At 55.6% G+C, this 189,889-nt stretch carries 165 protein-coding genes, 3 tRNA genes, 12 pseudogenes and 1 riboswitch; of the genes and pseudogenes, 105 read left to right on the forward strand and 75 right to left on the reverse strand.

The features are described from left to right. Nucleotides 1-39: 39 nt before the first annotated feature. Nucleotides 40-723, reverse strand: a complete 684-nt coding sequence (gene ung / locus ACUTSU_RS12760; RefSeq protein ID WP_445652321.1) for a uracil-DNA glycosylase — start codon at nucleotides 721-723, stop codon at nucleotides 40-42. A 346-nt stretch (nucleotides 724-1,069) separates the two neighbouring features. On the opposite strand from ung, the gene grcA reads away from it, so the two are divergent. From grcA to ACUTSU_RS12775, 3 genes are all read left to right on the forward strand, one after another. Beyond that, nucleotides 1,070-1,453, forward strand: a complete 384-nt coding sequence (gene grcA / locus ACUTSU_RS12765; protein WP_445652320.1) for an autonomous glycyl radical cofactor GrcA — start codon at nucleotides 1,070-1,072, stop codon at nucleotides 1,451-1,453. Nucleotides 1,454-1,639: 186 nt separating this feature from the next. After that, nucleotides 1,640-2,602, forward strand: coding sequence for a phospholipase (locus tag ACUTSU_RS12770; protein ID WP_445652319.1), 963 nt, complete (start codon nucleotides 1,640-1,642; stop codon nucleotides 2,600-2,602). Beyond that, on the forward strand, nucleotides 2,595-3,350 hold the full coding sequence (locus tag ACUTSU_RS12775; protein ID WP_445652318.1) for an ankyrin repeat domain-containing protein: 756 nt from the start codon (nucleotides 2,595-2,597) through the stop codon (nucleotides 3,348-3,350). Before ACUTSU_RS12770 ends, ACUTSU_RS12775 begins: the two co-directional genes overlap by 8 nt. A 61-nt stretch (nucleotides 3,351-3,411) precedes the next feature. Here ACUTSU_RS12775 and srmB read toward each other — a convergent pair whose 3' ends face one another. After that, nucleotides 3,412-4,737, reverse strand: a complete 1,326-nt coding sequence (srmB, locus tag ACUTSU_RS12780) for an ATP-dependent RNA helicase SrmB (protein ID WP_445652317.1) — start codon at nucleotides 4,735-4,737, stop codon at nucleotides 3,412-3,414. A gap of 99 nt (nucleotides 4,738-4,836) precedes the next feature. On the opposite strand from srmB, the gene trmN reads away from it, so the two are divergent. After that, nucleotides 4,837-5,619, forward strand: coding sequence for a tRNA(1)(Val) (adenine(37)-N(6))-methyltransferase TrmN (gene trmN, locus ACUTSU_RS12785; RefSeq protein WP_445654256.1), 783 nt, complete (start codon nucleotides 4,837-4,839; stop codon nucleotides 5,617-5,619). A 39-nt stretch (nucleotides 5,620-5,658) separates the two neighbouring features. On the opposite strand, the gene nadB is transcribed toward trmN, so the two are convergent. Beyond that, on the reverse strand, nucleotides 5,659-7,260 hold the full coding sequence (gene nadB / locus ACUTSU_RS12790) for an L-aspartate oxidase (RefSeq protein WP_261153211.1): 1,602 nt from the start codon (nucleotides 7,258-7,260) through the stop codon (nucleotides 5,659-5,661). A 211-nt stretch (nucleotides 7,261-7,471) separates the two neighbouring features. On the opposite strand from nadB, the gene rpoE reads away from it, so the two are divergent. From rpoE to rseC, 4 genes are read left to right on the forward strand one after another with little or no spacing between them, the layout of a single operon-like run. After that, on the forward strand, nucleotides 7,472-8,047 hold the full coding sequence (rpoE, locus tag ACUTSU_RS12795; RefSeq protein ID WP_261414198.1) for an RNA polymerase sigma factor RpoE: 576 nt from the start codon (nucleotides 7,472-7,474) through the stop codon (nucleotides 8,045-8,047). A gap of 30 nt (nucleotides 8,048-8,077) precedes the next feature. After that, complete coding sequence (gene rseA, locus ACUTSU_RS12800) at nucleotides 8,078-8,731, forward strand: anti-sigma-E factor RseA (RefSeq protein WP_012146381.1); 654 nt, start codon at nucleotides 8,078-8,080, stop codon at nucleotides 8,729-8,731. Continuing rightward, nucleotides 8,731-9,690 (forward strand): sigma-E factor regulatory protein RseB, encoded by a 960-nt coding sequence (rseB, locus tag ACUTSU_RS12805; protein ID WP_445652314.1) that lies wholly within the window; start codon nucleotides 8,731-8,733, stop codon nucleotides 9,688-9,690. The genes rseA and rseB overlap by 1 nt, the downstream gene beginning before the upstream one ends. After that, nucleotides 9,687-10,163, forward strand: coding sequence for a SoxR-reducing system protein RseC (gene rseC / locus ACUTSU_RS12810; RefSeq protein WP_445652313.1), 477 nt, complete (start codon nucleotides 9,687-9,689; stop codon nucleotides 10,161-10,163). The genes rseB and rseC overlap by 4 nt, the downstream gene beginning before the upstream one ends. Here the strand turns inward: rseC and ACUTSU_RS12815 are convergent. After that, the gene (locus ACUTSU_RS12815) at nucleotides 10,160-10,999 is read right to left on the reverse strand and encodes a hypothetical protein (protein ID WP_445654257.1); all 840 of its coding nucleotides are present in this window, start codon (nucleotides 10,997-10,999) and stop codon (nucleotides 10,160-10,162) included. The two genes, rseC and ACUTSU_RS12815, sit on opposite strands and share 4 nt — an antisense overlap. A gap of 541 nt (nucleotides 11,000-11,540) precedes the next feature. On the opposite strand from ACUTSU_RS12815, the gene lepA reads away from it, so the two are divergent. The 7 genes from lepA to acpS all read left to right on the forward strand — a co-directional run bounded on the left by lepA (nucleotide 11,541) and on the right by acpS (nucleotide 18,043). Beyond that, entirely contained in the window at nucleotides 11,541-13,337 is a 1,797-nt protein-coding gene (gene lepA, locus ACUTSU_RS12820) for a translation elongation factor 4 (protein ID WP_445652311.1), read from the forward strand. Between the two features lie 36 nt (nucleotides 13,338-13,373). After that, complete coding sequence (lepB, locus tag ACUTSU_RS12825) at nucleotides 13,374-14,351, forward strand: signal peptidase I (protein WP_445652310.1); 978 nt, start codon at nucleotides 13,374-13,376, stop codon at nucleotides 14,349-14,351. A 182-nt stretch (nucleotides 14,352-14,533) separates the two neighbouring features. Continuing rightward, on the forward strand, nucleotides 14,534-15,214 hold the full coding sequence (rnc, locus tag ACUTSU_RS12830; RefSeq protein ID WP_012146375.1) for a ribonuclease III: 681 nt from the start codon (nucleotides 14,534-14,536) through the stop codon (nucleotides 15,212-15,214). Then, nucleotides 15,211-16,119, forward strand: a complete 909-nt coding sequence (era, locus tag ACUTSU_RS12835; RefSeq protein ID WP_012146374.1) for a GTPase Era — start codon at nucleotides 15,211-15,213, stop codon at nucleotides 16,117-16,119. Before rnc ends, era begins: the two co-directional genes overlap by 4 nt. An 8-nt stretch (nucleotides 16,120-16,127) precedes the next feature. Beyond that, entirely contained in the window at nucleotides 16,128-16,859 is a 732-nt protein-coding gene (gene recO, locus ACUTSU_RS12840; protein WP_445652309.1) for a DNA repair protein RecO, read from the forward strand. 72 nt (nucleotides 16,860-16,931) lie between these two features. Beyond that, complete coding sequence (gene pdxJ, locus ACUTSU_RS12845) at nucleotides 16,932-17,663, forward strand: pyridoxine 5'-phosphate synthase (RefSeq protein WP_445652308.1); 732 nt, start codon at nucleotides 16,932-16,934, stop codon at nucleotides 17,661-17,663. Next, nucleotides 17,663-18,043, forward strand: a complete 381-nt coding sequence (acpS, locus tag ACUTSU_RS12850; RefSeq protein ID WP_017893718.1) for a holo-ACP synthase — start codon at nucleotides 17,663-17,665, stop codon at nucleotides 18,041-18,043. The genes pdxJ and acpS overlap by 1 nt, the downstream gene beginning before the upstream one ends. Before the next feature lie 65 nt (nucleotides 18,044-18,108). Here the strand turns inward: acpS and ACUTSU_RS12855 are convergent, their stop codons facing one another. From ACUTSU_RS12855 to ACUTSU_RS12865, 3 genes are all read right to left on the reverse strand, one after another. Next, the gene (locus tag ACUTSU_RS12855; RefSeq protein WP_445652307.1) at nucleotides 18,109-18,369 is read right to left on the reverse strand and encodes a YfhL family 4Fe-4S dicluster ferredoxin; all 261 of its coding nucleotides are present in this window, start codon (nucleotides 18,367-18,369) and stop codon (nucleotides 18,109-18,111) included. A 108-nt stretch (nucleotides 18,370-18,477) separates the two neighbouring features. Beyond that, a complete protein-coding gene (locus ACUTSU_RS12860; RefSeq protein WP_445654258.1) occupies nucleotides 18,478-20,016 on the reverse strand; it encodes a phosphoethanolamine transferase in 1,539 nt (512 codons plus the stop codon). Between the two features lie 135 nt (nucleotides 20,017-20,151). Next, a complete protein-coding gene (locus tag ACUTSU_RS12865) occupies nucleotides 20,152-21,000 on the reverse strand; it encodes a MurR/RpiR family transcriptional regulator (protein ID WP_445652305.1) in 849 nt (282 codons plus the stop codon). A 168-nt stretch (nucleotides 21,001-21,168) separates the two neighbouring features. Here ACUTSU_RS12865 and murQ point away from each other — a divergent pair, with 168 nt between their 5' ends. From murQ to yfhb, 3 genes are read left to right on the forward strand one after another with little or no spacing between them, the layout of a single operon-like run. Beyond that, a complete protein-coding gene (gene murQ / locus ACUTSU_RS12870) occupies nucleotides 21,169-22,062 on the forward strand; it encodes an N-acetylmuramic acid 6-phosphate etherase (RefSeq protein ID WP_445652304.1) in 894 nt (297 codons plus the stop codon). Nucleotides 22,063-22,081: 19 nt separating this feature from the next. Then, nucleotides 22,082-23,449 carry a PTS transporter subunit EIIC gene (locus ACUTSU_RS12875; RefSeq protein WP_445652303.1) on the forward strand — a complete coding sequence of 456 codons (1,368 nt, stop codon included), beginning with the start codon at nucleotides 22,082-22,084 and terminating at the stop codon, nucleotides 23,447-23,449. A 3-nt stretch (nucleotides 23,450-23,452) separates the two neighbouring features. Beyond that, on the forward strand, nucleotides 23,453-24,109 hold the full coding sequence (yfhb, locus tag ACUTSU_RS12880; protein ID WP_445652302.1) for a phosphatidylglycerophosphatase C: 657 nt from the start codon (nucleotides 23,453-23,455) through the stop codon (nucleotides 24,107-24,109). A gap of 197 nt (nucleotides 24,110-24,306) precedes the next feature. On the opposite strand, the gene yiaY is transcribed toward yfhb, so the two are convergent. Together yiaY and ACUTSU_RS12890 are read right to left on the reverse strand one after the other, a co-directional pair. After that, nucleotides 24,307-25,458, reverse strand: coding sequence for an L-threonine dehydrogenase (gene yiaY / locus ACUTSU_RS12885; RefSeq protein ID WP_445652301.1), 1,152 nt, complete (start codon nucleotides 25,456-25,458; stop codon nucleotides 24,307-24,309). Between the two features lie 147 nt (nucleotides 25,459-25,605). Then, complete coding sequence (locus ACUTSU_RS12890) at nucleotides 25,606-26,658, reverse strand: DUF2157 domain-containing protein (RefSeq protein ID WP_445654259.1); 1,053 nt, start codon at nucleotides 26,656-26,658, stop codon at nucleotides 25,606-25,608. A 76-nt stretch (nucleotides 26,659-26,734) separates the two neighbouring features. Between ACUTSU_RS12890 and tadA the strand changes: the two genes are divergently transcribed. After that, complete coding sequence (gene tadA / locus ACUTSU_RS12895; protein ID WP_445652299.1) at nucleotides 26,735-27,280, forward strand: tRNA adenosine(34) deaminase TadA; 546 nt, start codon at nucleotides 26,735-26,737, stop codon at nucleotides 27,278-27,280. On the opposite strand, the gene mltF is transcribed toward tadA, so the two are convergent. Beyond that, nucleotides 27,281-28,741: a membrane-bound lytic murein transglycosylase MltF gene (gene mltF / locus ACUTSU_RS12900; RefSeq protein ID WP_445652298.1), complete on the reverse strand. Its 1,461-nt coding sequence runs from the start codon at nucleotides 28,739-28,741 to the stop codon at nucleotides 27,281-27,283. A 279-nt stretch (nucleotides 28,742-29,020) separates the two neighbouring features. Between mltF and purL the strand changes: the two genes are divergently transcribed. The 10 genes and pseudogenes from purL (at nucleotide 29,021) to ACUTSU_RS12950 (ending at nucleotide 42,901) form a co-directional block, all read left to right on the forward strand. Next, nucleotides 29,021-32,911 (forward strand): phosphoribosylformylglycinamidine synthase, encoded by a 3,891-nt coding sequence (gene purL, locus ACUTSU_RS12905; protein ID WP_445652297.1) that lies wholly within the window; start codon nucleotides 29,021-29,023, stop codon nucleotides 32,909-32,911. A gap of 528 nt (nucleotides 32,912-33,439) precedes the next feature. Next, nucleotides 33,440-33,646, forward strand: a complete 207-nt coding sequence (locus tag ACUTSU_RS12910; protein ID WP_445654260.1) for a hypothetical protein — start codon at nucleotides 33,440-33,442, stop codon at nucleotides 33,644-33,646. Nucleotides 33,647-33,707: 61 nt separating this feature from the next. Further along, entirely contained in the window at nucleotides 33,708-35,144 is a 1,437-nt protein-coding gene (locus tag ACUTSU_RS12915; RefSeq protein WP_445652296.1) for a HAMP domain-containing sensor histidine kinase, read from the forward strand. Nucleotides 35,145-35,146: 2 nt separating this feature from the next. After that, nucleotides 35,147-36,019, forward strand: coding sequence for a two-component system QseEF-associated lipoprotein QseG (gene qseG, locus ACUTSU_RS12920; RefSeq protein WP_445652295.1), 873 nt, complete (start codon nucleotides 35,147-35,149; stop codon nucleotides 36,017-36,019). Continuing rightward, nucleotides 36,016-37,353: a two-component system response regulator GlrR gene (glrR, locus tag ACUTSU_RS12925; RefSeq protein ID WP_012146357.1), complete on the forward strand. Its 1,338-nt coding sequence runs from the start codon at nucleotides 36,016-36,018 to the stop codon at nucleotides 37,351-37,353. The genes qseG and glrR overlap by 4 nt, the downstream gene beginning before the upstream one ends. Before the next feature lie 129 nt (nucleotides 37,354-37,482). Next, the gene (locus ACUTSU_RS12930) at nucleotides 37,483-39,105 is read left to right on the forward strand and encodes an NAD+ synthase (RefSeq protein WP_445652294.1); all 1,623 of its coding nucleotides are present in this window, start codon (nucleotides 37,483-37,485) and stop codon (nucleotides 39,103-39,105) included. 10 nt (nucleotides 39,106-39,115) lie between these two features. Beyond that, the gene (glnB, locus tag ACUTSU_RS12935) at nucleotides 39,116-39,454 is read left to right on the forward strand and encodes a nitrogen regulatory protein P-II (protein WP_004847623.1); all 339 of its coding nucleotides are present in this window, start codon (nucleotides 39,116-39,118) and stop codon (nucleotides 39,452-39,454) included. A gap of 63 nt (nucleotides 39,455-39,517) precedes the next feature. Next, nucleotides 39,518-39,714: pseudogene (locus ACUTSU_RS12940) on the forward strand (aldehyde dehydrogenase family protein); the annotation flags it as partial. A gap of 86 nt (nucleotides 39,715-39,800) precedes the next feature. Continuing rightward, entirely contained in the window at nucleotides 39,801-41,717 is a 1,917-nt protein-coding gene (locus ACUTSU_RS12945; protein WP_445652293.1) for an NAD(P)-binding protein, read from the forward strand. After that, nucleotides 41,714-42,901 carry a c-type cytochrome gene (locus ACUTSU_RS12950; RefSeq protein ID WP_445652292.1) on the forward strand — a complete coding sequence of 396 codons (1,188 nt, stop codon included), beginning with the start codon at nucleotides 41,714-41,716 and terminating at the stop codon, nucleotides 42,899-42,901. Before ACUTSU_RS12945 ends, ACUTSU_RS12950 begins: the two co-directional genes overlap by 4 nt. A 35-nt stretch (nucleotides 42,902-42,936) precedes the next feature. Here ACUTSU_RS12950 and hmpA read toward each other — a convergent pair whose 3' ends face one another. Further along, nucleotides 42,937-44,127, reverse strand: coding sequence for an NO-inducible flavohemoprotein (gene hmpA, locus ACUTSU_RS12955; protein ID WP_445652291.1), 1,191 nt, complete (start codon nucleotides 44,125-44,127; stop codon nucleotides 42,937-42,939). Nucleotides 44,128-44,498: 371 nt separating this feature from the next. Between hmpA and glyA the strand changes: the two genes are divergently transcribed. Next, entirely contained in the window at nucleotides 44,499-45,752 is a 1,254-nt protein-coding gene (gene glyA / locus ACUTSU_RS12960; protein ID WP_153859369.1) for a serine hydroxymethyltransferase, read from the forward strand. 267 nt (nucleotides 45,753-46,019) lie between these two features. Beyond that, nucleotides 46,020-47,171, forward strand: coding sequence for a 3-phenylpropionate MFS transporter (locus tag ACUTSU_RS12965; RefSeq protein WP_445654261.1), 1,152 nt, complete (start codon nucleotides 46,020-46,022; stop codon nucleotides 47,169-47,171). Here the strand turns inward: ACUTSU_RS12965 and csiE are convergent. After that, complete coding sequence (gene csiE / locus ACUTSU_RS12970; protein ID WP_445654262.1) at nucleotides 47,168-48,433, reverse strand: stationary phase inducible protein CsiE; 1,266 nt, start codon at nucleotides 48,431-48,433, stop codon at nucleotides 47,168-47,170. The genes ACUTSU_RS12965 and csiE overlap by 4 nt on opposite strands. Nucleotides 48,434-48,610: 177 nt before the next feature. On the opposite strand from csiE, the gene ACUTSU_RS12975 reads away from it, so the two are divergent. After that, a complete protein-coding gene (locus tag ACUTSU_RS12975) occupies nucleotides 48,611-49,246 on the forward strand; it encodes a DUF1007 family protein (protein WP_445652361.1) in 636 nt (211 codons plus the stop codon). Next, entirely contained in the window at nucleotides 49,237-50,259 is a 1,023-nt protein-coding gene (locus tag ACUTSU_RS12980; RefSeq protein ID WP_445652287.1) for a nickel/cobalt transporter, read from the forward strand. Before ACUTSU_RS12975 ends, ACUTSU_RS12980 begins: the two co-directional genes overlap by 10 nt. A 226-nt stretch (nucleotides 50,260-50,485) precedes the next feature. On the opposite strand, the gene suhB is transcribed toward ACUTSU_RS12980, so the two are convergent. Continuing rightward, a complete protein-coding gene (gene suhB, locus ACUTSU_RS12985; RefSeq protein WP_445652286.1) occupies nucleotides 50,486-51,289 on the reverse strand; it encodes an inositol-1-monophosphatase in 804 nt (267 codons plus the stop codon). A gap of 119 nt (nucleotides 51,290-51,408) precedes the next feature. Between suhB and trmJ the strand changes: the two genes are divergently transcribed. From trmJ to ACUTSU_RS13105, 24 genes are all read left to right on the forward strand, one after another. Further along, nucleotides 51,409-52,143 (forward strand): tRNA (cytosine(32)/uridine(32)-2'-O)-methyltransferase TrmJ, encoded by a 735-nt coding sequence (gene trmJ / locus ACUTSU_RS12990; protein WP_135317608.1) that lies wholly within the window; start codon nucleotides 51,409-51,411, stop codon nucleotides 52,141-52,143. 194 nt (nucleotides 52,144-52,337) lie between these two features. Continuing rightward, nucleotides 52,338-52,832 (forward strand): Fe-S cluster assembly transcriptional regulator IscR, encoded by a 495-nt coding sequence (gene iscR / locus ACUTSU_RS12995; RefSeq protein ID WP_006318200.1) that lies wholly within the window; start codon nucleotides 52,338-52,340, stop codon nucleotides 52,830-52,832. 54 nt (nucleotides 52,833-52,886) lie between these two features. Further along, on the forward strand, nucleotides 52,887-54,101 hold the full coding sequence (locus ACUTSU_RS13000; protein ID WP_012146334.1) for an IscS subfamily cysteine desulfurase: 1,215 nt from the start codon (nucleotides 52,887-52,889) through the stop codon (nucleotides 54,099-54,101). Between the two features lie 24 nt (nucleotides 54,102-54,125). Beyond that, a complete protein-coding gene (gene iscU / locus ACUTSU_RS13005; RefSeq protein WP_012146333.1) occupies nucleotides 54,126-54,512 on the forward strand; it encodes a Fe-S cluster assembly scaffold IscU in 387 nt (128 codons plus the stop codon). A 55-nt stretch (nucleotides 54,513-54,567) separates the two neighbouring features. Then, nucleotides 54,568-54,891, forward strand: coding sequence for an iron-sulfur cluster assembly protein IscA (gene iscA / locus ACUTSU_RS13010; protein WP_445652285.1), 324 nt, complete (start codon nucleotides 54,568-54,570; stop codon nucleotides 54,889-54,891). 63 nt (nucleotides 54,892-54,954) lie between these two features. Further along, nucleotides 54,955-55,476 carry a co-chaperone HscB gene (hscB, locus tag ACUTSU_RS13015; protein WP_445652284.1) on the forward strand — a complete coding sequence of 174 codons (522 nt, stop codon included), beginning with the start codon at nucleotides 54,955-54,957 and terminating at the stop codon, nucleotides 55,474-55,476. Between the two features lie 150 nt (nucleotides 55,477-55,626). Further along, nucleotides 55,627-57,477 (forward strand): Fe-S protein assembly chaperone HscA, encoded by a 1,851-nt coding sequence (gene hscA, locus ACUTSU_RS13020; RefSeq protein WP_445652283.1) that lies wholly within the window; start codon nucleotides 55,627-55,629, stop codon nucleotides 57,475-57,477. Between the two features lie 2 nt (nucleotides 57,478-57,479). Next, entirely contained in the window at nucleotides 57,480-57,815 is a 336-nt protein-coding gene (gene fdx / locus ACUTSU_RS13025) for an ISC system 2Fe-2S type ferredoxin (protein ID WP_061808324.1), read from the forward strand. Nucleotides 57,816-57,828: 13 nt separating this feature from the next. After that, nucleotides 57,829-58,029 carry a Fe-S cluster assembly protein IscX gene (iscX, locus tag ACUTSU_RS13030; protein WP_012146329.1) on the forward strand — a complete coding sequence of 67 codons (201 nt, stop codon included), beginning with the start codon at nucleotides 57,829-57,831 and terminating at the stop codon, nucleotides 58,027-58,029. 210 nt (nucleotides 58,030-58,239) lie between these two features. Further along, the gene (gene pepB, locus ACUTSU_RS13035; protein WP_445654263.1) at nucleotides 58,240-59,535 is read left to right on the forward strand and encodes an aminopeptidase PepB; all 1,296 of its coding nucleotides are present in this window, start codon (nucleotides 58,240-58,242) and stop codon (nucleotides 59,533-59,535) included. 289 nt (nucleotides 59,536-59,824) lie between these two features. Further along, complete coding sequence (sseB, locus tag ACUTSU_RS13040) at nucleotides 59,825-60,655, forward strand: enhanced serine sensitivity protein SseB (RefSeq protein ID WP_445654264.1); 831 nt, start codon at nucleotides 59,825-59,827, stop codon at nucleotides 60,653-60,655. 263 nt (nucleotides 60,656-60,918) lie between these two features. Further along, nucleotides 60,919-65,910, forward strand: coding sequence for an alpha-2-macroglobulin family protein (locus tag ACUTSU_RS13045; RefSeq protein WP_445654265.1), 4,992 nt, complete (start codon nucleotides 60,919-60,921; stop codon nucleotides 65,908-65,910). Between the two features lie 61 nt (nucleotides 65,911-65,971). After that, entirely contained in the window at nucleotides 65,972-68,296 is a 2,325-nt protein-coding gene (pbpC, locus tag ACUTSU_RS13050; RefSeq protein ID WP_445654266.1) for a peptidoglycan glycosyltransferase PbpC, read from the forward strand. Nucleotides 68,297-68,477: 181 nt separating this feature from the next. Next, nucleotides 68,478-68,903, forward strand: coding sequence for a nucleoside-diphosphate kinase (gene ndk, locus ACUTSU_RS13055; protein ID WP_012146321.1), 426 nt, complete (start codon nucleotides 68,478-68,480; stop codon nucleotides 68,901-68,903). 298 nt (nucleotides 68,904-69,201) lie between these two features. Further along, nucleotides 69,202-70,398 carry a bifunctional tRNA (adenosine(37)-C2)-methyltransferase TrmG/ribosomal RNA large subunit methyltransferase RlmN gene (locus ACUTSU_RS13060; protein WP_153859382.1) on the forward strand — a complete coding sequence of 399 codons (1,197 nt, stop codon included), beginning with the start codon at nucleotides 69,202-69,204 and terminating at the stop codon, nucleotides 70,396-70,398. Between the two features lie 87 nt (nucleotides 70,399-70,485). After that, nucleotides 70,486-71,235, forward strand: coding sequence for a type IV pilus biogenesis/stability protein PilW (gene pilW, locus ACUTSU_RS13065; RefSeq protein ID WP_445652360.1), 750 nt, complete (start codon nucleotides 70,486-70,488; stop codon nucleotides 71,233-71,235). Continuing rightward, a complete protein-coding gene (gene rodZ, locus ACUTSU_RS13070) occupies nucleotides 71,225-72,196 on the forward strand; it encodes a cytoskeleton protein RodZ (RefSeq protein WP_445652278.1) in 972 nt (323 codons plus the stop codon). Before pilW ends, rodZ begins: the two co-directional genes overlap by 11 nt. Nucleotides 72,197-72,244: 48 nt before the next feature. Next, nucleotides 72,245-73,366 carry a flavodoxin-dependent (E)-4-hydroxy-3-methylbut-2-enyl-diphosphate synthase gene (gene ispG, locus ACUTSU_RS13075; RefSeq protein ID WP_012146317.1) on the forward strand — a complete coding sequence of 374 codons (1,122 nt, stop codon included), beginning with the start codon at nucleotides 72,245-72,247 and terminating at the stop codon, nucleotides 73,364-73,366. A 138-nt stretch (nucleotides 73,367-73,504) separates the two neighbouring features. Further along, nucleotides 73,505-74,779: a histidine--tRNA ligase gene (gene hisS / locus ACUTSU_RS13080; RefSeq protein ID WP_445652277.1), complete on the forward strand. Its 1,275-nt coding sequence runs from the start codon at nucleotides 73,505-73,507 to the stop codon at nucleotides 74,777-74,779. A gap of 13 nt (nucleotides 74,780-74,792) precedes the next feature. After that, entirely contained in the window at nucleotides 74,793-75,413 is a 621-nt protein-coding gene (locus ACUTSU_RS13085; RefSeq protein ID WP_174354939.1) for a YfgM family protein, read from the forward strand. An 11-nt stretch (nucleotides 75,414-75,424) separates the two neighbouring features. After that, the gene (gene bamB / locus ACUTSU_RS13090) at nucleotides 75,425-76,606 is read left to right on the forward strand and encodes an outer membrane protein assembly factor BamB (protein WP_445652276.1); all 1,182 of its coding nucleotides are present in this window, start codon (nucleotides 75,425-75,427) and stop codon (nucleotides 76,604-76,606) included. Nucleotides 76,607-76,860: 254 nt separating this feature from the next. Beyond that, nucleotides 76,861-78,345, forward strand: coding sequence for a ribosome biogenesis GTPase Der (gene der / locus ACUTSU_RS13095; RefSeq protein WP_445652275.1), 1,485 nt, complete (start codon nucleotides 76,861-76,863; stop codon nucleotides 78,343-78,345). Nucleotides 78,346-78,446: 101 nt separating this feature from the next. Next, nucleotides 78,447-79,403, forward strand: coding sequence for an AEC family transporter (locus ACUTSU_RS13100; RefSeq protein ID WP_445652274.1), 957 nt, complete (start codon nucleotides 78,447-78,449; stop codon nucleotides 79,401-79,403). A 13-nt stretch (nucleotides 79,404-79,416) separates the two neighbouring features. Beyond that, on the forward strand, nucleotides 79,417-79,638 hold the full coding sequence (locus ACUTSU_RS13105) for a zinc ribbon domain-containing protein (RefSeq protein WP_445654267.1): 222 nt from the start codon (nucleotides 79,417-79,419) through the stop codon (nucleotides 79,636-79,638). A 4-nt stretch (nucleotides 79,639-79,642) separates the two neighbouring features. On the opposite strand, the gene ACUTSU_RS13110 is transcribed toward ACUTSU_RS13105, so the two are convergent. From ACUTSU_RS13110 to ACUTSU_RS13120, 3 genes are all read right to left on the reverse strand, one after another. Continuing rightward, a complete protein-coding gene (locus ACUTSU_RS13110) occupies nucleotides 79,643-79,984 on the reverse strand; it encodes a protealysin inhibitor emfourin (RefSeq protein WP_445652272.1) in 342 nt (113 codons plus the stop codon). After that, nucleotides 79,984-81,009, reverse strand: a complete 1,026-nt coding sequence (locus ACUTSU_RS13115; protein ID WP_445654268.1) for a M4 family metallopeptidase — start codon at nucleotides 81,007-81,009, stop codon at nucleotides 79,984-79,986. The genes ACUTSU_RS13110 and ACUTSU_RS13115 overlap by 1 nt, the downstream gene beginning before the upstream one ends. 83 nt (nucleotides 81,010-81,092) lie before the next feature. After that, nucleotides 81,093-82,175, reverse strand: a complete 1,083-nt coding sequence (locus tag ACUTSU_RS13120) for a LacI family DNA-binding transcriptional regulator (RefSeq protein WP_445654269.1) — start codon at nucleotides 82,173-82,175, stop codon at nucleotides 81,093-81,095. Between the two features lie 365 nt (nucleotides 82,176-82,540). Between ACUTSU_RS13120 and ACUTSU_RS13125 the strand changes: the two genes are divergently transcribed. Together ACUTSU_RS13125 and ACUTSU_RS13130 are read left to right on the forward strand one after the other, a co-directional pair. Further along, the gene (locus tag ACUTSU_RS13125) at nucleotides 82,541-83,848 is read left to right on the forward strand and encodes an MFS transporter (RefSeq protein WP_445654270.1); all 1,308 of its coding nucleotides are present in this window, start codon (nucleotides 82,541-82,543) and stop codon (nucleotides 83,846-83,848) included. Between the two features lie 11 nt (nucleotides 83,849-83,859). After that, nucleotides 83,860-86,226, forward strand: coding sequence for a glycoside hydrolase family 31 protein (locus ACUTSU_RS13130; RefSeq protein WP_445652268.1), 2,367 nt, complete (start codon nucleotides 83,860-83,862; stop codon nucleotides 86,224-86,226). Between the two features lie 6 nt (nucleotides 86,227-86,232). On the opposite strand, the gene xseA is transcribed toward ACUTSU_RS13130, so the two are convergent. Beyond that, the gene (xseA, locus tag ACUTSU_RS13135; protein WP_445654271.1) at nucleotides 86,233-87,609 is read right to left on the reverse strand and encodes an exodeoxyribonuclease VII large subunit; all 1,377 of its coding nucleotides are present in this window, start codon (nucleotides 87,607-87,609) and stop codon (nucleotides 86,233-86,235) included. A gap of 170 nt (nucleotides 87,610-87,779) precedes the next feature. Between xseA and guaB the strand changes: the two genes are divergently transcribed. Beyond that, nucleotides 87,780-89,243, forward strand: a complete 1,464-nt coding sequence (gene guaB / locus ACUTSU_RS13140) for an IMP dehydrogenase (RefSeq protein WP_445652266.1) — start codon at nucleotides 87,780-87,782, stop codon at nucleotides 89,241-89,243. Between the two features lie 101 nt (nucleotides 89,244-89,344). Beyond that, nucleotides 89,345-90,922, forward strand: a complete 1,578-nt coding sequence (gene guaA, locus ACUTSU_RS13145; protein ID WP_445652265.1) for a glutamine-hydrolyzing GMP synthase — start codon at nucleotides 89,345-89,347, stop codon at nucleotides 90,920-90,922. A gap of 254 nt (nucleotides 90,923-91,176) precedes the next feature. On the opposite strand, the gene ACUTSU_RS13150 is transcribed toward guaA, so the two are convergent. Together ACUTSU_RS13150 and ACUTSU_RS13155 are read right to left on the reverse strand one after the other, a co-directional pair. Beyond that, nucleotides 91,177-92,958 (reverse strand): ATP-binding protein, encoded by a 1,782-nt coding sequence (locus ACUTSU_RS13150; protein ID WP_445654272.1) that lies wholly within the window; start codon nucleotides 92,956-92,958, stop codon nucleotides 91,177-91,179. Continuing rightward, nucleotides 92,955-93,587, reverse strand: coding sequence for a LuxR C-terminal-related transcriptional regulator (locus ACUTSU_RS13155; protein ID WP_445652263.1), 633 nt, complete (start codon nucleotides 93,585-93,587; stop codon nucleotides 92,955-92,957). The genes ACUTSU_RS13150 and ACUTSU_RS13155 overlap by 4 nt, the downstream gene beginning before the upstream one ends. Before the next feature lie 177 nt (nucleotides 93,588-93,764). On the opposite strand from ACUTSU_RS13155, the gene ACUTSU_RS13160 reads away from it, so the two are divergent. Together ACUTSU_RS13160 and ACUTSU_RS13165 are read left to right on the forward strand one after the other, a co-directional pair. Further along, nucleotides 93,765-94,079, forward strand: a complete 315-nt coding sequence (locus ACUTSU_RS13160; RefSeq protein ID WP_445652262.1) for a hypothetical protein — start codon at nucleotides 93,765-93,767, stop codon at nucleotides 94,077-94,079. Nucleotides 94,080-94,298: 219 nt separating this feature from the next. Continuing rightward, entirely contained in the window at nucleotides 94,299-97,304 is a 3,006-nt protein-coding gene (locus ACUTSU_RS13165) for an autotransporter outer membrane beta-barrel domain-containing protein (protein WP_445652261.1), read from the forward strand. A 51-nt stretch (nucleotides 97,305-97,355) separates the two neighbouring features. Here ACUTSU_RS13165 and ACUTSU_RS13170 read toward each other — a convergent pair whose 3' ends face one another. Further along, nucleotides 97,356-97,481 (reverse strand): hypothetical protein, encoded by a 126-nt coding sequence (locus ACUTSU_RS13170; RefSeq protein WP_445652260.1) that lies wholly within the window; start codon nucleotides 97,479-97,481, stop codon nucleotides 97,356-97,358. Next, nucleotides 97,460-97,594, reverse strand: a pseudogene (locus tag ACUTSU_RS13175) (tyrosine-type recombinase/integrase); the annotation flags it as partial. The pseudogene ACUTSU_RS13175 and the gene ACUTSU_RS13170, both read right to left, overlap by 22 nt. 443 nt (nucleotides 97,595-98,037) lie before the next feature. Between ACUTSU_RS13175 and ACUTSU_RS13180 the strand changes: the two are divergent. The 3 genes from ACUTSU_RS13180 (at nucleotide 98,038) to ACUTSU_RS13190 (ending at nucleotide 98,268) form a co-directional block, all read left to right on the forward strand. Next, nucleotides 98,038-98,114, forward strand: a tRNA-Ile gene (locus ACUTSU_RS13180). A 2-nt stretch (nucleotides 98,115-98,116) separates the two neighbouring features. Beyond that, nucleotides 98,117-98,191, forward strand: a tRNA-OTHER gene (locus tag ACUTSU_RS13185). A 2-nt stretch (nucleotides 98,192-98,193) separates the two neighbouring features. After that, nucleotides 98,194-98,268 (forward strand) — tRNA-Gly (locus ACUTSU_RS13190). Nucleotides 98,269-99,168: 900 nt separating this feature from the next. Here ACUTSU_RS13190 and rluF read toward each other — a convergent pair. Continuing rightward, entirely contained in the window at nucleotides 99,169-99,969 is an 801-nt protein-coding gene (rluF, locus tag ACUTSU_RS13195; protein WP_445651869.1) for a 23S rRNA pseudouridine(2604) synthase RluF, read from the reverse strand. Nucleotides 99,970-100,020: 51 nt separating this feature from the next. Here rluF and ACUTSU_RS13200 point away from each other — a divergent pair, with 51 nt between their 5' ends. Continuing rightward, the gene (locus ACUTSU_RS13200; protein ID WP_445654273.1) at nucleotides 100,021-100,476 is read left to right on the forward strand and encodes a YcgJ family protein; all 456 of its coding nucleotides are present in this window, start codon (nucleotides 100,021-100,023) and stop codon (nucleotides 100,474-100,476) included. A 49-nt stretch (nucleotides 100,477-100,525) separates the two neighbouring features. Continuing rightward, a complete protein-coding gene (locus ACUTSU_RS13205) occupies nucleotides 100,526-100,867 on the forward strand; it encodes a TonB family protein (RefSeq protein ID WP_445654274.1) in 342 nt (113 codons plus the stop codon). A gap of 129 nt (nucleotides 100,868-100,996) precedes the next feature. On the opposite strand, the gene ACUTSU_RS13210 is transcribed toward ACUTSU_RS13205, so the two are convergent. Then, nucleotides 100,997-101,446, reverse strand: a complete 450-nt coding sequence (locus tag ACUTSU_RS13210; protein ID WP_445651866.1) for a winged helix-turn-helix transcriptional regulator — start codon at nucleotides 101,444-101,446, stop codon at nucleotides 100,997-100,999. Nucleotides 101,447-101,546: 100 nt separating this feature from the next. Between ACUTSU_RS13210 and ACUTSU_RS13215 the strand changes: the two genes are divergently transcribed. Together ACUTSU_RS13215 and ACUTSU_RS13220 are read left to right on the forward strand one after the other, a co-directional pair. Further along, nucleotides 101,547-102,782: an MFS transporter gene (locus tag ACUTSU_RS13215; RefSeq protein WP_445654275.1), complete on the forward strand. Its 1,236-nt coding sequence runs from the start codon at nucleotides 101,547-101,549 to the stop codon at nucleotides 102,780-102,782. A gap of 115 nt (nucleotides 102,783-102,897) precedes the next feature. Beyond that, nucleotides 102,898-103,189, forward strand: a pseudogene (locus ACUTSU_RS13220) (GntR family transcriptional regulator); the annotation flags it as partial. Between the two features lie 313 nt (nucleotides 103,190-103,502). On the opposite strand, the gene ACUTSU_RS13225 reads toward ACUTSU_RS13220, so the two are convergent. Then, complete coding sequence (locus ACUTSU_RS13225) at nucleotides 103,503-103,928, reverse strand: GNAT family N-acetyltransferase (RefSeq protein ID WP_445651864.1); 426 nt, start codon at nucleotides 103,926-103,928, stop codon at nucleotides 103,503-103,505. A gap of 67 nt (nucleotides 103,929-103,995) precedes the next feature. Beyond that, nucleotides 103,996-104,087: riboswitch (TPP riboswitch) on the forward strand. Nucleotides 104,088-104,123: 36 nt separating this feature from the next. Between ACUTSU_RS13225 and thiM the strand changes: the two genes are divergently transcribed. The 3 genes from thiM to ACUTSU_RS13240 all read left to right on the forward strand — a co-directional run bounded on the left by thiM (nucleotide 104,124) and on the right by ACUTSU_RS13240 (nucleotide 106,259). Next, nucleotides 104,124-104,918, forward strand: coding sequence for a hydroxyethylthiazole kinase (gene thiM, locus ACUTSU_RS13230; protein ID WP_445651863.1), 795 nt, complete (start codon nucleotides 104,124-104,126; stop codon nucleotides 104,916-104,918). After that, on the forward strand, nucleotides 104,915-105,715 hold the full coding sequence (gene thiD, locus ACUTSU_RS13235; RefSeq protein WP_445651862.1) for a bifunctional hydroxymethylpyrimidine kinase/phosphomethylpyrimidine kinase: 801 nt from the start codon (nucleotides 104,915-104,917) through the stop codon (nucleotides 105,713-105,715). Before thiM ends, thiD begins: the two co-directional genes overlap by 4 nt. Nucleotides 105,716-105,800: 85 nt before the next feature. Continuing rightward, on the forward strand, nucleotides 105,801-106,259 hold the full coding sequence (locus ACUTSU_RS13240; protein ID WP_445651861.1) for an inhibitor of vertebrate lysozyme family protein: 459 nt from the start codon (nucleotides 105,801-105,803) through the stop codon (nucleotides 106,257-106,259). A 42-nt stretch (nucleotides 106,260-106,301) separates the two neighbouring features. Here the strand turns inward: ACUTSU_RS13240 and gutQ are convergent, their stop codons facing one another. From gutQ to ACUTSU_RS13300, 12 genes and pseudogenes are all read right to left on the reverse strand, one after another. Beyond that, complete coding sequence (gene gutQ / locus ACUTSU_RS13245) at nucleotides 106,302-107,273, reverse strand: arabinose-5-phosphate isomerase GutQ (RefSeq protein WP_445651860.1); 972 nt, start codon at nucleotides 107,271-107,273, stop codon at nucleotides 106,302-106,304. Next, a complete protein-coding gene (srlR, locus tag ACUTSU_RS13250) occupies nucleotides 107,266-108,039 on the reverse strand; it encodes a glucitol operon DNA-binding transcriptional repressor SrlR (protein WP_445651859.1) in 774 nt (257 codons plus the stop codon). Before srlR ends, gutQ begins: the two co-directional genes overlap by 8 nt. Before the next feature lie 91 nt (nucleotides 108,040-108,130). Continuing rightward, nucleotides 108,131-108,406: pseudogene (locus ACUTSU_RS13255) on the reverse strand (transcriptional regulator GutM); the annotation flags it as partial. Next, nucleotides 108,380-108,564: pseudogene (locus tag ACUTSU_RS13260) on the reverse strand (hypothetical protein); the annotation flags it as partial. The pseudogenes ACUTSU_RS13260 and ACUTSU_RS13255, both read right to left, overlap by 27 nt. 88 nt (nucleotides 108,565-108,652) lie before the next feature. Further along, a complete protein-coding gene (locus ACUTSU_RS13265; RefSeq protein ID WP_017893653.1) occupies nucleotides 108,653-109,339 on the reverse strand; it encodes a GntR family transcriptional regulator in 687 nt (228 codons plus the stop codon). Between the two features lie 343 nt (nucleotides 109,340-109,682). Then, nucleotides 109,683-110,069, reverse strand: a pseudogene (locus tag ACUTSU_RS13270) (hypothetical protein); the annotation flags it as partial. A 57-nt stretch (nucleotides 110,070-110,126) separates the two neighbouring features. After that, nucleotides 110,127-111,416, reverse strand: coding sequence for an MFS transporter (locus ACUTSU_RS13275; RefSeq protein WP_445651858.1), 1,290 nt, complete (start codon nucleotides 111,414-111,416; stop codon nucleotides 110,127-110,129). A gap of 119 nt (nucleotides 111,417-111,535) precedes the next feature. Beyond that, complete coding sequence (locus ACUTSU_RS13280; protein WP_445651880.1) at nucleotides 111,536-112,552, reverse strand: Zn-dependent oxidoreductase; 1,017 nt, start codon at nucleotides 112,550-112,552, stop codon at nucleotides 111,536-111,538. A gap of 14 nt (nucleotides 112,553-112,566) precedes the next feature. Further along, complete coding sequence (gene manD / locus ACUTSU_RS13285; RefSeq protein WP_445651857.1) at nucleotides 112,567-113,781, reverse strand: D-mannonate dehydratase ManD; 1,215 nt, start codon at nucleotides 113,779-113,781, stop codon at nucleotides 112,567-112,569. 180 nt (nucleotides 113,782-113,961) lie between these two features. Further along, the gene (gene yegS, locus ACUTSU_RS13290) at nucleotides 113,962-114,879 is read right to left on the reverse strand and encodes a lipid kinase YegS (protein WP_445654276.1); all 918 of its coding nucleotides are present in this window, start codon (nucleotides 114,877-114,879) and stop codon (nucleotides 113,962-113,964) included. A 489-nt stretch (nucleotides 114,880-115,368) separates the two neighbouring features. Next, nucleotides 115,369-116,721 carry a prephenate-dependent tRNA uridine(34) hydroxylase TrhP gene (gene trhP, locus ACUTSU_RS13295; RefSeq protein WP_261093149.1) on the reverse strand — a complete coding sequence of 451 codons (1,353 nt, stop codon included), beginning with the start codon at nucleotides 116,719-116,721 and terminating at the stop codon, nucleotides 115,369-115,371. Nucleotides 116,722-116,899: 178 nt separating this feature from the next. Beyond that, the gene (locus ACUTSU_RS13300; protein WP_037417767.1) at nucleotides 116,900-117,238 is read right to left on the reverse strand and encodes a YegP family protein; all 339 of its coding nucleotides are present in this window, start codon (nucleotides 117,236-117,238) and stop codon (nucleotides 116,900-116,902) included. A 181-nt stretch (nucleotides 117,239-117,419) separates the two neighbouring features. Between ACUTSU_RS13300 and ACUTSU_RS13305 the strand changes: the two are divergent. Next, nucleotides 117,420-117,650, forward strand: a pseudogene (locus ACUTSU_RS13305) (PIN domain-containing protein); the annotation flags it as partial. Here ACUTSU_RS13305 and baeR read toward each other — a convergent pair. The 6 genes from baeR to ACUTSU_RS13335 are packed head-to-tail and all read right to left on the reverse strand — an operon-like array spanning nucleotide 117,647 to nucleotide 127,384. Continuing rightward, on the reverse strand, nucleotides 117,647-118,363 hold the full coding sequence (baeR, locus tag ACUTSU_RS13310) for a two-component system response regulator BaeR (RefSeq protein WP_041418654.1): 717 nt from the start codon (nucleotides 118,361-118,363) through the stop codon (nucleotides 117,647-117,649). The pseudogene ACUTSU_RS13305 and the gene baeR overlap by 4 nt on opposite strands. After that, nucleotides 118,363-119,745 carry a two-component system sensor histidine kinase BaeS gene (gene baeS, locus ACUTSU_RS13315; RefSeq protein ID WP_445651854.1) on the reverse strand — a complete coding sequence of 461 codons (1,383 nt, stop codon included), beginning with the start codon at nucleotides 119,743-119,745 and terminating at the stop codon, nucleotides 118,363-118,365. Before baeS ends, baeR begins: the two co-directional genes overlap by 1 nt. Continuing rightward, the gene (locus tag ACUTSU_RS13320) at nucleotides 119,742-119,936 is read right to left on the reverse strand and encodes a hypothetical protein (RefSeq protein WP_445651881.1); all 195 of its coding nucleotides are present in this window, start codon (nucleotides 119,934-119,936) and stop codon (nucleotides 119,742-119,744) included. The genes baeS and ACUTSU_RS13320 overlap by 4 nt, the downstream gene beginning before the upstream one ends. A 10-nt stretch (nucleotides 119,937-119,946) precedes the next feature. Further along, nucleotides 119,947-123,027: a multidrug efflux RND transporter permease subunit MdtC gene (gene mdtC, locus ACUTSU_RS13325; RefSeq protein ID WP_445654277.1), complete on the reverse strand. Its 3,081-nt coding sequence runs from the start codon at nucleotides 123,025-123,027 to the stop codon at nucleotides 119,947-119,949. Next, nucleotides 123,024-126,143 (reverse strand): MdtB/MuxB family multidrug efflux RND transporter permease subunit, encoded by a 3,120-nt coding sequence (locus ACUTSU_RS13330; RefSeq protein WP_445654278.1) that lies wholly within the window; start codon nucleotides 126,141-126,143, stop codon nucleotides 123,024-123,026. The genes mdtC and ACUTSU_RS13330 overlap by 4 nt, the downstream gene beginning before the upstream one ends. Then, nucleotides 126,143-127,384 carry an MdtA/MuxA family multidrug efflux RND transporter periplasmic adaptor subunit gene (locus ACUTSU_RS13335; RefSeq protein WP_445651851.1) on the reverse strand — a complete coding sequence of 414 codons (1,242 nt, stop codon included), beginning with the start codon at nucleotides 127,382-127,384 and terminating at the stop codon, nucleotides 126,143-126,145. The genes ACUTSU_RS13330 and ACUTSU_RS13335 overlap by 1 nt, the downstream gene beginning before the upstream one ends. 269 nt (nucleotides 127,385-127,653) lie before the next feature. On the opposite strand from ACUTSU_RS13335, the gene ACUTSU_RS13340 reads away from it, so the two are divergent. Next, nucleotides 127,654-128,607 carry an aldo/keto reductase gene (locus tag ACUTSU_RS13340; RefSeq protein ID WP_445651850.1) on the forward strand — a complete coding sequence of 318 codons (954 nt, stop codon included), beginning with the start codon at nucleotides 127,654-127,656 and terminating at the stop codon, nucleotides 128,605-128,607. A gap of 24 nt (nucleotides 128,608-128,631) precedes the next feature. On the opposite strand, the gene ACUTSU_RS13345 is transcribed toward ACUTSU_RS13340, so the two are convergent. Then, on the reverse strand, nucleotides 128,632-129,198 hold the full coding sequence (locus ACUTSU_RS13345) for a GNAT family N-acetyltransferase (protein ID WP_445654279.1): 567 nt from the start codon (nucleotides 129,196-129,198) through the stop codon (nucleotides 128,632-128,634). A 208-nt stretch (nucleotides 129,199-129,406) separates the two neighbouring features. Next, nucleotides 129,407-130,759, reverse strand: a complete 1,353-nt coding sequence (gene yegD, locus ACUTSU_RS13350; RefSeq protein ID WP_445651848.1) for a molecular chaperone — start codon at nucleotides 130,757-130,759, stop codon at nucleotides 129,407-129,409. Between the two features lie 291 nt (nucleotides 130,760-131,050). Here yegD and alkA point away from each other — a divergent pair, with 291 nt between their 5' ends. Further along, nucleotides 131,051-132,544 carry a DNA-3-methyladenine glycosylase 2 gene (gene alkA / locus ACUTSU_RS13355; RefSeq protein ID WP_445651847.1) on the forward strand — a complete coding sequence of 498 codons (1,494 nt, stop codon included), beginning with the start codon at nucleotides 131,051-131,053 and terminating at the stop codon, nucleotides 132,542-132,544. 5 nt (nucleotides 132,545-132,549) lie between these two features. Here the strand turns inward: alkA and ACUTSU_RS13360 are convergent, their stop codons facing one another. The 3 genes from ACUTSU_RS13360 to ACUTSU_RS13370 form a co-directional block, all read right to left on the reverse strand. Then, nucleotides 132,550-132,900: a DNA-binding protein gene (locus ACUTSU_RS13360; protein WP_261108343.1), complete on the reverse strand. Its 351-nt coding sequence runs from the start codon at nucleotides 132,898-132,900 to the stop codon at nucleotides 132,550-132,552. Between the two features lie 251 nt (nucleotides 132,901-133,151). Then, nucleotides 133,152-134,585: a magnesium transporter gene (gene mgtE, locus ACUTSU_RS13365; RefSeq protein ID WP_445651846.1), complete on the reverse strand. Its 1,434-nt coding sequence runs from the start codon at nucleotides 134,583-134,585 to the stop codon at nucleotides 133,152-133,154. Between the two features lie 190 nt (nucleotides 134,586-134,775). Continuing rightward, nucleotides 134,776-134,955, reverse strand: coding sequence for a YfgG family protein (locus ACUTSU_RS13370; RefSeq protein ID WP_445651845.1), 180 nt, complete (start codon nucleotides 134,953-134,955; stop codon nucleotides 134,776-134,778). 397 nt (nucleotides 134,956-135,352) lie between these two features. On the opposite strand from ACUTSU_RS13370, the gene ACUTSU_RS13375 reads away from it, so the two are divergent. Continuing rightward, nucleotides 135,353-137,572 carry an EAL domain-containing protein gene (locus ACUTSU_RS13375; protein WP_445651844.1) on the forward strand — a complete coding sequence of 740 codons (2,220 nt, stop codon included), beginning with the start codon at nucleotides 135,353-135,355 and terminating at the stop codon, nucleotides 137,570-137,572. A gap of 33 nt (nucleotides 137,573-137,605) precedes the next feature. On the opposite strand, the gene ppx is transcribed toward ACUTSU_RS13375, so the two are convergent. After that, complete coding sequence (gene ppx / locus ACUTSU_RS13380) at nucleotides 137,606-139,156, reverse strand: exopolyphosphatase (RefSeq protein ID WP_153859435.1); 1,551 nt, start codon at nucleotides 139,154-139,156, stop codon at nucleotides 137,606-137,608. Between the two features lie 10 nt (nucleotides 139,157-139,166). Continuing rightward, on the reverse strand, nucleotides 139,167-141,230 hold the full coding sequence (gene ppk1, locus ACUTSU_RS13385) for a polyphosphate kinase 1 (protein ID WP_445651843.1): 2,064 nt from the start codon (nucleotides 141,228-141,230) through the stop codon (nucleotides 139,167-139,169). Nucleotides 141,231-141,624: 394 nt separating this feature from the next. Here ppk1 and ACUTSU_RS13390 point away from each other — a divergent pair, with 394 nt between their 5' ends. From ACUTSU_RS13390 to tnpA, 4 genes are all read left to right on the forward strand, one after another. Beyond that, nucleotides 141,625-143,799, forward strand: a complete 2,175-nt coding sequence (locus ACUTSU_RS13390; protein WP_445654280.1) for an ABC transporter permease subunit — start codon at nucleotides 141,625-141,627, stop codon at nucleotides 143,797-143,799. Next, nucleotides 143,796-145,448, forward strand: coding sequence for a phosphate ABC transporter permease PstA (gene pstA / locus ACUTSU_RS13395; protein WP_445651841.1), 1,653 nt, complete (start codon nucleotides 143,796-143,798; stop codon nucleotides 145,446-145,448). The genes ACUTSU_RS13390 and pstA overlap by 4 nt, the downstream gene beginning before the upstream one ends. 28 nt (nucleotides 145,449-145,476) lie before the next feature. Then, on the forward strand, nucleotides 145,477-146,289 hold the full coding sequence (gene pstB / locus ACUTSU_RS13400) for a phosphate ABC transporter ATP-binding protein PstB (protein ID WP_445651840.1): 813 nt from the start codon (nucleotides 145,477-145,479) through the stop codon (nucleotides 146,287-146,289). 160 nt (nucleotides 146,290-146,449) lie between these two features. After that, nucleotides 146,450-146,887, forward strand: coding sequence for an IS200/IS605 family transposase (gene tnpA, locus ACUTSU_RS13405; RefSeq protein ID WP_445651879.1), 438 nt, complete (start codon nucleotides 146,450-146,452; stop codon nucleotides 146,885-146,887). 65 nt (nucleotides 146,888-146,952) lie between these two features. On the opposite strand, the gene speG is transcribed toward tnpA, so the two are convergent. The 3 genes from speG to purM all read right to left on the reverse strand — a co-directional run bounded on the left by speG (nucleotide 146,953) and on the right by purM (nucleotide 149,298). Beyond that, nucleotides 146,953-147,507: a spermidine N1-acetyltransferase gene (speG, locus tag ACUTSU_RS13410; protein ID WP_445654281.1), complete on the reverse strand. Its 555-nt coding sequence runs from the start codon at nucleotides 147,505-147,507 to the stop codon at nucleotides 146,953-146,955. A 115-nt stretch (nucleotides 147,508-147,622) separates the two neighbouring features. Beyond that, complete coding sequence (purN, locus tag ACUTSU_RS13415) at nucleotides 147,623-148,261, reverse strand: phosphoribosylglycinamide formyltransferase (protein ID WP_445654282.1); 639 nt, start codon at nucleotides 148,259-148,261, stop codon at nucleotides 147,623-147,625. Beyond that, a complete protein-coding gene (gene purM, locus ACUTSU_RS13420; protein ID WP_445651878.1) occupies nucleotides 148,261-149,298 on the reverse strand; it encodes a phosphoribosylformylglycinamidine cyclo-ligase in 1,038 nt (345 codons plus the stop codon). Before purM ends, purN begins: the two co-directional genes overlap by 1 nt. A 255-nt stretch (nucleotides 149,299-149,553) precedes the next feature. Here purM and upp point away from each other — a divergent pair, with 255 nt between their 5' ends. Together upp and uraA are read left to right on the forward strand one after the other, a co-directional pair. Beyond that, nucleotides 149,554-150,180, forward strand: coding sequence for a uracil phosphoribosyltransferase (gene upp, locus ACUTSU_RS13425; protein WP_006316899.1), 627 nt, complete (start codon nucleotides 149,554-149,556; stop codon nucleotides 150,178-150,180). A 121-nt stretch (nucleotides 150,181-150,301) separates the two neighbouring features. After that, entirely contained in the window at nucleotides 150,302-151,591 is a 1,290-nt protein-coding gene (gene uraA / locus ACUTSU_RS13430) for a uracil permease (RefSeq protein WP_445651838.1), read from the forward strand. A gap of 217 nt (nucleotides 151,592-151,808) precedes the next feature. Here uraA and ACUTSU_RS13435 read toward each other — a convergent pair whose 3' ends face one another. The 3 genes from ACUTSU_RS13435 to ACUTSU_RS13445 all read right to left on the reverse strand — a co-directional run bounded on the left by ACUTSU_RS13435 (nucleotide 151,809) and on the right by ACUTSU_RS13445 (nucleotide 152,915). Continuing rightward, nucleotides 151,809-152,057: a GlsB/YeaQ/YmgE family stress response membrane protein gene (locus ACUTSU_RS13435; RefSeq protein WP_004951888.1), complete on the reverse strand. Its 249-nt coding sequence runs from the start codon at nucleotides 152,055-152,057 to the stop codon at nucleotides 151,809-151,811. A 32-nt stretch (nucleotides 152,058-152,089) separates the two neighbouring features. Next, nucleotides 152,090-152,602 carry an E3 ubiquitin--protein ligase gene (locus ACUTSU_RS13440; RefSeq protein ID WP_445651837.1) on the reverse strand — a complete coding sequence of 171 codons (513 nt, stop codon included), beginning with the start codon at nucleotides 152,600-152,602 and terminating at the stop codon, nucleotides 152,090-152,092. Nucleotides 152,603-152,720: 118 nt separating this feature from the next. Further along, nucleotides 152,721-152,915, reverse strand: coding sequence for a hypothetical protein (locus tag ACUTSU_RS13445; protein WP_261093122.1), 195 nt, complete (start codon nucleotides 152,913-152,915; stop codon nucleotides 152,721-152,723). Between ACUTSU_RS13445 and hda the strand changes: the two genes are divergently transcribed. Further along, a complete protein-coding gene (hda, locus tag ACUTSU_RS13450; RefSeq protein ID WP_026142482.1) occupies nucleotides 152,831-153,532 on the forward strand; it encodes a DnaA inactivator Hda in 702 nt (233 codons plus the stop codon). The two genes, ACUTSU_RS13445 and hda, sit on opposite strands and share 85 nt — an antisense overlap. A 51-nt stretch (nucleotides 153,533-153,583) precedes the next feature. On the opposite strand, the gene arsC is transcribed toward hda, so the two are convergent. Together arsC and ACUTSU_RS13460 are read right to left on the reverse strand one after the other, a co-directional pair. Next, nucleotides 153,584-153,937: an arsenate reductase (glutaredoxin) gene (gene arsC / locus ACUTSU_RS13455; protein WP_445651836.1), complete on the reverse strand. Its 354-nt coding sequence runs from the start codon at nucleotides 153,935-153,937 to the stop codon at nucleotides 153,584-153,586. Between the two features lie 20 nt (nucleotides 153,938-153,957). Beyond that, the gene (locus ACUTSU_RS13460) at nucleotides 153,958-155,421 is read right to left on the reverse strand and encodes a beta-barrel assembly-enhancing protease (RefSeq protein WP_445651835.1); all 1,464 of its coding nucleotides are present in this window, start codon (nucleotides 155,419-155,421) and stop codon (nucleotides 153,958-153,960) included. A 350-nt stretch (nucleotides 155,422-155,771) separates the two neighbouring features. Between ACUTSU_RS13460 and ACUTSU_RS13465 the strand changes: the two genes are divergently transcribed. Further along, a complete protein-coding gene (locus tag ACUTSU_RS13465; RefSeq protein ID WP_445651834.1) occupies nucleotides 155,772-156,314 on the forward strand; it encodes an RrF2 family transcriptional regulator in 543 nt (180 codons plus the stop codon). A 148-nt stretch (nucleotides 156,315-156,462) separates the two neighbouring features. Next, nucleotides 156,463-157,671 carry an NAD(P)/FAD-dependent oxidoreductase gene (locus ACUTSU_RS13470; protein ID WP_445651833.1) on the forward strand — a complete coding sequence of 403 codons (1,209 nt, stop codon included), beginning with the start codon at nucleotides 156,463-156,465 and terminating at the stop codon, nucleotides 157,669-157,671. Between the two features lie 38 nt (nucleotides 157,672-157,709). On the opposite strand, the gene ACUTSU_RS13475 is transcribed toward ACUTSU_RS13470, so the two are convergent. Further along, a complete protein-coding gene (locus tag ACUTSU_RS13475) occupies nucleotides 157,710-158,171 on the reverse strand; it encodes an Lrp/AsnC family transcriptional regulator (RefSeq protein ID WP_445651832.1) in 462 nt (153 codons plus the stop codon). Nucleotides 158,172-158,365: 194 nt separating this feature from the next. On the opposite strand from ACUTSU_RS13475, the gene ACUTSU_RS13480 reads away from it, so the two are divergent. Further along, nucleotides 158,366-158,983: a LysE family translocator gene (locus tag ACUTSU_RS13480; RefSeq protein WP_445651831.1), complete on the forward strand. Its 618-nt coding sequence runs from the start codon at nucleotides 158,366-158,368 to the stop codon at nucleotides 158,981-158,983. A gap of 165 nt (nucleotides 158,984-159,148) precedes the next feature. Further along, the gene (locus ACUTSU_RS13485) at nucleotides 159,149-160,219 is read left to right on the forward strand and encodes an AI-2E family transporter (protein WP_445651830.1); all 1,071 of its coding nucleotides are present in this window, start codon (nucleotides 159,149-159,151) and stop codon (nucleotides 160,217-160,219) included. A 43-nt stretch (nucleotides 160,220-160,262) separates the two neighbouring features. Here the strand turns inward: ACUTSU_RS13485 and bcp are convergent, their stop codons facing one another. After that, the gene (gene bcp / locus ACUTSU_RS13490) at nucleotides 160,263-160,727 is read right to left on the reverse strand and encodes a thioredoxin-dependent thiol peroxidase (protein ID WP_012146223.1); all 465 of its coding nucleotides are present in this window, start codon (nucleotides 160,725-160,727) and stop codon (nucleotides 160,263-160,265) included. A gap of 2 nt (nucleotides 160,728-160,729) precedes the next feature. After that, the gene (locus tag ACUTSU_RS13495) at nucleotides 160,730-161,335 is read right to left on the reverse strand and encodes a glycine cleavage system transcriptional repressor (protein WP_206194290.1); all 606 of its coding nucleotides are present in this window, start codon (nucleotides 161,333-161,335) and stop codon (nucleotides 160,730-160,732) included. Between the two features lie 110 nt (nucleotides 161,336-161,445). On the opposite strand from ACUTSU_RS13495, the gene dapA reads away from it, so the two are divergent. From dapA to ypfH, 6 genes are all read left to right on the forward strand, one after another. Then, nucleotides 161,446-162,327 carry a 4-hydroxy-tetrahydrodipicolinate synthase gene (gene dapA, locus ACUTSU_RS13500; RefSeq protein WP_445651829.1) on the forward strand — a complete coding sequence of 294 codons (882 nt, stop codon included), beginning with the start codon at nucleotides 161,446-161,448 and terminating at the stop codon, nucleotides 162,325-162,327. 16 nt (nucleotides 162,328-162,343) lie between these two features. Further along, on the forward strand, nucleotides 162,344-163,396 hold the full coding sequence (gene bamC / locus ACUTSU_RS13505; RefSeq protein WP_445651828.1) for an outer membrane protein assembly factor BamC: 1,053 nt from the start codon (nucleotides 162,344-162,346) through the stop codon (nucleotides 163,394-163,396). A 407-nt stretch (nucleotides 163,397-163,803) separates the two neighbouring features. Beyond that, nucleotides 163,804-164,517, forward strand: a complete 714-nt coding sequence (purC, locus tag ACUTSU_RS13510; RefSeq protein ID WP_261431845.1) for a phosphoribosylaminoimidazolesuccinocarboxamide synthase — start codon at nucleotides 163,804-163,806, stop codon at nucleotides 164,515-164,517. Nucleotides 164,518-164,684: 167 nt separating this feature from the next. Beyond that, on the forward strand, nucleotides 164,685-165,551 hold the full coding sequence (gene ypfJ / locus ACUTSU_RS13515) for a KPN_02809 family neutral zinc metallopeptidase (protein WP_445651827.1): 867 nt from the start codon (nucleotides 164,685-164,687) through the stop codon (nucleotides 165,549-165,551). Nucleotides 165,552-165,750: 199 nt separating this feature from the next. Continuing rightward, entirely contained in the window at nucleotides 165,751-167,763 is a 2,013-nt protein-coding gene (locus tag ACUTSU_RS13520) for a tRNA(Met) cytidine acetyltransferase TmcA (protein ID WP_445654283.1), read from the forward strand. A 117-nt stretch (nucleotides 167,764-167,880) separates the two neighbouring features. Next, on the forward strand, nucleotides 167,881-168,570 hold the full coding sequence (gene ypfH, locus ACUTSU_RS13525; RefSeq protein ID WP_445654284.1) for an esterase: 690 nt from the start codon (nucleotides 167,881-167,883) through the stop codon (nucleotides 168,568-168,570). A 28-nt stretch (nucleotides 168,571-168,598) separates the two neighbouring features. Here the strand turns inward: ypfH and ACUTSU_RS13530 are convergent, their stop codons facing one another. Genes ACUTSU_RS13530 through ACUTSU_RS13545 form a run of 4 tightly spaced genes read right to left on the reverse strand, consistent with a single transcriptional unit; the run spans nucleotide 168,599 to nucleotide 170,968 of the window. Beyond that, on the reverse strand, nucleotides 168,599-168,784 hold the full coding sequence (locus tag ACUTSU_RS13530; protein WP_135317516.1) for a YpfN family protein: 186 nt from the start codon (nucleotides 168,782-168,784) through the stop codon (nucleotides 168,599-168,601). Between the two features lie 2 nt (nucleotides 168,785-168,786). Beyond that, nucleotides 168,787-169,461: a M15 family metallopeptidase gene (locus ACUTSU_RS13535; RefSeq protein ID WP_445651825.1), complete on the reverse strand. Its 675-nt coding sequence runs from the start codon at nucleotides 169,459-169,461 to the stop codon at nucleotides 168,787-168,789. Next, complete coding sequence (gene dapE / locus ACUTSU_RS13540) at nucleotides 169,458-170,585, reverse strand: succinyl-diaminopimelate desuccinylase (RefSeq protein WP_445651824.1); 1,128 nt, start codon at nucleotides 170,583-170,585, stop codon at nucleotides 169,458-169,460. The genes ACUTSU_RS13535 and dapE overlap by 4 nt, the downstream gene beginning before the upstream one ends. Then, nucleotides 170,582-170,968, reverse strand: coding sequence for an ArsC family reductase (locus ACUTSU_RS13545; protein ID WP_445651823.1), 387 nt, complete (start codon nucleotides 170,966-170,968; stop codon nucleotides 170,582-170,584). The genes dapE and ACUTSU_RS13545 overlap by 4 nt, the downstream gene beginning before the upstream one ends. Here ACUTSU_RS13545 and ACUTSU_RS13550 point away from each other — a divergent pair. Beyond that, nucleotides 170,958-171,254: pseudogene (locus tag ACUTSU_RS13550) on the forward strand (recombinase family protein); the annotation flags it as partial. The gene ACUTSU_RS13545 and the pseudogene ACUTSU_RS13550 sit on opposite strands and share 11 nt — an antisense overlap. A 55-nt stretch (nucleotides 171,255-171,309) precedes the next feature. Here ACUTSU_RS13550 and ACUTSU_RS13555 read toward each other — a convergent pair. Next, nucleotides 171,310-171,414: pseudogene (locus ACUTSU_RS13555) on the reverse strand (transposase); the annotation flags it as partial. Between the two features lie 180 nt (nucleotides 171,415-171,594). Between ACUTSU_RS13555 and ACUTSU_RS13560 the strand changes: the two are divergent. Beyond that, nucleotides 171,595-172,040, forward strand: a pseudogene (locus tag ACUTSU_RS13560) (STM2901 family protein). Nucleotides 172,041-172,047: 7 nt separating this feature from the next. Next, nucleotides 172,048-172,404, forward strand: a complete 357-nt coding sequence (locus tag ACUTSU_RS13565; protein ID WP_445654285.1) for a DUF1493 family protein — start codon at nucleotides 172,048-172,050, stop codon at nucleotides 172,402-172,404. 23 nt (nucleotides 172,405-172,427) lie between these two features. On the opposite strand, the pseudogene ACUTSU_RS13570 reads toward ACUTSU_RS13565, so the two are convergent. From ACUTSU_RS13570 to yncE, 7 genes and pseudogenes are all read right to left on the reverse strand, one after another. Then, nucleotides 172,428-172,922 (reverse strand): annotated as a pseudogene (locus tag ACUTSU_RS13570) (integrase core domain-containing protein); the annotation flags it as partial. A gap of 11 nt (nucleotides 172,923-172,933) precedes the next feature. Continuing rightward, nucleotides 172,934-173,248 (reverse strand): isochorismate lyase, encoded by a 315-nt coding sequence (locus ACUTSU_RS13575; RefSeq protein ID WP_445651821.1) that lies wholly within the window; start codon nucleotides 173,246-173,248, stop codon nucleotides 172,934-172,936. A 23-nt stretch (nucleotides 173,249-173,271) separates the two neighbouring features. Further along, nucleotides 173,272-173,703: a GNAT family N-acetyltransferase gene (locus tag ACUTSU_RS13580; protein ID WP_445654286.1), complete on the reverse strand. Its 432-nt coding sequence runs from the start codon at nucleotides 173,701-173,703 to the stop codon at nucleotides 173,272-173,274. 11 nt (nucleotides 173,704-173,714) lie between these two features. Continuing rightward, the gene (locus tag ACUTSU_RS13585) at nucleotides 173,715-174,194 is read right to left on the reverse strand and encodes a tetratricopeptide repeat protein (RefSeq protein ID WP_445654287.1); all 480 of its coding nucleotides are present in this window, start codon (nucleotides 174,192-174,194) and stop codon (nucleotides 173,715-173,717) included. A gap of 130 nt (nucleotides 174,195-174,324) precedes the next feature. Further along, a pseudogene (locus ACUTSU_RS13590) lies at nucleotides 174,325-175,881 on the reverse strand (TonB-dependent siderophore receptor); the annotation flags it as partial. After that, on the reverse strand, nucleotides 175,875-176,489 hold the full coding sequence (locus tag ACUTSU_RS13595; RefSeq protein WP_445654288.1) for a TonB-dependent siderophore receptor: 615 nt from the start codon (nucleotides 176,487-176,489) through the stop codon (nucleotides 175,875-175,877). The gene ACUTSU_RS13595 and the pseudogene ACUTSU_RS13590, both read right to left, overlap by 7 nt. Before the next feature lie 8 nt (nucleotides 176,490-176,497). Continuing rightward, nucleotides 176,498-177,565 (reverse strand): 7-bladed beta-propeller protein YncE, encoded by a 1,068-nt coding sequence (gene yncE / locus ACUTSU_RS13600; RefSeq protein WP_445651817.1) that lies wholly within the window; start codon nucleotides 177,563-177,565, stop codon nucleotides 176,498-176,500. Between the two features lie 304 nt (nucleotides 177,566-177,869). Here yncE and ypfM point away from each other — a divergent pair, with 304 nt between their 5' ends. Further along, on the forward strand, nucleotides 177,870-177,929 hold the full coding sequence (gene ypfM / locus ACUTSU_RS13605) for a protein YpfM (RefSeq protein ID WP_112349006.1): 60 nt from the start codon (nucleotides 177,870-177,872) through the stop codon (nucleotides 177,927-177,929). Nucleotides 177,930-178,049: 120 nt separating this feature from the next. Here the strand turns inward: ypfM and acrD are convergent, their stop codons facing one another. Further along, on the reverse strand, nucleotides 178,050-181,187 hold the full coding sequence (acrD, locus tag ACUTSU_RS13610) for a multidrug efflux RND transporter permease AcrD (protein WP_445654289.1): 3,138 nt from the start codon (nucleotides 181,185-181,187) through the stop codon (nucleotides 178,050-178,052). 282 nt (nucleotides 181,188-181,469) lie between these two features. Between acrD and ACUTSU_RS13615 the strand changes: the two genes are divergently transcribed. Then, a complete protein-coding gene (locus ACUTSU_RS13615) occupies nucleotides 181,470-181,748 on the forward strand; it encodes a winged helix-turn-helix domain-containing protein (RefSeq protein WP_261093096.1) in 279 nt (92 codons plus the stop codon). 26 nt (nucleotides 181,749-181,774) lie between these two features. On the opposite strand, the gene narL is transcribed toward ACUTSU_RS13615, so the two are convergent. Both narL and narQ read right to left on the reverse strand, forming a co-directional pair. After that, nucleotides 181,775-182,407 (reverse strand): two-component system response regulator NarL, encoded by a 633-nt coding sequence (gene narL / locus ACUTSU_RS13620; protein ID WP_445651815.1) that lies wholly within the window; start codon nucleotides 182,405-182,407, stop codon nucleotides 181,775-181,777. 162 nt (nucleotides 182,408-182,569) lie between these two features. Further along, entirely contained in the window at nucleotides 182,570-184,252 is a 1,683-nt protein-coding gene (gene narQ / locus ACUTSU_RS13625) for a nitrate/nitrite two-component system sensor histidine kinase NarQ (protein WP_445654290.1), read from the reverse strand. Nucleotides 184,253-184,668: 416 nt separating this feature from the next. Here narQ and napF point away from each other — a divergent pair, with 416 nt between their 5' ends. The 6 genes from napF (at nucleotide 184,669) to nudK (ending at nucleotide 189,746) form a co-directional block, all read left to right on the forward strand. Then, a complete protein-coding gene (gene napF, locus ACUTSU_RS13630) occupies nucleotides 184,669-185,166 on the forward strand; it encodes a ferredoxin-type protein NapF (protein WP_445651813.1) in 498 nt (165 codons plus the stop codon). Continuing rightward, entirely contained in the window at nucleotides 185,156-185,422 is a 267-nt protein-coding gene (gene napD / locus ACUTSU_RS13635; protein WP_445651812.1) for a chaperone NapD, read from the forward strand. The genes napF and napD overlap by 11 nt, the downstream gene beginning before the upstream one ends. After that, nucleotides 185,419-187,905 carry a nitrate reductase catalytic subunit NapA gene (gene napA, locus ACUTSU_RS13640; RefSeq protein ID WP_445651811.1) on the forward strand — a complete coding sequence of 829 codons (2,487 nt, stop codon included), beginning with the start codon at nucleotides 185,419-185,421 and terminating at the stop codon, nucleotides 187,903-187,905. The genes napD and napA overlap by 4 nt, the downstream gene beginning before the upstream one ends. A gap of 55 nt (nucleotides 187,906-187,960) precedes the next feature. Beyond that, nucleotides 187,961-188,410 carry a nitrate reductase cytochrome c-type subunit gene (gene napB / locus ACUTSU_RS13645; protein WP_445651810.1) on the forward strand — a complete coding sequence of 150 codons (450 nt, stop codon included), beginning with the start codon at nucleotides 187,961-187,963 and terminating at the stop codon, nucleotides 188,408-188,410. Between the two features lie 11 nt (nucleotides 188,411-188,421). Next, the gene (napC, locus tag ACUTSU_RS13650; protein ID WP_445654291.1) at nucleotides 188,422-189,039 is read left to right on the forward strand and encodes a cytochrome c-type protein NapC; all 618 of its coding nucleotides are present in this window, start codon (nucleotides 188,422-188,424) and stop codon (nucleotides 189,037-189,039) included. 131 nt (nucleotides 189,040-189,170) lie between these two features. Continuing rightward, nucleotides 189,171-189,746 carry a GDP-mannose pyrophosphatase NudK gene (gene nudK / locus ACUTSU_RS13655; RefSeq protein ID WP_135317499.1) on the forward strand — a complete coding sequence of 192 codons (576 nt, stop codon included), beginning with the start codon at nucleotides 189,171-189,173 and terminating at the stop codon, nucleotides 189,744-189,746. Nucleotides 189,747-189,889 lie beyond the last annotated feature (143 nt).

Genomic DNA, 189,889 nt, shown 5'->3' on the forward strand with positions numbered 1-189,889 from the left:
AAACTTAAGGCACCCTCGGGTGCCTTTTTTACGTTTGAATCAGGCTAGCGGCAGTTGCGGCAGCCAGTCGATAGGTTGCAATCCCTGTTGCACCAACAGCTGGTTGGCCTGCGAGAAGTGGCGGCAGCCGAGGAAACCCCTATGGGCGGAAAGCGGTGAAGGGTGCGGCGCTTTCAGCACGTGGTGGCGGTTGCTGTCGATAAAGTTGCCTTTCTTCTGGGCGTGAGCGCCCCACAGCAGAAACACTACGCCTTCGCGGTTTTCATTCAGCGCGGCAATCACCTTATCGGTAAAGGTTTCCCAGCCCAGCTTGGCGTGTGAATGTGCCTGGCCGCCTTCCACCGTCAACACCGTGTTCAGTAGCAGCACGCCTTGTTCCGCCCAGCTTTGCAGACAGCCGTGGTCAGGACGTTCAAAGCCAGGAATGTCGGTTGCCAGCTCTTTATACATATTCACCAGCGAAGGGGGAGCAGGTACACCGGGCAGCACCGAGAAAGACAGGCCATGGGCCTGATTCGGGCCGTGATAGGGATCCTGACCGAGGATCACCACTTTCACGTCTGCCAGTTCGGTATAACGAAAGGCGTTGAACACGTCTTTTTGCGGTGGGTAAATGGTTTTACCTGCCTGACGTTCAGCGGCAACAAAGGCAAGCGTTTCATGAAAATAGGGCTGCTCTTTCTCCTTGCCGATAACATCATGCCAGGTGAGGGAGGTGGACATAAACGCTCTCCTTTGTTTTCGTTAACAATTCACTGGGCATAGCTTACCGTTTAGCTTCACTCAGTGAAACCCGCTTTTATCCTGACGTCTTTTCGGTTGATGCAAATAATGTTGAAAATTTACAAAAATAATTGCGATGTGTCCTGCGGGGAAAATTGACATAAAACATAAACTTGCCCCTTTTCGGTGTGTGGGTACCCCGTGAAAATTGACTTTAATCAAAGAATTGCCCCGGTCAGACTGGTATACAGAACAACAAGACAACAATGGTTTTACCAAATGGCCGAAACCAACATTGGGTTTTCTTTCGAAGTAGAATTTTTCGCCCTTGTACGGAGGCAACAACATGATTACTGGTATTCAAATCACTAAAGCGAACGACCAGGCGCTGGTGAACTCTTTCTGGCTGCTGGACGATGAACAATCCGAAGCTCGCTGCGTTTGTGCGAAAGCCAACTACGCGGAAGATCAGGTCGTTCCGGTCAGCGAACTGGGCCAGATCGAGTACCGTGAAGTGCCGTTGGAAATGCAATCGACCGTTCGCGTAGAAGGTGGTCAGCACCTGAATGTGAACGTGTTGCGCCGTGAAACGCTGGAAGATGCGGTTAAGCATCCGGAAAAATACCCGCAGCTGACCATCCGCGTGTCCGGTTATGCGGTGCGTTTCAACTCGCTGACGCCAGAACAGCAACGCGACGTGATTACACGTACTTTTACAGAAAGTCTGTAATTGTCCGCGTGATTAATAAGGGAGCTTCGGCTCCCTTTTTTCTTGCCGCAACGGCCAGAAAGTGAATCCTGATCACATTCCCCGCAAAGATAATCGCTCGCATTACAGAACTGCTCCGACCTGCCGATAGCTACAGCAGCACTCATTTGGGTGCGGCATAGATAAGTCTATCGACAAGGAGTTGGCATGAGTATGTCTTTGAGTTTTACCTCTGCGGTCAGCCCTGCGGCCATTCAACCCCCGCTGGCCCGTGCGATACCGGAACCCCTGAGTTCGCCACAGCCGATTGAGTCCCCAGCGACCAAAGCCCCTGCGGTCACGCTTTCCCCAAACAGTCTGAATGCGCAGAATCTGCTGAATACGCTTGTGAGCGATATGTCGGCCGCTGTGCCGGTGGCTGCCAATCAGGGCGTGACGCGTGGGCAACAGTCACAGCAAGGGGACTATACGCTGGCGTTACTGGCCAAGGATGTTTACAACACCGCCAGTCAGGGCGTTGGTGGTTTCACCCGCTTGAGCGACGGTGCCTTGCTCGGTGCAGGCATTGACCCCGCCAGTCTGCATGACTCGGCATCGGGTTTCCAGGCCGGGATCTACAGCGATAATCAGCAGTATGTATTGGCTTTTGCTGGCACCAATGATATGCGTGACTGGTTGAGCAATGTGCGTCAGGCGACCGGCTATGATGATGTGCAGTACAATCAGGCGGTCGCGGTTGCCAAAAGTGCCAAAGCGGCATTTGGCGAGGCACTGGTGATTGCCGGCCATTCGCTTGGCGGTGGTCTGGCAGCAACGGCGGCACTGGCGACTGGCACTGTGGCGGTTACTTTTAATGCCGCAGGCGTTTCCGATTACACGTTGAACCGTATGGGGCTCGATCCGGCAGCGGCGAAACAGGATGCTCAAGCGGGGGGGATCCGCCGTTACAGCGAACAATACGACATGCTGACTGGCACCCAGGAGTCCACTTCGCTAATTCCGGACGCCATCGGGCATAAAATCACATTGGCCAATAACGATACTCTGAGCGGCATTGACGACTGGCGGCCGAGTAAACATATGGATCGCAGCCTGACCGCGCACGGTATCGATAAGGTCATCAGTTCGATGGCGGAGCAAAAGCCATGGGAGATCAAGGCCAATGCCTGACAGACGGCGCGTACGGCAGACCTTGATTATCGCCATGCTGGCGTTGGTTGCGATCGCCGGTTTGCTGATGATGGCTAAGGAGCAACAGATGAATCAGGAAAACTCTCCCTTCAACGGGCACGACAATGCGGCGCTGGCCCAGGCGGTAGCGCGTGGTGACACCAAGGGTATCCTCGAACAGGCAACGCAGGGGCGTCTGAGCGAGCAGGGCGACCGTCAGGTTACTTTGCTGCAATGGGCAATACTGGCACAGCAACCGCAAAGTCTGGCCTTACTGCTGGAGCTGGGGGCTGATGCCTCCATTCCGGGGCTGGATGGCAACAGCGCGCTGCATACTGCGGCGGCGGTGCAGGACTCGCAGTATTTGCGGCTGTTGCTGGAGCAGGGGGGAGCGGTTAACCCACGTAACGCGGTAACCGGTGCCACACCCCTGGCGACTGCCGTATTGGCCGGGCGGGAAGAGCAACTGCGGTTACTGTTGGTCTCCGGGGGCGATGTCACGTTGAGCGATCGGCTGGGCGATACGCCTTTGCATGTCGCGGCAAAAACCAATGCGCCGCAGTTGGCGTTGATGCTGTTGCAGGCGGGGGCGGATGCCAAGGCTCGCAATCAGCAGGGGATGGCCTTTCAGTTCTATTTCTCACAAACGCCAATGTCGTTGCAGAGTGAAGAAATGCGCGAGGGTTCTCGACAACTGAATGCCTGGTTGAAAGGCCATCAGCAGGCAACGCATTATGCACAACTGTAAGCGGGCATAAAAAAACCGCCTTCAGGTTAATGGAAGGCGGTTTTTATTCACTACGGCAGCATTACTTCGCGCCGTTGCTCTCAGGTTTTGCCTTCGGCTGGCGACGTTTGCCCACGTTTTTCGCATCGCGATGACGTACTTTCACCTTGGCTTTTTCTTTGTTCTTTTCTTTGTCGGCTGCGCGTTTGGCAAGCACCTTCTTGGAAGGCTTGCCGTTGCTTTTTTCGCTCGGCACTTTGGTTGACGGACGCAGCTCTTCGATCACCCGCGCTTTCAACGGCTCGTTCAGGTAACGGCCCACTTTGCCCAGCAGCAGGTGGTCGTGTGCCTCAACCAGCGAGATCGCGGTACCTTTACGCCCGGCACGACCGGTACGGCCGATGCGGTGCAGGTAGGTATCCGCCGTGCGCGGCATGTCGAAGTTGAACACGTGGGTGATATCCAGAATATCCAGACCACGGGCAGCAACGTCGGTGGCGACCAGCACGTTGACTCGGCCGTCCATCATGCGTTTTACCGCTTCGTTACGCTTGGCCTGCACCATTTCGCCTTCGAGGTAACAGGTATTAATACCGGCCTCGCGCAGCCAGGCTGCCAGCTCATGCACGCGCTCACGCTTACGCACGAAGATCACGGATTTCTGCACGTCCGGTTGTTGCAGCAAATGCACCAGCAGGGCGGTTTTATGTGCCACATCGTCGGCGCGGTAGTACCACTGCAGGATCTTTTTGCGCTCGCGGCGTGACGGGTCAGCTTCGACTTCTACCGGCTCTTTCAGAATACGTTCGGCGAATTCGCGGATGGCATCGCCTTCCAGCGTCGCGGAGAACAGCAGGGTCTGGTTACGCCAGCGGGTTTCGGCGGAAATGGTTTCGATGTCCTGCGCGAAGCCCATGTCGAGCATGCGGTCGGCTTCATCGAGGATCAGCGTTTCTACCGCGCGGCAGTCGAAGTTTTCTTCTTTAATGTACTGCAGCAGACGACCGGTAGTGGCAACGACCACGTCCTGGTTTTCGCTGAAGACTTCCGCGTGGTTCATATAGGCGACGCCACCGGTGATGGTAGCGATATCCAGCGAAGTATGAGCAGCCAGTTCACGTGCCTGATCGGCTACCTGCATCGCCAGCTCGCGTGTCGGGGTCAGGATCAGTACGCGCGGTGGGCCGGACTTCTTGCGTGGGAAGTCGAGCAGATGTTGCAATACCGGCAGCAAAAATGCAGCGGTCTTGCCGGTGCCGGTCGGCGCCGAACCCAATACGTCGCGCCCATCCATCGCAGGCGGGATCGCCTCGGCTTGAATGGCGGTTGGGCGTTCGTAGCCTTTATCACGCAGGGCGTTGATCAGGCGTTCATCGAGTTCGAGCTCGGAAAAATTGGTTACTGTCATGGTCTACCTCTACTTGGGGCGCCGATTATAGACGGGTTGGCCGCGTTCTTCACCTATTTAAGCGGAAAGCATCTCTTTTCCCAAAAATCAGATTGCCTTATGCTACGCCAGTTTTGTAATCAGGTGGTTATTGTGAGCACTCAATCGAAAGCGAATTTTACTCCGCGTCGCGGCGGTTTTACCTTTAAGCAATTTTTTGTTGCTCACGATCGCTGTGCAATGAAAGTGGGTACCGACGGCGTGTTGCTCGGTGCATGGGCCCCCCTGGCGCAGGCACAACGGGTGCTGGACATCGGCAGTGGCAGCGGATTGATCGCGCTGATGCTGGCGCAGCGTACCGCCGAGAACGTGCAGATTGACGCTGTAGAGCTGGATGAAGCCGCCGCTGCACAGGCGAATGACAATGTGCTGGAATCCCCTTGGTCGACGCGCATTCGGGTACATGCGCAGGATATTCACCATTTTTCCCAGCATCATGCCGGTGAATATGATCTGATCGTCAGCAACCCGCCGTATTTCGAGCCTGCGGTTGCCTGTCGTGACCAGGCGCGACACAACGCACGCTATACCGAAACCCTGACCCACGATGCCCTGCTGGCCAGTGCGGAACAGTTAATCGCGCCGCAGGGGACTTTTTGCGTGGTGCTGCCGCATGACATTGGCGAAGCTTTCGAAACTAATGCCCAACGCCGTGGCTGGCATACTGCGCAGCGACTGAATGTCAGCGATCGTGCGGATACGCCGATGCACCGGGTACTGTTAGCCCTGGCGCGTCAGCCTGCGGAAGATGCAACCGAGCAGAAGCTGGCGATTAAGTTGGCCGATGGCAGTTACACCGATGATTTTCGCCGTCTGATTACCGATTTCTACTTGTTTTACTGAGATGAAAAGGGCACCGCTATTGGTGCCCTAGCGATGCGATTAAGGCTGCAGAATGGTCGGCAACGCTTCCGGCAGCAGGTCCGGATAGTCCAGCGTATAGTGCAATCCACGGCTTTCCTTGCGTTCCATGGCGCTGCGGACGATAAGCTCCGCCACCTGTACCAAATTGCGCAGTTCCAGCAGGTTGTTGGAGATGCGGAAGTTGGCGTAGTACTCGTCAATTTCTGCCTGCAAGGTATTGATGCGGCGCAGCGCTCGCTCCAGCCGTTTGGTGGTGCGCACTATCCCTACGTAGTCCCACATAAACAAGCGCAATTCATGCCAGTTATGTTGGATCACCACTCGTTCATCAGCGTCGTCCACCCGGCTTTCATCCCACTGCGGCAGCTGTTTCGCCAGCTTGATAAACGGCAGACGCATCATGATGTCTTCCGCTGCCGACCAACCGTAGACCAGACATTCCAGCAGTGAGTTGGATGCCATGCGGTTAGCGCCGTGCAGGCCGGTATAGCTGACCTCGCCAATGGCATATAGCCCGTCAAGATCGGTACGACCATGCTGATCGACCATCACACCCCCGCAGGTATAGTGCGCGGCGGGGACGATAGGGATCGGCTGGCGGGTCAGGTCAAAGCCCAGCGTCAGCAGTTTTTCATGGATCATCGGGAAATGCTGGGTAATGAATTCAGCCGGTTTATGGCTGATGTCCAGATACATGCAGTCCGCACCCAGACGCTTCATTTCGTGGTCGATGGCTCGCGCGACTACGTCTCGTGGTGCCAGTTCGCCGCGAGGGTCAAAATCGGGCATAAAGCGGCTGCCGTCCGGGCGCTTCAGATAGGCACCTTCACCGCGCAACGCTTCGGTCAGCAGGAAGTTACGCGCCTGCGGATGGAACAGGCAGGTCGGGTGGAACTGATTGAACTCCAGGTTGGCGACGCGGCAACCTGCGCGCCAGGCCATGGCGATACCGTCGCCGGACGAGATATCCGGGTTGGTGGTGTATTGATACACTTTGGCTGCACCGCCGGTAGCCAGCACCACGGTTTTGGCGCGGTAGGTTTCTACCTGCTCCAACTCGCGGTTCCACACATAGGCGCCGACGACCCGGCGAGTGCCCGGCAGGCCGATTTTGTTCGAGGTGATCAGATCGACCGCATTACGGCGTTCCATCACGCAAATATTGGGGTGGTTGCTTGCTTTCCCCACAAGGGTAGTCTCTACTTCTTTACCTGTAGCATCAGCGGCATGCAGGATACGGCGGTGGCTGTGCCCCCCTTCCCGCGTCAGGTGGTAATGAGCTTCGCCCTGAGCGTTGACCTCGGTGTCGAACAATACCCCCTGATCAATCAACCACTGCACGCAGTGGCGCGCATTGCCGGCGATAAACTCAACGGCGTCTTTGTCACACAGGCCGGCTCCGGCAATCAAAGTGTCATCTACGTGTGAGGCAATGCTGTCCGTTTCATCGAAAACCGCGGCGATCCCGCCTTGGGCATAAAATGTGGCGCCTTCGTTGAGCGGCCCCTTGCTGAGTACGGTAACCTTGCAATGCTGCGCCAGGCGCAGCGCCAGTGACAGGCCGGCAGCACCGCTACCGACGATCAGTACATCGCTAACATGTTCAGATGATGGTTGCATAGCGTATGATGTGCAGAAGAAGAGTGAAATTCATGTTAGCCTAATTGTCCGGGCAAAAGCCACGGATGGGTGACATCAACATAAAAAACAATGGCCATACGGAACTTCGTGTTCTGTATGAACTCCAAGCGAGTGCTTGCTCAGGAAAATAATGTATGGCTGGCAGTACAATTTTACGCGTGGAGACGGATTTGGGGAGAGTTTACCTCGGATGAGCGAGCAGTTAACGGATCAAGTTCTGGTTGAGCGGGTCCAAAAGGGCGATCAGCAATCGTTTAACTTACTGGTAATTCGTTACCAGCATAAAGTGGCGAGTCTCGTTTCCCGGTATGTACCGCAGGGCGATGTGCCTGATGTGGTACAGGAGTCGTTTATTAAAGCCTATCGCGCACTGGAATCGTTCCGTGGGGATAGCGCTTTCTATACCTGGTTGTATCGAATTGCTGTGAATACGGCAAAAAATTATTTGGTGGCTCAGGGCCGTCGTCCGCCATCCAGCGATGTGGATGCCAACGATGCCGAAAATTACGAAAGTGCGGGTGCACTGAAAGAAATTTCGAACCCTGAGAACTTAATGTTGTCAGAAGAGCTGAGACAGATAGTTTTCCGTACCATTGAGTCTCTCCCTGAGGATCTTCGCATGGCGATTACCCTGCGGGAGCTGGATGGTTTAAGCTACGAAGAGATAGCTGCCATCATGGATTGCCCGGTCGGAACCGTACGTTCGCGTATTTTCCGCGCCAGGGAGGCTATCGATAATAAAGTTCAACCGCTGATTCAACGTTAGCAATGGCGGACACAGGAAGGGTACTTAGGCATGCAGAAAGAAAAGCTTTCCGCTCTGATGGATGGGGAATCGCTCGACAGCGAGCTGCTGAGTTCGTTGTCTAAAGACAGAGCGCTTCAACAAAGCTGGCAGAGCTATCACCTGATACGTGACACACTACGGGGTGATATCGGACAAGTCATGCATCTCGATATCGCAGATCGTGTTGCTGCTGCACTTGAGAAAGAACCTGCACGTCTGGTTCCTTCTGCAGTTCCGGAATCTCAGCCGCAACCTCACACCTGGCAGAAAATGCCGTTCTGGCACAAAGTCCGCCCTTGGGCTAGTCAGATCACTCAGATTGGTATGGCGGCCTGCGTGTCGCTGGCGGTGATTGTAGGCGTACAGCAATACAACCAACCGGCTGCACAATCTGGTGCCGCTGAATCACCGGCGTTTAATACCCTGCCAATCATGGGGCAGGCGTCACCGGTTAGCCTCGGCGTACCGGCAGACAGTTTCTCCACCGGCAGCGGTCAACAGCAGCAGGTGCAGGAACAGCGCAAACGCATTAACGCTATGCTGCAGGATTATGAGTTGCAACGTCGTTTGCATTCTGATCAACTGCAGCTTGAGCAAAGCACCCCACAACAGGCTGCCGTTCAGGTTCCCGGAACTCAGTCTTTAGGAATGCAACAGCAGTAATGAAGCAAATTTGGTTCTCCGTCTGTCTATTGACGGGCAGCCTGCTCTACTCAAACATCGCCCCGGCGCAGCCCTCTGCGTCCGGGGCGTTGTTACAACAGATGAGCAGTGCCAGCCGTTCGCTCAATTATGAACTCGCCTATATCAGCATCAGCAAGCAGGGGATTGAATCACTGCGCTATCGTCATGCGGTGATTGACCAGCAGCCGCTCGGCCAATTACTGCATATGGACGGTCCGCGCCGTGAAGTGCTGCAACGGGGTGGTGGGATTAGCTATTTCGAACCCGGCCTGGAGCCCTTTACGCTGTCGGGCGATCACATCGTCGATGCGTTGCCGGCCATTGTTTATGCTGATTTTGACCGTCTGGCGAAATATTACGATTTTATCTCCGTCGGCAGCACCCGCATTTCCGATCGTCCCTGCGAAGTGATCCGCGTGGTTGCTCGTGATGGTTCACGCTATAACTATATTGTCTGGATGGATGAAGCTACCAAGCTGCCGTTACGGGTGGATTTGATCGACCGTGATGGCGAAACGCTTGAACAGTACCGGGTGATTTCGTTTGTCGTCGGATCGCAAGTACAAGGCGCAATGCAGGGGCTGATCAAGGCTAACCTGCCACCCTTGCTGTCGCTTCCGGCGGTAGATAAAATCAAGTTGAGCTGGAGCACCGGCTGGTTGCCTGCTGGGGTCGATGAAGTTGCACGTAACCGCCGCAAGTTGCCGAATGTGACCGAACCCGTTGAGTCGCGGCTCTACAGCGACGGCTTGTTCAGTTTCTCGGTCAACGTCAGCCCTGCGGGCAGCGGTGCCGGCCAGCAATATTATCGCCAGGGTCGTCGTACTATCCAAACCGAAGTCCGTAACGGCAATGAGATCACTATCGTTGGCGAACTGCCGCCGGCAACGGCCAAGCGAATCGCTGACAGCATTTCCTTCAAGGTGTCACCACAATGATGAAAGAGTGGGCCACGGTCGTTTCGTGGCAACAGGGCGTGGCGCTGCTGCGCTGTGAGCCGAAAGCCGGATGTGGCAGTTGTACTGCCCGTTCTGGCTGTGGCGCACGGGCGTTGAATGAACTGGTGCCGGAAACCGAACACCAGTTACAGGTCCATATCGCGCAGCCGCTTGAACCGGGACAGCGGGTTGAGGTAGGTATTGCGGAAGGCAGCCTGCTGCGCTCAGCAATGCTGGTTTATCTGACGCCGCTATTGGGCATGATGCTGGGGGGCAGTCTGTTGCAATACTGGCTGGGTACCGATGCTTCTGCCGCGATTGGCGCACTGCTCGGCGGTGTTGCGGCCTTTATGTTGGCGCGTAGTTTGGCACACCGCCTCGGTGAACAGGCAAATTACCAACCCGTCGTTCTGCAAATTGGTTTACCGCCTGGGGCCATGCGCCTGAAAACGGAAAACCAGCCTCTGTGTTAAAACTGCTGCCGCGTCATCGCCGGGTTATGGTAGGCGGTGATGCGGGTGTAGATCATATGCTCCAGCAGCGCGATAAACAGATCGGCGCTGAGCAGCGAAAAATAGCCGATAGTAAATAATGCATTGCCCTGATTATCCAACAGGCGAATGGTGCCGCGCTGCGGATTATTTTCCAGTTCGCGGATCTGCTCAATCGGGATAGACCCCTGAGGTGTGATCAGTGCCGTTGAACTCAGGTTCAACGTTTGGGCCGATTGTCCTTTCCGATGGTCAGCCAGCAATTGAGTCAGCCAGCGAGCGCCGCAACTGAGATAGTGAAATGACAGCACTTCCCCCTGATACAGTGCATTCAAGGCCAGTGGTCCACGCTGTTGGATCTGCTGAGCGATAATGGTATCGGCCAGCCGCATGGAGTGGGAAACATTGCTGAACACCGGACACCAGGGGTGATCGGCCGACGCGCGAAACGCCATTACATCCAAGACTCCTCCGAACAAACGACCGCCGCGAAAACGATAAATATCACCAATTTTTTCAAAGGGAATAAATCGTTCTTTATGACTATATGGGTTAATCACCCGGACACCGTGTTCGTACAGGCGATAGGTCAATGCCGGCCGCAGGTAATGGCGCAGTGCCAGCAGGATACAGCCGAGTAAAATAGTCGCTGCGCCGGTTTGCAGTAAGGTCAGTACCTCATTTTCATCCATGTTGCTCAGCAGCGGCAGCAACAGCAGTGCCGCACCGAGAGTTAGCAGCAGCGCTGCCGCTGCAAGAATGCCCCAATTGACCTTTGAAAAATCGTGCCGGCTCAGCATTTGCCCTTTATCGATCATTATGCACCTTCCAATCAACACGCAGAGATATGCTGGTGAACCCCGGTGGGCATGCCGATGTAGTGCCCTGAATTATGTTTTATCGCGGTGTTCACCTTCATTTCTATAGGAGCAGCCGGCGAGCGTACATCGGGTTTTTCCTAAAGCCCGGAGAGCAAAGTACAATTCTAAGATGTTGATCCGAATATTATTTTATTCGGAATTAGGAGAGGGTTTATTGCGTTATTGGCGGTTATGTATTAATACACGATCCTGACAGCGGCAGGCGAGGCAATATGGGGGGGAAGATTGTTATCACTTACCGTTTTGACCGCGTTGGGCTTTGTTAACATCCGCTTTCATAACCCGGAGCGCTCTGTAACATTAAAGTGTACATAATAGAACGCCTTCGCTGCACCGATCGCTAGGTTTTCAGTGGTGTGGCATGTAGAATGCAGCGATTCAGGCGCAAGACGGCCGAACCCATTCACTGTCGCTTTAGGTCCATGCGGGTTTCTATAGGCGAGTAATTCAGAAATACCAAGGCAGAAAAACTTTTATAATGAAGCACATACGAAATTTCTCCATTATTGCCCACATTGACCACGGTAAGTCGACGCTGTCCGACCGTATTATCCAAATCTGCGGTGGCTTGACCGAACGTGAAATGGCCGCGCAGGTGCTCGATTCTATGGATCTTGAGCGCGAGCGTGGCATTACCATCAAAGCGCAGAGCGTGACGCTGGATTATAAGGCGCAAGACGGCCAAACCTACCAGCTCAACTTTATCGACACGCCTGGGCACGTTGACTTCTCCTACGAGGTTTCCCGTTCACTGGCCGCCTGTGAAGGCGCACTGCTGGTGGTTGATGCCGGGCAGGGCGTAGAAGCCCAGACGCTGGCCAACTGCTACACCGCGCTGGATATGAATCTGGAAGTGGTGCCGGTACTGAACAAAATTGACTTGCCGGCAGCCGATCCCGATCGCGCCGCGCAGGAAATTGAAGACATCGTTGGTATCGACGCTACCGATGCGGTGCGTTGCTCGGCCAAAACCGGCGTTGGCGTACCAGAAGTGCTCGAACGCCTGGTGCGTGATATTCCGGGGCCGGCAGGCGATCCGGAAGCGCCACTGCAGGCACTGATCATTGACTCCTGGTTCGATAACTACCTGGGCGTAGTTTCCTTGGTGCGCGTCAAGAATGGCACCATGCGTAAGGGCGACAAGATCAAGGTCATGAGCACCGGCCAAACCTATAATGCCGATCGTCTGGGCATCTTCACCCCGAAACGTGTCGATCGCGACGTGTTAAACTGTGGTGAAGTAGGCTGGTTGGTCTGTGCAATTAAAGACATCCTTGGCGCACCGGTGGGCGATACCCTGACACTGGCTCGTCAACCGGCGGACAAAGCCTTGCCGGGCTTCAAAAAAGTGAAGCCGCAGGTTTACGCAGGCTTGTTCCCGATCAGCTCCGACGACTATGAATCCTTCCGCGATGCGCTGGGCAAGCTGAGCCTGAACGACGCCTCTCTGTTCTACGAACCAGAGAGCTCCACTGCGCTGGGCTTCGGCTTCCGCTGTGGCTTCCTCGGCCTGTTGCACATGGAGATCATTCAGGAACGTCTGGAGCGTGAATACGATCTGGAGCTGATCACCACCGCGCCAACGGTAGTGTATGAAGTGGAAACCACCAGCAAAGAGACTATCTACGTTGATAGCCCATCCAAGCTGCCGCCACTCAATAACATCGAAGAGCTGCGTGAACCGATCGCCGAATGCCACATGCTGATGCCGCAGGAATTCCTGGGTAACGTGATCACTCTGTGTATCGAGAAACGCGGCGTGCAGACCAACATGGTTTACCACGGTAATCAGGTTGCGCTGACTTACGAAATTCCAATGGCAGAAGTGGTACTCGACTTCTTCGACCGTCTGAAATCTACCTCGCGCGGTTATGCGTCACTGGATTACAACTTCAAACGCTTCCAGACCTCTGACATGGTGCGTGTCGACGTGTTGATCAACAACGAGCGCGTGGATGCGTTGGCGCTGATCACTCACCGCGATAATTCGCAGTACCGTGGCCGTGAGCTGGTAGAGAAGATGAAAGAGCTGATCCCACGTCAGCAGTTCGATATTGCCATCCAGGCCGCGATCGGTACCCATATCATCGCGCGTTCGACGGTGAAACAGCTGCGTAAAAACGTTTTGGCGAAATGCTATGGCGGTGACGTCAGCCGTAAGAAGAAGCTGCTGCAGAAACAGAAAGACGGTAAGAAACGCATGAAGCAGGTGGGTAACGTCGAGTTGCCGCAAGAAGCGTTCCTGGCCATTCTGCACGTTGGCAAGGACAAGTAAGTAACAGCGATAAAGTCGCGAAACTAGGGAGTTTGCATGGCGAATATGTTTGCCCTGATCCTGGCACTGGCCACCTTGGTGACCGGGATCATCTGGGCTTTTGAGCGCTTCAGATGGGCGCCGGCCCGCCGAGCGAAGATTGCGGCGGTGAATGCACAGACAGCGGGTGCCGTAGACGAGAAAACGCTGGCAAAAGTGGCGAAACAACCGGGTTGGATTGAAACCGGCGCATCGGTTTTCCCGGTATTGCTGCTGGTCTTTGTGGTGCGTTCGTTTATTTACGAACCTTTCCAAATCCCGTCCGGTTCCATGATGCCGACGTTGTTGATTGGCGATTTTATTCTGGTGGAGAAATATGCCTACGGCATTAAAGATCCTATTACCCAGACCACGCTAATTGAAACCGGTCATCCGAAACGCGGGGATATTGCGGTATTTAAATATCCGCTGGATCCGAAACTCGATTATATCAAGCGCGTGATTGGTCTGCCGGGCGACCGTGTGAGTTACGATCCGATCAATAAGCGTGTGACCGTTCAGCCTTCGTGTAATAGCGGCCAGTCATGCGATACTGCATTGGCCGTGACTTATAACGACGCACAGCCAAGTGATTTTGTGCAGCTGTTCAGCCGCAGCGGCATGGGTGAGGCCAGCAACGGTTTCTACCCGATCCCACTGAGTGAAAACGTGCCGCAGGGTGGCATTCGCCTGCGTGAACGCCAGGAAACGCTGGGTAATGTTTCTCACCATATTCTGACCGTGCCGGGCACGCAGGATCAGGTAGGCGCTTACTATCAGCAGCCGGGCAAACAGTTGGCGGAGTGGGTTGTGCCGGCGGGTCATTACTTCATGATGGGTGATAACCGCGACAACAGCGCTGACAGCCGCTATTGGGGCTTCGTACCGGAGAAAAATCTGGTAGGCAAGGCCACGGCTATCTGGATGAGTTTTGAAAAGCAGGAAGGCGAATGGCCTACCGGCGTAAGATTTAGCCGCATCGGTGGAATTCATTAATCCAGCGTCTATAAACGCAGCATTATATTTCCACTCGTTGTAGAATACCGGCTCTAGCGATAAAAAGTTGGCTCCCTGTTGGGAGCCACTGCAAACGAAACAGCTTTGGATTGGCTTTCGGCAAAGCAGGCCTGTTCCGTATGCTGCAAGTTTTTGACGCATTCTTGATCTATTGGTAACTCATGAACCCCATCGTAATAAATAGGCTGCAGCGGAAGCTGGGCTACACTTTTCAACAGCAGGAGCTCTTACTGCAAGCGTTAACTCACCGTAGCGCCAGCAGTAAACACAATGAACGTCTTGAGTTTCTGGGTGACTCCATTCTCAGTTTTGTCATCGCCAATGCGCTGTTCCAGCGTTTTCCTCGCGTAGACGAGGGCGATATGAGCCGTATGCGCGCCACGCTGGTGCGCGGTAATACGCTGGCAGAAATGGGGCGTGAGTTTGATCTGGGCGAATGTCTGCGTCTTGGCCCGGGTGAGTTGAAAAGTGGTGGATTCCGCCGCGAATCAATCCTGGCGGATACGGTGGAAGCCTTGATTGGCGGCGTGTTCCTGGATAGTGACATCCAAACTGTTGAACGACTGATTTTGGACTGGTATCGCAGCCGGTTGGACGAAATCAGCCCCGGTGATAAGCAGAAAGACCCAAAAACCCGTTTGCAGGAGTTTTTGCAGGGTCGTCATCTGCCGTTACCTTCTTATCTGGTGGTGCAGGTTCGCGGTGAGGCGCACGATCAGGAATTTACTATCCACTGTCAGGTGAGTGGTTTGAGCGAACCCGTCGTGGGAACCGGCTCAAGCCGCCGTAAAGCCGAACAAGCGGCAGCGGAACAAGCGTTAATAAAGCTGGAGCTTGAATGAGCGAAGAGAAACAATACTGTGGTTTTATTGCGATAGTCGGTCGCCCCAACGTGGGCAAGTCCACGTTGCTGAACCAACTGCTGGGGCAAAAAGTCTCCATCACCTCGCGTAAACCACAGACGACCCGTCACCGCATTATGGGTATCGATACCGATGGCGCCTATCAGGCCATTTACGTCGACACCCCGGGTCTGCACATCGAAGAAAAACGCGCCATCAACCGTTTGATGAACCGCGCGGCCAGCAGCTCAATCGGCGATGTCGAGCTGGTGATCTTCGTTGTGGAAGGGACCAACTGGACCGCCGACGATGAAATGGTGGTCAACAAGCTGCGTAGCCTGAAATGCCCGGTCCTGCTGGCGATCAACAAGGTCGACAACGTTACTGACAAATCCAAGCTGTTGCCGCACATTGCGTTCCTCAGCCAGCAGATGAACTTCCTCGACGTAGTGCCGATCTCTGCTGAAAAAGGCATGAACGTGGATACCATCGCGGCTATCGCGCGTAAGGTACTGCCGGAAGCGGAACACCACTTCCCGGACGATTACATCACCGACCGTTCGCAGCGCTTTATGGCGTCGGAAATTATCCGTGAAAAGCTGATGCGTTTCCTGGGTGAAGAACTGCCTTACTCGGTGACGGTTGAGATCGAACAATTTGTGCCGAATGAACGTGGCGGTTACAACGTCCACGGGCTGATCCTGGTTGAGCGTGAAGGCCAAAAGAAAATGGTCATCGGCAACAAAGGCGCCAAGATCAAAACCATCGGTATCGAAGCTCGCCAGGATATGGAACAAATGTTCGAAACCAAAGTTCATCTGGAGCTGTGGGTGAAAGTGAAATCGGGCTGGGCGGACGACGAACGTGCGTTGCGTAGCCTGGGCTATACCGACGACCTGAAATAAACCCACTAATGGACGGCTGGGAACGCGCTTTCGTCCTGCATGGACGACCGTACAGTGAAACCAGCCTGATGCTGGATATGTTTACCGAAGGTCATGGGCGGGTGCGTTTGCTGGCAAAAGGCGCGCGCAGCCGCCGTTCCAATTTAAAGGGTTGCCTGCAACCCTTTACTCCTCTGCTGGTACGCTGGGGCGGTCGTGGCGAAGTCAAAACGCTGCGTAGCGCCGAAGCGGTCTCTCTCGGTTTACCCCTTAGCGGCATGATGCTCTACAGCGGCCTGTACGTGAATGAACTGCTGTCACGGGTACTGGAGCAGGAAGCCAATTACTCGGTATTATTCTTCGATTATCTGCAATGTTTGCAGGCGTTGGCGGCAGAAGACGTTTCGCCGGAGCAGGCACTACGTCAGTTCGAATTGGCCTTGCTCAATCACCTGGGCTACGGCCTGGATTTCCTGCACTGTGCCGGTAGTGGCCTGCCGGTGGACGACGGCATGACTTACCGCTACCGCGAGGAAAAAGGCTTTATCGCCAGCCTGGTGGTGGACCATTACAGCTTTACCGGCCGTGAGCTGCGTGCGCTGGCAGAGCGCCAGTTCCCAGACGTGCAAACCTTGCGTGCCGCCAAACGTTTCACCCGCATGGCACTCAAACCCTACTTGAGGGGCAAACCACTGAAGAGCCGCGAGTTGTTTCGTCAGTTTGTCCGTAAACAGCCGGATCCGCCGGTCGACGACGCCTGACCTTTTCCCTTTTGCAGCACTGTCACCGAGTGTAAACTACGGTCACTGAAAATCGTTTTTTAGAGGGTTGTCATGGCTGATTTGCTGTTGGGCGTCAATATCGATCACATCGCCACGTTACGTAACGCGCGCGGAACCCAATACCCGGATCCGGTTCAGGCGGCATTTATTGCCGAGCAGGCAGGGGCCGACGGGATCACCGTACATCTGCGTGAAGACCGCCGTCATATCACCGATCGCGACGTTCGCATTTTGCGCCAGACCATCCAGACGCGCATGAATCTGGAAATGGCCGTGACCGATGAAATGCTGGATATCGCTATTGAGCTGAAGCCGCACTTTTGTTGCCTGGTACCGGAAAAGCGTGAAGAAGTAACTACCGAAGGTGGACTGGACGTCGCCGGGCAGCAAGACAAGATGGCCATCGCGGTTGAGCGTTTGGCGAAGGCCGGCATTCTGGTTTCGCTGTTTATCGATCCGGACCATCGTCAGATCGATGCGGCGGTTGCAGTGGGCGCTCCCTATATCGAAATTCATACCGGTGCCTATGCCGAAGCTGAAGGTGAACTGGCGGTGAAAACCGAGCTGCACCGCATTGCTGTTGCCGCGACCTATGCCGCAGAGAAAGGCCTGAAGGTCAACGCCGGCCACGGCCTGACTTACCATAACGTTCAGCCGATAGCGGCCCTACCGGAAATTCATGAGCTGAATATCGGTCATGCAATAATCGGCCAGGCAGTGATGTGTGGGTTGCCGGCAGCGGTGACAGACATGAAGTTGCTGATGCGCGAAGCGCGTCGCTAATGGCGGTGCTGGGGCTGGGCACCGACATTGTCGAAATGGCGCGCATCGAAGCGGTCGTGGAGCGCAGTGGCGATCGTCTGGCACGTCGCGTGCTGAGCGAGGCTGAATGGGAACTGTACCAGCAACATCAGCAGCCGGTACGCTTTCTGGCCAAACGGTTTGCGGTGAAAGAAGCCGTCGCCAAGGCGTTTGGCACCGGTATCCGCAATGGGCTGGCATTTAATCAGTTTGAGGTGTTCAACGACGGTCTCGGCAAGCCGAATATCCGCCTGCATGCTCGCGCTGCCGAGCTGGCGCAGGAGATGGGGGTAACCTCGATTCATGTTTCGCTGGCGGATGAACGCCGCTATGCCTGTGCCACGGTGATTATCGAAGGGTAACAGTTTTGTCCGGCGACAAAACCCAAGGGCGCCTGTCGGTGCCCTTGTTGATCTGACCGCAGTGGTCAGAGGCGGTCGGCGTGGTGCAGCACCACAAACTTGTCCCACAGCTGTTCGTTGGTTTCGTTGTGCTGTGGATCAACCACAATAGTGTTATCGATAGGGCACACCTGCTGGCAGGTGGGAACATCGTAGTGGCCGACGCATTCGGTACAGCGATCGGTATCAATCTGGTAGATATCCTTGCCCATCGAAATAGCCTGATTAGGGCATTCGGGTTCGCACATATCGCAGTTGATGCATTTCTTGGTAATCAACAGTGCCATGTCAGTTATCTTTTAATCGGTGCACACGAACAGGCGCGCAATCTATCATAAAACCCATTTTTCCGGGCGTTTTTTCACCTGTAGCAGCAGATGCGCTTAACCGGGCCGTCATAGTAACTCCGGTGGGTCGTTGGCCAACTGCTCAAAATCAACCATTTCCTGACCATTGAAGACGTGCCTCTTGTCTTGTGCCATTACCGCTGAAGATAATTGTGGCCGGGTAATGGTGATCCCCGCCTGTTGGGCAAACAGACTGAGGAAGTCAAAGGCACTATGCGGATCCTCAATAAGAGTCCGTTGTCGGTCCGAATCAGAAAGCACCAGTAGGGGCACTTCATAATTCTGCCAATAATTGCCGCCATGGCGCAGGTAAAGTTTACCGTCAATTTCTCGGTGAGAAAGGCCGTGGTCAGAGAAATAGATTAATTTAAAGGGGGTGTGAGTCGCTTGCAGCATCCGATAAGCATGCTCGATGAAGCGGTCTGTCTTGCGGTAGGTTGAAAGATAACAAGCGAGCTCAGCGTTATCGCTGGTGAAAACCGGCAGTTCGTCACCGAGGCGTTCGCAAAAGTCTGAGTGAGATCCCATGATATGCAAAACATACAGATTTCCCAGACCATTATTAGCCAATGCGCTTTGCAGCAGGGGTAACAGCTCATCATCATCGGTATTACGTGATTGATAATCCCCTTTTTTCAGGAAGCGGCGTTCATCACTGAACATGGCTATTTTGGAAACCGGTGAATCAAATTGGCCAATCAAACCTTGATTGGAAAACCAATGGGTGTGTAATCCTGCCGCTTTCGCCAGCGTAATAATGTTATCTGCAATATTGCTGCTTTTCCCCTCGCTCAATGCCAGGGTTCTCGGCAGAGATTCGAACGTGTTCGATGCGGTGGATATATAATCACTGTAAAAGGTCCCGTTCACGTTATCCAGGAAGGGGGTGGTCGGTGTCGCATAACCGAATGATGACATATAGTCTCTACGCATGCTTTCGCCAACGATTATCACATAGTTAGCCTGGGTGCTATTCCCTGCATCTACTATCCAGTTAGGGTGAGCCAAGGTGCCGGTTTCAATTTCTGCCATTTGTTGGTTGTAGCTGTGGTATGAAGAAATCAGCGAGGAAAAGAAATTCACTAATTTAAGATTTTCCACTCCCCCACTGAGTATCCTGGCGAACAGCAAAACGATAAAAATTACCAAGAATGGTAATATTTTTTTTATCGGGAGCGAACGCTGCCAGCTATAGCGAGCAAGAATAAACAACGTTAGCAGTGTGGCGCTGGGTAATAGATAGCAGCTGGCAGGTATGGTGTGCAGAAATTCGACGGCTTCCGCCCGGTTGGTTTGAAACAGGGCCGACACCACGGGAACGGAAGGTGGGCCGTAGATCACGCCGACCGGGGCATAAATGGCACAAAATATAATATAGGGTATAACCAAAAAGTACCGAGTGAGGGGGATTTTAGATAATAATAACAGGCTAAGTGAAATAAATAGGACATCAATCCCTTTGGCACCGCCATAACCCATGGCTTTTATTAATATCAACGAAGCGACAACGAAAAGTAAAAAATGGCGGACCACGGGTGATGTTGCGAGTATGTGGGTTTTATTTAAAATTTCTGTATGTGTTTTCATAAGAACTCGGTTATCAATATATTGCTATCCATGCTTGTTTAAATTCTGGACGGAATTTAAAAAATAAACGCCACACGCTCTATTTTTAGATGTGTTTTTTATATCCTGGTGTTTGTGGCATGGGCATTATACGATTCAGACGAGTTTTTTCACTAATTGTTCGCTGTGTTTTATTCTAACGCGGGCGTGATCAAGATCGTGCTGAATTAAGGCCATAAACAGCAGATCGGTGAGGGCATATTGAGCGGTGCTGGAAGAGATAGCCGCGCTGCGGGTATTGGGCTCTTCGGCGATGGTATATAAGCAGTGGTCGGCACGTTGCTGCAGGCCGTTCGGTGAGAAGCTGGTCAGCGCCAGCACTTTAGCGCCGGCCAGGCGGGCTTCTTCCGCCGCCAGGTTGATTTCCCGTCGTTCGCCGCTGAACGAAATGGCCAATAACAAATCCCGCTTGTCCAGCGCCTGAACCGTTGCCAACTGGACGTGCATATCCTGCTCGGCTACTGCCATCACGCCAATTTTAAGTAACTTATAGGAGAAATCTTTGGCGACCAGGCCGGAAGCCCCTACCCCCAGCAAAATAACCCTTCGCGCCTGACGCAACATTTCCAGTGCCTGATGCAGGCGTTCCTCACTATTGATGTCCAGTGTGGCACGCAGCGCTGCCTGCTTTTCAACCAACAGTTTTTCACCGACGGTTTTCAAGACATCACTGCTGAGGATCTGGTTATGTACCGTAACTACGGGCTCTGTTTGCGGTTGGGCCAGGGTTTCACTCAGCGCCAGTTTTAGTGCCGGGAAGCCTTTGTAACCCATCTTCTGAGCAAACTTCACCACGCTCGACTGACTGATGCCGGCCAGTTGGGCCAGCTTTTGCGAGCTGAGATGTCGCGCCTGTTCGGCGTTATGCAGCAGAAAGTCCGCCAGCTTGCGGTCATTTTGAGCCAGCGTTGGATACATCTGACGAATACGAAGAAGGGTACTCATTGGTAATTCCCTGGAAACCAGACGTCATTCTGCCACGGCGATGGCGAAAACGCGCAGTGAAAATTTTTTGTGAGCCAGTCTCTAAAATAGCAAAAAGCGCTCGCTTTGTTGAATAAAATATTCAAATAATGATTTTGTTTTTAGAATTAAAAATTCAAAGGTGAAAAAATGAACTTGGGCGCATTAGTATCCGAAACCCGCAATCCGGCCACCATGGGGCTCGATGAGATGTCGACGCTGGAGATGGTGAGCTGCTTTAACCAGGAAGACCGTAAGGTACCGGAGGCGATTGAAAAAGTATTGCCGGCCATCGTACAAGCGGTGGATCTGGCGGCTGCGGCGTTGAAGGCCGGTGGGCGGTTGATTTATCTGGGGGCCGGCACCAGCGGCCGCCTTGGGGTGTTGGATGCCTCCGAATGTCCACCGACCTTCGGCGTGCCGCATGGCATGGTGATAGGGTTGATTGCCGGTGGCCCGGGCGCGCTGCTCAAAGCGGTGGAAGGTGCGGAGGATGATGCGGCGCTGGGCGAGGCAGATCTCGTCGCGCTGGATTTGACCGCCACCGACATGGTGGTAGGACTGGCAGCATCCGGGCGCACACCTTATGTGATAGGTGCTCTGCGCTATGCACGCCAATTGGGCTGCCCAACGGCGGCGATTTCCTGTAACCCGGATTCGCCGATCGCCCATGAGGCGCAGGTGGCTATTTCACCGGTGGTGGGGCCGGAAGCCCTGACCGGTTCGACGCGTTTGAAGTCCGGCACTGCGCAGAAACTGGTGCTGAACATGCTGTCGACCGGGGCGATGGTCAAACTGGGTAAAGTTTATGAAAACCTGATGGTGGACGTGAAGGCTACCAACGTAAAACTGGTGGATCGCGCCTGCCGCATCGTGGTGGAAGCCACCGGTGCCGAGCGCAGTCAGGCCGAAGCGGCGCTGACGCAGACCGGTTTTGAAGTCAAACCGGCAATCCTGATGATTCTGGCCGATATCGACGCACAAGAGGCGCAGCAGCGCTTACAACAGCATGACGGCTATTTGCGCGCGGCATTGATGCGCTAAACCACACCAGGGGCGGGCGATGGACAAGACAACGGGACTAGCGACACAGATCCTGGCGGGCATTGGCGGTGAGGAGAATATCCTCCGGCTGGAGAACTGCATGACACGAGTCCGTGTCGAGGTTAGCGATGAGCAACGCCTTGACCTGGCGGCGCTCAGGCAGTTACCGGGAGTTAAGGGCTACATCAAACAGGGCGAACAGCACCAGTTTATCGTCGGCCCTGGGGCCGCCGCCAAGGTGGTCGATGCCATGCGTTCACTGCTCACCGGCGCACCGCCTGCCGTGGACAGCGGGGATGATGTCGCCCGTAATAAAGCACAAGCCAAACAAAAGTATGCTGCGCCAGTGAGCGGCGCGCTGAAAAAGCTGGCCGATGTCTTTATTCCATTGATACCGGCGTTCATCGCCTCCGGCCTGATTACCGGCATCATTAACCTGCTGAAACGGCCGGATATTGCCGGCGAACTGGCGCTAAATTACCCCAACGTGCTGGGGCTGCTGGCGATTTTTGGCAGCGCAGTGTTCGCCATCATGAATATTCTGGTCGGGGTTAACGCCGCCAGGGTGTTTGGCGGTTCTCAGGCGATGGGCGGCGTTATGGCCGGTATTCTCTCCAGCCCGGCGTTGGCGCAAATCACTTTATTCGGTGAGGCATTGCAGCCTGGGCGCGGTGGGGTGATTGCGGTGCTGCTGGTGGTGGCGTTGATGTGCTGGGTTGAAAAGCGCCTGCGTAATTGGTTGCCGGAGTCGATCGAGCTGATCCTCAATCCGCTGATCACCACCCTGGTGACCGCATCGTTGGCGATCGTGATCCTGCAGCCGTTGGGCGGCTACATTTCTGATGCCATCGCCCACGGTGCTAACCTGGCGATCGACAAAGGGGGCCTGCTGGTGGGCGCAGTGCTGTCCGGGTTGTTCCTGCCGTTGGTGCTGTCCGGTTTACATCAGGGGCTGGTGCCGATCCACGTCGAACTGGTGCAGGCACACGGTTCTAACCCACTGTTGCCGATTTTGGCGATGGCGGGTGTCGGTCAGGTCGGGGCTGCGCTGGCCGTATTAATGAAAACCCGTAATGCACGGCTGAAAAAGGTAATAAAAGGGGCGTTGCCGGTCGGTATTCTCGGCATTGGCGAACCTTTGATTTTCGGGGTGACCTTGCCGCTGGGGAGGCCCTTTATCGCTGCGTGTCTCGGCGGTGCTGTGGGTGGGGCGCTGATCAGCTACTGGAAGGTGGCTACGGTGATCACCTTTGGTATCTCGGGTTTACCTTTGGCGTTAACCATTGTCTCGGGTAAGGTGATGTTGTATCTGACGGGGCTGGTGATTACCATTGCCGCTGGATTTATTTTCACCTGGATAATGGGATTCAACGATCCTGAGGAGTAGCGCTTGAGCGAGAAACAGAGCCAACAGGCCGCGGAAGGCCGCCGTGTGGTGTTCTTTGATCTGGACGGCACGCTGCATCAGGAAGACATGTTTGGCAGTTTCTTGCGTTTCTTGTTGCGCCATCTGCCATTGAATTTGTTGCTGGTGGTGCCGTTGTTGCCGGTTGTCGGGCTGACGCTATTGGTGATGGGCCGTGCTGCCCGCTGGCCGATGAGTGTGCTGCTGTGGTCGATTACCTTTGGTCGCTCGGAGGCTCGCTTAAAGGCGCTGGAACAGCGCTTTGTCAGCTATTTCCGCGATAAGGTGACCGCCTTCCCGGTGGTGCAAATGCGTCTGCGTCAGTATCTCGAAGCGCATGATACGCAGGTATGGCTGATCACCGGTTCGCCGGAGCGTTTGGTGGAACAGGTGTATCAGGACTCTGCTTTTCTGCCGCGGGTTCACCTGGTAGGTAGCCGTATTGTACGGCGTTACGGCGGTTGGGTACTGGCTCTGCGTTGCCTGGGGGTCCAGAAGGTGACCCAGTTGGAACAGCGTCTCGGTACGCCGCTCAAGCTATACAGTGGTTACAGCGACAGCAAGCAGGATAACCCCTTGCTGTATTTCTGCGAGCACCGCTGGCGGGTCAGTAAGCTGGGTGAGTTGCAGCAATTGGAATAGCAAAAGGGCGGATTATCCGCCCTTCAGACTGATGACAAACCTCATTCCTGCCCAGAGCGAGTAGAGGCCGATAAATAAAAATCAGGAAAATCAATTTATTGATTTTCGGCTGCTCACCACAAAGCAGGAAAAACCACGCTTTTTCCTGCTTTGTTAGCAACAGGGCGGATTATCCGCCCTGTTGCTATTTTGGATAATTACATTGCCGCGCGGAAGATGGCGACAATCTGTTCGTGGGTGGCTTGTATCGGGTTAGTGAAGCCGCAGGCGTCTTTCAGCGCATTGGCCGCCAGCGTATCGAAATCCTGCTCTTTCACTTTTAAATCGAGCAGCCCAGCTGGGATGCCGACGTCTTTCGCCAGCAAACGAATGGCTGCGATACAGGCAGCAGCGCCCTGTGGATCGTTAAGGTGCTTCACATCCAGCCCCATGGCGACGGCGATGTCTTTCAACCGTGGTGCACAAACCCGGGCGTTGAACTCCTGCACGTGTGGCAGCAGCACCGCGTTACATACCCCATGCGGCAGATCGTAGAAACCGCCGAGTTGGTGCGCCATGGCGTGCACATAACCGAGAGAAGCGTTATTGAAGGCCATTCCGGCCAAGAACTGGGCGTAGGCCATATTTTCACGCGCCTGCATATTGCTACCGTCGGCGACCGCGTCGCGCAGCGATTCGGCAATCATGGTGACGGCTTTCAGCGCGCAGGCGTCGGTAATCGGGTTGGCGGCGCTGGAAACGTAGGCTTCAATCGCATGGGTTAATGCATCCATCCCGGTGGCGGCGGTCAGTCCTTTTGGCATGCCGGCCATCAGGTGCGGATCGTTGACCGACAGGATTGGGGTGACGTGTTTATCGACAATCGCCATTTTGATGTGGCGTGCTTCGTCGGTAATGATGCAAAAACGGGTCATTTCAGACGCGGTGCCGGCGGTGGTGTTGATGGCAACCATCGGCAACTGCGGTTTGGCAGAGCGATCGACACCTTCATAATCCTTGATCTCTCCGCCGTTGGTCGCGACCAGCGCGATACCTTTGGCGCAGTCGTGTGGTGAGCCGCCGCCAAGAGAAACTACGCAATCGCAGCGGTGTTCTTGCAGCAGGGCCAGACCCTGCTGCACGTTAAGGGTAGTTGGGTTAGGGTGGGTGCCGTCATAAACGCAGCTTTCAATCTGTTGTGCGGCAAGTAACTGTTGAACCTGAGCGACTACGCCAATGTTATTCAGCACTTTGTCGGTCACGATCAATGCGTGGCGCAATCCTTGTTGCTTCATGGTGTTCGCCGCATCGTTCAGACAACCGGAACCGATCATATTGACGGAAGGGATAAAGAAAGTTGAGGCAGCCATAACTCACTCCTTGATAAAAGCTTTATTGCTTGTCTTAAACATTACTCCGCTAATTATTAATTGTTTATGATCTATCGCAATTTCGCGCTATACCCGCTGTCTTTTAAACCACCCTGTTGTTAGCTGCGCTGCAGAGGAGGCCGGATGTTAATCATCGGTCAGGTCGTGCGGTTTGCGGCCCAGTTGCCATATTTTTTCAGCGTAGTGGCCTAATGCCCACAGGCTCAGGCCAAGCAGCACAAAGAAAATTGCCTTTGGCATCGCGCCCCAGAAAAACTCGAAAAAGCGAGTATAGAGGTTAATGCCAAGGAAAGTCAGGCCGAACCCGCGCAGCATGCCGTCGTCACGTTTTAGCCCCAGCCAAATGCAGCCGACGGCGACCAGGCCGAACAACAGGCTCCAGTGGAACAGTTCTATCTGACGAGCATTGTACCAACTGTCGAGGTCACCATAATTGCCAAAGATTGACAGTAACCACAGGGCAATAAACAGATACAACAAGCCCATCGCTAGGGAAACTCGTTCCAGCCCGCGGCTGGCGAGCAGCGGTCGTAACAGCAAAGCCGCGGCGATCAGGACCACCCCGAAGGCGATAAAGCGCATCGGGAAGCTCATGCCCAGCCAATAAGCTCCCCAGCCGGACATATAACCGGTTTCGGCGCCGAAGGCGTTGCCGAGTGACAGAAGGGCAAACCACCACACCAGCCCGGAGCGGCTGAACCAGCCAATTACGCCATACAATAGGGCGGCGAATATCAGCAGCAGTGAAACCCGGCCGCTGCCGTTATCCAGCCAGACGCCCATCTGCCACAGGGCACAGGCGGTAAACAGCACGGCAACGAACAGCGCTGCCTCATTGCCGTAGCGTTTTTCCGGATGGCGCCGACGGCGGCGCAGCGCCCAGATATAGCAAAGTGCGGCTACCATGGCGGCGATAGTCATGCGCACCGGTGCGTCGAAGCGGAACAGTTTGCTCAAGCGATAAAGCAGCTCGTTGTCGGCGAACAGGCTGCTGATGGCAATCACCAGAGAAGCTAGCGCGGCGAGAAACGCATAACGTGCCAGTCGTCGCCAGTCGAAGGGCTGCACTTCGACATGTTGCAACAGTTGTTGCTGCTGTTGTGTGGTTAATGCCCCTTCACCGACCCAACCATCCAGCGCCTTACGCACCACGACGGCATTCTTTTTGCTGAATTTCATGTTTCCTGTCCCAGAAAAACACTGTTATTCGGCCAGTATAGTCGAGTGGCTGCGACAAAAGGGGCTACTGTGTATAATGCCCGCCGCAAAGTGCACGAGGAATGATGCAATGACTGAATATAACGATGAATACTGGATGCGTCAGGCATTGCGGTTGGCCCTGCGTGCGCAGGAAGAGGGTGAAGTGCCGGTAGGTGCACTGCTGGTGCTGGATAATCAGGTGATTGGCGAAGGCTGGAACCGGCCGATTGGCCGCCACGATCCGACGGCGCATGCGGAGATCATGGCGTTACGGCAGGGCGGGGCAGTGCTACAGAATTACCGTCTGCTGAATGCTACTCTGTATGTGACCCTGGAACCCTGTGTGATGTGCGCCGGGGCTATGGTGCACAGTCGTATTCGTCGGTTGGTGTACGGTGCAGCCGATGTGAAAACCGGTGCGGCAGGATCGCTGGTGGATATTTTGCGCCATCCGGGCATGAATCATCAGGTGGAGATCCTGTCCGGCGTGTTGGCCGAGGAGTGTGCCGCTACGCTGAGCAACTTTTTCCGCCTGCGTCGTGAGCAGAAAAAGGCGTTGAAGCAGGCGCAGCGCACCGCTGTGGATAACAAGCCGGAATAATCAGAAATTCAGTGCCAACTCCGGTGTCACGGCCGGATAGCCTTTCCCCAGTTCCACCTGCTCGGCCGCTTCCTGCGTCGCCTTTCTCTCCTTTTCTTGCAAATAACCCACCAGGCTAACCTGATAGCGGCGAATGTTTTCCACGTAGTTATAGGCTTCGCGCCCACGCGCATAGCCGTAGGTTAATTGCGGGTAGTGGCGTTTCTGGCTGAGCATCGGCAGACGCTGTTTGACGTCGACCCAACTGTCCGGATTGCCTTTTTGCATTTTGGTCAGCTTACGGGCATCGAGCATATGGCCCCAGCCCATGTTGTAGGCCGCCAGTGAGAACCAGATACGTTCATCTTCGGGCACGCTGTCGGGCACCTTGGCCATCAGCCTTTGCAGGTAGAGGGCACCGCCCTGAATACTTTCCTCGGGATCGAGACGATCGTTAACCCCCAGGCCGTCGGCAGTGGCTCGTGTCAGCATCATCAGACCACGTACGCCGGTCGGTGAGGTTGCCTGCGGGTTCCAGTGTGATTCCTGATAGGCAATGGCCGCCAGCAGCTTCCAGTCGATCTCGTTGGCATACTTTTCGAACAGCGAGCGAAAAGTCGGCAGTACCGAATCGATGGCGGACAGGAAGGTCTTGGTGTCGACGTAATCGAAACTGCCTACGTGGCCGAGATACTTCTCTTCTAGCCGCGCCAGGGTGCCGTCGTCCACCATCTGGCTGTAGAAGTCCAGCATTGCCGCATATAGGCTATCGTCGGTGCCACGTTTCAAGTACCAGGTAACCGGTTCTTCATCGGTGACGTCGAACGCCACGGCCAATTGTGGGTGGATACGTTGCAGTAGCGCGATGGTGACGGAATCGCCGAGGGTGTAATCCAGCTTGCCGTCGGCCACCTGCTCCAACAGCTCCTTGGAGGTGAGATCGCTGGAGGCTTCCCAACTGAGATCCGGGAATTTACTTTGTTTGAGCTGTTTCAGGGTTCTGACGTGTGCCGAGCCGGAGGCCACCGCCAGTTTGCCTTTAATGTCGGCAAAGGTTTTCGGCCGGGCAGTACCCAGACGATAAACCAACTGTTGAGAAACGGAATAATAAGCCGGGCCGGTGCGCGCGCGGCTGAGGCGATCCTGATTGTAGATCAGGCCGGCGGCCAACAGGTCGGCATCGTCATCGTCCAGATCGTCAAACAGGTCATTAATGTTCTTGTGCGGGATCACTACCAGTTTCACGCCCAGGTAGTTGGCAAAGCGTTTCGCCAACTCGTAGTCGAGACCGCTTGGCCCCTGCTTGGTGGTGAAATAGTTCAACGGTGAGTTTAGCGTACTGATACGCAACTCTCCGCGTGATTTGATCTCTTCGAGTTGCCCGCCCTGGCCGCCGCGCCAGGTGATATTGGGCCACAGGGCGAGCGCCAGAAGCAAGGTAACAACACCGATTAGAATGTAGTTTATTTTAAGGCGTTTCAAATAGTTATCCAGTGGTGGCACACATGCACTGCTGACCGCAAACCAGTCTTTTCTTATGGTTAAATCACCAGGGCCGGGGCATTTTGCGCAACAAAGCGCCAGCGTGCAACTTTATTGACACGTTATGACAATTCGAGGGGGCGGAGAGCTTTTATCAATAATAGCTACGCAAACGGTTTCGTCGGCGGCCTAGATTCTCTATAATGGCGCGCGTTTTCCCCCTGTTGCGCCCAATGAAGTGCTGAAGTCAGTTGCTTCGAAGACGAGAGAACTTTGATTATGGAAATACTGCGTGGTTCGCCCGCTTTGTCGGCTTTTCGTGTTACCAAACTGCTGTCCCGTTGCCAGGACGCTCACCTTCCTGTCAGTGATATCTACGCCGAGTACGTCCACTTTGCTGATGTTAGCGCGCCGCTAAATACCGAAGAGCACGCCAAGCTCGCGCGTCTGCTCAAGTACGGCCCCTCTCTCGCCGAACATGCCCCTGAAGGCCGTCTGCTGTTGGTGACGCCGCGTCCGGGTACCATTTCTCCGTGGTCTTCCAAAGCCAGCGATATTGCCCACAACTGCGGTTTGAAGCAGGTGCTGCGGCTGGAGCGCGGTCTGGCGTTTTACGTCAAGGCAGAGGCGCTGACCGAAGCCCAATGGCAGCAGCTTGCCGTCTTGTTGCACGACCGCATGATGGAAACCGTCTTCAGCAGCCTGCAACAGGCGGAGCAACTGTTCGCTCAACATCAGCCGGCACCTTATCAGAGGGTCGATATGCTGGGGGAAGGGCGCAGCGCGCTGGAGCAGGCTAACCTCAAGCTGGGTCTGGCACTGGCCGAGGACGAAATCGACTATCTGCTGAATGCCTTTACCGGTCTGGGGCGCAACCCGACAGATATCGAACTCTACATGTTCGCGCAGGCCAACTCCGAGCACTGCCGCCATAAAATTTTCAACGCCGATTGGGTCATCGATGGTGAACAGCAACCGAAGTCGCTGTTTAAAATGATCAAAAATACCTTCGAACAGACGCCGGATTACGTGCTGTCGGCTTATAAAGACAACGCGGCGGTGATGGAAGGCTCGCAGGTTGGTCGGTTCTTCGCCGCACCGGAAAGCGGCCAGTATGACTACCATCAGGAAGAAACTCATATCCTGATGAAGGTGGAAACCCATAACCACCCAACGGCGATCTCCCCATGGCCGGGTGCCGCTACCGGTTCCGGTGGTGAGATCCGTGACGAAGGCGCAACCGGTCGTGGCGCCAAACCCAAGGCCGGTCTGGTGGGCTTCTCGGTTTCCAACCTGCGCATTCCCGGCTTTGAACAGCCCTGGGAGCAGGATTTCGGCAAGCCAGACCGTATTGTAACGGCTCTGGATATCATGACCGACGGCCCATTGGGCGGTGCGGCGTTCAACAACGAATTCGGCCGTCCGGCACTGGTGGGTTACTTCCGTACCTATGAAGAGCAGGTCAATAGCCATAACGGCGTGGAACTGCGCGGCTACCACAAGCCGATCATGCTGGCGGGCGGTATTGGTAACATTCGCGCCAACCACGTACAAAAAGCTGAAATCACCGTTGGTGCCAAACTGGTGGTGCTGGGTGGCCCGGCGATGAATATCGGTCTGGGCGGCGGCGCGGCATCATCGATGGCCTCCGGCCAGTCTGATGCCGATCTGGACTTCGCTTCGGTACAGCGTGACAACCCGGAAATGGAACGTCGTTGCCAGGAAGTGATCGACCGCTGTTGGCAGTTGGGCGAACAAAACCCGATTCTGTTTATCCACGATGTCGGTGCCGGTGGCTTGTCCAACGCCATGCCTGAACTGGTCAGCGACGGCGGCCGCGGTGGTCGTTTCGAACTGCGCGATATTCTGAACGACGAGCCGGGCATGAGCCCGCTGGAAGTCTGGTGTAATGAATCGCAGGAACGTTATGTGATGGCGATTGCACCGGCACAGATGGCTCAGTTTGACGAGATTTGCCGCCGTGAGCGTGCGCCTTATGCGGTGATCGGTGAAGCCACCGAAGAACAACATCTGACGCTGAATGACAGCCATTTCGACAACCAGCCGATCGACATGCCGCTGGACGTGCTGCTGGGTAAAACGCCGAAGATGACACGTGACGTGACCCGCCTGCAGGCCAAAGGCCAGCCGCTGCTGCGTGACGAAATCACCCTGAATGATGCGGTCAACCGCGTACTGCATCTGCCGGCGGTTGCAGAGAAAACCTTTCTGATCACCATTGGCGACCGTACCGTGACCGGTATGGTGGCGCGCGATCAGATGGTAGGCCCGTGGCAGATCCCGGTCGCCGACTGCGCGGTGACCACTGCCAGTCTGGACAGTTATTACGGTGAAGCGATGTCTATCGGCGAACGTGCGCCGGTGGCCCTGCTGGACTTCGCCGCCTCTGGGCGTCTGGCGGTCGGGGAAGCGCTGACCAACCTGGCAGCGACCGAAATCGGTTCGCTCAAGCGCGTGAAGCTTTCCGCTAACTGGATGGCGGCAGCCGGTCACCCGGGTGAAGATGCCGGTTTGTATGAAGCGGTGAAGGCGGTGGGCGAAGAACTTTGTCCGGCGCTGGGTATCACTATTCCAGTGGGCAAAGACTCTATGTCGATGAAAACCCGCTGGCAGGAAGGCAACGAACAGCGCGAAATGACCTCGCCGTTGTCACTGGTGATCACCGGTTTTGCTCGCGTAGAAGATGTCCGCCACACCGTGACGCCACAGCTGCGCACCGATAAGGGTGACAGCGCACTGTTGTTGATTGATCTGGGTAACGGCCATAACGCGCTGGGTGCTACTGCGCTGGCGCAGGTTTATCGTCAACTGGGCGACAAACCGGCCGACGTGCGTAACGTTGAGCAGTTGGCGGGCTTCTTCAATGCCATGCAACAGTTGGTGGCCGACCGCGCGCTGCTGGCTTACCACGACCGTTCCGACGGTGGCCTATTGGTCACGTTGGCGGAAATGGCATTTGCCGGCCACTGCGGCGTGCAGGTGGATATCAAAGCGCTGGGCGACGATGCACTGGCGGCGCTGTTTAATGAAGAGTTGGGCGCAGTGATCCAGGTTACGGCTGACCAGCTTGCTGTGGTACAGCAGGTATTTGCTCAGCATGGTCTGGTGGACAATGTTCACCACATCGGCAGCGTACAGGCCGGCGATCGCTTTGTGATCACCCAGGGCGATAAAACGGTATACAGCGAAAGCCGCGCGACGCTGCGCACCTGGTGGGCGGAAACCACCTGGCAGATGCAGCGCCTGCGTGATAACCCGGAATGTGCCGATCAGGAGCACCGGGCCAAGCAGGATGAGCGTGACCCTGGCCTGAACGTCAAACTGAGTTTCGCTCCGGGAGAAGACATTGCTGCGCCGTACATCGCCAAGGGCGCACGTCCTAAAGTAGCGGTGCTGCGTGAGCAGGGGGTTAACTCCCACGTTGAGATGGCTGCAGCATTCCATCGCGCCGGTTTTGATGCGGTAGACGTGCATATGAGCGATTTGCTGGAAGGCCGTCGTGACCTGCAGGACTTCCATACGCTGGTGGCCTGCGGTGGCTTCTCGTACGGTGACGTACTGGGCGCCGGTGAAGGCTGGGCGAAGTCGATTCTGTTCAACGATCGCGTGCGTGACGAGTTCGAGTCCTTTTTCCACCGTCCGCAAACCCTGGCGCTGGGGGTGTGTAACGGTTGCCAGATGATGTCGAACCTGCGCGATCTGATCCCAGGGGCCGAACATTGGCCGCGTTTCGTACGTAACCTGTCAGACCGTTTTGAAGCGCGTTTCAGCCTGGTGGAAGTGGCGGCCAGCCCGTCGCTGTTCATGCAGGGCATGGCGAGTTCCCGCATGCCGATCGCCGTCTCGCACGGTGAAGGGCACGTTGAAGTGCGCGATGCTGCGCACCTGGCGGCGCTGGAAAGCAACGGCCTGGTGGCGTTGCGTTTTGTGGACAATGCCGGCCAGGTAACGGAAACCTACCCAGCCAACCCGAACGGTTCACCGAACGGGATCACCGCAGTGACCAGCAGCAATGGCCGCGCGACGGTGATGATGCCGCATCCGGAGCGGGTATTCCGCACCGTCAGCAACTCGTGGCATCCGGAAGAGTGGGGCGAAGACAGCCCGTGGATGCGCATGTTCCGCAACGCCCGTAAGCAACTGGGCTAAGCGAGCATTTAGCGGTAGCCTGAGGGGCGCAAGAGATTGCGCCCCTTTTTATTGTTCTGCCTGCCGAGCATTGTTGGTATTTTGCGACAGAGGCTGTTTTCATTGTCTCTAAAAAGAGACATTTAACTCATTGATTTATAATGGTGGAAAATTAATTGGCTTAAGTTGTCGGTTTTTGGCGACAGGGTGGCGTTTTTTTCTTCACCGGATAGGCTACTTATTTTATAACTTTGGCGATGTTTTTATTTTTTATTCAATAATATCAATTAATTGAAAATAACTTGAAAAGTTGGCACGCTAAGTGCATTATTCTGCCCAGTTGCTCATTCAACTATTTATGACGGCCCCGTATTTAGACGGAATTGTTGCCTCATAAGCCTCCGAATGATGCCAAAGAAATGGTGCCTATCGTCCAACCAAACCGATAACAGACGCGCAAGCGCTTTATCAACCATCGGGCGACACGTGGAGTGAGGCACCGCCTGTATCCAACTGTGATGAGTGTTCATCAACCCCGGATACGTACGGATGCTATTCGTCCTGTTCGATGCCAGCCTGGTGCTACATCACCCTGGGGACGAGATTCAAGGGCATCCACACATTCTTGCGATGGGGCAGCCCTGCCCCAGCGTCAAATCGTCAAAACGCTGTTTTCCACTCTTTCATTATCGCCAGATCCAAACGCAAACTCCTACCTACGGCACGCTTCCCTATATTTTCCTGACGCTGCGCTGAACGCCGGGCTTTCCTCTCATCGGCGACTCGGTTAGCATCGAAGCAGACTAGAGACAATGAGATGATTTCGTTGAAAAGATGGCGTTTATTTCCCCGCTCACTGCGCCAACTGGTGCTGATGGCGTTCCTGCTGGTACTGTTGCCGCTGCTGGTGCTGGCCTATCAGGCTTACCAGAGCCTGGATCACCTCAGCGCCCAGGCGGCAGACATCAACCGCACCACGCTGGTGGATGCACGACGCAGCGAGGCGATGACCAGCGTAGCGCTGGAAATGGAACGCAGTTACCGCCAATATTGCGTACTGGTCGATCCCACTCTGGCGCGGCTGTACCAAAACCAGCGCAAACAGTATTCACAGATGCTCGATGCCCACGCGCCGATCCTGCCGGATGAACGCTATTATCAAACCTTGCGCGATCTGCTGACCCAGCTCGCGACGATTAAATGCCAAAGCAGCGGCCCGGATCCGCAGGCTTCCACGCTGTTAGAATCGTTTTCACGCTCTAATGCCGAGATGGTGCAGGCCACGCGCGCCGTGGTGTTCTCTCGCGGCCAGCAGTTACAGCAGGCGATTGCCGAGCGCGGCCAGTTCTTCGGCTGGCAGGCATTGATGCTGTTCCTGGTCAGCGTGATGCTGGTGGTGTTATTCACCCGGATGATTATCGGCCCGGTAAAAGCGGTAGAGCGAATGATCAACCGTTTGGGGGAAGGGCGAGCATTGGGCAGTACCGATACTTTCAAAGGGCCGCGTGAACTGCGTTCACTGGCCCAGCGGATTATTTGGTTGAGTGAACGTCTGGCGTGGCTGGAGTCGCAGCGCCATGAGTTCCTGCGCCATATCTCGCATGAGCTAAAGACGCCGCTGGCCAGCATGCGTGAGGGTACCGAGCTGCTGGCGGATGAAGTGGCCGGTCCGCTGACCTCCGATCAAAAAGAGGTGGTGGCTATTCTCGACGGCAGCAGCCGCCACCTGCAGCAACTGATTGAACAACTGCTGGATTACAACCGCAAACTGGCCGATGGCCCGGCAGAGCATGAGAATGTCGAGCTGGAAGAGATGGTCGAAATGGTGGTGGCGGCACACAGTTTGCCGGCCCGGGCAAAATTGATCCGCACCGAGATCCAATTGGATGCGGAAATATGCTGGGCAGAGCCTACGCTATTAATGCGCGTGCTGGATAATCTCTACTCCAATGCGGTGCACTACGGCCAGGAATCCGGTAACATTTGGATCCGCAGCCGTCAGGTTGGGCAACGGGTACAAATTGATGTCGCAAACAGCGGCACGCCGATCCCCGAAGCTGAGAGAACCATGATTTTTGAGCCTTTTTTCCAAGGTAGTCACCAGCGAAAAGGGGCGGTAAAAGGAAGCGGTCTGGGGCTGAGCATTGCGCAGGATTGTATCCGCCGCATGCGTGGCGAACTGCAGTTGGTTGAAGTTGCCGGCACAGACGTTTGCTTCCGTATTGAATTGCCATTAACCGCCGAGAATGAATAATAATGTACACATGGTCTAAACGCCTTCGTCTCTCGCAGACCGAACGTTCACCGCGTGCCACACAGGGCACGCCGCTCGGCAAGCGTCGATTTTCCTTTTTAGGCAGCGTTCTTTTTATGCCGTTTCTGCTGGCGGGGTGCGTCGATCGGGCGGTCAGTGGTGACCTGGGTCAGCCTCAGCAGGAAGCGATCCCGGACACCAAAGTGGTGGATTACCGTATCGCAGCATGCGACAGCCTGTGGTTGCTCGACGAAAAAGATGCGTTGAATAACTCACTTTACTGGCTGCGTGCCATGGACTGTGCCGATCGTATCGGTTCAACCCAGGCGCGTACGCTGGCGAAAACGCTGCCCGGCAACAGCTGGGACGGTATTTTCAAGCAAAGCATCCTGCTGAGCAGTGCCGAGCCGACCTCGGGCGAACGTCGTCAGATGATCGACCGCCTGAACAGTTACCGCATGGAGTTCCCAAGCTCACTGCGCCCGCTGTTGCAGTTGTGGCGTCAACAGCAGGTGCTGCAGATCACTCTGTTTGATGAAAAGGCGCGCTATCAGCACCTGCAGGAAAGCTCCGACAGCCAGATCGATACGCTGCGCCAGAGCCAGGTGCGCTTACAGGCACAGTTGCAGGACACTTCGCGCAAGCTGGAAAATCTGACCGATATCGAACGCCAGCTCTCTTCGCGCAAGCAGATGCAGAGTGATATCCCGGACAACAGCGGAACGCAGCAAAAAACCGACGCCACGGGCAAGAAAGTCGCGCCGGCCAAGGCTGCAGAACCGGATGCAGAACCTGAGAAGGGTACCGCTTTGCCGGTGGAGCCGGAAGATACCTACGCGCCGCCCCCCGCTAACAAGGAGTCTCACGCGCAATGACCGCACGCAAACCGGCCAATTTGTTATTGGTTGACGACGATCCCAGCCTGCTTAAGCTGCTGGGGATGCGCCTGACCAGCGAAGGTTTTCATGTCACTACCGCTGAAAGCGGCCAGGAAGCGCTACGCCTGTTAGGGCGTGAGAAGATTGATCTGGTGATCAGCGATCTGCGGATGGATGAAATGGACGGCATGGCGCTGTTTGCCGAAATCCAAAAGCATCAGCCTGGCATGCCGGTGATCATCCTGACCGCTCATGGCTCGATACCGGACGCGGTGGCGGCTACCCAGCAAGGGGTGTTCAGCTTCCTGACCAAACCGGTGGATCGCGATGCGCTGTACAAAGCCATCGACGATGCATTATCGCTGTCACTGCCGGCCGGTGATGACAGTTGGCGTGAAGACATCGTCACCCGCAGCCCGATTATGCTGCGTCTGCTGGAGCAGGCAAAAATGGTGGCGCAGTCTGATGTCAGCGTATTGATTAACGGCCATAGCGGCACCGGTAAAGAGGTGTTGGCGCAGGCGATCCACGGTGCCAGTCCTCGTGGTAAAAAGGCGTTTATCGCCATTAACTGCGGTGCGTTGCCGGAGCAACTGCTGGAGTCCGAGCTGTTTGGCCATGCCAAAGGGGCCTTTACCGGTGCGGTCAGCAGTCGCGAAGGGTTGTTCCAGGCGGCAGCCGGCGGCACACTGTTCCTCGACGAGATCGGTGATATGCCGCTTTCGCTGCAGGTTAAGCTGTTGCGCGTATTGCAGGAGCGCAAGGTGCGCCCGCTGGGCAGCAACCGCGATCTGGACATTGACGTCCGCATCATTTCCGCCACCCACCGCGATCTGCAAAAGGCGATGGCGAAAAACGAATTCCGCGAGGATTTGTACTACCGCCTGAACGTGGTGAACCTGAAGATCCCGGCGTTGAATGAGCGTGCCGAGGATATCCCGCTGCTGGCCAATCATCTGCTGCGCGAATCGGCCAAGCGCCATAAACCCTTCGTCCGCAGCTTCTCAACGGACGCCATGAAACGCCTGATGACTGCCACCTGGCCGGGCAACGTGCGCCAACTGGTGAACGTCATCGAGCAGTGTGTGGCCCTGACCTCTGCGCCGGTGATCAGCGAAGCGCTGGTTGAGCAGGCGTTGGAAGGGGAAAATACCGCCTTGCCGACCTTTGTCGAGGCACGCAATCAGTTTGAATTACACTATCTGCGCAAACTGTTGCAGATCACCAAGGGTAACGTGACCCAGGCCGCGCGTATGGCGGGCCGTAACCGTACCGAGTTTTATAAGTTGCTGTCGCGCCATGAACTGGACGCCAACGATTTTAAAGAATGATGTTTTCCGCCGCAGCCTGAGCATGCAGGTTCTCAACAAATGCGGTGGAATGATTTACACTCCGTTCTCTGGTTTGTGGCGTGGCCCAACACAAAGCACCATGGAACGTATTAAGCGGGATCCTAAACAATGAGCAGATCACTTTCCATCGCACTGGCCCAGCTAAATCTGCTGGTCGGTGACATTGAAGGCAACACCGAACGCATGTTGCAAACCGTGCAAGAGCAGCAGAAGGCGGGAGCCGATCTGGTCATGTTCACCGAGTTGGCGCTCTCCGGCTATCCGCCGGAAGACCTGCTGTACCGTAACGATTTTTATCAGCGCTGTGACGCACAGCTGCAGCGTCTGCAGCAGGCCTCTGCCGAGGTCGCCATTCTGGTTGGCCATCCGTGGCGCGAAGGTGACAAGCTGTATAATGCGCTGTCGCTGTTTTCTGAAGGGCAGTTACTGGCGCGTTACTTCAAGCAGCAGTTGCCGAACTACGGCGTTTTCGATGAGAAACGCTACTTCTTGGCCGGTAACGAAACCTGCGTGGTTGAGCTGAAAGGCTATCAATTGGGACTGCTGATTTGCGAGGATCTGTGGTTCCCTGGGCCGGTCGATGCCGCCAAGGCTGCCGGTGCCGAAATGATTTTGTCGATCAATGCCTCGCCTTACAATCGCGAAAAGCCGTATATCCGCAAGACGCTAATGGCCGGCCATTGCCAACGTACCCATCTGCCACTGGTGTATCTGAACCAGATTGGCGGGCAGGATGAGCTGATTTTCGACGGTTGTTCGAAGGTGTTCGATGCGGCCGGCAATATGACCCATCGGCTGACGGCGTTTGCCGAGCAGGTGACCCTGCTTGAGCTCAATGAGCTGGAAGTGGTGCCAATGACCGCACCGGCCGCCGAGTTGCCACAGTTGGCACAGGTGTACGAAGCCCTGGTGTTGGCGGTGCGTGATTACGTCACTAAAAATGGCTTTAAGGGCGCGGTACTGGGGTTGTCTGGCGGCATTGATTCGGCACTGACGTTGGCGATTGCCGTCGATGCGTTGGGTAAAGATAAAGTGCAGGCGCTGATGATGCCGTTCCGCTATACCGCGGATATCAGTATCGCCGACGCCAAAGAAGAGGCGGAAATCCTCGGCATTGAATTCGATATCGTTTCTATTGAACCTATGTTCGACGCCTTTATGGGCCAACTAACGCCAATGTTTGCCGGTACCGAACGCGATACTACCGAAGAAAATCTGCAGGCACGCTGCCGTGGCGTGGTGTTGATGGCGCTGTCCAACAAGCGCCGTAGCATCGTGCTGACTACCGGCAATAAAAGCGAGATGGCCGTAGGTTACGCCACGCTGTATGGTGATATGGCAGGCGGCTTCGACGTGCTGAAAGACGTACCGAAAACGCTGGTGTTCAAACTGTCCGAATACCGCAATACCGTATCTTACGTGATCCCGCAGCGGGTAATCGATCGTCCACCGTCCGCAGAACTGGCACCGGATCAGCTCGATCAGGACAGCCTGCCGCCGTACGACATTCTGGATGCGATTCTGGAAGGTTACGTTGAACGCGATAAGTCGGTTGCCGATCTGGTGGCCGAAGGCTTCGACGAGGCGATCGTGCGCAAGGTCATCCGCCTGGTGGATATCAACGAATACAAACGGCGTCAGGCCGCCGTTGGGCCGCGCATCACCGCCCGCAATTTCGGCAAAGACCGCCGCTACCCAATCACATCCGGCTTTGGCCGCAAAAATTGGTAAAGGAAACAAGATGAAAAAGATCGACGCTATTATCAAGCCGTTCAAACTGGATGATGTCCGTGAAGCGCTGGCTGAGGTTGGCATTACCGGGATGACCGTCACCGAAGTGAAAGGCTTCGGCCGCCAGAAGGGCCACACCGAGCTGTATCGTGGCGCGGAGTACATGGTCGATTTTCTGCCAAAGGTGAAAATTGAGATCGTGGTGGCCGACGATATCGTCGATACCTGCGTCGAGACCATCATGCAGACTGCGCAAACCGGCAAAATCGGCGACGGCAAAATCTTTGTCTTCGACGTGGCGCGCGTAGTGCGTATCCGTACTGGCGAGCAGGACGAAGAAGCGATTTGATGTGACGTTTCTGATCTGAACCCCCTGAGGGCGCAGCATGCTGCGCCCTTGTCATATCTGCATGACTACGGGCTGGCGTCGTCACTGTGGACCCGGGCGCACCGTCTGAGCGCCCGTTTGCAATACGGGGGCATACCCATTTCATGCAGGTGAGCGAGATGCCGCACGGTGGCCAAAAGTTGTCCGGCTACGGCAAGGATATGTCGATGTATGGTCTGGAAGATTACACTGCTATTCGCCACGTGGTGTTTAAACATTGATTAATCAGGTTTTATCTGAAAAATAACGCGGCTTTCAGACCGGCTCCGGCCGGTCTGATGATAATAAAAATAGAAGGAAGCCAATTATGAGCATCACCAGACGCGATTTTCTTAATGGGGTGGCGATCACCATCGCCGCCGGGTTAACGCCGATGCAGATCCTGCGGGCATCGCCGCAAACCGCCAATCAAACCCTCTATTACCCACCGACGCTGACCGGGCTGCGCGGCAACCACCCCGGTTCGTTTGAACATGCACATCAACTGGGGCGTGACGGCAAGGCCTTCGATTTTGCCAGCATCCCAGCCATGGAAGAGTTCGATCTGGTGGTGGTTGGTGCCGGTATCAGCGGGCTGGCGGCCGCCTGCTTCTGGCAGCAAATGAAGGGGCCGCAGCAGCGTATTTTGCTGATTGATAACCATGATGACTTCGGCGGCCACGCCAAGCGCAATGAATTCAGCAGCGAAAATGGCACCATTCTCGGCTACGGCGGCAGTGAGTCGCTGCAGTCACCGCGATCCAACTTCAGTCCGGTGGCGATGGGGCTGCTGCAAAAGCTGGGCGTCAGCATCGACAATCTGGAAAAGGCTTTTGATAAAACCTTCTATCCGGATCTTAACCTGAGCCGCGGCGTCTATTTCGATCGCAAAAACTTCGGCGTCGACAAAGTGGTTAACGGTGATCCTGGCCGTATGGTAGCGGATGATATTCCCCGAGATCGCCTCAATGGCCGTTCCTACGAAGCTTTTATCGGTGATTTCCCGCTGCCGGAAAGCGATCGCCAGGCGCTGATTGCACTGCACACTGTGGATAAGGATTACCTGCCGGAATTGAGTCAGGAGCAGAAAAGCGAATGGCTCGACAAACACAGCTATACCGAGTTCCTGCGTGACAAGGTCGGCCTGAGTGAAATGGCGATCCGCTATTTCCAACAAACCACCAGTGACTTCCAGGCGGTGGGCATCGACGCCACTTCCTGCAGCGATGCGCGTATTTGCGATCTGCCTGGCCTGAACGGCATGAACCTGCCGCCGCTGGACGAAGAGTCACAGGCGGATCTCGACGATCCTTACGTGTTCCACTTCCCCGATGGCAACGCCACTCTGACTCGCTTAATGGTACGCCATCTGATCCCGGCGGTAGCGCCAGGTGGCAAGGACATGAATGACATAGTGCTGGCGAAGTTCGACTACAGCCAGCTTGACCGGGCGGAGTCACCGGTAAAATTACGGTTGAACAGCACCGGACTGCACGCGGCCAACGTCGGTGACAAGGTCGAAGTGACCTACATGACCGGCGAGAAAATGACCAAGGTGCGCGCCGGGCAGGTAGTGATGGCCGGCTACAACATGATGATCCCTTATCTGGTGCCGGAAATGTCGCCTGAACAGCAGCAGGCGCTGAAGCTGAACGTCAAGTCGCCGCTGGTGTACAGCAAAGTGGTGATCCGTAACTGGCAGTCGTTTATTAAGCTGGGTGTGCATGAAGTTTACTCGCCAACGGCACCGTATTGCCGCGTGAAGCTGGATTATCCGGTGAGCATGGGCGGCTATCAGCACCCGCGCGATCCAAACCAACCGATCGGCCTGCACATGGTGTATGTGCCGACGCTGGCGGGCAGCGGATTAAGCCCGCGCGAACAGTCGCGCAAAGGTCGTGCCTTGCTGTTGGGCACGCCGTTTGAAGTGCATGAGCAGATGATCCGTGAGCAGTTGCAGGGCATGCTCGGTTCCGCCGGTTTTGATCACCAGCGTGATATCGAAGCGATCACCGTAAACCGCTGGTCGCATGGCTATTCCTATTTCCTCAATGGACTGTTTGACGACGAAGATGAAGCAAAGAAAATCATTGCGACAGCGCGTAAGCCGATCGGCAAGATTGTGATTGCCAACTCGGACTCTGACTGGAGTCCATATGCCAACTCGGCGATCGACCAGGCATGGCGTGCGGTTAATGAACTGGCTTTCGGCCATGCTCCCGCTGCCGCCAAGGAGGGGGCATGAGCATGCGTTCACTGTACTTACTGACGTTATTGGCGGCGGGGGGCTCGGCGCAGGCGATGTCGGCCGGGGAATATGTGGCCAGGACCGGTGACTGCACCGCCTGCCATACCTCGCCGGGTGGCGCACTGTTTGCTGGCGGCATGAAGTTCCCGACCCCGCTGGGCAATATTTACGCTACCAATATTACGCCGGACAAGCAGCAGGGCATCGGTGCTTATTCTTTTGACGAGTTTGATCGCGCCATGCGCCAGGGGATCGCCAAAGACGGCCATCGGTTGTATCCCGCGATGCCGTATACCTCTTACGCCAAAATGAATGCGGAAGATATGCGCGCGCTGTATGACTATCTGATGGAGGAAGTCCCGCCGCAGAATACCGCCAACCGTGCCAGTGATATCAGTTGGCCGCTGTCGATGCGTTGGCCGCTGGCGGTCTGGAACCAACTCTTCCATGAGGATGCGCCTTACCAGCCGGACACCAGCCAGAGTGCCGAATGGAATCGTGGCGCCTACTTGGTGCAAGGGGCTGGGCACTGCGGCAGTTGCCATACGCCGCGTGGCTGGGCGATGCAGGAGAAAGGGCTGGACAGCAAAGCTCCAGCCTTCCTGAGCGGTGCTGAACTCGATGGCTGGTACGCTTCAGGAATACGCGGACTGAAACAGGATGAAGTGGTGGCCTTGCTGAAAACCGGGCGCAGCCAACATGCGGCAGTCGCAGGGCCGATGAGTGAAGTGGTTAGTCACAGTACGCAATATCTGACCGACGGTGACTTGAACGCCATTGCCACTTATCTGCACAGTCTGGCGGCAGAAAAATCGCCGCTGGAGAAACCCGTAACCATGGCGGTCGACAACTGGCAAGCGGGGCAACGTACCTATGCCATGTACTGTTCAACCTGTCACGGTAACAAAGGAGAGGGGAGCGACAACACCATTCCTGCCTTGGTCGGTAACGCAACGGTCACGGCGGAGAACCCGTTAACCGCGCTGCGCGTGGTGCTGGAAGGAGCACATACACCGATCACTCAGCATGCAACTGCGCTCGCCATGCCGGGTTACGCCTGGACCTTGAACGACCAGCAGGCTGCTGAGCTGATGAGTTATTTGCGGGGAAGTTGGGGCAACCAGGCGGCACCGGTCACGGCGCAGCAGGTAAAGGAGACACGCAAGCTGGCGGAGAAATAACGGAGGGGCGCGGTAACAGGCCGCGCCCCTTTCAATTACATGACCTTGTGCGGGCCGAAGCATTCATAGTGGATGCGATCGGCCTCTACGCCCATGCTCAGCAGTTGGCTGGCCACAGACTGCATAAACGGTAGCGGCCCACAGAAGTAGTAATGCATCTGCGGCGTGGCAAGCGTTTCGCGCAGGGCACTGAGGTTCATCAGGCCACGGCTCTGGTAGTCGCGGCCTACCACATCATTGGCACCCGGTTGGTTGTACCACACGTGACGGCTCAGATTCGGCATGCGGCCGGCAATATCCGCAACTTCATCGGCAAAGGCGTGAACGCCGCCGTTTTCCGCTGCATGCAGCCAGTGTATATCCGCCGGATGCTGGTTATCGTGCAGAGTGTGGAGCATGCCGAGCATTGGGGTTTGGCCGACGCCGGCGGAAATCAGTGCCACAGGCGTTTCCGGCTGCACATCGAGGAAGAAATCTCCGTGCGGCGGGGCGATGTAAATCACGTCACCTTCTTTGGCCTGCTGGTGCAGGAAGTTAGATACTTTGCCCTGATCTTCACGTTTGACTGCGATACGGTAGTATTCGCCGTTAGGTGAAGTGGTCAGCGAGTATTGGCGTACTTCCTGATTTTCCATGCTGTCATGTTTGATATAGACCGCCAGGTATTGGCCTGGTTTGAAGTCGATCACTTTGCCGCCGTCTACAGGCGCCAAGACAAAGCTACAAATCACGTCGCTTTGTGGCTGTTTTTTGACGATGCGGAAAGCTCGCAGGTCGCGCCAACCGCCCTCGGCGGTTTCGCTAGCCTGGTAAATCTGGCCTTCGCGCTGGATAAATACGTCCGCCAACACCCCGTAGGCTTTGCCCCATGCGTCCAGCACTTCCTGGCCTGGGCTGAACATCTCATCCAGCGTGGCAATCAGATGGCTGCCGACAATTTGATACTGGTCCGGGCGAATATTCAGGCTGGTATGTTTTTGGGCGATACGTTCCACCGCCGGCAACAGCGCCGCCAGATTCTCGATATTCACGGCGTAGGCGCAGATGGCATCGAACAGGGCCTGACGCTGATCGCCATTGCGCTGGTTGTTCATATTGAACACATCTTTTAACTCGGGATTATGCTCGAACATACGGTCGTAGAAGTGGGCGGTCAGCTTTGGCCCGGTAGCGGCCAGCAGGGGAATGGTAGATTTTACGGTGGCGATGGTTTGGCTATCCAGCATGGTGGCGCTCCTTGGTCGGACATTATTGGAATACTTTAATAATGTATTTAGAATACATCTTTTGTTTGAAAGCATCCTAACGGTTTCTGCCGTGGCTGTAAATACCCCTGTTTTTCTTGCGGAGTCGCCAGCCGACGATCTCGCTCACAGAACATGAAAAAACCGCATTATCAGCATGAGTAAAAGTCCGTTGCCGAATGAGGTGCTTTATCGGATCAAAGCCTTGCTGCGCCTAATGCCAATCGTTTGCGTAAAAACCTCTGTCAAGGCCTATCCTCGGTGGGGCGAAACAGTTTACACTGTGGCGCAGAACCCGAACGGGTAGTTATTTGGTGATTTTTTAGTTAGCTGATTTAGTCAGGAGAAGCCGGATGTTAAAGCGTGAAATGAACATTGCTGATTACGATGCCGAACTGTGGCGTGCAATGGAGCAAGAAGTTGTGCGTCAGGAAGAGCACATTGAGCTGATTGCGTCTGAGAACTACACCAGCCCGCGCGTAATGCAGGCTCAGGGCTCCCAGTTGACCAACAAATACGCTGAAGGTTATCCGGGCAAGCGTTATTACGGCGGCTGCGAATATGTGGATATCGTTGAGCAACTGGCCATCGACCGCGCAAAAGAGCTGTTCGGCGCAGATTACGCCAACGTCCAGCCGCACTCCGGTTCCCAGGCGAACTTCGCTGTCTATACCGCGCTGCTGCAGCCGGGCGACACCATTCTGGGCATGAATCTGGCGCACGGCGGCCACCTGACCCACGGTTCACCGGTCAACCTGTCCGGCAAGCTGTATAACGTGGTGCCTTACGGCATCGACGAAAAAGGTCAAATCGATTACGAAGATCTGGCTAAACAGGCTCAGACTCATAAACCAAAAATGATCATCGGTGGCTTCTCTGCCTTCTCCGGTATCGTTGATTGGGCAAAAATGCGCGAAATTGCAGACAGCATCGGCGCTTACCTGTTCGTTGACATGGCGCACGTAGCGGGCCTGATCGCCGCCGGCGTTTATCCGAACCCGGTCCCTCACGCACACATCGTGACCACCACTACTCACAAAACCCTGGCAGGTCCGCGCGGTGGCCTGATCCTGGCGAAAGGCGGTGATGAAGATCTGTATAAAAAGCTGAACTCCGCCGTGTTCCCAGGTGGCCAGGGCGGCCCACTGATGCACGTGATCGCCGGTAAAGCGGTGGCGCTGAAAGAAGCCATGGAGCCTGAGTTCAAAATTTACCAGCAGCAAGTGGCCAAAAACGCCAAGGCTATGGTGGAAGTGGTGCTGGAGCGCGGCTACAAAGTGGTTTCCGGCGGCACCCATAACCATCTGTTCCTGCTGGATCTGGTTGATAAGAACCTGACCGGTAAAGAAGCTGACGCTGCCCTGGGCCGCGCCAACATCACCGTGAACAAAAACAGCGTGCCAAACGATCCCAAGAGCCCGTTCGTCACCTCCGGTGTGCGTATCGGTACTCCGGCAGTGACCCGTCGTGGTTTCACAGAAGCTGATGTGCGTGAACTGGCTGGCTGGATCTGCGACGTGCTGGACAACATCAACGATGAAGCCACCATCGAACGCACCAAGAAGAAAGTACTGGATATCTGCGCCCGCCTGCCGGTTTACGCATAATTTCCATTGCTGTAATAAACGCTGAGGCGTCAGGCCGGTCACTTGGGTGACCGGCTTTTTTTATGGCTCTGTCGCATTAAGGCGACGTCAGGTAACAGACTGTTTTTTGCGATGTTACCTGACAATGTCCCTGATCCGAAACAACCGCTGCGCCCTGATGACAAGGCTAAACTGTGAACTGCCTTACAGTCTATTCCCTCGGTGGTGAATGCACGTTGCTAGCCAGTGTGAGCTCTGTCAAAGTATCGCCCTCGCACCGGAGGGATCATGGTTCTGCAATCTACGCGTTGGCTAGCTCTCAGTTATTTCACCTATTTCTTTTCTTACGGTATCTTCTTACCCTTTTGGGGCGTTTGGTTAAAAGGTGAGGGCATACCACCTGAAACCATCGGTATTCTGCTTGGTGCCGGTCTGGTTGCGCGCTTTCTCGGTAGTTTGTTGATTGCTCCCCGGGTAAAAGATCCCTCTCATCTGGTGACGGCATTGCGCCTGTTAGCGTTACTGACGCTGGCTTTTGCCATCGGGTTCTGTTTCGGTAACGGCTGGGGCTGGCTAATGCTGGTGATCGCCGGTTTCAACCTGTTCTTCTCGCCGCTGGTCCCGCTGACCGATGCACTGGACGGTACCTGGCAAAAGCAAATTACCATGGATTACGGCCGGGTCAGACTATGGGGCTCGCTGGCGTTTGTGATTGGCTCGGCGCTGACCGGGCAGATGGTTTCCGTTTGGGGCCATAACGTTATCCTCTACAGCCTGATAGTCAGCATACTGGCGATGCTGTTGGGCATGATGCTGAAGCCGAGCGTGATGCCGCAGGGGGAAGCGCGCACTCACAGCGAAACCGAGCATTCTTTGTGGGAGATGCTTAAGGAAGGGCCAGTCTGGCGCTTCCTGCTGTGCGTAACGCTGTTGCAGGGCGCGCATGCCGGTTATTACAGTTTCGGTTCTATCTATTGGCAGGAGGCGGGTTACTCGGCTTCAACCATTGGCTACTTGTGGTCGCTGGGCGTGGTGGCAGAAGTGATTATTTTTGCCAGCAGTGATTTCCTGTTCCGTCGCTGGAATGCGCGCAATCTGCTGCTGCTCTCTGCCTGCTGTGGGATACTGCGCTGGAGCCTGATGGCCAGTAGCACCGAGTTGGGGGGGCTGCTGGTGATCCAAATTCTGCACTGTGGCACCTTTACCGTTTGTCACCTGGCCGCGATGCGTTTTATCGCCGCACGCAAGGGGCCGGAAGTGATCCGGCTGCAGGCGGTGTATTCAGCGCTGGCGATGGGCGGCGGTATTGCGATTATGACGGTGATCGCCGGTTTCCTGTTCGAGTATCTGCAGGGGGGAGTGTTCTGGGTGATGGCGGCAGTGGTGTTGCCGGCGTTGTTTATCCGTCCGCCGGCCGTTGTGGTCAGCAGCAACCGTTAAGAGGTTTCCAGCAGCGCACGGATGAATTTTCGCTGCTGGCGCGCTAACGGCAATTCGGTATAAATCAGCGGTGGCTGCGGCTCACCATGCTCCATGGCATAAGGGGTGATCACCAGGGTGACTCCCTGCGGCGCGCCAGAATGCAGATAGTCGCGCAGCGGCAAATACTTGATATTCAGCGGTAGCAGCGTTAATTCGCGGATCTGATATTCCACTTCCTCTTCCAACTGCGGGTTGTCCAGCGTCAGCAATAACACCTGTTTTTCCTGCAACGCATTGCCCTGCATCAACCAGGCACCGAAACTGATTGCGACCAGCCCGGCTTCCTCGCTGGAAAAATGAATACCGTATTCCTGCTCAAGTGGGGCCAGGGCCTCCTGAGCGGTACGCATCAGGCGCGGATACTTGCGTTCAACTTCCTCCAACAGTGTGTTATCGATACCAATCTCAAAGCGGCAGCGTTCTACCGCAGGGGCCAGATGGGCAAACAGCTGGCTAATCAAATCTTCTTTACTGCTGAAAGTCATGCCGGAAATCTGTTGGAAGCGCTCGACCATATTTTCAATCGCCGCCATCAAACGCAGATCTTCCGCTGAGTCACTGCTGTGGTAGCTGTGGTTTTTCAGCATAGTAAACATCAGCAGCAGAAAATCACTTTCGCTGGCTTCGGGGGGCAGGGCAAATAGCTGATTCAATGATTGATGCAGCAAGCTGGTCGCCTGATGTTCCGGTTTTTGATGCAGCCAGTCGCGTTGTGTGTGGCTGAATGTCGGGTGCCGCTGGCGTTGGCTCTCCCATGCGCAGTAGCGCAGGTAGTGCTGCAGGAACTGACGATCGCGTCGATCAAAGCTGCGGTTGACTCGCGCTTCATACTCGCTGATGCACTGTTCCAACTCCGGTGTCAGGTCGGTGTTTTGCCCCAGAGCTTGCTGCAACCAGCGGGAAAAATGCTGATCGATAAATTCCGGGCTACAGCGCAGGGCTCTGCGCAGCCAGTGGAGCAGGCAGAGGCGTTGATTGAGTGCGGTGCCCCTGATCCGGTAACCCTCGTCGGGGTTACCGTCGATCTCCAGATGGTGGAAACGCTGGATTTCACTGGCAACCTCGGCTATATCTTGCCGGGTAACCGGGGGGGAAACGCCATTTATTTGGCTGATAGTCTCCAGTTGTACTGCGGGCACCGGCGCATACAACATCAATAACAGATGGCAGCGTCGTTGTTGACCGGAGAGCTCAGGCACGGGGGCAGTGTCCAGGCTCATATCACCTTCGGGCAGGTAACGTTTAAATTATGAATAAGCATAGCAAAAGGTGATGAGCGGCGCGGCAACGGCACCCGGTTTTACTTCGGCTTACAACTTTCGTCACAAATATTGGGCGGAAACGCAGCGGTTGAGGAACGGTTGATGTTACTTTATAACAATGATGAGTATCCTTTGATGATGAAGTTACGCTTTGTTTTGGCCGGTTTTTTATCGCTTTTCAGCGTCGGCTCTATCGCACACCCGCACAGTTTTATTGATATGAACACCACCTTTGTGGCGAAGGATCAACAACTGGTCGGTTTGAAAATGGTTTGGGTTATGGATGAAATCACCTCGGCAGATCTGCTGTACGATGCGGAAAATGCTAAAAACGACTCGGAAATGTGGAAAAAGCTGGCGGCGCAAGTGATGGCCAATGTCCTGGGGCAACACTATTTCACGGATGTTTATCGCGACGGCAAGCCGGTGAAATACCTGAATCTGCCAACGGAATACCATCTGTCGCGCCAGGGGCATCAGGCGGTATTGGAGTTTGTGCTACCGCTGGCCGAACCGCAACCGCTGGCGGGCAAGCCGTTCGAGATCTCCACCTACGACCCCACCTATTTTGTAGATATGACTTATAAAGATAAAACGGCATTGCATCTGCCGCCGGATATGGCTTCGCAGTGCAAATTCAAACTGGTGACGCCCAAACCGGACTCCTCTTTACAGGCTTACGCGTTGTCCCTCGATAAAAACGATTCACCCGGCGAAGATATGGCGCTGGGGCAGCAGTTCGCCCAGCGGGTCAGCCTGCAATGTCAATAAATCTCAGTCAGCACACGCCGCGTAAGCGACACTGGGCTTTCAGCCTGTGGCCGCTGCTTCTGTTTGCGCTGTTACTGGCACTGGGCGCGCAGTTGGCGTGGCACTATTGGCCGCAATTACTGATGCAAAGCGTGGTGTGGCAGAAAGGGCTACACCTGCAGTTGTCGGGTCTGTTGCAGCAGGTAAAAGCGGCACCGCAACAGGCCGGACTGGCGCTGATGTTGTTCAGCCTGAGTTATGGCGTGTTGCATGCCCTTGGCCCCGGCCACGGTAAAGTGGTGATTGCCACCTACCTGGCCACCCATCCGGCACGGTTGAAAAGCAGCCTGAAACTGACCTTTGCTGCGTCGTTGGTGCAGGGGCTGGTGGCGATCGCGCTGGTGACATTGATGCTGGTGGTACTGCAACTGTCGTCCCGGCAACTGCACCAGAGCAGTTTCTGGCTGGAGAAGGGCAGTTTTATTCTGGTAATGCTGCTTGGGGTGTTGCTGAGCTGGCGAGCGCTGAAGCGTTTGTATTATGCGGTAAAAGCCATGCGTCCGTCGCCAGCGCTGCGAATCAACAGCCTGCAACCGCTGCCGGCGGATCACGTTCACAGTGAGCATTGTGGCTGTGGTCACCGCCATATGCCGAGCGACAGCGAACTGCAGGCTGGCGGCGACTGGCGTACGCAGACTGCCATCGTATTGGCGATGGGAATGCGGCCGTGCTCGGGCGCAATACTGGTGTTGCTGTTTTCCAAGGTGATTGGCGTGTTTGTCTGGGGGGTTTTCTCGGCGTTGGCCATGGCGCTGGGCACTTCACTAACCATCTCATTGCTGGCTTTGTTGGTGCATTACAGTCGCCGATTGGCGGTACGCCTCAGCCAGTCACGTGCACCTGCGGCCTGGAGCGCAGTTGCCTGGGGGGCACTGGCGCTGGCCGGTGGCCTGATTCTGCTGTTCGCCGGACTGCTGCTGTATCTCACTGCCCAGTCGGAGTTTATCGGCGGTATCCGGCCTTTCTCCCGCTGACAGGCATAAAAAAAGCGCTGCAATTATTGCAGCGCTTTAGGTTGCTGACAAAGCAGGAAAAAGCGTGGTTTTTCCTGCTTTGTGGTGAGCAGCCGAAAATCAATAAATTGATTTTCCTGATTTTTGTTCATCGGCCTCTACTCGCTCTGGGCAGGAATGAGGTTTGTCATCAGTCTGGCGCTGCAATTATTGCAGCGCTTTTTTATTACTCATTCACTTCGCGATATTAACGCTTCAGCGCTTCGCTCAGTTCTTCACGCATGGTGGAAAGCATGGCTTTCACTACGCGCGGGTTGCCGGCTACCACGTTGCCGGAGCTGAGGTGGTTGTGGCCGCCAACAAAGTCGGTCACCAGGCCGCCGGATTCACGCACCAGCAGTTCACCTGCGGCGAAATCCCATGGCTTCAGGCCAATTTCGAAGAAACCGTCAACGCGGCCGGCGGCCACGTAGGCCAAATCCAGCGCGGCAGAGCCGGTACGACGGAAGTCGGCACACTGAGTGAACAGTTTGCCAACCACATTAATGTATGGAGTTGCGTGCTGTTTAACCTTGAACGGGAAGCCGGTCGCCAGGATGGTGCCATCGAGATCTTTGGCATTGGTGCCGCGCAGACGGTAACCATTGAGCTGTGCGCCCTGGCCACGAGTGGCGGTGAACAGTTCGTTGCGCATTGGATCGTAAACCACAGCCACTTCAGTACGGCCTTTAATGCGTACGGCGATGGAAACTGAGAAGTGTGGGAAACGTTTGATGAAGTTTGATGTGCCATCCAGTGGATCGATCACCCATTGTACATCTTTGTCTTCGCCGACCAATTCGCCGCGTTCTTCGGTAACAATAGTATGTTGCGGATAGGACTTGCGAATGACGTCGATGATCAGATGCTCTGCATCGCGATCGACGTTAGTGACAAAGTCATTGGTCCCTTTCTGGCTCGCTTCTACAGCGTCCGGGGTTTCGTAGTTTTTGGCAATCAGGTTACCGGCCTTGCGCGCAGCGCGCACGGCGATCGTCAGCATCGGATGCATGGGTATCTTCCAACTAGGATGTTAAAGAACAGGAAACGGCGCGAAGTATAGCAGGTGTTCGGCAAAATGCCTACGGCTGTGTTAAGCTGCTGTGATTTTCCGCTACGCTCAGAGTTTGTATGCTGCATAACATCCGCATTGTTCTGGTAGAAACCTCTCATACCGGTAACATGGGCTCGACCGCCAGAGCCATGAAAACCATGGGGTTAACCAACCTTTATTTGGTTAATCCGCTGATAAAACCTGATTCTCAGGCGATCGCCCTGGCCGCTGGTGCCAGCGACGTGATCGGCAACGCCACTATTGTTGATACCCTGGATGATGCCATTGCTGGCTGCAGTCTGGTGGTGGGCACCAGTGCGCGTTCACGTACCTTGCCGTGGCCGATGCTGGAACCGCGTGAATGCGGCATACGTGCCGTGCACGAAGGTGAACATGCGCCGGTAGCGCTGGTGTTCGGCCGTGAACGTGTCGGCCTGACCAATGATGAGCTGCAAAAGTGCCATTACCATGTCGCCATCCCTGCCAACCCGGATTACAGCTCGTTGAATCTGGCGATGGCGGTGCAAATTCTAGCGTATGAAGTGCGTGTGGCTTACCTCGATCGTCAGCAGGTAGGTGCGCCACAGCTGGAAGAAACGCCGTATCCGTTGGTGGACGATCTGGAACGCTTCTATCAGCATCTGGAACAAACGCTGCAGCAGAGTGGATTTATCCGCCCATCTCACCCGGGGCAGGTGATGAGCCGTTTGCGTCGTTTATTCACCCGTGCGCGGCCGGAAGCTCAAGAGTTGAATATCCTGCGTGGTATGCTGACGTCGATCGAGAAACAGGACAAACATCAAGGTAATTAATTTGATGTGGAATTACGGCTTGCGGTAATAGTATTAGTTATCCAACGGTTATAATATGTATTTCATATGCACATTATATGGCTTAGTCCAAAAGGTGCTAATACTTGAGTAAATTGCTGGGTTAAATAGTTGACTGATTTACTCAGGAATGTCAGACTTTCGGCCATGTTTGACCAACAGGTAACCACTTAGCTATGAGACTGACATCCAAAGGCCGTTATGCCGTAACCGCTATGCTTGACGTGGCATTGCACTCCCAGGAAGGGCCCGTTCCTCTGGCGGATATTTCTGAGCGCCAGGGTATCTCGCTCTCTTATCTGGAACAATTATTCTCCCGTCTGCGCAAGAATGGCCTGGTGGCCAGCGTACGTGGACCGGGCGGTGGTTATCTGCTGGGCAAAGACGCGAGTGAGATTGCCGTTGGTGCAGTTATCACTGCCGTCGATGAATCGGTAGATGCGACCCGTTGCCAGGGTAAAGAAGGCTGTCAGGGTGGCGATCGCTGCCTGACCCATACCCTGTGGCGCGATCTGAGCGAGCGCATCAGCGGGTTCCTAAACAACATTACGCTGGCTGAACTGGTGAACAACCAGGAAGTGCTGGTGGTGGCGGACCGTCAAAACAACGATACCCGTCGCACGGCCAACGGTCGTCCGCAAGAAACTATCAACGTTAATCTGCGCGCATAAGCAGCTGGCGATATTTTTTTAGTTTTTGGAAGTGATGTACGGAGTACAAGAGCAATGAAATTACCGATTTATCTGGATTACTCAGCAACGACGCCGGTTGATCCGCGTGTTGCTGAGAAAATGATGCAATTTTTGACTCTGGACGGGACTTTTGGTAACCCGGCTTCCCGTTCCCACCGTTTCGGTTGGCAGGCGGAAGAAGCGGTAGATATCGCCCGTAACCAAATTGCTGAACTGGTTGGCGCTGACCCGCGCGAAATCGTGTTCACTTCCGGAGCCACCGAATCCGACAACCTGGCGATCAAAGGCGCTGCCAATTTCTATCAAAAGAAAGGCAAGCACATTATCACCAGCAAAACCGAACACAAAGCCGTGCTGGACACCTGTCGCCAGCTTGAGCGTGAAGGCTTTGAAGTGACCTATCTGGCACCGCAGAGCAACGGTATTATCAGTCTGCAGGCCCTCGAAGCTGCGATGCGCGAAGACACCATTCTGGTTTCTATCATGCACGTGAATAACGAAATCGGCGTGGTGCAGGATATCGAAGCTATCGGCGAAATGTGCCGTGCGCGCGGTATCATTTATCACGTTGATGCTACCCAGAGTGTGGGCAAATTGCCTATCGACCTGAGCAAGCTGAAAGTTGATCTGATGTCATTCTCCGGCCACAAAATTTATGGCCCGAAAGGCATTGGTGCACTGTACGTGCGTCGTAAGCCGCGTATCCGTATCGAAGCCCAGATCCACGGTGGCGGCCATGAGCGCGGTATGCGTTCCGGTACCTTGCCTGTCCACCAGATCGCCGGTATGGGCGAAGCCTACCGTATCGCCAAAGAAGAAATGGCGTCGGAAATGGCTCGTCTGCGCACGCTGCGCGATCGTCTGTGGAACGGCGTGAAAGATATGGAAGAAGTGTATCTGAATGGCTCGCTGGAGAACGGGGTGCCTAACATCCTGAACGTCAGCTTCAACTATGTTGAAGGCGAGTCGCTGATCATGGCGCTGAAAGACCTGGCCGTCTCTTCGGGTTCTGCCTGTACCTCCGCCAGCCTTGAGCCATCCTACGTGCTGCGTGCGTTGGGCATGACTGACGAATTGGCGCATAGCTCGATCCGTTTCTCTCTGGGGCGTTTCACCACAGAAGAAGAGATCGATTACACCATTCAACTGGTGCGTAAATCCATCGGCCGTCTGCGTGACCTGTCTCCACTGTGGGACATGTTCAAGCAGGGCGTGGATATCAACAGCATCGAATGGGCACATCATTAATTCTCAGGATTCAGGAGCAAGGTCATGGCTTACAGCGAAAAAGTAATCGATCACTATGAAAACCCGCGTAACGTGGGTTCTTTCGACAACGAAGATCCTAGCGTTGGCAGCGGCATGGTGGGTGCACCGGCCTGTGGCGACGTGATGAAGTTGCAGATCAAAGTCAACAATGAAGGTATCATTGAAGACGCCCGTTTCAAGACTTACGGCTGCGGTTCCGCCATCGCCTCCAGTTCGCTGGTGACCGAATGGATGAAAGGCAAGTCTCTTGATCAGGCCGAAGCGATCAAAAACACTCAGATCGCCGAAGAACTGGAATTACCGCCGGTAAAAATTCACTGCTCAATCCTGGCCGAAGACGCCATTAAAGCAGCGATTGCCGACTACAAGAGCAAACACAGCGCCAAGTAATTATTTCTGAGTCATTTAGCCCGACCTTGGTTGGGCTTTGAAGTGTGAGGTTGTGATGTCAATTACCATGAGCGACAGCGCTGCACAGCGCGTTCAGGCATTTATGAATAACCGTGGCAAAGGCCTTGGCCTGCGTCTGGGGGTGAGAACCTCTGGCTGCTCCGGGATGGCATATGTGCTTGAATTTGTTGACGATATTAACGATGACGACATCGTTTTTGAAAACAAAGGCGTTAAGGTGATCATTGACGGCAAGAGCCTGGTCTACCTTGACGGCACCGAGCTTGATTTCGTTAAGGAAGGCCTGAACGAAGGCTTCAAGTTCAACAACCCCAATGTCTCAAGCGAGTGCGGCTGCGGCGAAAGTTTCAACGTCTGACAGTCCATCGTGCTCCCCCGCCAGGTGCGGGGGAACTTCATCCGATAACGCCCAGAGCACGCTATGGATTACTTTACTTTATTCGGGCTGCCAGTTCGCTATCCCGTGGACGGCAGCCTGCTTGCCTCTCGCTATCAGGATCTGCAGCGCCAATTCCATCCCGATCGTTTTGCAAGTCAGCCAGAACGCGAACGCCTGATGGCGTTGCAACAGGCAGCGACTATCAATGAAGCCTACCAAACGCTGAAGCACCCATTAAAACGCGCGGAGTATATGCTATCTTTGCACGGCTTTGATTTGGGCAACGAGCAGCACACTATGCGTGATACCGCGTTCCTGATGGAACAGTTGGAACTACGCGAGGAGCTCGACGCCATTGAGTGCAAAGCAGATGCGGAAACCCAGTTGGCCAGCTTTGGTGCGCGGGTGAACGAGACGGTCAAACAACGCAGCGCTCTGATGATTCAGCAACTCGAGAGCCAGCAGTGGATTGATGCCGCCGACACCGTGCGTAAGCTGCGCTTTTTGGACAAACTCCAGCAACAGGTTGAACAACTCGAAGAAAAACTGCTGGGTTTTGAGTAATTCTTTTCATTTATACCCAAAATAATTGGAGTTGCATCAAGGCGGCAAATTTGTGAGTCCCCAGGAGCATAGGCAACTATGCGACTGGTGCGAATAAATGCAGCCAACAAAGATGCAGCTTCAAGTATGAAGGATATGGGAAGCTTCAATATGGCCTTATTACAAATTAGTGAACCTGGCCTCAGCGCCGCGCCACACCAGCGCCGTCTGGCTGCCGGTATTGATTTAGGCACCACCAATTCTCTGGTCGCCACGGTGCGCAGCGGGCAGGCGGAAACGCTGGCCGATGCCGAAGGGCGCGATTTACTGCCCTCGGTAGTGCATTACCAGGCTGACACTTTGCGCGTTGGTTGGGATGCGCGCCAACAGGCAGCAGAGGATCCCGCCAATACCATAAGCTCAGTCAAACGCATGATGGGCCGCTCATTGGCCGACGTACTTGCGCGTTACCCGAACCTGCCGTATCAGTTTCAGGCCAGTGATAACGGCTTGCCGATGATCCTGACCGCTGCCGGTGCAGTTAACCCGGTAGGGGTTTCTGCCGATATCCTCAGAGCCCTTGCCGAGCGAGCGAAAACCGCGCTGGAAGGGGATCTGGACGGCGTAGTGATCACCGTTCCCGCCTATTTTGATGATGCACAACGTCAGGGCACCAAAGACGCTGCGCGTCTGTCCGGGTTGCATGTGCTGCGTCTGCTGAACGAACCGACGGCGGCGGCGATCGCCTATGGACTGGATTCCGGGCAGGAAGGCATTATCGCGGTGTATGACCTGGGCGGCGGTACCTTTGATATTTCCATTCTGCGGCTGAGCCGTGGGGTGTTTGAAGTGTTGGCCACCGGCGGGGATTCCGCGCTGGGGGGCGACGACTTTGATCATCTGCTGGCTGACTGGCTGCGTGAACAGGCCGGTGTGGCTGACCGTAGCGATCACGGTGTACAGCGCCAACTGCTGGATGCGGCTATTGCCGCCAAAATTGCACTGAGCGATGCCGACAGTACCGTCGTTGAGATTGCCGGCTGGCAGGGCGAAGTGACCCGTGCACAGTTTGATGCGCTGATCGCCACTCTGGTGAAACGTACCCTGATGGCCTGCCGCCGCGCGCTGAAAGACGCGGGCGTGAGTGCTGAAGAAGTGCTGGAAGTGGTCATGGTTGGCGGTTCCACCCGCGTGCCACTGGTACGTGAGCAGGTGGGCACGTTCTTTGGCCGCACGCCGCTAACTTCGATCGATCCGGATAAAGTGGTCGCTATTGGCGCTGCGATCCAGGCGGATATTTTGGTGGGCAACAAGCCTGACAGCGACATGCTGCTGCTGGATGTGATCCCACTTTCGCTGGGTCTGGAAACCATGGGCGGCCTGGTAGAGAAAGTGATCCCACGTAACACCACCATTCCGGTGGCGCGAGCGCAAGAGTTCACCACTTTTAAAGACGGCCAAAGCGCGATGATGATCCATGTGCTGCAGGGCGAACGCGAACTGGTGCAGGATTGCCGCTCGCTGGCGCGCTTCTCACTGCGCGGCTTACCGCCTCTGCCTGCTGGTGGCGCCCATATTCGCGTTACCTTCCAGGTGGATGCCGATGGCCTGTTGAGCGTCACCGCGATGGAGAAATCCACCGGCGTTGAGGCTTCAATTCAGGTTAAACCGTCGTATGGTCTGTCCGACGCCGAAATCGCCGGCATGATCAAAGATTCGATGGCCAATGCGCAGAGTGATGTTGGCGCGCGCATGCTGGCGGAGCAGCGGGTTGAGGCGTCGCGGGTGCTGGAAAGCCTGCAGGGCGCACTGGCCAGCGACGCCGCATTGCTGAGCGAAGCAGAAAGTACAGCAATCCCCGCAGCGGTAGAAGCTTTGCAACAGGCGGCTCAGGGCACCGATCCTACCGCTATTGAAGCCGCAATTAAAACATTAGATGCACAAACGCAAGACTTTGCCGCGCGCCGCATGGATGCTTCCATTCGCCGTGCGCTGGCTGGCCATTCTGTGGATGAGGTTTAATCATGCCTAAAATTGTTTTCCTGCCCCATCAAGATTTATGCCCGGAGGGGGCAGTACTGGAAGCCGAACAAGGGGAGTCAATCCTCAACGTTGCGCTGCGCAACGGTATCGACATTGAACATGCCTGTGAGAAATCCTGCGCCTGCACCACCTGTCACTGCATCGTGCGTGAAGGTTTCGACTCGCTTGAAGAGAGCAGCGAACTGGAAGACGACATGCTGGACAAGGCTTGGGGTCTGGAGCCGGAAAGCCGTCTGAGCTGTCAGGCACTGGTGGCTGACGAAGATTTGGTGGTTGAAATGCCGCGTTATACCGTCAACCACGCGCGTGAAGGGTAAGAGGACAGTAGAAATGGGATTGAAGTGGACCGACAGCCGTGAAATCGGCGAAGCTCTGTACGACCAATACCCGGATACCGATCCGAAAACCGTACGTTTTACCGACATGCATCAGTGGATTTGCGATCTGGAAGATTTTGACGACGATCCACAGGCTTCCAACGAAAAAATACTGGAAGCTGTTCTGCTGGTCTGGTTAGATGAAGCGGAGTAAATAGCGTAGCGGGCTGCCATAGGCTGGCCCATTTATACCCGTCATACTTCAAGCTGCATGTGCGTTGGCTGCACCCGCTCACCCCAGTCACTTACCTGAGTAAGCTCCTGGGGATTCTCTGATTTGCCGCCTTCCTGCAACTCGAATTATTTTGGGTATATTTTTGTATCCGACACGATTAATAAAAGAATAATCCGGAGTAAGAAGGCTATGACAACTGAATTTATGCTGGTAACGCTGTCGAACCAACCTGCTGACGCTCGCTGGGGCGAGAAAGCGCTACTGAGCACCGGTACAGAAGGGATGACCATCCACCTGACCGGCAAAGATAAACTGGGCAGCATTCAACGTGCGGCTCGTAAGATTGACGGCCAGGGCATCAAGAATGTCAAACTGGCCGGTGACGACTGGGATCTGGAAAACAGCTGGGCATTCTGGCAGGGCTTCCGTGGGCCGAAAGGTAAACGCAACGTCGAATGGGCACCATTGCCGGAAGCTGAAAGCAAAGAGCTGGAACAGCGCCTGAAGATTGTTGACTGGGTGCGTGACACCATCAACATGTCGGCGGAAGAGTTGGGGCCAGAGCAGTTGGCTACCCGTGCGGTTGATCTGATGTGTGGCATCGGTTGTGAAGCCGTCAGCTACCGTATTACCAAAGGTGAAGATCTGCGTGAGCAAAACTACGCCGGTATTCACACCGTGGGCCGTGGGTCAGATCGTTCACCGGTGTTGTTGGCACTGGATTTCAACCCGACCGGTAACCCGGAAGCGCCGGTATTTGCTTGCCTGGTGGGCAAGGGCATCACCTTTGACACCGGTGGCTACAGCCTGAAACAAAGCGCCTTTATGGACTCCATGAAGGCGGATATGGGGGGGGCAGCCACCATTACCGGCGCTCTGGCGCTGGCGGCAGCTCGTGGTCTGAAACAGCGTGTAAAACTGTACCTGTGCTGTGCCGACAACATGGTCAGTGGCAATGCTTTCAAACTGGGCGATATCATCCGTTACCGCAACGGCAAAACCGTTGAGGTGATGAATACCGATGCGGAAGGGCGTCTGGTATTGGCCGATGGCCTGATCGATGCGTCCGCGCAGAACCCTCAGTTGATCATCGACTGCGCCACCCTGACCGGTGCGGCGAAAACGGCTGTGGGTAACGACTACCATGCGCTGTTCAGCTTCGACGACGCTCTGGCGCAAGATCTGCTGGCCAGTGCGGCTGCGGAACAAGAGCCATTCTGGCGTCTGCCGCTGGCCGAATTCCATCGTAGCCAACTGCCCTCCAACTTTGCCGAATTGAACAACGTAGCCGGTCCGGCCTACACGGCGGGTGCCAGCACTGCGGCTGCTTTCCTGTCGCATTTTGTGACTAATTACCAGCAGGGCTGGCTGCACATCGACTGTTCCGCTACTTACCGCAAGGGTGCAGTAGATCAATGGTCAGCCGGTGCGACCGGTCTGGGTGTACGTGCTCTGGCCAACCTGCTGTTGAGCAAAGCCAAGTAATTGAATGCCCACCCCGGTGGGCGTTATACCCGTCATCTTTCAAGTTGCAGCGTTGTTACCTGCTTACAAGACCCATTCATGGGTCTTGCCCCTGCGGGGCCGCTGCAAACAGCGTTCAAATCTGTTCCCGACAGATTTGTCGCTCACCCCAGTTACTTAACTTTTGTAAGCGCCTGGGGATGAGCGAGCTGGGCGCCTAGCTGCAAAATGAAAGCTATAGGGTATAGAATGTCGTTTATCCCCGGGGCCCAGCGTGCTGGGCCCCGTTATTTGATTGCTGGAGTTTGTCATGAGTTCTCATCATCACGAAGTCGCCGCAGGCGAAAACGAACTTGAACGCCTGTTGAAACTGGCGGTGACGGAGCCGGCCCATCGTCCGGCATTCTTCCGTGAACTGCTTGAGGCTACGGTGTTGATCCTCGGTGACAGCGAACAGGTGCAACTCGGCGGTGACATCACGCTCAATGCCGATACACCGGTGAATATCCAGCATTGGGAAAAGCAGGATGGCGGCAGCATCATCCCGTTTTTCACCTCGGTGGAAGCGCTGCAAAAAGCTGTTGAGGATGAACAGCCCTTTATCGCCATGCCGGCACGAGTCTTATTCGAGATTACGCAGGGTGCGGATCTGTTCCTCAACCCGAAGGCCGAGTACGGCAAAGAGTTTTATCCTGAAGAGGTGGCTATGCTGCTGGCTACCGGGGGCGTAAGCAAACCGGCAGAACGCTATATCGACAAGGATACCCAGATCCTGTTGGGCCAACCGGAAGAATATCCGTCGGCGATGGTCGATGCCTTGACCACATTGTTCAGCCAGCGCAAGCCGGTCCGCCGCGCGTTTCTGGCACTGATGCACGATCAGTCGGTCGACGAAAAACCCAATCTGCTGGTTGGGCTGGAAGTAGACGGCGAACAAGGCGATATCGAGGCGCTGATCAATGAAGCGGGCAGCGTGGCCAGCGAAACCGCGCCTAACGACGAACCGGTGGATTTTTGCCTGGTATCGGAAAAGGAACGTGGCGTCAGCCATTACCTGATCACCCATACCCAACCCTTCTACCAGCGCCGCTGGGGCAGTTGGTTGCGCAATATCATTCCTTCTACTGAAAAAACGCAGTAATCCTTCCCTTGCTACCGTGCGGCGCGCAGCTCGCCGGTAGCGCTCAGTTTTTTCTATCCTATTGTTTTAAAAACAAATAACGCTAATGGTAACAAGTAACGTTACGCAGTGTGATCGGCATAACAGTTCCTTGCATGGTGCTTCGTCATTAGGCCCGACACAGATTGAAATGTTTCACGGCCCGGGGAGCAGCGCTGCTATTATTCATCCATATCCGGATATTGCGCCGACGAGCCGCGCAAACGTTGCCAGGGAGTTAAACGATGAAACCATGCCGTTCAGGGGCATTTGCATCAGGCAAGAAGCTTTGTCAGAGGATCGCATTGGCGGGGGGCCTGCTGCTGCTGGCCGCCTGTGATGACGGCGGAAAAAAACCAACCGCAGCGCAGGCTGATGCACAGGCGAGTAGCGTCATGCAGATCAAGCGACCGGATGCCGCCGCGTTGGCGGCATTGGCGAAACGCGACGCCGGTAAGCCGCTGACGCTGCTTGATGCCTCCGAACTGCAACTCGACGGTGCCAGTGCCATGGTGCTGACGTTTTCTTTGCCGCTGGATCCGAATCAGGATTTCGCTGCGCGAGCGCATCTGGTCGACAGCGTTAGCGGCAAAATCGACGGTGCCTGGGAGCTGTCCGATAACCTGATGGAACTGCGGCTGCGCCATCTGCAACCCAATCGCAAGCTGGTACTGACCCTCGAGAGCGGTCTGAAAGCGGTCAACGGTGCCGAACTGGGCAAACAGCAAGAACAGACTATTACCACCCGCGACATCAAACCGAGCGTCGGCTTTGCCGGCAAAGGTTCGCTGCTGCCGACCAAACTGGCGCAGGGGCTGCCGGTGATGGCGCTCAACGTCGATAACGTCGACGTTAACTTCTTCCGGGTGAAGGCCGATGCCTTACCGGCATTCCTGGCCAACTGGGAGTACCGCAATTCGCTTTCCAGTTGGGAGTCGGAAGAACTGCTGAAAATGGCCGATCTGGTCTACAGCGGCCGCTTCGATCTCAACCCGCAGCGCAATACTCGCGAACGCCTGCTATTGCCACTGAGTGGCATCGAAGCCTTGCAGCAGCCGGGTGTCTACCTGGCGGTGATGCAGCAGGCTGGGCATTACGGTTATACCAACCCGGCGACCCTGTTCACCCTCAGTGATATCGGCGTTTCGCTGCACAGCTATCACGGCCGTCTGGACGTGTTTACCCAGGCTCTGGATGGCGGCGCGGCATTGGACGCGGTTGAACTGCGCCTGCTGGATGAAAAAGGTCAAACGCTGACCCAGGGCACCACCGATAAGCAAGGGCACGCCCAGTTGGTGAAAAGCGCCAAGGCGCGATTGTTACTGGCGACCCAACAGGGCCAGACCAGCATGATCGATCTGTCGACGCCGGCGCTGGATTTGGCTGAGTTCGATATTGCCGGGCCGGAAGGCTACAGCAAGCAATTCTTCGCCTTCGGCCCGCGTGATCTTTACCGTCCAGGTGAAACGCTGATCGTTAACGGGCTACTGCGTGACGCCGACGGTAAACCACTGCCGGCCCAGCCGGTGAAGGTGGATATCGTCAAACCGGACGATCAGGTAGCGCGCAGCTTTGTCTGGCAGCCACAGGACGGCTTGTATCAATATCAGTATCAAATTCCTGAAGGCGGGCCGACTGGTAACTGGTCGCTACGTTTCAACCTAGGTGATAACCAGCCGCGGCTTTACAGCTTCAAGGTCGAGGATTTCCTGCCGGAACGCATGGCGCTCGATATTACCGCAGAGAAAACCCCGCTGCGCCCTGATGCGCAACTGGTGTTCGACGTCAGCGGCCGTTACCTCTATGGCGCACCGGCTTCGGGTAATCGTCTGCAGGGGCAGGTGTTCCTGCGACCGCAGCGTGAGGCGGTCAGCAGCCTGCCGGGCTATGAGTTTGGTTCGGTAATAGAAGAAAGCCTGTCGCGCAATATGGATGAATTCGATCAGGTGCTGGATAACGCCGGCAAGGCGCAGGTCGCGGTGGACAGCAGTTGGGCAGAGGTAAAATCACCGTTGAAAGCCATCTTGCAGGCCAGCCTGCTGGAGTCCGGTGGCCGCCCGGTGACGCGCCGCGCCGAACGGGCGATCTGGCCTGCCGATGCGCTGCCCGGCATTCGACCTTTGTTCAACAAACAACAGATTTATGATTATCGTAGCAATAGCGACCAGGCCCAACCGGTGGTGGATGAAAACACCCAGGCCGGGTTTGATATTGTTTACGCCAATGCCGCCGGTGAAAAACTGGCGGTCAGCGGGCTGAAGGCCCGTCTGGTGCGTGAGCGCCGCGACTATTACTGGCAGTGGTCTGAAAGCGAAGGCTGGCAGTCGTTATACGACAAAAAAGATCTGCTACTGGCGGAACAGACTATCGACATCGCCGCCAACGGCAGCACCAAAGTCAGTTTCCCGGTGGAGTGGGGCGCGTATCGTATTGAGGTGGTAGATCCGCAGAGCAATCTGATCAGCAGCCTGCGTTTCTGGGCCGGTTACAGCTGGCAGGACAACACTAATGGCAGCGGGGCGGTACGTCCGGACCAGGTGAAGCTGAAGCTGGATAAACCGGCCTACCGACCGGGTGAGAAAGTGAAACTGCATATCGAAGCCCCGGCCGCCGGTAAGGGCTACCTGCTGGTGGAATCCAGCGACGGTCCGCTATGGTGGCAGGAACTGGATGTGCCGGCCAAGGGCGTTGATGTTGAAGTGCCTATCAATCAGGAGTGGAAACGCCACGATCTGTACCTCAGCGCATTGGTGATCCGCCCGGGTGACAAGCAACAGCAGTCGACGCCGAAGCGGGCGGTAGGGCTGTTGCATCTGCCGCTGGTGGATGAAGGGCGAAAACTGGCGCTGCAATTGGACGCGCCGCAGCGTATGCGGCCGAACCAAATGCTGACGGTGAAAGTGAAGGCCGCCCACAGCAGCGGTAAACCGCCACAGCAAATCAACGTGCTGCTTTCCGCGGTTGACAGCGGCATCCTCAATATTACCAACTACGCAACGCCGGATCCGTATCAGGCCTTCTTTGGTCGCAAACGCTATAGTGCCGATCAGTACGATGTTTATGGTCAACTGATTGAAGGCAAGGGGCGTTTGGCAAATCTGCGCTACGGCGGCGACGGCGATGAGGAAGATGCGTTGTCACGCGGCGGTAAAAAGCCGATCACCGCGGTCACCATTGTTGCCCAGCAGGCGCAGCCGGTTAAGCTGGATGCCAACGGCGAAGGCGAAATTCAGATTGCCATTCCTGACTTCAACGGTGAATTACGGCTGATGGCGCAGGCATGGAGCGATGAAGACTTCGGCAAGGCGGAAGGCAAGACCGTTGTTGCCGCACCGGTGGTGGCAGAGCTGGCGACGCCGCGTTTCCTGGCCGGGGGCGATAGCACCCAATTGGCGCTGGATGTCAGCAATCTGTCGGGTCAGCCGCAGACATTAACCGTGAAACTGGCTTCCAGCGGGTTAGTGGCGCTGCAGGGGGCTGCCGAACAACAGGTCAGCCTGGCCAACGGCGAACGAACCACGCTGCAAATTCCGGCACAGGCACTGGCGGGCTTTGGTCAGGGTGAGGTCGCGCTGACCCTTAGCGGTTTGGTACTGCCGGGGGAAACCCTCAAGGACTATCAGCATAGCTGGAAGATTGGCGTAAGGCCGGCGTATCCGGCGCAAACCCGCCAGTTCGCCAGCGTGATCCACGCCGGTGAAAGCTGGGGTCTGCCGACAGATGCCGCTGCCGGGCTGGAACAGGCGACGACCGAAGGGCAACTGCTGTTGACCAGCCGTCCGCCAATCAACCTGGCGCGTTACATCAGCGAACTGTATGCCTATCCCTACGGCTGCCTGGAGCAGACCACCAGCGGGCTTTATCCGTCGCTGTATACCAACCGGGCGCAGCTCAGCGCACTCGGGATCAAATCCGGTAGTGATGAAAGCCGCCGCAACAGTATCGATGTAGGCATCGAGCACCTGCTCAGCATGCAGCGTTATAACGGCGGTTTTGGTCTGTGGAGTCGCGACAGCCAGGAGGAGTTCTGGTTGACGGCCTACGCGACCGACTTCCTGTTCCGTGCCAGTGAACAGAACTACAGCGTCCCGACCGATGCGCTGACGGCGGCCAACAATCGTCTGCAGCGCTATTTGCAGGACCGCAGCCAGATTGACGTTGCTTCCACCCAGTATCCGGACCATACCCGTTTTGCAGTGCAGGCCTATGCCGGCTTGGTATTGGCGCGTCAACAGCAGGCACCGCTCGGGGCATTGCGACAGCTGTTTGAGCGTCGCGGCGATGCTCGTTCGGGCTTGCCGCTGGTGCAGCTTGGCGTGGCGCTGAAGCTGATGGGTGATATGCCGCGTGCCAATCAGGCTATCGAGCAAGGGCTGGCGACGCAGCGCAATGCCAAGGATTACTGGCTGGAAGATTACGGCAGCCCGCTGCGTGATGACGCGATGATCCTGGCGCTGCTGACCGAAAATAACCTGCTGCCGGCCGAGCGCGACCAACGCTTGCTGACGCTATCTGAACGTCTCAGCGGTGAACGTTATCTGTCTACGCAGGAGAGCAATGCCCTGTTCCTGGCGGCGCGCAATCTGATTGGCAGTGCTGAAACGCCATGGCAGGCACAAACGGCGCAGGGCAAAACCCTGTCCGGTAGCCAGGCGCTGACGCAAAACCTGTCCGCTGAACAGTTGGCTTCCGGGCTACAGCTCACCAATACCGGCAAGGGTACGCTGTACAGCCGGGTCGATTTGGTCGGTTATCCGCAACAGGCGCCGCAACCGCAGAGCAACGTGTTGAATATCCGCCGTGAATTCCTGGGGCTGGATGGTAAATCCGTGGATCTGACCCAGCTGAAAAGCGGTCAGTTGATCCTGGTGCATCTGGACGTCTGGGCCGATAATCAGGTGCCGGACGCACTGGTGGTGGATCTGTTGCCGGCCGGACTGGAACTGGAGAACCAGAATCTGGGGGACAGCAGCGCCAGCCTGGGCGAAAGCGCCAGCAGCGTGACCGAACTGCTGCAGGACATGCAGCAGGCCGACATCAAACATCAGGAGTTCCGGGACGATCGCTATGTGGCGGCGGTGAATATCGACGGCTACCGTCATACCACACTGTTGTATCTGGCACGGGCCGTGACGCCGGGCACTTATCTGGTTCCAGCACCGCAGGTTGAGTCGATGTATGTGCCTGCCTGGCGTGCGCTGGGCACGACACCAGCGCGGCTTGAAATTGCCAAATGATCCTCTTTGCCTCGTCCCGGTGGTTTAGCCGGTGGTGGGGCAAGGGAGTGATACCTTCCTGATGAATCGACTTCTTATGCATTTACGTCGCCGGGCAGCCATCTGGCTGCTGGCGATTTTGCTGCCGCCCGCTTTACTGTGGTTGGCGGATCGGCTGTGGCCGTTACCGCTGAAAGATGCCGAGATGGCGCGGGTGGTGGTAGCGGAAGACGGCACCCCACTGTGGCGCTATGCGGACAGTGACGGTGTATGGCGCTATCCGGTCAACCTGCAACAGGTCTCGCCCTATTATTTGCAGGCGCTGTTGACCTATGAGGACCGCTGGTTTTATCGACACCCCGGTATTAACCCGTTGTCGCTGGCCCGTGCCGCCTGGCAGGATCTGCGCAACGGGCAGATCGTTTCCGGCGGCAGCACGCTTTCGATGCAGGTAGCGCGCCTGATTGATCCCCATCCACGCACGCTGGCCGGCAAGTTACGGCAGGTGTGGCGTACCGCCCAGTTGGAATGGCATCTGTCGAAGGAGCAAATCCTTGAAATCTACCTTAACCGGGCACCTTACGGCGGCACGCTACAGGGGATTGGCGCGGCTAGCTGGACTTATTTGGGCAAACCGCCTTCGGCGCTGACGCGTGGCGAGGCGGCGTTGCTGGCAGTGTTGCCGCAGGCTCCCAGCCGTTTGCGGCCGGACCGCTATCCGGAACGGGCGCAGGCTGCGCGTGACAAGGTGCTGGAACGCCTGGCGTATTATCAGGTTTGGCCAGCGCAGCAGGTGGCCGAAATCCGTCAGGAAGCTTTGTGGTTGGCCCCGCGCCAGGTGCCGCAGTTGGCCCCGTTACTGGCGAGACGGATGACGCAGGGCAATCGTAGCCAGGTTGTGACCACCACGCTGGACGCCACCTTGCAACGGCGGTTGGAAGAACTGGCTCGCGGCTGGAAGAGCCAACTGCCGGAAAAAACCTCGGTTGGCGTATTGGTGGTTGATCACACCAATATGAAAGTTCGCTCCTACCTCGGCTCGCTGGATTTGAACGATAACAGCCGTTTTGGCCATGTCGACATGGTGGCTGCCTGGCGTTCGCCGGGTTCGACGCTAAAACCCTTCTTGTATGGCCTGGCACTGGACGACGGTCTGATCCACGCCGAATCTCTGTTACAGGACGTACCACGCCGTTTTGGGGATTATCGGCCCGGTAATTTTGATACCGGTTTTCACGGCCCGGTCAGTGCCAGCGAAGCGTTGTCACGTTCGCTTAATTTACCGGCGGTACAACTACTGGAAGCCTACGGGCCGAAGCGCTTTGCCGCCAATCTCCGTAATGTGGGGGTTGAACTGCGGTTGCCGGCACACGCCGAACCGAGCCTGGCGCTGATCCTGGGCGGGGCCGGTGCCCGGTTGGATCAGTTGGTGGCCGGGTTTAGCGCGCTGGCTCGTCAGGGCCGGGTGTCACCGCTGCGCTTTACCCCTCAGCAAGGGACTTACGATCGTCAGTTAATGTCGCCGGGCGCCGCCTGGATTGTACGGCGAATACTGGCGGGAGAGGCTCGCCCGTTGCCGGATGAGGCGTTACCCGCCAGCGTGCCGCTGGCGTGGAAGACCGGCACCAGTTACGGCTACCGCGATGCCTGGGCCATCGGTGTTAACGCGCGCTATACGATAGGCATTTGGGTGGGGCGACCGGACGGTACCCCGGTGGCCGGGCAGTTCGGCTTCGCCACGGCGGTGCCCCTGCTCAATCAGGTCAATAATCTGCTGCTGACCTCTTTACGCCAGCGTGGCGAAGGGATCCCGGCCGATCCGCGCCCCGCCAGCGTCAGCCGTGCGGTGATCTGCTGGCCGGGCGGTCAGCCACTGCCGGCCGGGGACAGCAATTGCCGCCAACGACGTCTGAGCTGGACTCTCGACGGGACTCTCCCGCCGACGCTGCCCGCACCCGGTCAGGAAAGCGTGCTGGGCAGCCAGCCGCTAATCTGGTTGAACGCGCGTGGATTGCGGGTGGCGGCGGATTGCCCGGGGGCCACGCCGCGTCGGCTGGCACTGTGGCCTACGCCGCTGGAACCCTGGTTGCCTCCGGCTGAGCGTCGCGCGCAGCGCTTGTCGGCTATTGATCCGCAGTGCCCACCGTTGCAGCAGCAAGAAGTACCGCCGTTGTTAATGCTGGGCGTGCGTGACGGCGCGATACTGCGTCGCCTGCCGGGTAACAATACGCTGGATTTGCGGGTCAGCGCCCAGGGCGGCGGCGGACAGCGCTGGTGGTTCCTCAATGGCCAGTTGGTGGGGGAAGGGGAGTCGCTGCTGCAGACGCTGACCCAACCTGGTCGTTACCAGCTCAGCGTGCTCGATGAGAGTGGTCAGGTGGCATTGCGTGACTTCACCCTCGATTAAGGTAAGTTTTCATAACCTGTGCTCTGGGCCGCAAAGTGAAGAATAAAGATAATGATTTTTTAATGAAATGTTGATTTTCCCGTAGGCAAGCGTTGGCAGCGCACATATAATCTGCGCCACTTGAGAAGGCCGGCACCCTGTTTGCAGACCGGCCTGTTTTGGAAGTTATACAGAGGCCATCATGACCGTAGAACGTACCTTTTCCATCATTAAACCAAACGCTGTAGCTAACAACGATATCGGCGCAATCTATGCTCGCTTTGAGCGTGCCGGTTTCAAAATCATCGCATCCAAAATGCTGCGTCTGACTCGCGAACAAGCCGAAGGCTTCTACGCTGAGCACAAAGGCCGCCCATTCTTCGATGGCCTGGTTGAGTTCATGACCTCTGGCCCGATCGTGGTTCAGGTTCTGGAAGCAGAAAACGCAGTACAGCGTAACCGTGACATCATGGGCGCAACCAACCCGGACAACGCACTGGCCGGCACCCTGCGTGCTGACTACGCGGACAGCTTCACTGCCAACGCCGTACACGGTTCTGACGCAGTAGAATCTGCACAGCGCGAAATCGCGTATTTCTTTAATGAGAGCGAAATCTGCTCACGTTAATCTGCCCGTCGCCTTTCAAGTTGTAGGGGGCGATATATTCGCCCCGATTGGCACAGGTGCAGTATGCAGCACCGCTACTCGAATTTTTCATTCATCGGCTGAAACAATAAAAATGCCCTGAATGTCTTTCAGACGTGGAAAGCTGCTACTAAAATTTGTACAATGCCGCGCCCCTGATGAGGCTTCTTGTCAGGGGCGCGCTTTTAGCGCCGTCACCGCAATTGATGCGGGTTGAACGACGCACTTACTTTCCACTCTTTCGCGCCGTAACGTGTAACAACGAGGCCAGAGATCAATTATGTTAGAACCCATCACGTCCGAGCACATCGTGTCTGAAAATAATTCGCTGACTACTCAATCCGTTAACGCGGAACAACCGGCTGTGGCCAAAATTAACCTGCTGGATTTGAACCGTCAGCAATTGCGTGAGTTTTTCGCCAAAATGGGCGAGAAACCCTTCCGTGCCGATCAGGTCATGAAGTGGATGTACCACTATTGCTGCGATGACTTTGAGCAGATGACCGACATTAACAAGGTCCTGCGCAATAAATTGCAAAGCGTCGCCGAGATCCGTGCGCCAGAAGTGGCGGAAGAACAACGCTCAGCCGATGGCACCATTAAATGGGCGATCAAAGTGGGCGATCAGCAGGTCGAAACCGTGTATATCCCGGACGGCGACCGTGCGACTCTGTGTGTCTCCTCCCAGGTGGGTTGTGCCCTGGAATGCAAATTCTGTTCGACCGCTCAGCAAGGCTTTAACCGCAACCTGCGCGTGTCGGAAATCATTGGCCAGGTTTGGCGTGCGGCAAAAATTATCGGCGCGCTGAAAGTGACCGGCGAACGTCCGATCACCAACGTGGTGATGATGGGGATGGGGGAGCCGTTGCTCAACCTGAACAACGTGGTACCGGCAATGGAAATCATGCTGGACGACTTCGGCTTTGGCCTGTCCAAGCGCCGTGTGACCCTGTCTACCTCTGGCGTGGTGCCGGCACTGGACAAGTTGGGCGATATGATCGACGTTGCGTTGGCTATCTCCCTGCATGCGCCGAACGACAAGATCCGCGACGATATCGTGCCGATCAACCGTAAATACAATATCGAGACCTTCTTGGCGGCGGTACGTCGCTACCTGGAAAAATCCAATGCCAACCAGGGCCGGGTAACGGTTGAGTACGTGATGCTGGACCACATCAACGACAGCACCGACGACGCGCACCAGCTGGCAGAAGTCCTCAAGGATACGCCATGCAAGATCAACCTGATCCCATGGAACCCGTTCCCGGGGGCACCTTACGGCCGCAGCTCCAACAGCCGGGTGGATCGTTTTTCCAAAGTGTTGATGGAATACGGCTTTACGACTATTGTTCGTAAAACCCGTGGTGATGATATCGATGCCGCCTGCGGGCAACTGGCGGGTGAAGTGATCGACCGTACCAAGCGTACCCTGAAAAAGAAAATGGCCGGGGAACCTATATCAGTACGTGCGGTCTGAACCCTATAGCATGATTTTTTTGTTATCTTACAGTCTGTTATGTATTCAGGCGGCCAGATGACATCTGACAAGGAAATGAATGCAGGCATGAAGCTGACTCTGTGGGGAACGTTGCTGGCGGCCGGTTTACTGGCCGGCTGTTCTGGTTCAACGCCGGAAGAAAAAGACGCACAGTCGCAAGCGGGTCAGACGCGTTTGCAACTGGGTCTGGAATATCTCAAGCAGGGCGATTTACCCGCCGCGCGACAGAATCTGGAGAAAGCGGCAGATGCTGCCCCACAGGATTACCGTACCCAATTGGGCATGGCGCTTTATGAGCAGCGAATGGGCGAAAATAGCGCGGCCGAACAGCGCTATCAGCAAGCGCTCAAACTTGCGCCGAACAATGGCACCGTGCTGAATAATTACGGTGCGTTTCTTTGCAGTTTAGGGCAGTATGTACCGGCACAACAGCAGTTTAGCGCTGCGGCAGTAGCACCGGATTACGGTCAGGTTGCCGACAGCCTGGAAAACGCAGGTTACTGTTTTCTCAAGGCCGGTCAGAACGATGAAGCACGTACCTTGTTAATGCGTGCGATGAAGATCGATCCGGACAAAGGCACTCCACTTTTGGTGGAGGCAGAAAAGCAATTTGGAGAAGGGAATCGCGCACAGTCGCAACTTTTACTCGATAGTTATCAGCATGTTCTGCCGGCTAGCGCCGACAGCTTATGGTTACAGATTCGTTTCGCCGCGTTAGCCGGGCGCCAGGATAGCGTGCAACGCTATGGCAAGCAGTTATCGCGAAGTTTTCCACAATCCAAACAGTACCAGCAGTTCTTAGCTAATGAATACTGAAGCCTCCCAAGATAAAACTGTATCAATGACGACAGGCGAACGTCTGCGTCAGGCCCGTGAACAACTCGGGTTGAGTCAACAGGCCGTTGCAGAACGCCTGTGCCTCAAAATGTCTACCGTGCGCGATATCGAAGAAGACAATCTGTCCGCAGATTTGGCTTCAACCTTCGTGCGGGGTTATATCCGTTCCTATGCCAAGCTGGTGCGTTTGCCAGAGGATGAACTGCTGCCGATGCTGGCCAAGCAGGCTCCGCTGAAGGTGGCGAAAGTTGCCCCAATGCAGAGTTTCTCATTGGGCAAGCGCCGCAAAAAACGCGACGGCTGGTTAATGAGCTTCACCTGGCTGATCGTTTTCGTGGTGGTTGGCCTGACCGGTGCCTGGTGGTGGCAAAACCACAAGGCCCAGCAGGAAGAGATCGTCACCATGGCCGATCAATCCTCTGCGCAGCTTTCACAAAACAATGAAGGCCAGTCAGTGCCGTTGACCGACAGCAATGCCGACAACAGTGCGCCTCTGGCTGACAATGGTTCCACGCCGGTAGATACCGGCGTTGCTCCACAGCAACCTCAGACTCCGGCCGTTAGCGACAGTACAACTGCGCAGCAGCCGGCGGTGGTTTCACCAAGCCAGACGACGCTGCCTGAGACAACGCCCGCGGCTCCAACTGCGCCTTTGCCAACTGCCGACGCGGGCGTGACTGCCCCGGCTGTTGATCCCAACGCGCTGGTTATGGAGTTCTCCGCCGATTGTTGGTTGCAGGTGAGTGATGCCAACGGTAAAACGTTGTACAGCGGCAGCCAGAAAAGCGGCGGCAAGCTGAGCCTGACGGGTACCGCGCCGTACAAACTGACCATCGGCGCACCGGCCGCAGTACAGATTCAATATCAAGGTAAGCCGGTTGATTTAAGCCGGTTTGTTAAGTCAAACCGTGTTGCTCGTCTGACCGTTGCCGCGCAGTAATTGCGCGGCCATTGTCGTTGAGTCAGGGCAACAATGGAGAGTTAAGTAATGCATAACCAATCGCCCATCATCCGTCGAAAATCAACGCGAATTTACGTCGGCAATGTGCCTATTGGTGATGGTGCGCCGATTGCCGTGCAGTCGATGACTAACACCCGTACCACTGATGTTGAAGCAACGGTTAATCAGATCAAAGCACTGGAGCGTGTGGGCGTTGATATCGTCCGCGTTTCAGTTCCCACCATGGATGCCGCCGAGGCGTTCAAACTGATCAAGCAGCAGGTTAACGTGCCGCTGGTCGCCGATATCCACTTCGATTACCGTATCGCGCTGCAGGTTGCCGAGTATGGCGTAGACTGCCTGCGCATCAACCCGGGCAATATCGGTAACGAGTCGCGTATCCGTTCGGTCGTAGACTGCGCGCGGGATAAAAACATCCCAATCCGTATCGGGGTTAATGGTGGTTCGCTGGAAAAAGACATCCAGGAAAAATACGGCGAACCTACGCCGGAAGCGCTGCTCGAATCTGCCATGCGCCACGTTGATATCCTTGATCGTCTCAACTTCGACCAGTTCAAAGTGAGCGTCAAGGCATCCGATGTGTTCCTGGCGGTGCAATCCTATCGTCTGTTGGCTGCGCGTATCGATCAGCCGTTGCACCTGGGCATCACTGAAGCCGGTGGCGCACGCAGTGGCTCAGTGAAGTCGGCGATTGGTTTGGGGTTGCTGCTGTCGGAAGGCATTGGCGATACCCTGCGCATCTCATTGGCAGCCGATCCGGTGGAAGAGGTCAAGGTCGGTTTCGACATTCTGAAATCACTGCGCATCCGCGCCCGAGGCATTAACTTTATCGCGTGCCCGACCTGTTCACGTCAGGAGTTTGACGTTATCGGCACGGTCAACGCGTTGGAGCAGCGTCTGGAAGACATCATCACGCCGATGGACATTTCAATTATCGGCTGTGTAGTCAATGGCCCGGGCGAAGCGCTGGTTTCCACGCTGGGCGTGACCGGTGGCCATAAAAAGAGCGGTTTCTACGAAGATGGCGTGCGCCAGAAAGAACGTTTCGACAACGAGCAGATGATTGACCAACTGGAAGCCAAAATTCGCGCCAAGGCGTCGATGATGGATGAAAGCAATCGCATCGCGGTCAACCTGCTGGAAAAATAAGCATTACACCGATACGGCGGGCTTTTTAGCCCGCTTGTTTATGAACCCGGGAGCAGAACTCGGTATTCGCGTTGAATACGGAGCGGCAAAGTCCCTATAATCGGGTTCATTTTTATAGACAACGGACAGAGAACTCACGTGGCAAAGAACATTCAAGCCATTCGCGGCATGAACGACTACCTGCCGGAAGAAACGGCATTATGGCAGCGTATTGAAGGCATCCTCAAGCAGGTGCTTAGCGGCTACGGTTACAGCGAAATCCGCTTGCCGATTGTAGAGCAGACCCCGTTATTCAAACGCGCGATCGGCGAAGTGACCGACGTCGTGGAAAAAGAGATGTATACCTTCGACGATCGCAACGGCGAAAGCCTGACGCTGCGTCCGGAAGGCACGGCTGGTTGCGTTCGCGCCGGCATCGAACATGGTCTGCTGTACAATCAGGAGCAGCGTCTGTGGTACGTCGGTCCGATGTTCCGCTACGAGCGTCCGCAAAAAGGCCGCTATCGCCAGTTCCATCAACTGGGGGCTGAAGTATTTGGCCTGCAGGGCCCGGATATCGACGCTGAGCTGATCCTGCTGAGCGCCCGCTGGTGGAAAGCGCTGGGGATCTCCGAGCACGTCAAGCTGGAGCTGAATTCCATCGGTTCACTGGAAGCGCGCGCCAACTACCGCGATGCTCTGGTGGCATTCCTGGAACAGCATCAAGAGAAGCTGGACGAAGATTGCAAACGCCGTATGTACAGCAATCCGCTGCGCGTACTGGACTCCAAAAACCCGGAAGTGCAGGCGCTGTTGAACGACGCGCCTCGGCTGTCCGAGCATCTGGATGAAGATTCCAAAGCCCACTTCGAAGGTCTGTGTGAACTTTTGGCGCAGGCAGGCATCCCATATACCATCAATGAACGCCTGGTGCGCGGTCTGGACTACTACAACCGCACGGTATTCGAATGGGTAACCACCAGTCTGGGCGCTCAGGGTACGGTGTGTGCCGGTGGTCGTTATGACGGTCTGGTAGAGCAATTGGGCGGGCGTGCAACGCCGGCGGTCGGTTTCGCCATGGGCCTGGAGCGTCTGGTGCTGCTGGTTCAGGCGGTTAACCCGGAATTCAAGGCTGCGGCGACCATTGACGTATATGTGATCTCCTCCGGTGCTGGTACTCAGAGTGCAGCAATGCAGCTGGCGGAGCGCGTGCGTGATGCAGCGCCGCAGCTCAAACTGATGACCAACTACGGCGGTGGTAACTTTAAGAAGCAGATCACCCGTGCGGATAAGTGGGGCGCGCGCGTCGCCTTGATCCTGGGTGAGAACGAAGTCGCAGCCCAGCAGGTGGTGGTTAAGGACCTGCGCAGTGGTGAACAAGAAACGCTGGCGCAAAGCGAAGTCGCAGTGCGCCTGGCTCTGATGTTAGGTTAAGGAGAAGGACACCGTGGAAGTCTATACCACTGAAAACGAACAAGTCGACGCCGTGCGTCGGTTCTTTGCCGAAAATGGCAAAGCGCTGGCAGTGGGCGTGGTGCTCGGAATTGGTGCCCTGGTCGGCTGGCGTTACTGGCAGAGCCACGAAAACTCCAACATGATGGCTGCGTCCCAATCTTATCAGGAAGCCAGCGATCGTCTGGCTGTCGGTAAGCCGGATGATGTCGCTGCCGCGGAGAAGTTTGCCCAGGCCAACAGCAACAGCTACGGCGTGCTGGCCTCTCTGGAGCTGGCGAAGCATTTTGTTGAGCAGAATGAGTTTGCCAAGGCAGATCAACAATTGGTGCTGGCTCAGGGCCAGACCAAAGACGAAAACATGCTTTCGATGATTAACCTGCGTCTGGCGCGTGTCCAGTTGCAGGAGAAAAAACTGGATGACGCGCTGAAAACGCTGGATGGCGTGAAAGGCGAAGGCTGGGCGGCGATGGCGCAGGATACGCGCGGCGACGTGTTGTTGGCTAAAGGTGACACCAAAGGTGCACGCGAAGCTTACAGTAAAGGCATTGAGTCTAACGCTTCTCAGGCGCTGCAGGTTCTGCTGCGCATGAAATTGAATAACTTGTCCAGCTAAGGGGAATTCCCATGCAATTGCGTAAAACACTCTTGGTCGGACTGGTTTCCGTTGCCTTGCTGAGTGGTTGCTCGCTGTTTAACAGTGAAGAAGACGTGGTTACCATGTCGCCGCTGCCGAAAGTTGAAAATCAGTTCACGCCTAACAAGGCGTGGAGAACCTCGGTCGGCGACGGTGTTGGTGAGTTCTATTCTCACCTGCGTCCTGCTTTCCAGGACAACACTATTTACGCCGCCGATCGTCATGGCATCGTGAAAGCACTGGATGCCGATAACGGTAACGAAAAGTGGAAGGTTGATCTCTCTGAGAAAACCGGCTTCCTGTCCAGCAACCTGCCGGCACTGCTGTCGGGCGGTATGGCGGTCGCGGGCGACAAGGCTTATGTCGGCAGTGAGAAAGCCGTGGTTTACGCGCTCAATACCTCAGACGGTACCGTAGCCTGGCAGACCAAGGTGGCCGGCGAAGCGATTTCACGTCCGGTGATCAGCGACGGTATGGTACTGATCCACACCTCCAACGGCCTGCTGCAGGCGCTGAACGAATCTGACGGCGCGGTGAAGTGGACGGTTAACCTGGACATGCCTTCACTGTCGTTGCGCGGTGAATCCGCGCCGGCCGTTGCCTTTGGCGCAGCCATTGTTGGCGGTGATAACGGTCGCGTAAATGCCGTGCTGATGCAGCAAGGTCAGTTGATTTGGCAGCAACGTATTTCACAGCCGAGCGGCGCGACCGAAATCGATCGTTTGAACGATGTCGACACTACGCCGGTGATTGTTGAGGGCGTTGTCTACGCATTAGGTTACAATGGCAACCTGACGGCGTTAGATCTGCGTTCCGGCCAGATCATGTGGAAGCGTGAACTGGGCTCGGTGAACGATTTTATCGTTGATGCAGGCCGCATCTACCTTATCGATCAGAACGATCGCGTGGTGGCGTTGAGCACTGAAGGTGGCGTGACCGTATGGACGCAGAGCGATTTGCTGCACCGCAACCTGACTCCGCCGGTAATGTACAATGGTTTCCTGGTGACCGGTGACTCTGAAGGTTACCTGCACTGGATTAACACCACGGACGGCCGTTTTGTTGCTCAGCAGGAAGTGGATAGCTCCGGTTTCCTGTCTGCGCCGGTGGTAGCTGGCGATAAGCTGGTTATTCAGGCCCGAGGCGGAAAAGTTTACGCTTTCACCCGCTAACGTCGATCGTCGCGACCCTTCTTGCACCCGAAAGATTTCGGGTTGCAGTCAGGCGGCAAGCGCATGAGTCCCCAGGAGCTTAGTGAACTAAGTGACTGGGGAGAAGGTGCGCAGGCAACGCCGCTGCGGCGCGAAAGATGAAGGGGAAAACGGCTCCTGAGTGTTCAGGGGCCGTTTCGTATTTTATAAGCTGCACTTCTGGTGTCTATCCATAGTGTAGTAACGCATTGATTATTAAGTAATGAGGCTTCACAATGATACCTGTCGTCGCGCTAGTAGGGCGCCCGAATGTGGGTAAATCCACCTTGTTTAACCGTTTAACCCATACGCGCGATGCGCTGGTGGCGGATTTCCCCGGGCTAACGCGAGACCGCAAGTATGGTCGTGCTGAGGTTGAGGGTAATGAATTTATTATCGTCGATACCGGGGGCATTGACGGCACCGAAGATGGCGTTGAAACACGCATGGCCGGTCAGTCGCTGCTGGCGATCGAAGAAGCAGACATCGTGCTGTTTATGGTTGATGCTCGCGCTGGTCTGATGCCGGCTGATCTGGGCATTGCCCAGCATCTGCGCAACCGTCAGAAATCCACCTTCCTGGTCGCCAACAAAACCGACGGTATGGATCCAGACATGGCCGCCGCCGATTTCTATTCGCTGGGTCTGGGCGACGTGCATCCGATCGCGGCTTCCCACGGTCGTGGCGTAGCGCAGTTGATCGAGCACGTACTGGTGCCGTTTGTCGGTGAAAAGCCGGAAGAAGTCGAGCTGACCGAAGAAGAGGCTAACGCCGCTTATTGGGCCGAGCAAGAAGGTGAAACCCTCGAAGGCGCAGAAGAAGAACCGGAAGACGACTTCAACCCGCAGGATCTGCCAATCAAGCTGGCTATCGTGGGTCGTCCTAACGTAGGTAAGTCCACACTGACTAACCGCATCCTCGGCGAAGATCGTGTCGTGGTCTACGACATGCCAGGCACGACCCGTGACAGCATCTATATCCCGATGGTCCGCGACGAACGCGAATACGTGCTGATCGACACCGCCGGGGTACGTAAGCGCGGCAAGGTGACGGAAACCGTAGAGAAGTTCTCGGTAATCAAAACACTGCAGGCGATCGAAGACGCCAACGTGGTGTTGCTGGTGGTGGATGCACGCGAAGGCATTTCCGATCAGGATCTCTCGCTGCTCGGCTTTATCCTCAATAGTGGGCGCTCACTGGTGATTGTGGTCAACAAGTGGGACGGCATGAGCGAGGAAGATCGCGATCACGTGAAAGAGATGCTCGATCTGCGTCTGGGCTTTGTCGATTTCGCCCGCATTCACTTTATCTCAGCCCTGCATGGCAGCGGCGTTGGCAACTTATTCGTTTCGGTACTGGAAGCTTACGAGTGTGCGACCCGCCGCGTGAACACCTCAATGCTGACCAAAATCATGCAGATGGCTGCCGACGATCACCAACCGCCGTTGGTACGTGGCCGCCGCGTGAAGCTGAAATATGCGCACGCCGGTGGGTATAACCCGCCGATTGTGGTGATCCACGGCAACCAGGTGACCGATCTGTCCGATTCGTACAAACGCTACCTGATGAACTACTTCCGCCGTTCTCTGAAGGTGATGGGGACGCCAATCCGCATCCAGTTCAAAGAGGGTGAGAACCCGTTCGCCGGCAAGCGCAACCTGCTGACGCCGAACCAGATGCGCAAGCGTAAACGTCTGATGAGCCACCTGAAAAAAGGCTAATAATCAGTATTAGGGGCGCGGTATCACTACCGCGCCCTTTTTTATTGGGTCGAAATCGTTTTATTATCTGACTCTTACCGCCGTTAGCCTGAAGGAACATCATGTCCTGGGAAACTTGGAGTTTTGCATTCAACGTCACCGTACCCAATCTGTTAATGATGTTGCTGGGCATATTGCTGCGCCACTGGCGTTTGATGGACGACCGTTTTATTGACGGCGCCACCAAACTGGTGTTTAACCTGGCGCTGCCCTGTCTGTTGTTCTTCAGCATCGCTACCAACCACCCACAGCTGTTGGGCAACCTGCCGCTGGTGATATTCGGCGCTATCGGTACTCTCGTCACCTTCTTGTTGCTGGAAGTGGCTGCCGTCTGGCTGGTTAAAGAGCCACGTGAGCGCGGTGTCTTTGTGCAGGGGGGCTTTCGTGCTAATACCGCCATTGTCGGCCTGGCCTATGCCATGACCGCTTACGGTAGTGAGGGCGTGGCGTTAGGATCGTTGTACCTGACGGTGACGGTGATCCTGTTTAACATACTGTCAGTGATTACCCTCACGCGCAGCCTGCAAGGCGGGCGGGGCAAGCGGATCAGCCGCCTGTCGCTGTTGCGCAGTATCGTCACCAATCCGCTGATTATCGGCCTGGTGTGCGGGCTGGCTTATGCGCAGACCGGTCTGGGGATACCTCAGGTAATTCGGCAGACCGGCAGCTATATCTCGGCACTGTCGTTGCCGCTGGCATTGCTTTGCACCGGGGCAAGCTTGGATCTGCGCGCCATGTTTCGTTCGTCTAACGTGGCGGCGCTGTCCTCTTCGGCCAAGTTGTTTGTCGTGCCAGTGATAATGACGCTGAGTGGCTGGCTGTGCGGTTTTCACGGCGCGGCGCTGGGGATTATCTTCCTGTTCTCGGCCACGCCTACGGCTTCTGGCAGCTATGTGATGACTCGTGCGATGGGGGGCAATGCCACGCTGGCGGCGAATATTATTGCCATCACCACCGTCGGCTCGTTTTTCACTACCGCATTGGGCATCTATTTCTTACGCTCATGGGGCGTGATTTAACCAGGGAGTGACTATGGAAGCGCAGTGTCCGCAATGCGATAAAACGATGGAGTGGGTGAATGGTCACTACCATTGCACCGCCTGTAACAGCGATTATCAGCAATTGGGCCACTGCCCGGATTGCGGGCAGTTGCTACAAGAGCTTAAGGCCTGTGGCGCGGTGGACTACCTGTGCCAGAACGGCCATGGGTTGATATCCAAAAAGCGGGTGTTATTCAGTTATCAGCCGTTGTAAGCGTTCACTCATCCACCTGACCGGTTTTCCACAGGTCGACCAACGCCTGCGGGGCGCTGGTTTCCGGGATCAGCAGTACGATTTCACTGCACAGGGCCTGACTGTAGTAGCTGATCTGCACGCGAAAATAACGTTGGTCACCGCAGCCGGGTGAACCCGGTTGTCCCTCTTCCTGGGCGTAGGGCAGCGCCTGGTTCAACAGTTGATTCAGGCGCTGCCGTTGCTCTGGCGTAATGTCGGCCAGCGTAATGCGCCGCTGGCCCGCCAGTTTGGGAATAAAGGCGAAGCCGCCTTCACGCGCCAGCTCAATGACCGTATCCTGATTGAGTGCCGGCAAGGGTTTCATTACTCCACCCCCACCTGGTGCCAGGCCTGCTGCACCTTATCCGCTACGGTACTGTCGAAATGCTGTTTGGCATGTTTCACCGTGGTACGGGCAAAGGTGGCGAAGTCAGCGTCCTGCGGCAGTGACTTGTCGCAAAGAGTGTCGTACCAGATGTAACCGGCTTTCTCCCAGGCAAAGCCGCCCAGAGCGGTGGCCGCCAGATAGAAGGCGCGGTTGGGAATGCCGGAGTTGAGGTGGACGCCGCCGTTATCCTCTCTGGTCTGAATGTAGTCTTTCATATCGGCCGGCTGCGGATCTTTCCCCAGCAGCGGATCGTCGTAAGCCGTACCGGGGGCAGACATGGAACGCAGGCCCTTGCCGTTGATGCCTTTTGCCAGCAGTCCCTCGCCGATCAGCCAGTCGGCTTTATCCGCGGTCTGTTTGAGGTGGAATTGTTTAACCAGGGAACCAAACACGTCGGACAGCGACTCATTTAGCGCACCGGCCTGCTGGAAGTAAATTAGCCCTGCTTCGCTCTCGGTGACGCCGTGCGCCAGTTCATGGCCAACCACGTCGATGGCGATGGTAAAGCGGTTAAATATTTCGCCGTCACCGTCGCCGAAGACCATCTGCTGGCCGTTCCAAAAGGCGTTTTGGTATTCCTTGCCGTAATGTACGCTGCCGGTCAGCGGCAGACCCCGATTGTCCAGAGAATTACGTTTGAATGCCTGCCAGAAGAAATCGTAGGTCACGCCGAGGTAGTCGTAAGCTTCATCCACTGCGACGTCATGATTACTGGCCTGGCCCTCATTACGCACCTGTTTACCCGGCAGTTGGGTACCGTTTTCGGCATCAAAAATATCGCGGATAACTTCACCGCCGGTCGAAGTTTTCGCTCCGGGGGCGCGTAACGGCTTATTGCCGAGCAGGCTTTGAACGTGATTCAGGGTGTGTAATGCGCAGTCGCGCTGCGGCAGGCTGCCGTGCTCAATGATCCGGCGCAGCATATAAGGGGGGATGACCGCTCGTGCGGTTAGGGTCGGCATAGTGGCTCTCCTTAAGCAAAAAAGTTTACCCGTCATCTTTCAAGCTACAGGTTATCTATAAGGATTCAGCCACTAAGTGTAGTTCAGACATCGTAAAGACGGTGATCGTGAGTGCTGACCGCTGGGCTGGTTTTATGGGGACTGACGCGTTTGACCGAGGCACGAACCGCCAGGTTGCCGTGCAGCAGCAGGTTGCACGGGGGCGCATCGGCGCGCAGCATGCGGCGTTGCAGTAGCTGAATGGCCTCATAGCCCAACTCGTCACGCGGCACATGCACCGAGGTGAGCGGCACGTCATGAATTTCCGCCAGATTAAAGCCGTCGGTGCTCATCACCGAGATATCGCCCGGCACGCTCAGCTGCAGTTTGTTCAGCGCCTTGACCGCGCCGACCGCCATGTAGTCGCCACCGGCAAGAATGGCCGTTGGCAGCTGTGAGCGCTGACTGACCCGGTTGATAAAGGTGGTAAGCGCCTGTTCGGCTTCTTCGCTGCCGAAGCCGGAAGTGGTCACCAGATGGCGGCCGTCGTCAAAGGCGATATTGTGCCGCGCATAGGCTTGTTTAATACCCGCCAGCCGCAGTTCCATGGTGTGGCGGCGCAGGCATTGCAGATTCAAAATATGGCTGTGCCCTTGTTGCATCAGATAGTTGGCGGAGAACTCGCCAATCAGTTGGTGATCGGGTGACACGCTGTCGAGGCGCATCTGGCGGTCGGTGCAGTTAATCAGTACGCAGGGTTTATTCAGGTCGGCGGCCAACTGGTGAATGTGTTCGTCATCGATGCCGATAATCAGCGCCGCCTGAGTTTGCGGATCGCTCATTTTTTCCAAAAACAGCGCGCCGTCGCTGTGCAGTTCTTCCAGCCCACAATAGCGGATCCGCACTTCATGCTCAGCTAATGCGGCGGAGATCCCCTGGATCACCTTGTAGTAGAAGATATCGGTGCGCACATCAAAAGCGCGCTGGGGGGCGAAGACCATCACGTTATTGAGCATCAGCCTGCCGCTGGAAATGCCCTGCAGAATGCCGTTCTGTTGTGCGCAGGCCAGCACCTTCTGGCGGGCTTCGGCACTGGTATTGGATTTGCCGGCTAATACACGTGAAACGGTGCTGATCGACAGCCCGGTTTGGCGGGCGATCTCCTGTATTTTCAGCTTTCCGTTCATTCTGTGATCTCCTTCAAATTCGGTAATGAAAATATTTTCACGGTGCTTTTCCAGCGTACTGTCAGGCTTCTGTCGCCATTATGGCGAGCTTTTATTCTATACATGAGAATTTTTGCAAAAAACCTCGTTTCGCTCACGCTTCCGGCTGGTTAGTCTTAATTGGTATACCAACTTTATAGATTTATCAGTCCAATTTTCGGGCTGAATTATAAATAAAACGAAAATAAATCATGTGGTTGTGATCGTGATGCGTTGGTCTTTGTCAGACATACCGCAGTTTTCCACGGCCCATACCTTCGATACCAAAACGTACCCTACCAAAAGGCACGCCGTTTCACCGGGCAGCCGTCGTGGAGAGAAGACAGATGAGTGTTGAAATTAATCAAAGGGTCGCCGATACCGGCCGGCGCAAGTTCAAATCGCTGCGCTGGTGGATGCTGGCGCTGTTTTTACTGGGCGTGACGGTCAACTACATCACTCGTAATTCGCTGGGCATTCTGGCACCTGAACTGAAAACCAGCCTTAACATGACCACCGAGCAGTACTCCTGGGTGGTGGCGTCGTTCCAACTGGCCTATACGGTGTTTCAGCCGATCTGCGGTTGGCTGATCGACGTTATCGGCCTGAAGATGGGGTTCCTGATCTGCGCCAGTATCTGGGCGGTGGTTTGCATGATGCATGCCGGGGCCGGCACTTGGGTGCAGTTGGCGATCTTGCGCTTCTTTATGGGCGGGGCAGAAGCGGCGGCCACGCCGGCCAACGCCAAGGCGATTTCCGACTGGTTCCCGAAAAAGGAGCGGCCCATCGCCGCCGGTTGGGCAGGCGTCGGGTTTTCTATTGGCGCCATGCTGGCACCGCCGATCATCGTTATTGCCCACGTCTCCTTTGGCTGGCAGGGCGCTTTCTTGTTTTCCGGCGCGCTGGCGCTGCTCTGGGTGGTGCTGTGGTGGCGGTTCTACCACTCGCCGCAGCAGCACCCCAATTTAAGCCAGCAGGAGCTGGATCTGATCGGCGAAGACAACGAGCCGGAATTACCCCGACTGCCTTTCCTCAAGTCGCTGGCCATTCTTTCCCGTAACAAAAAGTTTTACGGTATTGCCATTCCGGCCTTTCTCGCCGAACCGGCCTGGGCGGTGTTCAGTTTCTGGGTGCCGCTGTATTTGGCCACCGAGCGTGGCATGGACTTAAAGCACATCGCCATGTTTGCCTGGCTGCCGTTTTTGGCGGCGGACATCGGCAGCGTCGCCAGCGGCTATCTCACCACTTTGTACCGTAAATGGTTTGGCTGCAGCCGCGTCAACTCGGTGGTAGCCAGTTCGGTCACAGGCGCATTCATGATGGTCTCGCTGGCGTTCGTCGCGATAACCAAAGATCCCTATGTGGCGATCGCTCTGATCTCGATCGGTGGCTTCGGGCACCAGGTGATCTCCTGCATGCTCAGCGCGCTGGTGGTGGAATCATTCGATAAAAATCAGGTAGCGACGGTCAACGGTATGCGCGGCTCCAGCGCCTGGATCGCCAGCTTCCTGTTCACGCTGCTGATCGGTGCGGTTTCCGATACCGTCGGTTTCAATCCGCTGTTTATCGCCATGGGCTTCTTCGATCTGATCGGCGCCCTGTTCCTGATTGCCTTAATCGCCGAACGCGGCGGTAAAAAAACACTCAATAGTTAAGTTGGATATCTATGAAAACCTTAAAAAACTGGATGTTGACCGGTCAGTATGCCGATCGCATTGAGCTGTTGGTCGACGAACGTCACCTGTTCTGCCTGTACGTGCTGGAAAACGACCTGTTCCGCGTGTTGATTAAACGCAATGGCGAATTGGCACTGGATCGTACCTGGAGCATTGCGCCGCAGACTGACGTGCCCTGGGAAGGGCGTGATCGCCTGAGCATCGCCGGTTTTGGTCTGCCGGGTTATCAACTGCAACAGCATGAAGATCGGCTGGTGGTGACTAGCGCCGCATTGCGCGTTACCCTGCATCAGCCGCTGTGGCTGGAATGGGAGCACTGCAACGCCGCCGGTGAATGGCGCCCGCTGGCCGCCGATCGACCAACTAGCGCCTACCTGCTCAACCCGCATGGCGACGGTGTGGCGCACTACCAGCGCCGCTTTGCCGGCGAGCGCTATTATGGTCTGGGCGAGAAGACCGGCGATCTGGAGCGCAGCGGCCGCCGCTTTGAAATGCGCAACCTGGACGCCATGGGCTACAACGCCGCCAGCACCGATCCGCTTTACAAACATGTGCCCTTTACCATCACCCGCGGTGCAGAGGCCAGTTTCGGGCTGTTTTACGACAACCTGAGTAGTTGTTGGCTGGATCTGGGCAACGAGATCGACAACTACCATCTGGCCTACCGCCGCTATCAGGCTGAAGCAGGGGATCTCGATTATTACCTGTTCCTCGGCCCTAAGGTACTGGACGTGACCAAGGCATTTGTACGCCTGACCGGTAAGACCCACTTCGGGCCGAAATGGAGCCTTGGGTACAGCGGATCGACCATGCATTACACCGATGCGCCGGACGCCCAGCAGCAGCTACAGCAGTTTATTCAGCTCTGTCGCCAGCATGATATTCCCTGCGATTCGTTCCAGCTTTCATCGGGTTACACCTCGATCGGCAACAAGCGCTATGTGTTCAACTGGAACTACGACAAGGTGCCGCAACCCAAACAGCTGAGTCAGGCGTTTCATGATGCCGGGTTAAAGTTGGCGGCCAACATCAAACCCTGCCTGTTGCAGGATCATCCGCAGTACCGACAGGCGGCGGAGCAGGGGCTGTTTATCCGCGATTCGGAAAGCGACCAGCCGGAGCGTTCCAGCTTTTGGGATGACGAAGGTTCGCACCTCGATTTCACCAATCCGGCGACGGTGCAATGGTGGCAGCAGGGCGTGACGCAGCAGTTGCTGGAGATGGGCATCGATTCCACCTGGAATGACAATAACGAATACGAAGTGTGGGACTCAGAAGCGCGTTGCCACGGCTTTGGCACACCTATCGCCATCAAACACATTCGCCCGGTGATGCCGTTACTGATGATGCGCGCTTCAATGGAGGCTCAGCAACGCTTTGCTCCCGAGCTGCGGCCCTACCTGATCTCGCGTTCCGGTTGCGCCGGCATGCAGCGTTATGTCCAGACCTGGAGCGGCGACAACCGCACCAACTGGCAGACTTTGCGTTACAACATTCGCATGGGGTTGGGCATGAGTCTGTCCGGCCTGTATAACCTGGGGCACGACGTCGGCGGTTTTTCCGGCGACAAACCGGACGCCGAACTGTTGGTGCGCTGGGTGCAAAACGGCGTGATGCACCCGCGTTTCACCATTCACTCCTGGAACGACGACGCGACGGTTAACGAGCCCTGGATGTATCCGGCCGCCACCCCAGCGGTGCGCGAGGCGATTAACCTGCGTTACCGACTGATGCCGTATTTCTACACCCTGTTGTGGCAGGCCAGTGCCGACGACGAACCGATGCTGCGCCCGACCTTCCTCGACCATGAGCATGACGAACAGACCCTGAAAGAAACCGATGATTTTATGATTGGTCGCGATCTGCTGGTGGCCAGCGTAGTAGAGCAGGGGCAGCGTGCGCGTTCGGTTTATCTGCCGGATAATGGCGAAGGTTGGTACTGCTTCCACAGCGGCCAATGGTTCAGTGGTGGCCAGACGGTGGTGCTGGAAGCCCCACTGGAGCGCTTGCCGCTGCTGGTGCGTGCCGGTGCGGCATTGCCATTGTCATCCCGCCTGGCGCATGTTGACGTAACGGCAGACGATCGACGTGAGCTTAAATTGTACCCGCAAAAAGGCTGTGGCAGCGCTTCTGGGTTGTTATTCGAAGATGATGGGGAAAGTTATGGCTGGCAGCAGGGCGATGCGTTGTGGCTGCGCTGGGAGATGCTCAGTGACAATCAGCGCATCATGCTGAACATCACCACCGAGGGCCGCTTTAAACCGGCATGGCGAACCCTGACCTTCAGCTTGCCTGCCGGAGAAACGCGGGAACTGTGGATCAACGGCGCGCCAGGCAACAGTTTTATGCTGGAATAAGCGGAGCTATTCAGTCGCGCGCTTTTTGCGCGGCTTTTTAGTCAGGGTAATGGTTTTTACCTCGCTTTCCACCCAGCCATCCTGCAGACGGGTTTTCAGTAATTCACCTACCTGCGCCTGTTTGGTGGTTTTCAGCAGTTCGCCGCGTGGGGTTTGCGTCACGCTGTAGCCACGCGCCAGCGTCGCCAACGGGCTGACCGCTTCGAGCTGGCTACAGGCCACGCCAAAGCGCTGACGCCAGGCGTTGAGCTGTCGCTCCAGCGCCTGCTGTAGTCGGTATTCCTGCTGCTGCACGCGTTGCTGATAACGGTGAATGCGTGCCTGTGGTTGCATCTGTGCCAAGCGTTGTTGCGCCCGCTCGCTGCGGCGTGAAGACACCCGCAGTTGGTTCTGCATGCCATCTTCCAGCCGGCGCTGCAGTTTGAACAACAGCGTCTGCTGACGCGCCAGGCGCAGGTGTGGATGCTGTTGCTGCAAACGGTGGTTGATGCGGGTGAACTGCTGCTGACGCTGGGCCAGATAGTAATCCATCGCCATTTCCATCCGCTGCTGCTGGGATTGCAACTGACGCAGCAGCTCCTGCTGATTGCGGCTGACCAGTTCGGCGGCGGCTGAAGGGGTTGGCGCACGCAGGTCGGCAACAAAGTCGGCAATGGTGACGTCGGTTTCATGGCCGACGGCGCTGACGATCGGAATGCGGCTGGCGAAAATCGCCCGCGCCACGCGTTCGTCATTAAAACTCCACAGATCTTCCAGTGAACCGCCACCACGGCCGACGATCAGCACGTCACACTCGTCGCGGCGGTTAGCCGTTTCGATGGCACGCACAATTTGCAATGGCGCTTCCGCACCCTGCACCGAGGTCGGGTAGATAACGATAGGCAGCGAAGGATCGCGCCGTTGCAGCACCTGCAGCACATCGTGCAGCGCCGCGCCGCTGGCGGAGGTGATCACCCCGACGCGTTTGGCCGGGTTGGGCAGCGGTTGTTTGAACTGTTGGTCGAACAGGCCTTCGGCGCTCAGGCGCTGTTTCAGTTGATCGAATTGCTGTTGCAACAGGCCGTCACCGGCAGGTTGCATGCTTTCGGCAATCAGCTGATAGTCGCCGCGCGGTTCATACAGCGTGATGCTGGCGCGAACCAACACTTGCTGGCCGTTTTGCGGGCGGAAGGTGGTGCGGCGATTCGTGTTGCGGAACATCGCACAACGGACCTGCGCACGATCGTCTTTCAGCGTGAAATACCAGTGGCCGGAAGAGGGTTGGGAGAAGTTGGAGATCTCGGCAGAGAGCCAGATTTGGCCCATTTCCATTTCCAGCAGCTGTCGAACCGTCTGATTCAGGCGGCTTACGGTAAAAATAGACGGCGAGACAGGTAGCGACATGTGACCCAGATCAAATTCCAAAACAACCACTTAATTGGTCGATACTACAGGGCTGAAAAAGGTAATCAAGAGTTTTTGTGAGAAAGTGCTGGAGGCAACCGATTACGCTCTGTATAATGCCGCGGCAATATTTTATCTTTTTCACAGCCCACTCTGGTGAGATATTGCCCATGCTACGTATCGCGAAAGAAGCACTCACGTTTGACGACGTTCTACTGGTTCCAGCTCACTCCACAGTTCTGCCTAATACCGCAGAGCTTGGCACCCAACTGACCAAAACTATCCGCCTGAATATCCCTATGCTGTCTGCAGCCATGGATACCGTAACCGAAGCTGGCCTGGCCATCGCGCTGGCGCAGGAAGGCGGCCTGGGCTTCATTCACAAAAACATGTCCATCGAGCGTCAGGCTGAAGAAGTCCGCCGCGTGAAAAAACATGAAAGCGGCGTAGTTACCGACCCGCAAGCCGTAACCCCCTCCACCACGCTGAAAGAAGTGAAAGAACTGACCGCGCGTAACGGCTTTGCCGGCTACCCGGTAGTGACCGAAGAGAACGAACTGGTTGGTATTATCACCGGCCGTGACGTGCGCTTCGTGACCGATCTGAACCAGCCTGTTACCGCCGTGATGACGCCGAAAGAGCGCCTGGTCACGGTGAAAGAGGGTGAAGCACGTGAAGTCGTGCTGCAAAGAATGCACGAAAAACGCGTTGAGAAAGCGCTGGTGGTGGACGACAACTTCCATCTGCTGGGCATGATCACCGTAAAAGACTTCCAGAAGGCGGAGCGCAAGCCAAACGCCTGTAAGGACGAGCATGGCCGCCTGCGTGTTGGCGCGGCGGTTGGTGCCGGTGCAGGTAACGAAGAGCGCGTTGATGCGCTGGTCGCTGCCGGCGTTGACGTCCTGCTGATTGACTCCTCCCACGGCCATTCCGAAGGCGTATTGCAGCGCATTCGCGAAACCCGCGCCAAATACCCGGATCTGCAGATCGTTGGCGGCAACGTCGCTACGGCCTCTGGTGCCAAAGCGCTGGCCGACGCCGGCGTGAGTGCGGTGAAAGTGGGGATCGGCCCTGGCTCCATCTGTACCACTCGTATCGTTACCGGCGTGGGCGTACCGCAGATCACCGCTATCGCCGACGCGGTTGAAGCGCTGGAAGGCACCGGCATCCCGGTTATCGCCGACGGCGGCATCCGTTTCTCCGGTGACATCGCCAAAGCTATCGCGGCGGGTGCATCCTGTGTGATGGTCGGCTCCATGCTGGCGGGTACCGAAGAATCTCCGGGCGAAATCGAGCTGTATCAGGGCCGTTCGTTCAAATCCTATCGCGGTATGGGTTCACTGGGCGCGATGTCCAAAGGCTCTTCCGACCGTTACTTCCAGACCGATAACGCCGCCGACAAACTGGTGCCGGAAGGTATCGAAGGCCGCGTGGCTTACAAAGGCATGCTGAAAGCCATTGTTCACCAGCAAATGGGCGGCCTGCGCTCTTGCATGGGCCTGACCGGTTGCGGCACCATCGACGAGCTGCGCACCAAGGCTGAATTTGTGCGCATCAGCGGCGCCGGCATTCAGGAAAGCCACGTGCATGACGTGACCATCACCAAAGAGTCACCGAACTACCGCATGGGTTAATGCTTTAACTTCTCCTGCGGGAGAAGCCGGGGTGGGGCGTAACGCTTCACCCCGAAAACACTATTTTCGCTCTTTTTCTCTGTTGCTGGAATTCGCCTCACATGACAAAAAATATCCATAAGCATCGCATCCTTATTCTGGATTTTGGTTCGCAATACACTCAACTGGTAGCCCGCCGCGTGCGCGAAATCGGCGTTTACTGTGAGCTGTGGGCCTGGGACGTTAGCGAAGAGCAAATCCGCGAATTCAATCCAAGCGGCATCATCCTGTCCGGCGGCCCGGAAAGCACTACCGAAGCCAACAGCCCACGCGCGCCAGAATACGTGTTTACCGCCGGTGTCCCGGTGCTGGGCGTATGCTACGGCATGCAGACCATGGCGATGCAGTTGGGTGGCCAGGTAGAAGGTTCCAACGAGCGTGAATTCGGTTATGCCCAGGTGGAAATCACCACCGAAAGCGCTTTGGTGCGCGACATTGAAGACGCCCTGAGCCCGGCCGGCAAACCGCTGCTGGACGTGTGGATGAGCCACGGCGACAAAGTGACCGCTATTCCGGCTGACTTCGTGACCGTTGCCAGCACTGACACCTGCCCGTTTGCCATTATGGCCAACGAAGAAAAACGCTTCTACGGCGTGCAGTTCCACCCGGAAGTGACCCACACCCGTCAGGGCCAGCGCATGCTGGAGCGTTTCGTGCTGGATATTTGCCAGTGTGAAGCCCTGTGGACGCCTGCGACCATCATCGAAGATGCGGTTGAGCGTATCCGCGAGCAAGTGGGTGAAGACCACGTGATCCTCGGCCTGTCCGGCGGTGTGGATTCTTCTGTTACCGCCATGCTGCTACACCGCGCCATCGGCAAACGCCTGACCTGCGTGTTTGTCGACAACGGCCTGCTGCGCCTGAACGAAGCCGATCAGGTACTGGAAATGTTTGGCGACCACTTCGGCCTGAACATCGTTCACGTCGCAGCGGAAGACCGCTTCCTGAGCGCTCTGGCCGGTGTTGACGAGCCGGAAGCCAAGCGCAAGATCATTGGCCGCGTGTTCGTTGAGCTGTTCGACGAAGAAGCTTGCAAGCAAGCCGATGTGAAATGGCTGGCGCAGGGCACCATCTACCCGGACGTGATCGAATCTGCCGCTTCTGCCACTGGCAAAGCGCACGTGATCAAGTCGCACCACAATGTGGGCGGCCTGCCGAAAGAGATGAAGCTGGGCCTGGTCGAACCGCTGAAAGAGCTGTTCAAAGACGAAGTGCGCAAAATCGGCCTGGAGCTGGGCCTGCCTTACGACATGCTGTACCGCCACCCGTTCCCGGGGCCAGGTCTGGGTGTGCGCGTGCTGGGCGAAGTGAAGAAAGAGTACTGCGACCTGCTGCGCCGTGCCGACGCCATCTTCATCGAAGAACTGCACAAGGCCGATCTGTACAACAAGGTCAGCCAGGCATTCACCGTGTTCCTGCCGGTACGTTCGGTCGGCGTGATGGGCGACGGCCGTAAATACGACTGGGTTGTTTCACTGCGCGCAGTAGAAACCATCGACTTTATGACCGCGCATTGGGCGCACCTGCCGTACGATTTCCTCGGCCGGGTCTCCAACCGCATCATCAACGAAGTGAACGGCATTTCCCGTGTAGTTTATGACATCAGCGGCAAGCCGCCGGCTACCATTGAGTGGGAATGATTTAGTGGCCGGTTTAGGCTGGCGCTAAATAACAGCAATCACATCTAATCCCGCGTAACTGCGGGATTTTTTATTATGTGACGGAATTTTATGGAGTTATCAGGCATAAGTTCACAACGCATTGCCCGCCGCCGAGCTTGATGCGTTCGTCGATCGGTTAGTACGCAACATCGCGGCATTGCCTGCGGGGGCTTGGTGTTTAAGGCGTTTTTTGGCGGCGGGGCCAGAGCCCCGTTCCGGCCAGTCTGTGTTCGCTAACTGCTCGCCCATTGGCTCAACAAAGCATGCAATTTCGCCGGCTCCAGCGGTTTTCTCAATACCAGGTAGCCTTCCTGCTCGGCCTCTTGCAGTACCGGCGAGTTGAATTCCCCGCTGACCATGGCGCCGCTGGTATCCGGCAGGCGCTCAAACAGCGCTTTCAAGATATCGAAGCCGCTCTCCCCGGAGCGGAGTCGTTGATCGCACAGCACGGCGAAAGGCGAGAAGCCTTCGTCGATAATCGCAAAAGCCTCCTCTGCGGAAGCGGCGCAACGCACTGTGATGCCCCAGGTGCTCATTAAACTCTCCCAGGCGGAGGTCACCAGCGGATCGTCGTCCACCACCAGGCAGGAACCGTATAATGGCGCATAGCGGATGGGAGTAATGGCATTTGAGTAATTGTTTGCGCTTTCTGGTAGCTCGCATTCTCCGTTGTAAAGGGCGAAGCGCATCCAGAAACGTGAACCCTTGCCTTCAACGGATTGCATGCCGTATTTCACTTTCATCAGTTTGGCGCAGCGTGCCACTACCGCCAGCCCTAATCCATGGCCGGCACTGTCAATTTTCCACGCCAGCTCGGGACGATAATAGGGGGAAAAGACTTTGCCTTTCTCTTCGTCGGCAATGCCAACGCCGGTATCCCACACCTCGAACAGACATTCACTCCCCTGTGGGCGGATGGCTATCAGCACGCCCCCTTTTTGCGTATAACGCAGTGCATTTTGTATCAGGTTAATCAGTGATTGCCTGATGAGTAGCTGATCGCCCACCACGAGAACTCGTCGCTTGGGCCGCCAGGCCCGCAATGACAATTTCCGACTATTCGCCTCTTCACGAAACAGGGTCATCACCGAATCAAGCAGGGTACCAATATCTACATGGGTAGTGGCTGTGCTGACGTTGCCGGATTCAATTTTGCTGAGATCGAGTAAGGAATTAAACATAAGATGCACGGATCGTACACTTTGCTGCAGATCCAATAGCTGGGGGATGAGCGTGACATCGTGGTTTTTATGGATGATGGCTTCGATCAAAAAACCCATGGCATGCACCGGTTGACGCAAATCATGACTGGCGGTAGTAAGGAATTGGTTTTTATCCAGCAAGGCTTGTTCCGCTTCTTCTTTGGCTTGCCGAAATTGTTCCGCAAGGCGCGAGCTTTTCTCTTCGAGTAAGGCTTGCTGAATAAAGAAGGCATGCGAGGTTAATGCGTGTCGGTAAATGGCGAACCCATAAAGCAAATTGAGCATCAGCACGATCGGCATGACATCATTTAATCGCCAGAGAATGCCAAGATTAAGCACACCCCAGGAGGCGAAGAAAAAGCGCGTAAAGGTGCTGATGACCGGCGTCAGATGGGTTGCGTTGGCGGCGACGATGGCCGCGATACTGATGTTTAATAACAGGAAAAAATCGAAGCTGTTTTTTTCTGGGGTGATTAAATATAAGGATGAAATACCCAAGCCATGCACGAAGGCGACGTTATTAATGCGCGGCAACCAACGGCTAATCACTGTGGCGGCGTTATTTTCCTGGGTATCATGACGATAGCGGCGATGCCATAATCTGATGGCCAAGGCGCAGAGAAAATATATCACTATCCAGACAATAATTGGCGTGAGTTCTTTCCCCAATAAATAGAGCCAAATGGCGAAAGGAATACCGACAAAGGGCACGGCGGTAAAGCTGAAGACCAACCGCATGAAGGTATTGTCCAGCAGGCGGATCTGCGCGCGTGGGGAGATCTCATCATTTTGTAATGATTGAAGTAATTTCATTGCGAATGATCCTGCCTGCCATGCAGCAGGGTGATGGCTTCCACCCGGTTGTTTACGCCTATTTTTTTTAGAATGTTGCTAATGTGTTCTTTAACCGTGGGTTCGGAAATAGACAACTGCGAAGCTATTCTCTTATTGGGGAAACCGCGCATCATCATGATTAATACTTCTATTTGTCGCGGGGTTAAATTGAATTTTTGCAGGTAACTGTGAGCGTTGGTTACACATTCCCCATGCTCCAGAGGGAACCATTTTCGATTTTCCATCAGAGCGGAAACGGCTTCGGCGAATAATTCAGGCGGCTCGTTTTTAAGCACAAAACCGTGACCACCGGCCTCTCGCACCTTTTGCCATATTTCATTGTTGTCGTCGCCACTGACCACCAGTAGGCGAACCTGTGAATAACGCTCACTCACCTCTTTGAGTAATTTAAGGGCTGTACCATTGGATAACCAGAAATCTATAACCATTAAGCGAGGAGGGCCATTTAGCATAATGTGGCGATAGCAATTTTCTTCGTTGGTCGCCATGTGGACATGTTTAAATCGACAATGCGTATTAAGGAAATTGGCGATGCCACTTGCTACCAGAGGATGGTCATCAACGACCAGCGCATACTCCTGCCCCAAAGCTATCTCCTTCGTATAAACGTATCGGATGGTTCCGATAATCTTTCATTATCCACCCTCCCTACTTTAGGAGGGTTTTTTCGTTTAGGAAAGAGAAATATATTAAGTGGGGATTTGGATAAGTCAAAACATAGAACCATTCAGCGTTTGGATCTGTTTGGTTGAAAAGGATAATTTATGAAGAAACCATTTATCGCTCTTGCCGTGACTTTACTGGTCGCCGGTTGTTCAACGTTGAAAACCGATCAGGCAATACCTTTGCTACAGGCGGAAACGGCCAAAATGCTGGGTCTGGGCTCATCAGACGAAATTACCGTGACCAATGTTAACGGTGCCCAACCCGACGCACTGGGTGGACAAAAGCTCTCTTACCGTGCCACCACCGAGAAAGGCCGCATCTTCGACTGCTCCTCGCTGATGATGCCGGGTATTTTAGGCTCGGCACCCTCGCTGAGCGCGCCGAGCTGTACCCCGGTTGTCACGCATAAATAATCTCCTGTGGGCGTGAGCCGAGGGGGAAATCAGTATTGATCCGCAAGCCCAATAAATTAGGTATTGAGGCGTTAGCGCTGGGGGGGGGCAATAAGCTGGCGTCTCGATGTCAATCAATTTGTGTTTGCGGCATTACGCACTCTACACTTCTAATACATTGAATTTTTCATATAAATAATAATTTTGATGGTACTAAGTTAATTAGGCCGGAGAGAAAACATGAAAGATAAAATATCGCATCATTTAGCGGTAAGAAAACCGCTTTCCAAAGTTTACCTCGCACTTTTTTCCGCGCCATTGCTATTGATCGGGTCTGCCGATATTGCTCGGGCAGACGATGTTATTTTCGATGGTGAATCCAAGGTGACAGAATCCTTAGCCTACAGCGGGAATGTTTACGTCGGTCGCAATCAAAGTGGAAACCTGTTGATAGATAATGGCCAGGTCGGCGGCTATAACATCAATATCGGCACCCGCTCAGACGGCAAAATTTATGAAAGCCTGGTCACGGTCAGAGGACCGAACGCGGTATTGAGTGCCATAAACGATCAAAATGTTCTGCGTGGCAGTTTAAACCTCGGCCTGGGTACGTTGCGAGTTGAAGAAGGGGCGCTGGCCAGCGCGAAAGAGATCGTCGTCGGCTCCAGCCGTGGCTACGACAGTCATCTTGTCGCGACGGGCGCCGGTTCCAGAGTCGTCAGCAATTTTCTCAGCGTCGGCACCGATCTGGGGGCCCGATCCACACTGTCGATTGAAGACGGCGCGGTGCTGAACACCACGTTCGATGCGCGCATCGGCAACGGTTCCGGGCCCGGCGAGACCGATAAGCTAAGTCCGAAAGCCACGGTTACGGGGGCGAATTCGCAGTGGCATGTCGGCCGCGCGCTCACGCTCTACGGCGATCTGGACGTGCTGAATGGCGGCGCGGTCAACGTCGACAGCCTCGAGGTGGCGGGCGTCTCAGGGGCGAGGAAAACTGCCGAGCTCTATATCGCCGGTGAGAACTCGCGCTTTACCAGTGCCGGCAGCGTCAACGTGGGGGACTATGGCAACGGTGTGCTGTCGCTGGTGGACGGAGGAACATTCTCCGCCGGGGCTAACGAGCTGCGGTTGGGCGATACCGGCTCCGGTTCGAACAGGGGCGCGCTAATCATCGGTAGCCGCGGCAATATGGATACTGGCACCGGTCTGACCGAACCCACGCTCGGTACGGCGGGCGGTGCGGGTACTCTCGATGCCCAAACGGTGGTCAATCTGCGCGGTGGGTTATTCGGTAGTTATGTGTACTTTAACCATACCTCCGACAACTACGATTTCCGCAATAAGATGGTTGGCGAAGGTGACGTGATCAACACCGCCGGGCGGACGACGCTGAGCGGCGACCTGACTCAGCTCAAGGCGAATGTGACCGCCCGTGGCGGCAAAATCATCATTAACAGCGATATCAATACGCAGCCAGAAGACAGTCCTTTCGACGTGCAGACCCTGAGTGCCGAGAATGGCGGTACGTTGATCCTCAATGCGACAGCCGGTTCCGACGTCAGTAATGGTCTGGGTTACAGCAGCGCTGCGTCAATCAAATCCGGCGGCACGTTGGGTGGCAATGGCACTTTAGGTCAGACAGAAATTCAGTCCGGTGGCCATATTTCACCCGGTGACGGGAATATTGGCACTTTGACGCTGAAACGCTATCTGAATTTCATTGGTGAATCTTTCTACGACGTCGATATCGCCGGTGATGGCAGCAGTGACAAACTGGTGGTTACGGGTAAAACCACTATCAGCGATCAGGCCAAAGTGCAGGTGACCGCGTTGGACCCGCAAACCAGCTATCAGAACGGCCAAAGCTACCGTATTTTAACCTCGGAAGGGGGAATTGACGGGCAGTTCGCCGAGGCGGTCTCAAAATCTGCGTTCCTGGACGTGGCGCTCAAACACGATGCTAACGCCGTGGATCTGACGATTGCGCAGAAAGGCGGCGGTGAAAATCCGGGTGGCGAGAATCCAGGCGGTGAGAATCCGGGTGGTGAGAACCCAGGCGGTGAAAATCCGGGAGGCGAAAACCCAGGTGGTGAGAATCCGGGAGAAGGCAGCGGCAAACCAGGTATTTTCCAGACGGTGGCACAAACCGACAACCAATGGAATACCGCGGGTGCGCTCTCGACTCTGGCGCAAGGCGGCCCTTCATTAGCTCTGTACAACTCACTGTTGTTATTGAGTGCGCCCGAAGCTCGTGAGGCATTCAATCAACTTTCTGGTGAGGTCTACCCCTCCATGCAATCTAACCTGATTGCCGGCAGCACCATGCTGTTCAATGTGCTCAATCAGCGCATGTTGCGCGCTTTTGATAACGATACGTTGCCCGTTCCGCCATTGGCAATGACGCTGGTTCAACCGGCGCAGGCCGAAAACAGCGGCGTGTGGGGGCAGACGTTTGGCTCATGGGCAAGAAACAGCGGTAACGACAACGTCGGAAAACTCGATGGCAACACCAGCGGTTTCCTGCTGGGGGCAGACCATAAATTAGCGGATAGCAGTGTTCGCGTTGGTGGATATTTTGGTTATAGCCGCGGTGATTATGATGTCGATAGCCGCCGCTCCAAGTCCAACAGCGATAATTATCACCTCGGTCTGTATGCCGCAGGGCAGCAAGGCGCCTTCTCGTTACGCGGTGCGTTGGGTTACACCTGGCACCGGCTGGAAAATGAACGCAACGTAAACTTCGGTAATTACTCGGATCGGCTTAAGGCAGACTATGATGCTGACTCGCTGCTGGCATTCACCGAAGCGGGCTACCGGTTTGGGCAGTCGGACGCGAATCTTGAGCCTTTCGTCAATCTGAGCTACATCCGCCTGCATACGGATAACTTCGAGGAAAGTGGCGGCGCGGCAGCGCTGAGCGTGCGTAATGAAACGATGAATACCTTCTATTCCACGTTGGGCGTGCGCGGTACGGTTGAACTGCCGAAGAACGTTAGCCTTTATGGTTCATTGGGTTGGCAACATGCCTACGGTGATAAAACCACCTCTTCGCGTATGGCCTTTGCCGGCAGCGATGCGTTTACCACGCAGGGCACCGCGGTTGATGACAACCTGATGGTGGCGGACGTTGGGGTGAGCGTGAAGCTGTCGCGATCCACTAGCCTGGATCTCGGCTATCAGGGGCAATACGGTTCTGATACCCAGGTTAATGCCGTTAATGCCAACATCCGATGGTCATTCTGATGCTTGCGCGCAATCATTAGATGACATGTTTTTTGTTTGCTTTTTAAATCATTAACTTAAAAGTGATATTTTGGCGGCATCATTCGCGTTTTCTGGTTCCTGTGCCAAAAACGTGACGATGCCGCTGAATTTGCTTAAATGCTCACCGCTCAAGTGACCATATCCAACTTTTCCCATCCTCCCATTTCCTTTAATGCCATTAACGCCATTAATGGCGTACCGTTCTGAACGTGCCAGCTAGCCCAAGTATGGCGTAGGTCATGAAAACGAAAATCTGAGATACCAGAAAGCAGCAGTGAGTTTTCAAAGTCCCCCCTGTTTTATACCCCTCCCGTTCTCCATTTTCTGAGAAAACATATTCGTTGCCGCAGGGTATTCTTCGCATCACTGCAACGGCATCATCATTAAGAGGCAGCGCCCGTGCCTTTCGCAGCTCAATACACATGCGCCGACTGCCATACGTTGCATCCATTTCAGTATGAACAGGCTTAGCCGCTGCATGAAGCAGCAGAACATAGCGTTGTTCATTATATCTCTAACAAGGTGTCCGGAATGATTAGACTATTACAAACTTCTATCAGGACGAGAAATCTCACCGGAAAGTTGATTTGAAACTTATCGGTTGAGAGCACCAGAAACTTCAGTAATCGCTGGGGCTTTTTAATGGGCATTTGTAAAGATAAGCATTAGCTATTGTAAAGTCTAATATTGTTGTTTTAGAATCCAGCGCCTTGGCCCTTTAGCTCAGTTGGTTAGAGCGCGCGACTCATAATCGCTCGGTCGCTGGTTCAAGCCCAGCAAGGGCCACCAAACCGCCATTAGCTCAGCAGGAAGAGCAACGACCATTAAGTTGTAGGTACGGGGTTCGAGGCCTCGATGGCGGACCAATGCGGGCATCGTATAATGGCTATTACCTCAGCCTTCCAAGCTGATGATGTGGGTTCGATTCCCACTGCCCGCTCCAGAAAAAGCTTTTCAGCCTGCGAAGATGGGATTGCCCGGAGTGGCTGGAAAGCGCATCAGAAGGGCGCATTTAGCCTGATACGCACTATCGAACCCTTTGGTGGGGAGTTTCTAAGTGCGCCCCTCGGTGTGAAGTGAGAGTCGGGAAAGACCGGCAACCATTCAAGCCCTGGCTATAAACGCCGGGGCTTTTTAATAGCTCCAGATGTCACTGACAAAAAACAAAGCAAAAAATAGGGCCGAAATTATAGTCAGCATAACCAAGACGAACCAATCAAACATATTCATTCTCTACCTTAAAAAAGAGCCCTGAGTCAGGAAGGTCACTCAGGGCAAAGGGTAAGGGCAACTCTAGATTGACTGGTTCTCTGCCAGTAATAATAGTGTAATTACGCGATGAATTTACGCAAGCCTATGAATATAAATAATTTAATTTATCGCAAAGTGCCTTTTTTTCGATTGGATATCTCGCAATTAATGAAGAGTGCGACATATATTTAGATGTTTGGGTCGTAAGTTTTTAGTGATATCCGGTAGGAGAGATATTCTTGCAAGCAGGACTCTTGGAATAAGTAAAAGCCCTGAATAAATTCAAGGCTTTTTGTGATTCAGAGACTAACCTTTTGAAGGATTGATAACGAAACTGGCGTGATCCGCAGCCTCAGTGAAGATACATCCCGCCTTTACCCGGTGGGCTTAACTGTTTTTGACTGGGGAGGGGGATAATTCCTGTGACAAGATTGTGCCAAAGGTTCAACACAATTCCACAATTAATAGCAAAAACTAACAAAGCTTTATTTAGATGACTGACCTGTGGTGCGGTTTTGGTTGCTGGTTTAGATTGTGCGCCGTTTGTATATCATCAGAGGGTCATTCTGATTTCTTGATAAATTCGGTTTTGTTATAACGGGGTATCGTTGGGCAACAGATTATTGTTGCCTGGCGGTATCTCGATTCCCCTTAGCAGGTCTGGATCCTCGGACGAAGAGTGCTCCAGCAGCTTAAACAACTCGGCCCGTTCATCCTCGGTCAAGTCCCGCCATTCACCCAGCGCTAACCCTTCCAGTTTTATGTTCATAATGCGCACGCGCTCAAGCTTGGTGACTTGGTAGCCAAAGTATTTACACATGCGGCGGATTTGGCGGTTAAGCCCCTGCACCAGCGTAATGCGAAATACCTGTGGGGCGTCTTTTTCCACTTGGCAAGGTTTCGTCACTGTATCCAATATCGGCACGCCCGCTCCCATGCCCTGTATAAACTCATCGGTCAGCGGTTTGTCGACGGTGACCAGGTATTCTTTTTGGTGATTGTTGCCGGCGCGCAGGATCTTATTGACCAGTTCACCGCGGTTGGTCAGAAAAATCAGCCCCTGAGAGTCTTTATCCAGGCGGCCGACGGGGAAGGTGCGCTGGCTGTGGTTAACGTAATCACCGATGTTGTTTTGCACGTGTTTGCCCATACTGGTGATGATGCCCACAGGTTTATTCAGCGCGATCAGCACCAGATCTGCATCATTACACGGTGCTATCTGCTGCCCGTTAACATTCACAACATCGCCAATAAATACCGGCGCACCCAATGCGGCCAGGTTATCGTTGATAAAAACCTTACCCAGTTTGATATAGCGATCAGCCTGACGGCGGGAACAGATACCGCTGTCGCTAATGTATTTATTCAGGCGAATGGATGATTGAGTTGGCATGGTATCCCCGTAAAACGCGGACTATACAGCACCCAGGGAGCATTGCGAAGGTTGCTTAAAATTGCACATCGTCAAAGCCCTGTTTTTTATGGCAGTATGATGCTCCAAATAACGGGCGCTCTGCCATTAAACGAGGCTGACTCATTGAATCAAATAGCACTTTCGTTCTCACTGACTTTGCTGCTTGCCGCATCCGTGTTGCCTGCGCATGCGAAGCAAAACTCATCCCTCAAGTCACCGGCATCAGGCGTGTTGTGCGACCGTTATGCCTGTGCGAATGGCACGGATGGCATTTCCCGCCCATTGACCGAAAAGTATCTCGGCAAGAAAGTCGCCAACAAACTGTATTCGCAAGGTGACTTCGACCCGACCGAATTCACCTTTGCTAATGGCATTTTCTGCGATGTCAAAGAGCGACTGTGCCGCGAGGATCGCTACTACGGCGAAGGCGGTAAACGCACCGGAGCCGTTTCCAAGAAATACACCGAGCTGCTTTTCGGCCACTAAACTGCCAGAGACAGGTCGTTACACGAGCTAACTTAAGGAGTGAGTTGCAATGATGAAATCTATCGTCAAGATGATGCTGTTAGCATTTTTATCGCTATCTCTGACTGCTTGCATCGGAACTGGCAGTGAACAGACCGGTAGATCACCATCAAATTCAGTAACTGCCCAGCAGAAGCCGCAAACCGACTTCGCCAGAGTTAAATTTGACGTTGATGCAGATGGGCGTGTCCAGAACATACGTCTTCTTGAGTCTCATTCCAGCGGTATTTTTGACAATGAGATGAGGATGGCAATGCAGAAGTGGCGTTATGAAAGCGGTAAATCTACGGAAGATCTCATTGTTAACATCCGTTTTAAAAAAGAGAGTCCTGCAGTAGGTGAATCATTTTAGGCCAGTGTAAAACGCATTGAAGAAGCTGGAGCTATGGCCCCAGCATGTAGACTCAGGTTAGATCTTTCATCCTTTCGCTTTCCCGCCAATTATCTGACGCAACGACGGTAGTGCTTTACTCACAGGATTTCATTCATCACCCGCCTTCACCACCAAAGTATTCAGCGGCGTAAGAACCTGCCCGGTGCTGCCGGTTGGCGTCATACGCGGGATCGGTTGGCGGGTATCGCTTTCTACCAGTGTTGATCTTGCCTCTTGTGCCTCAAACAGATAATCCTCCCCCCACTGGCGCAGGCCGACAATTACCGGGAACAGGGCGCGTCCCTTGTCGGTGAGAATATATTCCTGATAGGCGCTGCCGTCTGAGGCGGGGGCAATCTCCAAAATTCCGTGCGCCACCAGGGTGCGTAGCCGGGTGGAGAGGATATTCTTCGCCATCCCCAATCCTTTTTGAAACTCACTAAAGCGGCGTACACCGTCGAAGGCGTCGCGCACAATCAGCAGCGACCACCAGTCACCAATCACATCCAGTGTACGTGCCACCGGGCACTGTGCATCTTCCAGACTTTTGCGTTTCATGGTTTTCCCTTCCTGTAGCGATATCTGGTTGCATTATAAAACCTCTGCGCGTAAAGTTCATTGGGTTTAATAATAAAACCACCTTGGTTTGGAGCAAACGATGAGTGATAAAACGCTGGATCCGATTTGTGTCGCGAAGGGCGGGGTGCTGAGTCGTCTGCCTGCGTCGCTGGTGTTATTGCTGGCGGGGGCCAGCGCCTTTAGCGTGGCGAATGTGTATTACGCTCAACCTTTGCTGGACGCCATTGCCCAGGATTTTCATATCAACCTGGCGTCGGTGGGCATGGTGATCACTGTCACTCAGTTAGGCTGTGCATTGGCCTTGTTGCTGGTGGTGCCGTTGGGCGATCGGGTTAATCGGCATCGGCTGCTGGCGCTTCAGCAACTGCTGCTGATTGCCGCACTTTGTGTAGTCGGTTGGGCGGACAGCAGTCTGCTATTGCTGGTCGGCATGCTGCTGGTGGGTTTACTGGGTACCGCCATGACCCAGGGATTGGTCGCCTTCGCCGCCACCTTGTCAGCGCCGCATGAGCGGGGACGGGTAGTGGGCGCTGCGCAAGGTGGGGTAGTTCTCGGGTTGTTATTGGCGCGCACGCTTTCCGGCGCACTGGCGGATATCGGCGGCTGGCGAGCGGTCTACTTTTTCTCTGCGGCAGTAACCTTGCTCCTGTTGCCGGTGCTTGCGCGTCTGTTGCCCGTCCCCCACACAGCGCCTTCAACACTCAGCTATCCGGCGCTGTTGCGATCAATGCTGATGCTGCTGTGGCGCGATCGTACGCTGCAGATCCGCGGCATGCTGGCGCTGCTGATGTTTGCGGCATTCAGCATTTTCTGGAGTGCCCTGGTTCTGCCGCTCAGTCAGGTGCCGTTTAATTTTTCACATTCGGTGATTGGTGCCTTTGGTCTGGTGGGCGCGGTAGGGGCGCTGGCGGCAGTACGTGCCGGACATCTGGCCGATCGCGGCCTGGGGCAGTTGGCAACGGGTATCTGTCTGTTGCTTTTGGTGCTGGCCTGGTTGCCGCTCGGCCTGCTGAGTTACGGGCTGGGATGGCTGATTATGGGCATTGTGCTGCTCGATCTGGCCGGGCAGGCCATTCACGTGTTGAATCAGAGTCTGATTTTCAGCGCACATCCGCAGTCTCATAGCCGGTTAGTCGGTTGCTACATGTTGTTCTACGCGGTGGGCAGCGGGCTGGGTGCCTTTGCCAGTACCCACGTGTTTGCTCTGGCGGGTTGGTACGGCGTGTGTTGGCTGGGGGCGGGCGTCAGCCTCACAGCCTTGTTGTTCTGGGGGCTGACGTTGCGTGCAATGCCAGTCTCAGATGCGGCGCATTAGCGGCATCCTTTCGGTTCTGGGACAGGAGTCATATATAAAATTCAGTGCTCCCATTGTTTGTCATAATTCACCGCGATACTGTTAGGCCGCCTGGTTTAAACCAATAAAGTGAGCTATGGAAAACAACGCTACCGTTGAACTGGCCAAGCAAAGGCTCAATGACTGGCTGAGTCAGGGCGCGATAGCCCCGGCGGCAAGCTTCCTTCGGAGCGAGAGCTGGGGGAATTGCTGAACGTTAAGCGCATGACACTGAGTCAGGCGCTGCTATTCCAGGATATTCCGTAAGGATCGTCGGGGCTGGTTTGCGGCATTGCCACGTTTTAACTACAACCCCAATTCGTCTACCAGCTTCAAACAGGCGGCCATTGAGCAGGGGCGTTTTCCTTCCTGGGGCTATATGACCAAGGGGCGAATCTTGACGGCTCCAGTGGCTATTTGCGATGTGCTGAAGGTGAGAGAAGGGGCGGAGATTTTAGGCAGTTTTATCGGCTATGCCCCGGCGATGTTTTGCTTCAGCCTGTACGGCCACATTCTTGATGCCTTCCCTGGGCTAACCGGCTACAAGATTGTCTTTGGCCTGATGGGCATGTTTGCCTGCGCCGGGATTATCGTGTCGGGGCTGCTGGTCAGAAATATCCGCGCACGCGGCAAATTGACCCCGACGGTTTCTGCCGTCTGACCTGGGCTTTATGAAAAGGGGCGCCATAGCACGGCACCCCCTTACTTTGTCGGCGAGTGCATCAGGTAATAGTCTTCCGCGCCGTCATTGCCGGTAGCGATCGTCCGCCAGCCGTGTTTGTGGTAAAAGGCCAGTGCCTTCTCATTCTTCACCAGGCATTTCAGCGAGCCGGTGGCGGTGAATGTTTGCTCCGCCGCCTGCAGCAGGGCGCTGCCGACGCCAAGAGGCGGTAGCTGAGGGTCGATATACAGATTGTGAATAAAGTTATCCTGACGATAAATCGAGACGAACCCCAGCCGCTTGCCGTTTTCTTCTGCCACCCAAATGTCCTCACCCAGAGTCGAGCGATCGAAATCCTCCAGTCGGTAATCTTCGGTATCACACCAGGGGAACGCCGCCTTGCGCGATGCCAGATACAGGGTGCGTAGGAAGGGGCGATCGGCCTCTTGGTATTTTCTTATTCGCATGGCGGCTCCTTTTTGTTTTTTGCCACTATAGCGCGATTGACCTCACCGGCGGCAAGCCCAATAATGGCGGTCTGACTCGGGGTGCCTCTAGGGGCTGAGATTTTACCCGTATTACCTGATCTGGATTATGCCAGCGTAGGGAAGTCTCGGTGCCCCAACCGGTACCCGCCTTCTTGAACGCCGGTTGGGAGGAATATGCTCGCTCGACCTGATGTTTTACCCGGCGCTCGCGCCGCGGCCTGTTTAACCCAATTTAAACGCCAACCCCCCTTGATTCACTGCCTGACCAACGAAGTGGTGCAGGAGCTGACGGCTAACGTATTGCTGGCGCTCGGCGCTTCCCCGGCGATGGTGGTGGAACCGACCGAAGCGGCACAGTTCAGCCAACTGGCGGATGCCTTGCTGGTCAATATCGGCACCCTCAATGCCTCGCGGGCCGAATCCATGCTGGCAGCAGTAGAAGCCGCCAATGCGGCAGCTACCCCCTGGGCGCTGGATCCGGTCGCCGTCGGTGGACTGGTCTATCGCACCGCCTTTGCCCAACGTTTGCTTGGCGAAAAGCCTGCGGCAATCCGCGGCAACGCTTCTGAAATCATGGCGCTCAGTGGCCTGCAGGCGAGTGGGCGCGGTGTCGACAGCGCTGACGATTCGCTGGTAGCGTTACCGGCGGCGCGGGAGCTGGCTCGTCTCAGTGGGGCGGTGGTGGCGGTGACCGGCGGGGTGGATTACATCACCGATGGCCAGCGTGACTGGGCGGTTACGGGTGGCGACGTGCTGATGACGCGAGTGGTGGGTACCGGTTGCGCACTTTCGGCCGTGGTGGCGGCATTTTGCAGCCTGCCGGGCGATCGCCTGGATAATGTGGCGACCGCCTGCCGGGTGATGTCACTTTGCGGTGAGCGGGCGACGCGCTGTGCCGCCGGGCCGGGCAGTTTTACCCCCGCATTCCTCGATGCTCTGTACCAACTGCGTCCGGAGGATCTGCAATGAAACGGATTAATGCGTTAACCATCGCCGGCACCGATCCGAGCGGGGGGGCCGGCATCCAGGCCGACCTGAAAGCCTTTTCCGCGCTGGGGGCCTATGGTGCCTCAGTGATCACAGCGCTGGTGGCGCAAAATACCCGCGGCGTGCAGTCGGTGTATAACATCGAGCCGGCTTTTGTCGCTGCCCAGCTTGATTCCGTGTTCAGCGATCTGCGTATCGACAGTACCAAGATTGGCATGTTGGCCAACGCCAATATTGTGCAGGCGGTGGCGGAGCGTTTACGTCACTATCAGCCGTCGTTTGTGGTGCTGGATACGGTGATGCTGGCGAAAAGCGGCGATCCCCTGCTGGCACCGGAGGCCGTGGAGTCGATTCGCTGGGAGCTGTTGCCGTTGGTGTCGATCATCACGCCGAACCTGCCGGAAGCGGCGGCACTGCTGGAATGTGCCCCGGCGGAAAATGAACGCCAGATGCGTGAGCAGGGGCGAGCACTGTTGGCGATGGGTTGCCAGGCGGTATTGATGAAGGGCGGCCATCTCAGCGAGAGTGAAAGCCCGGATTGGCTGTTCAGCGCGGGGCAGGAGCAACGCTTTACTGCGCCGCGCGTAGCGACCCGCCATACGCACGGTACCGGATGTACGCTGTCTGCCGCATTGGCAGCCTTGCGCCCACGTCACGACGATTGGGCCGGCACGGTCGCTGCCGCCAAGGATTATCTGCAAAAAGCCCTGCAGCAGGCCGATACGCTGGAAGTGGGGCACGGCATCGGGCCAGTACATCATTTTCATGCCTGGTGGTGAGTCAACTTTTTGCTACCCTTGTGGTCTGACTGATCCAGGCCCGGTATTGGCCGGGGGCTATCAAATTTTATCAAGGGAGAAGGCCATGACAGGAAAAAACGCACTTCGCGGCGCCATCTTCGGCGCATTGCTCAGCTTCAGCGTGGGTGGCTTTGCCCAGCAGATCGTCACTACCTCGGACGTGATCCAGCAGCCGGGTTATCAAACCAGTTGGCAGAACATGGTGAAGGGGCAGGCCCGCTTGCCTGGCTGGGCACGCAAAGGGGTGGGGACTTCAACCCCGGCGCAAAGCCTGAGCTGGAAAGGCCAAAATTATTTAGTGGGTAATCTGTGCAAGCCACACGACTGTGCCAACAACTTTATGATGGTGGCGTTTAAAGAAGACAAGTCGCAGGCCTGGGCAGTACGCGTCGAGGTGGCGAATAAGCCGGAAGCGATTGATCATCCGAAGAAATATGCCAAATACCAATGGCTGGGCAAGCCCGATGAGGATATGAAGGCGCTGCTGAAGCAACAGTTCGAGAATAATCCGGACTGGAAATAAGGCAGCCAGGGGCGCAGCGGTCTGCGCCCCTGAATACCACGCTCAGCCGATACCGGCCTGATGCAGGTCATGCAGGTTGATGGCACCCACCAACACCCCCTCCAGATTGACCACCGGCGCAGCGCTGATGTGCTGTTCGTGCAACGCTTCCAGTGCTTCTCCGGCGCGCCATTGTTCCGGTAAACGGTAGCCGGGGCGAGTGATCGCCGGGCTTAACGCATCCTGAAGGCTATTGCCCTTCACCAGCCAGCGGCGCAGGTCGCCATCAGTAAACACCCCCACCACTTTTTGCTGTGCGTCGCACACGGGCACCAGTCCCAGTCCGGTGCGGCTCAGTTCCAGCATCGCTTCCATAACGTTGGCGCTTTCACTGACCTGCGGCAGGCGATCGCCGGTGCGCATCAGGTGATGTACCCGGTTCAGCAGACGTGCACCCAGACTGCCGCCCGGATGCGAACGGGCAAAGTCTTCGGCGTTGAAACCGCGTTGACGCATCAGTGCCATCGCCAGTGCATCGCCCATCATCAGCGTATTGACCGCGCTGGAGGTTGGCGCCAGCCCCATCGGGCAAGCTTCACGTTCAACGCTGATGTCCAGCACGCAGGCTGTCGCCTGTGCCAGCGGTGACTCTTTGCCGCCGGTAATGGCGATCACCGGGATGTTATTTTCCGCCAGTAACGGCAGGATCAGATCCAGTTCTTTGGCACGGCCAGAGTAGGAGATAAACACCACCACGTCGTCGGCACCGATCATACCCAGATCGCCGTGCAGCGCTTCCGCCGGGTGCACGAAGAACGATGGCGTGCCGGTGCTGGCCAGCGAGGCAGCAATTTTTTTACCGATATGGCCGGATTTACCGATGCCGGAAATCACCGCCTTGCCGCGGCAGTTCAGCAGCAGTTCGCAGGCACAGACGAAGTTGTCGTCCAGCCGTGCTAGCAGGCGTTGTGCTTCGGCCAGCTCAATTTCCAGCGTTTCGCGGGCGAAGGCCAGCAGGGCGGCACTGTTACTCATCAGAATCTCCTACCAGAATGATATTAATGCCTTTCGCTTGCAGCGCGGCGAGATAATCCGGGTTGATTTTTTTATCGGTGATCAGCGTATCGACGGCGCTCAGGTCGCAAACTACATTGGGGCTTTTGCGGCCGAATTTTGACGAATCCACCAGCAGGATAATACGGCTGGCGGCTTCGCACATCGCCTTGCTGACGTTATGCACTTCGTTAAAGGTGGTGACACCGGCATTGAGATCCACGCCGTCAGCTCCGATAAACAACTTATCAAAGCTGAATTGCTGGAAAGCCGATTCGGCCAGGCTGCCGTGGAAGGATGCCGATTTTTTGCGGTAAGTGCCACCGGGCATCAGGATAGTCTGGTCGTTATCCAGCTCCACCAGTGCATTGACAATGTGCAGGCTGTTGGTCATTACCGTGATGTTATTGAACTGCGCCAGATGCGGGACCATTTGCAGTACCGTACTGCCGGTATCAAATATCAGCGAGTCACCGTCGTTGATAAGCCCAATGGCGGCGTAGGCGATCTGGCGTTTCTTTTCGGTATTAATGTGAGTTTTTCGGTCGATGGGCTGGTCGCTATCGTCGCGGCTGAGCACTACGCCGCCATAGGTGCGGATCACCTCGCCTTCGTCTTCCAGGAGGGTGAGGTCTTTACGAATGGTGGTGCCGGTGGTGGCGAAATGCGCCGCCAGGGCATCCACTGCCGTTTTGCCATGTCGCTGCAGATATTCAAGGATAGCGGCCTGTCGCTGCTTTGGTTTCATAGCCCGTCCTGTTCACAAGAGTTGAGCATTTCCCTTTAATGAATGATTCAAAATGAAAGGTAATATCTTTTAATATGAAAATATCATGATTTGGGGCAATCGCTAACGATAGTGCTGTCCTGCATGCGCGAACCTCGGGGAAGATCACATCTGGGCGTAGATCTCGCTGGTGCAAACCATGCAACCGGGCGATTGGCCGCGGTTGGGCAAAAATGGTCAGGCCGCGCATCAACATACTGCCGCAAACTCGCTGTTCAGTATCGCAGGCCAGTGCCAGCACCACCCGTGGCCGAAAGCGTCCGCCGGAACGTCCGACCCCGACGCTGCCCAATTGGCACAGGCCGTCGAAGGCCGGCCAGCCGGTCAGTTCGCTAAGCCGGTCGACGATCGACGGGCGGGTACCGGCAGTGATGTACACCACTTTTTCCCCGGCTCGATCGGTAACTGCAACGGGCCACCCCAGCCGCTATCTAAAAAGCGGTGATTGAAGCTGTAAAAACGATAGTAATGAAATCCTGATGGCAAGGAGAAACAATAGATGCGATTGAGAGGAAATGCCTTTTGTAAAGCCAAATAGCGGGGGGCGCTCGCCCCCTTGAAGGTCAGTGCTTGACTATTCGGCGTCGAACCACTCGGTATTCTGCAAAGAGATGGGGGTAATGGAGTAGATCATCTCTTGCAGGTGCTCATGGATGGCGCGCTCGGCGGCATCGGCATCCTGCGCCTTCAGCGCGGCAAAAATACGGTAATGCTGCTGCAGCAGGCTTTCCGGCGGCGACACTTCGCTCAGGCTGAGAAAACGCACCCGATCCATGGTGGCCTTGATGGTTTCTATGGTCTCCCAGGCCAGCGGGCATTCGGCAAACTGGGTGAGCAACTGGTGAAATTCATCGTCCAGCGCCAGGAATTCACGCGTCTGTTTGTTCTGCGCCGCCAGCTCTTGACGGTGCAAATTATGCTCCAGCGTCATCAGCTGTTCCTGGGTAATGCGCTCTGCCGCACGGCGCACAATTGCGCATTCTACCGCCTGACGGATAAAACGCCCGTCGGCTACCCGTTTGGCCGAAATCTTCATCACGAAAGTCCCGCGCTGCGGCAAGATCTGCACCAATCCGGCCTCCGCCAGCTTGATAAAGGCTTCGCGCACCGGTTGGCGCGAAACGCTAAAGCGGGTGGAGATCTCTTTCTCTGACAACAGCGTGCCGGGGGGAATGGTGCAGTCAACAATATCCTTACGCAGGAAACGGTAGATTTGCTGATTAACCGGGAGGCTATTGGTGAGATTGTAGGATTCAGACATGGTGACGATCGGTCATCTGGCTTGGATTTGGATGCCACCATACTAGCAGATTATCTTGCTGTCGCGGCGGATAATTCTTAATACGGTTAGGCGAACGCTGAGTGGACTCACTCAGCGTCAGACTGATGGCAAAGCTCATTTCTGCACAGAGCGAGTAGGGGGCGATAAATAAAAATCAGGAAAATTAATTTATTGATTTTCGGCTGATCACCACAAAGCAGGAAAAACCACGCTTTTTCCTGCTTTGCCAGTAACCTAACGCTGAGTGGATCCACTCAGCGTTTTATCCAGATCAAACTGGCAGTAGTCTGGCCACACTCTCTTTGGCACTCTGCGTCAACAGCGCCAGATGCCAACGAATGGCGTCCAGCATGCAGTCGCTGATCTGCGTATAGCCGACCAAATAACCCAGATAAGCGAGAAATGAATGGCTGCCGTTGAGCATCCGCAGCTTTATTTCTTCGTAGGGCAGCACGTCGCTGACCAGTTCCGTATACAACAAATTCTGCTGCCGCAGGTCGGCGATTTTTTTCTGGCCGTTGTGCATGTTGATGACGCTGTAACCCCAGTCGCTGGCGTGCTCGTTAGCCAGTTGTTCGGCATACACCGCCTGATGTGCGCGAAAAAACGCGCCAAAGCCAAGGTGCACGATGCGCGGTTTAATCTGTTCGCGAGCGTAATCCGGCTGAGCAACTGCCGCCGGCAGCACGCTGTTGCTGGAAAATGTCATGCTGGAATTCCTGAAAGTGGGGGCAGAAAACGGGGCGACGTCAGCCGCCCCGGATACCTAGGGTTTTGATATTTGCGGTTGCACGCTATTGCGCGGTGCTTTGATCACCAGCAGTACCAGCACTGCCCCGAGTGCGGCCACGCCACCCGCCAGTATAAAGGCGCTGTCGAACTTGCCGGTGTTTTGCACAATGTAGCCGGTGGCTACCGGGCCAATGATGCCGGAAACGCTGCCGACCAGATGGATAAAGCCGCTGGCGCCACCGACCCGGGATTTATGCACCACGTCCTGGATAATTGCCCAGTAAATCGCCCCGGTGATGTACAGGAAGAAGATCGATACCGACATCAGCATGACCGCAGGTACCACGCTGCTGACGGTACCCGCCAGTGCCACGCAGACAGCGGCCGCCAGCAGGCTGGTGACCAGCACAATCTTGCGCGACAGCAACAGCTTGCCGGTGATATTGAAAATCTTGTCGGAGATATAGCCACCGAGTGCCAACCCGACAAAGCCGACAATCCATGGGATCATGGTGGTGAGGCTCATTTCCTTGATGTTCAGGTTATGCGCCTGCACCAGGTACGACGGGAACCAGCTCAGGAAGAAGAACAGGATGTAGTTGTAGCAGAAGAAGGCGAATGCGGTGACCAGGATGATTGGCTGCTTCAGGTAGTAGCCCAGTCCGTGCGCGGCATTGTTCAGCTCTTCTTCGGCGCTGTGAGTCTCTTCCTTCATCTGGTTTATCAGCGCCAGTTCCTTATCGCTGACGCGTTTGCTTTTCGCCGGGTTATCCGCCACCACGAAGAACCACATCAGCATCCAGACGATGCCGATCGAGCAGATGATCATAAACGCCGGCCGCCAGCCGAACGCCAACGCCAGATAACCGACGATCGGCCCGGCCACGGCACCACCCAAAGGGGAACCGGCGCTGAGCAGGCCCATTGCGGTCGCCGCCTGTTTCTTCGGGAACCAGCCGTTGATCATTTTATTGGCGGAGGCGCAGATCGGCCCTTCGGCCATGCCGAACAGAACGCGCAGGATCAGCATGGAATAGAAGCCGGTGGCTAATGCCGTCATGCCGCAGAAGACGGACCACAGGCCGACGGCGATGCCGAGTACCAACGTCGGGCCGAATTTGTCTACCGCCAACCCACCGATAAAGTTAAAGATGGCGTAACCGAAGAAGAAGCTGCCAAAGATAATGCCGAACTGCTCGGCATTCAACATCAGATCCTTCTCGATCATCGGTACGGTAATCGACAGCGCGACGCGGTCGAGGTAGTTGATCATGTAAACCATAAACAGCAGGAATACGATGGTCCAACGCAGGTTTTTAAACATAAAAGCACTCCACTTGGTATAGGCTGTGTCCCGTCATTGTCCGTGGCGCAGCCTGGTTTAATCGCGATGCTTTGTTGTCTGCAGGGGCGGCCAGGCCACCCTATGCCCCGGTGAAAAAATTAACTAAATTGCAGTAATACCTTGCAGCAGGTGCGCTGATCTTTTTCGAATATCAGCATCGCCTGTTCAACCTCGTTGGCCGGTACGCAATGAGTAATGAGTTTCTGTGGGTCGATTTTCCCGCTGGCCATCCAATCGATAACCTGTGGGAAGCGTGCGCTGTTGAGGCGCGAAGAGAAAATTGACAGCTCTTTACTGGTGATGCTTTGTTGAGTAATGGTGCAGGCCTCGCCGGAGAACCCCATGATGCCGATGCGCGCTGCCGGAGACGCCAGATTGATCGCCTCTTGCAAAATGGCCGGATGACAGGCGGCGTCGACGATCAACGTCGGGCGGATGCCGCGCCGTTCCAGCTCGGCGGGCAATGACGCTTCGGCATTGTTGAACATCCAGTCAGCGCCGTTTTCCTGGGCCATCACCAGCCGCTCCCCGATGCGGTCTGTGACGAGCACCTGCTTCACGCCGTAGACGCCTTTCAGCGTTTGGATCACCGTCAGCCCCATTGGCCCGGCACCGTAGACCAGTGCAATATCATCGGCATTAGGCTGCAGATGAGCGGTGATATTGGCGGCAATGGTGAAGGGTTCAACCATGGCGGCGTGACGATCGCTGATGCTGTCCGGAATGCGGTAGGCGTTGCGCGCCGGGGCGCAGGCGTAGTCACTGAAACCGCCATCGCGATGTACACCGATCACTTGCAGCTCGGTGCAGACGTTGGGACGACCGATGGAACAAGGATAGCAATGGCCGCAACTGACGACCGGATCGACTGAAACGCGTTCGCCGAGCCGCTGCGGGCTGACATCGCTGCCCACCAGATCAATCACGCCAAAAAACTCGTGGCCGATCACTCGTGGGTAGCGGGCGAACGGGTTATGCCCATGGTAAATATGCACATCAGAACCACAGATACCGGCAAATTTAACCTTTACCCGTACTTCGTTGGCCGCCGGTTGTGGCAGAGGACGCTGCTGGATAGCCAGTAGGCCGGGCTGTTCAATGACCACGCTTTGCATGGCGCTTTCTCCTGTTACCAGTTCCATAGGGTGCCATCCTCGAGGCGTGCGACCGGTAGATAAGCCGGTTCGTACGGATAATGGGCGGCCAGTTTTTCGTCGAACTCAATGCCCAGCCCCGGTTTGTTGCCAGGGTGCATATAGCCGTCGTTAAAGCTCCAGCTATGTGGGAACACCTCGAGCATTTGTTCGGAGTAACCCATGTATTCCTGCACGCCGAAGTTCGGCACCCACAGATCAAAATGCAGCGCCGCAGCCATGCAGATTGGCGACAGATCGGATGGCCCGTGTGACCCGGTACGCACCTGATACAGCGAAGCAAAATCGGCGATACGGCGCATGCCGGTAATGCCACCAGCGTGGGTCAGGGTAGTGCGGATATAGTCGATCAGCTGTTCTTCAATCAGCTGTTTACAGTCCCAGATGCTATTGAACACTTCGCCGACGGCGATTGGCGTGACGGTGTGCTGGCGGATCAGGCGGAAACATTCCTGATTCTCTGCAGGCGTTGGGTCTTCCATCCAGAACAGACGGTACTGCTCAATGCTTTTACCGAAGCGAGCTGCCTCGATCGGCGTCAGCCGGTGGTGCATGTCGTGCAGCAAGTGCTCGTCAAAACCAAAGCGGTTGCGCACCGCTTCGAACAGTTTGGGGGTGAAATCGAGGTATTTTTCCGTTGACCACAACTGCTCTTCCGGCCAGCCACCCTTGGTGGCGGGCTCGTAAGCCAGCCCTTTGCCTTTGGCCATGCCGTAGGTGGTTTTCATGCCCGGTACGCCGCACTGGGCGCGAATGGCTTTAAAACCCAGTTCTTTATGCTTGGCATAGTCGTCGAGCACTTCGTCGATGGAGTGGCCAGTGGTGTGGCAGTAAACCATTACGCCGGTGCGCGATGCGCCGCCCAATAGCTGATACAGCGGCATGTTGGCCGCTTTGCCTTTGATGTCCCATAACGCCATGTCTACGGCGGAGATAGCCGACATGGTGACCGGGCCGCGCCGCCAGTAAGCGCCTTTATAGAAGAACTGCCAGATGTCTTCGATCTGGTGGCCATCACGACCAATCAACTGCGGGCAAACGTGATCTTTTAAATAGGAGGCTACCGGCAGCTCGCGGCCATTGAGGGTGGCATCGCCGATACCGGTAATCCCTTCGTCAGTGGTTAACTTCAGCGTGACAAAATTCCTGCCAGGGCAGGTCACAAAAACCTCTGCGTTGATAATCTTCATGCGTCTAATCCTGTTCCCACGGGTCATCATAATGAACGAAAAATACGCCATGAACTAACTACCATACAAGTATGATTAAATGGATTTGCCAGAGAAGATCACATTTTGTTGCGGAAAAGAAGGGGGAGAACTGAAGACCAACAGGGGCGCAGCACGCTGGCTGAGCCCAATATTAAGCGGTTATTGAGGAGACTGGGGTTGCCCAAGCAGCTCGCAGTTGGGGGGAAGACGGCATTCGATGGCGTTCGGCAGCACTTCAATGCGGAAATGCTTACCCTTAAGCGGTTCGCCGTCGAGATTAAAGGTCATTTCATGGGGCGCATCAATTTCCAGCCACGGCAGGGCGGCACCGATCACGTTTTTGTTTTCTTCATCATTAAACAGGCTGGCGATCAGTGCCGGTAACAGTTCGTCAGCGATCAGCAACCGCAGTTGCAGCAGGCCATCGTTGATCAGTGCATCCGGGCATAATTGCTGCCCGCCACCAGCCTGCTTGCCATTACCGATACCAATCACCAACGCGTCACCGGACCAATGGAAATCAGGACCGCGGATCTCGCAGCGATCGGCTTTGAGCGTGTCCATGAGCAGCAAGCCGTGGATAAAGTAGGAGACGCCGCCCAACGCAGCCTTCAATTTTTCCGGCGTTTCGGCGGTGATACGGGTGCCAAAACCGCCGGTTGCCATATTGATGAAATAGCGATGATCGTTAACTTTTGCCAGGTCTATCGAGACGGCACGGCCTTTCACCGCCAGCCGCAGTGCCTGTTCCGGCATCAGAGGGATATTGCAGGCCATGGCGAAGTCGTTGGCGGTACCCAATGGCAGAATGCCCAATACCGGCCGCCCTTTGGCCGGTAACGCGGCCAAGGCTGCAGCCACCTCATTGATGGTGCCATCGCCACCACCGGCAATCAGCGTGGCCACCCCAAGTTGACAGGCCTCCTGCACATAGCGCGCGGCGTCCTCCTGTTCCCAGGTGACGCGAACGTGCAGGGTTTGGTTCTCATCCCGCAATTTCTGTACCGCCAGGCGAACTTCTTCGTTGCCGGCGCTTTTGCCGTTGATGATAAGCAGCGCTGGTGCTGGTGGATGCATTCCCGATATCTCCCGGCTGTAAAACAGATAATAAGCAACGATAAACTACCCATCAGTGGCAATCCATCAGAATATTCAGTTAATTCTGGCTGGTTGCCTCCTGGCAGAGATTATTCCTGCAGAATTGACTTAATTTGAGATATGCGCAGTAGATAAGTTAGCGTTTATTGTTAATAGATTAATTAACTGCTGCAACATTGATTTTATATCGTCAGAGAATCGAGGGATTATTAAAAATAGATAACGTGACGATTTTTCGATGGGATCGCTATATTGGCGAGACTATAAGGAATAACGAGCTAAAACCAAAGAAAAAGCCAGTCCAAGGGAGATTGGACCGGCTAAGGAGGTGGTTCCTAGTATTGCTATGCAAATATTTTTCGTTCTTAGTTTTAAGCAGATTGATATTAACCAAGCTGCGCACTAATTGATGTGATCTGATTCTAATATTTGCCAAAAACCGCCATTTAAAGATAGCGGGCGGAATTTTTACGCCGCAGGACTATTGGTATCCGGCAAATTTCGGATCAGCAATGCGTAATTGAGATCGATATCTGACGGAATTGGCAAATAAACGATATGCCCGTTGCCCGGAGCCACGTCGATCGCTTCACCTTTCTTATTTTGCATGCTCTCCAGGGTAAACAAGACGTTACCGCCGGGAGTCATCATCTCGACACTGTCGCCGACCATGAACTTGTTTTTTACATCCACTTCTGCCCAACCATCACGGCGGACGCCGGTGAACTCACCGACAAACTGCTGGCGTTCAGACAGTGAGGAACCGTAATCGTAGTTTTGCTGAGCTTCATGCACATGGCGGCGCAGGAAACCTTCGGTGTAACCCCGGTGGGCCAGGCCTTCCAGCGTGGTGAGCAGGGTAGGATCGAATGGCTTGCCCGCGACGGCGTCGTCGATGGCGCGGCGATAGACTTGTGCGGTGCGCGCGCAGTAGTAGAAGGATTTGGTGCGGCCTTCGATTTTCAGCGAATGCACGCCGAGCTGAGTCAGGCGTTCCACATGCTGGATGGCACGTAAATCCTTCGAGTTCATGATGTAGGTGCCGTGTTCATCTTCAAAGGCGCTCATGTACTCATCCGGTTTTTGCGCTTCGGACAGCATAAACACTTTGTCGGTCGGTGCACCGATACCTAACGTCGGCTCAACGGTTTGTACCGGGATAGGTTCATGCATATGTACAATGTTACCTGTCTCGTCCTCTTTGCCTTCTTCCGCTTTGTACTGCCAGCGACAGGCGTTGGTGCAGGTGCCCTGATTAGGATCGCGCTTGTTGATATAACCGGATAACAGGCAACGGCCGGAATAGGCCATGCACAGGGCGCCGTGGACGAAGATTTCCAGCTCCATTTCCGGTACCTGAGAGCGGATCTCGGCGATCTCCTCCAGCGACAGTTCGCGCGACAGGATCACTCGCGTCAGCCCCATTTGCTGCCAGAATTTCACCGTCGCCCAGTTAACCGCGTTCGCCTGTACCGACAAGTGAATGTCCATCTGCGGGAAGGCTTCGCGCACCATCATGATCAGGCCGGGATCGGACATGATCAACGCGTCTGGGCCCATGTCGATCACCGGTTTAAGATCGCGCAGGAAGGTTTTCAGCTTGGCGTTGTGCGGGGCGATATTCACCACCACGTAGAATCTTTTGCCCAGCGCATGGGCTTCGTTAATCCCCTGCGCCAGATTCTCGTGATTGAATTCGTTATTGCGCACCCGCAGGCTGTAACGCGGTTGGCCAGCATAAACGGCGTCTGCACCATAGGCAAAGGCGTAACGCATGTTTTTCAGCGTACCCGCCGGGGAGAGGAGTTCCGGTGTAAACATAATGAGTCTCGGTCTGATTTCAGGTCAGTACCGCACCACCAAATGGCGCAGTAAAAGCGGGGGATTGTAGCGGCAGAGCGGCAAGAAATCAGCAGGTAACCGGATTTATTAAAGGGAGATTGATCCTGGTCATAAGAAAAACGCGCGATGGCGACCATCGCGCGTCGCTCAGATGATGTTATGCACTCAAATCGCGCACGTCGGTATTCGGGCCGTTTTTGATTACTGACTGAATGCCGTTTTTTGCAGCAGTTTCAGAGCTGTACATTTCGCTGACGCCGATCACCTGATGGTTTTTGGCCTTCAGCACAAAGTAAGGCTGATTGCTGGTGCTGTGCTTGAGTTCATATTGCGCTTCGTGGGGGGAATTGGTTTGCACCGAGGCAATGCCATTCTCCGCCGAGGCCTTGCTGGCGTACATCTCACTGGCCAGAATGATTTCGCCATTACTGGCTTTCAGGTTGAAGTGGTACTGTCCATTCTTTGCTTTTTTCAGTTCATAGTGACCGATTGCCATGGTTCCTCTCCTGTGGGTTCCGATAAGTGATGTAAGTGTAGCCAATAGCTTGAAATTGGGCGGCTAATAAACCTGACTTGCGCACAGTAGTGCAAAAAAAAGGCGATTTTTTTTGCGCTAGCGTTGAGTTTTAGCCAGCGGATAGTGCTGTAGCACGACAAGCTAATGGCGGATTGCGATGCTGAAGGCGACGGTTAAGGCATTCCTTGATTCCGTGACGGTCTATGCCTGGGACAGCGAAGCCGCGCATTGCTATGGCGCTATGCGGGCGGAGGTGACGGAAAACGGACGGGTGATGGGGGCTTTGGATCAGCTTATTGCCGCACACGCTCAGAGCCGTGGTGCGACAATAATCACTAACGATAAGGCGTTCGCCATGGTGCCGGGCCTGGCAGTAGAAGACTGGACTTAAAGCCCATTCACCAGCCGACAGGGCTCAGCTTCCCAGCGATAGCCCACGCCGTACACTGAACGGATAAAGGATTTTTCGCCGTCGATCAGCTCCAGTTTGCGCCGCAGGTTTTTGATATGACTGTCGATGGTACGATCGGTGACAACCCGGTAGTCGTCATACAGGTTATTCAGCAGTTGCTCACGTGAGAACACGTTGCCTGGCTGGCTGGCCAGTGTTTTCAGCAGGCGAAACTCGGCCGGAGTGAGATCCAGCATTTGGCCCTGATAGCTGGCCTGAAAGCGCGGTTCATCAATGTGAAGTTGGGTTTCTTCCTGCGTATTGTCCAACGGGCGGTAGCAACGACGCAGAATGGTTTTCACCCTGGCGACCACTTCACGTGGGCTGTAAGGCTTGCAGATGTAATCATCTGCGCCGATCTCCAACCCCAGCAGGCGATCGATCTCCTCGATTTTCGCCGTCACCATCACCACCGGAATATCGGTAAAACGACGCAGTTCACGGCAGACCGTTAACCCGTCGCTGCCCGGCAGCATCAGATCCAGCAAGATCAAGGCAGGGGAATGAGCATGTACCGCCGGCACCACCTCACTGCCATTGGTCAGCCAGTGCGTGGCGTATCCCGCAGCTTGCAGGTAGTCCACCAACAGTTGGCCGAGCTTGGGTTCATCTTCAACAATCATAATTTGCAACGGCTGGTTCTGGGTTTCCATCATGACGCCTTATTCATTACCGGGGTGGCGAATTCTACCGTAATCCGCACGCCGCCCAAAGGCGAGTGCTGTGCGTAGATCTTTCCGTTGTGTGCTTCCACTATGTTTTGACAGATCGATAGCCCCAGTCCGGAGCCGCCGCTGGCGCGATTACGCGATCCTTCGGTACGGTAGAAGCGCTCAAAAATGAGTGCCAGTTGCTCGTCATTGACGCCCGGCGCGCTGTCCTGCCAATAAATGAGCAGGCGGCCCGGCAACGATTCTGCGCCGATCTCCAGCTTACCCTCGGCGTCGGTATAACGCAGGCTGTTTTCCAGCAGGTTGTTAAACAGCTGATTAAGCCGGTCGGGGTCGCCAAACAGCGGCGCCTGTTCTGGTAGCCGGGTCACGATTTCCAACCCCTTGGCGTGGAACCGGTCGCGGAAACTGGCGACCGCAATTTGTAGCAGGTGCACACAGTCGACCGGTGATTTACGGTAGGCGAGCGCGCCGAGATCTGATAACGAAAGCTGGTGTAGGTCATCGACCAGCTTGGTCAGGGTGGCGACTTCCGCCAGCAGTGAGCTGAGTGAGGCCGGGGTAGGTTGGCGCACGCCATCTTGCAAGGCTTCGAGTTCGCCGCGCAACACCGCCAGTGGGGTGCGTAATTCGTGCGAGACGTCGGCCATCACGGCGCGCCGCATCTGTTCATTTTTTTCCAGCGAGGTGGCAAGCTGGTTAAAGTCCAGCGCCAGTCGCCCCAGTTCATCCTGGCTACTGACCGCCACGCGGGTGCTGAAATCCCCCGCAGCCAGCCGATGGGTTCCCGCTACCAGGCGTTTGACCGGCGCCAGTAAGCCGCGCGACATCAGCCAGGTCACCGCCGCAGCCAACAGGGTAGAGAGGGCGACAATCATCCAACTGGTGCGTCTTTGCTGTTGGTCGAAGTTGATGTCGGTATTGCGCGTCAGCCTCTCTACCGGGGTGGTGAGCACCCAGCCGACAATTTCATTGTTGTAGCGGATGGGATGACGCGGGCCTTCCTTTGGCAACGGGCCTGAATGGCCCACCAGCCGGTTAAACTGGCTGTCTACCACCCAGAACTGGGTACGCCAGCCCTTGGGCGGCAGATTGTGGCTGCTATCGCTGTTTTGTTCGAACGAGCGCATGATCTGGTAAACCACCTGATCGTTATTACGCAGAAAGACCCAGTTGCCGTGGTGGCTGTACTGCTCTTCCAGCGCTTCACCCAGCATGTTGATGCGCTGTTCGTTACTGTTCTTGATGTAGTCGATAAAACCCCGCTCGAAGCTGACACGCACACCCCAGTGCATGGTGATTAACACCAGCATGCAGGTGGCGAAAATCGCCATGAACAGTTTACCGGTAATGCCTATTTTCATTGCAACCTCGTGGAGCCTGTGTCCGGCTCTTTGGTCAGCGTGCGGTTAGTGGTGGTATCGGCCGGGACGCGGGCGAAGGCCAACGCAGGCAGGGCGGTATTGACGATGGCGGTGTCCAGCGTCTGCATAAAAAAGCCGAATGCCACAATCCAGAGTTGCCACTGTACCGAGGTGGTGTGTTTTATCAGCATCAATTAGCCATTATTGGGGCAAAGGAGCCAGCTTCTTGCCGCGACGGAACTTCATCTGCAGCCGGTCAAAATACAGGTAAACCACCGGGGTGGTGTAGAGCGTCAGCAGTTGGCTGACGAGCAGCCCACCCACTATGGTGATGCCGAGCGGTTGACGTAACTCCGCGCCGTCGCCGTGGGTCAACACCAGGGGCAGTGCGCCAAAAAGCGCCGCCAGCGTGGTCATCATTATCGGCCTGAAACGCAGCAGGCAAGCCTGGAAAATGGCGTCCCGCGCGCTGATACCCCCGTTGCGTTGTGCATCCAGGGCAAAATCGACCATCATGATGGCGTTCTTCTTCACTATACCGATCAGCAGCATAATGCCAATCAACGCAATCAGGCTGAACGGCGCGCCGAACAGCTCCAGCGCCAGCAGTGCACCGACACCGGCAGAGGGCAGGGTGGACAGGATGGTCAGCGGGTGAATATAGCTTTCATAGAGGATGCCTAGCACGATATACACCGTGGCGATGGCGGCGGCGATCAGCAGCAACTGGGATTTCAGCGTTTCCTGGAATACTTGAGCGGTACCGGCAAAGGCGCCTCGTACCGTGGCCGGAACACCGAGCGCCGTCATGCTGCGTTCTACGGCGGCGGTGGCGTCAGACAGGCTGCCGCCATCGGGCAGGTTAAACGAGATGGTCGAGGCGGCCGACAACCCCTGGTGGTTGACCGACAGCGGTGCATTGGCCGGTCTCCAACTGGCGAAGTAGGACAGCGGGATCGCCTTGCCGTCCTTGTTGATCACGAACATCTTGTCCAGTGAACTGACGTCCTGGGTATAGGGTGGCGCGACTTCCATGACCACCTTGTACTGATTGAGCGGCTGGTAGATGGTCGAAATCTGGCGCTGGCCGAAGGCGTTATTGAGCAGGTTATTGGCGTCTGAAACCGAAATCCCCAGCCGGGCCATGGTCTCGCGATCGTAAACCAGATCCATTTCCGAGCCTTTGTCCTGCTGATCGGAGTTGACGTCGGCCAGCTCCGGCAAGGCGGCCAGCGCAGTGCGGATTTTCGGTTCCCACTGGCGGAGTGCGGAGAGGTCATCAGCCAGTAGTGTGTATTGGTAGCTGGCATTAGCCTGCCGGCCACCGACGCGGATATCCTGCACCGCCATCAGGAACAGGTTGGCACCCGGCTCTTTGGCCAATTTGGCGCGCAGGCGGGCGATCACTTTCTGCGCGTCATCACTGCGCACCGACAGGGGTTTCAACGAGATAAACATCGAGCCGCTGTTGGTGCGTGAGCCGCCGGTGAAACCGGTGACGTTTTCCACGTCCGGATCTTCACGCACGATTTTCATGAAATCTTCCAGCTTAACGCGCATCGCCTGGAAGGAAATGCTCTGATCGGCCTGGATAAAGCCCAGCAGCCGGCCGGTATCCTGTTCGGGGAAAAAAGTTTTTGGAATACTGACGTACAGCCACACGTTGAGCGCGATGGTAGCCAGAAACACTGCCAGCACCCAGCGCGAGTGGCCAAGCACCCAGCTTAGTGAACGGGCATAACCCTTTTGCAACGCCAACAGCATTTTACCGAAGCCGCGAATGCGCCGCTGCGAGCGTGGCGGCTGGTGGCGCAGCAGGTAGGCGCACATCATCGGCGTCAGCGTCAGCGAGATAATCAGCGACAGCCCGATCGACACCGACAGGGTGACGGCAAATTCGCGGAACAGGCGGCCGGGCAGGCCTTCCATCAGCAGCAGCGGAATAAACACCGCCACCAGCGACACGCTCATCGACAGCACGGTGAAGCCCACTTCACGCACCCCGACCAGCGCCGCATTAATGGGCTTCATGCCGGCCTCGATGTGGCGAGAAATATTCTCCAGCACCACGATAGCGTCGTCGACCACGAAGCCGGTAGCAATGGTCAGCGCCATCAGCGACAGGTTATTGAGACTAAAGCCGCACAGATACATGGCGGTGAAGGAGCCGATCAGCGACACCGGAACCGCTACCGCCGGGATCAGCGTTGCGCGGCCGGAACGCAGGAAGATGAATACCACCAGGATCACCAGCCCGATGGCAATCACCAGCGATTGCTCCACCTCGGCCAGTGAGGCGCGGATGGTTGGTGAGCGATCCTGGGCGATATTCAATTGGATCGACGCCGGGATATTGTCTTGCAGCGCGGGCAGTTCGGCGCGGATGCGATCGACGGTTTCAATGATATTGGCGTCCGGCGTCCGGCTGATGGCCAGAATAATCGCCGGTTTGGCATTGGTCATCCCGGCGTTGCGCACATCCTGTACCGAGTCGTTGACTTCGGCCACGTCGCTCAGGCGCACCGCCGAGCCGTTGTTGTAGTGAATAATCAACGGCCGATAGGCATTGGCGGTTTTCAATTCGTCGTTGGCCTGGAGCTGCCAGCGCTGCTGCTGATTTTCTACCGCGCCTTGTGGCCTGCGCACGTTGGCATTGCTGATGGTCTGGCGTACGGCATCTAGTGATATGCCCTGATTGAACAGGGCGCTTGGGTTGAGTTCGATCCGCACCGCAGGCAGTGAGCTACCGCCAACCGAGACGTCGCCCACCCCTTCGGTCTGGGCGATTTTCTGTGCCAATTGGGTAGAGGCAAAATCGTAAAGCTGGCCCTGGCTGTAGGTATCCGAGGTTAGCGTCAGGATCATGATCGGCGCATCGGACGGGTTAACCTTACGGTAGCTGGGGCGGCTTGGCATACCGGAGGGTAACAGACTTTGTGCAGCGTTAATTGCCGCCTGCACGTCACGTGCGGCACCGTTGATATCACGATCGAGATCAAACTGCATAATCACTCTGGTGCTGCCCAGCGAACTCATCGAGGTCATCTCATTGACCCCGGCAATCCGGCCCAGAGCCCGTTCCAGTGGCGTCGCCACCGACGAGGCCATGGTCTCTGGGGCAGCCCCCGGCAGTGAAGCGCTGATTGAAATCACCGGATAGTCGACCTGCGGCAACGGCGAGACCGGCAGCAGGCTGAAGCCGATCACGCCGCTGATGGTGATGGCCAATGTCAGCAGCGTGGTGGCGACAGGCCGATAGATAAACAGGGCGAAGAATTTCACGGCAGCTCCTGCACATCCGGCTGGTGACGAGTGTTACGCGCCAGCTTGTCAAACAGCAGGTAGATAACCGGCGTGGTGAACAGTGTCAGGATCTGGCTCATCACCAGCCCGCCGACCATACAGACCCCGAGTGGGTGGCGTAGCTCCGCGCCGACGCCGGTGCTGAGCATCAGCGGCAGTGCGCCCAGCAACGCGGCCAACGTGGTCATCAGGATCGGTCTGAAACGTAGCAGGCAGGCCTGATAAATCGCATCATACGGCGTCATTCCCTGTTCCCGCTCGGCGGCCAGGGCAAAGTCGATCATCATGATGGCGTTTTTCTTCACGATGCCGATCAGCAGAATGATGCCGATAATGGCAATCACGTCCAGTTCGCTGCCGGCCATCATCAGCGCCAGCAGTGCGCCGACCCCGGCGGTGGGCAGGGTAGAGAGGATAGTTACCGGGTGAATAAAGCTCTCATACAGCACGCCCAACACGATATACATCGCCACGACCGCCGCCAGAATCAACCACAGGGTGCCGCCCAGCGCTGCCTGGAACGCCAGCGTTGCGCCCTGGAATTGGGTGGTGATGTCTTTCGGCAGATTGAGTTTTTTTTCCGCCAGGGTGATGGCATCGACCGCTTCACCGAGCGAATAATTGCCCGCGACGTTAAAGGAGATGGTGGCCGCCGGGAACTGATCCAGATGGTTAACCGACAGCGGCCCGAAGCGCTGTTCAATTTTGGCGATGGTGCTCAGTGGCACTATGGTGCCGTTGCTGCTGGTCAGGCGGATATCATTCAGCGCCGCCAGCCCTGGGGTGGTGCTGACGTCATGTTCCAGCACCACGCGGTACTGGTTGGCCTGGGTGTAAATGGTGGAGATCAACCGCTGACCGAAGGCGTTGTACAGCGCATTATCCACGTCGCTCATGCTGATGCCGAGGCGAGAGGCCGAATCGCGATCGACATTGACATAGGCCACCAGGCCCTGATCCTGCCAGTTGCTGGTCACGTCTGCCAACTGCGGCGTTTGTTTCAGTTCCGCCATCAACTGCGGTACCCACAGGCTAAGATCGTCCAGCGACATGGCCTGCAGGGTGAACTGGTACTGGGTGCGGCTGACCTGAGTATCGATAGTCAGATCCTGTACCGGCTGCAGATACAGCTTCACGCCGGGGAACTGGGTACTCATCTGTTGCAGACGGGTGATGATGACCGGAATGCGTTCGCTGCGTTCGCTTAGGGGCTTGAGGTTGATCTGCAGCCGGCCGCTGTTGAGCGTGGCGTTGGTGCCGTCGACGCCAACAAACGACGTCAGGCTTTCCACCGCCGGATCTTTAAGAATTTCTGTCGCCACCTGCTGTTGGCGTTCGGCCATATTGCTGAATGACACTGACTGCGGCGCTTCCAGCGTGCCCTGAATGATGCCGTTGTCCTGCACCGGGAAGAAGCCTTTCGGGATAAGCAGGTACAGCAAGATGGTGAGCAGCAGCGTGCTGAATGCCACGCCGAGCGTCAGCCACGGGTGGTTGAGCACCGTTTTCAGCCATTTGCCGTAGCGAGCGATAACCCGATCAAAGAAACGCTCGGAGGCAGCAGAGAAACGGTTCTGCTTGCGCAGCGATTCGTGGCTTAGCATGCGTGCGCACATCATTGGCGTCAGCGTCAGAGAAACTACGGCGGAAATCAAAATTGCCACCGCCAGCGTTACCGCAAATTCGCGGAACAGTCGGCCGACAATATCCCCCATAAACAGCAGCGGGATCAGCACTGCCACCAGTGAGAAGGTCAGTGAAATGATGGTGAAGCCGATTTCACCGGCCCCTTTCAACGCCGCATCGAGCGGTTTTTCCCCCTTTTCGATATAGCGTGAAATGTTCTCAATCACCACGATGGCGTCATCGACCACAAACCCGGTGGCGATGGTCAATGCCATCAGCGTCAGGTTGTTAATTGAGAAGCCCAGGAAGTACATGGCGGCAAAGGTACCGATCAACGATAGCGGTACCGCCACGCTCGGAATAATGGTGGCTGGCACGTTGCGCAGGAACACGTAAATCACCATCACCACCAGCGCCACCGCCAGCAACAGTTCGAACTGCACGTCGCTGACCGAGGCGCGGATGGTGGTGGTGCGATCGGTCAGTACCTTGACGTCGACCGATTTTGGCAGGCTCTTGATCAACTGGGGCAGCATCTCGCGGATACTGTCGGCGGTGGTGATCACGTTCACCCCCGGCTGGCGCTGGATGTTCAGCACAATGGCCGGCTGTTTGTTGGCCCAGGCCGCCAGCCGGGTATTTTCTGCGCCTTGCTCGATGGTGGCGATATCTTGCAGGCGGATCGCCGCGCCGTTCTGATAGGTGACAATCAGTTGGCGGTAATCGTCGGCGGACTTCATCTGGTCGTTGGCGGACAGCGTGACCGAACGCGTCGGGCCATCCAGGCTGCCTTTGGCGGAGTTGACGTTAGCGTTGCCGATGGCGGTGCGGATGGTTTCGCTGTCCAGGCCATAGGCGGCAACGGCCGCGGCATTGAGTTTCACGCGCACCGCCGGCCGCTGGCCACCGGAAATAGTGACCAGCCCGACGCCGGTGACCTGCGATATTTTCTGCGCGACACGGGTTTCCACCATGTCTTCCAACTGAGTCATCGGCATGGCGGATGAAGTCACGGCCAGTGTCAGTATCGGCGGATCGGCAGGGTTAACCTTGCTGTAAATTGGTGGGTAGGGCAGATCGCCTGGTAACAGGTTGGTGGCGGAGTTGATCGCCGCCTGCACTTCCTGTTCGGCGACGTCGAGCGGCAGCTCAAGCTGGAATTGCAGTGTCACAACCGAAGCGCCGCCGGAACTTTGCGATGCCATCTGTTTCAGGCCGGACATCTGACCAAACTGGCGTTCTAGCGGGGCGCTGATGGCCGAAGTGACCACGTCCGGGCTGGCACCGGGGTACAGCGTGACCACCTGAATGGTCGGATAGTCGACTTCCGGCAGGGCGGACACCGGCAGGGCGCGATAACCGATAATCCCCGCCAGCAGGATCGCCACCATCAACAGCGTGGTCGCGACCGGGCGCAGAATAAACAGGCGGGATGGGCCGCCGCCGGGGTTAGGTGGCATCACCTGCATCAGGATTTCCCCTGAGTACGCGATGGGTGACCGGATTGGGTCGCTGCCGGGTTTTTTTGCGGCGTGACGACCTCAACCTGCATGCCTTCGGTCAGACGATCGATACCGTCGGTCACCACCCGATCGCCGACGTTCAGGCCGGCGTTGATCACCACTTGCCGGTTGTCCTGCATGCCGGTGGTAACCAGGTGTTTGTTGACCTTGTTCTCTTCACTCAGGGTCCAGACGAAGTTGCCTTCGTTGCCCATTTGCAGTGCCGCGGTTGGGATGACCATAGCATCGTGCAGCGTCGCCACCTTCAGGCGTGTATTCACAAACTGGTTGGGAAATAGCGCATCGTCCTCATTGGTGAAACGCGCCTTGAGTTTGATGGTGCCAGTGGTGGTATCGATCTGGTTATCCAGGCTCAGCAACGAACCGGTTGCCAGTTGATTTTGGTTGGTGCGATCCCAGGCTTCGACGCTGACCGGGCCGGCTTTTTGCGCTTTGATCAAGTCGCTGATATTGGCTTCCGGCAGGGTAAACACCACATCGATAGGGTGAGTCTGGGTGATCACCACAATGCCGGTTGTGCTGCCGCTGGTGATGTAATTGCCGACATCCACCAGTTTCAGGCCGACGCGACCGTCGATCGGCGCGGTGATGCGGCTGTAGGTGATTTGCAGTCTGGCGCTGTCGACCGTGCCCTGATCGGCTTTGATCGCCCCCTCAGTCTGTTGCACTAATGACAATTGGGTATCCAGATCCTGGCGTGAAACCAGATTGGTTTTTGCCAGTTGCTGGTAACGCGCCAAATCGCGCCGGGCATTAGCGAGCGTGGCCTGGTCTTTAGCCAGTTGTCCCAACGCCTGAGTCAGCTGTACTTCAAACGGGCGCGGGTCGATTTCCACCAGCAAATCGCCGGCCTTGACCTGTTGGCCTTCAGTAAAATGGATAGCCATCAGTTGGCCATCGACCCGGCTGGTGACGGTCACGGTGTTGGCGGCGGTCGCGGTGCCCAGCCCGGAAAGATAGCGTGGCACCGTTTGCTGTGTGACGGTGGCTGCCTGTACCGGTGACATCGGTGCCCCGCGTCGGCCACCGGCAGCCTTGCCACTGGCTGCTTGGCGGGCACCCGGCGCGGCAGCCGCCGCCGGTTGCGGAGCGCTGAAGTGACGCCAAATCAGCACGGCGGCAATAGCCACAATAACCACCACCAGCAGGCGCAGTATCAGTGAACGACGTGGGTTTTTTGCATTCATGGTGGCGAAAATCTCTCCAAAAGGCAGGCGTGCGGGCACTCATTGCCAAAAAAGTTACACTCCTTACAGAATACTAGTTTAGCCAGTCAAGACGGCATAAAAATGAAGGAAATATGGAGTAACCGTCAGCATTGTCCTAATAAGTTGCAGATTTGTGCATACTCGCCTTATAAGAGGCTTAATCTGACTTATAGCCAATACGTTTTGGCGTATTTTCTGGGTTGGCGTTAATAATTACCCTGCGAATCATTAATTCCTTGGAGAATGCTATGAACAACAGAGAGCTGGGCCGTTCGGGCATAAAAGTACCGGTATTGACCTTCGGCGGTAATGTGTTTGGCTGGACTGCCGATCGCGAAACCTCATTCAGCCTGCTGGATGCGCTGGTGGAGCACCAGCTCAATTTCATCGATACCGCCGATGTGTACTCGAGTTGGGCACCGGGCAATCAGGGCGGAGAGTCGGAGACCACCATTGGACAATGGCTGAAAAAAACCGGCAAGCGCGATCGGGTTATCATTGCCACCAAGGTGGGCAAGCCGATGGGCGAAGGCAAACAAGGGCTGTCGCCGCGCTATATCCAGCAGGCGGTGGAGGATTCACTGCGCCGTTTGCAGACCGACTATATCGACCTTTATCAATCGCACGACGACGACCGGGATACGCCGCTGGTGGAAACCCTGGCGGCGTTTGATGCGCTGATCAAGGCCGGCAAGGTGCGGGCGATAGGCGCTTCCAACTATCAGGCCGACCGTCTGGAAGAGGCACTGAACGTCAGCGAACGAGAAGGGCTGGCGCGTTACGAAGCTCTGCAGCCGGAATATAACCTGTATGCGCGAGAAGGCTATGAGCAGGGGCTGGAAGCGGTGGCGCAGCGTCATGGACTGGGGGTAATTAACTTCTTCTCGCTGGCCAGCGGTTTCCTGACCGGCAAATATCGCAGTGAGCAAGATATCGGCAAGAGCCAGCGTGGCGACAGGGTGATCGGGCAGTATCTCAATCCGCGCGGTTTAAAAATTCTGACGGCGTTGGATAGCGTTGCAGCGAAGCACCAGACTTCCCCCGCGCAGGTTTCATTGGCCTGGCTGATAGCGCGGCCCAGCATCACTGCGCCAATCGTCAGCGCCACTTCACTAAAGCAGTTGGATGAGTTGGTTAGCGCCACCTGTCTGCGGTTGGATGCCGAGGATATCAGTACTCTGAACCAGGCCAGCGCCTGGTAATCTTACCCACAGCGGCTGGCGGGGTTAGCCGTGGAATTTATCCCGCCAGGTTTGTTGTGCCAGCCGATACAGGACATGTTTTTGCAGCGGATGGCCCAGCGGCAGCCGTGGATGTAGGAAATTTTCGTCACGGGACGTCATGCCAATACGTTCCATAACCCGGCGCGATGGCTGGTTGGTCTCGGCGGTAAAAGATACCACTTCAGCCAACTCCAACTGCTCGAAAGCGTGGCAGAGTGCGCTACGGGCGGCCTCAGTGGCGTAGCCTTTTCCCCAGTGCGCCGCCGCTAGCCGCCAGCCAATTTCCACGCAGGGGGAGCAGGGCAGATCTTCCGCCGGGATCGCCAGCCCAACGAAGCCGATAAAAGGCGCGCCGTCTTTTTCTTCCACCGCCCACAAACCCCAGCCGTTTTGCTGCATAAACTGACGAATTTTGTCAGCTTGCGCGTAGCTTTGTTCGGCTGTCAACGGAGCAGGGAAATAACGCATTACCTGGGGATCGGCATTGAGGGCGGCAAATGCCGGTAGATCTTCGTCACGCCAGGCGCGCAATAGCAACCGGTCGCTTTCAAGGGAAAATATGTCACACATCGACTGGCTCCAGTGAACTAAGGCGCGGCAAGCCGCGCCTCAGACTGATGACAAACCTCATCCCTACCCAGAGCGAGTAGAGGCCGATAAATAAAAATCAGGAAAATCAATTTATTGATTTTCGGCTGCTCATCACAAAGCAGGAAAAACCACGCTTTTTCCTGCTTTGTCAGCAACCTAAGGCGCGGCAAGCCGCGCCTTCTGAGCATTAACGGAACAGCGTTTGCGCCCAGCGTGCCAGCCCGGCGGTGACTGAGCCAAAGTCGTTGCCACCGACGATAGGAATACCCGGCAACTGCTGTTGCAGCGCGGCGCGCAGCAACGGTGAGCGCGCGCTGCCGCCGGTGAGATAAATCACCTGTGGCGCGGTCTGGCTGCTGGCCAGCGCGGCGCTGACCTGTTCCTGGATGCGCAGTAGCGGCTGCGAAATAGCTTCGGCAAGTTGATCCTGGCTGATGGTTTCCGCCAAATCAGTCTGGACGAAAGCCAGCGGGGCGCTGATGTTTTGCTGCGCGGACAGGGCGATTTTGCTCTCTTCCGCCGCACGCACCAAACGGTAGCTCAGACGTTGCTGGTGGACTTTTAGCAGGCGTTTGACCTTTTCCGGTTCGGCAGCATCGCGGATCAGATCGTGCAGCATGCGGCCGTTGGCGACGCTGTAAAAGTCGTTCTGCGCCGGCACGTCGTTGGTGGCAACTGCGTTCCAGTAAGGCAACGCAGGCAGGGCGATGCCCTTGCCGGTTTCGCCGCCCATGCCGAACAGCGGCATCAGCTGTTTGAATGCCAGCATGATATCCAGGTCGTTACCGCCCACGCGGCAACCGCTGTGTCCCAGCAGGCTTTGCTGGCGATCGGCGCGGTCACGCCATTGCGGCCCCATCAGCAGCACCGAGCAGTCGGTGGTACCGCCACCGATGTCTACCACCAGCACGGTTTTCTCTTCGGTCAGGGTGGCTTCGAAGTCCAGCCCTGCCGCGACCGGCTCGAACTGGAATTGAATGTCTTTGAACCCGGCACGTTCGGCAGCGCGTTGCAAAATGCCCTGCGCCTGCTGGTTGGCATCTTCACCGCCCATGCCCTGGAAGTTGATCGGGCGACCGATGACCGCTTGACTGATGCTGTCCTGCAGGACGTTTTCCGCCTGGCGCTTGATGTGGAACATCATGGCACACACCAGATCTTCAAACAGCGCGATCTGCTGTGGCTTCAGGCCGTTGGCACCGAGGAAAGATTTCGGTGAGCGAACAAAATACACTTCTTCCGGATCTTCAACGTAGTGTGCCAGCGCTTGCAGGCCGAACAGCACGCTGTTGCTGGCGACCGGGATATCTTCTTCACGGTTGTAGTTGATTGCCCGGCGCAGCAGTTGCTGGTTCTCTTCGCTGCCAGTGGGGACTTGCCAGTGACGGTGCAAACACTCGCTCACGGCTTCACGCGTCGGTGCGCACAGCATCGACGGCAGATAGGGTTCGTTGTTTTCCAACGTCAGCAGCTCGGGGCCGTTATCACGCATCACTGCAACGGAACAGTTGGCCGTTCCGTAATCGAATCCAATAAACATGTCTTTTCTCACTCCCCATGCCGATGAAGGGGGGCGACTTTACCCGAGACTTGCCCCTCGGGCAACGTGTGAGCGCCCAACTGACGAAAAATTTATGCCCTTCATACTTCAAGCTGCATCTTTGTTGGCTTCCTGCGCTTACCCGGTCACGTACTCTTTGTACGCTCCCGGGGATGCGCTCAGTTGCCGCCGCGATGCAACTCGAATTATTTTGGGTATAGCGGCGAACGAGAGTGCATGCTTAACTTAATGTCCGAATCCCGCACGTCAGCGCACCAGCCGAGTCGCATAATGAACAAAAAACTGACCCCGAGCCTAGCCATGAAAAACCAGCAACAGGCGCTGTATCAGGCACTGAGTGCGCGCGATCGCAAATTCGACGGCCGCTTCTTTGTCGGTGTTTCTTCAACCGGGATTTATTGCCGCCCGGTGTGCAGTGCCCGCACGCCAAAAATAGAGAACTGCACCTTTTACCCGAGCGCTGCGGCGGCGGAGCTGGCAGGGTTTCGCCCCTGTCTTAAGTGTCGGCCGGAGTTGGCGCCGGGGCTGGCGTTGATTGATCTGGGCAACCGCTATGCCCAAGTGGCGGTGCAATTGATTGAACAGGGTTATCTGTCGGAGCACAGCTGCGAGCAACTGGCCGCACGCTTGGGCATTTCCGACCGCCATCTGCGGCGTATCTTTGCCGATCAGTTTGGTGCGTCGCCGATTGATTACGCCCAGTCGCACCGGCTGTTACAGGCCAAGCGGCTGCTGGCGGATACCGATATGCCGCTGAGCGAGGTAGCGTTTGCCGCCGGTTTCGGCAGCCTGCGACGCTTTAACGAGTTGTTCAAGGCACGCTACCGGCTGATCCCCTCGGCGCTGCGCAGCAGCGGCCGCAATGAACGCACCGTTGCCAGCGGGTTGGTGTTTCATCTGGGTTACCGGCCGCCCTATGACTGGCCGCGAATGTTGAGCTTTTTACAAACTCGTGCGGTAAGCGGGGTAGAAAAGGTGGAAGGGCAACAGTATCTGCGGGCGATCGCCATCACCCAGGGCGGTATTGATTATCACGGCTGGGTCAGCGTGCAGCCGGAGGAGAGCCATAATCGGGTTCGGGTGGAGATTGCCCCGGCCCTCAGCCGGGTGACCACGGAAGTGCTGCGTCGCATCCGCCAACTGTTTGATCTCGACGCGGCACCGGATCTGATCATTCTGGCCCTGGGGCGACTTGCCGCCGATGCGCCGGGCTTGCGCTTGCCCGGCTGCGTCAACAGCTTTGAACAGGCGACCCGGGCGGTGCTTGGGCAGTTGGTCAGCGTCAAGATGGCGGCGACCTTTGCCGGTCGCATGGCTGAACGCTGGGGAACGCCGCTGGAACAGCCTTACGCCGGTATAACTCATATGTTTCCCAATGCCGAGCAAATCGCACAACTGCAACCCGAAGAGTTACGCCCACTGGGAGTGCAACTGAAGCGGGCAGCGGCGATTATCACCATCGCACGGGCGGTCACCGAAGGGCGGCTACAGTTGGAAAACGTGCTGGATATTGAGCAAGGGATCAAGGCTCTCACCGCGTTGCCGGGGATTGGCAGTTGGACCGCCAGTTATATCGCGATGCGGGCCTGGTCATGGCCGGACGTGTTTCTGACAGGGGATTATCTGATCAAACAGCGCTTTCCTGGGATGACGCCACGCCAGATTGAAAACTATGCCGAACGCTGGCGGCCCTGGCGCTCCTACGCCACGCTGCATCTGTGGCATAACCAGGATTGGGCACCGTCAACGGACATCGACGGGTAGCCGCGTTATTCTTCGGTGGCAATAAGCGCCAGCAGGCTGTCGATCCCTTCGCGCATCAGGAAGGTGAGTACTTTCTCACGTTCGCTTTCGCTCAGGTGATAATAATACTCCACCCAAACCGCCAGCGGATCCTGGCGTTCAACCTGATATTCAGCGGGAGCCTCTTGCAGTACCAACAGGCTGCGCGCGCCGATCGGCAGGCTGTTGATGTGGTATTCCACCGCTTTTCCCTGCACGCCTTTTCGACGGCGACTGATCCAGCCTTCACGGCGGGCCATCAAATTGATTCCCTGTGGCGAGGAGGGCAGTCCTGCAATGCCGGTAAGCTCTCTGGCGGCAAACCACTCGTTTTTCATAGCCATTATCCCTGAGCAATCACGTTTAAAGATGGTGGTGGAAATTAACGCGCGTGCTGATTTCCGTATCGAGGTATTGTTCAAACGATTAACTTTGACCTGTTAGTTATACCACTAACCTCAGACAGGATAAGCAAAAAAAACGTGATCGGGAGCATGTGGCCAATGATGCCACGGCCCGAAAGGCAGGAGAGTTATGCGGGATGAAGGGAATTGGCGAATAAGCCGACGTAACCGCCGGCCATCGGAGGTTAGAGCAGGAAGAGGGTGGCCAGACCGAGGAAGATAAAGAAGCCGCCGGTGTCGGTCAGCGCGGTAATCAGGACGCTGGAACCGACCGCCGGATCTCGTCCCATTTTTAGCATGGCCATCGGGATCACCACCCCCATCAGTGCGGCAACCAGCAGGTTGAGGATCATCGCCAGCGTCATTACTCCGCCCATCGCCCAGTCGCCATACAACAACCAGGTGACTATGCCCATGATACCGCCCCAGACCACGCCGTTGATGATGGCGACCCCCAGCTCCCTGAACATCAGGCGGGAGATATTGCCGACTTCGATTTGATGCAGTGCCAACGCGCGGACGATCATGGTGATGGTCTGGTTACCGGTGTTGCCGCCGATACCGGCGACGATCGGCATCAATGCCGCCAGCGCCACCAGTTGCGAAATAGTGTGTTCAAACAGGCCGATTACGCGTGAAGCGATAAATGCGGTACACAGGTTGATAGCCAGCCAGGCCCAGCGGGTTTTCACCGCTTTGCTGACCGGGGCAAACACGTCTTCTTCCGGGCTTAAGCCCCCCATGCGGCGCAGGTTGCTGTCACTTTCCTCGTTGACCACGTCGACGATTTCTTCAATGGTTAAACGCCCCATCAGCTTGCCTTTGGCATCGACCACCGGGGCGCTGATCAGGTCATAACGTTCGAACGCACTGGCCGCAGCCTCGGCTTTCTCTTCCGGCAGAAAACGGGTGGGATCGCTGTCCATCACCGCCTGTACCAGAGTTTCCGGGTCATTGAGCAGCACCGCAGTGAGCGGCAACTCACCGAGCAGGGTATTTTTACGATCGGTGACAAAGAGTTTATCGGTGGCCGCCGGTATGGTTTTGCGCAGGCGCAGGAAGCGATGCACCGCACCGAGGGTGACGTCCGGGCGCACCGTGACCAGTTCAAAATCCATCATCCAGCCGACGGTGTCTTTGCCGTAGTGGATCATCTCGCGTACCTGAGCGCGCTGCTCCGGCTCCATCGAGGTCAGCAGGCGGCCCATCAGGTTACGCGGCAGGTATTGCGCCAGATAGGCCTGTTCATCAACGTCCAGCGTTTTGATCGCTTTGAGCAGGTCTTTATCGCTCATTTCTTCGATCAGGCTGTCCCACACCGGTTCGGCGACTTCTACCAGTGCCTGGCCGCGCTTGGCGTTACCCACCAGCCGCCACAACGCCAGACGTTCGTCCTGCGGCAGCGCTTCGAGCAAGTCAGCCAAATCGGCGGCATGCATATCGTCCAACAGACCGGTAATTTCGGCGGTCTGGTTGAGCAGTTCGCTTTTGCTAAGGGCGTTTTCGTCCCCCGGTCGGCCGAGAATGCCGTCGACCAGATCTTTGTTATTTAACAGCAGAGAAAGAATGCGCTGGCGGTGCTCAGCGACTTTTTTAACATTATGCGTTGCGGCTGACATGATATTCCTTACTGGCACTCAGGGGTCCTTGCAGACAAGCTCTGAACAACAGAGAGCTTAGTGAATGCAGACGTCATTTTTATGAAATGGCAGCAGAAGCTGAGGAATAAGTAAGGGGCCTGACATGCCAAAACATCGGCAGGCTGCTTAACTATTCGCAAGCTCTGCAGAGCAGCTTGGGTCTTTGAAGTCAGGGAGAAGTGCCCTGGTTTTCGCCGCCTGTTTCGGTGGTCGTTTGATAAGGGGCTAGCTTTTTTTCCTGATGATGGGGCACTGCGACCACCGCTGCATACAGCAGACGGCCAACCAAAATGATAAAGCTGACAAACAGCACTATTTTTGTCATCTGTCCGGTGGTTTTTTTACGCATATCTCACCCGGCATGCCGGTTTCCTGTATCATTCAACGGCGGTGAAAGCCGATAAATTGTAAACGGAATTTTAGCTATCGATGACAAATATTGTCCATTTATTTCCAGTTGGTACCGTCGATATTTCACTTATGTTTAGTAAGAGTTTTAGTTTATTTGTTAGATCATAGACTTAAGATAATACCAAAAATAGGCTTACACATTTTTACCTAACTTTTCCTTCTTGATTGATCGCAGTCAAACCCTTGCTGGCCCTGGCGTATAAAATCCCACCCCATTCTACTGTCGCATATGTTACTTTCACTTTGCCTCATGAATGGATAGAGGTACGTAAAGGAACCTACCTTATTACCTGAACGCGCGAATGGAATTGCGCTCTGATGGACTCGTTATTTTTATGGTTAAGCCAATATTCTGGAAGCATTTACGCGAGCGCTGGTGGGGTTATCCCCTCATCTGGAGCTTGTTGTTGATTCCGTTCGCCGGTTGGTTGTCACCGCGCATTATGCTGCCCGAGGCTAAAGTCTACCTGCTTTATCTGCCACTGGCCGCCTGCATTGCGTTGTTGATGGTTTACGACTGGCGGGCACTGCCGGGCATTACCCTGGCCATCATGTTTCGATACGCGAGCCGACTGGGGCTGGAGATCGGCATATTGGTCACCTTGCTGTACCTGTTTTGCCTGATCCTGTGCTGGTTGGGGTATCGCAACCAGACTCAGCGTCGTTGGTGTGCGGCTCCCGGCGTACCGACCTTGGTCAAAGCGAGGTTGATCTGGTTGGTGGTACTGCCGGCGTTGCTGTTTGTTTTAGGTCTGAAACTGATGGTCGGTCTGGCACAAGTGCCTGACGAACTGGGGATGATGCCTGGCGATAGTGACTATTTGTTGGCTTTGGTCAATTTTCAGGCGTTGCTGCTGGGCTGCCTGTCCGCTATGCCGCTGTTCTACTTTATGTTGCGTCTGTTGAACAAGCCCAGGTTCGCACTGACGCTGTGGCGACGTTTTGGCCGTGAAATGGCACCCACTGCCGATAAAAAAGAGTTGTCTCTGTGGTTGCTGGTGCTGATCAGCATGGTGGCCTTGCTGTCCTACTACGCTAAATACGCCAATCCCCTGTTGCTGGGGGGCTATGGCCTGATCTTATTGCTGCCGGTGATGCTGTATGGTGCGATGCGCTTTGGCTATCAATTTAACTGTATTATCTGGTCTTCTACGCTGCTGGTGCTGTTTTTCCATTATCCCGGTTATGCGCAACGCGACAATTTATTGCATAACCTGGCGGTCATCTCTTCGATGATGGTAGTGTTTACCCTGTGCATCTACTTGATGTCGGCGCTCAATACCCGCCAGCGATTAAGTCATGCCAGAGCGCAAAGCGCTGCGCTGCAGGATCCGGTGATTGGCTTGGCTAACCTGCGGGCCCTCAAGCGCGATCTGACTCAGTCATTACCTTCAACGCTGTGTTTCCTGCGCGTTAGCGAGCTGGATTTGCTGAGCCGCAACTACGGTATGCAATTGCGTATCCGTTTCAAACAGCAATTGGCGGCACTGCTGCATCAGGTACTGGCACCCGGCGAGGGCGTTTATCATCTGCCGGGTTATGATCTGTTGCTGCGGGTGGATGGCGAAGACAGTGAAGAAAAGGTTTTGCAGATTTACCGCGTGCTGGAGAAATTCCGTCTTGTATGGAATGGCTTGCCACTCCATCCCCCGTTGGGATTAGGCTACTGCAGCGTGGATGCCGATTTCGAACATCTCTACGTTTTGCTGGGGGAACTTAGCTCGTTGGCTGAAGTATCATTGACCAGCGGCAAACCGGAGAGTGTGCAAAACGGTGGCCAAGGGGTGCAGGAGGAGATCAAGCGCAAGGTTGCGCTACTTCATGGCGTACAGCATTCGCTGGATAACGATGGGTTCATTCTAATGGCGCAGCCGATCGTGGGCCTGCGTGGTGACCGATATCATGAAATTCTGCTGCGCATGCGCGACGCGTGCGGAGAGATCATATCGCCTAATGATTTCCTGCCGGTGGCACATGAATTCGGCCTGGCCTATCGGCTGGATCTGTGGGTATTGCGCAATACGCTGAAATTTATGGATCAGCACCGCGTCGAACTGCCCAGCGCGCGCTTTGCGGTTAATCTGTCACCTTCTTCGCTGTGTCGGCCGATGTTACGCCACGATGTTAACAGCCTGCTGGAGCAGTACCAGATAGAGCCATACCAACTAACGCTGGAAGTTACTGAATCGCACCTGTTGCAGGATACGGCCTACGCCGGGACCAACTTGAAGGCACTGCGTGAGATGGGGTGTCGTATTGCGCTGGATGATTTCGGGACCGGCTATGCCAGCTATGACCGGCTGAAGATGTTGCCGGTCGACATGTTGAAAATCGACGGCAGTTTCGTGCGTGACATGCTGACCAATCCGGTGGATTTCCAGGTGATTACGTCTATCTGCAAGGTTGCGCGCATGAAGCGGCTGACGATAGTGGCGGAATATGTGGAAAGCATGGAGCAGTTGGTCGCGCTGAAAGGGGTTGGCGTGGACTATATGCAGGGCTACTTCATCGGCAAGCCACAGCCTTTGCTGACGCTGTTACCGACACCGCGTTGAGTGTTGCCCCCCGATAGGCAGGGGGCGACAGACTCAGGCAGAGCGTTGCTCGTTTTGGGTATCTTCTTCTTCGCAAATCAGCTTCCAGCCGACGACGTCATTCCAGTAGGCCTGTTCACGTTCGAGATCCAGTTGCACCAGGTTGTTTAACGCCAGATAACCGGCCGGGAAACGCAGCGTCCAGTGATTATCGTCGGTACTCAGGCGCAGCGTCTCGGGGGTGGTGGTCGACTGACGCTGGTTGTTGAGCAGGGTGCTCAAACGCAGCAGTTGGATCAGCGGCAGGTAATGCTTTTTCTTGAACAGGTTCAGCCGCGGCAGTTCTTCCAGCTTGATCCCCTTGCGGTGGAAACGTACCAGCGCTGCCAGCAGCAACTGCTGCTCCTGATTAAAGCCAGGCAGGTTGGTGTTTTGCAGAATATAGGCCGAATGGCGATGCATGCCGCTGTGATTGATGCTCAAGCCCACCTCATGCAGCATGGCGGCCCATTTCAACAGCGCTTCCAACTGCGGATTTGCCAGCTTGGTGTTTTGCGCCATCCACTGGGCGTACAGCAGTTCGGTGGTTTCCAGCACCCGCTTGGCCTGCTCACGATCGATATTGTAGTGATCGGCCAGACTTTTGGCGGTACGGCTGCGGATATCCTGATGGCGGAAACGGCCCTCCATCTCGTACAGCACGCCTTCGCGTAGTGCACCGTCGGAAAGGCGCAGATCGCGGATTGCCAGTGCGTCGAACACGCCGCACAAGATGGCCAGACCCGGTACAAACACCGACTGACGGTCTTCCGACAGCCCCGGCAGGCTGAGCGAACTGAAGCTTTTAAACTGCAATACCTGTTCTGCCAGCATTTCCAGGCGTTCCAGGGTGATCAGGCCATCTTTTTCGCCCATCTCCACCAGCACTTCGTGCGCGGCCTTGATGGTGCCGGAGGCACCCAATGCGTATTGCCAGCCCTGAATACGATACTGCCAGGCCAGGGTTTCCAGCTTCTGTGCCGCTGCCAGGCGCGCACGTTTGAAATTGTTTTTGCTGATTTCACCGCCTGGGAAAAACTGCTGAGCAAAGCTGACGCAGCCCATGCGGCGGCTTTCCGCCAGCAGCGGCTCAAAGTCTTCACCGATCACCAGCTCAGTGGAACCTCCACCGATATCGATCACCAGCTTACGGCCTTTTTCCGGCTGGGTGTGTTCCACGCCCATGAAGATCAGACGCGCTTCTTCCTGCCCGGCGATGATTTCAATCGGGTAGGGGATCACTTTGGCTGCACGTTTGAGAAACACTTCCGCGTTAACGGCCTGACGCAGGGTGTGAGTACCGACGATGGTGACGTTATCCGCCGGGAAGCCCTGCAGCCGTTCGGCAAACAGCGCCAGGCAGGCCAGTCCACGTTCTATTGCCTCTTCACTGAGCACATTGTTGCTGTCCAATCCATCGGCGAGGTGGACCCGTTGTTTTAAACGGCCCAATACCTGTAAAGCGCCGTTAACGACGCGGGCAATCACCATATGGAAGCTGTTCGACCCGAGGTCGATGGCAGCAATTTCCTGCGGTTTGTTTGTTGCAGTGCTTTTTAGCGGCATAGTTGCTGGCCTACTGTCCTGGTTGTTCCAGAGCTTTTAAATACTCGTAAATGGCAACCTGAGAACGGACTTTACGGCGGTTGCCGCGCGGTACGTACTGGTTACTCAGTTCTTTATCGAGGTAACGTGCCTTGACCGTGTCGCTGAACAGGATTTCCAGAATATCCAGAACCCGTTGTTTCAGCGTTGGATCAAGCAGCGAGACCGCGACTTCGATGCGGTAATCTATGTTACGGGTCATCCAGTCGGCAGAGGACAGATAAACCAGTTTGTCACCTTTGTTTTCGAAAACGTAAACCCGGTCGTGTTCCAGATAGCGGTCGACGATGCTGATTACTTGAATATTGTCACTGATCCCCGGCAGGTTGGGAATCAAAGAACACATCCCTCGCACCAACAGGCGGATTTTTACACCGGCGCCGGATGCGGTATATAACCTATCTACCAGCCCTTTATCCACCAGATTGTTGATTTTCAGCATAATGCCGGCGGGAAGCCCGGCCTCGGCATTGGCAATTTCCCGGTCGATCAATTCATACAGCTTCAGACGCGAGTTCTGCGGCGACACCATCAGATTGTCGAAGGTAACCGGCCGGTACGGGTTTTCGATAAAGTTAAACACCCGACGCACTTCGTTGGTGATGCGTGAGTCGGCGGTTAGCAATGAATAGTCGGTATAAATACGCGCGGTTTTCTCGTTAAAGTTGCCGGTACCGATATGAGCATAGCGCACAATCTCGCCGCCTTCACGGCGTGAGATCAGGAACAGTTTGGCGTGGATTTTCAGGCCCGGAGCAGAGAAGATTACGTGCACGCCGGCTTCTGTCAGGCGCTTGGCCCAGTGGATGTTGGCCTCTTCATCAAAACGTGCCTGCAGCTCTACCACTACCGTGACTTTCTTGCCGTTGTGGGCGGCGTGGATCATCGATTCGATAATGCGCGAGTCTTTCGCCACGCGGTAAATATTGATTTTTATCGCCAGCACGCTGGGGTCAAACGACGCCTGACGCACCAGTTCCAGCACGTGTTCAAAGGTGTGGTACGGGTAGTAAAGCAGCACGTCCTGTTCGCGGATGGCGTCAAAACCGTTGCGGAACTTTTCGAACCAGGTATGGCGCAGGCGCGGCAGCGGCTTGTTGACCAGATTGGCCTTGCCGACGTTCGGGAAGCTGATAAAGTCTTTAAAGTTATGATAGCGGCCACCGGCGATCACCGAGTCGTAGTTGGAGATACCCAGCTTACCGCGCAGCAATTCCACCATTTCATTCGGCATGTCACGCTGATAAACAAAACGCACCGGTTCGGCGGTCAAGCGCTGCTTCAGGCTGGAGGACATCAGTTCCAGCAGGCTCGATTCCATCTCGGTGACCAGATCGTATTCCGCGTCGCGAGTCATTTTCATCGAATAGGCATTGAGCGCGTCGTAGTCGAAGAAGCCCTTGAAAATATCGTCCAGGCAGTAGCGCAGAATGTTGTCCAGCAGGATCATTGGTTTGCGACGGCGCGGGGCTTCCGGCGGCAGGTTGACGAAGCGCGGTACCTTATCGGACGGGATCTCCAGCAGCGCGTACTCGATATGAACTCCACGGATAATCTCCACCGCCAGATAGGTGTAATCGTCCTTCAGGAACTGCACCAGGTTGGTTTCGTGATTGATCAGGATGGGCGTGATGTGCTGGCGCAGATGCTGCTTGAAGTATTGTCGCAGCCAGATTTGCTGGTTCTCCGACACCTGACGTTCGTTGATCAGGAAGATCTGATTACGCGCCATTTCCAGCAGCAAATCGTTATACAGGCTGTCGAATTCTTGATCGGTTTTTAATACCTTGGCCTGGATCTTTTTCAGCAGATGGCGTGATGCGCCGCCAGAGCCTTGTTCTTCGCTGATCAGAATGCGTCGTTTGAGATCGGCAAAGCGGACCTTATAGAACTCGTCAAGGTTATTGGAGTAAATGCCCAGAAAACGCATGCGCTCAATCAGGGGATTGCTCTTATCTGCGGCTTCCTGCAATACGCGTTCATTAAAGGATAACCAGCTTAGTTCTTTTTCGATGTAGAGCTTTTCCTGACCCATTGCCACTCCAGTTCAATTTTAGAAAAGGATCCGGGACGCAGCCCGGATGCCGCTTCAGTGTCCTTCATCATTATTGCGAGAGATTGACAGGAAAGTCCAACATATCCATTACCCTGGCTCGAGGCATTTTAAGGCGTAAAAATATTTTCTGCGGCGTTGGCATCCTGTGCCATTACCAACTGGCATAAAATGGCGAATTTCATGCTTTATTTTTATAGATGTGAAAGGGTTTATCATCATTTTTCAGCAATATATGTGATTAATAATGCTTATTTGTAGCCGAAAGTTCGCCGCACTCGGCGGGCAACTTTGTCATGCAAACGTCATAAAACTGACATAAGATGCCCGGTTATTCTATGGCGCAAGCCTGCTTACATCAGCGACAGCGAGAGACATGGCACAGACTACGGTAAACCAACATCCCCGGGATCGGCTGCGTGCACGCATCGACCGTAGCGTGCAGGCGGCCGTGACCGTTAGCGGGCTGCTGGTGCTGATGACGTTAATGCTGATCTTCGTTTACCTGCTGTTTGCGGTGCTGCCGCTGTTTAAACCGGCGGCGATGGGGCAGGCAAAGCCGTTACCGATTAGCGCCACCGCGCCTGCGCTGGCACTGGGCATGGATGTGCAGCAACGGATCGGCTATCGCATTGATACGCAGGGTATAGGGCAGTTTTACTCCCTGACGCAGCAGGGCTCCGCCGGGGCCGGCTCACCGCTGACGCAGCAGCCATTGCTGACCAATCCGACGTTACTGACCCAGGCGGCTGGGGAACGTGACCTGTTTGCCTTGGCGCAGGCCGATGGTCGCTTTATCGTTGCCAGTGTGGATTTTGCCGCCGCGAGCGCCTCTGCACCCCGGTGGCTGTTCCCACTGGGGCAACGACCATTGGCGCTGGATAAACAGGGGCGCTCCCTGACGTTGTTGGCACTGTCTGAAGCGCGGCACGGTCAGTATTTGCTGGCCGGGGTTACCGAAGACCGGCGTTTGGTGTTTGGCCGTTTTGGCGGCAACCAGGCGCCGCAACTGAGTGAAAGCTCGCTGGAGAGCGCGGTGCAGCAGTTGGTGCTGACGCCGGACGGCCGTCAGTTGTATCTGCTGTCGGGTAACCGACTGGCGCGCTATCAAATTAACGACACCCAGTTACAGCTTAAAGAAACGCGTATCCTTGGCGATCGCACTCCCTATCAACTGACGGCCTTGCCCGGCGGCAGCGCGTTATTGATCGAAGCGGCTGACGGTAGCCTGCGTGAGTGGTTTGATGTTAAAAAAGATCGGCGCTGGCAACTGACGCCGGTGCAGCATTTCGACCATCAGTCCGAACCACGGGATTTGCTGGTGGCCGAACCTTATCGTCGGGTGTTCGCTACCCTGAGACCCGACGGTGGCTTCTCGCTGTTTTCCAGCATTCAGCCGCAGCCATTGTTGAATGGCAGGTTGAGCACTGGCGTACAACAAATGGCGTTTGCTCCGCGTGGTGACGGCCTGTTGCTGGAAACGGCGCAGGGCTGGCAGCATTATCCAATCGATAACCCTTATCCCGACGTCACCTGGCGCTCACTGTGGCACAAGGTGTGGTATGAGAATTACCCCGAACCCGCCTATGTTTGGCAATCCACTTCTGGTGAGGACAGCTATCAGGCCAAGTTCAGCCTGATGCCGGTCATTTTTGGCACCTTTAAGGCGGCAGCCTATGCCATGCTGTTTGCCATTCCTTTGGCGTTGGCCGGGGCTATTTATACCGCCTATTTCATGTCGGCCGGACTGCGGCGGGTGATCAAGCCGGCTATTGAGGTAATGGGCGCGCTGCCAACTGTGGTGATTGGGCTGGTGGCCGGTATCTGGCTGGCGCCGGTGATTGAACATTATCTTTTGGCGGTGTTATCGCTGCCGCTGTTGTTGGCGGCGGTGGTGCTGGCCTGCGGCGCTCTGGTGAACAAGCTGGCCCCGCGCCACTTGCCGCCGGGCATGGATCTGCTGATCCTGCTGCCGCTGATAATACTGACCGTCTGGCTGGCGTTCAACGTGGGGCCGTGGCTGGAGGTAAAACTGTTTGGTGAGCCGCTGCATTTCTGGCTGGGCGATGATTACGACCAGCGCAATGCACTGGTGGTGGGTGTGGCAATGGGCTTTGCACTGGTGCCGATCATCTTCTCACTGGCGGAAGACGCCTTGTTCAGCGTACCGGCTACTCTGAGCCAGGGATCGCTGGCGTTGGGTGCGACCCAGTGGCAAACCGTGATGCGGGTGGTGTTGCCTTCGGCCAGCGCCGGTATTTTTTCGGCGCTGATGATCGGCTTTGGCCGTGCTGTAGGTGAAACCATGATTGTACTGATGGCGACCGGCAACACGCCGGTGATTGACGGTAGCCTGTTCCAGGGCTTGCGCGCCCTGGCGGCCAATATCGCCATCGAAATGCCGGAGGGGGTGGCCGACAGCAGCCATTACCGGGTGCTGTTCCTGACCGCACTGGTGCTGTTTATTTTCACTTTTGTCTTCAACACGCTGGCGGAGGCTGTCCGTCTGCGTCTGCGTAAACGCTATACCCTGAATCAGGAGGCGCCATGAGGCTTTGGGCCAAGAGCGGTTCGCCGTGGATCTGGCTGACCGCCGGATCGGTGGCCGTTAGCCTGCTGGCGTTGATCGGCATTATGCTGTTGCTGGCCGGGCAGGGGATGCGCTATTTCTGGCCTAGCCCGGTTTACCTGTTTGAACTCAATCAGAGCGCAGCAGGACCGGTGACCATGATTGGCGAACTGTACCAACGGCAGAGCATTCCGCGCCGTCAATTGCAGGAGTCCGGCGTGGCCTTGCCGCCAGGAGATGCGCAGAGTTTTGAGCGCTATCTGATCAAAGTGGGCAATCGTGACAGTGAAGGGCAGGACTTCCGCACGCTGCTGGCCAGCGATATTCTGCGGCAGAGCACGCCGCGCGATCTGCTGGTGCTGGAGCGCAACAGCAACGGCACCGCTTATGGCTATTTGGCGGGGATGCTGGAAGACGGCCAGCCTTTGACCGGGCGCAATATCAACCAGGCACTGCAGCAGCGTTTGCCGCAGATTGCCGCGCTTTCGCGGCAGGCGCACGACATTCAATTTCGCGATATGGCGCGTATCAACCAACAGTTTGACGCGTTGCGGCTGCGGGAGAAAAGCCTGCTACATGGCGACAAGCTCGACGCCCGTGCTCAGGCCTCCATCAACGCTGAGAGGCTGGAGCTGCAACGTCAGTATCGGTTGCTGTCGGATCGACTGGAAGGTTTGAACCGCGATCGTCACCGTGATGCGCTGTTGCTGCGAGACATGCACGGGCAGGTTCATACCATTGCGCTCAGCCAGGTGCGTGATGCCTGGTATCCCAATGCAATGAACACCACCCAGAAGCTGGTGCACTGGGCCGAGCAGGTGAAGAAATTCCTCAGCGACAGCCCGCGTGAGGCCAATACCGAAGGCGGCGTGTTCCCGGCGATTTTCGGCACCGTGCTGATGGTGATCCTGATGTCGATGGTGGTGATGCCGTTTGGCGTAATCGCTGCCGTTTACTTGCACGAGTACGCCGGCAATAATCTGCTGACACGGCTGATCCGTATTGCGGTGGTGAATCTGGCTGGCGTACCGTCGATTGTCTACGGAGTGTTTGGTCTGGGCTTCTTTGTTTATATGATTGGCGGCACGCTCGATCAACTGTTCTTCCCTGAATCGTTGCCTAACCCGACTTTTGGCACGCCGGGCGTGTTGTGGGCGGCATTGACGCTGGCGCTGCTGACGCTGCCGGTAGTGATTGTCGCCACCGAAGAGGGGCTGTCGCGTATTCCTGCCTCTCTGCGTCAGGGGTCGTTGGCCTTGGGGGCCAGCCGGGCGGAAACGCTGTGGCGCATTGTGTTACCCATGGCAGCACCCGCGATGATGACTGGCTTGATCCTGGCGGTAGCGCGCGCCGCTGGAGAGACCGCGCCGCTGATGCTGGTGGGCGTGGTGAAATCCGTGCCGGTGCTGCCGGTAGATGATATTTTCCCGTATCTGCATCTGGAGCGGAAGTTTATGCACCTGAGCTTCCAGATTTACGATATGGCCTTCCAGAGCCCGAGCGTAGAAGCCGCCCGGCCACTGGTGTTTGCCACCGCCTTCCTGTTGGTGGCGATTGTGGTGGGATTGAATCTGGCGGCGATGGGGATCCGCCATTCGCTAAGGGAGCGGTACAAAGCATGGTCGCAGTAACAATAAAGCTCTTGCTGGAGAGTGCCCAATGGGTTTGATGACGCCAGGCAGTTTGCCCCGGCTGGATGTCCAGCATCTTGGTGATGAAGATACCGCGTTGGCGGTAAAGGATCTCAAGTTGTTTTATGGTGAGAAGCAGGTACTGCACGATATTTCACTGCGTATCCCGAAACACAGGGTGACGGCGCTGATCGGCCCCTCCGGCTGCGGTAAATCGACGCTGCTGCGCTGTTTCAACCGCATGAATGATTTGGTGGACAACTGCCGGATCGAAGGCGATTTGCAACTGAACGGTCAAAGCATTGGTGGCGCGCAAATCGACGTTGCGGCGTTAAGACGGCGGGTCGGCATGGTGTTCCAGCGTCCGAATCCCTTCCCGAAGTCAATCTATGAAAACGTGGTTTATGGCCTGCGGCTACAGGGCGTGCGCGATCGACGCATCCTTGATGAAGCGGTGGAGCGTTCGCTGCGTGCTGCGGCGTTGTGGCACGAGGTAAAAGACCGGCTGCGCGAGAACGCGTTTCGCCTTTCCAGCGGCCAGCAACAGAGATTGGTGATTGCGCGGGCGATCGCCATTGAACCGGAAGTGCTGCTGCTCGATGAACCGACCTCGGCACTGGATCCGATCTCCACGCTAACCATTGAAGAGCTGATTTCCGCGCTGAAGCAGCATTACAGCGTGGTGTTGGTGACGCACAACATGCAGCAGGCGGCACGCGTCTCGGATTACACGGCGTTTATTCACCAGGGCCGATTGGTGGAATACAACGACACCGACGACATCTTTACTTCACCGCGCCAGCGCCGCACCGAGGATTATATTACCGGGCGTTACGGTTGAACTATCCTGCGCAAATGAATAAGGGGCGTATTCCTTTTATTGTCAGCCCTAAACCACCTCCTGGGGAGGTGGTGATTGTCCCTGTGAGGCTCTAGCCTGAAGGAAGCCCATGCCAGAAAATTCCAGCTTACTCACCACAAGTAAGAAGGAAATCACTGACATGAACAGTTATAGAAGTTCAGCACATGTGTTCTGGCGTTGCAAATATCACTTGGTTTGGACGCCAAAGCATCGTTATAAAATCTTAACAGGGGCAGTAGGGAAAGAGCTTTACCGTTCAATTTACATACCGTGCAATATGAAAGATTGCGAGATATTGGAATTGAATGTGCAGTCAGATCACGTCCATCTGGTTGTGATGATGCCACCTAAACTCTCGCTCTCCACGTTAATGGGCGTCCTGAAAGGACGCAGCGCTATCCGTCTTTACAATAAATTCCCGCATATACGAAAGAAGCTGTGGGGGAATCACTTTTGGGCAAGGGGTTACTTTGCAGATACTGTTGGAGTGAACGAAGAAATTATCAGGCGTTATGTGAGGTATCAGGATAAGAAGGACCAAGAATACGAACAGCAAATGGAGTTGTTACAGGATTAAAACGGACAATGCTCCCTTCTAGGGAGCCCCATTTAAAGCCACCTCTTCAAGAGGTGGATTTTTGCTCACTTAACCAAAGGTTTATCGCTGGCCGGGGTTTTAAACTTCGCCAGATACTGCGGCTGGAAGATGCACATGCGCAGCACGGTGCGGTATTCGCCGTTGACGAAGAATTCGTCAATCAGTTCGCCTTCGACTTCGAAGCCCAGCTTGCTGTAGATGTGGATCGCCTTCGGGTTATCTTTGTCGACGATCAGATACAGCTTGTACAGGTTCAGCACCGAGAAGCCGTAATCCATCGCCAGCTTGGCGGCGGTGCTGGCGTAGCCTTTGCCCTGATGGGCCGGATCGATGATGATCTGGAATTCTGCGCGGCGGTGGATGTGGTCGATCTCCACCAGTTCCACCAGCCCGACCTTGGCACCTTCGTGGGCGATGATAAAACGCCGTTCGCTCTGATCGTGAATGTGTTTGTCGTAGAGATCGGAAAGCTCGACAAAGGCTTCGTAAGGTTCTTCAAACCAATAGCGCATCACGCTGGCGTTGTTGTCCATCTGGTGGACGAACGCCAGATCATCCCGTTCCAATGGACGTAGCCTGACGCTGGTAGTGCTGGACATGTTTATTCCTCTATGTCGTGAAATTGCGCAAAGTATAACTTCAGGGCCGGCATTGCGGCGAAAAAAAACGGCGCCGTGAGAGGCGCCGTTTAGCGGGGGGGTTCAGGTTGCGCCATCAGTCGGCGGCGTGCCCCTGTTCGGGCAGGCGCTTGCCATCGAGCCAGGCCCCGTCATCACGCATCGCCAGCCGACCTTCGACGAACCAGTTCACCACCAGCGGGTAAATCAGGTGTTCCTGTGTTTGCACTCGCTCAACCACCTCGCCTTCCTCGTCGCCGGGGAAGATCGGTACCTTGGCTTGCAAAATCACCGGGCCGCCGTCGAGCTGTTCGGTCACGAAGTGCACCGAGGTGCCGTGTTCGCTGTCACCGTTGTCGATGGCTTGCCGGTGGGTGTGCAACCCAGGGTATTTCGGCAGTAGGGAAGGGTGGATGTTCAGCATACGTCCGGCAAAGTGTTGCACGAATTGCGGGCTGAGAATGCGCATATAGCCGGCCAGCACCACCAAATCCGGTTGATACTGGTCAATGGCTTCTGCCAGTGCGACGTCAAACGCCGCGCGGTCGGCAAAGGCCTTGGCATCCAGCGCATGGGCGGCAATGCCTGCCGCTTCTGCGCGTTGCAGGCCGTAAGCCTGAGCCTTGTTGCTGAACACCGCCACAATCTCGGCGGCAATCCGGCCCTGCTGGCAGGCGTCAATCAGTGCCTGGAGATTGCTCCCCTGGCCGGAGACCAACACCACGATCTTTTTCATCAGTTGATGACCACTTGTTGTTCGTCGGAAGAAGCGGTCAGTTTACCGATTTTCCACGCTTTTTCACCGGCTGCGGTCAACAATGCGATGGCTTGCTCAACGGATTCTTCCGGCAGTGCGATCACCATGCCCACACCACAGTTAAAGGTGCGGTACATTTCGTGGCGGCTGACGTTACCGGCCTGCTGCAGCCAGTTGAAGACGGCCGGCCACTGCCAGCTGGATTCGTCGATCACCGCCTGCATGCCTTCCGGCAGTACGCGTGGGATGTTTTCCCAGAAGCCGCCGCCGGTCAGGTGAGCGATAGCGTGCACGTCGATTTTCTCGATCAGTTCCAGTATCGATTTCACGTAAATCTTGGTCGGCTCCAGCAGGTGGTCAGCCAGCGGTTTGCCTGAAAGTAAGGTGGTGGTTGGATCGGTGTTGCTGACTTCCAGGATTTTGCGCACCAGCGAGTAGCCGTTGGAGTGCGGGCCGGAAGCGCCCAGCGCGATCAATGCGTCACCGGACTGCACCTTGCTGCCGTCGATGATTTCGGATTTCTCGACCACGCCGACGCAAAAGCCGGCCACATCGTAATCTTCGCCGTGGTACATACCCGGCATTTCGGCGGTTTCACCACCCACCAACGCACAACCGGACTGCTTGCAGCCTTCGGCGATGCCGGTGATGACGCTGGCCGCAGTGTCCACGTCCAGTTTGCCGGTGGCAAAGTAATCCAGGAAGAACAGCGGCTCAGCGCCCTGTACCACCAGGTCGTTCACACACATTGCAACCAGATCGATGCCGATGGTGTCGTGGCGTTTCAGGTCCATCGCCAGACGCAGCTTGGTGCCTACGCCGTCGGTACCGGAAACCAGGATCGGCTCGCGGTATTTCTGCGGCAACGCACACAGGGCGCCAAAACCGCCCAGACCACCCATCACTTCCGGGCGGCGGGTCTGTTTAACTACACCTTTGATGCGGTCTACCAATGCATTGCCAGCATCGATATCGACACCTGCGTCTTTATAGCTGAGAGAGGTTTTGTCGGTCACTGCGCGATCCCCACGACGGTTTGCGGTTTGAAAACTGTGCATCCGGCATTGATTCCGGACTAAGGCGCGGCAATTCTAACAGCGCAGGCAAACGTTTGCGAGTGGCTTGTGAACCAGCTCCGCTTTTTCGTCATCTATACTGTTATTCAATCTTTTGTTGATCCCGATAGGGCTATTGTGGGTGGCGCAGTCGGCAAAAGGAGGTATAATCCGGCGATTTTTTTGGCCGTTAACCACCTTAATAGGAGAAAAATGATGAAGATCGTTGAGGTGAAACACCCGCTGGTGAAACACAAGCTTGGCCTGATGCGTGAAAATGACATCAGCACCAAACGCTTCCGTGAGCTGGCCTCTGAAGTGGGTAGTTTGCTGACCTATGAAGCGACCGCCGATCTGGAGACGGAAAAAGTCACCATCGAAGGTTGGTGTGGGCCGGTTGAAATAGACCAGATTAAAGGGAAAAAAATTACCGTTGTGCCGATCCTGCGTGCAGGTCTGGGCATGATGGAAGGGGTGCTGGAGCACGTCCCGAGCGCGCGTATCAGCGTGGTTGGCGTTTACCGTGACGAAGAAACCCTGGAGCCGGTGCCGTATTTCCAAAAGCTGGTTTCCAACATCGAAGAGCGTTTGGCGCTGGTGGTTGACCCGATGCTGGCGACCGGTGGCTCGATGATCGCCACTATCGATCTGCTGAAGAAAGCCGGCTGCAACAGCATCAAGGTGCTGGTACTGGTCGCAGCACCGGAAGGTATCGCTGCGCTGGAGAAAGCGCATCCGGACGTCGAACTGTACACCGCCTCCATCGACCAATGTCTGAACGAGAAAGGGTACATCGTGCCAGGCTTGGGTGATGCCGGCGACAAGATATTTGGTACCAAGTAAGAAATTTAGCCGACTTATGAGTCGGCTTTTTTATGCTCTTTGTCTTCCAGGATACGGCGTTGTTAGTTTGCCGCCTGGCTGCAATTTGAAATCCATCGGGTAAAAATTAGAGGATAATCCCATGACACGTCGCGTCATCGGCGTCAGTGAACGCCCGCCGCTACTGCAGACCATTCCGCTCAGCTTCCAGCATCTGTTCGCCATGTTTGGCGCTACCGTGCTGGTGCCAATCCTGTTCAAGATCAATCCGGCGACGGTGTTGCTGTTTAACGGCATCGGCACGCTGCTGTATTTGTTTATCTGCAAGGGCAAGATACCGGCCTATCTCGGTTCCAGCTTTGCCTTTATCTCCCCGGTATTGTTGTTGCTGCCATTGGGTTATGAAGTGGCGTTGGGTGGTTTCATCATGTGCGGGGTGCTGTTCTGCCTGGTGGGGCTGCTGGTCAAAAAAGCCGGTACCGGCTGGCTGGACGTGATATTCCCACCGGCGGCGATGGGGGCGATTGTCGCGGTGATAGGTCTGGAACTGGCGGGTGTGGCGGCCAATATGGCGGGCCTGCTGCCAGCCGACGGCGTTAGCGCGGATACCACGACCATAACCATTTCGCTGGTGACGCTGGGCGTGACCATCCTGGGCTCCGTGCTGTTCCGCGGTTTTCTGGCGATTATCCCGATCCTGATTGGCGTGCTGGTGGGCTATGCGCTGTCGTTCTTTATGGGCGTGGTGGATTTAACTCCGATCCGTGAAGCGCACTGGTTTGCTCTGCCGACTTTCTACACGCCACGTTTTGAATGGTTTGCCATCTTTACCATCCTGCCCGCGGCGCTGGTAGTGATCGCCGAGCATGTCGGTCATCTGGTGGTGACGGCCAATATCGTGAAAAAAGACCTGCTGCGTGACCCTGGTTTGCACCGTTCCATGTTTGCCAACGGCATCTCGACGGTGATCTCCGGCTTCTTCGGATCAACGCCCAACACCACCTACGGTGAGAATATCGGCGTGATGGCCATCACCAAGGTTTACAGCACCTGGGTGATCGGTGGTGCGGCGGTTCTGGCGATCCTGCTTTCCTGCGTTGGCAAGTTGGCGGCGGCCATTCAGGCGGTGCCGGTGCCGGTTATGGGCGGTGTATCCCTGCTGTTGTACGGGGTGATTGGTGCGTCCGGTATTCGCGTGTTGATTGAATCCAAGGTGGATTACAACAAGGCACAGAACCTGATCCTGACTTCGGTGATCCTGATTATCGGTGTCAGCGGGGCCAAAGTTCATATCGGGGCCGCCGAGCTGAAAGGCATGGCGCTGGCGACCATTGTTGGTATCGGTCTTAGCCTGCTGTTTAAGGTGATCGGCCTGTACCGCAAGGAAGAGGTCGTGATAGAAGAGCCGGATGAACCCGCCGAACAGAAATAATGAATGAAAAACGGGCAGTCCATGGACTGCCCGTTAGGTTACTGACAAAGCAGGAAAAAGCGTGGTTTTTCCTGCTTTGTGGTGATCAGCCGAAAATCAATAAATTGATTTTCCTGATTTTTATTTATCGGCCTCTACTCGCTCTGGGCAGGAATGCGGTTTGTCATCAGTCTGACGGGCAGTCCATGGACTGCCCGTTTTGTTAATACGCAAGAAATTAGCTGCGGATTTTGCGGTAAACAAACAGCACCACGATGGCGCCAATTACGGCGACCACGAAGCTACCGAAGTTGAAACCGTCAACCTTGCCGTAGCCGAAGAAGGTGCTGATATAGCCCCCCACCACAGCGCCGACGATCCCTAATACGATGGTCAGAATAAAACCACCGCCGTCTTTGCCCGGCATAATCCACTTGGCTAAAATGCCGGCGATCAGGCCGAAGATAATCCAGGAAATAATCCCCATTTACCGCTCCTTTGTTGGCTATTTACTGATTACTATTGCTTTGCCGGCGGGGTATTGTTGGTCCCTGCTGCATCGACATCACTTTTTAATTCTTCCGCTTTATTCTCTGCGCTGTTTTTAATCGCTTCGGTTTTCGCTTGGGCTTGTTCTGTCAGGTCGTTGGCACCATTAATGGCGTCGTTCTTAATGGTTTTAGCCTGATCGACCAACTGCTGGCTTTGTTTGCTGGCATCTTCTTTGATGGCATCGGCCTTGGCTTTGGCATCATTGGTGATAGCATCGGCCTGCTTGCTGGCATCGTCTTTAATCGCCGAGGCCTTGTCTTTAAGCTGGTCCGCCTGAGTGGTAGCCTCTTTCTTGATGTCCTTGGCCACGGCTGCGGCTTTATCGGTCAGATCGTCCGCTTTTTTCTGGGCGGCGTCTTTCATTTGCTCTGCACTGTCTTTGGCTTTTTCAAGATTGGCGTCGACTTTGGATGAGTCATCACAACCGGCAAGCACTAGCCCAATGAGTGAGGCCAAAAGCACTTTATTCCGTACTTTCATCGTCAATATCCTTGTAGAAACCTTGTTTATGGTAACTGCATTTCGCCTTTCTATACTAGGATAAGTCTTGGATAAAATACAAATTTCACCCACTCTGTCCGGGCGGAATTTGGTTTTCTCAGGCGCCGTTGTTCACTATTGCGGCATAAAATCCAGCCGGTTCAACAGCACCCATTTTCTGTGGTAGACTGACCGCGTTTTCCTGCCAGTTTTGGTTGAGGTGCTTTTCTGAATACGCCGGCACAGCTTTCACTGCCACTTTATCTTCCCGATGATGAAACTTTTGCCAGTTTTTATCCGGGGGAGAACCCATCCCTATTGAGCGCGATCCAGTCTGCCGTTCGTCAGGAACATGGCAGCTATATTTATTTCTGGTCACGTGAGGGCGGTGGGCGCAGCCACCTGTTGCATGCGTCCTGCGCGGAGCTTTCGCTGCGTGGCGAGGCCGTAGGCTATGTGCCACTGGATAAGCGAGCCTATTTCGTTCCTGAAGTCCTGGACGGCATGGAGCAGCTGGCCTTGGTGTGTATCGATAATATCGAATGCATTGCCGGTGATGAAGAATGGGAAATGGCCATATTCAATCTCTACAACCGCATTCTGGAAACCGGCCGTACGCGCCTGTTTATTACCGGCGATCGTCCGCCACGCCAATTGAATCTCCATCTGCCTGATTTGGCTTCACGCCTGGACTGGGGGCAGATCTACAAATTACAGCCGCTGTCGGATGAAGAGAAACTGCTGGCTTTGCAACTACGCGGCAAGCTGCGTGGTTTTGAATTGCCGGAGGACGTGGGGCGTTTCCTGCTGAAGCGGTTGGATCGCGAAATGCGCACGCTGTTTATGACATTAGACCAACTCGATCACGCTTCGATCACCGCACAGCGCAAGCTGACTATCCCGTTTGTGAAAGAGATCTTGGGGCTGTAACCGGTTCATTTCTATCATTTGGGGCACCATAATTAGTGCCCACTATCACGTTTACAGAATTTCCAGCACCTGCTCTGGCGGCCGGCCGATACGTGCCTTGTTGCCGTTGACCACAATGGGGCGTTCGATCAGCTTCGGATTCGCCACCATCGCCGCTAACAACTGGGCCTCGCTCAGGCCTTCATCCGCCAGCTTCAATTCCTTGTACAGATCTTCTTTTTTGCGCATCAGCTCGCGCGCTGAGGTGAACCCCAGCTCCTTCAGCAGTTTTTTCAACTGCTCCACCGACGGTGGTGTCTCCAGGTACAGCACCACTTCAGGGGTTACGCCATGCTGTTCCAGCAGTGTCAGGGTTTCGCGGCTCTTGGAGCAGCGCGGGTTGTGGTAAATAGTGACGTTTTTCAATTAACTCATCCTTTTCAAAATCAGCTACGCTGGTACTGGCGGAAACGCTCCTGCAATTGGCGCAACTGGTCGATGCGCGCATCATAACGCGCCTGTTTCAGACTGCCGAGTTTTTGCAATGAGCTGGCATTGCTGAGCAGACCTATGGCCTGATCGAGACGGCCGGTTAGCGCCAGGCTTTCAGCGCGGGCGGAAAGTTCTTCATCGCGCAACCCCTGCGCGGCGCTGGCCTGGGCCAGTAGATCCCAGGCATTGGGATCATCAGGGTGGGCGAAGGTATAACGGTTAAGAATTTTCGCTGCCTGAGCCGGCTGGTTGCCTTCAACATAGGCGTTAGCCAGGTTGAGCTGCAGCACCGGATTGTTGCTTTGGGCCGCATTTGCGGCCTGCAGACGGGCGATGGCCTGCGGCGCACGTTTCTGGCCGAGGTCGATGTCGGTCATCAGGTCGAGCAGCCAGACGTTTTTTGGATCTTGCGTCAGCAGCGGCTGAATGATGTTACGGGCGTCGTCATATTTTTTCGCCTCATAGAACAAAATGGCGCGGCCATACTTGGCGGCAGCCTGTTCACGGATATTGCCTTTGCTGTAGGTATCGAGCAGTTCTTCGCGCAGGCCGTAACCTTCGGAGCTGTACATCCCCAGAGAACGCACTTTGGCCATCAGGTAATCCTGGGTGGACTGCACCAGATGCTTGGGCATCTGGTTGGCGCGGTTGCGTGCGTCAGACAGGCGGCTGTCAGGCAATGGGTGGGTCAGCAGCATTTCCGGTGGTTTTGATGCGTAGCGCGACTGGTCAGACAGTTTTTGCAAGAAGTCAGGCATCGCCTCTGGATCAAATCCGGCACGTTGCAATACCTGAATGCCGATGCGGTCGGCTTCCTGCTCGTTTGACTGGGTAAAACTGATCATGCCCTGTTGGGTACCTGCCAGGGTACCGCTGAGCGCCGCCATGCCCATGGTAGGGTTCGCCATCGCCAACAGGATTGAACCGAGGGCGCCGACCCAGGTCAGCGGCGCGTTGCGTTGCTGGTCTTCCATTGCCCGCGCCAGGTGGCGTTGGGTCACGTGTGAGATTTCATGCGCCAGCACCGAAGCCAGCTGGCTTTCGTTGTCGGTTTCGCGGAACAGGGCGGAATGCAGCACTACGTTGCCGCCGAAGAAGGCGAAGGCGTTGATTTCGTCGTTACGTACCAGAGAGAAATGGAATGGCGTACGCACCGAATAAGCGCTTGCCACCAGCCGATTACCCAACTGGTTAATATATTGAGTCAGCAACGGGTCATTGATCAGCGGTGCGCTGGCGCGAAGCTGACGCACGTAGAAATCCCCCATCGCCATTTCCTGGCCAATGCTTAGGGTACCGCCCGCAGAGGTGCCCATATCCGGCAGTTGATCCTGGCTTTCCGCCAGTACCGGCGCCGTGGCGTTGAGCGTGCCAAGTAACAGTACTGCAATCGCTGTTTTGGTCAACCGGGTGGTCATAGTCAGGCGTTTCCCCTTAAAGAGTCATTTCTAAGACGTCAGCATCACCTAAGAGTTCTTGTTCCCTGCCGGACTCGCCAAAGCAATCAGTGCGAAAGTGTGTTGGCTCACAAAAATGCATGCGTTGCGGCGGCCGGTTGGCAGCTAACATCATAGTCAGCTGGATGCGACAATGAAACTTCTGTTCGGTAATATTCGACCAGAAATGCTTTATTTTTCATTTCTCAATATTGCCATTCGGGTCGTCAAGATAAAACAAAGATAAAGTTTGTCTGCGTTTTAATTGACAGAGTAAACGTGGACTAATATAGTCTGTGTTATTGAATTCATAGGTGCACCTCAAACCCAATATGGCTTACATCACTACCAGCGTTGAATATGGCATCCACTGTCTGCTTTGGTTAGTCGGCGATAATCAGCGCGCGCTCAGCAGCCGTGAACTTGCCGAACTGCAGGGGATCTCACCGAGTTTCCTGGCCAAAATTTTCCCCAAGCTGGAGAAAGCGGGGATCGTCACTGCGAGCGAAGGCGTGCGCGGTGGCTATCGGCTGGCCCGCCCGGCGGATGAGATCACTTTCCTGGAGGTCATTGATGCCATTGAAGGGCACAAGCCATTGTTCGATTGCCAGGAGGTACGCGGCCGTTGCGCGGTTTTTGACGACAGCCCGCCAGACTGGGCGGTGTCCGGCAAGTGTGCGATCCATGCCGTGATGCTGCAGGCCGAAAAGGCCATGCGTGATGCACTGGCGGTACAAACTCTGGGGGCGGTCGCCACGCGTTTCGGGCGCAAGGCGCCAGAGGGATTCTTTGGTGAGGTCAACCTGTGGATGGATGAACGCATGAGCGAACGTACCACCCGCAGCGGCAAAGCGGCCCGCACCAAGCCTAAATAATTTCTCAGCAGTTTCTCTGATTCTTTTTTCCCGCCTGTGTGCCATAGGCGGTAGCCCTTCTGCACCCTTTTGACAGGTGGCGGAACGGCGCCACTCGCCCGGAAAATAGTACGGGCATCTGATTAAACCTGTAGGAAGGAGTTATTCCATGACACAAAAAATAGTGATCGCCGGTTCTGGTTTTGCTGGTTTTTGGGCTGCAGTTTCCGCCATGCGAGCGATAGCACTGGCTGGTAAGGAGGGGGAGATTGAAGTGACGATGGTTTCGCCGACACCGAATGTCACCATTCGCCCAAGGTTGTATGAAGCGGTGCTGGAGAACATGAGCCCGGATATTTCGGCGCAGCTTGCCGCTATTGGTGTTCACCATTTGGCCGGTTTGGTTGAGCAGATAAACAGTGAAAACCAGACGCTAGTGGTTGCCAGCGCTACGGGGCAGAAGCTCCGGTTGGATTATGACCGGCTGGTGTTGGCGACCGGCAGCCAGCTTTCTGTTCCTCCGGTTGCCGGCTTCGCCGAACACGGGTTCAATGTGGATACGCTGCAAAGCGCGCAGCGACTGGATGTTCATTTGAAGGCATTGGCAGCACAACCGGAAACGCCGGCGCGTAATACCGTGGTAGTGGTAGGCGGCGGGCTCACCGGGTTGGAAAGCGCGTCCGAAATGCCAATGCGCCTGCGTGCGATTCTGGGCAGTGAAGCGGACATCCGCGTGGTGATTGTCGATACTGCAGCAGAAGTAGGGGCGGGTATGGGGGCCGAACCTGGCATCGTGATCCGCCAGGCGTTGGAAGAATGTGGTGTTGAATCAAGGGCCGGGATGCGCGTTACGGCGATCGATGCCGACAGCGTTACTTTGTCGAATGGTGAGCGTATTGCCGCCAACACGGTGATATTGGCTGCCGGTGTACGGGCAAATCCATTGGTCGAGCAAATTCCGGGCGAGCGTGACGGCTCCGGACGCATTGTCGGCGACGCCTTCTTGCATGCTCCGGCGGCGAATGGCGTTTTCGTTACCGGCGATACGGTCAAGGCAGCGAGCGACGCGTTGGGTAACCATAACCTGATGACCTGCCAGCATGCGATGAGCCTGGGGCGCGTCGCCGGGCACAATGCCGCAGCGGAACTGGTGGGGCTGCCGCTGCACCCTTACAGTCAACCCAAGTACGTGACTTGCCTCGATCTCGGGGCCTGGGGAGCGCTCTACACCGAAGGTTGGGATCGCCAGGTGCTATTCACGCGCGCAGAGGGCAAAAAGATCAAACAGGAAATCAACACCCAGTGGATCTACCCACCGGCAGCGGATCGCGAGGCGCTGTTTGCCGTCGCCAATCCAGATTTTGTGATTGTCCCTTAAGCCTTAAGTATCCAACGGGAGCGGAAACGCTCCCGTTGTTATGTCCCCAGAGGTAAAAAGGAGCGCTCAGGCACCACGGTTTTCATTACCAGCGTGGAACTGAGGCGCTGAACGCCAGGCAGGGCGGAGAGCTTCTCGTCATACAGCTGCTGGAAAGCGGGCAGATCGCGGGAGATCACATGCAGCAGGTAATCGGGGTCACCGAACAGCCTTTGCGCCTGCACCACCTGAGGAATATCGATCATTGCATCCTCAAAGGTGGCTACGGCGTGGCGATCGCCTTCTCTCATGGTGACGAAAACCAATGCGGAAAAGTTAAACCCCAGGCTGGTGGGTTCAAGCTGGGCGCGATAGCCCCTGATCACCCCTGATTCTTCCAGAGCCTTCACCCGGCGGTGGCAGGGCGAAACGCTAAGACCGACACGTTCGGCCAGCTCGGTGACAGAAAGTCGCCCATCCGCTTGTAGTTCAGCAAGAATTTTGCGGTCTATCTTATCCATTTAGAAAAATTTCCCCGAATTTGTAGTTTTCAGGCAAGTAATTGGCAGCACATTTTAACGCCCTAAAGATATTCTTTCCAATAATTAAGTGGCCGGGGCCGATCGCACTTAACGCGGTTTGCAGGCCCCTATGATGAGGAAAGTCAGGTGAAAATACGTGCAGCAGAGCAACCTCGTCAGTGGAGCAATCTGTCATGACGCCGGCCATTTTTGCCGCCTTCTGGGCAGTTTCGATTCTGTTTGTCATCACGCCGGGCATGGATTGGGCATACGTGATATCGGCGGGCATACGCGGCAGGGTGGTAGTGCCGGCAGTCGCCGGATTATTGTTCGGGCATCTGCTGGCCATTGCGGTAGTGGCGGCCGGTGTCGGCGTGTTGGTTACCGGTAACCCGCTGATCCTGACGGTACTCACCGTCGTGGGGGCATCCTACCTGCTGTGGATCGGTATCAATCTGCTGTTAAATCCTCCGGTTCCCAATGCTGCGGAGAAACAGAGTTCAGATTCATGGATGCGCTGGGCGGGCAAAGGGGTTTGCATCAGTGGCATGAATCCAAAGGTCTTTCTGTTATTTCTGGCTCTGTTGCCGCAATTCACCGATCCGCATGCCCTGTGGTCGATTCCGACGCAGATCCTGGCCCTTGGCCTGCTGCATCTGGTCAGTTGTGGACTGGTTTATCTGCTGGTGGGTTATGGCTCGCAGTCAGTATTGCAGACGCGCCCACAGGCGGCACGGGTGGTCAGCCGCATCTCCGGTGTCGCGATGACCCTCATCGCCGTTGTCTTGTTAGCTGAACAGGTGCTTAAATGAGGGCGAATATTTAGAACGATTCGACAGTGATAGCTGGATGGCAAATGGCCAGCATGGTACAACGATACGCTTGAACCCCGGTTCGTACCGGGGAGCAATAAGTTAAAAATATCCCACCACAGGAACCGCAATGCCTGCCAGTCAAACCTCTAGGAGCACTCTCTGATGCTGGAGATGTTATTACAGTGGTACCGTCGTCGTTTTACCGATCCGCAAGCCATCGCGCTGTTGGTGATCCTGGTTGCCGGCTTCCTCATCCTCTATTTTCTGCATGGCATTCTGACCCCGCTGTTGGTGGCGATAGTGCTGGCGTACCTGCTGGAGTGGCCGACCGCACGCCTGCAGCGTATCGGTTGTTCGCGTAGCTGGGCGGCGAGCATGGTGATGATCATGTTTGCCGGCATCGCGATGCTGTTGGTATTTGTGGTGGCACCCACCGCGTGGCAGCAGGGCATCAACCTGATGACCGATCTGCCGGGTATGCTTAATCAGTTTTATAACTTTGCCGCGACGCTGCCGAAGCGTTATCCGGCGCTGGTGGATGCTGGCATCATCGATATGATGGCGGAAAACCTGCGTGGACGCCTGTCGGGGATGGGCGAGTCGGTAGTGAAATTCTCCCTGGCTTCCCTGGTCGGGCTGCTGACGCTGGCGATTTATCTGATCCTGGTGCCGATGATGATGTTCTTCCTGCTAAAGGACAAAGAGCAAATGCTCAACGCGGTGCGCCGTGTGTTGCCGCGTAATCGCGGGCTGGCCGGGCAGGTGTGGATCGAGATGAATCAGCAGATCACCAACTATATTCGCGGCAAGGTACTGGAGATGGTGATCGTCGGCATAGCGACCTATCTGGTGTTCGTTGTGCTGGATATGCGCTATTCGCTGCTGCTGGCGGTGCTGGTCGGTGTCTCGGTGCTGATCCCCTATATCGGTGCGGTGCTGGTGACCATTCCGGTGGTGGTAGTGGCGATGTTTCAATGGGGTATCGGTGCCGACTTCTGGACGCTGATCGTCGCCTATCTGGTGGTGCAGGGGCTGGATGGCAATCTGCTGGTGCCGATTCTGTTCTCGGAGGCGGTTAATCTGCATCCGCTGGTGATTATTTTGTCGGTGATCATTTTCGGCGGATTGTGGGGTTTCTGGGGCGTGTTCTTTGCTATCCCGCTGGCGACCCTGGTGAAGGCTGTCATTCACGCCTGGCCGGACGAACTGCGGGTGGAAACGGAAGTGGAATAAGCGGGAAAACCGAAGCGCAGCAGGTCGCTGCGCTTCGGTTCAATTATTGCTGAAGATAGCTCAGAACGATGTCGTGATGATTGGTGGTCTTGAAATCATCAAACACTTTTTCAACCTTGCCTTTGCCGTCGAGCAGGAAGCTGATGCGGTGAATACCATCATAGGTTTTGCCCATAAAGGTTTTCTCACCCCAAACACCGAACTGCTGTGCTACCTGATGATCCTCATCAGATAACAACGTGAAGTTTAACAACTCTTTCTCGGCAAAACGCGACAGCTTCTCTGGTTTATCCGTGCTGATGCCCAGAACTTCGACACCTGCTTTTTTCAGTTCATCCATGTTATCCCGCAAACCGCAGGCCTGTACGGTACAGCCCGGCGTCATCGCCTTGGGATAAAAATAAACCAGTACTCGTTGTCCCTGGAAGTCGGCCAGATTAATTTCCTCACCGTCCTGGTCAGGTAAACTAAAGTTTGGCGCTGTGTCACCGGCTTTCAATGGGGTCATCACTACTCTCCATCTTTCTCATCATGCTGTGGATAGTTCACAACGCTAATACTGCCTTGTGCTTTCAATTCTGTACATAGGCGATGAAAGGCTTGCTCAATATTTGATGCATCGGCGTTGCCAGGGCTGTGTGCGGTGATCTGGATATGAAGCTGGGGGGGCAGGTCGCTTTCAGCCGGTTGGGTGCGCGACACCAGCTCGGCAATGTTCATCTGGCTGGAGTGGAACAGATCGGTAAAACGCTCAATGATATGCGGGGAATCTTTCACCTCCACCTGCACCCACACCGTAGCCGGCATCGGCGGCCTCTCGTGCGAGTTGGTGCGCTTCATCACAATCAGCAGTTCCAGCTCCGCCCCTTTTTGCGGCAGGGTAGATTCAATCAGGGTAATGGCGTTCCAGCTACCGGAAAGCAGCATGATGAACGTGAACTCCTCACCCAGCATGGCCAGACGGCTATCTTCGATATTGCATCCGCAACTGCTGACGTGGCGGGTGATGGCATTGACGATCCCTGGGCGGTCGGTACCGAGCGCGGTAATCACGAGATAGTGTTCATCTGGCTTAGGCAAAATGGAGCTTCCTGTCGTGCACAATGGGGTTACCATGGTAAACATAAAAAAAACCGCCTGCCAAGCGCTTACAACGCCGTTGTTTGCTTGCTTTTGGATAGGCAGCAAAAGTACCATGAGTGACTTGTTTGCGGAGGGGACGGTCAATGTTTACGGGAAGTATAGTTGCACTGGTTACGCCGATGGACGACACAGGTGCTGTCGATCGCGCGAGCCTAAAAAAATTGATTGATTATCATGTAGCCAGTGGAACTGCGGCCATCGTTTCCGTAGGGACTACCGGCGAGTCTGCAACGCTTGCCCATGACGAGCACGTTGACGTGGTATTGCAGACGCTGGAACTGGCCGCAGGCCGTATTCCGGTAATTGCCGGTACTGGCGCCAACGCCACCGCTGAAGCCATTTCGCTGACCCAGCGCTTCGAAAATAGCGGCGTAGTGGGTTGCCTGACGGTCACGCCTTACTACAATAAACCGACTCAGGAAGGGCTGTATCAGCACTTCAAGGCCATTGCCGAAAGCACCGCGCTGCCACAAATCCTCTATAACGTGCCTTCTCGCACCGGGTGTGACATGCTGCCGCCGACGATTGCGCGCTTGGCAAAAATCAAGAATATTGTTGCTGTTAAAGAGGCAACAGGGAACTTAAGTCGTGTAAGTCAGATCCAAGTGCTGGTTGATGATGAAGATTTCATTTTGCTGAGCGGCGATGACGCCAGCGGTCTGGATTTCATGCAACTGGGTGGCAAGGGTGTGATTTCCGTGACGGCCAATGTGGCTGCACGTGAAATGGCGCAACTTTGCGCGCTGGCAGCACAGGGCAACTTTGCTGAGGCACGCCGTTTAAATCAACGCTTGATGCCGTTGCATCAGGACTTGTTTGTAGAAGCAAACCCAATTCCGGTGAAATGGGCCTGTAAGGCATTGGGATTGATAGCAACCGATACGATGCGTCTGCCTATGACGCCGTTGACCGACGCTGCCCGTCCGATCGTTGAACGCGCGTTGAAAAGCGCCGGTTTGCTGTAACTCTAAGGGAAATTTGATGGTTTATTCATTGCAAAAGTCGACGGTAGCAAAAGTCGTAGGTATTTCGCTGGTTATGATGCTGGTCGGTTGTACCACCGACCAACGCTACAAACGCCAGGTTAGCGGCGATGAGTCTTACCTCGATGCGTCGGTGCTCAAGCCACTGAACGCACCCGCAGGTATGATCCTGCCGGTGCAAAGCGGTAATTATGATGTTCCGGCCACCACGCTGAAAGGCGGCGTCGGCAAGCAACTGGATATTCGTCCGCCGGTACAGCCACTGGCATTGCTGAGCGGCTCACGCGCGCAATATGCAGGCGACAGCGGTACGTTACTGTTGGAAAACAGCCCGCAGAACCAGAACCTGTGGTCACGCGTGGTCAGCATGATGCAAGCGAAGAACATAGCGATAGCCTCACGTCAGGACGCCGGTCAAACGCTGACCACCGACTGGGTGAAGTGGACCCGTCTGGATGAAGACAACCAGTACGAAGGCCGCTACCAGATCAGCGTACAGCAGCAGGGTTACCAGCAGGCGCTGGTGGTGAAAACCGTCGGCCTGCAGCAGCAGGGCAAAACCGATCCGGTGACCGACCCATCCGAAGTGCAGCGCTACAACGGTATGATGATGAACACCATCGTCGAAGGCCTGGACAAGCAGGACAACCTGGCGAGCAACCAGTCAGCCAACCGTTTCGGTGCGCTTGACGTGCAGAGCGGCGCGGATGATACCGGCCTGCCAATGTTGGTCGTGCGTGGTCCGTATACCGTGGTGTGGGATCGCCTGCCAGCGACATTGGAAAAACTGGGGATGAAAGTGGGTGACCGCAGCCGTCCGCAGGGCACCGTCGCCGTGACCTACAAATCCCTGAACAGCAGTGACTGGGATGCGTTGGGCGTCAAGGATCCTGAACTGAAAGAAGGCGATTACAAACTGCAGGTAGGTGATTTGAACAACCGTACCAGCCTGCAATTTATCGATCCTAAAGGGAAGCCATTGACCCAGTCGCAAAACGACGGCCTGGTTGCGGCATTCCAGTCAGCATTCAGTAAAACCAGCGTTAAATAATCGAAAAGGGGCTACGGCCCCTTTTAGGTTGCTGACAAAGCAGGAAAAAGCGTGGTTTTTCCTGCTTTGTGGTGAGCAGCCGAAAATCAATAAATTGATTTTCCTGATTTTTGTTTATCGGCCTCTACTCGCTCTGGGCAGGAATGAGGTTTGTCATCAGTCTGAAAGGGGCTACGGCCCCTTTTTTCTTTAATGGTTACGGTATCGTTTGCGTCGCAGATTTGGCACAATATACCCATCATTCTTGAAGCTACAGCTGTGTTGGCTGCGTGCACTCACCCCGGTCACTTACTTGAGTAAGTGACCGGGGACTCCTGCCCTTGCCGCCTTGCTGTAACTCCAATTATTTTGGGTATATCACGCCTGTGTGTTTAAGCGTTTTTAAAATTTTTTTTGGAGTAAGTGAGATGCAAAAAATAGCTGAGCTGTATCGCGGAAAGGCAAAAACCGTCTATACCACTGAAAATCCTGATCTGCTGGTGTTGGAATTCCGCAACGATACGTCAGCACTGGATGGTCAGCGCATTGAGCAGTTTGATCGCAAAGGCATGGTGAACAACAAGTTCAACCATTTCATCATGAGCAAACTGGAAGAGGCCGGCATCCCGACGCAAATGGAACGCCTGCTGTCAGACAATGAAGTGCTGGTGAAGAAGTTGGACATGGTGCCGGTAGAGTGTGTGATCCGCAACCGTGCCGCCGGTTCACTGGTGAAGCGTCTGGGCATTGAAGAAGGCCTGGTACTGAACCCACCGCTGTTTGACCTGTTCCTGAAAAACGATGAAATGCACGATCCCATGGTCAACGAATCCTATTGCGAAACCTTTGGTTGGGTGAGCAAAGAGCACCTGGCGCGCATGCGTGAGCTGAGCTACCAGGCCAACGACGTGTTGAGCAAGCTATTTGACGACGCAGGCCTGATCCTGGTCGACTTCAAGCTGGAGTTTGGCTTGTTCAACGGCGAAGTGGTACTGGGTGATGAATTCTCGCCGGATGGTAGCCGCCTGTGGGACAAAAACACCCTGGACAAGATGGACAAGGACCGCTTCCGCCAGAGCCTGGGTGGCCTGATCGAAGCCTACGAAGAAGTCGCTCGCCGCATCGGCGTCAAACTCGACTAAGCGTTTTCTCGCTATACGGGGTCTCTCCGGCCCCGTCTATTATCTTTACTTTCCCCGCCGTCTATTCCCGTTTGCCTGCATTTCCAGAAAAATTCTACATTTCCTTTGCCGCTGAGCATTTATAATGATCTACGTAACATGACAAAAACCTAATCTGGAGTTTACTTATGCGTTGGCAAGGGCGTCGGGAAAGTGACAATGTTGAGGATCGTCGCGGGCAGTCTTCAGGTCTGGGTGGCGGTGGCGGCGGTTTCCGCGTGCCTCGCGGCAAAGGCGGTATCGTTATTCTGGTGGTAGTGTTGGTGGCCGGCTATTACGGCGTCGATCTTTCACCGCTGTTGAACGGCGGGGATGTGAGCCCGCAAACTCAGCAACAGAGCGCCAGCATCAGTCCAAAAGACGATGAACTGGCCAAATTTACCTCGGTGGTGCTGGCTTCTACCGAAGATAACTGGAAAGAAGTTTTCCAGCGCATGGGTAAAACCTATCAGCCACCCAAGTTGGTGATGTATCGCGGCGTAACGCGTACCAGCTGCGGCACCGGTCAGGCGGCGATGGGGCCATTTTATTGCCCGGGCGACAAAACGGTATATATCGACCTGTCGTTCTATCAGGATATGAAAACCAAACTGGGTGCCGGCGGTGACTTCGCCCAGGCCTATGTGGTGGCGCACGAGGTAGGCCACCATGTGCAAAACCTGCTGGGCATTGAGCCTAAAGTGCGTCAAATGCAGCAGGGTGCCAGCCAGGTAGAAGTGAATCGTCTGTCGGTGAAAATGGAACTGCAGGCAGACTGCTTTGCCGGCGTTTGGGGTAAATATGCCGAGAAACAGCAAATGCTGGAAGAGGGCGACCTGCAGGCGGCATTAAACGCTGCGCAGGCGATCGGCGACGACCGTTTGCAGCAACAAGGTCAGGGGCGCGTGGTACCGGACAGCTTTACCCACGGGACCTCACAGCAGCGCTACACTTGGTTTAAGCAGGGCTTCGACAGCGGTGACCCTAACACCTGCAATACCTTCGCATCCCGTTAACATGCATGCCGGAGCCTGACTCCGGCATGATGTTGTTGATAAAGTGGGGAAAGCGTGGTTTTTCCTCACTTTGTGGCTATCAGCCGAAAATCAATAAATTGATTTTCCTGGGTTTTTAGTTTGTGAATACTGACATTCCAACTTTCCGTTGGGGGTGTCAGCGGTCTGGGCACTTTTTTAGCTCTGGGTCTGGATACTGATGTTACATGCAATGCAACAACTTATGCAGCAGCAGGGCATCAGACGCCTGCTGGTGCTCAGTGGCGAGCCGCAATGGTGCCGCCAGCAAGCACACTGGTTGGCGACAACCCTGCCGGGCGACTGGCCTTGGGTGGGGGAAAACCCGCCCAGTGGCATGCAGTCGCTGGCCAGTGGTGCGGTACGGACATTGCTGGGACAGGAGCGATGGCATGCAGTGTATGACGCGACCGATGGTTTGGATGTTGAAGCGCTGGCCGCGCTGGCCGGTACGCTGCGAGCCGGCAGTTGGTTGTTGCTGTTAACGCCACCCTGGCAGTCCTGGCAGCAACAGCCGGATAGCGACAGCCTGCGCTGGAGCGATTGCCCCCAGCCGATCACTACCCCGAATTTCATTCACCATCTGCAGCAACACTTGGCAGCGGACAGCGAAGTCACGCTCTGGCGACAGGATGAACCGCTAACGTTGGCACCCTTGCCAGTACGCCCGCAGTGGCAAGCACCCAATGGCCAACCGACTTGCGAGCAGCAAGCGTTGTTGACGCAATTACTCGACGCCGAGCCAGGCGTTTGGGTGCTGACCGCCGCCCGTGGGCGCGGCAAGTCAACGCTGGCGGGGATGCTGGTGGCCAACACGCCGCTCACCTGCTGGCTCACCGGGCCCAGCCGAGCGGCTACCGAGGTTGCTGATGAATGGGCGCAGGGCCGCGCGCAATTCTGGGCACCGGACGCGCTGCTGGCCCATTGTCGCGAACATGATGTCAGCGACGTGGATTGGCTGTTGGTGGACGAGGCGGCGGCGATCCCCGGCCCGTTATTACAGCAGTTGGTTAACCATTTCCCCCGCATTCTGCTGACGACCACGGTACAGGGCTATGAAGGCACCGGCCGGGGTTTCTTGCTCAAGTTTTGCGCCGGGTTGCCTGAGTTTCAGCCGCTGGAGCTGCAGCAGCCCATGCGTTGGGCGCCGGGTGATGCGCTGGAGCGTGTCATTGATAACGCGCTGCTGTTCAACGAACTGCCGCCGTGGCAGGCGATGAATCAGCCCGTCAGTATCACTGGGGCGGAACAAAGGGCGCTGTGTGCCGATCCCCAACGATTAATGCGGTTTTACGCCCTGTTGAGCAGCGCCCACTACCGGACTTCACCGCTTGATTTGCGGCGCTTGATGGATGCACCGCGTATGCATTTTGGCCTGGCGCAGGTTGAAGAAGAGGTCGTTGGCGCGCTGTGGCTGGTAGAAGAAGGCGGCCTGAGTGTCGAACTGGCACATGAAGTCTGGGCCGGCAGGCGACGACCACGTGGCAACCTGGTGGCCCAATCGCTGGCAGCGCACGGTGGCCAGTGGTGGGCACCGACGCTGCGTTCGCGGCGCATTACCCGCATTGCGGTATTACCCGTTATGCGTCAGCAGGGCATCGCCCGCCGCCTGATTGAGCAGCAGCGTCAGCAGGCACAAGGGTTGGATTACCTTTCAGTCAGCTTTGGTTACACCGAGCCGCTGTGGCGCTTTTGGCAGTCCTGTGGTTTTGAGCTGGCACGCATCGGCAGCAAGATCGAGGCCAGCAGCGGTTGCTACAGCGTCATGGCCATTCTGCCCTTGAGCGAGCAGGGTGAGGCGCTGCGTCATGCGGCGCATAAGCATCTGGCGCGTGATTGGCGCTGGTTGCAGCCGCGCATCGATCTGCAACTGGAAATCATCGGTGACGACGGCGACACCCGGCTGGGTGAAGACGACTGGCGTGAACTGGCCGGTTTTGCCTTCGCTCACCGGCCGTTGGAGGCCAGTCTGGGGGCGCTGCAACGTTTACTGTTAGCCAGCCCTATGCCACTGCCCGCACTGCGGCTGCATCTGCAACAGCAAACGACGGCGGCAGGTTGCGTGGAACTACTTGGCTTCAGCGGCCAGAAAGCCTTGCTGCGTCGCTGGCGACAAGAGACGGGAATGGCGCTTGAACAGCTCGATGCGCAGCATTGCCTGCGCTGGCACAACTGGTCGCAATCGTTGGAATAAATTGAAGGTGTTGCTCAATAAAACCCGATTTTCCTGAATTCTCAGCGGCGTATAGTAGCTGACAGGAACCCGGGCAGCAGGCGCCGGGCAGAATTTGATCAACACGAGGAGTCACCGATGAAACATGAGCATTTTGTTGTACAGAGCCCGGCAACCCCGGCTCCGCAGCTGATCCTGCTGTTTCACGGTGTTGGCGATACCCCGGTGGCGATGGGCGAGATTGGCAGTTATTTCGCCAAAGACTTCCCGCAGGCGCAGGTAGTCAGCATTGGTGGCCCTTTTGCCTTCGGTAACGGTGGCGGTCGTCAGTGGTTTTCGGTGCAGGGCGTGACCGAAGAAAACCGTGCAGGGCGCATTGCTGAAGTGATGCCGAAGTTTATAGAAACCGTGCGTTACTGGCAGCAACAAAGTGGCGTGAATGATGCAGGTACCGCGCTGGTCGGTTTTTCCCAGGGCTCAATCATGGCGCTGGAAGCCTTGAAAGTTGAACCCAGACTGGCCGGCCGCATCGTGGCTTTCAGCGGGCGCTTTGCCGGTTTGCCTGATAAAGCGTTCGGTGACAGCGTGGTGCATTTGATCCACGGCGAGCAGGACGGGGTGATTGCGGTGCAACATGCCAGGGCGGCGGCGGAGCGGCTGCAGGCTATCGGCGTCGATTTCACGCTGGACGTGGAAGAAGACGTGGGGCATGCCATCAATCAGGGCATGATGAATGACGCTCTCGAGCGGCTGCATTACTACGTCCCGCAACGCTACTGGGACGAAGCGATGTTTGGCAAGCGCGGCGATTTGGTCGCCTTTAAATAAACTTCAGGGCGCTTAATGCGCCCTGAAATCATTTTTTCTTCGGCCAGTCGTCGTCGGCATCCCACTCGGCGTTGTTATCGCGGTGCGGTGGCAGCTCCGGCTTATCGGCCAGATAGCGTTTTACGTCAACGCGGCGTAGCTCTTTGATCCCACTGATAATCATCCCGACCAGAATCAGCAGGATAATCCACCAATAATCTGCTAACCATTCCATCTTCACTCCTTCCCTTCAGGGCGTATAAAACGCGAAAATATCGATGGCAAATGCTCTTCAAGCCATTGGGCACCGGCGACGTCCTTATTTTTCCAGACCCTAAGCAGCAGCTCTGGCGTCAGCAGATGCTCGGCTTCAAGCGCCAGCGGACGGTAACTCAGATGCCAGGGCTCTACCGCCACGCCGTCACCCTCTTCGGTGAACGGACGGTAAAAACCAAATTCGGCCATATGTTCCGTCATCCACTGATTGAGTGGATAAAAATAGCCGCCTTGCTCGTATTCCCAAGGCTCCAGTTGCAGCTTTTGCCCGGCAGGCAAGAGCGAAGGGTCGTAGACATCCAGGTCACTGCCCCAGTGATGGCGACTGGCGCCCGGCAAGGCCGACCAGCGCAGGATCGCTTCGCAACGTTCGCCAGTGGACAGCAGCGCGATGTCGATTGGCTGACTGTCTTTATCTAATACTGGGCGCTCGCCGCAGAATTTTCCATTCCAGATCGCCTGTTGCCGGCCAAAATCACGAAATGTGCTGGCGGGCTGCAGATCAAACCCGGCCTCCAGTGCCGCCTGCTGCATGGCGAGGAACGCAGCCACCGCGGCGGGCTGCAGCCGGTGGTTACCGCTCAGCGGTGCCAGATGCTCGGTTGAGCACCCGGTCAACATTTCTGGCGTGATCATGCGACCAATTGCTCCATGATGCGTTGGTACATACGGCTCAGCAGTTGCAAATCGGCCGCGTGCACGCATTCGTTGACCTTATGGATAGTCGCGTTGACTGGCCCCAGCTCAACCACCTGCGCCCCCATCTGGGCGATAAAGCGGCCGTCTGAGGTGCCCCCGGTGGTCAGCAACTGCGGCGTCAGCTCAGAGTAGTGTTCGACGGCGTTAACTACGGCATCCACCAGCGCACCACGTGCAGTCAGGAAAGGCTGGCCCGACAAACGCCATTCGATGCTGTAGTTCAACTGATGGCGCTCAAGCAGTTCTTCTACGCGCTGTTTGATCGTCGCATCGGTCGATTCGGTACTAAAGCGGAAGTTGAACTGAACGAACATCTCGCCAGGGATCACGTTGTTGCTGCCGGTACCGGCCTGCACGTTAGCAATCTGCATGCTGGTCGGCGGGAAGAATTCATTGCCGTGGTCCCACTCGATCGCCACCAGCTCATTGAGGGCCGGCATGGCGCGGTGCACCGGGTTCTCCGCCAGATGCGGATAGGCAACGTGGCCCTGAATGCCGTGAATGTGCAGGTTGGCGGTGATCGAGCCGCGACGCCCGTTCTTCACCACGTCGCCGACGCGTTCGGTACTGGACGGCTCGCCGACCAGGCAATAATCCAGGCGCTCGTTGCGCGCCATCAGCGCTTCCACCACTTTCACCGTGCCATGGGTCGCGCTGGCTTCTTCATCGGAGGTGATCAGGAATGCCAAACGGCCCTGATGATGCGGGTTGGCCGCGACGAAACGTTCGGCTGCCACGACCATTGCCGCCAGCGAGCCTTTCATGTCTGCCGCGCCACGGCCATACAGCATGCCGTCGCGGATGGTCGGCTCAAACGGCGGGTTGTCCCAGCGTTTTTCGTCGCCGGTCGGCACTACGTCGGTGTGGCCGGCAAACGCCAGGGTTTGGCCTTCGCCACGCCAGGCCCAGAAATTCAGGGTATCGCCGAAAGGCATCGGCTCAACGGTAAAACCAATGGCTTTCAGACGTTCGATCATCAGTGCCTGACAGCCTTCATCGTGCGGGCTGAGCGATGGGCGCCTGATCAATTGTTGAGCCAGTTCGATAACCGGGCAAATCATGCTGCCACCTCGGAAATAAATTGCTGGTAGCCTTCGGCACTGAAGCCGAGCAGGGCGTGCCCATTGCCGTCGTCCAGCAATGGGCGTTTGATGATTGCCGGCTGTGCCAGCATCAGCGCGATGGCGGCATCTGCATTATTGCAGGCGGTGCGCTGCGCTTCATCCAGCTTGCGCCAGGTGGTACCGCGGGTATTGAGCAGCGGTTCCCAACCGAGACGTTCGACAAAGCCGCGCAGTTGCTGTTCGTCCAGCCCGTCGGCGCGGTAGTCGTGAAATTGATAAGCCACACCCTGTTCTTCCAGCCAGCGGCGTGCTTTTTTGATGGTGTCACAATTTTTGATGCCGTAGAGCTTAAGCAAACTTTTTTGAGCATTGTCTTTCATAAAAAAATGTTACCTCTATATCAGGGTAAGTTCAGAGCAACAGGTATCCGGCGATGGCCTAAACTGTCAGGAATCACTGCTCATCAAGTATTTTGAAGATAATGCCCCAGTGCAGGATTTCGATCCAGACTACGAGCTAATTATCGATGAAGGGCGTTCAGCATTCAAAGCCGAACATTTGCATGAAAGTGCAGGGTTAGGACGATTTTTCAAGCGTGTTAATGATGGTGACATAGCGAAAGGCTCGGTACTCATCGTTGAAAGTCTCGATCGGTTCTCTCGCGAAAACCCTTTCAAGTGTGTGGAATACATTTCTCAATTAGATCGTGCTCAAATCGAACTGCATGGGAAATGGCGTGCTTACGGCAGAGTTCACGGGCGGATACCCCGGCTTCAGCCTCGCGGAGAATACTGATGATCTGTTCGTCGGAAAAACGCTTCTTCATGGGGATGTCCTCATGTGGTTTATGAAGACATTACTAACATCGCGGTGTGTTAATCAACGGGGGGCAGGTCAGGTTGACTTTATCGTTTCGAAATTTGTTTACCGCTTTTTGTGCTTGATTAATGCCTATTGATTGTTGTAGTACTGGAATACCAGCAAGTAAAGTAAGGGAAATAAGCCTATGGATACGGTAGAAGAACTTCACGGAACGTACTTCTATGATGGCTCATCTAATCTCAGTGCGGGTGAGCTATTTTTTGGATCATGGTTGATGAAACCCTCGATCACTTTGGTATCACAGATATAGCAGCAGTAGCAGGGATTTACCTTGGCTCAAACAGTGTCACTGTTGCGGGTAAATTAGCTGGGGCAACCCCTGGAACCTCGGTAGCGTCTATCTACTCCAGGAGGTTATTCCGAGGGCGAATGATGCCAGTAAGATTACCAACATGGATAGGTTTCCCTCCTAACGTTAAAAGAGCCATGACTCAGAGATTGGGAACCTTCGTCGGTAGAAGCATACCATTAGTTGGCTGGGTAATTTTAGCGGCTGACGTGTCTATTATTTCCTTCAAAGCAGTGAACAAATACAACACAATCGCACATCCTTCTGACCGTCTGTGGTAGGCACTGAATGAACAATTCAGACAACATAGAACAAGAGGTCATGAACTGGTACAACAAAAACTGGAATGGGCGTGTTTTCCCATTGTTCAGGAAACCAGTTTTGACACTGGAAACGAGTCTCTCCACTGGTAAGTATCCATGGGCAGATGAAGATGCGATAGAAATACTTAATGATTACTTTACAAAATTCGAAGTAGACCGGAAAAATTTCACTTTTGGAAAGTACTGGCCCAATGAAGAAGCAGTTCTACCGTTGAATTTTTTACGTTCGAAAGATAATCAATGGGAATGGATTGAACCGGAACCATTAACCCTGAAAATGCTTGTTGAATCAGCCAAGGCTGGTCACTGGCTTTACGATTAAAAGGACTGGTAATCTCCCCATTTTTAACGGGGGTCATAAGTAGAATCGGTCATGCGTTGAATATGCGGCATTGGCGTAAAACCATTCAGTGCCATATTCGGGCGCTCGTGATTATAAAACCATTGCCACTGCGTGGCATAGTCCTGCAATTCGTTCAGCGATGAAAACAGGTGCTGCCCCAGCCAGTCATAACGTCCTGTCCGGTTATATCGTTCAATATAAGCATTCTGCTGAGGTTTGCCGGGCTGAATAAACCGAAGTGTTATATTCTGCCGAGACACCCATGACATCAGTATTTTGCCTGTATATTCTGGCCCGTTATCACACCGGATAGCCGTTGGCCTTCCCTTCCATTCAATGAGTTGTTCCAGTGTCCTGACTACCCGGCTTGCCGGCAGAGAAAAATCCACCTCAATGGCCAGAGCTTCACGATTAAAGTCATCGATGACATTCAGCAAACGGACGGAACGACCATCTGATAGCTGAGCATGCATAAAGTCCATCGACCAGCATTCATTTTTCGGGGGGATTACCCCTGATCCTGGGACCAATGTTTCATTTCTTCGCTGATAAAATAGTTGACCAGATCGCGATACATTTTTTCTATCACCTCTGGGCTTAAACCTTGCTCATCGGCCCAGACTCGTCTTTGCAGCAGCATGGCCTCAAAGCGCTCTTTGGCGCGTACCGCATCGGGGCTGGTCTTGAATTTGGCCGCAGCCTTTACGTAGGCGAAGCGCTGGGCGATCAGCTTTATGATGTTTTCGTCCATCATGTCTATTTCCGCGCGAATATCATTCATATCCGCACAGTCCTGCGGAGACAGCCGATTTTCAATGAGCAATGGGAGGTTCCTTTAAGGTTTTTTCAGCGGATATAGCCGTTTTGCTGCAGGCGCGCCAATGCCGTGCTATCGGCATAGACCATGCCGGTGGTCAGCTCACGGAAGTGGTATTTTTTGTAGAACTCCAGCTTGTCGGGCACCGAGTAGATAAACACTTTGCCGAGCGGGGCCAGATCCTGCATCACCCGATCCATCAATTGACGTCCCAATCCCCGGCCCTGAAAATCCGGATGCAGGGCTACGTCGGCAAGATAGGCAACCGAGGTCATGTCGCTAATGGCGTGGGCGGTGGCGATCAGCCGGCCATCCAGGTAGCCCCAGTAGCAAAATTGGCTGTGTTGATAAACGCGCTGCAATATCTGCGGATCGCGTTGGCCCAATCCGGCGGTTTCCAGTAGCTCGGCCAATTGCAGCCAGTCGACGCCGTAGCGGTTCGGGTCGGTCACTATTTCCATATCAGCCTCGCTTAGCCAATCCGAGCCAGATCGGCGGCGTATTGACGGATCGCACGCTGGTAGCTGCTGATGTCACTATGCGAGGAAGTTTCCGCCAGCAGTAACAGCAAATCTGCGACCGCCTGTTTGGTTTCGCCCAGGTTGTACAGCGTCATGACGCGGAACAGCGTGAGCTCTTTAGCCTGCGGGAACTCGTTCAACCCGTCGTCGAAGGCGGCCAGTGATTGTTGGTACAGGCCGAGCGCCCGGTAGGTACTGCCCAGGCCAAGCCAGGCTTCCTGCCGCTGCGTCGCCGGCAAATTGTGCGCCAGCGCCGCGAGGTAGCAGGGAATGGCCTGTTGCTCAAATCCCTGTACGTCATACAGGCAAGCCAATTGGTAGTGTAGCCCGGCGGCTTCCGGTTGTTGCAGTAACTGTTGTTGCGCCAGTTCGGTCGCTTCCTGATAGCGGCCCAACTCTTTCAATTGTTCGATGGTCAGCGTAGGGGACATTACATGGCCTTGGGTGAGTAGGGTTTTTGTACCTTTTGCACGCTACTACGGAAGAATTCATCGCACAAGGGATAAGGCATTACAGAGGGAGGGTTGGCCCCGTGGTCCGGGGCCGTTTTACTGCGGGCGATCAGAACTCGTGTTTAAGCGTCAGCATGAAGTTACGCGGTTCGCCATAGTTACGGGTACTGTAGAAATTAACCTGCGAGTAGTATTTCTGGTCGAAAACGTTGTTCAGGTTGAGTTGCACCGAGGTCTGCGGCGTCAGCCTGTAACGTGCCATCGCGTCGACCAGAACGTAAGAACCTTGTTCGGCTTTACGATTGACCATTTCACCGTTATCGGCCCCACTTACGTTGGCGTAAACCTTGCTCTGCCAGCGTGCGCCGCCGCCCAGCGTCAGGTCGCGCAAAGTACCCGTCAGTTGGTAAGTGGTGAACAGATTGATGCGCGTGCGCGGCTGCTCGGTGTTGAGATCGACCTTATCCTTGTCCTTCAGTGAGAAGTGCGTGATGCCAAACTGCGCGTTCCAGCCGTGGGCCAGTTCGCCGTTCAGTTCGAACTCGATGCCCTTGCTGGTGGCACCCTGGCTCTCATGATAGGTCTGCTGCAGCCAGTCCAGATTGGCGGTGTCTTCGTCCAGCACGCCCAGCTTGTCCTGCGTGATGCGGAATGCCGACAGTGACAGATTGAGCCGGTCATTGAGCAACGCAGCTTTAATGCCCACTTCCTTATTCACCCCTTCGATCGGCGCCAGGTAGTGACCGCTGCTGTCGAGCAGGTTCTGATCCTTGAAGATGTCGGTGTAGCTGGCATAGGCAGAGACCTGATCGGTTAACTTGTAGACCGTGCCGACGAATGGCGTGACTTTGTTGGCTGTGGTGGTAGTGGTGTTTTTAAAGCTGTTGAAGCGGGCACCGAGCACCAGATCCAGCCGGTCGGTTAGCGAAAAGTCAGCGCTGCTGTAGAAGCCGATTTGCCGCGTACGGTAATCCATCTGTGGCATTTTGTCCGACCACTCGGGTTCGCCCAGGCCACCGTTCCAGTCCAGTAAGCTGCCGCTAAACAATGGTGAGGCGCTGGCGCTACGATAAGTGCTGTAACTGTGCTGCCAGGCGGAAGAACTTCCCACCACAAATTTGTGGTTGCGGCCCAGCAGGCTGAAATCACCGTTCAGTTTCAGATCTACCGCATGTTGATCGCGGTAACCCTCATAACGCCCGGCATAAGGGCTTGAAGGTTTCACCGTCCAGGTATCGGGATCGATCAGTCCGCCAAGGCTCATCGCCATTTTGGCATCGAAAGCCTGACGGCTATGAGTGTAGTTGGCCACGCTTTTCCAGCCGTTATCGAAATGGTGCTCCAGCGTCGCAAACTGGGTGCTGAGCGTGGTATCCCAGCTCGACCAGTCAGAGGCACCGCTGTAGTGGCGATCCCAATTGATCTCGCTGCCATCGCTGAACCAGCCGGTCGGCAGGGCACCGCCCCAGGTGGAGGCTTTAGGCCGGTTCTGTTGATAATCGGCCCCCAGCCGCAGCAGGGTATCGCGGGTCAGATCGGCTTCCAGCGTGCCATAGAGAGTGCTTTTGCGTTCCTGATGCCTGTCCATAAACGAGTGGCTGCGCTCGCCGGCGGCTGCGATGCGCACCCTGACGGTACCTTCGTCATTGAGCGGTGTGCCTACATCGACCGTGGTGCGGTAATGATCCCAGGAACCGGCGGAGAGTTCGACGCGGGCGAAAGGCTGGAGGCTTTCTTTCTCACCAGGTTGATGGCAGCCCCCGGATTACCGACGCCGTTCAGCAAACCGGCGGCACCTCTGACGATTTCGACATGATCGAGGGTGATCGAGTCAATTTCTGACTCACCGCCGGAATAGCCGGAATCAAAGAAGGTGGGAACGCCGTCATATTGATAATTATCGACGCTAAAACCGCGGTAATTGAACGAAGAGCGTTCGCTATCGTAGTTACTCTCGCTGACGCCGGTGGACCAGCGCAGAATATCTTTCAACGAATAAGCGTTGATATCGTCAATCTGCTGACGAGTGATGACCGAAACCGACTGCGGCGTATTTTTGATGCTCAGCGGCAAGCCGGTCGCGGTGCTCATTTGGCTGGTGGTGTAAGAACCGGTGTTTTCGGTGCTGCCGTCATCGCTCAGTGGCGAAGCGACCACCTCCAGCGTTTCTTCTTTCTGTGGGCGGGGAGCCTGCTCGGTGCCCGCAGCCTGCGCTACCATGACCGGTAGGCACAGCAGTACCCCACCGGAAAGGCGAGTCATAAAACTAGCCATTGCCTGCCTCACAGTCCGCTAAGGTTAATCTTGAGCAGATAGTCCTGCTTTTTCTCCATCTCTTCCTTGGACTGCTTGATGCTGGCAAAGAGGGTATTGCCGTCCGCAGAAAGGGCCAGGCTGTTGGGCAGTGCGGTGGTGGTGATGCTGTTTTTGACCTGATAGCTGTTGCTGTCCACGATGCTGATACGTTTGGCCTCGCGGTGCGTGATGTAGATTTCGCTGCGGGCCGGGTTGAACAGCACCGCCAGTGAGTTGATCACCTCAATCTGGTGCAGGATTTTGCCGCTGTTGATATCGACAACCAGCACTTTCGGCAGGTCAGGATCGGTGAGGAAGGCACGGCCGGTTTTGCTGTCCAGGCTGATGTTCAGGAAAAAGTGTTTCTTGGCGGGTTCCACGACCAGGCGCTTGAGGATTTTGTGGCTGCCGATATCAAGGGTAATGAGTTCACCGCCGCCATTAACGCAGTAGATATGGCCACGTTCGCTGTCCAGAGCAAGACCGGTGGGGTATTCGCCGACGTTGCTGATGGTGGCAATCTTTTCCCGTTTGGCGGTGTCGATCACCCATAGTACGCCTTGCTTCGCAGTGCCAGAGACATACAAACGCTGATTTTTCTTATCAAGCACCATTTCACGCGTTGGGGTGAACTGGTCCTCTTTCATGCTTTCGCTAAGCCCAATGGTGGCGAGTTCTTTACCGCTCCGGGTATCAATCAGGGTTACGGAACCGTCGACGGTATTACCGATGTACAGAACGTGGCGTTCTTCATCCAGCGCGGTGGCGAAGGCGCGGCGTTGGGTAACGATCTTCCCCTCAGTGGCCAGCGTAGCTGGGTTGATACGGTAGACAATCCCGCTGTTCTTGTCTTTGGCGAATGAGGGGGAAGAGGCGGCAAACAGGGTGTTGTTTTGGCCATCAAATGCCAGTTCATACAGGCCGTATCCCACCGGTTTGGTTTGGAAATAGCTTTCTGGTAGCTCAGCGGCCAGCGTTGAGCAAGACAGCAGCATGGCGGAGGTCAGGGTGCTGAAAGAGAAACCTTTGCCTGGAGTGAACAGGTGTAACTTCATATACATTCCTTTACATCAATTTACGTTTTGAGAATCGTAATGATATGAAGTTATTGATGCCGACCTTGGCTGAGCGGTTGGTTGCCAGGGGAATGGCCCACAGCGGCAGATTTAGATCTTTTAGGTGTGTTGTTTGATGGATTAATAACGGAAGGGAATAGTCGGGATTAACCATTGTTCAGATAAATACGAAAATGTGCACTATCCCCGGTTTTCGTGGGTGGCATCGTTCCCGAATCTCTTCACTTGCTCAAAAAACAGGCGTAGAATGCGCTTCGTCTATTAAGTGAGGTTGTAAATTATTATGGTTGATCGTGAGTTGGGAAACTGGAAAGACTTCATCGAAGAGATGTTAGGTAACTGACACTGCGCTGGGGTTGATAACAAGGTTGGTTTATTTGTTCGTGATTAAAGCACCCTGGGAACGAGACGCTCGTTCGAGATAAAGCAGCATCGGTTTCCCGATGCTGCTTTTTTTTGCCTGCTATTGCGCGCTGTCTTGCGCTTTGGCGGTGGCTGCCGATTTGCCTGGGAAGCGGCGGCGTACCAGCACAAAGAACAGCGGTACGAAGTAAATTGCCAACAGGGTGGCGGAAATCATACCGCCCATCACCCCGGTACCCACCGCATGCTGGCTGCCTGAGCCGGCTCCACTGCTGATGGTCATCGGCAGTACGCCGAAGATAAAGGCTAGCGAGGTCATCAGGATCGGCCGCAGACGCATACGTGAGGCTTCCAGGGTGGCCGACATCAAATCCTGGCCTTTATGGTTTAGCTCGTTGGCGAACTCGACGATCAGTATGGCGTTTTTCGCCGACAGCCCGATGATGGTCAGCATCCCCACCTGGAAGTAAACGTCATTCTCCAGCCCGCGTAGCCAGGTTGCGGCAACGGCACCAATCAGGCCCAGCGGCACCACCAGCATCACCGAGAACGGAATCGACCAGCTCTCATACAGCGCCGCCAGACACAGGAACACCACCAACAGCGAAATAGCATACAGCGCCGGTGCCTGCGAGCCGGACAGGCGTTCCTGGTAGGACATGGCGGTCCATTCCAGACCGAAGCCGGTCGGTAACTGGCTGACAATCTTTTCCATTTCGGCCATGGCGGTACCGCTGCTAACGCCTTCTGCCGCTTCGCCCACAATTTCCAGCGCTGAACTGCCGTTATAGCGCTCCAGACGTGGAGAGCCATATTCCCAATGGGAGGTGGCAAAGGCGCTGAACGGCACCATGCCCCCCGCGCTGTTGCGCACGAACCATTTATCGATGTCGCCAGGCAGCATGCGGAACGGTGCGGCGGCCTGCACATAGACTTTTTTCACCCGACCGCGGTCAACGAAGTCGTTAACGTAGGTTGAGCCCCAGGCGGTCGACAGCGTGTTGTTGATGTCATCGATTGAAACACCCAGCGCCTGGGCTTTGCGTTGGTCAATATCAATCTGCAACTGCGGGCTGTCATCCAGGCCATTGTGGCGCACGCGGGACAGCAGCGGGTTAGCGGCGGCCAGCTGCAGCAGTTGATTGCGTGCTGCCATCAGTTGGTCGTGCCCCAGACCGGCATGGTCTTCGAGTTCCATATTGAAGCCGGAAGAATTGCCCAGGCCGGTAATCGCCGGTGGACTGCTGGCAATCACCCGCGCCTCGATAATCTGGTTAAATTCCTTGGTGGCGCGATCGATGATATCGAATGAGCTGTTGTCGCCGGAGGTACGCAAATCCCAGTCTTTCAAGCGAATAAACATGCGTGCCACGTTCTGCCCATTGCCGCCGGGACCGGCACCAATGGTGGAGAACACGGACAGCACGTCCTGTTTTTCTTTGGTCAGAAAATAGTGTTCAACTTTTTCCACTACTTTGGTGGTTTGCTGCAGGGTCGAACCCGGCGGTAACTGTACCTGGACGGTGAATACCCCGCGGTCTTCCTGCGGCAGGAAGGAGGTCGGCAACTTGATAAACAGTAATGCCATGCCGCCAAGCAGCAACAGGTAAATCACCAGATAACGGCTACTTGCGTGCAGCACCCGCGCCACACCGCGCTCGTAGCGGTCGGCGTTGCGGTTGAACATACGGTTGAACCAGCCGAAGAAGCCGCGCTTGCCGTGATGGTGACCTTTGGCAATCGGTTTGAGCAAGGTGGCGCACAGGGCTGGGGTCAGGATCATCGCCACCAGCACCGACAGCACCATGGCCGAAACGATGGTGATCGAGAACTGGCGGTAAATGGCACCGGTGGTACCGCCGAAGAACGCCATCGGGATAAACACCGCCGACAACACCATGGTGATGCCGACCAGCGCACTCTGGATCTGCCCTATGGATTTGCGTGTGGCATCCCTGGGTGACAGGCCTTCTTCGCTCATCACGCGTTCGACGTTTTCCACCACCACGATGGCGTCATCCACCAATAGCCCGATGGCTAGCACCATGGCGAACATGGTCAGGGTGTTAATACTGAATCCGCAGGCCGAAAGAATGGCGAAGGTGCCCATCAACACTACCGGCACGGCGATGGTCGGGATTAGGGTGGCGCGGAAGTTCTGCAGGAACAGGTACATTACCAGGAACACCAGCACAATGGCTTCCAGCAGGGTTTTTACCACGTCTTTGATTGAGGCCTTAACGAACGGGGTGGTTTCATAGGCGACCTTCGCCTCCAGCCCGTGTGGGAAATACTGCGACAGCTCGGCGATTTTATCCTTTACCAACCGATCGGTTTGCAACTCGTTGGCACCGGAGGCCAGCTTGATGTTCATGCCGGCGGCCTGCATGCCGTTATAGCGGCTGAGATAGTCATAGTTTTCGCCACCGAGTTCGATGGTGGCAACATCGCCAAGCGTGACTAATGAACCGTCCTGGTTGACTCGCAGGGTAATTTTTCGGAACTGCTCAGGCGTTTGCAACTGCGACTGCGCGTTGATGGTGGCGTTAAGCGCCTGTTTATCGACGGAGGGCGTACCGCCGAGCTGGCCGACCGCGACCTGGGCGTTCTGCGATTTGATCGCGCTAACAATGTCCTGGGTGGTGAGTTGGTAACTGTTAAGTTTGTTGGGATCGAGCCAGATACGCATCGCGTATTGCGAGCCATAAACGTCCATGCTCCCTACGCCGTTGATGCGGCTGAGCGGATCCTGCAGGTTGGAAACGATGTAATCGGCAATGTCCTGCTTGTCCATGCTGCCGTCGGTGGAGACAAAGGCCACCATCATCAGCGTGGTATCACCGGATTTCGATACCGTTACGCCCTGGGTCTGCACGGCCTGCGGCAGTCGTTTAATCGCCGCCTGCAGTTGGTTTTGTACCTGCTGCATCGCCTCGTTAGGATCGGTACCGGCCTCAAAGGTCAGCGTTACTGTGGCTCGCCCGGTATTGGTGCTCTGCGACGACATATACATCATGTTGTCCAGACCCGTCATGTTCTGTTCGATAATCTGGGTGACGGTGTTTTCCAGCGTCTGTGCCGAAGCACCTGGGTAGGTAGCGCTAATGCGAACGTTTGGCGGCGCCAGATTCGGATATTGTTCCACCGGTAAGGAAAAAATCGCCAAAGCGCCGGTCAGGCAAAGAATAATTGCCAGGACCCAGGCGAAAATCGGGCGATCAATAAAAAAATTGGCCATGCAGCGCGAACCTCGTTATGACTTGTTCTATCTTTAAGACGCATCGGAATTGCGTTTTCTCAGTAGCTGGGAAGGATTCCGGCACTTATGCACTTTACGCGTGAAGGGGAGGGGAAGCGTGGAGAAAAAAAGGAGATAATGTAAATAACGGTAGAAGAAACCCCTAATTACGCCGTCATTACCTTTAACGTTGCGATTAAGACAATTTAATGACAATCAAGGGCCTGAACACTCGGCGTTGTCAAAAAATAATCAGGGCTCACTTTAATGCAGGAGCAAGGCATGGAAATTAACCCGGTATTTGCCCGTCGTCTTTATCTTTGCTGGCTGATCAGCCACAGCGAACGGCCAAACGTCCCGCGTCTGATGGAGCTGACCGGCTGGCCGCGCCGAACCCTGCAAGACGTGTTGAAAGCCTTGCCCGGTCTGGGGGTAGAATTGCAGTTTATTCAGCAGGGCGTGCGCAATAACGACGGTTTCTATCAGTTGGAAAACTGGGGGCCGATCAACAAGGGCTGGGTTAATCAGCATCATCAGACGCTGCTCGCCGCCATCGAATAAAACCTCCCCGGCACGCCGGGGAAGGATTATTGACTCTTGTGCTCCAGGTACATCACCGTTGCCGCCACGCGTGAACGTACATCCAGTTTGCGCAACATATTGCGAATATGTACTTTCACTGTCTCTTCAGAAATGTGCAGTTGGGCCGCTACCTGCTTATTGGACAGGCCACGCGCCACTTCCTGCAGCACGTCCAGCTCGCGTTCGGTCAGTTCGGCAAAGGGATCGTGTTGTTCACGACGGGATGAGAGATAGTCCGCTACCGCGTCGCTAATCACGTTCTGGCCTTCCGCCGCCGCGCGAATATGCTCTAGCAATTGTTCCGGTTCACTGTCTTTCAGCAGGTAGCCGTCGGCACCGGCGTCGATCAACGCGTACACGTCGTTGCGTGAGTCCGATACCGTCAGTACGATAATACGGGCATCCACGCCTTCATTGCGCAGCGCTTTCAGCGTGTCCAGACCGGACAAACCTTTCATGTTCAGATCGAGCAGGATCACGTCCGGCGTGTGCTGCAGCGCGAGCGCAATGGCTTCGTTGCCACTGCTGGCTTCGGCCAGCACGCTAAACAGCGGATCCAGCCCCAGCAATTGTTTGATGCCGCGGCGCATCAGCGGGTGGTCGTCGACGATCATTACTCGGTAATTCTTGATCACCATGAAATATGCTCCCTGTAGCGAGTAAAGCCACTCAAACGTGCCGTGCAGCACGCTTCACAGTGGGACAGATTCTTATAAAATAGTGGCAATTGGTGCCACGAACATCCTGAAATAGACTGTTAGACTCAGCTAAACCGTAACGAAGGGTTAACAGCCTTGATTTTATGGCGGGAATGTCAGGCGGACTTCCGTGCCGTCCGGCTCACCCCGCTGGATGCGCAGCGTTCCTCCCAGTCGCGCAGCGCGCTCGCTCATGATGGTCAGACCATAGTGACCTTCAGGTTCATTCAGGCTGGCGATGCCGCAACCGTCGTCAGCGATGCTGATGCTGTTATCACCCTCGGCCGTCATTTCGCAGCGAATCACGATTTCCTGTGCTTCGGCATGTTTGATGGCGTTAAGCACCGCTTCGCGCACAATCTGTAGCGCATGCACCTGCTGTTGGGCATTGAGCGCCTGGGAAGAAAGCCGACAGTGTAACTGAATCCGTGCGCCGGTAAGAACCTTTAATGGCGCCAGCAACTGGTGCAGTGCGGTGTTCAAATCGGCCTCCTGAATGTTCAGGCGGAAGGTGGTCAGCAGTTCGCGCAGTTGGCGATAGGCGTCGGCCAGCGCCTGGTCAAAATCGGTAATAATCTCTTGTGCTTCAGGGGCGCTATCCGCCAGCGTATGCTTGAGCAGGGTTAGCTGAATACGCAAAAACGACAGCGCCTGTGCCAGAGAATCGTGCAGCTCGCGGGCGATGGTGGCACGTTCTTCCATCAGCAAAAATTGCATATGTTGTTTTTGTGCGCGGTTAAAATAGATCCCCCGGCTTAACATATTGGCCACGCTCTGCATCAGGTGCGGATGGGGTGGCTGTTCTTTTTGCTGCCAACTCAGTTCCCCCAGGGTTTTATCGCCCTGGACGATGGCTAGCGATTGCCACGCCAGCGTTGCCGAAGGGCTGCCGCTATGTAATTGCCATTCGCTGAGGCTGTCTGCCACCTTTAGCCGGATACAGTGCAAATCTTCGCTTTGGCGCACAATATGCAGGATTTGTTCGAATGCCTGCTGGTCTATCTGCCGCACGCTCAGCGCTTGCGAACAGGTATACAGGACTTCCAGCGTCTTGTTCGCCTGCTGCAGACGCTGGGTTTTCTCTCGCACTTTCTGCTCCAGCGATTGATATAATTTGGCCAGGTCGCCCGACATGGCGGTAAAGGCCTGCGACAAGACGCCCAGCTCATTCGGCAGGGCGATATCCAGCGGCGGATGGTTAAAGTCCCGCTGTTGCACGCGCTGGCTGGCATCCACCAGGTGCTTTAGCGGCGCTACCACCTGACGGCGCATAAAACGGATGCAAAACAGCACCAGGCCGATGATGGCGATAAAGCCCAGCACGCTGATGGCCGCCACAATGGTCAGTTTCAGCTCGGAATAACGTTGTAGCGCCAACACAAAATGGTCAATCTGGTTAACATAGCCGGCGATATTGGCCTGATAGTTAGCTGACTGTCCGGCCCGAATCTGCTGCGCCAGGGGCTGCCAGGCATGCTGCAGAGACAGATACTTTTCCCGCACCTCCGCAGGTACGTAAAAACGGTCCAACTTCTGCAACGCCGGGGCCTGCAGGGATTGCTGATACTGCAATAGATGCTGTTCCAGCTCCGGAGCCGGGCGAGTGAGATTGTAGGCCAGCCGGTAGCTCTGCATACGCAGCGAGCCAGCAATGTTGACCGCTTCGGCGTCGCGCAGGCTGTCAACCACTGTGGTCAGCGCCAGCCCGGTGGAGAGCACGGACAAAATCACAATGCAAAACAGCGCCTTGGCCAGGCTGCTGGTCACTGAACGTTTAACAAGCAATCATGCATCCTTTTCTTGCGGGCGATGAACATCGCCGGGTTTCATTCGAAAGCAAAATTATAAGTTTTGCAACTAAAATGCGTAGCGTTTTGCATTAAATTGGCCGCCACCCTCACAAGAGCTTAGCGTTATATAATCAAATAGATATCGATGGACGAAAATCCCAGGGCTAAAATTACGCCCCCGTCGGTAATTGATTGATCTGGCGCAAACTACCCCTGCATTTACCCCTTTAGGGTGATTATATACCCCCCGAACTCATCTTATCTTACCCCCGCGCTTATCAAGGTTTAAGCCCGTCGCCTTTTACATCATGCCGGCGACTGGCAATTTCTTAGCAACGACTACAATAACAATACAAAACAGGTTCTATTTATTACGCGCGGTGGCGTGTTTGCAATGTCGAGGAAAACAGCATGGCCGTATTGTCACGGCGTAACCTGCTTGGTGGACAATGGCGTCAACCAGTCGCGGCGATCCGCCCCCCGTGGTCGCTGCAAGAATCCCTTTTTATTACCGGTTGCACTCGCTGCCAGGCCTGCGTTCGCGCCTGCGAAACCGGAGTGCTGATTAGCGGCAGCGGCGGTTTTCCCGAAATTGATTTTCAACGAGCGGAATGCACTTTCTGCGAGCGCTGCGTGCAGGCCTGCGAAGAGCCGCTATTTCGCCCGTTGGCAGAAACCCCCTGGCGACAACATGCGGTATTCGGAACCAACTGCCTGGCGCAGCGGGGCGTGGAATGCCGCAGTTGCCAGGATAGCTGCGAGACTCAGGCGATCCGCTTTCGGCCCCGTCTGGGCGAAATGGCTCAACCCGTGCTGGAGGTCGCGGCCTGCACGGGCTGTGGCGCCTGCGTCGCCGGTTGCCCGGCCGGTGCTGTCACCCTAACCCAGAGCGAAAATAATGATGAATAACGAATGGCACGTTAGCGGGCTGGTGGTGCAGGCTCGGCCAGAGAAATTTCCACGGCTGGTTGCCGATTTGCTGGCGATAGCGGACACGGAAATTCCGGCTCAGGACCAGCCGAACGGCAAGCTGGTGGTGGTAATGCAGGCAGCTTGTTCCCATCAGCTGCTGGAGAAAATTGAGTCGGTACGCAATTTGGATGGCGTGCTGGCGGTATCGCTGGTTTATCACCAGCAGGACACTCAAGGTGAGGTAACGCCATGAAACTCAGTCGTCGAGACTTCATGAAAGCAAACGCCGCGGTCGCCGCTGCGGCAGCCGCCGGGCTGACTATTCCTACGGTGGCGCAGGCGGTGGCAGGCAGCGCCGACTCTATCAAATGGGACAAAGCACCCTGCCGTTTCTGCGGCACAGGTTGTGGCGTGCTGGTCGGTACCCAGAACGGCCGCATTATTGCCTCACAGGGCGATCCGGAAGCGGCGGTCAACCGTGGGTTGAGCTGCATCAAAGGCTATTTCCTGCCAAAGATCATGTACGGCAAAGATCGTCTGACTCAGCCACTGCTGCGCATGAAGGACGGTCAGTACCACAAGGAAGGCGAGTTCACACCGGTCAGTTGGCAGCAAGCTTTCGACATTATGGCCGAAAAGTTCAAGCAGGCCTTGAAAGAGAAAGGCCCGGAGGCCGTTGGCATGTTCGGTTCCGGTCAGTGGACGGTGTGGGAAGGCTATGCCGCCGCCAAATTGCTCAAAGCCGGTCTGCGCTCCAATAACCTGGATCCGAACGCCCGTCACTGTATGGCGTCAGCGGTCGTGGGCTTTATGCGCACCTTCGGCATGGATGAGCCTATGGGCTGCTATGACGATATCGAGCAGGCTGATGCCTTTGTGCTGTGGGGCTCCAACATGGCGGAGATGCACCCGATCCTGTGGTCGCGCATCACCGACCGTCGCCTGAGCAATGAGAAGGTCAACGTATCGGTGTTGTCGACCTTTGAACACCGCAGCTTCGAACTGGCGGACAACGGCATGGTATTCACGCCGCAGACCGATCTGGCGATCATGAACTACATCGCCAATTACATCATTCAAAACAACGCGGTGGATCAGGACTTCCTGAATCGGCACGTCAACTTCCGCCGTGGGGCGACGGATATCGGTTACGGCCTGCGTCCAACCGATCCGCTGGAAAAAGCGGCTAAAAATCCGGGCAGCGACGCTTCGGATCCGATGAGCTTCGAGGAATACAAAACCTTCGTAGCGGACTACACGCTGGAAAAAACGGCCAAAATGAGCGGCGTGCCGGAAGACCAATTGGAAGCGCTGGCAAAACTGTATGCCGATCCGAACATCAAGGTGGTGTCGTACTGGACCATGGGCTTTAACCAGCATACGCGCGGCGTGTGGGCCAATAACCTGTGCTACAACCTGCATCTGTTGACCGGCAAAATCTCCAAACCGGGCTGTGGGCCATTCTCACTGACCGGCCAGCCTTCCGCCTGTGGCACCGCCCGTGAAGTGGGCACCTTTGCCCACCGTCTGCCGGCCGACATGGTGGTCACCAACGAAAAACATCGGCAGACGGCCGAGCAGAAGTGGCAACTGCCGGCCGGCACCATTCCAGCCAAAGTCGGGTTGCATGCGGTAGCGCAGGATCGCGCGCTGAAAGACGGTACGCTGAACGCTTACTGGGTGATGTGTAACAACAACATGCAGGCCGGGCCGAACATCAATGAAGACCGGATGCCGGGGTGGCGCGATGCGCGCAACTTTGTGGTGGTATCTGATCCTTACCCGACTGTCAGCGCCCTGGCTGCCGACCTGATCCTGCCGACCGCCATGTGGGTGGAGAAAGAGGGGGCTTACGGTAATGCGGAGCGTCGCACTCAGTTCTGGCGTCAGCAGGTGAAAGCGCCGGGTGAGGCCAAATCCGATCTGTGGCAACTGGTGGAGTTCTCCAAACGCTTTACGGTGGAAGAAGTGTGGCCGGCCGAACTGCTGGCTCAGAAACCGGAATATCGCGGCAAAACGCTGTACGACGTGCTATTTGCCAATGGTGAGGTTAACAAATACCCGCTGACGGAGATCCCGGCGGATCAGCTTAACGATGAGGCACGCGACTTCGGCTTCTATCTGCAAAAAGGGCTGTTTGAAGAATATGCCGGTTTTGGTCGCGGTCATGGCCACGATCTGGCACCGTTCGATAGCTACCATCAGGCTCGCGGTCTGCGCTGGCCGGTGGTGGAGGGCAAAGAGACGCTATGGCGCTATCGCGAAGGGACTGACCCCTACGTTAAAGCTGGGGAAGAAGTGCGTTTCTATGGCAAACCGGACGGCAAGGCGGTGATCTTCGCGCTGCCGTTCGAACCGGCGGCGGAAAGCCCGGACAAAGACTATGACCTTTGGTTATCCACCGGACGGGTGCTGGAACATTGGCATACCGGTTCGATGACCCGCCGGGTACCCGAGCTGCACCGTGCCTTCCCGCAGGCGGTGGTGTTTATCCATCCGCTGGATGCCAAAAGCCGCAACCTGCGCCGTGGTGAAAAGGTCAGGGTGCTGTCGCGCCGTGGCGAATTGATCAGCACGGTCGAAACCCGCGGCCGTAACCGTCCGCCAAGGGGACTGGTATATATGCCGTTCTTTGATGCGGCGCAGCTGGTCAACAACCTGACGCTGGACGCCACTGATCCGCTTTCCAAAGAGGTCGACTTCAAGAAATGCGCGGTGAAGGTGGAGAAGGTGTGAGGGTGACGAATTGTGCGATGAACACCTTATTTAATGACCCGGGAGCCAAATAAAAATGAAAAGCCCTGTTGTGAAAAAGACGCTTGCCCTGTGGGTGACCTTGTTGTCGCTGGCCTTTGCCGGCCTGGCGTTTGCTGCCAGCGATGTCGAGCTCAGTAAGTCTCCGGAAGTGTCTGCAACTGCCAGCGGGCCGATCTCGATGCCAAAGCAGCAGGAGCGGATGGCGCTGAACTACGTTAATCAGCCGCCAATGATCCCGCATAGCGTGGATGGCTATCAGATCAGCAAGAACACCAACCGCTGCCTGCAGTGCCACGGCGTGGAACATTACCGCACCACCGGTGCGCCACGTATCAGCCCGACGCATTTTATGGACCGGGACGGCAAGGTGCTGAGCGAAGTCGCGCCACGTCGCTATTTCTGTCTGCAGTGTCACGTACCGCAAACCGACGCGGCGCCGATTGTCGGCAATGATTTCCAGCCCATGCCGGGCTTTGGGCATTAAGCGGGGGAGCTATGAGCGAAGACAAACACACCACCACTGAAAAAAAGCCCGGCCGCCTGCTGCGGTTATGGCGCTGGTGGCGCAGGCCAAGCCGCTTGGCGCTGGGAACGCTGCTGTTGCTCGGCTTTGGCGCCGGCATCATTTTCTGGGGTGGTTTTAATACCGGCATGGAGGCAGCGAATACCGAACAGTTCTGTATCGGCTGTCATGAAATGCGCGAAAACGTCTATGAGGAATACATGGGCACGGTGCATTACAACAACCGCAGTGGCGTGCGCGCCACCTGTCCGGATTGCCACGTACCTCATGAGTGGGGGCCGAAAATGCTGCGTAAGATTAAGGCCAGCAAGGAGTTGTACGCCAAAGCATTCGGGCTGATCGATACGCCACAGAAATTTGACCAGCATCGGTTGGCGATGGCGAGCAACGAATGGGCCCGCATGAAGGCCAATGATTCGCAAGAGTGCCGCAACTGCCATAACTTTGAATATATGGACTTTAGCGTGCAAAAAACCGTGGCGGCGAAGATGCACGACAAGGCGATAACCGAAGGCAAAACCTGTATCGATTGCCATAAGGGGATCGCCCATAAGCTGCCGGATATGCGCGACGTACCCAACGGCTTCTAAATACTTTTGATGGTAAAAACCCCGTGGTTCTGTAAGAGCTACGGGGTTTTTTGTTGCAAATAGGTTGTCACTTCGACGCTTAATCGCGGTATCATTTTTGCGTTTCAGCTAACGGAAAAGAAGAAGGGTTCATGTCAGCGAAAATTGAGAATGTGAAAAAAGAGCTGTTGTCGGATAACTGGTATGTACTGCACAAATATACTTTTGATCTCAAGCGCAAGGATGGCGGTTCCGTTCAGCAGATGCGCGAAGTCTATGATCGCGGTAACGGTGCGACCATTCTGTTGTATAACCGCGCCAAGGGCACGGTGGTGCTGACCAATCAATTCCGCATGCCGACCTATGTTAACGGCAATGAGAGTGGCATGCTGCTGGAGGCCTGTGCTGGCCTGTTGGATGCGGATTCACCGGAACAATGTGCGCGACGTGAAGCGGTGGAAGAAACCGGTTTTCAGGTCGGTGAGGTGAAGAAGGTTTTCGAAGCCTATATGTCGCCGGGCGGCGTGACCGAAATTATTTATTTCTTTATTGCCGAATACCATGACGACGAACGTCATGCGGCCGGCGGCGGTATCGAAGACGAAGATATTGAAGTGGTGGAATTGCCCTTCACCGAGGCGGTAGCGATGATCGCCGACGGGCGCATGAAAGACGGCAAGACCATTATGCTGCTGCAGTACCTGCAAATTCACCGCATTATGGAATAAAAAAAGCCCGGCATCGCTGCATGCCGGGCTGATGAGTGCAATATATTCAGTCACCCTCTCCAGGGGGAGAGGGGCGGGGTTAGGGGCTTTAGTCTCTGTTTTGCCTGTGTCCCCTCACCCTAAACCCTCTCCCAAAGGAGAGG

The sequence above is a fragment of the Serratia sp. NA_13 genome (assembly GCF_052691735.1).

What these genes read in the sequence shown, in the direction of transcription:
- ACUTSU_RS13460 (WP_445651835.1), bottom strand. Translation starts at nt 155,421, where the DNA reads ATGACCACCCGGTTGACCAAAACAGCGATTGCAGTACTGTTACTTGGC.
- ACUTSU_RS13465 (WP_445651834.1), top strand. Translation starts at nt 155,772, where the DNA reads ATGGCTTACATCACTACCAGCGTTGAATATGGCATCCACTGTCTGCTT.
- thiD (WP_445651862.1), top strand. Translation starts at nt 104,915, where the DNA reads ATGAAACGGATTAATGCGTTAACCATCGCCGGCACCGATCCGAGCGGG.
- srlR (WP_445651859.1), bottom strand. Translation starts at nt 108,039, where the DNA reads ATGAAACCAAAGCAGCGACAGGCCGCTATCCTTGAATATCTGCAGCGA.
- ACUTSU_RS13240 (WP_445651861.1), top strand. Translation starts at nt 105,801, where the DNA reads ATGACAGGAAAAAACGCACTTCGCGGCGCCATCTTCGGCGCATTGCTC.
- ACUTSU_RS12875 (WP_445652303.1), top strand. Translation starts at nt 22,082, where the DNA reads ATGGACAAGACAACGGGACTAGCGACACAGATCCTGGCGGGCATTGGC.
- ACUTSU_RS13375 (WP_445651844.1), top strand. Translation starts at nt 135,353, where the DNA reads ATGGTTAAGCCAATATTCTGGAAGCATTTACGCGAGCGCTGGTGGGGT.
- ACUTSU_RS13130 (WP_445652268.1), top strand. Translation starts at nt 83,860, where the DNA reads ATGAAAACCTTAAAAAACTGGATGTTGACCGGTCAGTATGCCGATCGC.
- bamC (WP_445651828.1), top strand. Translation starts at nt 162,344, where the DNA reads ATGGTTTATTCATTGCAAAAGTCGACGGTAGCAAAAGTCGTAGGTATT.
- ACUTSU_RS13205 (WP_445654274.1), top strand. Translation starts at nt 100,526, where the DNA reads ATGATGAAATCTATCGTCAAGATGATGCTGTTAGCATTTTTATCGCTA.
- guaB (WP_445652266.1), top strand. Translation starts at nt 87,780, where the DNA reads ATGCTACGTATCGCGAAAGAAGCACTCACGTTTGACGACGTTCTACTG.
- ACUTSU_RS13110 (WP_445652272.1), bottom strand. Translation starts at nt 79,984, where the DNA reads ATGAAACCCTTGCCGGCACTCAATCAGGATACGGTCATTGAGCTGGCG.
- glnB (WP_004847623.1), top strand. Translation starts at nt 39,116, where the DNA reads ATGAAAAAGATCGACGCTATTATCAAGCCGTTCAAACTGGATGATGTC.
- baeR (WP_041418654.1), bottom strand. Translation starts at nt 118,363, where the DNA reads ATGGAAACCCAGAACCAGCCGTTGCAAATTATGATTGTTGAAGATGAA.
- hscA (WP_445652283.1), top strand. Translation starts at nt 55,627, where the DNA reads ATGGCCTTATTACAAATTAGTGAACCTGGCCTCAGCGCCGCGCCACAC.
- napF (WP_445651813.1), top strand. Translation starts at nt 184,669, where the DNA reads ATGGCCGTATTGTCACGGCGTAACCTGCTTGGTGGACAATGGCGTCAA.
- purL (WP_445652297.1), top strand. Translation starts at nt 29,021, where the DNA reads ATGGAAATACTGCGTGGTTCGCCCGCTTTGTCGGCTTTTCGTGTTACC.
- tadA (WP_445652299.1), top strand. Translation starts at nt 26,735, where the DNA reads ATGCCCGCCGCAAAGTGCACGAGGAATGATGCAATGACTGAATATAAC.
- ACUTSU_RS12915 (WP_445652296.1), top strand. Translation starts at nt 33,708, where the DNA reads ATGATTTCGTTGAAAAGATGGCGTTTATTTCCCCGCTCACTGCGCCAA.
- trhP (WP_261093149.1), bottom strand. Translation starts at nt 116,721, where the DNA reads ATGTTTACACCGGAACTCCTCTCCCCGGCGGGTACGCTGAAAAACATG.
- csiE (WP_445654262.1), bottom strand. Translation starts at nt 48,433, where the DNA reads ATGAGCCTGGACACTGCCCCCGTGCCTGAGCTCTCCGGTCAACAACGA.
- lepA (WP_445652311.1), top strand. Translation starts at nt 11,541, where the DNA reads ATGAAGCACATACGAAATTTCTCCATTATTGCCCACATTGACCACGGT.
- yegS (WP_445654276.1), bottom strand. Translation starts at nt 114,879, where the DNA reads ATGCATCCACCAGCACCAGCGCTGCTTATCATCAACGGCAAAAGCGCC.
- sseB (WP_445654264.1), top strand. Translation starts at nt 59,825, where the DNA reads ATGAGTTCTCATCATCACGAAGTCGCCGCAGGCGAAAACGAACTTGAA.
- pepB (WP_445654263.1), top strand. Translation starts at nt 58,240, where the DNA reads ATGACAACTGAATTTATGCTGGTAACGCTGTCGAACCAACCTGCTGAC.
- yncE (WP_445651817.1), bottom strand. Translation starts at nt 177,565, where the DNA reads ATGAAGTTACACCTGTTCACTCCAGGCAAAGGTTTCTCTTTCAGCACC.
- ACUTSU_RS13565 (WP_445654285.1), top strand. Translation starts at nt 172,048, where the DNA reads ATGAACAATTCAGACAACATAGAACAAGAGGTCATGAACTGGTACAAC.
- rseA (WP_012146381.1), top strand. Translation starts at nt 8,078, where the DNA reads ATGCAGAAAGAAAAGCTTTCCGCTCTGATGGATGGGGAATCGCTCGAC.
- ung (WP_445652321.1), bottom strand. Translation starts at nt 723, where the DNA reads ATGTCCACCTCCCTCACCTGGCATGATGTTATCGGCAAGGAGAAAGAG.
- napA (WP_445651811.1), top strand. Translation starts at nt 185,419, where the DNA reads ATGAAACTCAGTCGTCGAGACTTCATGAAAGCAAACGCCGCGGTCGCC.
- ACUTSU_RS13435 (WP_004951888.1), bottom strand. Translation starts at nt 152,057, where the DNA reads ATGGGGATTATTTCCTGGATTATCTTCGGCCTGATCGCCGGCATTTTA.
- ACUTSU_RS13320 (WP_445651881.1), bottom strand. Translation starts at nt 119,936, where the DNA reads ATGCTGATAAAACACACCACCTCGGTACAGTGGCAACTCTGGATTGTG.
- ACUTSU_RS13125 (WP_445654270.1), top strand. Translation starts at nt 82,541, where the DNA reads ATGAGTGTTGAAATTAATCAAAGGGTCGCCGATACCGGCCGGCGCAAG.
- ACUTSU_RS13345 (WP_445654279.1), bottom strand. Translation starts at nt 129,198, where the DNA reads ATGTGTGACATATTTTCCCTTGAAAGCGACCGGTTGCTATTGCGCGCC.
- rluF (WP_445651869.1), bottom strand. Translation starts at nt 99,969, where the DNA reads ATGCCAACTCAATCATCCATTCGCCTGAATAAATACATTAGCGACAGC.
- fdx (WP_061808324.1), top strand. Translation starts at nt 57,480, where the DNA reads ATGCCTAAAATTGTTTTCCTGCCCCATCAAGATTTATGCCCGGAGGGG.
- ACUTSU_RS13520 (WP_445654283.1), top strand. Translation starts at nt 165,751, where the DNA reads ATGTTACATGCAATGCAACAACTTATGCAGCAGCAGGGCATCAGACGC.
- ACUTSU_RS13360 (WP_261108343.1), bottom strand. Translation starts at nt 132,900, where the DNA reads ATGAAAAACGAGTGGTTTGCCGCCAGAGAGCTTACCGGCATTGCAGGA.
- ndk (WP_012146321.1), top strand. Translation starts at nt 68,478, where the DNA reads ATGACCGTAGAACGTACCTTTTCCATCATTAAACCAAACGCTGTAGCT.
- yiaY (WP_445652301.1), bottom strand. Translation starts at nt 25,458, where the DNA reads ATGGCTGCCTCAACTTTCTTTATCCCTTCCGTCAATATGATCGGTTCC.
- ACUTSU_RS13160 (WP_445652262.1), top strand. Translation starts at nt 93,765, where the DNA reads ATGAAGAAACCATTTATCGCTCTTGCCGTGACTTTACTGGTCGCCGGT.
- iscU (WP_012146333.1), top strand. Translation starts at nt 54,126, where the DNA reads ATGGCTTACAGCGAAAAAGTAATCGATCACTATGAAAACCCGCGTAAC.
- lepB (WP_445652310.1), top strand. Translation starts at nt 13,374, where the DNA reads ATGGCGAATATGTTTGCCCTGATCCTGGCACTGGCCACCTTGGTGACC.
- ACUTSU_RS13495 (WP_206194290.1), bottom strand. Translation starts at nt 161,335, where the DNA reads ATGGTAACCCCATTGTGCACGACAGGAAGCTCCATTTTGCCTAAGCCA.
- ACUTSU_RS13265 (WP_017893653.1), bottom strand. Translation starts at nt 109,339, where the DNA reads ATGTCTGAATCCTACAATCTCACCAATAGCCTCCCGGTTAATCAGCAA.
- trmN (WP_445654256.1), top strand. Translation starts at nt 4,837, where the DNA reads ATGCTACGCCAGTTTTGTAATCAGGTGGTTATTGTGAGCACTCAATCG.
- ACUTSU_RS13390 (WP_445654280.1), top strand. Translation starts at nt 141,625, where the DNA reads ATGGCACAGACTACGGTAAACCAACATCCCCGGGATCGGCTGCGTGCA.
- bcp (WP_012146223.1), bottom strand. Translation starts at nt 160,727, where the DNA reads ATGACCCCATTGAAAGCCGGTGACACAGCGCCAAACTTTAGTTTACCT.
- ACUTSU_RS12965 (WP_445654261.1), top strand. Translation starts at nt 46,020, where the DNA reads ATGGTTCTGCAATCTACGCGTTGGCTAGCTCTCAGTTATTTCACCTAT.
- dapE (WP_445651824.1), bottom strand. Translation starts at nt 170,585, where the DNA reads ATGATTTGCCCGGTTATCGAACTGGCTCAACAATTGATCAGGCGCCCA.
- ACUTSU_RS13335 (WP_445651851.1), bottom strand. Translation starts at nt 127,384, where the DNA reads ATGAATGCAAAAAACCCACGTCGTTCACTGATACTGCGCCTGCTGGTG.
- rodZ (WP_445652278.1), top strand. Translation starts at nt 71,225, where the DNA reads ATGAATACTGAAGCCTCCCAAGATAAAACTGTATCAATGACGACAGGC.
- ACUTSU_RS13330 (WP_445654278.1), bottom strand. Translation starts at nt 126,143, where the DNA reads ATGCAGGTGATGCCACCTAACCCCGGCGGCGGCCCATCCCGCCTGTTT.
- narL (WP_445651815.1), bottom strand. Translation starts at nt 182,407, where the DNA reads ATGGTGATCAAGAATTACCGAGTAATGATCGTCGACGACCACCCGCTG.
- ACUTSU_RS12945 (WP_445652293.1), top strand. Translation starts at nt 39,801, where the DNA reads ATGAGCATCACCAGACGCGATTTTCTTAATGGGGTGGCGATCACCATC.
- ACUTSU_RS13000 (WP_012146334.1), top strand. Translation starts at nt 52,887, where the DNA reads ATGAAATTACCGATTTATCTGGATTACTCAGCAACGACGCCGGTTGAT.
- glyA (WP_153859369.1), top strand. Translation starts at nt 44,499, where the DNA reads ATGTTAAAGCGTGAAATGAACATTGCTGATTACGATGCCGAACTGTGG.
- ypfH (WP_445654284.1), top strand. Translation starts at nt 167,881, where the DNA reads ATGAAACATGAGCATTTTGTTGTACAGAGCCCGGCAACCCCGGCTCCG.
- suhB (WP_445652286.1), bottom strand. Translation starts at nt 51,289, where the DNA reads ATGCATCCGATGCTGACGATCGCCGTGCGCGCTGCGCGCAAGGCCGGT.
- srmB (WP_445652317.1), bottom strand. Translation starts at nt 4,737, where the DNA reads ATGACAGTAACCAATTTTTCCGAGCTCGAACTCGATGAACGCCTGATC.
- ACUTSU_RS13045 (WP_445654265.1), top strand. Translation starts at nt 60,919, where the DNA reads ATGAAACCATGCCGTTCAGGGGCATTTGCATCAGGCAAGAAGCTTTGT.
- grcA (WP_445652320.1), top strand. Translation starts at nt 1,070, where the DNA reads ATGATTACTGGTATTCAAATCACTAAAGCGAACGACCAGGCGCTGGTG.
- murQ (WP_445652304.1), top strand. Translation starts at nt 21,169, where the DNA reads ATGAACTTGGGCGCATTAGTATCCGAAACCCGCAATCCGGCCACCATG.
- iscR (WP_006318200.1), top strand. Translation starts at nt 52,338, where the DNA reads ATGAGACTGACATCCAAAGGCCGTTATGCCGTAACCGCTATGCTTGAC.
- glrR (WP_012146357.1), top strand. Translation starts at nt 36,016, where the DNA reads ATGACCGCACGCAAACCGGCCAATTTGTTATTGGTTGACGACGATCCC.
- ACUTSU_RS12910 (WP_445654260.1), top strand. Translation starts at nt 33,440, where the DNA reads ATGCTATTCGTCCTGTTCGATGCCAGCCTGGTGCTACATCACCCTGGG.
- ACUTSU_RS13120 (WP_445654269.1), bottom strand. Translation starts at nt 82,175, where the DNA reads ATGAACGGAAAGCTGAAAATACAGGAGATCGCCCGCCAAACCGGGCTG.
- trmJ (WP_135317608.1), top strand. Translation starts at nt 51,409, where the DNA reads ATGCTGCATAACATCCGCATTGTTCTGGTAGAAACCTCTCATACCGGT.
- mgtE (WP_445651846.1), bottom strand. Translation starts at nt 134,585, where the DNA reads ATGTCAGCCGCAACGCATAATGTTAAAAAAGTCGCTGAGCACCGCCAG.
- ACUTSU_RS12890 (WP_445654259.1), bottom strand. Translation starts at nt 26,658, where the DNA reads ATGAAATTCAGCAAAAAGAATGCCGTCGTGGTGCGTAAGGCGCTGGAT.
- guaA (WP_445652265.1), top strand. Translation starts at nt 89,345, where the DNA reads ATGACAAAAAATATCCATAAGCATCGCATCCTTATTCTGGATTTTGGT.
- recO (WP_445652309.1), top strand. Translation starts at nt 16,128, where the DNA reads ATGGACGGCTGGGAACGCGCTTTCGTCCTGCATGGACGACCGTACAGT.
- ACUTSU_RS13485 (WP_445651830.1), top strand. Translation starts at nt 159,149, where the DNA reads ATGCTGGAGATGTTATTACAGTGGTACCGTCGTCGTTTTACCGATCCG.
- rseC (WP_445652313.1), top strand. Translation starts at nt 9,687, where the DNA reads ATGATGAAAGAGTGGGCCACGGTCGTTTCGTGGCAACAGGGCGTGGCG.
- ACUTSU_RS12775 (WP_445652318.1), top strand. Translation starts at nt 2,595, where the DNA reads ATGCCTGACAGACGGCGCGTACGGCAGACCTTGATTATCGCCATGCTG.
- ACUTSU_RS13585 (WP_445654287.1), bottom strand. Translation starts at nt 174,194, where the DNA reads ATGTCCCCTACGCTGACCATCGAACAATTGAAAGAGTTGGGCCGCTAT.
- ACUTSU_RS13470 (WP_445651833.1), top strand. Translation starts at nt 156,463, where the DNA reads ATGACACAAAAAATAGTGATCGCCGGTTCTGGTTTTGCTGGTTTTTGG.
- purC (WP_261431845.1), top strand. Translation starts at nt 163,804, where the DNA reads ATGCAAAAAATAGCTGAGCTGTATCGCGGAAAGGCAAAAACCGTCTAT.
- ACUTSU_RS13060 (WP_153859382.1), top strand. Translation starts at nt 69,202, where the DNA reads ATGTTAGAACCCATCACGTCCGAGCACATCGTGTCTGAAAATAATTCG.
- ACUTSU_RS13105 (WP_445654267.1), top strand. Translation starts at nt 79,417, where the DNA reads ATGGAAGCGCAGTGTCCGCAATGCGATAAAACGATGGAGTGGGTGAAT.
- acpS (WP_017893718.1), top strand. Translation starts at nt 17,663, where the DNA reads ATGGCGGTGCTGGGGCTGGGCACCGACATTGTCGAAATGGCGCGCATC.
- tnpA (WP_445651879.1), top strand. Translation starts at nt 146,450, where the DNA reads ATGAACAGTTATAGAAGTTCAGCACATGTGTTCTGGCGTTGCAAATAT.
- ACUTSU_RS12770 (WP_445652319.1), top strand. Translation starts at nt 1,640, where the DNA reads ATGAGTATGTCTTTGAGTTTTACCTCTGCGGTCAGCCCTGCGGCCATT.
- ACUTSU_RS13545 (WP_445651823.1), bottom strand. Translation starts at nt 170,968, where the DNA reads ATGAAAGACAATGCTCAAAAAAGTTTGCTTAAGCTCTACGGCATCAAA.
- manD (WP_445651857.1), bottom strand. Translation starts at nt 113,781, where the DNA reads ATGAAGATTATCAACGCAGAGGTTTTTGTGACCTGCCCTGGCAGGAAT.
- dapA (WP_445651829.1), top strand. Translation starts at nt 161,446, where the DNA reads ATGTTTACGGGAAGTATAGTTGCACTGGTTACGCCGATGGACGACACA.
- acrD (WP_445654289.1), bottom strand. Translation starts at nt 181,187, where the DNA reads ATGGCCAATTTTTTTATTGATCGCCCGATTTTCGCCTGGGTCCTGGCA.
- rseB (WP_445652314.1), top strand. Translation starts at nt 8,731, where the DNA reads ATGAAGCAAATTTGGTTCTCCGTCTGTCTATTGACGGGCAGCCTGCTC.
- pstA (WP_445651841.1), top strand. Translation starts at nt 143,796, where the DNA reads ATGAGGCTTTGGGCCAAGAGCGGTTCGCCGTGGATCTGGCTGACCGCC.
- pdxJ (WP_445652308.1), top strand. Translation starts at nt 16,932, where the DNA reads ATGGCTGATTTGCTGTTGGGCGTCAATATCGATCACATCGCCACGTTA.
- ACUTSU_RS13480 (WP_445651831.1), top strand. Translation starts at nt 158,366, where the DNA reads ATGACGCCGGCCATTTTTGCCGCCTTCTGGGCAGTTTCGATTCTGTTT.
- ppx (WP_153859435.1), bottom strand. Translation starts at nt 139,156, where the DNA reads ATGCCGCTAAAAAGCACTGCAACAAACAAACCGCAGGAAATTGCTGCC.
- ppk1 (WP_445651843.1), bottom strand. Translation starts at nt 141,230, where the DNA reads ATGGGTCAGGAAAAGCTCTACATCGAAAAAGAACTAAGCTGGTTATCC.
- baeS (WP_445651854.1), bottom strand. Translation starts at nt 119,745, where the DNA reads ATGAAAATAGGCATTACCGGTAAACTGTTCATGGCGATTTTCGCCACC.
- ACUTSU_RS12975 (WP_445652361.1), top strand. Translation starts at nt 48,611, where the DNA reads ATGATGAAGTTACGCTTTGTTTTGGCCGGTTTTTTATCGCTTTTCAGC.
- ACUTSU_RS12980 (WP_445652287.1), top strand. Translation starts at nt 49,237, where the DNA reads ATGTCAATAAATCTCAGTCAGCACACGCCGCGTAAGCGACACTGGGCT.
- ACUTSU_RS13280 (WP_445651880.1), bottom strand. Translation starts at nt 112,552, where the DNA reads ATGCAAAGCGTGGTCATTGAACAGCCCGGCCTACTGGCTATCCAGCAG.
- ACUTSU_RS13165 (WP_445652261.1), top strand. Translation starts at nt 94,299, where the DNA reads ATGAAAGATAAAATATCGCATCATTTAGCGGTAAGAAAACCGCTTTCC.
- ACUTSU_RS13615 (WP_261093096.1), top strand. Translation starts at nt 181,470, where the DNA reads ATGGAAATTAACCCGGTATTTGCCCGTCGTCTTTATCTTTGCTGGCTG.
- purN (WP_445654282.1), bottom strand. Translation starts at nt 148,261, where the DNA reads ATGAAAAAGATCGTGGTGTTGGTCTCCGGCCAGGGGAGCAATCTCCAG.
- iscX (WP_012146329.1), top strand. Translation starts at nt 57,829, where the DNA reads ATGGGATTGAAGTGGACCGACAGCCGTGAAATCGGCGAAGCTCTGTAC.
- rnc (WP_012146375.1), top strand. Translation starts at nt 14,534, where the DNA reads ATGAACCCCATCGTAATAAATAGGCTGCAGCGGAAGCTGGGCTACACT.
- ACUTSU_RS13150 (WP_445654272.1), bottom strand. Translation starts at nt 92,958, where the DNA reads ATGAAATTACTTCAATCATTACAAAATGATGAGATCTCCCCACGCGCG.
- ACUTSU_RS13440 (WP_445651837.1), bottom strand. Translation starts at nt 152,602, where the DNA reads ATGAAAGTACGGAATAAAGTGCTTTTGGCCTCACTCATTGGGCTAGTG.
- ACUTSU_RS13170 (WP_445652260.1), bottom strand. Translation starts at nt 97,481, where the DNA reads ATGGGAAAAGTTGGATATGGTCACTTGAGCGGTGAGCATTTAAGCAAA.
- ACUTSU_RS13115 (WP_445654268.1), bottom strand. Translation starts at nt 81,009, where the DNA reads ATGCCGACCCTAACCGCACGAGCGGTCATCCCCCCTTATATGCTGCGC.
- thiM (WP_445651863.1), top strand. Translation starts at nt 104,124, where the DNA reads ATGCTCGCTCGACCTGATGTTTTACCCGGCGCTCGCGCCGCGGCCTGT.
- napD (WP_445651812.1), top strand. Translation starts at nt 185,156, where the DNA reads ATGATGAATAACGAATGGCACGTTAGCGGGCTGGTGGTGCAGGCTCGG.
- nudK (WP_135317499.1), top strand. Translation starts at nt 189,171, where the DNA reads ATGTCAGCGAAAATTGAGAATGTGAAAAAAGAGCTGTTGTCGGATAAC.
- yegD (WP_445651848.1), bottom strand. Translation starts at nt 130,759, where the DNA reads ATGTTTATTGGATTCGATTACGGAACGGCCAACTGTTCCGTTGCAGTG.
- ACUTSU_RS12865 (WP_445652305.1), bottom strand. Translation starts at nt 21,000, where the DNA reads ATGAGTACCCTTCTTCGTATTCGTCAGATGTATCCAACGCTGGCTCAA.
- ACUTSU_RS13580 (WP_445654286.1), bottom strand. Translation starts at nt 173,703, where the DNA reads ATGGAAATAGTGACCGACCCGAACCGCTACGGCGTCGACTGGCTGCAA.
- ACUTSU_RS13225 (WP_445651864.1), bottom strand. Translation starts at nt 103,928, where the DNA reads ATGCGAATAAGAAAATACCAAGAGGCCGATCGCCCCTTCCTACGCACC.
- ACUTSU_RS12860 (WP_445654258.1), bottom strand. Translation starts at nt 20,016, where the DNA reads ATGAAAACACATACAGAAATTTTAAATAAAACCCACATACTCGCAACA.
- pilW (WP_445652360.1), top strand. Translation starts at nt 70,486, where the DNA reads ATGAAGCTGACTCTGTGGGGAACGTTGCTGGCGGCCGGTTTACTGGCC.
- ACUTSU_RS13300 (WP_037417767.1), bottom strand. Translation starts at nt 117,238, where the DNA reads ATGGCAATCGGTCACTATGAACTGAAAAAAGCAAAGAATGGACAGTAC.
- ACUTSU_RS12930 (WP_445652294.1), top strand. Translation starts at nt 37,483, where the DNA reads ATGAGCAGATCACTTTCCATCGCACTGGCCCAGCTAAATCTGCTGGTC.
- upp (WP_006316899.1), top strand. Translation starts at nt 149,554, where the DNA reads ATGAAGATCGTTGAGGTGAAACACCCGCTGGTGAAACACAAGCTTGGC.
- ACUTSU_RS13275 (WP_445651858.1), bottom strand. Translation starts at nt 111,416, where the DNA reads ATGTTTAAAAACCTGCGTTGGACCATCGTATTCCTGCTGTTTATGGTT.
- qseG (WP_445652295.1), top strand. Translation starts at nt 35,147, where the DNA reads ATGTACACATGGTCTAAACGCCTTCGTCTCTCGCAGACCGAACGTTCA.
- ACUTSU_RS12950 (WP_445652292.1), top strand. Translation starts at nt 41,714, where the DNA reads ATGAGCATGCGTTCACTGTACTTACTGACGTTATTGGCGGCGGGGGGC.
- pbpC (WP_445654266.1), top strand. Translation starts at nt 65,972, where the DNA reads ATGAATCGACTTCTTATGCATTTACGTCGCCGGGCAGCCATCTGGCTG.
- napB (WP_445651810.1), top strand. Translation starts at nt 187,961, where the DNA reads ATGAAAAGCCCTGTTGTGAAAAAGACGCTTGCCCTGTGGGTGACCTTG.
- der (WP_445652275.1), top strand. Translation starts at nt 76,861, where the DNA reads ATGATACCTGTCGTCGCGCTAGTAGGGCGCCCGAATGTGGGTAAATCC.
- pstB (WP_445651840.1), top strand. Translation starts at nt 145,477, where the DNA reads ATGGGTTTGATGACGCCAGGCAGTTTGCCCCGGCTGGATGTCCAGCAT.
- nadB (WP_261153211.1), bottom strand. Translation starts at nt 7,260, where the DNA reads ATGCAACCATCATCTGAACATGTTAGCGATGTACTGATCGTCGGTAGC.
- gutQ (WP_445651860.1), bottom strand. Translation starts at nt 107,273, where the DNA reads ATGAGTAACAGTGCCGCCCTGCTGGCCTTCGCCCGCGAAACGCTGGAA.
- ispG (WP_012146317.1), top strand. Translation starts at nt 72,245, where the DNA reads ATGCATAACCAATCGCCCATCATCCGTCGAAAATCAACGCGAATTTAC.
- rpoE (WP_261414198.1), top strand. Translation starts at nt 7,472, where the DNA reads ATGAGCGAGCAGTTAACGGATCAAGTTCTGGTTGAGCGGGTCCAAAAG.
- era (WP_012146374.1), top strand. Translation starts at nt 15,211, where the DNA reads ATGAGCGAAGAGAAACAATACTGTGGTTTTATTGCGATAGTCGGTCGC.
- ACUTSU_RS13595 (WP_445654288.1), bottom strand. Translation starts at nt 176,489, where the DNA reads ATGGCTAGTTTTATGACTCGCCTTTCCGGTGGGGTACTGCTGTGCCTA.
- xseA (WP_445654271.1), bottom strand. Translation starts at nt 87,609, where the DNA reads ATGTCGCTACCTGTCTCGCCGTCTATTTTTACCGTAAGCCGCCTGAAT.
- bamB (WP_445652276.1), top strand. Translation starts at nt 75,425, where the DNA reads ATGCAATTGCGTAAAACACTCTTGGTCGGACTGGTTTCCGTTGCCTTG.
- ACUTSU_RS12815 (WP_445654257.1), bottom strand. Translation starts at nt 10,999, where the DNA reads ATGATCGATAAAGGGCAAATGCTGAGCCGGCACGATTTTTCAAAGGTC.
- ypfJ (WP_445651827.1), top strand. Translation starts at nt 164,685, where the DNA reads ATGCGTTGGCAAGGGCGTCGGGAAAGTGACAATGTTGAGGATCGTCGC.
- ACUTSU_RS13370 (WP_445651845.1), bottom strand. Translation starts at nt 134,955, where the DNA reads ATGCGTAAAAAAACCACCGGACAGATGACAAAAATAGTGCTGTTTGTC.
- hmpA (WP_445652291.1), bottom strand. Translation starts at nt 44,127, where the DNA reads ATGCTGGATAGCCAAACCATCGCCACCGTAAAATCTACCATTCCCCTG.
- uraA (WP_445651838.1), top strand. Translation starts at nt 150,302, where the DNA reads ATGACACGTCGCGTCATCGGCGTCAGTGAACGCCCGCCGCTACTGCAG.
- hscB (WP_445652284.1), top strand. Translation starts at nt 54,955, where the DNA reads ATGGATTACTTTACTTTATTCGGGCTGCCAGTTCGCTATCCCGTGGAC.
- ACUTSU_RS13340 (WP_445651850.1), top strand. Translation starts at nt 127,654, where the DNA reads ATGAACAACAGAGAGCTGGGCCGTTCGGGCATAAAAGTACCGGTATTG.
- ACUTSU_RS13215 (WP_445654275.1), top strand. Translation starts at nt 101,547, where the DNA reads ATGAGTGATAAAACGCTGGATCCGATTTGTGTCGCGAAGGGCGGGGTG.
- ACUTSU_RS12855 (WP_445652307.1), bottom strand. Translation starts at nt 18,369, where the DNA reads ATGGCACTGTTGATTACCAAGAAATGCATCAACTGCGATATGTGCGAA.
- iscA (WP_445652285.1), top strand. Translation starts at nt 54,568, where the DNA reads ATGTCAATTACCATGAGCGACAGCGCTGCACAGCGCGTTCAGGCATTT.
- napC (WP_445654291.1), top strand. Translation starts at nt 188,422, where the DNA reads ATGAGCGAAGACAAACACACCACCACTGAAAAAAAGCCCGGCCGCCTG.
- ACUTSU_RS13475 (WP_445651832.1), bottom strand. Translation starts at nt 158,171, where the DNA reads ATGGATAAGATAGACCGCAAAATTCTTGCTGAACTACAAGCGGATGGG.
- ACUTSU_RS13530 (WP_135317516.1), bottom strand. Translation starts at nt 168,784, where the DNA reads ATGGAATGGTTAGCAGATTATTGGTGGATTATCCTGCTGATTCTGGTC.
- speG (WP_445654281.1), bottom strand. Translation starts at nt 147,507, where the DNA reads ATGTCCAGCACTACCAGCGTCAGGCTACGTCCATTGGAACGGGATGAT.
- alkA (WP_445651847.1), top strand. Translation starts at nt 131,051, where the DNA reads ATGAACAAAAAACTGACCCCGAGCCTAGCCATGAAAAACCAGCAACAG.
- ACUTSU_RS13535 (WP_445651825.1), bottom strand. Translation starts at nt 169,461, where the DNA reads ATGATCACGCCAGAAATGTTGACCGGGTGCTCAACCGAGCATCTGGCA.
- ACUTSU_RS13100 (WP_445652274.1), top strand. Translation starts at nt 78,447, where the DNA reads ATGTCCTGGGAAACTTGGAGTTTTGCATTCAACGTCACCGTACCCAAT.
- ACUTSU_RS13210 (WP_445651866.1), bottom strand. Translation starts at nt 101,446, where the DNA reads ATGAAACGCAAAAGTCTGGAAGATGCACAGTGCCCGGTGGCACGTACA.
- ACUTSU_RS13445 (WP_261093122.1), bottom strand. Translation starts at nt 152,915, where the DNA reads ATGGGTTCTCCCCCGGATAAAAACTGGCAAAAGTTTCATCATCGGGAA.